Source organism: Microbacterium sp. WCS2018Hpa-9, from assembly GCF_031843745.1.
Taxonomy (GTDB): domain Bacteria; phylum Actinomycetota; class Actinomycetes; order Actinomycetales; family Microbacteriaceae; genus Microbacterium.
In genome coordinates, this window is the sequence record NZ_JAVTIY010000001.1 from 502,787 (window position 1) to 733,472 (window position 230,686).

The 230,686-nt window shown below is 67.8% G+C and carries 202 protein-coding genes and 2 tRNA genes (2 of these 204 cut by a window edge); 90 read left to right on the forward strand and 114 right to left on the reverse strand.

Features of this window, described 5'->3' with window-relative positions; translation table 11 throughout:
• Together RQG82_RS02605 and RQG82_RS02610 are read right to left on the reverse strand one after the other, a co-directional pair.
• Positions 1–1,444: the 5' portion of a PhoX family phosphatase gene (locus RQG82_RS02605; RefSeq protein ID WP_311257561.1), read on the reverse strand. It extends 602 nt beyond the left edge of the window; only the first 1,444 of its 2,046 coding nucleotides appear in the window; its start codon is at positions 1,442–1,444; its stop codon lies off the left edge, out of view.
• A gap of 78 nt (positions 1,445–1,522) precedes the next feature.
• On the reverse strand, positions 1,523–2,563 hold the full coding sequence (locus tag RQG82_RS02610; RefSeq protein WP_311257562.1) for a TIGR00730 family Rossman fold protein: 1,041 nt from the start codon (positions 2,561–2,563) through the stop codon (positions 1,523–1,525).
• A gap of 124 nt (positions 2,564–2,687) precedes the next feature.
• Here RQG82_RS02610 and RQG82_RS02615 point away from each other — a divergent pair, with 124 nt between their 5' ends.
• The gene (locus RQG82_RS02615; RefSeq protein ID WP_311257563.1) at positions 2,688–3,191 is read left to right on the forward strand and encodes a pyridoxamine 5'-phosphate oxidase family protein; all 504 of its coding nucleotides are present in this window, start codon (positions 2,688–2,690) and stop codon (positions 3,189–3,191) included.
• Between the two features lie 101 nt (positions 3,192–3,292).
• Here the strand turns inward: RQG82_RS02615 and RQG82_RS02620 are convergent, their stop codons facing one another.
• Positions 3,293–5,050, reverse strand: a complete 1,758-nt coding sequence (locus RQG82_RS02620; RefSeq protein WP_311257564.1) for a proline--tRNA ligase — start codon at positions 5,048–5,050, stop codon at positions 3,293–3,295.
• A 42-nt stretch (positions 5,051–5,092) separates the two neighbouring features.
• Positions 5,093–5,863, reverse strand: a complete 771-nt coding sequence (locus tag RQG82_RS02625) for an isocitrate lyase/phosphoenolpyruvate mutase family protein (protein WP_311257565.1) — start codon at positions 5,861–5,863, stop codon at positions 5,093–5,095.
• A gap of 263 nt (positions 5,864–6,126) precedes the next feature.
• On the opposite strand from RQG82_RS02625, the gene RQG82_RS02630 reads away from it, so the two are divergent.
• From RQG82_RS02630 to RQG82_RS02640, 3 genes are all read left to right on the forward strand, one after another.
• Complete coding sequence (locus tag RQG82_RS02630; RefSeq protein ID WP_311257566.1) at positions 6,127–7,404, forward strand: DUF222 domain-containing protein; 1,278 nt, start codon at positions 6,127–6,129, stop codon at positions 7,402–7,404.
• A 98-nt stretch (positions 7,405–7,502) separates the two neighbouring features.
• Positions 7,503–8,918, forward strand: coding sequence for an RNB domain-containing ribonuclease (locus RQG82_RS02635; RefSeq protein ID WP_311257567.1), 1,416 nt, complete (start codon positions 7,503–7,505; stop codon positions 8,916–8,918).
• 17 nt (positions 8,919–8,935) lie between these two features.
• Positions 8,936–10,141 (forward strand): NUDIX domain-containing protein, encoded by a 1,206-nt coding sequence (locus RQG82_RS02640; RefSeq protein ID WP_311257568.1) that lies wholly within the window; start codon positions 8,936–8,938, stop codon positions 10,139–10,141.
• Positions 10,142–10,147: 6 nt separating this feature from the next.
• Here RQG82_RS02640 and RQG82_RS02645 read toward each other — a convergent pair whose 3' ends face one another.
• The 3 genes from RQG82_RS02645 to ispG form a co-directional block, all read right to left on the reverse strand.
• Positions 10,148–11,023, reverse strand: coding sequence for a hypothetical protein (locus RQG82_RS02645; RefSeq protein ID WP_311257569.1), 876 nt, complete (start codon positions 11,021–11,023; stop codon positions 10,148–10,150).
• A gap of 30 nt (positions 11,024–11,053) precedes the next feature.
• Complete coding sequence (locus RQG82_RS02650; protein WP_311257570.1) at positions 11,054–12,055, reverse strand: hypothetical protein; 1,002 nt, start codon at positions 12,053–12,055, stop codon at positions 11,054–11,056.
• Between the two features lie 104 nt (positions 12,056–12,159).
• Positions 12,160–13,311, reverse strand: a complete 1,152-nt coding sequence (ispG, locus tag RQG82_RS02655) for a flavodoxin-dependent (E)-4-hydroxy-3-methylbut-2-enyl-diphosphate synthase (protein WP_311257571.1) — start codon at positions 13,309–13,311, stop codon at positions 12,160–12,162.
• Between the two features lie 229 nt (positions 13,312–13,540).
• Between ispG and RQG82_RS02660 the strand changes: the two genes are divergently transcribed.
• Positions 13,541–15,424 (forward strand): chorismate-binding protein, encoded by a 1,884-nt coding sequence (locus tag RQG82_RS02660; RefSeq protein WP_311257572.1) that lies wholly within the window; start codon positions 13,541–13,543, stop codon positions 15,422–15,424.
• A gap of 59 nt (positions 15,425–15,483) precedes the next feature.
• Here RQG82_RS02660 and RQG82_RS02665 read toward each other — a convergent pair whose 3' ends face one another.
• Positions 15,484–16,800 (reverse strand): site-2 protease family protein, encoded by a 1,317-nt coding sequence (locus tag RQG82_RS02665; RefSeq protein WP_311257573.1) that lies wholly within the window; start codon positions 16,798–16,800, stop codon positions 15,484–15,486.
• 82 nt (positions 16,801–16,882) lie between these two features.
• Here RQG82_RS02665 and RQG82_RS02670 point away from each other — a divergent pair, with 82 nt between their 5' ends.
• From RQG82_RS02670 to RQG82_RS02680, 3 genes are all read left to right on the forward strand, one after another.
• Complete coding sequence (locus tag RQG82_RS02670; RefSeq protein ID WP_311257574.1) at positions 16,883–17,455, forward strand: hypothetical protein; 573 nt, start codon at positions 16,883–16,885, stop codon at positions 17,453–17,455.
• 87 nt (positions 17,456–17,542) lie between these two features.
• Entirely contained in the window at positions 17,543–18,262 is a 720-nt protein-coding gene (locus RQG82_RS02675; protein WP_311257575.1) for a YcnI family protein, read from the forward strand.
• A gap of 89 nt (positions 18,263–18,351) precedes the next feature.
• Positions 18,352–19,974 (forward strand): UDP-N-acetylmuramoyl-L-alanyl-D-glutamate--2,6-diaminopimelate ligase, encoded by a 1,623-nt coding sequence (locus RQG82_RS02680; protein ID WP_311257576.1) that lies wholly within the window; start codon positions 18,352–18,354, stop codon positions 19,972–19,974.
• Between the two features lie 43 nt (positions 19,975–20,017).
• Here the strand turns inward: RQG82_RS02680 and dxr are convergent, their stop codons facing one another.
• Positions 20,018–21,100, reverse strand: a complete 1,083-nt coding sequence (gene dxr / locus RQG82_RS02685; protein ID WP_311257577.1) for a 1-deoxy-D-xylulose-5-phosphate reductoisomerase — start codon at positions 21,098–21,100, stop codon at positions 20,018–20,020.
• Between the two features lie 36 nt (positions 21,101–21,136).
• A complete protein-coding gene (locus tag RQG82_RS02690; protein ID WP_311257578.1) occupies positions 21,137–22,126 on the reverse strand; it encodes an FKBP-type peptidyl-prolyl cis-trans isomerase in 990 nt (329 codons plus the stop codon).
• 123 nt (positions 22,127–22,249) lie between these two features.
• Here RQG82_RS02690 and RQG82_RS02695 point away from each other — a divergent pair, with 123 nt between their 5' ends.
• Complete coding sequence (locus RQG82_RS02695; RefSeq protein ID WP_311257579.1) at positions 22,250–23,029, forward strand: lysophospholipid acyltransferase family protein; 780 nt, start codon at positions 22,250–22,252, stop codon at positions 23,027–23,029.
• A gap of 14 nt (positions 23,030–23,043) precedes the next feature.
• Here RQG82_RS02695 and RQG82_RS02700 read toward each other — a convergent pair whose 3' ends face one another.
• Positions 23,044–23,538, reverse strand: coding sequence for an OsmC family protein (locus RQG82_RS02700; RefSeq protein ID WP_311257580.1), 495 nt, complete (start codon positions 23,536–23,538; stop codon positions 23,044–23,046).
• An 81-nt stretch (positions 23,539–23,619) separates the two neighbouring features.
• Between RQG82_RS02700 and RQG82_RS02705 the strand changes: the two genes are divergently transcribed.
• A complete protein-coding gene (locus RQG82_RS02705; protein WP_311257581.1) occupies positions 23,620–24,615 on the forward strand; it encodes an asparaginase in 996 nt (331 codons plus the stop codon).
• Positions 24,616–24,641: 26 nt separating this feature from the next.
• Here the strand turns inward: RQG82_RS02705 and RQG82_RS02710 are convergent, their stop codons facing one another.
• The 16 genes from RQG82_RS02710 to prmC all read right to left on the reverse strand — a co-directional run bounded on the left by RQG82_RS02710 (position 24,642) and on the right by prmC (position 40,539).
• Entirely contained in the window at positions 24,642–27,404 is a 2,763-nt protein-coding gene (locus RQG82_RS02710) for an FtsK/SpoIIIE domain-containing protein (protein WP_311257582.1), read from the reverse strand.
• 57 nt (positions 27,405–27,461) lie between these two features.
• The gene (locus tag RQG82_RS02715) at positions 27,462–28,295 is read right to left on the reverse strand and encodes a protein phosphatase 2C domain-containing protein (RefSeq protein ID WP_311257583.1); all 834 of its coding nucleotides are present in this window, start codon (positions 28,293–28,295) and stop codon (positions 27,462–27,464) included.
• Between the two features lie 242 nt (positions 28,296–28,537).
• Positions 28,538–29,314, reverse strand: a complete 777-nt coding sequence (locus RQG82_RS02720) for a DUF5684 domain-containing protein (RefSeq protein ID WP_311257584.1) — start codon at positions 29,312–29,314, stop codon at positions 28,538–28,540.
• Positions 29,315–29,432: 118 nt separating this feature from the next.
• On the reverse strand, positions 29,433–30,179 hold the full coding sequence (locus tag RQG82_RS02725; protein WP_311257585.1) for a peroxide stress protein YaaA: 747 nt from the start codon (positions 30,177–30,179) through the stop codon (positions 29,433–29,435).
• Positions 30,180–30,252: 73 nt separating this feature from the next.
• Positions 30,253–30,513 carry a F0F1 ATP synthase subunit epsilon gene (locus RQG82_RS02730; RefSeq protein ID WP_053095764.1) on the reverse strand — a complete coding sequence of 87 codons (261 nt, stop codon included), beginning with the start codon at positions 30,511–30,513 and terminating at the stop codon, positions 30,253–30,255.
• A gap of 2 nt (positions 30,514–30,515) precedes the next feature.
• Positions 30,516–31,970 carry a F0F1 ATP synthase subunit beta gene (gene atpD, locus RQG82_RS02735; protein ID WP_042541846.1) on the reverse strand — a complete coding sequence of 485 codons (1,455 nt, stop codon included), beginning with the start codon at positions 31,968–31,970 and terminating at the stop codon, positions 30,516–30,518.
• A 21-nt stretch (positions 31,971–31,991) separates the two neighbouring features.
• The gene (locus RQG82_RS02740; protein WP_311257586.1) at positions 31,992–32,891 is read right to left on the reverse strand and encodes a F0F1 ATP synthase subunit gamma; all 900 of its coding nucleotides are present in this window, start codon (positions 32,889–32,891) and stop codon (positions 31,992–31,994) included.
• A 20-nt stretch (positions 32,892–32,911) separates the two neighbouring features.
• Positions 32,912–34,552, reverse strand: coding sequence for a F0F1 ATP synthase subunit alpha (gene atpA / locus RQG82_RS02745; RefSeq protein WP_311257587.1), 1,641 nt, complete (start codon positions 34,550–34,552; stop codon positions 32,912–32,914).
• A gap of 47 nt (positions 34,553–34,599) precedes the next feature.
• Positions 34,600–35,388 (reverse strand): F0F1 ATP synthase subunit delta, encoded by a 789-nt coding sequence (locus RQG82_RS02750; RefSeq protein ID WP_311257588.1) that lies wholly within the window; start codon positions 35,386–35,388, stop codon positions 34,600–34,602.
• Entirely contained in the window at positions 35,388–35,942 is a 555-nt protein-coding gene (locus RQG82_RS02755; protein ID WP_311257589.1) for a F0F1 ATP synthase subunit B, read from the reverse strand. Before RQG82_RS02755 ends, RQG82_RS02750 begins: the two co-directional genes overlap by 1 nt.
• Before the next feature lie 27 nt (positions 35,943–35,969).
• Entirely contained in the window at positions 35,970–36,206 is a 237-nt protein-coding gene (gene atpE / locus RQG82_RS02760; protein ID WP_042541851.1) for an ATP synthase F0 subunit C, read from the reverse strand.
• Between the two features lie 43 nt (positions 36,207–36,249).
• The gene (gene atpB, locus RQG82_RS02765) at positions 36,250–37,035 is read right to left on the reverse strand and encodes a F0F1 ATP synthase subunit A (RefSeq protein WP_311257590.1); all 786 of its coding nucleotides are present in this window, start codon (positions 37,033–37,035) and stop codon (positions 36,250–36,252) included.
• Positions 37,036–37,181: 146 nt separating this feature from the next.
• Positions 37,182–37,757, reverse strand: a complete 576-nt coding sequence (locus tag RQG82_RS02770) for a hypothetical protein (protein WP_311257591.1) — start codon at positions 37,755–37,757, stop codon at positions 37,182–37,184.
• Positions 37,754–38,926 (reverse strand): MraY family glycosyltransferase, encoded by a 1,173-nt coding sequence (locus RQG82_RS02775; RefSeq protein WP_311257592.1) that lies wholly within the window; start codon positions 38,924–38,926, stop codon positions 37,754–37,756. The genes RQG82_RS02770 and RQG82_RS02775 overlap by 4 nt, the downstream gene beginning before the upstream one ends.
• Before the next feature lie 2 nt (positions 38,927–38,928).
• Entirely contained in the window at positions 38,929–39,630 is a 702-nt protein-coding gene (locus tag RQG82_RS02780; RefSeq protein WP_311257593.1) for an L-threonylcarbamoyladenylate synthase, read from the reverse strand.
• 48 nt (positions 39,631–39,678) lie between these two features.
• Positions 39,679–40,539 (reverse strand): peptide chain release factor N(5)-glutamine methyltransferase, encoded by an 861-nt coding sequence (gene prmC / locus RQG82_RS02785; protein WP_311257594.1) that lies wholly within the window; start codon positions 40,537–40,539, stop codon positions 39,679–39,681.
• A 100-nt stretch (positions 40,540–40,639) separates the two neighbouring features.
• On the opposite strand from prmC, the gene cysK reads away from it, so the two are divergent.
• Positions 40,640–41,578, forward strand: coding sequence for a cysteine synthase A (gene cysK / locus RQG82_RS02790; protein WP_311257595.1), 939 nt, complete (start codon positions 40,640–40,642; stop codon positions 41,576–41,578).
• 8 nt (positions 41,579–41,586) lie between these two features.
• Positions 41,587–42,156 carry a serine O-acetyltransferase EpsC gene (gene epsC / locus RQG82_RS02795; RefSeq protein WP_311257596.1) on the forward strand — a complete coding sequence of 190 codons (570 nt, stop codon included), beginning with the start codon at positions 41,587–41,589 and terminating at the stop codon, positions 42,154–42,156.
• Positions 42,157–42,172: 16 nt separating this feature from the next.
• Here epsC and RQG82_RS02800 read toward each other — a convergent pair whose 3' ends face one another.
• Both RQG82_RS02800 and RQG82_RS02805 read right to left on the reverse strand, forming a co-directional pair.
• Positions 42,173–42,583 carry a phage holin family protein gene (locus tag RQG82_RS02800; RefSeq protein ID WP_311257597.1) on the reverse strand — a complete coding sequence of 137 codons (411 nt, stop codon included), beginning with the start codon at positions 42,581–42,583 and terminating at the stop codon, positions 42,173–42,175.
• Positions 42,584–42,599: 16 nt separating this feature from the next.
• The gene (locus tag RQG82_RS02805) at positions 42,600–44,144 is read right to left on the reverse strand and encodes a CitMHS family transporter (protein WP_311257598.1); all 1,545 of its coding nucleotides are present in this window, start codon (positions 44,142–44,144) and stop codon (positions 42,600–42,602) included.
• 134 nt (positions 44,145–44,278) lie between these two features.
• On the opposite strand from RQG82_RS02805, the gene RQG82_RS02810 reads away from it, so the two are divergent.
• Together RQG82_RS02810 and RQG82_RS02815 are read left to right on the forward strand one after the other, a co-directional pair.
• Positions 44,279–45,967 (forward strand): ATP-binding protein, encoded by a 1,689-nt coding sequence (locus RQG82_RS02810; protein WP_396653541.1) that lies wholly within the window; start codon positions 44,279–44,281, stop codon positions 45,965–45,967.
• Complete coding sequence (locus RQG82_RS02815; protein WP_311257601.1) at positions 45,964–46,617, forward strand: response regulator; 654 nt, start codon at positions 45,964–45,966, stop codon at positions 46,615–46,617. Before RQG82_RS02810 ends, RQG82_RS02815 begins: the two co-directional genes overlap by 4 nt.
• A 74-nt stretch (positions 46,618–46,691) precedes the next feature.
• Here the strand turns inward: RQG82_RS02815 and prfA are convergent, their stop codons facing one another.
• From prfA to lysA, 5 genes are all read right to left on the reverse strand, one after another.
• A complete protein-coding gene (gene prfA, locus RQG82_RS02820) occupies positions 46,692–47,771 on the reverse strand; it encodes a peptide chain release factor 1 (RefSeq protein WP_311257602.1) in 1,080 nt (359 codons plus the stop codon).
• An 11-nt stretch (positions 47,772–47,782) separates the two neighbouring features.
• Entirely contained in the window at positions 47,783–49,759 is a 1,977-nt protein-coding gene (gene rho, locus RQG82_RS02825) for a transcription termination factor Rho (protein ID WP_311257603.1), read from the reverse strand.
• Between the two features lie 197 nt (positions 49,760–49,956).
• Positions 49,957–50,886 (reverse strand): homoserine kinase, encoded by a 930-nt coding sequence (gene thrB, locus RQG82_RS02830; protein WP_311257604.1) that lies wholly within the window; start codon positions 50,884–50,886, stop codon positions 49,957–49,959.
• Positions 50,887–50,888: 2 nt separating this feature from the next.
• A complete protein-coding gene (locus RQG82_RS02835) occupies positions 50,889–52,196 on the reverse strand; it encodes a homoserine dehydrogenase (protein ID WP_311257605.1) in 1,308 nt (435 codons plus the stop codon).
• Positions 52,197–52,262: 66 nt separating this feature from the next.
• Positions 52,263–53,672, reverse strand: a complete 1,410-nt coding sequence (gene lysA, locus RQG82_RS02840) for a diaminopimelate decarboxylase (protein ID WP_311257606.1) — start codon at positions 53,670–53,672, stop codon at positions 52,263–52,265.
• Between the two features lie 150 nt (positions 53,673–53,822).
• Here lysA and RQG82_RS02845 point away from each other — a divergent pair, with 150 nt between their 5' ends.
• Complete coding sequence (locus tag RQG82_RS02845) at positions 53,823–54,878, forward strand: YihY/virulence factor BrkB family protein (protein ID WP_311257607.1); 1,056 nt, start codon at positions 53,823–53,825, stop codon at positions 54,876–54,878.
• Between the two features lie 3 nt (positions 54,879–54,881).
• Here RQG82_RS02845 and RQG82_RS02850 read toward each other — a convergent pair whose 3' ends face one another.
• Both RQG82_RS02850 and argS read right to left on the reverse strand, forming a co-directional pair.
• Positions 54,882–55,742, reverse strand: a complete 861-nt coding sequence (locus tag RQG82_RS02850) for an LmeA family phospholipid-binding protein (RefSeq protein ID WP_311257608.1) — start codon at positions 55,740–55,742, stop codon at positions 54,882–54,884.
• A gap of 39 nt (positions 55,743–55,781) precedes the next feature.
• Positions 55,782–57,446 carry an arginine--tRNA ligase gene (argS, locus tag RQG82_RS02855; protein ID WP_311257609.1) on the reverse strand — a complete coding sequence of 555 codons (1,665 nt, stop codon included), beginning with the start codon at positions 57,444–57,446 and terminating at the stop codon, positions 55,782–55,784.
• A 70-nt stretch (positions 57,447–57,516) separates the two neighbouring features.
• Here argS and RQG82_RS02860 point away from each other — a divergent pair, with 70 nt between their 5' ends.
• Positions 57,517–58,326 (forward strand): SGNH/GDSL hydrolase family protein, encoded by an 810-nt coding sequence (locus RQG82_RS02860; RefSeq protein WP_311257610.1) that lies wholly within the window; start codon positions 57,517–57,519, stop codon positions 58,324–58,326.
• A 16-nt stretch (positions 58,327–58,342) separates the two neighbouring features.
• Positions 58,343–58,415: transfer RNA gene (locus tag RQG82_RS02865), tRNA-Arg, on the forward strand.
• Between the two features lie 153 nt (positions 58,416–58,568).
• Here the strand turns inward: RQG82_RS02865 and RQG82_RS02870 are convergent.
• Positions 58,569–59,897, reverse strand: a complete 1,329-nt coding sequence (locus RQG82_RS02870) for an ion channel protein (protein WP_311257611.1) — start codon at positions 59,895–59,897, stop codon at positions 58,569–58,571.
• A 273-nt stretch (positions 59,898–60,170) separates the two neighbouring features.
• Here RQG82_RS02870 and RQG82_RS02875 point away from each other — a divergent pair, with 273 nt between their 5' ends.
• Positions 60,171–60,611 (forward strand): hypothetical protein, encoded by a 441-nt coding sequence (locus tag RQG82_RS02875; RefSeq protein WP_311257612.1) that lies wholly within the window; start codon positions 60,171–60,173, stop codon positions 60,609–60,611.
• Between the two features lie 51 nt (positions 60,612–60,662).
• A complete protein-coding gene (locus RQG82_RS02880; protein WP_311257613.1) occupies positions 60,663–61,880 on the forward strand; it encodes an AI-2E family transporter in 1,218 nt (405 codons plus the stop codon).
• A gap of 14 nt (positions 61,881–61,894) precedes the next feature.
• On the opposite strand, the gene RQG82_RS02885 is transcribed toward RQG82_RS02880, so the two are convergent.
• Positions 61,895–63,529 (reverse strand): MFS transporter, encoded by a 1,635-nt coding sequence (locus RQG82_RS02885; RefSeq protein WP_311257614.1) that lies wholly within the window; start codon positions 63,527–63,529, stop codon positions 61,895–61,897.
• 46 nt (positions 63,530–63,575) lie between these two features.
• Positions 63,576–64,367, reverse strand: a complete 792-nt coding sequence (locus tag RQG82_RS02890) for an SDR family oxidoreductase (RefSeq protein WP_311257615.1) — start codon at positions 64,365–64,367, stop codon at positions 63,576–63,578.
• Between the two features lie 128 nt (positions 64,368–64,495).
• Between RQG82_RS02890 and RQG82_RS02895 the strand changes: the two genes are divergently transcribed.
• On the forward strand, positions 64,496–64,984 hold the full coding sequence (locus RQG82_RS02895) for a MarR family winged helix-turn-helix transcriptional regulator (protein WP_311257616.1): 489 nt from the start codon (positions 64,496–64,498) through the stop codon (positions 64,982–64,984).
• Positions 64,985–65,002: 18 nt separating this feature from the next.
• Here the strand turns inward: RQG82_RS02895 and RQG82_RS02900 are convergent, their stop codons facing one another.
• Complete coding sequence (locus RQG82_RS02900) at positions 65,003–65,458, reverse strand: hypothetical protein (protein ID WP_311257617.1); 456 nt, start codon at positions 65,456–65,458, stop codon at positions 65,003–65,005.
• A gap of 34 nt (positions 65,459–65,492) precedes the next feature.
• Here RQG82_RS02900 and RQG82_RS02905 point away from each other — a divergent pair, with 34 nt between their 5' ends.
• The 6 genes from RQG82_RS02905 to RQG82_RS02930 all read left to right on the forward strand — a co-directional run bounded on the left by RQG82_RS02905 (position 65,493) and on the right by RQG82_RS02930 (position 72,114).
• Positions 65,493–65,957 (forward strand): MarR family transcriptional regulator, encoded by a 465-nt coding sequence (locus tag RQG82_RS02905; protein WP_311257618.1) that lies wholly within the window; start codon positions 65,493–65,495, stop codon positions 65,955–65,957.
• A 26-nt stretch (positions 65,958–65,983) separates the two neighbouring features.
• Entirely contained in the window at positions 65,984–66,406 is a 423-nt protein-coding gene (locus RQG82_RS02910; RefSeq protein WP_311257619.1) for an organic hydroperoxide resistance protein, read from the forward strand.
• A 44-nt stretch (positions 66,407–66,450) separates the two neighbouring features.
• A complete protein-coding gene (locus RQG82_RS02915) occupies positions 66,451–67,428 on the forward strand; it encodes a zinc-binding dehydrogenase (RefSeq protein WP_311257620.1) in 978 nt (325 codons plus the stop codon).
• A gap of 100 nt (positions 67,429–67,528) precedes the next feature.
• Positions 67,529–69,958, forward strand: a complete 2,430-nt coding sequence (locus RQG82_RS02920; RefSeq protein ID WP_311257621.1) for a glycosyl hydrolase family 95 catalytic domain-containing protein — start codon at positions 67,529–67,531, stop codon at positions 69,956–69,958.
• Positions 69,948–70,925 (forward strand): acetylxylan esterase, encoded by a 978-nt coding sequence (locus tag RQG82_RS02925; protein ID WP_311257622.1) that lies wholly within the window; start codon positions 69,948–69,950, stop codon positions 70,923–70,925. Before RQG82_RS02920 ends, RQG82_RS02925 begins: the two co-directional genes overlap by 11 nt.
• A gap of 22 nt (positions 70,926–70,947) precedes the next feature.
• The gene (locus tag RQG82_RS02930; protein WP_311257623.1) at positions 70,948–72,114 is read left to right on the forward strand and encodes an ROK family transcriptional regulator; all 1,167 of its coding nucleotides are present in this window, start codon (positions 70,948–70,950) and stop codon (positions 72,112–72,114) included.
• Positions 72,115–72,239: 125 nt separating this feature from the next.
• Here the strand turns inward: RQG82_RS02930 and RQG82_RS02935 are convergent, their stop codons facing one another.
• The 3 genes from RQG82_RS02935 to RQG82_RS02945 form a co-directional block, all read right to left on the reverse strand.
• Positions 72,240–73,868: an extracellular solute-binding protein gene (locus tag RQG82_RS02935; protein ID WP_311257624.1), complete on the reverse strand. Its 1,629-nt coding sequence runs from the start codon at positions 73,866–73,868 to the stop codon at positions 72,240–72,242.
• A 65-nt stretch (positions 73,869–73,933) separates the two neighbouring features.
• Positions 73,934–74,917 carry a carbohydrate ABC transporter permease gene (locus RQG82_RS02940; RefSeq protein ID WP_311257625.1) on the reverse strand — a complete coding sequence of 328 codons (984 nt, stop codon included), beginning with the start codon at positions 74,915–74,917 and terminating at the stop codon, positions 73,934–73,936.
• The gene (locus tag RQG82_RS02945) at positions 74,914–75,888 is read right to left on the reverse strand and encodes an ABC transporter permease subunit (protein ID WP_311257626.1); all 975 of its coding nucleotides are present in this window, start codon (positions 75,886–75,888) and stop codon (positions 74,914–74,916) included. The genes RQG82_RS02940 and RQG82_RS02945 overlap by 4 nt, the downstream gene beginning before the upstream one ends.
• 164 nt (positions 75,889–76,052) lie before the next feature.
• Between RQG82_RS02945 and RQG82_RS02950 the strand changes: the two genes are divergently transcribed.
• From RQG82_RS02950 to RQG82_RS02960, 3 genes are all read left to right on the forward strand, one after another.
• Positions 76,053–78,257 (forward strand): alpha-galactosidase, encoded by a 2,205-nt coding sequence (locus RQG82_RS02950; protein WP_311257627.1) that lies wholly within the window; start codon positions 76,053–76,055, stop codon positions 78,255–78,257.
• Positions 78,258–78,315: 58 nt separating this feature from the next.
• On the forward strand, positions 78,316–80,958 hold the full coding sequence (locus tag RQG82_RS02955; RefSeq protein WP_311257628.1) for a X2-like carbohydrate binding domain-containing protein: 2,643 nt from the start codon (positions 78,316–78,318) through the stop codon (positions 80,956–80,958).
• Between the two features lie 83 nt (positions 80,959–81,041).
• Positions 81,042–81,443 (forward strand): RidA family protein, encoded by a 402-nt coding sequence (locus RQG82_RS02960; RefSeq protein ID WP_311257629.1) that lies wholly within the window; start codon positions 81,042–81,044, stop codon positions 81,441–81,443.
• An 18-nt stretch (positions 81,444–81,461) separates the two neighbouring features.
• Here RQG82_RS02960 and RQG82_RS02965 read toward each other — a convergent pair whose 3' ends face one another.
• The 5 genes from RQG82_RS02965 to RQG82_RS02985 form a co-directional block, all read right to left on the reverse strand.
• Positions 81,462–82,538 (reverse strand): DNA polymerase IV, encoded by a 1,077-nt coding sequence (locus RQG82_RS02965; protein ID WP_311257630.1) that lies wholly within the window; start codon positions 82,536–82,538, stop codon positions 81,462–81,464.
• A 62-nt stretch (positions 82,539–82,600) separates the two neighbouring features.
• Positions 82,601–82,993 (reverse strand): DUF1304 domain-containing protein, encoded by a 393-nt coding sequence (locus RQG82_RS02970; RefSeq protein ID WP_311257631.1) that lies wholly within the window; start codon positions 82,991–82,993, stop codon positions 82,601–82,603.
• A 29-nt stretch (positions 82,994–83,022) separates the two neighbouring features.
• Positions 83,023–83,916: a CPBP family intramembrane glutamic endopeptidase gene (locus RQG82_RS02975; RefSeq protein WP_311257632.1), complete on the reverse strand. Its 894-nt coding sequence runs from the start codon at positions 83,914–83,916 to the stop codon at positions 83,023–83,025.
• A complete protein-coding gene (gene trmB / locus RQG82_RS02980; RefSeq protein ID WP_311257633.1) occupies positions 83,913–84,638 on the reverse strand; it encodes a tRNA (guanosine(46)-N7)-methyltransferase TrmB in 726 nt (241 codons plus the stop codon). The genes RQG82_RS02975 and trmB overlap by 4 nt, the downstream gene beginning before the upstream one ends.
• 43 nt (positions 84,639–84,681) lie before the next feature.
• Positions 84,682–85,521: a DUF3097 domain-containing protein gene (locus tag RQG82_RS02985; protein ID WP_311257634.1), complete on the reverse strand. Its 840-nt coding sequence runs from the start codon at positions 85,519–85,521 to the stop codon at positions 84,682–84,684.
• Positions 85,522–85,643: 122 nt separating this feature from the next.
• Here RQG82_RS02985 and RQG82_RS02990 point away from each other — a divergent pair, with 122 nt between their 5' ends.
• From RQG82_RS02990 to RQG82_RS03005, 4 genes are all read left to right on the forward strand, one after another.
• Positions 85,644–87,695 carry a TPM domain-containing protein gene (locus RQG82_RS02990; protein ID WP_311257635.1) on the forward strand — a complete coding sequence of 684 codons (2,052 nt, stop codon included), beginning with the start codon at positions 85,644–85,646 and terminating at the stop codon, positions 87,693–87,695.
• 55 nt (positions 87,696–87,750) lie between these two features.
• Positions 87,751–88,494 carry a PspA/IM30 family protein gene (locus tag RQG82_RS02995; RefSeq protein ID WP_311257636.1) on the forward strand — a complete coding sequence of 248 codons (744 nt, stop codon included), beginning with the start codon at positions 87,751–87,753 and terminating at the stop codon, positions 88,492–88,494.
• A gap of 68 nt (positions 88,495–88,562) precedes the next feature.
• Positions 88,563–89,366 (forward strand): arginase family protein, encoded by an 804-nt coding sequence (locus tag RQG82_RS03000; RefSeq protein WP_311257637.1) that lies wholly within the window; start codon positions 88,563–88,565, stop codon positions 89,364–89,366.
• Positions 89,363–89,809 carry a Fe-S oxidoreductase gene (locus tag RQG82_RS03005; protein ID WP_311257638.1) on the forward strand — a complete coding sequence of 149 codons (447 nt, stop codon included), beginning with the start codon at positions 89,363–89,365 and terminating at the stop codon, positions 89,807–89,809. Before RQG82_RS03000 ends, RQG82_RS03005 begins: the two co-directional genes overlap by 4 nt.
• A gap of 158 nt (positions 89,810–89,967) precedes the next feature.
• On the opposite strand, the gene RQG82_RS03010 is transcribed toward RQG82_RS03005, so the two are convergent.
• The 3 genes from RQG82_RS03010 to RQG82_RS03020 are packed head-to-tail and all read right to left on the reverse strand — an operon-like array spanning position 89,968 to position 91,667.
• Positions 89,968–90,438, reverse strand: a complete 471-nt coding sequence (locus RQG82_RS03010; protein WP_311257639.1) for an SIP domain-containing protein — start codon at positions 90,436–90,438, stop codon at positions 89,968–89,970.
• Positions 90,439–90,471: 33 nt separating this feature from the next.
• Positions 90,472–91,194: a tyrosine-protein phosphatase gene (locus RQG82_RS03015; protein WP_311257640.1), complete on the reverse strand. Its 723-nt coding sequence runs from the start codon at positions 91,192–91,194 to the stop codon at positions 90,472–90,474.
• The gene (locus RQG82_RS03020; protein ID WP_311257641.1) at positions 91,191–91,667 is read right to left on the reverse strand and encodes a carboxymuconolactone decarboxylase family protein; all 477 of its coding nucleotides are present in this window, start codon (positions 91,665–91,667) and stop codon (positions 91,191–91,193) included. The genes RQG82_RS03015 and RQG82_RS03020 overlap by 4 nt, the downstream gene beginning before the upstream one ends.
• A gap of 171 nt (positions 91,668–91,838) precedes the next feature.
• Between RQG82_RS03020 and RQG82_RS03025 the strand changes: the two genes are divergently transcribed.
• The 6 genes from RQG82_RS03025 (at position 91,839) to RQG82_RS03050 (ending at position 97,785) form a co-directional block, all read left to right on the forward strand.
• Complete coding sequence (locus RQG82_RS03025; RefSeq protein ID WP_311257642.1) at positions 91,839–92,765, forward strand: alpha/beta hydrolase; 927 nt, start codon at positions 91,839–91,841, stop codon at positions 92,763–92,765.
• 93 nt (positions 92,766–92,858) lie between these two features.
• Positions 92,859–94,379 carry an ABC transporter substrate-binding protein gene (locus RQG82_RS03030; protein WP_311257643.1) on the forward strand — a complete coding sequence of 507 codons (1,521 nt, stop codon included), beginning with the start codon at positions 92,859–92,861 and terminating at the stop codon, positions 94,377–94,379.
• Positions 94,380–94,392: 13 nt separating this feature from the next.
• Positions 94,393–95,340, forward strand: a complete 948-nt coding sequence (locus tag RQG82_RS03035; RefSeq protein ID WP_311257644.1) for an ABC transporter permease — start codon at positions 94,393–94,395, stop codon at positions 95,338–95,340.
• Positions 95,340–96,206, forward strand: a complete 867-nt coding sequence (locus RQG82_RS03040; protein WP_311257645.1) for an ABC transporter permease — start codon at positions 95,340–95,342, stop codon at positions 96,204–96,206. Before RQG82_RS03035 ends, RQG82_RS03040 begins: the two co-directional genes overlap by 1 nt.
• Positions 96,203–96,994, forward strand: a complete 792-nt coding sequence (locus RQG82_RS03045; protein ID WP_311257646.1) for an ABC transporter ATP-binding protein — start codon at positions 96,203–96,205, stop codon at positions 96,992–96,994. Before RQG82_RS03040 ends, RQG82_RS03045 begins: the two co-directional genes overlap by 4 nt.
• Complete coding sequence (locus RQG82_RS03050; protein WP_311257647.1) at positions 96,991–97,785, forward strand: ABC transporter ATP-binding protein; 795 nt, start codon at positions 96,991–96,993, stop codon at positions 97,783–97,785. Before RQG82_RS03045 ends, RQG82_RS03050 begins: the two co-directional genes overlap by 4 nt.
• 9 nt (positions 97,786–97,794) lie before the next feature.
• Here the strand turns inward: RQG82_RS03050 and RQG82_RS03055 are convergent, their stop codons facing one another.
• Genes RQG82_RS03055 through RQG82_RS03070 form a run of 4 tightly spaced genes read right to left on the reverse strand, consistent with a single transcriptional unit; the run spans position 97,795 to position 100,893 of the window.
• Positions 97,795–98,412: an N-acetyltransferase family protein gene (locus RQG82_RS03055; protein ID WP_311257648.1), complete on the reverse strand. Its 618-nt coding sequence runs from the start codon at positions 98,410–98,412 to the stop codon at positions 97,795–97,797.
• A 4-nt stretch (positions 98,413–98,416) separates the two neighbouring features.
• Positions 98,417–99,127, reverse strand: a complete 711-nt coding sequence (locus RQG82_RS03060) for a uracil-DNA glycosylase (RefSeq protein WP_311257649.1) — start codon at positions 99,125–99,127, stop codon at positions 98,417–98,419.
• 3 nt (positions 99,128–99,130) lie between these two features.
• Complete coding sequence (locus tag RQG82_RS03065) at positions 99,131–99,913, reverse strand: SDR family oxidoreductase (protein ID WP_311257650.1); 783 nt, start codon at positions 99,911–99,913, stop codon at positions 99,131–99,133.
• Positions 99,914–99,939: 26 nt separating this feature from the next.
• Positions 99,940–100,893, reverse strand: coding sequence for a DMT family transporter (locus tag RQG82_RS03070; protein ID WP_311257651.1), 954 nt, complete (start codon positions 100,891–100,893; stop codon positions 99,940–99,942).
• A 33-nt stretch (positions 100,894–100,926) separates the two neighbouring features.
• On the opposite strand from RQG82_RS03070, the gene RQG82_RS03075 reads away from it, so the two are divergent.
• From RQG82_RS03075 to RQG82_RS03090, 4 genes are all read left to right on the forward strand, one after another.
• Positions 100,927–101,517 (forward strand): helix-turn-helix domain-containing protein, encoded by a 591-nt coding sequence (locus RQG82_RS03075; protein WP_311257652.1) that lies wholly within the window; start codon positions 100,927–100,929, stop codon positions 101,515–101,517.
• Between the two features lie 142 nt (positions 101,518–101,659).
• Positions 101,660–102,982: a bifunctional o-acetylhomoserine/o-acetylserine sulfhydrylase gene (locus tag RQG82_RS03080; protein WP_311257653.1), complete on the forward strand. Its 1,323-nt coding sequence runs from the start codon at positions 101,660–101,662 to the stop codon at positions 102,980–102,982.
• 97 nt (positions 102,983–103,079) lie between these two features.
• Entirely contained in the window at positions 103,080–104,042 is a 963-nt protein-coding gene (locus tag RQG82_RS03085; protein ID WP_311257654.1) for an endonuclease/exonuclease/phosphatase family protein, read from the forward strand.
• Positions 104,043–104,127: 85 nt separating this feature from the next.
• A complete protein-coding gene (locus RQG82_RS03090; RefSeq protein WP_311257655.1) occupies positions 104,128–105,336 on the forward strand; it encodes a homoserine O-acetyltransferase in 1,209 nt (402 codons plus the stop codon).
• On the opposite strand, the gene RQG82_RS03095 is transcribed toward RQG82_RS03090, so the two are convergent.
• Genes RQG82_RS03095 through RQG82_RS03115 form a run of 5 tightly spaced genes read right to left on the reverse strand, consistent with a single transcriptional unit; the run spans position 105,333 to position 109,608 of the window.
• Positions 105,333–105,941, reverse strand: a complete 609-nt coding sequence (locus RQG82_RS03095; RefSeq protein WP_311257656.1) for an NUDIX domain-containing protein — start codon at positions 105,939–105,941, stop codon at positions 105,333–105,335. The two genes, RQG82_RS03090 and RQG82_RS03095, sit on opposite strands and share 4 nt — an antisense overlap.
• 28 nt (positions 105,942–105,969) lie before the next feature.
• Positions 105,970–107,190, reverse strand: a complete 1,221-nt coding sequence (locus tag RQG82_RS03100; RefSeq protein WP_311257657.1) for an MFS transporter — start codon at positions 107,188–107,190, stop codon at positions 105,970–105,972.
• A 9-nt stretch (positions 107,191–107,199) separates the two neighbouring features.
• Positions 107,200–107,532, reverse strand: coding sequence for a thiamine-binding protein (locus tag RQG82_RS03105; RefSeq protein ID WP_311257658.1), 333 nt, complete (start codon positions 107,530–107,532; stop codon positions 107,200–107,202).
• A 4-nt stretch (positions 107,533–107,536) separates the two neighbouring features.
• The gene (locus RQG82_RS03110) at positions 107,537–108,775 is read right to left on the reverse strand and encodes a hypothetical protein (RefSeq protein ID WP_311257659.1); all 1,239 of its coding nucleotides are present in this window, start codon (positions 108,773–108,775) and stop codon (positions 107,537–107,539) included.
• Entirely contained in the window at positions 108,772–109,608 is an 837-nt protein-coding gene (locus tag RQG82_RS03115; RefSeq protein WP_311257660.1) for an NAD(P)H-hydrate dehydratase, read from the reverse strand. The genes RQG82_RS03110 and RQG82_RS03115 overlap by 4 nt, the downstream gene beginning before the upstream one ends.
• A 56-nt stretch (positions 109,609–109,664) precedes the next feature.
• Here RQG82_RS03115 and RQG82_RS03120 point away from each other — a divergent pair, with 56 nt between their 5' ends.
• Positions 109,665–110,732 (forward strand): NADH:flavin oxidoreductase/NADH oxidase, encoded by a 1,068-nt coding sequence (locus RQG82_RS03120; RefSeq protein WP_311257661.1) that lies wholly within the window; start codon positions 109,665–109,667, stop codon positions 110,730–110,732.
• A gap of 62 nt (positions 110,733–110,794) precedes the next feature.
• Here RQG82_RS03120 and RQG82_RS03125 read toward each other — a convergent pair whose 3' ends face one another.
• The 3 genes from RQG82_RS03125 to RQG82_RS03135 all read right to left on the reverse strand — a co-directional run bounded on the left by RQG82_RS03125 (position 110,795) and on the right by RQG82_RS03135 (position 114,738).
• Entirely contained in the window at positions 110,795–111,856 is a 1,062-nt protein-coding gene (locus RQG82_RS03125) for a hemolysin family protein (protein ID WP_311257662.1), read from the reverse strand.
• Positions 111,853–113,169, reverse strand: coding sequence for a hemolysin family protein (locus tag RQG82_RS03130; RefSeq protein WP_311257663.1), 1,317 nt, complete (start codon positions 113,167–113,169; stop codon positions 111,853–111,855). Before RQG82_RS03130 ends, RQG82_RS03125 begins: the two co-directional genes overlap by 4 nt.
• 114 nt (positions 113,170–113,283) lie before the next feature.
• On the reverse strand, positions 113,284–114,738 hold the full coding sequence (locus RQG82_RS03135; RefSeq protein WP_311257664.1) for a GuaB1 family IMP dehydrogenase-related protein: 1,455 nt from the start codon (positions 114,736–114,738) through the stop codon (positions 113,284–113,286).
• A gap of 159 nt (positions 114,739–114,897) precedes the next feature.
• Here RQG82_RS03135 and RQG82_RS03140 point away from each other — a divergent pair, with 159 nt between their 5' ends.
• A complete protein-coding gene (locus RQG82_RS03140; RefSeq protein WP_311257665.1) occupies positions 114,898–118,581 on the forward strand; it encodes a multifunctional oxoglutarate decarboxylase/oxoglutarate dehydrogenase thiamine pyrophosphate-binding subunit/dihydrolipoyllysine-residue succinyltransferase subunit in 3,684 nt (1,227 codons plus the stop codon).
• An 85-nt stretch (positions 118,582–118,666) separates the two neighbouring features.
• On the opposite strand, the gene RQG82_RS03145 is transcribed toward RQG82_RS03140, so the two are convergent.
• The 3 genes from RQG82_RS03145 to RQG82_RS03155 are packed head-to-tail and all read right to left on the reverse strand — an operon-like array spanning position 118,667 to position 120,911.
• A complete protein-coding gene (locus tag RQG82_RS03145) occupies positions 118,667–119,965 on the reverse strand; it encodes a GNAT family N-acetyltransferase (RefSeq protein WP_311257666.1) in 1,299 nt (432 codons plus the stop codon).
• A 41-nt stretch (positions 119,966–120,006) separates the two neighbouring features.
• Positions 120,007–120,252 carry a zf-HC2 domain-containing protein gene (locus RQG82_RS03150; RefSeq protein ID WP_311257667.1) on the reverse strand — a complete coding sequence of 82 codons (246 nt, stop codon included), beginning with the start codon at positions 120,250–120,252 and terminating at the stop codon, positions 120,007–120,009.
• Positions 120,249–120,911: a sigma-70 family RNA polymerase sigma factor gene (locus RQG82_RS03155; RefSeq protein WP_311257668.1), complete on the reverse strand. Its 663-nt coding sequence runs from the start codon at positions 120,909–120,911 to the stop codon at positions 120,249–120,251. The genes RQG82_RS03150 and RQG82_RS03155 overlap by 4 nt, the downstream gene beginning before the upstream one ends.
• Before the next feature lie 69 nt (positions 120,912–120,980).
• On the opposite strand from RQG82_RS03155, the gene aroA reads away from it, so the two are divergent.
• Genes aroA through bcp form a run of 3 tightly spaced genes read left to right on the forward strand, consistent with a single transcriptional unit; the run spans position 120,981 to position 123,859 of the window.
• Positions 120,981–122,306, forward strand: coding sequence for a 3-phosphoshikimate 1-carboxyvinyltransferase (gene aroA, locus RQG82_RS03160; RefSeq protein ID WP_311257669.1), 1,326 nt, complete (start codon positions 120,981–120,983; stop codon positions 122,304–122,306).
• Positions 122,303–123,376 (forward strand): ribosome small subunit-dependent GTPase A, encoded by a 1,074-nt coding sequence (rsgA, locus tag RQG82_RS03165; RefSeq protein WP_311257670.1) that lies wholly within the window; start codon positions 122,303–122,305, stop codon positions 123,374–123,376. Before aroA ends, rsgA begins: the two co-directional genes overlap by 4 nt.
• A gap of 9 nt (positions 123,377–123,385) precedes the next feature.
• A complete protein-coding gene (bcp, locus tag RQG82_RS03170) occupies positions 123,386–123,859 on the forward strand; it encodes a thioredoxin-dependent thiol peroxidase (RefSeq protein WP_311257671.1) in 474 nt (157 codons plus the stop codon).
• A 3-nt stretch (positions 123,860–123,862) separates the two neighbouring features.
• Here bcp and RQG82_RS03175 read toward each other — a convergent pair whose 3' ends face one another.
• On the reverse strand, positions 123,863–124,246 hold the full coding sequence (locus tag RQG82_RS03175) for a hypothetical protein (RefSeq protein WP_311257672.1): 384 nt from the start codon (positions 124,244–124,246) through the stop codon (positions 123,863–123,865).
• Between the two features lie 235 nt (positions 124,247–124,481).
• Here RQG82_RS03175 and RQG82_RS03180 point away from each other — a divergent pair, with 235 nt between their 5' ends.
• Entirely contained in the window at positions 124,482–124,730 is a 249-nt protein-coding gene (locus tag RQG82_RS03180; RefSeq protein WP_028503730.1) for a WhiB family transcriptional regulator, read from the forward strand.
• 75 nt (positions 124,731–124,805) lie between these two features.
• Here RQG82_RS03180 and RQG82_RS03185 read toward each other — a convergent pair whose 3' ends face one another.
• The gene (locus RQG82_RS03185) at positions 124,806–126,290 is read right to left on the reverse strand and encodes a histidine kinase N-terminal domain-containing protein (RefSeq protein ID WP_311257673.1); all 1,485 of its coding nucleotides are present in this window, start codon (positions 126,288–126,290) and stop codon (positions 124,806–124,808) included.
• Between the two features lie 24 nt (positions 126,291–126,314).
• The gene (locus RQG82_RS03190) at positions 126,315–126,701 is read right to left on the reverse strand and encodes an Rv3235 family protein (RefSeq protein WP_311257674.1); all 387 of its coding nucleotides are present in this window, start codon (positions 126,699–126,701) and stop codon (positions 126,315–126,317) included.
• 127 nt (positions 126,702–126,828) lie between these two features.
• Here RQG82_RS03190 and RQG82_RS03195 point away from each other — a divergent pair, with 127 nt between their 5' ends.
• Positions 126,829–127,440 carry a hypothetical protein gene (locus RQG82_RS03195; protein WP_311257675.1) on the forward strand — a complete coding sequence of 204 codons (612 nt, stop codon included), beginning with the start codon at positions 126,829–126,831 and terminating at the stop codon, positions 127,438–127,440.
• Here RQG82_RS03195 and RQG82_RS03200 read toward each other — a convergent pair.
• Positions 127,428–127,706 (reverse strand): helix-turn-helix domain-containing protein, encoded by a 279-nt coding sequence (locus RQG82_RS03200; protein WP_311257676.1) that lies wholly within the window; start codon positions 127,704–127,706, stop codon positions 127,428–127,430. The genes RQG82_RS03195 and RQG82_RS03200 overlap by 13 nt on opposite strands.
• A 97-nt stretch (positions 127,707–127,803) precedes the next feature.
• On the opposite strand from RQG82_RS03200, the gene RQG82_RS03205 reads away from it, so the two are divergent.
• Entirely contained in the window at positions 127,804–128,424 is a 621-nt protein-coding gene (locus RQG82_RS03205) for an SAF domain-containing protein (protein WP_311257677.1), read from the forward strand.
• A complete protein-coding gene (locus RQG82_RS03210) occupies positions 128,421–129,662 on the forward strand; it encodes a P-loop NTPase (RefSeq protein ID WP_311257678.1) in 1,242 nt (413 codons plus the stop codon). The genes RQG82_RS03205 and RQG82_RS03210 overlap by 4 nt, the downstream gene beginning before the upstream one ends.
• Here the strand turns inward: RQG82_RS03210 and RQG82_RS03215 are convergent.
• Together RQG82_RS03215 and secA are read right to left on the reverse strand one after the other, a co-directional pair.
• The gene (locus RQG82_RS03215) at positions 129,586–130,812 is read right to left on the reverse strand and encodes a pyridoxal phosphate-dependent aminotransferase (protein ID WP_311257679.1); all 1,227 of its coding nucleotides are present in this window, start codon (positions 130,810–130,812) and stop codon (positions 129,586–129,588) included. The two genes, RQG82_RS03210 and RQG82_RS03215, sit on opposite strands and share 77 nt — an antisense overlap.
• A gap of 67 nt (positions 130,813–130,879) precedes the next feature.
• Positions 130,880–133,687, reverse strand: coding sequence for a preprotein translocase subunit SecA (gene secA / locus RQG82_RS03220; protein ID WP_311257680.1), 2,808 nt, complete (start codon positions 133,685–133,687; stop codon positions 130,880–130,882).
• Between the two features lie 164 nt (positions 133,688–133,851).
• On the opposite strand from secA, the gene RQG82_RS03225 reads away from it, so the two are divergent.
• Together RQG82_RS03225 and RQG82_RS03230 are read left to right on the forward strand one after the other, a co-directional pair.
• A complete protein-coding gene (locus tag RQG82_RS03225; protein WP_311257681.1) occupies positions 133,852–134,454 on the forward strand; it encodes a PadR family transcriptional regulator in 603 nt (200 codons plus the stop codon).
• A gap of 63 nt (positions 134,455–134,517) precedes the next feature.
• Entirely contained in the window at positions 134,518–135,855 is a 1,338-nt protein-coding gene (locus RQG82_RS03230; RefSeq protein ID WP_311257682.1) for a hypothetical protein, read from the forward strand.
• Positions 135,856–135,919: 64 nt separating this feature from the next.
• Here RQG82_RS03230 and hpf read toward each other — a convergent pair whose 3' ends face one another.
• The 5 genes from hpf to mtrA form a co-directional block, all read right to left on the reverse strand.
• Positions 135,920–136,576, reverse strand: coding sequence for a ribosome hibernation-promoting factor, HPF/YfiA family (hpf, locus tag RQG82_RS03235; RefSeq protein ID WP_311257683.1), 657 nt, complete (start codon positions 136,574–136,576; stop codon positions 135,920–135,922).
• Between the two features lie 94 nt (positions 136,577–136,670).
• Positions 136,671–137,363: a phosphoribosyltransferase family protein gene (locus tag RQG82_RS03240; protein WP_311257684.1), complete on the reverse strand. Its 693-nt coding sequence runs from the start codon at positions 137,361–137,363 to the stop codon at positions 136,671–136,673.
• Positions 137,364–137,471: 108 nt separating this feature from the next.
• A complete protein-coding gene (locus RQG82_RS03245; protein WP_311257685.1) occupies positions 137,472–139,190 on the reverse strand; it encodes a GerMN domain-containing protein in 1,719 nt (572 codons plus the stop codon).
• Positions 139,187–140,863, reverse strand: a complete 1,677-nt coding sequence (gene mtrB / locus RQG82_RS03250; protein WP_311257686.1) for an MtrAB system histidine kinase MtrB — start codon at positions 140,861–140,863, stop codon at positions 139,187–139,189. The genes RQG82_RS03245 and mtrB overlap by 4 nt, the downstream gene beginning before the upstream one ends.
• Before the next feature lie 7 nt (positions 140,864–140,870).
• Entirely contained in the window at positions 140,871–141,551 is a 681-nt protein-coding gene (gene mtrA / locus RQG82_RS03255) for an MtrAB system response regulator MtrA (protein ID WP_056376242.1), read from the reverse strand.
• 95 nt (positions 141,552–141,646) lie between these two features.
• Here mtrA and RQG82_RS03260 point away from each other — a divergent pair, with 95 nt between their 5' ends.
• The 5 genes from RQG82_RS03260 (at position 141,647) to RQG82_RS03280 (ending at position 147,251) form a co-directional block, all read left to right on the forward strand.
• A complete protein-coding gene (locus RQG82_RS03260) occupies positions 141,647–143,101 on the forward strand; it encodes a hypothetical protein (protein ID WP_311257687.1) in 1,455 nt (484 codons plus the stop codon).
• A complete protein-coding gene (locus RQG82_RS03265) occupies positions 143,098–143,739 on the forward strand; it encodes a DUF4129 domain-containing protein (protein WP_311257688.1) in 642 nt (213 codons plus the stop codon). Before RQG82_RS03260 ends, RQG82_RS03265 begins: the two co-directional genes overlap by 4 nt.
• Positions 143,736–144,920, forward strand: a complete 1,185-nt coding sequence (locus RQG82_RS03270; protein ID WP_311257689.1) for a DUF4350 domain-containing protein — start codon at positions 143,736–143,738, stop codon at positions 144,918–144,920. The genes RQG82_RS03265 and RQG82_RS03270 overlap by 4 nt, the downstream gene beginning before the upstream one ends.
• 99 nt (positions 144,921–145,019) lie before the next feature.
• Complete coding sequence (locus RQG82_RS03275) at positions 145,020–145,943, forward strand: MoxR family ATPase (RefSeq protein ID WP_311257798.1); 924 nt, start codon at positions 145,020–145,022, stop codon at positions 145,941–145,943.
• A complete protein-coding gene (locus RQG82_RS03280) occupies positions 145,944–147,251 on the forward strand; it encodes a DUF58 domain-containing protein (protein ID WP_311257690.1) in 1,308 nt (435 codons plus the stop codon).
• A 12-nt stretch (positions 147,252–147,263) separates the two neighbouring features.
• Here RQG82_RS03280 and RQG82_RS03285 read toward each other — a convergent pair whose 3' ends face one another.
• Positions 147,264–148,256 carry a stage II sporulation protein M gene (locus RQG82_RS03285; protein WP_311257800.1) on the reverse strand — a complete coding sequence of 331 codons (993 nt, stop codon included), beginning with the start codon at positions 148,254–148,256 and terminating at the stop codon, positions 147,264–147,266.
• A gap of 16 nt (positions 148,257–148,272) precedes the next feature.
• Here RQG82_RS03285 and RQG82_RS03290 point away from each other — a divergent pair, with 16 nt between their 5' ends.
• A complete protein-coding gene (locus RQG82_RS03290) occupies positions 148,273–149,082 on the forward strand; it encodes an RDD family protein (RefSeq protein ID WP_311257691.1) in 810 nt (269 codons plus the stop codon).
• Positions 149,083–149,116: 34 nt separating this feature from the next.
• Here RQG82_RS03290 and RQG82_RS03295 read toward each other — a convergent pair whose 3' ends face one another.
• From RQG82_RS03295 to RQG82_RS03310, 4 genes are all read right to left on the reverse strand, one after another.
• Positions 149,117–150,331 carry an ABC transporter permease gene (locus RQG82_RS03295; protein WP_311257692.1) on the reverse strand — a complete coding sequence of 405 codons (1,215 nt, stop codon included), beginning with the start codon at positions 150,329–150,331 and terminating at the stop codon, positions 149,117–149,119.
• Positions 150,328–151,137: an ABC transporter ATP-binding protein gene (locus RQG82_RS03300; protein WP_311257693.1), complete on the reverse strand. Its 810-nt coding sequence runs from the start codon at positions 151,135–151,137 to the stop codon at positions 150,328–150,330. The genes RQG82_RS03295 and RQG82_RS03300 overlap by 4 nt, the downstream gene beginning before the upstream one ends.
• Positions 151,134–152,093, reverse strand: coding sequence for a biotin/lipoyl-containing protein (locus RQG82_RS03305; protein ID WP_311257694.1), 960 nt, complete (start codon positions 152,091–152,093; stop codon positions 151,134–151,136). Before RQG82_RS03305 ends, RQG82_RS03300 begins: the two co-directional genes overlap by 4 nt.
• A gap of 76 nt (positions 152,094–152,169) precedes the next feature.
• Complete coding sequence (locus tag RQG82_RS03310; protein ID WP_311257695.1) at positions 152,170–152,376, reverse strand: DUF3499 family protein; 207 nt, start codon at positions 152,374–152,376, stop codon at positions 152,170–152,172.
• Between the two features lie 165 nt (positions 152,377–152,541).
• On the opposite strand from RQG82_RS03310, the gene RQG82_RS03315 reads away from it, so the two are divergent.
• Complete coding sequence (locus RQG82_RS03315) at positions 152,542–152,883, forward strand: metallopeptidase family protein (RefSeq protein ID WP_311257801.1); 342 nt, start codon at positions 152,542–152,544, stop codon at positions 152,881–152,883.
• Between the two features lie 21 nt (positions 152,884–152,904).
• On the opposite strand, the gene RQG82_RS03320 is transcribed toward RQG82_RS03315, so the two are convergent.
• The 4 genes from RQG82_RS03320 to manA form a co-directional block, all read right to left on the reverse strand.
• On the reverse strand, positions 152,905–154,287 hold the full coding sequence (locus RQG82_RS03320) for a DUF5719 family protein (protein WP_311257696.1): 1,383 nt from the start codon (positions 154,285–154,287) through the stop codon (positions 152,905–152,907).
• Positions 154,284–157,376: a glycosyltransferase gene (locus tag RQG82_RS03325; RefSeq protein WP_311257697.1), complete on the reverse strand. Its 3,093-nt coding sequence runs from the start codon at positions 157,374–157,376 to the stop codon at positions 154,284–154,286. Before RQG82_RS03325 ends, RQG82_RS03320 begins: the two co-directional genes overlap by 4 nt.
• A gap of 151 nt (positions 157,377–157,527) precedes the next feature.
• On the reverse strand, positions 157,528–157,845 hold the full coding sequence (locus tag RQG82_RS03330) for a WhiB family transcriptional regulator (protein WP_311257698.1): 318 nt from the start codon (positions 157,843–157,845) through the stop codon (positions 157,528–157,530).
• Positions 157,846–158,003: 158 nt separating this feature from the next.
• Positions 158,004–159,146, reverse strand: coding sequence for a mannose-6-phosphate isomerase, class I (manA, locus tag RQG82_RS03335; RefSeq protein ID WP_311257699.1), 1,143 nt, complete (start codon positions 159,144–159,146; stop codon positions 158,004–158,006).
• An 86-nt stretch (positions 159,147–159,232) separates the two neighbouring features.
• Between manA and RQG82_RS03340 the strand changes: the two genes are divergently transcribed.
• The 4 genes from RQG82_RS03340 to RQG82_RS03355 all read left to right on the forward strand — a co-directional run bounded on the left by RQG82_RS03340 (position 159,233) and on the right by RQG82_RS03355 (position 163,629).
• Positions 159,233–160,648 (forward strand): O-antigen ligase family protein, encoded by a 1,416-nt coding sequence (locus tag RQG82_RS03340; protein WP_311257700.1) that lies wholly within the window; start codon positions 159,233–159,235, stop codon positions 160,646–160,648.
• Positions 160,645–161,943, forward strand: coding sequence for an O-antigen ligase family protein (locus RQG82_RS03345; RefSeq protein ID WP_311257701.1), 1,299 nt, complete (start codon positions 160,645–160,647; stop codon positions 161,941–161,943). The genes RQG82_RS03340 and RQG82_RS03345 overlap by 4 nt, the downstream gene beginning before the upstream one ends.
• Positions 161,944–162,041: 98 nt before the next feature.
• Positions 162,042–162,998: a glycosyltransferase family 2 protein gene (locus RQG82_RS03350; protein WP_311257702.1), complete on the forward strand. Its 957-nt coding sequence runs from the start codon at positions 162,042–162,044 to the stop codon at positions 162,996–162,998.
• A gap of 4 nt (positions 162,999–163,002) precedes the next feature.
• Positions 163,003–163,629, forward strand: a complete 627-nt coding sequence (locus RQG82_RS03355) for a hypothetical protein (RefSeq protein ID WP_311257703.1) — start codon at positions 163,003–163,005, stop codon at positions 163,627–163,629.
• A gap of 25 nt (positions 163,630–163,654) precedes the next feature.
• Here RQG82_RS03355 and RQG82_RS03360 read toward each other — a convergent pair whose 3' ends face one another.
• Both RQG82_RS03360 and RQG82_RS03365 read right to left on the reverse strand, forming a co-directional pair.
• Positions 163,655–164,020 carry a hypothetical protein gene (locus RQG82_RS03360; RefSeq protein ID WP_311257704.1) on the reverse strand — a complete coding sequence of 122 codons (366 nt, stop codon included), beginning with the start codon at positions 164,018–164,020 and terminating at the stop codon, positions 163,655–163,657.
• Between the two features lie 44 nt (positions 164,021–164,064).
• On the reverse strand, positions 164,065–164,763 hold the full coding sequence (locus RQG82_RS03365) for a hypothetical protein (protein WP_311257705.1): 699 nt from the start codon (positions 164,761–164,763) through the stop codon (positions 164,065–164,067).
• Positions 164,764–164,855: 92 nt separating this feature from the next.
• Here RQG82_RS03365 and pseI point away from each other — a divergent pair, with 92 nt between their 5' ends.
• A complete protein-coding gene (gene pseI, locus RQG82_RS03370; RefSeq protein WP_311257706.1) occupies positions 164,856–165,917 on the forward strand; it encodes a pseudaminic acid synthase in 1,062 nt (353 codons plus the stop codon).
• Positions 165,918–165,926: 9 nt separating this feature from the next.
• Here pseI and RQG82_RS03375 read toward each other — a convergent pair whose 3' ends face one another.
• A complete protein-coding gene (locus RQG82_RS03375; RefSeq protein WP_311257707.1) occupies positions 165,927–167,411 on the reverse strand; it encodes a bifunctional UDP-2,4-diacetamido-2,4,6-trideoxy-beta-L-altropyranose hydrolase/GNAT family N-acetyltransferase in 1,485 nt (494 codons plus the stop codon).
• Between the two features lie 106 nt (positions 167,412–167,517).
• On the opposite strand from RQG82_RS03375, the gene pseB reads away from it, so the two are divergent.
• Genes pseB through RQG82_RS03390 form a run of 3 tightly spaced genes read left to right on the forward strand, consistent with a single transcriptional unit; the run spans position 167,518 to position 170,362 of the window.
• A complete protein-coding gene (gene pseB, locus RQG82_RS03380; RefSeq protein WP_311257708.1) occupies positions 167,518–168,507 on the forward strand; it encodes a UDP-N-acetylglucosamine 4,6-dehydratase (inverting) in 990 nt (329 codons plus the stop codon).
• A gap of 2 nt (positions 168,508–168,509) precedes the next feature.
• Positions 168,510–169,634, forward strand: coding sequence for a DegT/DnrJ/EryC1/StrS family aminotransferase (locus RQG82_RS03385; RefSeq protein WP_311257709.1), 1,125 nt, complete (start codon positions 168,510–168,512; stop codon positions 169,632–169,634).
• Positions 169,631–170,362, forward strand: coding sequence for a glycosyltransferase family protein (locus RQG82_RS03390; RefSeq protein ID WP_311257710.1), 732 nt, complete (start codon positions 169,631–169,633; stop codon positions 170,360–170,362). Before RQG82_RS03385 ends, RQG82_RS03390 begins: the two co-directional genes overlap by 4 nt.
• Before the next feature lie 25 nt (positions 170,363–170,387).
• On the opposite strand, the gene RQG82_RS03395 is transcribed toward RQG82_RS03390, so the two are convergent.
• The 3 genes from RQG82_RS03395 to glf are packed head-to-tail and all read right to left on the reverse strand — an operon-like array spanning position 170,388 to position 173,090.
• Entirely contained in the window at positions 170,388–171,125 is a 738-nt protein-coding gene (locus RQG82_RS03395) for an ABC transporter ATP-binding protein (RefSeq protein WP_311257711.1), read from the reverse strand.
• Positions 171,122–171,943: an ABC transporter permease gene (locus tag RQG82_RS03400; RefSeq protein WP_311257712.1), complete on the reverse strand. Its 822-nt coding sequence runs from the start codon at positions 171,941–171,943 to the stop codon at positions 171,122–171,124. Before RQG82_RS03400 ends, RQG82_RS03395 begins: the two co-directional genes overlap by 4 nt.
• Positions 171,944–171,953: 10 nt before the next feature.
• Positions 171,954–173,090: a UDP-galactopyranose mutase gene (gene glf / locus RQG82_RS03405; RefSeq protein WP_311257713.1), complete on the reverse strand. Its 1,137-nt coding sequence runs from the start codon at positions 173,088–173,090 to the stop codon at positions 171,954–171,956.
• A 214-nt stretch (positions 173,091–173,304) separates the two neighbouring features.
• Here glf and RQG82_RS03410 point away from each other — a divergent pair, with 214 nt between their 5' ends.
• The 5 genes from RQG82_RS03410 to RQG82_RS03430 all read left to right on the forward strand — a co-directional run bounded on the left by RQG82_RS03410 (position 173,305) and on the right by RQG82_RS03430 (position 178,751).
• Positions 173,305–175,419, forward strand: a complete 2,115-nt coding sequence (locus RQG82_RS03410; RefSeq protein ID WP_311257714.1) for an acyltransferase family protein — start codon at positions 173,305–173,307, stop codon at positions 175,417–175,419.
• 132 nt (positions 175,420–175,551) lie between these two features.
• Positions 175,552–176,004: a GtrA family protein gene (locus RQG82_RS03415; protein ID WP_311257715.1), complete on the forward strand. Its 453-nt coding sequence runs from the start codon at positions 175,552–175,554 to the stop codon at positions 176,002–176,004.
• Complete coding sequence (locus RQG82_RS03420; protein ID WP_311257716.1) at positions 176,001–176,831, forward strand: glycosyltransferase family 2 protein; 831 nt, start codon at positions 176,001–176,003, stop codon at positions 176,829–176,831. Before RQG82_RS03415 ends, RQG82_RS03420 begins: the two co-directional genes overlap by 4 nt.
• Positions 176,828–177,841 carry a glycosyltransferase gene (locus RQG82_RS03425; protein ID WP_311257717.1) on the forward strand — a complete coding sequence of 338 codons (1,014 nt, stop codon included), beginning with the start codon at positions 176,828–176,830 and terminating at the stop codon, positions 177,839–177,841. Before RQG82_RS03420 ends, RQG82_RS03425 begins: the two co-directional genes overlap by 4 nt.
• A complete protein-coding gene (locus tag RQG82_RS03430; protein WP_311257718.1) occupies positions 177,828–178,751 on the forward strand; it encodes an NAD-dependent epimerase/dehydratase family protein in 924 nt (307 codons plus the stop codon). The genes RQG82_RS03425 and RQG82_RS03430 overlap by 14 nt, the downstream gene beginning before the upstream one ends.
• A 100-nt stretch (positions 178,752–178,851) precedes the next feature.
• Here RQG82_RS03430 and RQG82_RS03435 read toward each other — a convergent pair whose 3' ends face one another.
• Positions 178,852–181,044, reverse strand: a complete 2,193-nt coding sequence (locus tag RQG82_RS03435; RefSeq protein ID WP_311257719.1) for a hypothetical protein — start codon at positions 181,042–181,044, stop codon at positions 178,852–178,854.
• Between the two features lie 140 nt (positions 181,045–181,184).
• On the opposite strand from RQG82_RS03435, the gene RQG82_RS03440 reads away from it, so the two are divergent.
• Positions 181,185–183,350: a hypothetical protein gene (locus RQG82_RS03440; RefSeq protein ID WP_311257720.1), complete on the forward strand. Its 2,166-nt coding sequence runs from the start codon at positions 181,185–181,187 to the stop codon at positions 183,348–183,350.
• 113 nt (positions 183,351–183,463) lie between these two features.
• Here the strand turns inward: RQG82_RS03440 and RQG82_RS03445 are convergent, their stop codons facing one another.
• Positions 183,464–185,872, reverse strand: a complete 2,409-nt coding sequence (locus RQG82_RS03445; protein ID WP_311257721.1) for a hypothetical protein — start codon at positions 185,870–185,872, stop codon at positions 183,464–183,466.
• A gap of 173 nt (positions 185,873–186,045) precedes the next feature.
• On the opposite strand from RQG82_RS03445, the gene rfbA reads away from it, so the two are divergent.
• The 3 genes from rfbA to rfbD are packed head-to-tail and all read left to right on the forward strand — an operon-like array spanning position 186,046 to position 189,364.
• Positions 186,046–186,918, forward strand: coding sequence for a glucose-1-phosphate thymidylyltransferase RfbA (rfbA, locus tag RQG82_RS03450; protein ID WP_311257722.1), 873 nt, complete (start codon positions 186,046–186,048; stop codon positions 186,916–186,918).
• Entirely contained in the window at positions 186,915–187,913 is a 999-nt protein-coding gene (rfbB, locus tag RQG82_RS03455) for a dTDP-glucose 4,6-dehydratase (RefSeq protein WP_311257723.1), read from the forward strand. Before rfbA ends, rfbB begins: the two co-directional genes overlap by 4 nt.
• A gap of 29 nt (positions 187,914–187,942) precedes the next feature.
• Positions 187,943–189,364: a dTDP-4-dehydrorhamnose reductase gene (rfbD, locus tag RQG82_RS03460; protein ID WP_396653550.1), complete on the forward strand. Its 1,422-nt coding sequence runs from the start codon at positions 187,943–187,945 to the stop codon at positions 189,362–189,364.
• Positions 189,365–189,424: 60 nt separating this feature from the next.
• Here rfbD and RQG82_RS03465 read toward each other — a convergent pair whose 3' ends face one another.
• Complete coding sequence (locus tag RQG82_RS03465; protein ID WP_311257725.1) at positions 189,425–190,324, reverse strand: glycosyltransferase family 2 protein; 900 nt, start codon at positions 190,322–190,324, stop codon at positions 189,425–189,427.
• Positions 190,321–192,006 (reverse strand): glycosyltransferase, encoded by a 1,686-nt coding sequence (locus RQG82_RS03470; protein ID WP_311257726.1) that lies wholly within the window; start codon positions 192,004–192,006, stop codon positions 190,321–190,323. Before RQG82_RS03470 ends, RQG82_RS03465 begins: the two co-directional genes overlap by 4 nt.
• Positions 192,007–192,234: 228 nt before the next feature.
• Between RQG82_RS03470 and RQG82_RS03475 the strand changes: the two genes are divergently transcribed.
• Together RQG82_RS03475 and RQG82_RS03480 are read left to right on the forward strand one after the other, a co-directional pair.
• Entirely contained in the window at positions 192,235–193,068 is an 834-nt protein-coding gene (locus tag RQG82_RS03475) for an ABC transporter permease (protein ID WP_311257727.1), read from the forward strand.
• Positions 193,052–193,795, forward strand: coding sequence for an ABC transporter ATP-binding protein (locus RQG82_RS03480; protein ID WP_311257728.1), 744 nt, complete (start codon positions 193,052–193,054; stop codon positions 193,793–193,795). The genes RQG82_RS03475 and RQG82_RS03480 overlap by 17 nt, the downstream gene beginning before the upstream one ends.
• 36 nt (positions 193,796–193,831) lie before the next feature.
• Here the strand turns inward: RQG82_RS03480 and RQG82_RS03485 are convergent, their stop codons facing one another.
• The gene (locus tag RQG82_RS03485) at positions 193,832–194,905 is read right to left on the reverse strand and encodes a glycosyltransferase (RefSeq protein ID WP_311257729.1); all 1,074 of its coding nucleotides are present in this window, start codon (positions 194,903–194,905) and stop codon (positions 193,832–193,834) included.
• Between the two features lie 110 nt (positions 194,906–195,015).
• On the opposite strand from RQG82_RS03485, the gene RQG82_RS03490 reads away from it, so the two are divergent.
• Both RQG82_RS03490 and RQG82_RS03495 read left to right on the forward strand, forming a co-directional pair.
• Entirely contained in the window at positions 195,016–196,776 is a 1,761-nt protein-coding gene (locus RQG82_RS03490) for a DUF4012 domain-containing protein (protein WP_311257730.1), read from the forward strand.
• A 194-nt stretch (positions 196,777–196,970) separates the two neighbouring features.
• Complete coding sequence (locus RQG82_RS03495) at positions 196,971–197,501, forward strand: hypothetical protein (RefSeq protein ID WP_311257802.1); 531 nt, start codon at positions 196,971–196,973, stop codon at positions 197,499–197,501.
• Between the two features lie 226 nt (positions 197,502–197,727).
• On the opposite strand, the gene RQG82_RS03500 is transcribed toward RQG82_RS03495, so the two are convergent.
• The 6 genes from RQG82_RS03500 to RQG82_RS03525 all read right to left on the reverse strand — a co-directional run bounded on the left by RQG82_RS03500 (position 197,728) and on the right by RQG82_RS03525 (position 203,629).
• Positions 197,728–199,182: an LCP family protein gene (locus RQG82_RS03500; RefSeq protein WP_311257731.1), complete on the reverse strand. Its 1,455-nt coding sequence runs from the start codon at positions 199,180–199,182 to the stop codon at positions 197,728–197,730.
• A complete protein-coding gene (gene purE, locus RQG82_RS03505) occupies positions 199,179–199,646 on the reverse strand; it encodes a 5-(carboxyamino)imidazole ribonucleotide mutase (RefSeq protein WP_311257803.1) in 468 nt (155 codons plus the stop codon). The genes RQG82_RS03500 and purE overlap by 4 nt, the downstream gene beginning before the upstream one ends.
• Before the next feature lie 109 nt (positions 199,647–199,755).
• Entirely contained in the window at positions 199,756–200,880 is a 1,125-nt protein-coding gene (locus RQG82_RS03510) for a 5-(carboxyamino)imidazole ribonucleotide synthase (RefSeq protein ID WP_311257732.1), read from the reverse strand.
• Positions 200,881–200,969: 89 nt separating this feature from the next.
• Positions 200,970–201,524 carry a PH domain-containing protein gene (locus RQG82_RS03515; protein WP_311257733.1) on the reverse strand — a complete coding sequence of 185 codons (555 nt, stop codon included), beginning with the start codon at positions 201,522–201,524 and terminating at the stop codon, positions 200,970–200,972.
• A gap of 57 nt (positions 201,525–201,581) precedes the next feature.
• Entirely contained in the window at positions 201,582–202,343 is a 762-nt protein-coding gene (locus RQG82_RS03520; RefSeq protein ID WP_311257734.1) for a biotin--[acetyl-CoA-carboxylase] ligase, read from the reverse strand.
• Between the two features lie 2 nt (positions 202,344–202,345).
• Positions 202,346–203,629 carry a CDP-glycerol glycerophosphotransferase family protein gene (locus tag RQG82_RS03525; RefSeq protein WP_311257735.1) on the reverse strand — a complete coding sequence of 428 codons (1,284 nt, stop codon included), beginning with the start codon at positions 203,627–203,629 and terminating at the stop codon, positions 202,346–202,348.
• A 153-nt stretch (positions 203,630–203,782) separates the two neighbouring features.
• Here RQG82_RS03525 and RQG82_RS03530 point away from each other — a divergent pair, with 153 nt between their 5' ends.
• On the forward strand, positions 203,783–204,808 hold the full coding sequence (locus RQG82_RS03530) for a glycosyltransferase (RefSeq protein WP_311257804.1): 1,026 nt from the start codon (positions 203,783–203,785) through the stop codon (positions 204,806–204,808).
• A 23-nt stretch (positions 204,809–204,831) separates the two neighbouring features.
• On the opposite strand, the gene RQG82_RS03535 is transcribed toward RQG82_RS03530, so the two are convergent.
• Genes RQG82_RS03535 through RQG82_RS03545 form a run of 3 tightly spaced genes read right to left on the reverse strand, consistent with a single transcriptional unit; the run spans position 204,832 to position 209,167 of the window.
• Positions 204,832–206,268, reverse strand: coding sequence for a CDP-glycerol glycerophosphotransferase family protein (locus tag RQG82_RS03535; RefSeq protein WP_311257736.1), 1,437 nt, complete (start codon positions 206,266–206,268; stop codon positions 204,832–204,834).
• Positions 206,265–207,518: a CDP-glycerol glycerophosphotransferase family protein gene (locus RQG82_RS03540; protein WP_311257737.1), complete on the reverse strand. Its 1,254-nt coding sequence runs from the start codon at positions 207,516–207,518 to the stop codon at positions 206,265–206,267. The genes RQG82_RS03535 and RQG82_RS03540 overlap by 4 nt, the downstream gene beginning before the upstream one ends.
• A gap of 53 nt (positions 207,519–207,571) precedes the next feature.
• Entirely contained in the window at positions 207,572–209,167 is a 1,596-nt protein-coding gene (locus RQG82_RS03545) for a trypsin-like peptidase domain-containing protein (RefSeq protein WP_311257738.1), read from the reverse strand.
• A gap of 100 nt (positions 209,168–209,267) precedes the next feature.
• On the opposite strand from RQG82_RS03545, the gene RQG82_RS03550 reads away from it, so the two are divergent.
• Positions 209,268–210,467 (forward strand): aminotransferase class I/II-fold pyridoxal phosphate-dependent enzyme, encoded by a 1,200-nt coding sequence (locus RQG82_RS03550; RefSeq protein ID WP_311257739.1) that lies wholly within the window; start codon positions 209,268–209,270, stop codon positions 210,465–210,467.
• Positions 210,468–210,480: 13 nt separating this feature from the next.
• On the opposite strand, the gene RQG82_RS03555 is transcribed toward RQG82_RS03550, so the two are convergent.
• Positions 210,481–211,293, reverse strand: coding sequence for a carbon-nitrogen hydrolase family protein (locus RQG82_RS03555; protein WP_311257740.1), 813 nt, complete (start codon positions 211,291–211,293; stop codon positions 210,481–210,483).
• A 78-nt stretch (positions 211,294–211,371) separates the two neighbouring features.
• On the opposite strand from RQG82_RS03555, the gene RQG82_RS03560 reads away from it, so the two are divergent.
• Positions 211,372–211,445: transfer RNA gene (locus RQG82_RS03560), tRNA-Met, on the forward strand.
• Between the two features lie 377 nt (positions 211,446–211,822).
• On the opposite strand, the gene RQG82_RS03565 is transcribed toward RQG82_RS03560, so the two are convergent.
• Both RQG82_RS03565 and RQG82_RS03570 read right to left on the reverse strand, forming a co-directional pair.
• On the reverse strand, positions 211,823–214,720 hold the full coding sequence (locus tag RQG82_RS03565; protein ID WP_311257741.1) for a UPF0182 family protein: 2,898 nt from the start codon (positions 214,718–214,720) through the stop codon (positions 211,823–211,825).
• Between the two features lie 46 nt (positions 214,721–214,766).
• Positions 214,767–215,861, reverse strand: coding sequence for a PDZ domain-containing protein (locus RQG82_RS03570; protein WP_311257742.1), 1,095 nt, complete (start codon positions 215,859–215,861; stop codon positions 214,767–214,769).
• Positions 215,862–215,978: 117 nt separating this feature from the next.
• On the opposite strand from RQG82_RS03570, the gene RQG82_RS03575 reads away from it, so the two are divergent.
• A complete protein-coding gene (locus RQG82_RS03575; protein WP_311257743.1) occupies positions 215,979–217,403 on the forward strand; it encodes a zinc-dependent metalloprotease in 1,425 nt (474 codons plus the stop codon).
• 788 nt (positions 217,404–218,191) lie between these two features.
• Here RQG82_RS03575 and RQG82_RS03580 read toward each other — a convergent pair.
• Together RQG82_RS03580 and nudC are read right to left on the reverse strand one after the other, a co-directional pair.
• Positions 218,192–219,913 (reverse strand): ATP-dependent helicase, encoded by a 1,722-nt coding sequence (locus RQG82_RS03580; protein ID WP_311257744.1) that lies wholly within the window; start codon positions 219,911–219,913, stop codon positions 218,192–218,194.
• The gene (gene nudC / locus RQG82_RS03585) at positions 219,910–220,809 is read right to left on the reverse strand and encodes an NAD(+) diphosphatase (RefSeq protein ID WP_311257745.1); all 900 of its coding nucleotides are present in this window, start codon (positions 220,807–220,809) and stop codon (positions 219,910–219,912) included. The genes RQG82_RS03580 and nudC overlap by 4 nt, the downstream gene beginning before the upstream one ends.
• A gap of 64 nt (positions 220,810–220,873) precedes the next feature.
• Between nudC and RQG82_RS03590 the strand changes: the two genes are divergently transcribed.
• Positions 220,874–222,202, forward strand: a complete 1,329-nt coding sequence (locus tag RQG82_RS03590) for a phosphotransferase (RefSeq protein WP_311257746.1) — start codon at positions 220,874–220,876, stop codon at positions 222,200–222,202.
• Here RQG82_RS03590 and RQG82_RS03595 read toward each other — a convergent pair.
• Positions 222,148–225,597 carry a UvrD-helicase domain-containing protein gene (locus tag RQG82_RS03595; RefSeq protein WP_311257805.1) on the reverse strand — a complete coding sequence of 1,150 codons (3,450 nt, stop codon included), beginning with the start codon at positions 225,595–225,597 and terminating at the stop codon, positions 222,148–222,150. The two genes, RQG82_RS03590 and RQG82_RS03595, sit on opposite strands and share 55 nt — an antisense overlap.
• On the reverse strand, positions 225,594–228,827 hold the full coding sequence (locus RQG82_RS03600; RefSeq protein ID WP_311257747.1) for an ATP-dependent DNA helicase: 3,234 nt from the start codon (positions 228,825–228,827) through the stop codon (positions 225,594–225,596). The genes RQG82_RS03595 and RQG82_RS03600 overlap by 4 nt, the downstream gene beginning before the upstream one ends.
• Before the next feature lie 199 nt (positions 228,828–229,026).
• Between RQG82_RS03600 and RQG82_RS03605 the strand changes: the two genes are divergently transcribed.
• Entirely contained in the window at positions 229,027–229,251 is a 225-nt protein-coding gene (locus RQG82_RS03605) for a DUF3107 domain-containing protein (RefSeq protein WP_053095596.1), read from the forward strand.
• A 7-nt stretch (positions 229,252–229,258) separates the two neighbouring features.
• Positions 229,259–229,546 (forward strand): hypothetical protein, encoded by a 288-nt coding sequence (locus RQG82_RS03610; protein WP_311257748.1) that lies wholly within the window; start codon positions 229,259–229,261, stop codon positions 229,544–229,546.
• A gap of 10 nt (positions 229,547–229,556) precedes the next feature.
• Here the strand turns inward: RQG82_RS03610 and RQG82_RS03615 are convergent, their stop codons facing one another.
• Entirely contained in the window at positions 229,557–230,270 is a 714-nt protein-coding gene (locus RQG82_RS03615) for a ferritin-like fold-containing protein (protein WP_311257749.1), read from the reverse strand.
• A gap of 167 nt (positions 230,271–230,437) precedes the next feature.
• Between RQG82_RS03615 and RQG82_RS03620 the strand changes: the two genes are divergently transcribed.
• Positions 230,438–230,686, forward strand: partial view of a DEAD/DEAH box helicase gene (locus RQG82_RS03620; protein ID WP_311257750.1) — the start only. The gene runs 1,275 nt beyond the window's last position; 249 of the gene's 1,524 nt are visible here — the first part of the coding sequence; its start codon is at positions 230,438–230,440; the stop codon falls past the right edge of the window.

A 230,686-nucleotide genomic window follows, 5' to 3' on the forward strand; every position in this document is an offset into this window, starting at 1 on the left:
TCTTCGTCGCGCCGACAGCATCCGCGGCAAGTCGCGTGTAGACGAGCACCTGCTCCGTCGTGAAGCCGGGGACCGCGCTTCGGCCGTTCCGCGTGAGAGCAATCCAAGTCCCTGTGCCGTCGAACGCGCCGTCCGCAGGCAGTGCACCTGATCCGGTGATCTCCGTCGCCGGAGAGTTGCCTGCGAACTTCGCCACGTAGATGTCGCCCTCGCTCAAAAGGGAGAGGTTCTTCTTGCGGGAACCCGAGATGCGGTTCTTCGAGACGAACTTGTACAGGTAGTCGTTGCGCTCGTCATCACCCATGTATGCGACGACGCGACCGTCGGAGGCGACGTGCACATTCGCGCCCTCGTGCTTGAAGCGCCCCATCGCCGTATGCTTGCGCGGGGTGGAGGTCGGGTCCTGCGGGTCGATCTCGACGATGTACCCGAAGCGGTTCGGCTCGTTCACGAAAGCGGGGTCATGGGCGTTGAAGCGCGGGTCATACGACTCCCAGCCCGTGGAGGTCGTCGTGGTGCTCGAAGCGCTGTACCGTCTCTGCTCGGTCGTGTCGGCAGCCCAGGCGAAGTATCCGTTGAAGTTCTCCTCGCCCGAGAGGATCGTTCCCCACGGAGTGGTCCCGCCGGCGCAGTTCCCGAGAGTTCCGTGGACCCACCGGCCTTCCGGGTCTGCCGCCGTCTTGACGAGATCCGAACCCGCGGCAGGACCCGTCAGCTCGAACACCGTCTCGACGGTGATGCGTCGGTTACGGCGCCCGTCGACGACGTAGGTCCACGGGTCGCCGACGCGTCGGCGACGGATGTCGACCACCGACATCCCCTGGGCCGCCTTGTAGACGTCGCCTCGCCGACGGAGCTCGGCCCGGTCGGTCGTCGGCGGGAACATGATGCCGGGGTTCACGTATTCATGATTGTTGACCAGGACCCCGGTCTTGCCACTCGGATCCGGGACGATGTCGAGATAGTCGCTGTTGTAGCCGAACTGACCGGCCTGCGCCTGCGGCGACTGGGCCGCGAGGTCGAAGGTCGGAGTCGTGGAGAAGAGCGGGTCTCCCCAGCGGATCAGGGGCGCCCAGGTGAATCCCTCAGGAACCGTGAGCGCGTCGATGTCTGCGGAGACCGGGGCGATGGCGGTGAAGGAGAGCCCGGCAGTCCCCGGCTTTCCGAGTCCGACCGACCCGGCTCCGGCCGCCGCCGGTGCCGACACGGGCGCTGAGCGGTCCGCTCCGACCGCGATCGCCACGGCTGCGGCCGCCCCCAGACCGAACAGCGCGCGCCGCGAGAAGACCGCGGATGCGATCGAACGGAAGTCGTCGTTCGACGACGTGTTGCATTCCGGCCCCAGACACGCGTTCGCGCACTTGAGTTCGCAGGTGACCGACGAGCGCTTGCCACGCGCATGCCCGATCAACGGGAGCCGGTTCCGAGTGTCGTCCACAGCCATCTGATCCTCCTCGACAGGGTGCAGTCAGGATCGTCGGCACAGATGACGGCAGGGTTAATGCCGAGTGAACCCCCGGCATCACATCTCGGGAGCGGAATCCAGCGAGTTGATCGCACCGATCAGGCGGAAGAGACCGCCGACCTGACGCTGATTGAGGTGCAGGGCGAGACGAGGAAGATGCAGCAGATCATCGTCGGCGACTTCCGGTGACCGCGCAGCAGTCCGCTCGATTCGCCCGCTCGCCAGCATCCCGGCGAACCGGTCGTTCAGTTCCTCGAGCTCTGCATCTGTCGGGGCGGCCCGCAGTCTGAGCACGAGCGAATCCCCCACCCAGCGCAGCGAGTCGTAGTTGCGCCAGAACCCTGCGATCACCGCCGCAGCCGACTCGACGGAGTCGGTGATGACGACGCGGTCGAAGTCGCCCTCGGAGATCACACCCGTGGGCGCCAGATCCTCGTCGATGAACCGCTTGAGCCCGTTCCAGAAGGTGCCGCCCGGCTCGTCGAGCAAGACGATCGGCGTCGGCTCGGCCTTGCCGGTCTGCTGCAACGTGAGCAGCTCGAACATCTCGTCGAGCGTGCCGAACCCGCCGGGCAGGCAGATGAAGCCGCTGGATTCCTTGATGAGCATCAGCTTGCGGGTGAAGAAGTACTTCATCGCCACGACGTGCTCGCTCGCCGCGATCAGGCTGTTGGCCTTCTCCTCGAACGGCAGCCGGATCGACACCCCGAGTGAGAGCGCGGGCCCCGCACCCTCCGCCGCAGCCTGCATGATTCCCGGCCCCGCACCGGTGACGACCATCCACCCATCCGCTGCGAGAGCGGCGGCGACGTCACGGGCCTGGACGTAGAGCGGGTCATCGTGGCGGGTCCGCGCCGAACCGAAGACCGTGACCTTGGGCACGCCCTCGAACGGAGCGAACAGCCGGAAGGCGTCTCGCATCTCAGCGAGGGCAGCGGAGGCGATCTTGAGGTCGAGACGGTTCGTGCCGTCCTCACCCAGCAGTACCGCCGTGCGCATCATGCGCATGACCAGCCTGCGGTCGGTCTTCACCCCGGCCTCGTCGAGGACGTTGTTGATCTCGGCACTCAGCGATTCCGGCAGTGGTTCGTCGGTCATACCCTCAGCCTGTCACGAGGGCGTCTCGAGCGGGTCTACGCAACGCCGCCCGATGCGCCGACCACGCGTATGGGCCGGTGTCAACGCCCGTGCAAAGTCGGGGCCGCTGCGCCACAGTGGCCGCATGACAGAGATCACTGGACCGGAAGCACTCGCGCGCGTGACCGAGCTCGTCGAGGACATCGACTTCACGATGCTGACAACGATCGACGACGACGGCAACCTGGTGAGCAGGCCGATGTCGACCCGGCAGATGGACGATGCCGGAGACATCTGGTTCTTCACCGCGGAAGACACCGAGAAGGTCGAAGAGGCCCGCAAGCATCACGATGTCGGCCTCGCGTACTGCGACGCAAAGGGCATGAGATATGTCTCGGTCGCGGGCAAGGCGACGCTCGTGCACGACCGGACGAAGATGGAGGAGCTCTACTCCCCCTCGCTCGAGATCTGGTTCGCCGACGGACTCGACACACCGGGAATCGCACTGCTCAAGGTGACCCCCACCGTGGTGGAGTTCTGGGAGCCGGCGAAGGGCAAGATCGCGATGGCGGCGGGTGCCCTGAAGTCCCTCGTGACCCGGGACACCCCCGACGACGACATCATGAACCACGGCTACATCGTCTGCTGACGACAGCCGCCCGGGCGCTCGCCTGCGCAGGCGGATCCGCACCACGCACGAACGCCGCGCACCGTGTCAGTCACACGGGCGCGGCGTTCTGTGAGCGTGGCTCAGCGGCGGGTCAGGCGTTCGATGACCTCGGCGACCGACACCGTCTCGCGAGCACCTGTGCTGCGGTCCCACAGCTCGACCTGGCCCTCTGCGGCGCCACGGCCGACGATGACGATCTTCGGTACGCCGACGAGCTCCGCGTCACCGAACTTCACTCCGGGCGAGACCTTCGGACGGTCGTCGTAGAGCACATCGAGTCCTGCGGATTCGAGCTGCGCTGACAGATCGGCCGCGACATCGAAGGCGACCTGGTCGCGGCCGGCTGCGACGACCTGCACATCGAAGGGCGCGACGGATGCGGGCCAGATGAGACCCTTCTCGTCGTTGTGCAGCTCGGCGATGATCGCGAGGATGCGCGTGATGCCGATGCCGTACGAGCCCATCGTGACCGTGACGAGCTTGCCGTTCTCGTTGAGGACCTTGAGCCCGAGGGCTTCGGCATACTTGCGACCGAGCTGGAAGACGTGGCCGATCTCCATGCCGCGAGCGAGCTCGACCGGGCCGGACCCGTCGGGTGCGGGATCTCCCGCCCGGACGTTCGCGATCTCGACGATGCCGTCCGCGAAGAAGTCCCGACCTGCCACGACCGAGTGCGCATGCTTCTGATCGACGTTCGCGCCCGTGATCCAGCTGGTGCCCTCGCTCACGCGGGGGTCGACCAGATAGCGGATGCCGGTCGCGGACTCTTCGCCCAGCACGGCTCCCGTGGGCGACCACGGTCCGATGTAGCCCTTCACGAGCAGCGGGTTGTTCTCGAAGTCGTCGGCGGTGGCGGTCTCGACCTCGGCCGGTGCGAAGGCGACCTCTGCGCGCTTCTCGTCGACCTCGCGGTCGCCCGGGATGCCCACGACGACCAGCTCGCGCGTTCCGTCGAGGTGGGTCAGGGCGAGCACGACGTTCTTGAGTGTGTCGGCAGCCGAGTACTCGCCGTCCAGGTGCGCGTTCGTGTGTGCGACGAGCGTCTCGATCGTGGGCGTGTTCGGTGAGTCGAAGATGACCGGGGATGCGTCGGCATCGAAGGCGACGGCGTCGGGAACCGCGGTCGTGAACGCCTCGACGTTGGCGGCGTAGCCGCCGGCGCTGCGCACGAACGTGTCCTCACCGACGGGGGTCGGGTGGAGGAACTCCTCGCTGCGCGAACCGCCCATCGCCCCGGCATCCGCCTGGACGATCACGTACTCGAGACCGAGGCGCTGGAAGATGCGCTCGTAGGCATCACGCTGCGCCTGGTAGCTGACCTCGAGTCCGGCGTCCGAGGAGTCGAAGGAGTAGGCGTCCTTCATCGTGAACTCGCGGCCGCGGAGCAGGCCCGCCCGGGGGCGAGCCTCGTCACGGTACTTGTCCTGGATCTGATAGATCGTCAGGGGCAGATCCTTGTACGACGAGTAGAGGTCCTTCACGAGCAGCGTGAACGCCTCCTCGTGCGTCGGCGCGAGCAGGTAGTCGCCGCCCTTGCGATCCTGGAGACGGAAGAGAAGATCGCCGTACTCGTCCCAGCGCCCGGTCGCCTCATACGACTCGCGCGGCATCAGGGCCGGGAAATGCACTTCCTGCGCACCGGCGGCACCCATCTCCTCCCGCACGACGGCCTCGATCTTGGCCTTCACGCGCAGCCCGAGAGGGAGCCACGCGAAGATGCCGGCCGCCTGCGGTCGGATGTACCCGGCGCGGATCAGCAGCCGGTGGCTGGCGACCTCTGCGCCTGCAGGGTCTTCGCGGAGTGTGCGGAGGAAGAAATTCGAGAGACGAGTGACCACGGGCCAAGTCTACTGACCGGTGGTCACTCGTTTCGCGGTGGGTCAGTTGAGCGCGGGGAGGCCGTTCGGGATCACGCCGCCTGCATACAGGCTGGCGGCGAGCTCCTGGACCGCGGTGAGCGCCACGCGCTGCGGAAGCGGGCCGTACGAGATGCGGGCGACTCCGAGCTTCTCGTACTCCGAGGCCGCGAGGGTTCCGGGAAGCCCGATCACGCTGAGCTTGCCTTCACCGAGGCCCTCGACGAGCTGTCGGGTGATGTTGGCGTCGAGCATGCCGGGCACGAACACCGCGGTGGCTCCGGCGTCGAGGAATGCTCGGCCTCGCTGAATAGCGTCCGCGACGCTTTCGGCGACGGGGCGGTGACCGGCGCGGACGAACGCGTCGGTGCGCGCGTTGAGCGCGAACGGAACGCCCTCGGCCTCCGCGGCCTTGACGATGGCCTCGACCGCCGCGACGGACTCATCGAACGGCTTGAGGCGATCTTCGATGTTGGCTCCCACCACGCCAGCGCCGATCGCGAGGCGCGTGGTCTCCCCCGCGTCGCCGTACCCGTCGTCGAGGTCGGCGGTCACCGGGACCGCGACGGAAACCGCGATGCGACCGACCATGTCGATCATGATGTCCCTGGGGATCGTGCCGTCCTCGAATCCGAACGAGGCGGCGATGCCGTGACCGGCAGTCGCGATCGCCTTCGTCTCGGGGAGCTTCGCGACAGCGCGGGCTGACACGACGTCCCACACATTCACGACGCGGAGGATCTCCGGGGCTTCATAGAGTCCGATCAGGGTCTTGGCCTTCGCAGCAGTGGTCATGCCCCCACGCTAACGCCCAGTATTCCGGTCTGGGTCGGACGGACACGCGAATCACAGGTTCTCGAGAGGAGCCGCAGTGCACCGATGGCCGTCAGGAGCGTTGCCTCCGGGTGCGCCGAGAGGTCTTGGCTGGCGGCCTTCATGGGGCAGCGCCCTCGTTCATTCCGGGATGCCGTTGTTCTGCGTCGAGGGCAGGGTTTTGGTCTCTGATCTGGGGTGGGAATGTCGGTGGTGGGTGGTGTGATGTGGGTATGACGGCATTGATGGACGCGACGGTTGAGCAGGTGGGTGCGCTGGGCGCGGTCGCTGAGATGCTCGTCGAGGTCGATCGGACGATCGGGTCGTTGCTGGCCGCGCGTGATGGTCTTCTCGCGCTCGGGTCGCGGATCGCGGTCGAGGCGGCCGGTCAGGCCGACGAACCGAGTGCTGATGGTGTCGATCTGGCGGTGCGGGCGGTGGCGGCGGAGTTCGGGGCGGCGCTGCGCGTGAGCGACCGGACGGTGCAGCGGCGGATGCTCGACGCGGAACTGGTGGTGTCGCGGTTCCCCCGGGTGTGGCAGGCGCAGGGTGCTGGTCTGATCAGCGCCGCGCATGCGCGGGTCATCGTCGATGCCGGGATGCACCTCGATGATGCGGCCGACCGTGACGCGTACGCGGGGCAGATGGTCGAGTTCGCGCAGACGGAGTCCCCGAACCGGGTGGGGCGGATGGCGCGGCGAGTCGCCGACCGGTTCCAGCGGCGCAGCCTCGACGATCGTCACAAGGACGCCCGCCGGGAGCGCGGGGTGTGGGTGAAAGACCGGGCAGACGGCATGGCCGAGCTGAGCGTCTTCGGCCCGGCCGCTCTCGTGCACGGTGCGTTCGACCGGGTCACCGCGATGGCGAAAGGCTCCTTTGCGGATTCGTCGAGCGACTCCCGCGCGGCGGCGGCCCAGGACCCGCGGACACTCGGGCAGGCCCGCTGCGATGTCGCCCTCGACCTGCTCCTCACCGGCGCACCGGCCGGCCACGGCACCGCCGACGCCCTGCTCGCCTCGATCACTGCGACCGTGACTGTCACCGTCCCCATGCTGTCGCTGATCGGCGTGAGCGCCGTCCCTGCCGAGCTGAACGGCCGCATCCCGATCGATATCCGCACCGCGCGTCTGCTCGCCGGCATGGCGTCCGGGTGGGATCGGATCCTCACCCATCCGATCACCGGCGCGCTGCTCGCCGTCGACCGTTACCGGCCCTCCGCCGCCCTGACACGGCACGTGAGAGCCCGCGATCAACGATGCCGATTCTCGACCTGCGGGCACGCCGCCCGAGACAGCGACCTCGACCACACCCGCGACCACGCCCTCGGCGGCACGACCACGGCCGACAACCTCGGCGTCCTGTGCCGCCGACACCACACCCTCAAACACCACACCCCCTGGCACGTCCAACACCACGACGACGACACCTTCGCCTGGACCAGTCCCACCGGCCAGGTCTACATCGACAAACCACCCGCACAGAACACCACCACCGTCACCGACGACGCCCTGCCGCCGTTCTGACCATCGGGCGACGGCGACGGCGACGGCGACGGCGACGGCGACGGCGAGCATGCCCGGCATCGGGCCGTCCTCTGCCCGCGGCGTCATAGTGTGGGGGCATGCCTCAGCGCCGATCGCACGTTGCCCCTTCAGCCGCGCAGACCGAACTCGCCGCGGCGCTCGCGGCGCTGAGAGAGTCCCTCGATGCACCCTCGGACTTCCCCGCCGCGGTCGTCGCCGAAGCAGAGGCCACGAAAATCGCGACTCCCGAGCTCGATCTGCGCGACATCCCCTTCGCCACGCTCGATCCGCTCGGGTCACGCGACCTCGACCAGGCGTTCCATCTCGAGCGTGAGGGCTCCGGCTACACGGTGCGCTACGCGATCGCCGATGTCCCCGGCTTCGTCGCGCCCGGCGGAGAGGTCGACGCAGAGACTCGGCGCCGTGGCCAGACGCTTTACGCCGCGGACGGCACGATCCCCCTGCATCCGAAGATTCTCAGCGAGGACCGCGCGTCGCTCCTGGCCGATGTGGATCGCCCTGCCCTCGTCTGGACGTTCGCGCTCGACTCGTCGGGCACCGTCACGGGCTTCCGGCTGGAGCGGGCTCTGATCCGGTCCCGCGCCCAGCTGGACTACGCCAGCGCCCAGGCCGCACTCGACCGCGGCGAAGGTGGTCCGGCGGCGCTGTTGCCCGAGATCGGCGCACTGCGGATCGAACAGGAGAAGATCCGCGGCGGCGCGAGCCTGAACCTCCCGGACGAGGAGGTGACGAGAGCGGCCGATGGCAGCTATGCGATCGAGCGCCGGCATCCTCTTCCCGTCGAGGAGTGGAACGCCCAGCTGTCCCTGATGACCGGTATGGCGGCGGCGTCGCTGATGCTGGACGCCGGCATCGGCATCCTTCGAACCATGCCGCAGCCCGACGAGAAGGCCTTCGACGCATTCCGCCATCAGACCGAGGCTCTCGGACGCCCGTGGACGACGGGACGATATGGCGACTATCTGCGCGACCTGGATCGCGCCGACCCGATGACGCTGCCCGTTCTCGAGGCAGCCGCGTCTCTGTTTCGTGGCGCCGGCTACGTGACGTTCGACGGCTCTGCCCCGAGCGACGCAGATCAGGCCGCGATTGCGGCGCCCTACGCCCACGCGACCGCTCCCCTGCGCCGTCTCGTCGATCGCTGGTCTCTCGAGATCTGCCTCGCGGTGTCCGAAGGTCGAGACGTGCCGGACTGGGTTCGAGAGTCGCTGCCCGATCTCCCTGCGCTGATGCAGAGTTCCGGGCAACGCGCGTCGAGACTCGATTCGGCGACGATCAACTGCGTCGAAGCCGCACTGCTCACCCCGTTCGTGGGCGGGACGGTCGAGGCGACGGTGATCGAGATACGCGGCGAGCGCGCGACGGTGCAGCTCGCGAACCCCGCCGTGACCGCGTCCGCACCTGTGCCCGCCGGAACAGAGCCAGGCGGACGCGTCTCCCTGCGTGTCGTCAGCACCGACATCGCCCGGGGCGAGATCGAGTTCGCCCTCTGACCCCTAGGCTCTGCTCCATGCCCACATCGCCCTACGTCAGCGGGATCCGCGAACGCATCGGTCACGACCTCCTGCTGCTCCCTGCGGTCACGGCGGTCATCCGGCGAGATGACCGCTTTCTGCTGTGTCGGCGGGTGGACTCATCGGAATGGGGCCTGGTCGGCGGCGGGGTCGAACCCGGTGAGGATCCGAAGGACGCCGTGCTGCGCGAGGTGCGGGAAGAGCTCGGGGTCCGCGTCGACATCGATGGTCTCGTCGGCGCCTACGGCGGGGAGGAACTCCTCGTCCGGTATGCCAACGACGACGTCGTCAGCTACGTCACGACCGCGTTCCTCTGCTCGATCCCGGACGGCTCGTCCCTGGTCTTCACCGACGGCGAACTGGCCGAGACAGGATGGTTCGCGATCGACGAGATCGCAGCGATGCGTCGTGCTCGAAGCGTCGACCGAATCCTCGCAGACGCGATCGACCCCAGCCACACTCCCGCCGCAACCTCCATCGTCGACAAGACTGAGGATCCCGCTGTCGGGGTGAATCCCCTCGCCGTCGCAGCACGATTCGTCACCGCCCACTACCCCGGAGCCGACGTGGCCATCGTCGCGGGGAGCGCGGCACGGGGCGATCGCACCGCGACGAGTGACATAGACCTGCTGCTGCTCGGAGACTGGCTCTTCGATCTCCCAGGGCAGACCAGCGAAGCCTCGACGCACGACTTCGAGGGCGAGATCCTCGAGGTCTTCGCCTACACACCGACAGGGTTCGACGAGTGGGCGGCACGAGGCATCGCGCAGCATCGGCCGGTGACCGTGCACATGCTCGTCGACGGCACCGCGATCCGAGACGATGGCCGACTGGCACCGCTACGGCAGCAGTGGCAGAACGTGCTCGACGCAGGGCCGTCGCTCAGCGCGAAGGAGTCCGCGTTCCGCCGCTACGTCATCACGGATGTGCTCGACGATCTGGAGGACGCGACCGACCCCCTCGAGCAGCGTGTGGAGGCATCCATCCTGTTCGAGCGGATCGCAGAGCTCATTCTGCTCGCCGACGGGCGGTGGATAGGGGCGGGCAAATGGTTGCCGCGGCGCCTCCGCGAGCTGAGCGTCGAGCGAGCCGACCGCTTGACCATCCCTCTGCTCGAGAGCGACTACCCGACCTTCGCAGCGCGCGTCTCCGACGAGCTCGAGCGGGCCGGCGGCCGAGTGCAGGCCGGATTCGTTCGCTGAGCGGACTCAGACCGCGGGAACGGCCTTCGTGGTCATCACCAGCAGCTGCGGATCAGTCAGATCGAGCGAGACCGAGATCGACACGAACTCGGAGAGGGACTCGACGTGCGTTCCGCCGCAGAGGATCTCCGCGTCACCATCCGGGAGTTCGCAATGCCAGCTGCGACGGTCCACGATCGTCGGGCCTTCGGGCACCACCCGGCTCGCAGCGCCGGAGGCGACCCACGTGGCCAGCTGCGCATTGATCGCCGCCTCACGATCCGCGAGCATCGCCGTGAATGTCTCGGTGTCGAATCCGGCTCTGCGCAGGCTCTTGCCCAGGCGGTATTCGTCGACTGCGCCGTCTTCGTGGATGCGGCTGGACTGATTCGCTCTGGCCTCGAAGTTCGGGTTGCCGAGAGCATCCGCACCGGGATCCTTGCGCCACAGGTCGGCGAGAGCGATGTCCAACGCCAAGGACGCCAGGTGGCACGCGGTGTGGCCACGGCTGAGCCCCGCCCGTCGCGGGGCATCGACCGACAACTCGACGCGTGCGCCCTCGGCGAGCCAGGTGGGAGCGTCGCCGTCGATCGGGTGGCCGACGAGCCAGGTCCATCCGTCCACGCCTCGCTTGACCGGGATGTCGGCTCCGACCGCGAACTCGCCCTCATCCGATACGGCAGCCATCACGGCCTCGGTGACGCGGACCACATTCCCCTCGGCAGACAGCTCGCCTGTGTCGCCCGGCTGATCGGGCCAGGTGTGGTCGACCGGATGGAACGGGGTCAAGTCGACCACGACGAGAGTGCCGTTGGGCGACCTCTCGAGCCGGGTGATCGCTCCCGAGGACACCAGCCCCCCGTCGGCGAACGTCACGTGCGTAGAGGATTGGGATTCAGCCATTGCTCCAGCCTCGCACAGCGATCGCTCGTTTCAGTTCTCGAGGGCGGTCAGGATCGTATCGAGGAGAGCCGCATCTCGCGCGGTGGCATCGGCTTCACCGTTGCGGAGCAGCTGGACGAGATTGACGCCATCCGTACCGAGAAGAAGCCCCGGGTTGCCGTCGATCGGATACTGCTCAGACGCGGTGGCGAACGTTCTGGCCTCGTAGTCCACTCGCGCAGACGGATCGAGGGTCAGCACAGAATCGAGGCCTGCCCCCGCGCCCGCGGTCAGATAGACGGTGGCCACATGGGCCTCGCCGTCTTTCTCGATCTCGATCGAGCATCCACGACTGACGGGCCCACCGACGAACTGCGGCAGCTCGGTCGGACGATCGTCCGTCGCCATGGACGGCGTGCCGCCGGCACTCAGCGAAGCCGCAATGTCTTCGCATGACGGGACGGGCGTCCACCACCCGGCTCTGGAACCTGCGAGCGGTTGCGGTGCAAAGGCCGCTGCCCGCTCGCCGATCTCCGCAAGAAGCGGTCGCATCATCTCGATCTGCTCGCTGGAACGGTCAGAATAGGCGCTCACGCCGATCCATGTCTCGCCGAAGACACCGGAGATGACGCAACGGGGTTCGTCCACCGCGCAGGAGTTGGCGGCGTCGTTCGAGATGAAGGCCGGGTCGAGAGCATCGACTGGGTAGGCCCATACCGTCGCGAACGCGGCGGCGTACTCGGTCGACACCCACCCGCAGGTCACCCCGCCGAGTTCGGCGTCTGCGCCGGTCACCCACTGCGGTTCCCAGAAGCTCATCTCCTGGTCCATGGCCGCGCTGAGCGCCGTCGTGTCGAGGACCGCCGAGCAGTCACCGTCGAAGGCGACGACAGGGTCCACCGGACCAGGGGTCGCGGTCTCGGTCGCGGTCGGCTCCTCGGACTGATCCGGGGTCGAGGGGAGTACCGGTTCCGGCGCGCACGCCGTGACAAGCACAGCTGCGGCGAGGAGAGTCGTGACCACGAAGACGGACGAGGGACGAGTTGCACGCATGACCCGACCGTATCGCCCCGCGATTCTTCACCGTCTGCACGACCCGCCACGGACCTGTGACGGGTGCGGCGGAGGCATCGCCCCCTCGCAAAGCCGTCGAAGGCTCAGGCCGTGACGACCTGCGCGGTGCCGAGCGGCGCCTCAGGCCCCATCTCGGCCGCGATGCGGTTGGCCTCTTCGATCAGGGTCGCGACGATGTCTGCTTCGGGCACGGTCTTGACGACCTCGCCCTTGACGAAGATCTGCCCCTTGCCATTGCCCGAGGCGACCCCGAGGTCGGCCTCACGTGCCTCACCCGGACCGTTCACGACGCATCCCATGACAGCCACGCGCAGCGGCACGGTCATGTCCTTGAGCCCCTCGGTGACGTTCTCGGCGAGCGAGTAGACGTCGACCTGCGCACGCCCACATGACGGGCAGGACACGATCTCGAGCTTGCGCTCGCGGAGGTTCAGCGACTGCAGGATCTGGTGCCCGACCTTGACCTCTTCGGCCGGCGGCGCTGACAGCGACACGCGGATGGTGTCTCCGATGCCCTCACCGAGCAGGATGCCGAAAGCCGTGGCGCTCTTGATCGTGCCCTGGAACGCGGGACCGGCCTCGGTCACACCGAGGTGCAGCGGCCAGTCGCCCCGTTCGGCGAGCAGACGGTAGGCCTTGACCATCACGATCGGGTCGTTGTGCTTGACCGAGATCTTGAAGTCGTGGAAGTCATGCTCCTCGAACAGCGAAGCCTCCCAGACGGCACTCTCGACGAGCGCCTCAGCGGTCGCCTTGCCGTACTTGGTCAGGATTCGGCGGTCGAGCGAGCCGGCGTTGACGCCGATGCGCAGCGAGACGCCCGCGGCCTTCGCGGCCTCGGCGATCTTGCCGACGTTGCCGTCGAACTCGCGGATATTGCCCGGGTTCACCCGAACAGCGCCGCATCCCGCATCGATGGCGGTGTAGATGTAGCGCGGCTGGAAGTGGATGTCGGCGATGACGGGGATCTGGCTCTTCATCGCGATGATCTTCAGCGCGTCGGCGTCGTCCTGATGCGGGACGGCCACGCGGACGATCTCGCATCCGGATGCGGTCAGCTCCGCGATCTGCTGGAGCGTCGCGTTGATGTCCGTGGTCTTCGTCGTCGTCATGGACTGGACGGTGACGGGTGCGTCACCGCCGACGAGCACCTTGCCCACCTTGATCTGGCGAGACTTACGGCGCGGGGCGAGGACTTCGGGGATCTTCGGCATCCCAAGATTCACTGCTGGCACACCCCCAGCCTACGCCGCCTGCATGCACGCAGGCTGGATGTCGCACGGCGCGGACGCACGTCACACGGCCTGGGCGCCGGAGCGCGGTGTGATAGTTTTCAGCCCATGCTCGCGAACTTCACCTGGTGGCCCGCCTCCTAGGCGGTGTGTTCGCGTTCCCACGAATCCAGACCGCCTCCGGGGCGGTCTTTTCGTTGAGCCGAGCCGGAGCCATGCACAGGAGACACCGATGACCCTCTCACGTCTTGCCGAGCTCACCGCAGACCCGGCCGCATCCTTCGTGCTCATCGCGCGTGACGGCGCCGACACGGTCGAACTGCTCACCGGCGAGGTCGTCGATGTCGAGCTGCTGGCCGACATCCCGCTGTCGCTCGACGGCATCCCCCGCGAGATCTTCACGATGGTGCCCTACCGTCAGGTGCGCGAGCGCGGCTTCGTCGCCCAGGACGACGGCGCACCCCTGCGCTGCATCGTGGTCGATGAGCACCTGCATGTCGCGACACCCGCGCTGCTCTCCGCGCTGCCGTCTGACCCCGTGCCGCTGAGCAACGGCGGGTTCGACATCCCCGACGAGGAGTACGCAGGGATCGTGGAGGCCGTGATCGCCGACGAGATCGGGCGCGGCGAAGGCGCGAACTTCGTGATCCGCCGCGACTTCACCGCCGAGATCGAGGTCGATGACCGGACCGCCGCGCTCACATGGTTCCGTGCTCTGCTCACACACGAACGAGGCGCGTACTGGACCTTCGCTGTGGTCACGCCAGGGCATATCGCCGTCGGCGCCAGCCCCGAGGCTCACGTCGTCGCGCGAGGCGGCGTCGTCACCATGAATCCCATCTCCGGCACGTTCCGCCACCCTGCGGGTGGCGCCACGAGAGAGACGCTGGTCGACTTCCTCTCCTCCACCAAGGAGACGGAAGAACTCTTCATGGTGGTCGATGAGGAGCTCAAGATGATGAGCGCCGTCTGCTCCGACGGCGGACGCATCACCGGCCCGCATCTGAAGGAGATGTCGCGCCTCACCCACACCGAGTACATGCTCCGTGGACGCAGCGCGCTGGACCCCCGCGACATACTGCGCGAGACGATGTTCGCGCCGACCGTGACCGGCTCGCCGATGCAGAACGCGTGCGCGGTGATCCGCCGTCACGAGAAGAAGCCGCGCGGCTACTACTCCGGTGTGGCCGCCCTGTTCACCCCGAACGACGCCGGTGGACACGACCTCGACGCTCCGATCCTGATCCGCACCGTGTATCTGCAGAACGGCTCGCTCAGCGTTCCGGTGGGCGCGACGCTCGTGCGGCACTCGGACCCGCACGGCGAGGTGTCGGAGACCCACGGCAAGGCCGCCGGCGTGCTCGGTGCCATCGGGGCGATCGATCGCGACAGCGTCGCCGAGGCGCGTGACGATGCCGACGCCCCGGGAGAACGGCAGCCCCTCGCCGACGACCCCGCGGTCGCGGAGCTTCTCTCTTCGCGCAATGCGCGCCTGGCCGACTTCTGGCTGAACCCGCAGGGCGACGATCTGACCGGTCCCTTCGCCGGCAGATCGGCGATCGTCGTCGACGCTGAAGACCGCTTCACCACGATGCTCGCCCACCAGCTGCGCCACCTCGGACTCGATGTCACGATCCGCGCCTGGAGCGACGTCGACGATGCCGAGCTCGACGCGGCCGACCTCGTGGTCGCGGGCCCTGGGCCGGGCGATCCCCGTGACATCGAGAGTCCTCGCATCACCAGATTGCGCGAGGTCGTGTCCCGACGTGTCGACGCCGGGTCGCCGCTGCTCGCGGTGTGCCTGAGTCACCAGATCCTCAGCGATCGTCTCGGCATCGTTCTGACGCCCCTCGCCGCACCGCATCAGGGGCTGCAGAAGTCGGTCCCCGTGTTCGGCGAGGACGCCTCTATCGGCTTCTACAACACCTTCACGGCCAGGGTCGCCCCCGGCACGACGTCGACGGAAGGGGCCGAGGTGTCGGCCGACCCCGAATCAGGCGACGTCTACGCGCTTCGCGGCGACCGCTTCGCATCAGTGCAGGGCCACCTCGAATCGATCCTGTCGCGCGACGGCATCCGCACTCTTGAGCGTCTGGTCTCGCACGCGCTCGCCTGATCCGAGAGCGGATGCCGGGGCGACCCGGCCCGCAAGAGCAGCCGAGCCCCGAAGGGGACTCAGCCCCCGAAGATGTTCACCGGGTTGAAGACATCGGCGAGGAGCAGCACGGCGCCCATCACGATCAGCAGTGTGGCGACGACCACGGTCAGCGGCACGAGCCTCGTCGCGTCGACGGGCGGGGGCGGCGGTCGCCGGAACAGCTTCGCCCAGGCGCGACGGATGCCGTCCCACAGCGCGACGACGACGTGACCTCCATCGAGCGGCAGCAGCGGGATCAGGTTGAACACGAACAGCGCCACATTGAGGGATCCGAGAAGTCCGAGAAGCACGGAGAAGCGGTTGAGGACCGGCGCATCGGTCGCCGCGACCTCACCCGCGATGCGTCCGACTCCCACGACGCTCAGCGGGCCGTTCGGGTCGCGCTCAGAACCGGTGACCAGGGAGACACCCGTCTCCCAGATCCGAACCGGAAGGGTGAGGATCATCGACCCCACGCGCACGACGGTGTCGGCCGCCATCTGGGGCCCTGCCGACAGCGGCTGCTGGACGAAGCCCATCTGCGCCGCCATGCCGACATAGCCGACCTCTCTGACGACGGGTTTTCCGTCTTCGCCGATGACCGGCTGCCCGCTCGCATCCGTGATGGTTCGCTCAGCCTCGATCGGCGTGATGGTCAGCGTCTCCTCGGCACCGTCGCGGAGAACCACCAGCTCGAGGGCCTCCCCCGGGGCGGCCTGCACGATGGCCGTCGCCTGCGCGAACGTCGACACGGGCTGACCGTCGACAGACACCAGCACGTCGCCCGGTCTGATCCCGGCCTCTGCAGCCGGCGTCGCCGGGTCGTCGGCCTCGCACTCGGTCGCTGTCGATCCCGCGGGCAGAACGCACTGGTTCACCGAGGCGATCGTCGTGGTCCCCTGCTGCACACCGATACCCGACACCAGAACGGTGAAGATCACGGTCGCGAGGATCAGGTTCATCAGCGGGCCGCCGAGCATCACGACGACGCGCTTCCACACGGGAAGCCGGTAGAAGACGCGGTCCTCTGCGCCCTCCGCGATCGTCTCGTCATTCGCTGATCGTGCGTCCTGCACGAGAGCGCGGAAGACGCCCTTCGCGGGTCCCGATGCGGTCGAGGCAGGGTACATCCCCGACATCGAGATGAATCCGCCGAGCGGCAGCAGCTTGAACCCGTACTCGGTCTCGCCGATGCGCTTGGACCACAGCCTCGGGCCGAAGCCGATCATGTACTGGCCGACGCGCACGCCGAACAGCTTCGCCGGCAGGAGGTGACCGACCTCGTGCAGACCGATCGACAGGCCGAGGCCGATCAGCATGAACACGATGCCACCCAGATAGAGCAGTGCTTCCACTCCCCCAAGCTAGTGCTCGCCGCCTAGGAATAAGCCCCATGAGCTGCATCGTGCGATGACACGGCACGGTTAGGCTTGTCCTGTGACCTCCCGCCAGCTGCGACTTCTGCGCGCGGCCACGGCATCCGGTGCAGCCACTCTCGTCGCTGCCGCGTCGCACACCACGGCGGGTGGAGCCGCCCCGCACCCGCTTCTTGTCGTCGCCGTCGCGACGCTCCTCGTGCCTCTGGCGGCACTCCTCATCGGCGCCCGACTGTCCCGGGCGCGCATCGCCCTGACGGTGCTGGTCAGTCAGGGTCTCTTCCACCTCGTGTTCCAGCTTCTCGGCACCCCGACCGGTGCGACGGCGCTCGCAGGGCACGAGCACCATCTCGACCTCGCTGCTCTGGGCCCCGTGGTCGCCACGGCCACTCCTGATGCCCTCATGCTCGTCGGTCACGTCATCGCCGCGATCATCACCACCGCGCTGGTCTGTCACGGCGAGTCCTCGGTGCGCGCGATCGCCGGCTGGGTGCAGGCACGCCTGCGTCACACGGTCACTGTGTTCCGCCCCTCTCACGAACGCCCCGCCTTCCCCGTTTTCGCGATCCGAGTGCCGAACGAGAACGTCTTCTCGGTGTCGGTGTCGCGCCGCGGTCCTCCTGCACACGCCTGATCACGCATCGCCTCCCCGAGGCGTTTCCACCTTCCCGCGGATGCCGCGCACACCGACGCGCCCGCAGATCAGCACAGGAGTACCACCATGCGTTTCACCACCACCCGCCCCCGCACCAGCACCCGCACCAGCACCCGCCGCAACGTCACCGCAGGACTGGTCGGGGGCGCGATCCTCGCCCTCGCCATCCCTGCGATGGCCAGCGCCCACGTCAGTGTCAGCCCGGACGAACTGGTCGCAGGAGACCACGGCGTGCTGACCTTCTCGTTCGCCCACGGCTGCGACAACTCCCCGACCACCTCCCTGAAGGTGACGATGCCCGAGGGGCTCGCGTCGGTCGCGCCCACCATGGACAGCGACTGGGCGATCGACATCGAGAAGGGCGATGACGGACTCGTCAGCGCCGTCACCTACACCGCCGTCGCACCGGTGCCCAATGAACTGCGCGGCGCAGTGAGCATGGCTGTCGGGCTCGATGAGGACACGCCCGATTCGCTCGCATTCCCGGTCGTCCAGACGTGCGTAGAGGGCAGCACCGAATGGACGCAGCTCGCAGAGGACGGCGAAGACCCGCACAGCCTCGACGCGCCCGCTCCCGTGGTCGAGGTCGTCGCCGCGTCCGCTGACGGACACGGGGACGAGCACGGCTCCACGGAGGAAGCCGGAGACGCGGACACCGCCGATTCGGATGCCGCCGGCGACGCCGACTCCTCGACCGCGCTCGGCACGGCGTTGGGCGCGGGCGGCCTGGTCGCCGGCGTCGCCGCACTCGTCGTCTCCGTACTGGCATACCGCCGCAAGGCGTGACGCCCTGGCACGTCTCCTCGGCTCGATGGGGCCGAGGAGACGTGCCGCACCCCGTGATCTCCCCAGAGCCGTGAGATCATGGATGCGACATGTCGATTGAACAACAACCGAGCCTGCCTCCCGTGCTCCGCCCCGCGAACCCGCCCCGGCGTGAGCTGTCCGAACTCGCCTCTCGATTCGCTCGAGACGTCCGCGGCGAGGTGAACGGAATCACCCTGTCCGGCATCACACTCGCCACCGCCGATCTGCGCGCCGGCGAGGCCTTCGTGGCGATCCGGGGCGTCAACCGCCACGGAGCCGAGTTCGCGGCCACCGCCGCCGAGAAGGGTGCCGTCGCGATCATCACCGACGAAGACGGCGCCGACATCGCCCGGCCGGCCGGACACCCCGTGATCATCGTGGACGACCCCCGCGCCGTGCTCGGCGCTCTGAGCGCGTGGGTCTACGGCACGGGCGCCGGCGAGCCGCTCCCCCTGCTCTTCGCCACCACGGGGACCAACGGCAAGACGAGCGTCTCGCATCTGCTCGAGGGCATCCTCGACCAGCTCGGCGTCGTCACCGGACTCTCCTCGACCGCCGAGCGTCACATCGCCGGCGAGGTCATCGTCTCGCGACTGACGACCCCTGAGGCCTCGGAGATGCACGCGCTGCTCGCGCTGATGCGCGAGCGCGACGTCGAGGCGGTCGCGGTCGAAGTCAGCGCTCAAGCGCTCTCGCGTCATCGCGTCGACGGCATCCGGTTCGACGTCGCCGGCTTCACCAACCTCAGCCACGACCACCTCGACGACTACGCCGACATGGAGGAGTACTTCGAGGCCAAGCTGCCGCTGTTCCGACCCGACCGCGCGACGCGCGGTGTGGTCTGCCTCGACTCCCCCAACGGGGCGATCGTGGTCGAGCGCTCGGAGATCCCCGTGGTCACCGTCGGCACCCCGTCGATCGCCGCAGATCCCGATGCCGCGGCCCACGCGGACTGGGTCGTGGTGATCGATGACGAGCGCGCATCCGGTACCACCTTCACGATGACCGGCCCGGCGGGGACCCTGACCACGACGGTTCCCGTGATCGGCCCGCACATGGCAGCGAACGCCGCACTCGCGATCGTGATGCTGCTCGAAGGCGGCTACGAATGGCACCGCATCGCCGCGGCGCTCGATCGTGACGGCGGCATCCTGGCGCATCTTCCCGGTCGCACCCAACTCGTCTCCGGAGACACCGGCCCTGTCGTCTTCGTCGACTTCGGGCACTCTCCCGATGCTTTCGAGAAGACCCTCGCCGCGGTCCGCCGCGTCACCCCAGGCAAGGTGCTGATGCTCTTCGGCGCCGACGGCGACCGCGACGCCAGCAAACGCTTCGACATGGCGCGCACCGCCGTCGAGGGCAGCGACATCCTCGTCGTGACCGACCACCACCCGCGCTTCGAAGACCCCGACTCGATCAGGGCCACTCTCGTCGCCGGCGCACGAGCAGTGCGGCCCGACGCCGAGATCCACGAGTACTCACCGCCCGAGGCGGCCATCGTGGCTGCGGTCGGATTGGTCGGCGAAGGCGACTCGATCCTGTGGGCAGGCCCCGGGCATCAGGACTATCGCGACATCCGAGGCGTGCGCACGCCCTATTCGGCGCGTGAGCTGGCGCGACGAGCGCTGCGCGCGGCAGGGTGGCCCGTGCCCGATTCGCACTGGCCTGTCCCTTACCCCGACGAGGACTGACTCGGGCGCGCGGCCGCAGTGATCCGCTGTGGCCGCTCTCGCGTCAGGCTCGCGCGATCAGCTGATCGGCCTTGCGGCGCGCCCATTCCTCGGCGTCGGCGAGCGATTCGACCGTGAGCACCTGCGGCGGCTCGTGGGCGTCGACGACCCGCGAGATCGTGTCGACGATGCCGAGGAACGGCAAGCGTCCCTCATGGAAGGCGTCGACCGCCTGCTCGTTGGCCGCGTTGTAGACAGCCGGGAACGTCGCGCCCGCACGGCCGACGGCCTTGGCGAGATCGACGGCAGGGAACGCGACGTCGTCGAGCGGTTCGAAGGTCCACGAGGTCGCCTGGGTCCAGTCGAGAGGGCGGCCGACCCCACCGACACGGCTCGGCCAGTCGAGCCCCAGCGAGATCGGCAGACGCATGTCTGGCGGGGATGCCTGCGCGATCGTCGATCCGTCGATGAACTCGACCATGGAGTGCACGATCGACTGCGGGTGCACGACGACCTCGATGTCGTCGTACGCGACGTCGAACAGCAGGTGCGCCTCGATCACCTCGAGCCCCTTGTTCACCAGTGTCGCGGAATTCGTCGTGACCATCCGGCCCATGTCCCATGTCGGGTGCGCGAGCGCTTCCTGCGGAGTGACATCGAGCATCTGCTCGCGCGAACGCCCACGGAACGGCCCACCAGATGCCGTCACCACAAGTCGTCGCACCTCGGCGTGGGTGCCGCTGCGCAGCGCCTGAGCGAGAGCAGAGTGCTCCGAGTCGACGGGGACGATCTGGTCGCGGGCCGCCGCTGCGAGAACCAGCTCACCGCCGACGATGAGCGATTCCTTGTTCGCGAGAGCGAGGGTTCTGCCGGCTTTCAACGCTGCGAGGGTGGAACCGAGTCCGATCGACCCGGTGATCGCGTTGAGCACCACGTCGGCCTCGACATCGCGCACCAGCTGCTCGGCCTCGGCCGCGCCCAGTGCGGTGCTGTCGACATGGAAGCTCGCAGCCTGCTCCGCGAGCATCTCGGAGTTCGTCCCGGCGGCGAGGCCGACGAGTTCGAAACGACGAGGATTGGCGCGGATGACGTCGAGCGCCTGCGTGCCGATGGAGCCGGTGGAGCCGAGGACGATGATGCGACGCATGCCGCCAGCCTATGGCAAGCCCCCGGCCCCGCCGTCTTACGGGGCCTGCTCGATCGGCGTGGTCGCGAGGATGTCGACGACGAAGACCAGGGTTTCGCCGGTCAGATCGGTGTCGTTGGGCTCGCCCTCACCGTAGCCGTCCTTCGGCGGCATGGCGACGACGACCTGCGACCCGACCTTCTGGCCTTCGAGGGCCATTTTGAACCCGGGGACCACTCCGCTGGTCTGGAACTGCGACGGCGCTGCATCCCGGCTCCAGCTGGAGTCGAACTCCGAGCCGTCCGACCACTTCACGCCGCGGTACTGCACCGTGACCAAGTCGCCCGCGCCCACGACGGCGCCGTCGCCCTGCTTGAGGACGGCCACCTCGGTCTCGGCGGGGGCATCGGAGTCGGGGATCGTGATCGTCGGCGATCCGGCGTCGTCGAGCTCGACGACGGGCATGCCGTCGGTCGCGTCGACCTCCGAACCGGAGGCCGTCGTCGGAAGCTGCTCGATCGTCTCGACGTAGAGCACGCTCGGGTTCATGCCCTCCTGCGCTGCGGGAAGGGTCAGGACCACGCTCGATCCGATCGGAAGGCACTCGGCCGCGACCGTGAAGACGGTGGACTGCGTCGGGTCGACGATCTGCTGCGGCTGCTGAACGGCGAGCAGAGCGGACAGAACGCCGTCGGGGCCGCGATCCGAGGTGCTGAGCACCTCGTTGGTCGTGGCATCGATGAGCTGGTAGCGCAGCGACACGAGGTCTCCGGGCATGACGTCATCGCCCTCGCCCTCGACCACGACCGACCGCTCGGCCTCGGCGAGATCCGTGCCCTCGGGCACGGAGACCTTGGCATCTGCACCGGATCCCTCGACGGACACGGCATCAGAGCCTGCGCCCGACGCGATGTCAGCGAGGCAGGAGCTCTCGGAGCCGGCGTCCGGGGTGGCGGTGGACTCCGGCGTCGCACCTCCGGAGCACCCGGCAAGCAGAAGGGTCGCCGCGGCGACGGTGGACAGGACGATAGGCGGACGCTTGCGCACAGTTGAACCTCAGGATCGCGGGCGGGACACCCCATCATCCCTCACACCCCTTTGCTGATGCTGGGAGGCGCGCGCTGGCGCTTCATTCCCGCCGCGGCATGATTGCCGGGGTAATCTTCTCTGATGACGTCAGAGCAGTCCGTGGAGCCCGAAGCTTCGCCCGCAGAGACTGAGAAGCCTCGTCACGCAGGCTTGGCGTATGCACTCGGCCGCAGCCTCATCACCCCGCTTGCGCGCACGATCTACCGGCCGCGCATCGAGGGCAGGGAGAACGTGCCGAAGGACGGCGCGGTCATCTTCGCGAGCAATCACCTGTCGTTCATCGACTCGATCGCGATTCCGGTGGCTGCTCCGAGACCTGTGCATTTTCTGGCGAAGTCCACCTATTTCGAGGGACCGGGATTCAAAGGCTGGCTGAGCAAGACGTTCTTCGAGTCCATCGGCGCGATCTCCGTGCGCCGTGGTGCGGGAAAGGCCGCCCTCGACGCCCTCGACGTGCAACGTCAGCTGCTCGAAGAGGGCCTCGCCGTCGCGCTCTACCCCGAGGGCACGCGTTCGACCGACGGACGCCTCTACAAGGGACGCACGGGGGTGGCCTTCCTTGCGCTGCAGACCGGAGCACCGGTCGTCCCGGTCGGATTGATCGGCACGGACAAGGTGATGCCCGTCGGTGCCAAGATGCCGACTCTGAAGGAACGCATCACGGTGCGGTTCGGTGAGCCGCTCGACCTCTCACCCCATGGCCCCGCCACGAGCGGTCGCGCCCGCAGACTCGCTACAGACGAGATCATGGCGGCGATCCACGCTCTTTCCGGTCAGGAGCTGGCCGATGCGTATAACGAGGCCCCGGCGCAGGGCACGATCGAGAAGATCAAGCAGGCGCTCCCCCACGAGCGCCGCTGACGCGGATCGGCCGCTCAGCTCGTCTCAGCGCGCACCGTTGCCTCGTGCCGCACCGGGAAGTTCATCGAGTTCGCGATAAAGCACCATTCGTTGGCCTGCGCATGAGCGAGCTCGGCGGCGTCGATCATCGACGCATCGGCGACGACGACCTCCGGACGCAGCATCACCTCGACGAATGCGCCGCCGCCTTTTCCGTCCTCGCGCATCATCCCCGAGGCCGAGTCCCGATAGGAGACGACGACGACTCCTGCCGTGACGCAGGCGTGCAGGTACGAGAGCAGATGGCACTCGGAGAGCGAGGCGAGCAGCAGATCCTCGGGATTCCACCGCGACGGATCACCGCGGAACGGCTTGTCGGCTGAGGCGAGGATGTCGGGCTTGCCTGCGACCTCGAGCGTGACGTCGCGGCGATACTCGCGATAGCCGCTGGTACCGGTGCCGGAGTTGCCTGTCCAGGTGGAGCTGAGTGAGTAGCGGTGCTCGCCGAGCGGCGCTGGTCGATCTGCCATGGCGACAGTCTGCCACCAGCAAGCCCTCGACGTTCTCCGCGCCTGGCGCTGCGTGCCGCCGAGCGACGATATCCTTGGGAGGTGCTGGAGACTCTCACCGTTCAAGATGCCGTGGAACTTGCCGTCGTCGAACGAAGCGGATTCGTCGAGTCCCGCCATGCGGGAGCGGCGGTGGTCCTCTCGCCTGATGGCGACGTCGTCGCGCGATATGGGAACACGGATGCCCTGATCCTGCCTCGTTCGAGCCTGAAGCCGCTGCAGGCCGTGGCCTGCATCACCGCCGGAGCCACTCTCGAGGGTGAGCAGCTCGCCATGTCGATCGCGAGCCACAGTGGCACCGACCGTCATGCCGCGGTGGTCCGCGACGTGCTCACCGAGGGCGGTCTCACCGAAGATCATCTGGGCTGCCCGCCGGCATGGCCCGGAGATACGTCGGCCCGCGACGAGCTCGTGCGCGAGCACGGTGCCCAGACCCGCATCCGCATGAACTGCTCAGGCAAGCATGCGGCGATGCTCCGCGCCTGCGTCGCGACCGGGTGGCCCACCGACAGCTACCTCGACCCCGCCCACCCGCTGCAGCTGCACATCCGCGATGTCATCGAGCGTCTCACCGGCGAGAAGGTCGCGCACACGGCGATCGACGGATGCGGCGCCCCGGTCTATGCGATCACACTGACGGGTCTCGCCCGTTCGATCCACCGGATCGGCACCGCCTCGGATCGCTCCCCCTTCGCCCTGCACCGGGTCGCCGGCTCCCTGGTGCGCGCGGTGCGCGAGCACCCGTGGACCATCGACGGCCCCGGTCGCCCCGACACCATCGCGATCGAGAAGCTCGGGGTGTTCGCGAAGGGCGGCGCGGAGGGAATCATGGTCATGGTCGCGCCGAACGGAACGACCGTGGCACTGAAGATGCTCGACGGCGGCGCACGCGCATCGACCATCGTGGCCGCGACTCTGCTCGCACGCGCGGGCGGGCTCACCGACTCCGAGGTCGCGACTCTCGCTGCTGCTCTGCCTCTCGAGGTTCTCGGTGGCGGCGCGCCGGTCGGAGCCGTCCGCCCCGGCAGCGGCATCTGACGACACAACGCGCCGCTCTGCTCTGCTCATCTGGGGGCCAGGGCCGGGATCACGACACGTCGAGGCCCGATGTCGCCGATCAGCGACCAGGCACGCCCGGCATGCGGTCGCGCGTAGGGCGGGAGTTCTCGCACGCCCGCGAGCTGCCGCAGCTCGGCGGCATTCTCTGCCCGGATGAGAGCCTCTCCCTCTCTGCGCACCCGCTGCCACAGCGGCCAGTTGCGTTGCCACGCGTCCGCTTCGCCGAGGACTATCGTCGGACGCGTCGATGCCTCCAGCTCGCGAGACTCAGCCGAAAGCACCACGATGTCGCATCCTGGATGGGCAGCTGACAGCGATTCGGCGATCGCCGGCACCCCCGCGGTGATGAGCCCCGTGAGCCCTGAACGCGGCGACCACCCGTGGTCCTGCCGATGCCGAGAAGCACCGCGGACAGGGCCTGATGATCGCAGTCGCTCCTCGGGAACCCAGACCAGCTGGATCTCGCGATCCCCCATCCGCATCCGCCCCGGCGGGCGGTCTCGATCGAAGCCTGCGGATTCCCCACCTGCGGCGAGATGATCGACGCGGCTCGGCATCCTCAGCAGCCCGCGGCGTGGCAGCGCATCGAGCAGCCGGCCGAGGGCGCCCGCGGCTCTCGTCGCAGTGAGCGCGAAGGTCGTTCCTGTGCCGTGCCGCAGGATCTGCTCCCAGAGCTGCGCGACGTGCTGGCCGTATTCGACAGGCAGCTCGCTGATCCTGAGGTCGATGTCATCGCAGAGGACGAGACCTGCGCCGCGAGACCCGTCTGCTGCCAGAGCGACGAGGGCGTCCCAGGCCTGCTCCGGATCGGACGGTATCCAGATCGGGTCTTCATGCTGCTTGGCCAGCCCACGCAGGGCCGAGGTACGACCCGACCCCGGCCCGCCCAGGAAAACGATCCCACGGTCGGAGCCGATCGAGAGGAACTCGAGCGGCTGTCGCTGGCGCTCCGGGTCGTCAGCTCGCCCCAGGATGACATCGCCCTTCCGCATCTCGCTCTGGAGCGCGGCCAGCGGCAGCATGCGCGGAAGCACGGGCAGCCACGGGCTGTGCGGGATGTCGGCGTCGGCCCATCTCAGCGTGATGGCTCTCAGGTCGGCGGCGCCCGTCAACGCCACCCTCATCGCCGTCGGTTCAGCATCCTGAGGACGACGGACCAGCGCCAGGCCCCTGGACTCCACGCCGCCCGGAAGCTCAGCCGCGCCGTCGGTGCCGATGACGGCGCGGCTGTCCGCGGCGTCGGCGACACGCAGGCTCACTCGGAGCGGGCAGTTGGCCGCCAGTGCATCGCGGATCACGCCGGAAGCGCGCTGGGTTCCGAGAATCAGATGCATGCCGAGCGCTCTGCCCCGGGCGGCGATATCGGTGAACACGGCCCCGAGATCGGCGTGCTCCTGAAGCAGCGCCGCGAACTCGTCGACCACGATCACCAGCCTCGCCATTCCGAGCTCCCGCACATCACGTGCGCCGACTTCTGCCAGGACGGACTCACGGCGGCGCAGCTCTGCGGTCAGGCTCGAGACTCCTCTGCGCGCACCCTCCTCATCGAGATCCGTGATGACCGCGGCCACCTGCGGGAGCATCCGAAGAGGTTCGAAGGCCGTGCCCCCTTTGAAATCCGCCAGGACGAAAATCACTCGGTCCGGTCCGTGGCTGCTCGCCATGGCCGTCACCCACGACACCAGCAGCTCGCTCTTGCCGCTGCCCGTCGTGCCGGTCACGATGGCGTGCGGCCCGTCGTCGACGATGTCGACGACGATGTCGGCATGTTCGCCTCGGCCCACCACAGCCGACAGACCGACCTGCGACTCGGGCTGTCGCAGATCGCTGAGCGCCACCCCGGCCGGGAGCGAGTCGCGCTCCCCGCCCTCGACCGAACGCTCTTCTGCGGTCGCGAGCGCCTGATCGCGGGACATGCACTCGGCGGCGACTTCGACGATGCCCTGCGGTGTGCGCAGGCTCGCTCGGTGCGGCTCGACGACGTCGATGACCGTCGTGATTCCCTCAGGGACATCCTCGTCGCGGTCGAGCAGCCAGATCACGGCGTCAGCCGCCGGCCGGGAGTCTCCGCTTCGCGCGACCGCGAGACGAAACGACCCGCGCCGCGCGAAGCGTACCTGCGGAAACCCCGCGATCCCCAACTCCTCGAGATGCGGGCCGACGATCGACATCTGCACCGCACCGAATCTCAGGCACAGCTGCACCACGAGCGCTCTCGCCACGGAGGCGACGATGGGGTGTGCACCCCGCAATCCGACGCCGCCACTGAGCGGAGCCGTGATCGGCGCGTTCTCGAGCTTGGCGCATCGCGACCGGAAGTCGCGTTCGCGCTCCCCGTCGCCTCCCGACGCGCGCACTGCGCTGGTGCCGACACCGCTGCCGACGACGATCTCTGTGTCGGCATTCGGTGGTTCGAGGCCGCGCAGCGGCGGTTGCGCCAGACCCGCCGCCGCATCGGGATGACGGTGCCATCGCATCTGACGCTCATCATCATGGAGCCGGGACAGCTGCGCTTCAGCGAGCGACCACGCCGCCGCGCTCGCGGTCTCGGCGACCCGGGATGCCTTTCGCCGGGAGCGAGACCCGTCGATCAGCGACGCGAAGATCATCAGAGGTCCGAGAGCCGCGAAGCACAGCGAGAACAGGGAACCGGTGACGAGCCAGAGCACAACCCCTGCGGCCACGGGCACGAGCGCCGCGATGAACGGCGTCGGCGGTCTGCGCGCGGGCACGGGGGCGGCGGGGATCGCTATGGGCAGAGAATCCATGCCCCCAGTGGACCGCACGGGAAGGGCTCAGAGGGCGCCCTCCACAGGGATCGGACGCTATTCGGAGGATTCGCCCTGTGTGGAGGAGGACTCGTCCGTTGCCGCGGCGGAGTCGTCCGTCGCGGACTCGTCCTCGATCTGCACGATGACGAGCGTCACGTTGTCGCGGCCACCGTTCTCCAATGCCGCCGCGAGCATCGCATCGACGGCAGCCGCAGGATCGGCGTTCTCGCGGAGGAAATGCTGGATGCCGTAGTCGGTGAGCTCTTTCGTCAACCCGTCCGAGCAGATCACGAACCGGTCGCCTGGGCGGACATCGAGCGTGACGTAGTCGGGAGCAGTGAGCTCACTCGCTCCCACCGCTCGTGTGATCACATTGCTGTAGGGGTGACCTTCGGCCTCTTCGGGGCTGATCTTGCCTGCGGCGATGAGCTCCTGGACGACCGAGTGGTCGGTGGTGATCTGCACCAGACGTTCGTCCCTGAGAAGGTAGACGCGCGAGTCACCGATGTTGAGCGAGGTCCAGTGCGGCTCGTCGTCCTCGAATTCGAGGAAGACTCCGGTGAGGGTGGTGCCGGTGCCTTCATCCGTGGTCTCGGGATGGTCGGCGATGTCGGCGACGGCCAGCTCGAGCGCTCCCTCGATGGCTCCGCGATCGACCGCGCCCGCGGCAACGACGGCATCGAGTCGTTTGACCGTGCTCCGGCTCGCGATCTCGCCACCGGCGTGACCACCCATGCCGTCGGCGACGATGAAAAGCGGGTAGTCCGCGAAGAAAGCATCCTGATTCGTCTCGCGGCGTCGTCCCACGTCGGTTACACCCGCCCAGGAAAGCAGCAGCGAACGCTGCGCAACCGTGACGCTGCGCGTCTTCGTCGTCGTCTCAGCCACTCGTCGCCTCCGGATCGCCTGCGGGTCGGGCTCCCCCAGGACACTCACACATCGTAGTGGACGCTGCCACGGTGGCATTCGCGCCCCGGACGGTCGCACGCAGCCGTGCGGCGCCGTCCCGGGGCTGCGACATGACCATGCCCCCACGTTATCGTCTTCCACCGCTGCCATCCGCCACCTTGTGACGTCCCCGTACAGCACAGAGCCCCCGACCGAAGTCGAGGGCTCTGTATCACGTCAGATCAGGCCGGGGGCTGCGTGGGTTCCGTGGGCGGAACCTGCGGAGCAGCCGGAGGTGCTGCGGGCGGAGCAGGCGGAGCCGTCGGAGGTGTGGACGGCGCAGCCGGCGGAACGCCGGGAGCGGCCGGGGATGACGGTGCCGCGGGAGGCGCGTAGCCGGGCTGTGCCGGCGGAGCGTAGCCGGGCTGCGCCGGCGGAGCGTAACCCTGAGGCGCGGGAGGCGCATAGCCCTGCTGAGGGGCGCCGTAGCCCTGAGGAGCGCCGTAGCCGGGGCCCGCGACCGGGCGCGGCTGCACGGGAACGCCGTCCCAGACGGTGGAGTCGGCGAGGAAGCCGTTCCCTGCCCACGGAGCGGGAACGATGTTCGGGTTCCAGCGGGACTTGTCGAAGGCGTTGATGCCGTACCAGACGATCGAGAGCAGAACGAATAGGACGACCCAGACAGCGTCCTTCTGCAGCTTGAGTCCGACTCGCCATGCAGCGAGAGCGAGAACGACCGCAAGGGCGATACCCGTCAGGAAGTTGAGGTACGGGATGAATGAGAGGCCGATGCCGATCAGGACGACCCACGGCGAGATGTCTCCGAGCTTCGCGAAGACCATCGTGTTGTACACGGGAACCCACGCGCGCCATTTGCCCTGGACACCCGCCTTTTCGAAGATCTTCATCAGGAAGATCGACGAGATCACATAGAACGCCAGTGCGAAGAGCAGACTGATCAAGAAGACGACGAAGAGGCCGGCGATTGCCGCCCCGTTGTCGTAATAGTCGTTGTACATGATCCCCTCCGGATCTGATGGAGCTGACGCTGTGCGCGCCGCGACACCAACCATATCGGTGTGCCGATATTTGGAGCAACGACACACTTGTGGAGAACTCGCTGCGCGACATGCGCGGTCATTCTGCGACGACGAGCTCCTCGACACCGGGTTCGTCGGCGCGGCGGAGAACGAGCCCTCTGCGATCGGCCCACGTCCGCAGCGTCCGAAGCGATCGAATCCGCGGGCGGTCCTCCGCGAGAGCCCGCACGAGCAGCCCTTTGGACTTCTTGTTGAAATGGTTCAGAGCGCGACCGTGCTCGGTGACGACCCGCACGTAGCTGGAGGCCACGGCGTGCGGCACCGGGCCGAGCGCGACATAGGCCTCGCTCCGCAGGTCGAGAACGAAGTCGGGGCCCTCCACCGCTATCGCCTCGGTAGTCGCGTCAGCCCAATGTCGGCGCAGCGCAGGCACCCCTGGCAGCGACGTGCCCGCAGCGAGTCGATACGGCGGAATGGGGTCGAGCGCGCCGATCGGGCCGAGCGGGGCGGAGTGGATCCACACGTGTGCGCCGAGCCAGCGACGGGATGCGGGAGCGAGACTGCCCGCGTCGAGCGCGTCGTACAGGACACCCGTGTAGCGATCCACCGCCGGCATGGTCGCCGCCGAGCGCAGCATCCGATTGTGAACGACATCGCCGGCCTGCTTCGGACTGAGCTTGAGCACCCGCAGCGCCTGGGCTTCGTCTCCCGCCAGATCGACGAGAGCGTCGATCATCTCGTGGCGCTTGGCGCCGAGGCCCGGAAGCGCGAGTGCGCTCACGTCGAGAGGTGCACCGTTCCCTCCCGGTCGCTTCGTCTCCGACGGGGGCAGCAGAATCTTCATGGGACCTCGGGGATACAGACACGTCCGCCCCGGCCCCACAGGGGAGCCGAGGCGGACGCGATGAACTGATTGCTCAGGCGATGAGAGCCGCGTTGCCTGCCACGATCGTCAGGACATCGCTCTCCATCGAGAGGAATCCGTCCTGTGCGTTGGCGAGCACCTTGGTGCCATCCGTCTGCGTGATCCGAACCTCGCCCTGAGCGAGGATCGCCAGGACCGGCTCGTGGCCGGCCATGAATCCGATCTCGCCCTCGACGGTCTTGGCGACCACGAGGCTCGCCTCTCCCGTCCAGACCTCCGCATCCGCGGAGACGAGGCTGACATGCAATGCCATGATCAGCCGTTCTCCTTCTGGATCTTCGCCCACTGCTCTTCGACGTCGGAGATGCCACCGACGTTGAAGAAGGCCTGCTCGGCGACGTGGTCGAAGTCACCGCGGGTGATCGCATCGAAGGACTCGATGGTCTCCTTGAGCGGGACGGTCGAACCCTCGACACCCGTGAACTTCTTGGCCATGTAGGTGTTCTGCGAGAGGAACTGCTGGATGCGACGTGCACGCGACACGACGATCTTGTCCTCTTCGGAGAGCTCGTCGACACCGAGGATGGCGATGATCTCCTGCAGTTCCTTGTTCTTCTGGAGGATCTGCTTGACCGTGGTGGCGACGCGGTAGTGGTCCTCACCCAAGTAGCGGGGGTCCATGATGCGCGACGTCGAGGTCAGCGGGTCGATGGCCGGGTACAGACCCTTCGACGCGATCTCACGCGAGAGCTCCGTGGTGGCGTCGAGGTGGGCGAACGTGGTCGCCGGAGCCGGGTCGGTGTAGTCATCGGCCGGCACGTAGATCGCCTGCAGCGAGGTGATCGAGTGGCCACGGGTCGACGTGATGCGCTCCTGGAGCACGCCCATCTCGTCGGCGAGGTTCGGCTGGTAGCCCACGGCGGAGGGCATGCGGCCCAGCAGCGTGGAGACCTCGGAACCGGCCTGCGTGAAGCGGAAGATGTTGTCGATGAAGAGCAGCACGTCCTGCTTCTGCACGTCGCGGAAGTACTCCGCCATCGTCAGAGCCGAGAGGGCGACGCGCAGACGCGTTCCCGGCGGCTCGTCCATCTGGCCGAAGACGAGGGCCGTCTTGTCGAAGACACCCGCCTCTTCCATCTCGTGGATCAGGTCGTTGCCCTCACGGGTACGCTCGCCGACACCGGCGAACACCGAAACTCCACCGTGGTCCTGCGCGACGCGCTGGATCATCTCCTGGATGAGGACGGTCTTGCCGACACCGGCTCCACCGAACAGACCGATCTTTCCACCCAGCACGTAGGGGGTCAGAAGGTCGATTGACTTGATGCCGGTCTCGAACATGGTGGTCTTCGACTCGAGCTGGTCGAAGTTCGGAGCCTTGCGGTGGATGGGCCAGCGCTCGGTGACCTCGATCGTCTCGCCGGGCTCGAGGTTCAGGACCTCGCCGATGACGTTGAAGACCTTGCCCTTGGTGACGTCGCCGACGGGGACCGAGATGGCCTCGCCGGTGTCGCGCACTTCCTGGCCGCGGACGATGCCGTCGGTCGGCTTCAGGGCGATGGCGCGAACGAGGTCGTCGCCGAGGTGCTGAGCGACCTCGAGGGTGATCTCGACCGAAGAGTCGCCGATCACGATCGTGGTCTTGAGTGCGTTGTAGATGTCGGGGATCGAGTCGTGCGGGAACTCGATGTCGACAACCGGACCGTTGACGCGTGCGACGCGCCCGACGACCGCGGTCGCCGGCTGGTCAGCCGTAGCGGTGGGGGTCATTTTCGTCTCTCTCCTGATGGTCTATTTGCTCGATGAGAGTGCGTCGGCGCCGCCGACGATCTCCGCGATCTGCTGCGTGATCTCCGCCTGGCGCGCGTTGTTGCGCAGACGGGTGTAGTCGGTGATGAGCTTGTCGGCGTTGTCGCTGGCCGACTTCATCGCCTTCTGCGTCGCGGCCTGCTTGGCAGCAGACGACTGCAGGAGAGCGTTGAAGACGCGGCTCTGGATGTACACCGGCAGGATCGCGTCGAGGACAGTCTCGGCATCCGGCTCGAACTCGTACAGCGGGTAGACGGCGTTGCCCGCCTCCGAGTCATCGGCTTCCGTGATCTCCAACGGAAGCAGACGCACGGACTCCGGCGACTGCGTCATCATGCTGACGAAACGGTTGTACACGAGGTGGATCTCGTCGACGCCACCTTCGTCTGCACCGCGCCCGAAGTCCTCGAGCAGCTTCGCCGAGATCTCCTCTGCGGTGTGGAACGACGGGGTGTCGGTGTCGCCGGTCCACTCCGCAGCAGCCGCGATGCGGCGGAACTGGAAGTAGCCGACGGCCTTGCGTCCGACGAGGTAGAACACCGGCTCCTTGCCCTGCCCGCGCAGGAGCTCCGCCACCTCGAGACCCTCACGGAGGATCTGCGAATTGAAGGCTCCGGCGAGACCGCGGTCCGAGGAGAAGATCACGACCGCAGAGCGGCGGATCGTCTCGGGCTCGCGGGTGAGCGGGTGGTCGACGTTCGAGTGCGTCGCGACGGCAGACACGGCCCTCGTCACGGCTCGCGCGAAGGGGCTGGACGCTTTGACACGTCCCATCGCCTTCTGGATGCGCGAAGCCGCGATGAGTTCCATCGCCTTCGTGATCTTCTTGGTCGTCTGAGCAGAGCTGATCTTCTGCTTGTAGACCCTGAGTTGAGCGCCCATGAATTCAGTTCCTCACGCGGTTACGCGCGACGACCCTTGACGATCTTCTCCTGGTTGACGTCCTCAGCCTCAGCTGCAGCGTGCTCCTCGTGGCCGGGAGCGCCGATGGCGTGTCCCTTGCCACCCTGGAACTCCAGGATGAAAGCGTCAGTGTGCTTCTCGAGCTCGGCGGCGGTGTCGTCATCGAGCACGTTCGTGTCGCGCAGCGTCTCGAGGACCTTCGTGTTGCGACGAAGGTAGTCGAGCAGCTCGCGCTCGAAGCGCAGGACGTCGGAGACCTCGAGGGTGTCGAGCTTGCCCTTCGTTCCGGCCCAGATCGAGACGACCTGCTCCTCGACGGGGTACGGCGAGTACTGCGGCTGCTTGAGCAGCTCGGTCAGACGTGCACCGCGGGAGAGCTGACGACGCGAAGCCGCGTCGAGGTCGGACGCGAACATCGCGAACGCCTCGAGCGAGCGGTACTGCGCGAGCTCCAGCTTCAACGTTCCGGAGACCTTCTTGATCGACTTGACCTGAGCGTCACCACCGACTCGAGAGACCGAGATACCCACGTCGACCGCCGGACGCTGGTTGGCGTTGAAGAGGTCGGACTGCAGGAAGATCTGGCCGTCGGTGATCGAGATCACGTTGGTCGGGATGTACGCCGAGACGTCGTTCGCCTTGGTCTCGATGATCGGAAGACCGGTCATCGAGCCTGCGCCGAGCTCGTCGGACAGCTTCGCGCAACGCTCGAGCAGACGCGAGTGCAGGTAGAAGACGTCACCCGGGTAGGCCTCGCGGCCCGGCGGACGGCGCAGGAGGAGCGAAACGGCACGGTAGGCCTCAGCCTGCTTAGACAGGTCATCGAAGATGATGAGGACGTGCTTGCCGCCGTACATCCAGTGCTGGCCGATGGCCGAACCGGTGTAGGGGGCGAGGTACTTGAAACCGGCGGGGTCGGATGCAGGAGCGGCCACGATCGTGGTGTACTCCAGAGCGCCGGCCTCTTCGAGCGCGCCCTTCACCGAAGCGATGGTCGAGCCCTTCTGACCGATGGCGACGTAGATGCAGCGAACCTGCTTGTTGACGTCGCCCGACTCCCAGTTGTCCTTCTGGTTGATGATCGTGTCGATCGCGATGGCCGTCTTACCGGTCTGGCGGTCACCGATGATCAGCTGACGCTGACCACGGCCGACGGGGATCATCGCGTCGATGGCCTTGATGCCGGTCTGCATCGGCTCGTGGACCGACTTGCGCTGCATGACGCCGGGAGCCTGGAGCTCGAGCTCGCGCACGCCGTCGGTGGCGATGGAGCCGAGGCCGTCGATCGGGTTGCCGAGCGGGTCGACCACGCGGCCGAGGTAGCCGTCGCCGACGGGAACGGAGAGGACCTCACCCGTGCGGGTGACTTCCTGACCGGCCTCGACGCCGGTGAACTCGCCGAGCACGACGACACCGATCTGGTGCTCGTCGAGGTTGAGCGCAAGTCCCTTGGTGCCGTCTGCGAAGGTGACGAGCTCGTTCGCCATCACGCCGGGAAGTCCCTCGACGTGCGCGATGCCGTCTGCCGCGTCGATGACGGTGCCGACCTCGGTCGCCGCGGCCCCAGTGGGCTCGTATGCTGCGGCGAAGTCCTTCAGCGCGTCACGGATGACGTCGGGGCTGATCGATAGTTCTGCCATTGTCTTCCCTTTGTATCTGGGTGCGCGGTTCCCCGCGCGAAGTCGTGTTAGCCGGCGAGCTTCTGGCGAAGATCGGCGAGACGGGCGGAGATGCTGCCGTCGATGACGTCATCGGCGATCTGCACGCGCAGGCCTCCGACGACGGCGGGGTCAGAGACCTCGTTGAGCGAGATCTTGCCGTCGTAACGACGCGAGAGTGCGTCGCTGAGACGAGTGCGCTGTGCATCGGTGAGCGGCTTGGCGCTGTGCACAGTGGCGACCACGCGGTCGCCCTGATCTGCGACGACCCGCGTTGCCCGGTTGAGCATCTGACGGACGCGACGATCACGAGGCTGGCGGACCAGCGACGAGACGATCACCGCAGTCGCGTAGCTGACGCCACCTGCGAGCAGCTTGTCGACGAGTGCACCCTTGGCGTCTTCTCCCCCGAGGCGGCTGCCGAGCGCGAGCTCGAGTTCCGCGTTCGCGGCGATCACGCGGGTGAAGCCGAACAGCTCTCCCGCGATGTCAGCCTCGGGCGCGGCGACGGCAGCAGCCCGGATGGCGAGCTCCTCGATGCCGTCGACGAGCTGCGAAGCCGATGACCAGCGCTCGGCGACGACGGTCTTCAAGACGCTCTGCGCGTCGTGAGAGAACCCGCCGAACACCGCTGCGACGACGTTCTGTCGCGCCACGGCAGGAGCCGAGGCGTCGGCGAGCGCGCCGCTCAAATGAGACGACTCCGCCACGGCACGTGCAGCTGCGAACAGCTCCCGTGCCGTGTCGAGGGTGACGTCCTTCGCTGCGGCAAGCGCCTGAGTGGATGCCGCGAGTGCCTGAGTGGTCGCGCTGCCCATTACTGAGCCGCCTTCTCGGATGCTTCGAGGTCTGCGAGGAAGCGGTCGACCACTGCGGTCGCACGTGCATCGTCGGAGAGCGTCTCGCCGACCACGCCACCGGCGAGGTCGATGGCGAGCGAGCCCACCTCGCTGCGCAGCGAGACGAGAGCGGTCTGACGCTCGGCCTCGATCTGCGTGTGCGCGGTCGCGGTGATGCGAGCAGCCTCGCTCGACGCGGCGTCCTTGGCCTCGGCGACGATCTTCTTGCCGTCCTCGCGGGCGGCCTCACGGATCTCACCGGCCTCGGTGCGTGCCTCGGCGAGCTGCCGGGTGTACTCCTCGAGCGCGGCCTCAGCCTGCTTCTGTGCTTCGTCAGCCTTGGCGATGTTGCCCTCGATGGCGGCGGACCGCTTGTCGAGCATCGCCGTGAACTTCGGAAGGGCGACCTTCCACACGACGACGAGGATGACGAGGAACCACAGACCCGACCAGATGATGTCGTACCACGCGGGGATCAGCGGGTTAGGCGTTTCTCCCTCAGCCGCGAGGTTCGTGACAAGAGCGTTCAGCATCCTGTCTCCTTCTGAAGTCGGTAGAGATTACGGGAAGGGGATGAATCCGACGGCGATGCCGACGAATGCAAGCGCCTCGGTGAAGGCGATACCGATCCACATGAGGACCTGAAGGCGGCCGGCCAGCTCGGGCTGACGAGCGACACCCTCGATGGTCTTGCCGACGACGATGCCCACGCCGATGGCCGGACCGATTGCTGCGAGGCCGTAGCCGACCGAAGCGAGGTGTCCGTTGATGTCTGCGAGAACCGTAGTAGCGTCCACGGGTTTTTCCTTTCGTTGGGTGGGACGGCAGTTGCCGACCCGCTCAGTGCTCTTCTGCGACCGCGAGCTGAATGTAGACCGCGGTGAGGACGGTGAAGACGTATGCCTGGAGGACGGCGACCAGAATCTCGAAGAGAGTGAAGGCACCGCCGAAGGCGAGGGTTCCGACACCGAGAACGGCCCAGCCGCCGCCTGCGGTGAAGAAGAAGAACTGGGTGGCCGCGAAGCACAGCACCAGGAGCATGTGGCCGACGACCATGTTCATCAGAAGTCGGAGCATCAGTGTGACGGGCCGGATGATGAAGGTCGAGAGGAACTCGATCGGCGTCACGATGACGTAGACCGGCCACGGGACTCCGGCCGGGAACAGCGCGTTCTTGAAGAAGCCGAGTGGGCTCTTCTTGATACCCGCGTAGATGAAGGTGACGTAGCTCACGAGTGCGAGCGTCAGCGGCACGGCAGCGATGCTCGTGCCGGCGATGTTCAGGAACGGGATGATTCCCGTGATGTTCATGAACAGCACCATGAAGAAGATCGTGGTGAGGATCGGCAGGAATCGATTGCCGTCCTTGCGACCGAGCAGATCGTGCGCGATGTTGGTGCGGACGAAGTCCAGACCCATCTCGACGACGCTCTGGAAGCGGCCGGGGACGATCTTCATGCGACGGGTTCCGAGAACCAGGAGCAGGACCACCACCACGACGGCGAGCAGCTGCACGAGGTGGATCCGGTGAACGGGGATGACCCCGAACGCGTTGAAGAGGATCTCCGGGAAGAACTCGTCGATCGAAGGTCCGTGGAACTCGCCGTCAGAGGCGAGTTTGGGCATCAGGGTCGCAGCAAGATTGAACAGCGCGGGCTCCAGCTTCGGGGCACCGGTCAGAACCGGGGCGACGATGGTCGGTGTGCTTCAAGCGCAAGCGCTCGCGAACGAGCGGCGGGCACGTGTCAACACTATCAGAATCTGAGGGTGTCCTAAGACCGCGGGGCCTCTTCTGTCGGCCCCTCCTGATCACGGGCCTCGGGGATCAGGTTGTGCCGCCCGGGGGCGCGATCCTCGGGCACGACGGTGGGCAGCTGCACTCCGGGCGCGTAGTCGGTCGGAGCCTCGGTGGGCAGGGATGCGTCGCTCACATTGGGCAGTCGCATGCGCGTGAGCACGATCACGTCGATCACCAGCGACACGATCACCCCGGCGACGATCGAGAGGAAGAAGACCATGGGATTCAGCCACGGCTGACCGGCCAGGAGGATCATCACGAGGAGGAAGACACCGAGCTTCAGCAGCCAGCCGCCCAGCACGATCGCGAAGAACAGCTGCACATAGAGCGGATCGCCGAACCAGCGGTTGGCGATCAGGATGCTGAGGGCCGTGATGCCCAGGAACAGCATCGCGAGCACGACGCCGAGCAGGCCGCTCACGAGGCCCTCCCCTCCGCCGACGAGAAGACCGATCACCCCGGCGACGATCGCGAGGACCACCATCGAGAAGGCGGACCAGAGCAGCGTCCTACGCAGGATCGGATTGCTGGAAACGGGGCTCGGGCTCACGGGGACTCCACGGGTGTCGGGTCGGGCTCAGCAGACTGCGCGGACTTCCGTCGGCGCAGAGGATTCAGGGTGATGACGAGGCATGCGGCGATTCCCACGAGGCCGAACAAGACTCCGGGCAGGTACTGGCCCGGCCAGTCCTCGCGGGCGCCTACGTACATCAGAAGGACGGCGAGCGAGATGACTGCCGTCCAGGCGTAGAAGATCAGCACGGCGTCACGGTCGCGATGGCCGAGGTCGAGCATGCGGTGGTGAAGATGCTTGCGGTCGGGAGAGAACGGCGACTTCCCCGCGTTCATGCGGCGCAGCACCGCGAGACCGAAATCGAGCAGCGGCAGCAGGACCACGAGCAGCGGGAGGAGGATCGGGATGAACGCTCCGAGGAGCTGCGATCGGCCGAGGCGCTCGGGGTCGAGGGCGGAGGGCTCGAGCTGACCCGTGACGGCGATCGCGGACGTCGCCATCAGCAGGCCGAGGACCAGCGCCCCCGAGTCGCCCATGAAGAGCTTCGCCGGACTCCAGTTGAAGGGCAGGAATCCGAGGCAGGCACCGATGAGCACAGCCGCCAGGAAAGAGGCGAGGTTGAAGTAGCTGGATGCGCCGGTGTCGCGCGTCAGGATGTAGGAGTACGCGAAGAAGACTCCGTTGGCGATCAGGCAGACGCCCGCGACGAGGCCGTCGAGACCGTCGATGAAGTTGACCGCGTTCATCACGATGACGATCGCGAACATCGTTATGGTGATGCTCAGCCAGCTCGAGAACACGATCAGATCACCGAACGGCAGCGAGAGGATCTGCAGCCCGCCGCCCACGGTGATGATGCCCGCGGCGAGGAACTGCGCGCCGAGCTTGATCATCCAGTCGAGATCCCACAGATCGTCGACGACGCCGATGACGGCGATCAGCAGCGACGCGGCGAGGATCGACCACATCGTCTGCGGCGGCATCCACATGGTGGCGAAGAACGGATTCGCGGCCGAGAACCCGATCGCTGCGGCGATGCCGAGGAAGATCGCGACCCCGCCGAGACGCGGGGTGGGTGTGGTGTGCACATCCCGCTCGCGGATGGTCGGGTAGAGCTTGTACCGCAGGCTCAGCTTCCAGACCGCCCAGGTCAGCGCGAACGTGATGGCGGCGGTCAGGATGATCGTGAAGAGGTACTGCTTCACGATCATCCGTCCGATTCCGGTGCCTGCGCCTCGGGCTCGAGCAGATCGCCGAGCACCTCCTCCAGTCGCTCACGGCTGACGGCGCCGACTCGGAGGATGCGCACGCCGCCCGTGGTGGGCTCGGCACCGCGGGGCACCAGGGAGGTCGCGTCGACGATCGTCGATGCGATCCCGTCGCGGCTGACGCCGTCTGCGAGGTAGACAGAGACGCTGTCTCCGAGCATCCGCTCGGCATCGAGCGCCGAGATCGCCGATTCGCGACCGGTGAGGTTGGCGCTGGACACGGCCAGCGGCCCCGTCTCGGCGAGCAGCTCGAGTGCGACGCGTCCTTCGGGCATCCTGACGGCGACCGTGCCCTCAGTGTCGCCCAGATCCCACACGAGGGACGGCTGGGCGGGAAGGACGATGGTCAGCCCGCCCGGCCAGAACGCGTCGACGAGACGCTGGACGGGCTCGGGAACCGACTCTGCGAGCGCGTGCAGGGTCTCCTTCGTGCCGATCAGGACGGGCGGGGGCTGGTTGCGCCCTCGTCCCTTGGCATCGAGGAGGCGTTGCACCGCTGCGGGAGAGAAGGCATCGGCGGCGACGCCGTAGACGGTGTCGGTGGGCATGACGATGAGTTCGCCGCGACTGATCGCCTGGCGGGCGTGGCGCATGCCGGCGAGAAGCTGGGCCTCATCGCCGCAATCGAAGATGGAGGACATGACGATCCGATTCTAGTTGGGGATGCCTGTGCGGTTCGTGTCTGCTCGTCACGGGCGCAGAGCGGTCGTCGCTCTGTCTCGCAGGGTGAGGTCGCGGTGCGTCGCAGCCGCCCGCCATCCGTCGCGGGTGAGGATGCTGCGGATCTCCTCGCCCTGGTACTCGCCGTGCTCGATGACAAGCAGCCCGCCCGGATGCAGCAGCTCGAGGGCGCGCACGCTCAGCACGCGCACGACGTCGAGACCGTCCTCTCCCCCGTAGAGCGCCATCGACGGGTCGAAGAGCCGCACCTCGGGGTCGCGGGGAACAGCGGCGTCCGGCACGTACGGCGGGTTGGAGATCACCACGGACGCTGTTCCGTCGAGCTCAGGGAACGCATGCGCCAGGTCTTCGTTCACCAGGGTGAGATTGGCCGCCCCCTGCGTGTTCCGCACCGCCCACGGGTAGGCGTCGGGCGAGAGCTCTGTCGCGAAGATGCGCGCATGGGGCACCTCGGTGGCCATGGCGAGGGCGATCGCGCCGCTGCCGGTGCCGAGGTCGATGCCGATCGGCTCGGGATGCGGGGAGCCCAGGAGCGCGTCGATCGCGTACTGCACGACGGTCTCGGTCTCCGGCCGGGGTACGAAGACGCCCGGCCCCACCGCGAGCTCGAGATGCCGGAACGGCGCGGTTCCGGTGATGTGCTGCAGCGGCTCTCTTGCGGCGCGGCGGGTGACCAGGGCTCTCAGCGACTCGGCATCCGCCTCGTCGATCGCATCGCCGCGGATGATGACGACCTGCACCTCGCCCCGTCGCAGTCCGAGCGCGTGGCCGGCGAGCAGCTCGGCATCGACGAGGGGGTCCGTGACGCCCGCATCGGCGAGACGTCTGGCCGCGGCGTGCACCGCTGAGGCGAGGGAGAGATCGGACATGGATCAAGCGTAGAGCGCAGCAGGTGTCATATTGCCCACCCCTCCAGAGCGCTCGCATAGGCTGGACCGCGCAGTCACCCCGCACAGGAAGGCTCTCCCCATGCCCGGAATCCACTCCGACATCACCAGCGCGTTCGGCAACACTCCCCTGGTTCGCCTGAACCGGGTCACCGAGGGCCTCGGCGCCACCGTGCTGGCCAAGCTCGAGTTCTACAACCCGGCCTCGAGCGTCAAGGACCGGCTCGGCATCGCGATCGTCGACGCTGCAGAGGCGTCGGGCGAGCTGAAGCCCGGGGGCACGATCGTGGAGGCGACCAGCGGCAACACCGGTATCGCGCTGGCGATGGTCGGCGCCGCGCGTGGCTACCAGGTGATTCTCACGATGCCCGCGTCGATGTCGAAGGAGCGGCGCATGCTTCTCAAGGCATTCGGCGCCGAACTCGTGCTCACCGACCCCACCAAGGGCATGACGCACGCTCTCGCTGAGGCGGAGGCCATCGCCGCCCGCACGCCTGGCGCGGTGCTGGCGAAGCAGTTCGCCAACGAGGCGAACCCCGCGATCCACCGCAAGACCACGGCCGAGGAGATCCTCCGCGACACGGAGGGCTCGGTCGACTACCTCGTGGCCGGCATCGGCACCGGCGGAACCATCACCGGGGTCGGCCAGGTGCTGAAGGAGCGCGTCCCGGGCGTGCAGATCGTCGCCGTCGAACCCAAGGATTCCCCCATCCTCACCGAGGGACACCCTGGACCGCACAAGATCCAGGGCATCGGACCGAACTTCGTGCCGCCCATCCTCGATCGCGATGTCCTCGACGAGGTGATCGACGTCACCTTCGACGACGCCATCCGTGTCGCGCGGGAGACCGCGCGCAAGGAGGGCATCCTCGTGGGCATGTCGAGCGGCGCCGCGATCTGGGCCGCGCTGCAGGTGGCCCAGCGCCCGGAGGCTGCGGGAAAGAACATCGTCGTCATCATCCCCTCGTTCGGCGAGCGCTACCTCTCGACCGCCCTGTACGAAGACCTCCGCGAAGGCTGATCCGCTCGATGGGGATGATCGGCCGAATGCGCGAGGACGTCGCGGCAGCGCGAGTTCGCGACCCCGCGGCGCGCAGTGGCGCGGAGGTGGCGCTGCTGTATCCGGGACTGCACGCGATCTGGGCGCACCGTGTCTCGCACGCGCTCTGGCGCAGACGGCTGCGGCTCGTCGCTCGGGCGACCTCGCAGATCTCGCGGTCGCTCACCGGCATCGAGATCCACCCGGGGGCGCGGATCGGCCGACGCTTCTTCATCGACCACGGCATGGGTGTGGTCATCGGCGAGACGGCTGAGATCGGCGACGACGTGATGCTCTATCACGGGGTCACGCTCGGCGGTCGCACGCGGGACGCGGGCAAGCGGCACCCCACTCTCGGCGACGGTGTCGCCGTGGGTGCCGGGGCGAAGATCCTGGGGCCGGTCACGATCGGCGAGCGATCGGTGGTCGGGGCGAACGCCGTGGTGACCCGTGACGCGCCCGCCGACAGCATCCTCGTCGGTGTGCCGGCGAAGCCGCGGGCTCGGATCATGGGTGAGGACACCAGAGCCGTGCTGACCGCACCGGACTACTCGATCTGATGCTCTCGCGAGTGCCTCACGCGCCGCGGCGCGTCCGCACCTTGTCGACCTTCTTGCGCAGGAAGATCAACGGGAGCAGAACACTGCCCAGCGCGGTGATGAGCCACACGATGACGGATCCGAGCAGCCACCCCGAGAGATCGACGATGCGCAGCCCGCCGATCGGCAGCAAGACGACGATGATGAGGGAGATGAGCGTCGAGAAGATCCCGATGCCGCCCATCAGGACCGGCGCGTAGCGATCGGCCATCCTGCTGACCCACGGAGCGAGGACGCTCTGCAGGACCGCGAAGATCACGATGCAGACCACGAATCCCCACCACTTGTCCCACTCGATCTGGAAGCCCTCGAGCACGAGATCGGCGACGATGAGGCCGAGACCTGCGGACACGAGATACATCAGCGCGCGGAACAGAAGGGTGATCACGGCCTGAGCCTATCGCTCACTGGGCCACGAAGAAGGGAATCGCTCCCGACAGGACGCCGACCGCGAGCATCACCAACGACACGATCACCGCACGCCAGAGCACCTTCTTGTGGTGATCGCCGAGGTTGACGCTCGCGAGCGAGACGAGCAGGAGGATCGCCGGCACCAGAGGGCTCTGCAGGTGCACGGGCTGACCGATGATCGACGCCCGCGCCATCTCGACGGGATCGATGCCGAACGTCGCGGCGCTCTGGGCGAGCACCGGCAGGATGCCGAAGTAGAAGGCATCGTTCGACATGAAGAACGTGAACGGGATCGACAGGACTCCGGTGATGGGTGCGAGGAAGGGCCCGAGCGCCGGCGGCAGCACATCGGTGATCCACGTCGCCATCGCGTCGACCATTCCGGTGCCGGTCAGCACACCGACCAGCACTCCGGCTGCGATGACCATCGACACCACTCCGACGATGCTCGGGGCGTGTGCGACGATCTCGGACGCCTGCTCTTTGATCCCCCGGAAGTTGACCAGCAGCGCGACCGCGGCGCCGACCATGAAGACGTACGGAAGCGGCATGATGTCGAGCACGAGCAGCACCATCACGGCGAGCGTGAGGGCGAGGTTGAACCAGATGAGCCTCGGCCGCAGCGTCGGACGCGCCGGGTCGAGCATGGTGTCCGCCATGGCGGTGTCGGCAGGGTCGACGCTCGCCGCGGCGACCGGGCCGTGCCCGCCCGCCACGACGACGATGTTGCCGGTGCGCAACGCCGCACGGGCGCCGGGCTTCGCATCCGAGCCGCGGAAGATCTTCGGCACCGTCGAGAAGGCTCCGCCGTCGGCGCCGGTGAGCAGCGCCTCGGAGTCGAGGCGGCCGAGGCGACGTCGCTCCTGCAGACCGAGCATCCAGGCGAAGCCGAGCGTCACGATGATGCCGACTCCGAGCGCGGGCAGCATGGGGACGAAGATGTCGGTCGGCTGCAGGCCCAGAGCGGTCGCCGCGCGCACGGTCGGCCCGCCCCACGGCACGATGTTCAGCGTGCCGTTCATCAACCCGGCGACGCACGTGAGGACGACCGGGCTCATGCCGAGACGGAGATAGATCGGCAGCATCGCCGACGTCGTGATGATGAACGTCGTCGATCCGTCGCCGTCGAGAGAGACTGCACCGGCGAGGATCGCCGTGCCCAGCACGACCTTCGCAGGGTCGTCGCCGAGAACACGCGTGATCACGCGGATCAGCGGATCGAACAGGCCGACGTCGATCATGATCCCGAAGAACATGATCGCGAACATCAGCAGTGCGGCGGTCGGCGCCATGGTGGCGATCGAGTCGAGGATCATGTCGCCCATGCCGAGCCCGGCGCCGGCGAACAGACCGAACACCGTCGGCACGAGGATCAACGCCACCATCGGAGTCAGTCGCTTCGTCATGATCAGGGTCATGAAGGCCAGCACCATGGTGAATCCGAGGAGGACGAGGACCCACTCCGGCGGAACGAACGCGACGTCGTAGGTCGGCGCCTCCTCTGTGGCCGCTGACAGGACGGTGAGTGCGTCGGGCATGCTGTGACTCCTTCGTCGATGCTCCGTCGACTGCGACGGATCCTGACGAGACTAGGCAATCCGTCTCTTGCGAGCGCGGTATGCCGCATTCACGGACGTTGTGCGCGTAGCGTGAGTTCTGCGCATATTGCGCGATGATCGCGCACGAAGGGATCACTGTGTCGAGGACGACGTCGAGACCTCGGTTCGCGACACGGACGCTGCTGTTGCACCTCGCGACCGTCGCGCTCGTGGTCGCGCTGTGCACCGGCGTGTACCTCGTGCTCGCCGTGCAGCAGTTGCGCGCCGAGGCCGAGTCCACCGCACTCGGCATCGCCAGGACCCTCGCCGAGGATCCGCAGGTTCGCACCGAGGTCGCACGCATCTCGTCGGCACAGGAGACCCCGGATGCCGAGGCACTCAGGAACGGGGATCTGCAGCGCATCGCGTCGGACGTCTCCGACAGCACCGGCGCGCTCTTCGTGGTGATCGCCGACGCAGACGGCATCCGCCTCGCCCACCCCACCAGCTCGCGCATCGGCCAGATGGTCAGCACACCCTTCGAAGAGGTCCTCGCCGGGAACGAGGTCGTCGACTGGCAGACCGGAACCCTCGGCGAGTCGGCGAGAGCCAAGGTGCCGGTGCGTGACGAGGCCGGCGTTCCCGTCGGCGAGGTCAGCGTGGGGTTCGAGCGCACGGGCGTCTTCGACGACCTGCCACCCCTGCTCGCGGTGATCGGCGCCACTGCTGCGGGGGCGGTGGCTCTCGCGATCATCGCGTTCCTCCTGCTGCGTCGTCGCTGGGAGCGGCTCACGCTCGGAGTGCAGCCGGAGGAGCTCGTGGCGCTCGTGCAGAACCAGACCGCAGTGCTCAACGGCGTCGACGACGGTGTGCTCGCGGTCGACGTCACCGGGGTCGTGCGGGTCAGCAACGACGCCGCCGACCGGATGCTCGGCCTCGACTCCCCCGTCGGACACCCGCTGGCGCACCTCGGGCTGCCGCCCGCCGTCGTCGAGACGGCGACCGGCAGGCGCACCACGTCGACCGCCGTCGTGGATCGACGTGTTCTGTACTTCGACTCCAGGCCGGTCATCCGCGATGGGAGACCACTCGGAGACGTGCTGATCGTCCGCGACCGCACCGACCTCATCGCGCTGACGGAGCGGCTCGAGACCGTGCGCGCTGTCACCGCTGCGCTGCGGGTGCAGCGTCATGAGTTCGCCAACCGCATGCACGTGGTCGCCGGACTCATCGATGCGGCCAGGATCGACGACGCCAGAGGCTTTCTCGATGAGCTCGTCGAGCGCGGCTCGGTCGCCTTTCCTGTCGCCGGGCTCGACCTGCTCAGCGATCCCTTTCTGCATTCGTTCCTCGGCGCCAAGGGCATCGAAGCCGGGGAGCGCGGTGTCGCGTTGCGCATCGCAGACGAGACCCAGCTGATCGGCAGCGTGGCAGAGCCGGAGGACGTCGCCGCCGTGCTGGGCAACCTCGTCGACAACGCGGTGACCGCAGCCGCCTCCGGAGAGCGGATCCCCCGGTGGGTCGAGGTCGCTGTGCTGGGAGACGGCGATGCGCTGGTCGTCACGGTCGCTGACTCCGGACCAGGGCTCGAGGGGATCGATCCGATGGCGCCGCGGCCGCCGGGTGAAGACGACCCCGATCGCGTGCACGGCCACGGTCTGGGCATTCCCCTCGCTCGAGACATCGCGCGCCGCCGCGGCGGAGACCTCTGGGTCATCGACGCGGGCGGCGAGGAGCACGGCGCTGTTCTCGCCGCGCGCATCGGCCGCGCCGTGTCCGACACCCCGCCCCAGACAACCCCGACGACCAAGGAGAAGCAATGACCGACCCCCTCCGCGTCCTGATCCTCGACGACGACTTCCGTGTCGGTCTGCTGCATCAGAGCATCGTCGACGACCAACCGGGGTTCACCGCCCTCGAGCCGGTCCGGTCGCTCGCTGAGGCGAGGGACCGCATCCGCTCGTCGCGTCCTGACCTGCTGCTGGCCGATGTCTTCCTTCCCGACGGAGACGGCATCGCCCTGGTGCGGGAGGCCGGAGTCGACGCGATCCTCATCTCTGCGGCCGACGACGCGCCCACGGTGCGCCGAGCCCTCAGATCGGGTGCCGTCGGATACCTGCTGAAGCCTTTCGACCGACGTGCGCTGGTCGGCCTGCTCGAGCGGTACGCACGGTACCGCAACCTGCTGGCAGGCGACCGCCCCCTGCGGCAGGAGGACCCGGATCGTGCTCTGGCGATCCTGCACGGCGCCGGGGAGCCGGTGTCGGTCTCGCGTTCGGCGACCGAGCAGCTCGTGCTCGCCGCACTCGGCGACGGCGAAGCCTCGGCGGCCGAGGTCGGGGAGCTCGTCGGGATCTCCCGCGCCACCGCACAGCGTCATCTCGCGGCTCTCGCCGCGCGGACCGTCGTGGAGGTGCGCCTGCGCTACGGCGCGACCGGACGACCCGAGCACCGATACGCAGCCCGCACCTGATCGGAGCGCACTCGACGAATGACCCGGGACCGGCTCAGGAATCGAGGCGCAGCGACAGCCGACGCGCGAACGGCTCAGGAGTCGGAGCCCACCGCGGCGAGTCGGGCCTCTTCGTCCGCCTGGATGGCACTGACGATGATCGGCTCGAGAGCCCCGTCCATCACCTGATCGAGGTTGTAGGACTTGAAGCCGGTGCGGTGGTCGGCGATCCGGTTCTCAGGGAAGTTGTACGTGCGGATGCGCTCCGAACGGTCCATACCGCGGATCTGCGACTTGCGCGCGTCAGATGCCGCTGCATCCAGCTCCTCCTGCTGCTTCGCCAGCAGTCGCGCGCGCAGAACGCGCATCGCCGCTTCTCGGTTCTGCAGCTGGGACTTCTCGTTCTGCATCGACACGACGATGCCGCTCGGCAGGTGCGTGATGCGCACAGCAGAGTCCGTCGTGTTCACCGACTGGCCGCCAGGGCCCGATGAGCGGAACACGTCGATCTTCAGGTCGTTCTGGTTGATGGCGATCTCGTCGGGCTCATCGACCTCGGGGAACACCAGCACTCCGGTGGTCGAGGTGTGGATGCGCCCCTGCGACTCGGTGGCCGGCACGCGCTGCACGCGGTGCACGCCACCCTCGTACTTCAGATGAGCCCAGACGCCCTGCGCGGGGTCGGTCGACGAGCCCTTGATCGCGACCTGGACGTCCTTGTAGCCACCGAGGTCTGACTCGTTGCGTTCGAGCAGCTCGGTCTTCCACCCCTTGGACGCCGCGTACTGGATGTACATGCGCAGCAGATCTGCGGCGAACAGCGCCGACTCGGCACCGCCCTCCCCCGCCTTGATCTCCATGATCACGTCACGCGCATCATCGGGATCACGAGGGATCAGCAGACGCCGGAGCTTCTCCTGAGCCGCCTGCAGCCCCTCTTCGAGTGACGGGACCTCGGCCGCGAACGCCTCGTCGTCACGAGCGAGCTCGCGCGCGGCTTCGAGATCGTCGGATGCCGCCGCCCACGCCTCGTAGGCGGCGACGATCCTCGACAGCTCGGCGTAGCGGCGGTTCACGCGCTTCGCCCGAGCAGCATCGGCGTGCACCGCCGGGTCGGAGAGTTCCTCCTGCACCCGGCGATGCTCGTCGATCAGAGTCTGGACGGACTCGAACACTCCGGCTCCGCTCAGCGGATGTTGTTGTCGTGTCCGTGCGCGCCCGAAGGCAGCGTCGGGATCGACTTCTGCATCTGCACGAGGAACTCGACGTTCGAGTGAGTCTCCTTGAGCTTGCCCAGGACCACCTCGAGCGCCTGCTGCTGGTCGAGGCCGGCGAGGGCTCGGCGCAGCTTCCACGTGATCTTGACCTCATCGGTCGAGAGCAGCATCTCTTCGCGGCGGGTGCTCGACGCGTTCACGTCGACCGCCGGGAAGATGCGCTTGTCGGCGAGCTGGCGCGACAGGCGCAGCTCGCTGTTGCCGGTGCCCTTGAACTCCTCGAAGATGACCTCATCCATCTTGGAGCCGGTCTCGACGAGAGCCGTGGCGAGGATCGTGAGGGATCCGCCGTTCTCGATGTTGCGTGCTGCTCCGAAGAAGCGCTTGGGCGGGTACAGCGCCGAGGCGTCGACACCACCCGAGAGCACCCGTCCGGAAGCCGGAGCCGCGAGGTTGTACGCACGGCCGAGGCGCGTGATCGAGTCGAGCAGCACGACGACGTCGCGGCCCAGCTCGACGAGACGCTTGGCGCGCTCGATGGCGAGCTCTGCGACCGTGGTGTGGTCTTCTGCGGGGCGGTCGAACGTCGAGGCGATGACCTCGCCCTTGACCGTGCGCTCCATGTCGGTGACCTCTTCGGGGCGCTCGTCCACGAGCACGACCATGAGGTGGACCTCGGGGTTGTTCTGCGCGATCGCGTTCGCGATCTGCTGCAGGACGATCGTCTTGCCGGCCTTGGGCGGTGCGACGATGAGGCCGCGCTGACCCTTGCCGATCGGAGCGACGAGGTCGATGATGCGCTGAGTCAGCTTCTCGGGCACCGTCTCGAGACGCAGGCGCTCCTGCGGGTAGAGCGGGGTGAGCTTGCCGAACTCCACGCGGGTCGCGGCGTCGTCGATCGACAGGCCGTTGATCGAGTCGACCTTCACGAGGGCGTTGTACTTCTGACGCCCCTGCTGCTCGCCTTCTCGCGGCTGCTTGATCGAGCCGACGATCGCGTCGCCCTTGCGCAGGTTGTACTTCTTGACCTGTCCGAGCGAGACGTAGACGTCGCTCGGGCCGGCGAGGTAACCGGTCGTGCGCACGAACGCGTAGTTGTCGAGCACGTCGAGGATTCCGGCGATCGGGACGAGGACGTCGTCCTCGCCGATCTCGGTGTCGAACTCGTCGGTCGGCACACCACCGCGGCGCTTGTTGCGCTGACGGTTGCGGCCGTTGCCACCCTCGTCTTCGGCGGGCGCGCTCTGCTGCTGAGGCTGCTGAGGCTGCTGCTGCTGCTGCGACTGCTGCTGCTCGCCGCCCTGTGCGGTGCCGTTCTGGCCGCGACCGCGGTTGCGGCTGCGGTTGCGGTTGCGGTTGCGGCCGCCCTGCTCGTCGCCGCCGTCAGCGGAGTCGGAGGAAGAGTCGGCGGCAGAGGCCGTATCGGCCGGTGCTGCGTCGGCGGCCTTCTCGGTCGCGGGTGCCTCGGTCTCGGCCGCAGGCTTCTTCGCCGTGCGGCGTCCGCGTCCGGTGGTCTTCTTCGGCTCGTCGGACGTCTCAGCAGCCTCTGCGGCAGGAGCAGCAGGCGCCTCCGACGTGGCAGCGGGGGCCTCGGTGGGCTCCGCTGCAGCGGTCGTGGCCTCGGCGTCCGCCTTCTTCGCACGGCTGCGGCGCGGGGCCTTGGCCTTCGGTGCGGCGTCGGCGACGGGCGCCTCGGCAGCGGGCGCAGATGCAGCGGGCGCAGCGGATGCGGATGCAGCGGGCGCGCCCTCAGCGGGTGCGTCGGCCGCAGCGGCCTTGTCGGCCTTGGCAGCCGCAGACGCGGTGCTCGCTCGGCGCGGTGCGCGCTTGCGGGCCGGTGCCACCTCGGTCGCGGCAGTTGTCGCGGCGTCTGAGCTCGCGGCCTTCGCCGGAGCCTCGGCGGCAGATGCCGCCTGGTCGTTCTGGGTCTCGGAGAAATTCTCCACGAGTACTCCCTCTTTGGTCTCGGGGACATGAGCGGCACGCGCACAACGGGTGCTGCGCGCGATCGCACGGACTGACGCTCGGCGTCAGCCAGCCTCTGCACTGGGTTCTCGAAAAGAACGAGGTTCTCGGTGAGAGCAGTGCCACAGGGGTTTGCGTGCGGGTCTTGCAGAGTTGCAATGGGGCCAGATTCACGCAGTTACGTGGAGCCCTCCGCTCGATTCCCCACTGTACCACCACGCACGTCGACCGCGAGCAGCAGTGCCTCCCACGGGGTGTCGGTCGTCGATGCGGCCAGTTCCACGGCGTCCTGACGGCTGCCGGGGCCGTCGGCGAGAACCAGCACACTCGGGCCCGCCCCGGACACCACCGCGGCGAAGCCCGCCGCGCGGAGCGTCTGGACAAGCCGCTGGGTCTCGGGCATCGCCTCGGCTCGGTAGTCCTGGTGCAGGCGGTCGGCCGTCGCGTCGAGCAGCAGTTCGGGGCTCTGCATGAGTGCAGCGATGAGGAGCGCCGAACGCGAGACGTTGAACACGGCATCCGCCGTCGAGACCTGAGGCGGCTGCAGCGAGCGCGCTTTCGTGGTCGACATCGTGTACGAGGGCACGAGCACGAGCGGCGACACGCCACGGTGCACGAGCAGCTTCTTGTGCTGCGCGCCGCGCTCTCCCATCCACGCGATCGTCAGTCCGCCGAACAGCGCAGGAGCCACGTTGTCGGGGTGTCCCTCGATCTCGGTGGCGAGGCGCAGCATGTCAGCGTCGCTGATCTGCACATCGCCCTCGAGCAGCCCCTTGGCCGCGAGGATTCCCGCTGCCACGGCCGCGCCGGAGGATCCGAGTCCACGACCGTGCGGCACCCCGTTCTCGGCGACGATGCGCAGTCCGGGAAAGGGCCGATCGACGTCTGCATAGACATGGGCGATCGTGCGCACGATGAGGTTCGAGTCGTCGAGAGGGATCTCGGCGGCGCCGGAACCGGAGACCTCGATCTCGAGCGCTCCCACGGGGAGCTCCGTCACCAGAAGCGTGTCGTAGACGCTGAGCGCGAGTCCGAGGGTGTCGAATCCGGGGCCGAGGTTGGCGCTGGTCGCCGGGACCGTCACCTCGACCGTGCGCCATGCTGCCATCGTCACTCGCCTTCCACGCGGAGCACCGAGACGACCCGTTCGACGACAGAGCTGCCGGCGAGCGCGTCGACCGTGGCGCTGAGCGCGGCATCCGTGGCCCGGTGCGTGCCGATGACGAGGCGAGCGGTGGGCTCGTCCTCTCCTTCGACGGTCTGCACGACGGTGGCGACCGAGACTGCTCCGTCGCTCAGGATGCCGGCGACGGTCGCGAGCACGCCCGGAGCGTCCGCGACCTCGAGGGTGATCTGGTAACGGGTCGTGACGTGACCGATCGGTACCACCGGGAGGTTGGCTCTGGTGGACTCCCCCACGCCGACGCCGCCGGCGATGTGCCGGCGAGCCGCCGACACGACATCTCCGAGCACAGCGGATGCCGTCTGCACGCCGCCCGCGCCCGCACCGTAGAACATCAGCGAGCCTGCCGCCTCCGCCTCGACGAAGACGGCGTTGTTGGCGCCGTGCACGGAGGCGAGCGGGTGCGACTTGGGAACGAGTGCCGGGTAGACGCGCACCGAGATCGACTCGGTGCCGTTGGCCTCGATGCGCTCGCACACGGCAAGCAGCTTGATCACGAAGCCGGCTGCGCGCGCCTCGTCGATCATCGACGCGGTGATCGAGGTGATGCCCTCGCGGTACACGGCGTCGAGCGGGACAGCCGTGTGGAATGCGAGGCTCGCGAGGATCGCTGCCTTCTGGGCGGCGTCGAATCCCTCGATGTCGGCGGTCGGATCGGCTTCGGCATAGCCGAGGCGCTGCGCGTCGGCGAGCACGTCGGCGAAGTCGGCGCCCTCGGTGTCCATGCGATCGAGGATGTAGTTGGTCGTGCCGTTCACGATCCCCATGATGCGCACCACGCGGTCACCGGCGAGCGAGTCACGCAGCGGGCGGATGATCGGGATCGCCCCGGCAGCGGCCGCTTCGTAGTAGACGGATGCGCCCACACGGTCGGCTGCCTCGAAGAGCTCGGGACCATGCGTCGCCAGCAGCGCCTTGTTGGCCGTCACCACATCGGCGCCGGAGCCGATCGCCTGCAGGATGCTCGTGCGAGCGGGCTCGATGCCGCCGATCAGCTCGATCACGATGTCGGAGCCGAGGATCAGCGACTCGGCATCCGTCGTGAACAGCTCCTTGGGCAGATCGGTCTCGCGCGGCGCATCGAGGTTGCGCACCGCGATGCCGGCCAGCTCGAGCGTGGCACCCGCACGGTCGGCGAGTTCGTCGCCGTGGCGCAGCAGGAGGGCGGCCACCTGGGATCCGACCGCACCGGCGCCGAGGAGCGCCACCCGAAGTCGTCGGTACTCAGTCGTCATTGCATCTCTCCTTAGGAGGGTTGTTCAGTCGTGCTCTGTCAGGGACCGCGTCGTTCGTCGCGCGGATCACCCGTGGTTCTCGGACACCTCGAAACCGACGTCGCGAGACAGGACGTCGGCGATCGTCTCACCGCGGACGATGATCGTCGACCGGCCATCGCGCACGGCGACGATCGGCGGGCGAGGGACGTGGTTGTAGTTGCTGGCGAGCGGCGCGCAGTAGGCGCCGGTGGAGGGTACGGCCAGCAGGTCACCCGGAGACACGTCGGCGGGGAGGTACTCGTGGTCGACCACGATGTCGCCGGACTCGCAGTGCTTGCCGACCACCCGGCTGAGCTGCGGCGAGCCCGTGCCGAGCCGCGAGGCGAGGCGAGCCGAGAACTGCGCTTCGTAGAGCGCTGTCCTGGCGTTGTCGCTCATGCCACCGTCGACGCTGATGTACCGCCGAGTGGCTCCTGTGCCGAGTGCGACGTCCTTGGTGGTTCCGACCTCGTAGATCGTCACCCCGGCGGTGCCCACGATCGCCCTGCCCGGCTCGAACGACAGCGCCGGCAGGGCGATACCGCGTGCGTCGCAGCCCTCGGCGACGGCGGCGACGATCTCACCTGCGAGCGTCTCGATCGGCGTGGGGTCGTCGACGCTCGTGTATGCGATGCCGAAGCCTCCGCCGAGGTTGAGCTGCGGGACCGGTCCGCCCTCGAGCAGCGCGGCATGCAGTTCGAGCACGCGCGACGCCGACTCGCGGAAGCCCGCGACGCCGAAGATCTGCGAACCGATGTGGCAGTGGAGTCCGGCGAACTCGAGGCCGGGGATCTCTCGGATGCGGGCGACGGCCTGCTCGGCTTCGGGGAGCGGGAAGCCGAACTTCTGGTCTTCGTGGGCCGTCGCGAGAAAATCGTGGGTCTCGGCGTGCACGCCGCTGATGACCCGCACCAGCACACGCTGCACAGCGCCCGTCCTGGCGGTGATCGCCGCCAGGCGCTCGATCTCGATCGCGCTGTCGACGATGATCGTGCCGATGCCCACTTCGACGGCGCGCTCGAGTTCGGCGACCGACTTGTTGTTGCCGTGGAAGCCCAGGGATGCCGGAGAGACGCCCGCGGCGAGCGCGACCTCCAGCTCACCGCCGGTGCACACGTCGATGCGGAGCCCCTCGTCGACCACCCAGCGCGCGATCGTCGTGGTCAGCAGCGCCTTGCCCGCGTAGTACACCTGCGCGGTCGTGCCGTGGTCGCCCGCAGCGGTGTCGAAAGCCGAGCGGAAAGCGCGGGCGCGGGAACGCACCTCGTCTTCGTCGATCACGAGCAGCGGCGTGCCGTACGTCTCGGCGAGTGCGGTCGCGGAGATATCGGCGATCCGCAATTCTCCGTCGGCACCGCGCACTGCGGAGGCGGGCCAGACAGCGGCGGGAAGATCATTCGCGTCGTCGGGCACGACGAGCCATTCCGGGGCGAGCGAGTCGGCAGGGGAAAGCAAGGAACACCAATCGTGGGACGAGTCTCGGGCGGATACGCGCACTGCGAGGTTGCCCCCGATTCTAGGGCACCGTGCATGCCGCATCAGTCATGGTGACGCTCGGCGTCAACCCCCTGCGGACACATCCTGCCGACTCGTAAAGTGGTCGAGATGAGCACCGAATCCGCAGCACCCGATGCCCGACGCCCAGGCCTGATCGCGCGCGTCAGCACTGCGACGATCCGCTGGGCTCTGACCCGTCGTCCGGTGCGGGCCTTCCTGCTCTACTCCGAGCGTCGGGGCCCGATGCTGGCCGACAGCGTGACGTATCGCGCACTGTTCAGCGTCTTCGCCGCGGTTCTCCTCGGCTTCTCGATCGCCGCGCTGTGGCTCGCCGGCAACCCAGACGTCTGGGACGCGATCATCTCGGCGGTTCAGGCCGTGGTGCCCGGCCTCATCGGCGAGGGCGGCGTGGTGGATCCCGACGACCTCAAAGAGCCGATCTCGCTGTCGATCGCGGGCGCCGTCTCGACGATCGCTCTCATCGGCTCGGCGCTCGGCGCCGTGGGGTCCCTGCGCACGGCGGTGCGCGTGCTCGCCGGCACCGCGCACGCGGACGTGCTGTTCATCTGGGTCATGCTCCGCAACCTGCTGCTCGCAGCCGGGGTCGCCGTGCTGTTCGTCGCCGCGGCGGCCGTCACGTTCGCCGGCCGGCTCGGAATCACCTGGATCAGCGGGTTGTTCGGCATCTCCGAGGATTCACCCGTGGCCTCGTGGAGCATCCGGATCGTCTCGCTTATCGTCGTGCTCGCGCTCGACACCGTGCTCATCGCGGGCGTGTTCCGGCTGCTCTCCGGTCTCCGACCGTCGGGACGCTCCCTGTGGATCGGAGCTCTCATCGGCGGCGTCGGGCTGCTCGTGCTGCAGGAGCTCTCCGGGCTGTTCATCGGCGGCGCGACGAGCAATCCGCTGCTTGCCTCCTTCGCCACACTGCTCGCGCTGCTGATCTGGCTCAACCTGTCGACCCAGGTCATCCTGATCTCGTGCGCCTACATCGTCACGTCGGAGGAGGAACGCAAAGACCGCGTGCATGCCCGGTTCGGCGCGACGACCTTCCCGCAGCGACGCGTGCAGCGCGCCGAGGCCGAGGTCGCGCTCGCGACGTCGGAGCTTCGCGCGGCCCAGAAGGCCGAGCGCGACGCGCGCCTCGGTTCCGACGACGACTGAGCGTCACCCCTGAGGGCAGGTGCCCTTCTCGAGCAGGCTCGCGTCGGTCGCGATGGCACCGTCGACGTCGACGTCGATCACGGCCTCCGCTCCATCGATCTCGAGGTCGGTGAGTGTGATGCCGGCGGGCAGCTGATCGGCGATGCAGATGCGCTGCGTCGCGGTGAGCCGGTTTCCCAGGTCGCCGAGGGTCGAGCCGACCTGATCCGCGTCGACCTCGAGGCCGCCGATCATCAGCCCGACCGGGGTGAGTTCGAGGTCGCCCTCTGCGACCCCAGGAGTGACCGTGAGGGAGATCGGGATCGCGATGCCCAGCACACTCACGGAGCCTGCGACCGTCGCGTTCGGCGCGTCGAGCGTGACCTTGTCGATCGGCAGGTCGGTGTTCGACAGCAGATCGGTGAACTGCGACTCGTCGACGCGGATCGTGCCGGACGCGCCGCCCAGGTCGCCGCCGCGCAGCGGGACACCCGTGGCGGTGACGTCGACGGCACCGGTGACCCCCTCCAGCGTCACGGAGTCGGTGGAGAGGTGCAGGCTGTCGAGCGTTCCGCCGATCAGCTGAGGCAGCAGGATGCCGTCGGCCTCGACCGCGAGTTGCTGGTCAACGGGAAGATCGAGCTGCTCGATCACGATCCCCCGCACGATGCCGGGCAGGATCGAACGCGCCACGAGCTCCGCCGCGACGACGAGAGCCGCCAGCACCACGATGACGATCAGCAGCACCCATGGCCACCGCTTGCGCTTGCGGGCGGGTGACGCGGCACCGTCGACAGCCGCGCCGTCCTTCCCACCGGGAATCACGAGCGTCGGGTGCTCGGAATCCGCAGCGGGGTAAGGAAGGGTGTGGTTGTCGTCGCTCATGCTGCCATCCTGCCCTACGGCGCCGGACGGCAGCACGCGTCACATGCGCTCTGGCGCGGACACACCGAGCAGGTCGAGCCCGTTGCGGAACACCTGGCCTGCGGCATCGTTGAGCCACAGACGCGTGCGGTGCACCGTCTCGATCGGGTCGTCACCCTGCGGGATGACCCGGCAGTTGTCGTACCAACGGTGGTAGAGGCCCGCGAGCTCCTCGAGGTAACGCGCGACACGGTGCGGCTCGCGCACCTCAGCGGCGAACGCCACGATGCGAGGGAACTCCTGCAGAGCGCCTAGCAATGCGCTCTCGGTCTCGTGCGTGAGCGTCTCGGGTGCGAACTCCGAACGATCCACCCCGGAGTCGGCGGCATTGCGCGCGACGTTGTGCGTGCGGGCATGCGCGTACTGGACGTAGAACACCGGGTTGTCGTTCGTGCGCTTCTGCAGCAGCTCCGGGTCGAGCGCGAGAGGCGAGTCGGCGGGCGAGCGCTCGAGCGAATAGCGGAGAGCGTCGGTGCCGAGCCACTCGCGCAGATCGTCCATCTCGATGATGTTCCCGGCGCGCTTGCTGAGCCGTGCTCCGCCCACCGACACGAGCTGCCCGATCAGCACCTCGACGTTCTTCTCGGGGTTCTCCCCCGCCGCGCCCGCGATCGCCTTGAGGCGATGCACGTACCCGTGGTGGTCTGCACCCAGCAGGTAGAGCTTGTACTCGAAGCCGCGATCACCCTTGTTCAGGTAGTAGGCGGCATCGGCGGCGAAGTATGTGTACTCGCCGTTCGAGCGACGGATCACGCGGTCCTTGTCGTCGCCGAAGTCGGTCGTGCGCACCCAGACGGCGCCCTCATCGTCGAACACGTGCCCCTGTTCGCGCAGACGGTCCACCGCCTGGTCGACGAAGCTCGTGCCGTCTTCGCCCTTGGCGTGCAGAGTGCGCTCGGAGAACCACACGTCGAACTCGACGTTGAACTTCGACAGCGACTGCTTCTGCTCTTCGAGCTGGAACCCGTAGGCGAGCTCGCGCGTGACCACCACCTGCTCGTCGTTCGGGAGATCGAGCAGGTCGGGGCGGGCGGCGAGAACACGGGCGGCGAGGTCGCCGATGTAGCTTCCGGCGTAGCCACCCTCGGGGGTCGGCTCACCCTTCACCGCGGCCAGCACGGAGTTCGCGAAGCGCTCCATCTGCACCCCGGCGTCGTTGATGTAGTACTCACGGGCGACCTTCGCGCCGGAGGCGGCGAGCACACGCGCTATCGCATCGCCGAGCGCAGCCCAGCGGGTGTGCCCGATGTGCAACGGGCCGGTCGGGTTCGCGCTCACGAACTCGATGTTGACGCTGTGCCCTGCCTGCGTGTCGTTGTGGCCGTACTGGTCACCCGCGTCGACGATGACCTTCGCCAGAGCGCCCGCGGCCGCCGCGTCGAGGCGGATGTTGATGAACCCGGGGCCGGCGACCTCCGCGCTCTGGATGCCGTCGATCTTCGCGAGTCCGTCGGCGATCTGCTGCGCGAGTTCGCGCGGGTTCGTGCCGAACGGCTTGGCCAGTCGCATGGCGATGTTCGATGCCCAGTCGCCGTGGTCGCGGTTGCGCGGACGATCGAGGACGATGTCCGATGCTGCAAGCGCGAGCGGCTCGCCAGGACGTCGTTCGTCGGCGATCGGTGCGAGGACGGCGAGGATGGCTTCGGCGAGAGTGTCAGGGTTCATAGCGGTCCCAGTTTACGGCGCGCCACCACGCCGAATTTGCGAGGGCACGAACGTGATCTACAGTCATGCCATGAAGGCCGCATCCGTCCGACACCGTCTGCCCGTCGCGGGCCTCGCTGTCGCGGTGATCCTGGCCCTCGCTGCGGTGATCCTCGGAGTGTGGCGTCCGTGGGTCCCGGTGCCGTCCTCGGCACCCGTCGTCGCCGCGGCCAGCGATGACGAGTCGGTGACCATCGCCGCCGCACCGCTGCTCCTGCCCGAGCATCCGACGGTCCTCGTGTTCGGCGACTCCTGGACGTACGGATCTGCCGCCAGCGAGCCGACTCTCGGCTACGCCTACGTGCTCGCCGATCTGCTCGACGGCGAGACGATCGTGAAGGGCGTGCGCGGCAGCGGCTACCTCAAGCCCGGGCTCGACGGACCAGCCTTCGGCGAGCGCATCGCCGCACTCGACCCGACCCTCTCACCTGACCTGATCATCCTGCAGGGCTCGATCAACGACCGTGCTCAGGGCGAGGCGGGGTATCGCGAGGCCGTGACCGCCGCCTGGGACGCGATGAGCGCCAAGTACCCGGAGGCGACGATCGTCATCCTCGGTCCGGCGCCGCACGAGCTGCCCGTGGGCGCCGAGACCGCTCGCATCGACGCCGATCTCGGCGAACTCGCCGCCGCCCGCGGCTGGTGGTACATCTCCCCCGTCGCCCAGAACTGGATCACGGACCAGAACTATCTGTCGGTCATCGATGTGGAGGTCGGGCGCAAGCATCCGTCCACCGACGGCCACCGTTACCTCGCCGAGAAGGTGGCCGCGGCACTCGCCGAGCTCGGCGACGCGCCGGTGACCGAGGCCGGCGAGTCGGAGACCACTCCCGAGCAGTGATATTGTCGACCGGTACGCCTCCGTAGCTCAGTGGATAGAGCGCCGGTTTCCGGTACCGTAGGTCGCTGGTTCGATTCCAGTCGGGGGCACACAGGTTTGTAAGCGGAACGAATCTCAATTCGTCCGCGGAAGTCCAAGATACGAAGAGGGCCGCCTGACATCAGGCGGCCTCTCTCATTCTCGGATGTCGCTCCCCGCCCGAAGCGAGGCGAGCCGCAGGAGGACGACAGCCGTGTCGGCCACTATGGGCGACGCTCGATCCCTGCGGTGTGCTCCAGGACGTCGACCTGGGATACGTGCACGATCATCTCCGGCCCTCTCGACACGAGAAGCCATGCCGGAAGGATCGCGACGCAGAGCAGCGGCAGGATGGTGACGCTTCCCGTCAGTGCTACGGCGATGAACAACGCGAGCCAGCCGTCGCGGGAGATCGCGAGGACCATCCCGAGGACGCCTCCGGCCGCCGCCACCGTCAACGGTATCGATGGGATGAGCGCGTTCGTCAGCAGCCCCAGAGCGACTCCGATGAAGACGGCGGGGAAGATCCGTCCCCCTCGGAACCCCGCAGCGGCGCTGATGAGCAACGCGAGCACCTTCACGGCCACGATCAGCACCAGAGCAGATGCCGGGTACTCCGCGCGCTGGGTGACCAGCTCCGACATCTCTCCGTTGCCTTGGAACAGGGTGAGAGGTCCGCCGATCACTCCGAGGAGTCCGAGGAGCATGCCTCCGATAGTGATGTAGAGCACCGGATTCCGGAGGGTCCTGAACACGCGGTGCACGGGAGCGAACACGGCCGAGGCCGCCAGACCGAGTCCTGCGGCGACCACGGCGACACCCGATGCGCTGAGGAGGTCGACCGGCTCGATGGCGGCGTATGCCGGAAGATCCAACGCGAACTGCGGCTTGGCGAGCAGGGACATCGTGACGGCACCTGCACTCGCGGCCAGGAGCGGGAGGAACAGCTGATCCCAGAGTGCGCCTTCGCGGAACATGCCGCCGACCAACCCGGTGAACACCAGAGCCGCCGCGACGGGGGTCCCGAAAACGGCGCCCACTGTGCCGGCAGCGGTGAGGACGACGATGAGTTCGGTGGGGATCGAGGGCACGGCCCAGCGGAACGCAGCGACGAGAAGTGCGACGTTGATGCCGATGATGACGGCTTCCGGCCCCAGGCTCACTCCCCCGCCCAGTGCGAGCACGCCCGCTATCAGGAGCGATGGGACGGCGCGAAGCGGCAGCGGAGGTGCGATGAGATGGATGGTCGCGGAATCAGGTCCGCCGTGTCCTGGCATCAGCCAGACGACGAGGCCCACCGCGAGGCCGGTGAGGCTGAGCACCCCGAAGATCCACCACCCCGAGTCCGCAGACAGTCCGAGCAGGTCCGGAAGCGCCGACCACAGGAGGTGCTCGAGGCGGTGTGCGAGTTCCTCCACGGCGAAGAGCACCAGCGCCGATGCCACTCCGATGATCACAGCCGGGGCCGAGAGCCGGATCAGCTTTTGAACGGTCGACGATGACGGGCGGTCGTTCACCGCGTCGTCGAAATTCCCTACCACCTGGACATTCATCACCCACCGCCCAACCCAGCTGCCGGACTTTCACGAGCGCCATCGCTCAGCGTCAGTGTATGCCGGTGCGTCGTTCGCATATCGAGTCCTGTGGTTGCGATCCGCACAAGTGATCGCTCGTCGCTGACGAGGCGCCACGCCCCTCACCATGTCTCAGCATCACTCTCTTCGGGTGACGCCGTCGTCCCGTGCCGGCAGGAGAATCACCTTGCGGGTGCAGGCGATCGGGCCAGAGCACCACGGCGCCGATATGTCGGCAGAGAGGCAACGATCATGTCCTCACACGCAACCTCGAAGGGGTCATCCGCCTGGACGGGCTGGGCCGCCTTCGCTGGCGTCATCATTCTCATCAGCGGCATCTTCTCCCTGCTGCAGGGCCTCGTGCTCCTCCTCGGCCCACGGGCGTCCTACGTCGTGGTCGACGGCTCCCTGTTCCTCTTCGATGTGGCGGGGTGGGCGTGGTGGCACATCATCATCGGGGCGCTGCTGACGATCACCGCGTTCGCGCTGTTCAGCGGAGCGGTGTGGGCTCGAGTCATCGCGGTGATCCTCGCGGTGCTCAGCGCGGCCGGTCAGCTGCTCGTCCTGCCGGCGCAGCCCTGGTGGTCGGTCATCGTCATCGCGATCGACGTGCTCATCATCTACGCATTGACCGCGCACGGTCACGAGCTGTCCGAGCGGCGGACGTCGAGCGAGCGCGGCGCCGTGGTGTGACCCGGTCGGGGAGACGGATCGAAGCATCGCCCACCGCCTATGATTCGTGAGATGTTGCGCAATCGCCGGCCGAAGGATGTCCACGGCCCCACACGCACCTCTCCCGTTCCCGCTTCCGCTTCCGCTTCCGCCGGAGGGCTCTCCCCCAGCCTGCGCGTGCTGCTGACACTCGCTGCCGCCACCATCGCTCTGGCCGGGGTGTACTTCGCAAGAGAGGTGTTCGGGCCTGTCGCGCTCGCCATCGTGATCGTGGTGATCTGCGACCCCCTCCGCCGACCGCTCGATCGGCGCGGCTGGCCCCGGTGGGCGAGCACGACGGCGGTCATCGCTCTCGCCTATCTGATACTCCTGGCCATGGGCGCGCTGCTGTGGCTCGCGGGGACGCAGTTCATGCGACTCATCAGTGATCTCGTCTCCGAGGGCGGTCTGACGCGGGTCGCCGATCAGCTCATCTCGTCGCTGCGATCCCTCGGGCTGGACGCGGAGTCGTCCGATGCCGCGGCGTCAGTGCTATCCCCCGAGACACTGCTCGGCGTCGTGCGCAGCGTCGGCGGCACCGTGCTCAGCGTGGCCACCGCGCTGTTCCTCGTCTGCGCGTACATCATCTTCATGGCGGTCGACGCGGCTCGCTACCGTCAGGCGCCGGTGCTCTTCGCGGCGACCAAGGGAGCGACCATCGAGCGCATCATGCGCCTCAATGGCGGCATCCGCAGGTACTACGTCGTGAACGCCGCCTTCGGCGCGATCGTCGCGGTCATCGACGGGCTCGCTCTGTGGTGGATGGGGATTCCGGTTCCCCTCGTCTGGGCGATCCTCGCGTTCGTCACGAACTTCATCCCCAATATCGGATTCATCCTCGGGCTGGTGCCACCGGCCATACTCGCGTTCGTCGTCGGCGACTGGCCTCTGCTGCTGGGCGTCGTCGCGGTCTATTGCGTGGTCAATGTCGTGCTGCAGGTGCTCGTGCAACCCAAGTTCGTCAGCGACGCCGTCGACCTCAGCCTCACGCTGAGCTTCCTCTCGGTGATCTTCTGGACGTTCATCATCGGACCGCTCGGAGCGATCCTGTCGATTCCCCTCACCCTCCTCGTGCGAACTCTGGTGCTCGAAGGCGACCCAGGCGCCACATGGCTGCGATGGCTCTCGGGCGACCGCACTGCGATTCCTCCAGAGGCGCACCCCTCAGGGGCGAGCCCCTCAACGGCGAGGCTTGAAGCACGACCCCGACGTCGACGTTCCGCACGCGACGGTGGAACGGGCGACCGCTAGGTCGCGGCGCTCCGTCAGTCGGACATACCGATCCCCGGCTCTGCATCGGCGGGTGCAGAGTCCTCGTCGCGGCGGGACTTCGCGCCCGCACCGGCTCCGAGCGAGATCGTCGAGAGCAAGCCGAGCGACAGGAAGCCCGCCGCCGTCCATGCGGCGAACCGGGTGCCGTCGGAGAATGCCGCCTTCGCATCGTCCGCGATCTCGGCGGTCTCGGGCTGCGCCTCCAGCCCGCTGATCGCCGCGCCGGCACTGTCGACGACGGACGACACGATCTGATCGCGCTGCTCGGCCGGAAGCCCCCGCGCGTCGAGTGACGACGAGAGGATCCCGGCCGTGCTCGTGAACAGCACCGTGCCCAGGACTGCGACTCCGAGTGCTGCACCGAGCTGCCGGGAGGTCGATTGGGTTCCCGACGCCGCGCCGCTGTCGTCGACCGGAACGTCGGCGAGCACGACCCCCGTCAGCTGAGCAGTGGCGAGGCCGACACCGAGTCCGTAGACGAAGAGGAACGGGATGAGGGGCACCCACGATGCGTCTGGCGCGATGACGAAGCCGACGCCGGCGACGCCGACGATCTCAGCCAGGAGCCCCGCCCGCACGACCCAGACCGGAGCGATCTTGCCGCTCGCCGCGCCTGCCGCACCGCTGGCGACGAACGACCCACCCGCGAGAGCGAGCAGCAGCAGGCCGGTCTGCAGCGCGTCGAAGCCCAAGACGAACTGCAGCCACAGGGGCAGCGCAAGGATGATGCCGAACTCGCCCAGTGAGACCACTGTCGCCGCGATGTTGCCGTTGCGGAAAGACGGGATGGAGAACAGTCGAAGGGCCAGGAGGGTCGGCCGGCCCTGGCGCTCCCGATGCACCCCCCACGCGATGAACGAGACGAGCGCCACGACGGCCAGAGCGAAGGCGAACGGGATCGGAGACACGTCCAGCGGCCAGCTCCAGTCGCCGAGCTCGGGGCGCTGGTCGACGAGCCACCACCCGTAGGTGCGTCCCTCGATCAGACCGAACACGAGACTCGCCATCGTGATGACCGAGAGGATCGCTCCGACCACGTCGATCTTCGACGCTCGATCGCTGCGCGACTCGGCCACCGTGAGCAGCACGCCGATGACGATGAGGATCCCCAACGGGATGTTTATGCCGAAAGCCCAGCGCCAGGAGAAGGCGGTCGTCAGCCATCCCCCGAGCAGCGGACCCACGGCAGCCATACCGCCGATCGTCGAGCCCCACACCGCGAAGGCGATGCCACGCTCGCGGCCTCGGAAGGTCGCATTGATGATCGACAGTGTCGTGGGCAGGATCATCGCTCCACCGACTCCCTGCGCGAGGCGGGCGAGGATCAGCGTCCCGCCGTCCGGGGCGAACGCGGCGAGCACCGAGGATGCTGCGAAGACGACGACACCGATGATCATCACGCGCCGGCGTCCGAATCGATCTGCCAGGCTGCCGAACACGAGGAGCAGCGCGGCGAACACCAGCGTGTACGCCTCCTGCACCCACTGCACCTCGGTCGAGGTGATGCCCAGATCGTCGACGATCGCCGGGATCGCCACATTCACGATCGTCGAATCGACGATGATCAGCGAGACGGCGATGCTGATGAAGACCAGGCCCACCCAGCGCAGGCGAAAGTAGCGTTCCATGACTACTAGCTTAGCTAGCAATACGGCGGACGGTCGAGACCCGCCCTCACAGCATCGCGGTGAGCACGCCCCCATCGGCCCGAAGGGCCGCACCGTTGGTCGCGGATGCGCGAGGGCTCGCGATGTAGGCGACGAGATTCGCGACCTCAGCCGGGTCGATGAACCTCTCGAGCAGAGTGGTGTGATTCTGACCGATGATCGCCTGCTTCATCGCATCACTCGAGACCGACTGCGCGCCTGCGACGGCGGCCACAGCTGCCGCGACCCCGTCGGAGAACGTCGGGCCACCGAGCACCGTGTTGACGGTGACCCCGGTTCCACGTGTGAGCTTCGCGAGCCCGTTCCCCAGAGCGACCATCGCGGCCTTGGTCACGCCGTAGTGCACCATGTCGCCAGGCACGTTCACGCCGGACTCGCTGCTGATGAAGACGATACGGCCCCAGCCGCGTTCACGCATTGCGCCCAGGAGACGCCGGGACAGGCGCACGCCGCTCATGACATTGACGTCGAAGTAGCGCGCCCACTCCGCATCGGAGACAGACTCGAACTCTGCGAGCCCGAACAGGCCGACGTTGTTGACGAGGATGTCCACGTCATCCAGCGATTCCAGAAGGCGAGTCACCTCATCAGGCATCGAGAGATCGGCGGCGAGCCCGAACACCTCGCCCCCGGGGACAGCCGATCGCAGCCGCTCGACCGCAGCCGACACGCGTGCAGCGTCGCGTCCGTTGACCGTGACGGTCGCGCCCTCGGCGAGAAGCGCCTCGGCGATGGCATATCCGATCCCCTGGGTCGAACCGCTGATGAACGCCCTCTTGCCAACCAGTTGCAGGTCCACCGACCACTCTCCTCTCGGCGCGCGGAGCGCCGTTTAACTTGCCTAGGCAAGTCAACTTATGCCATCTCGCTTGCCTGAGCAAGTGATTTGTGACGCTCCGGTCGGGTCGAATGCCCTATTCTGGGGGCATGTCCGACCAGTCGCACGCACCTCACCTGAGCCCGGAGAACCTGGAGATCTGGGCGTCTGTCGCGACCCTCCTGGAGCGGCTACCCGCTGCGCTCGACACTCAACTGCAGCGAGACAGCGGACTCACCCACTTCGAGCACGGCATCCTCTTCGCACTCGACTCCGCTCCGGAGCACACGCTGCGACTGAGCATCCTCGCCGGTTACGCGAACTGCACGCTGTCGCGGCTGTCGCGGGCCGTCACACGCCTCGAAGCCAAAGGGTGGGTGCGCCGCGAGATCGACACCACTGATGGACGATTCACCCTGGGAATCCTGACTGAGGACGGACGCGCGAAGCTGGCGGAGTCGACACCCGGACACCAGGCACTGGTCCACCGACTGATCTTCGAGACGCTCACCGCGAATCAGGCCCGCCAGCTGGGATCCCTCAGTGCGCGCGTGTCTTCTGCGATCAGCCCCGAGTCCTCCTGGAACCCCTCGCGCTGACCGCGCCCAGCGGAATGCTCAGCCCTCGGGCGCTCTCTCCTGACCGACGTGGTCTCTATCGAAGATCCTGCGCACTCCGCCCCTCGCCAGCATCAGCACGACGATCAGCGCGGTCACCTGGAAGAAGCCGCCCAGATGCACGGCATCGCCGAACACCAGGTCCACGAGTTCGAGCACGAGGAACTTGCTCCCGGGGAGGACCAGCAGGAGCACGGCCACGTTCACCACCCGGACCCACGGAGTGCGGGCCCCACGGATTCTGGTGACGATGCGCTTCTTGATGAGGAGAACGACCTCGAGCACCACCTTCAGCAGGATCGCCGTGAGCAGCGCGAGCAGGAAGGACTCGGAGATCACTTCGGGGAACAACTGCGTGAACACGCCCAGCACGACCAGGTAGACGAAGACATCGACGAGGTCGAGGGCGCGGATGATCACGACGATCAGCGTAACGCCCTGCTTCTGCAGTTTCATTGTGCACAATCTAATTGAGTGCAATACTTGTTACATGACCGTGACCGATGAGATGGTGTGCTTCTCGCTGTACTCCGCCGCCCGTGCGACGACGCAGACGTACCGCGCCCTCCTCGCGCCCTGGGGTCTGACCTACCCGCAGTACCTCGTACTCGCGATCCTCTGGATGGAGGGCGAGCAGACGGTCGGCTCGCTCGGCGAGGCGATGCAGCTCGATTCGGGCACGCTCTCCCCCCTCGTCCGTCGCCTCGAGCAGGCGGGGTACGTGTCGCGCGCTCGCAGCTCGGTCGATGAGCGGATCGTCACCGTCGGATTGACCGACGCGGGCACGGCGCTGCGCACCGAAGTCGCCCCCGTGCACGCCCGGGTCGCAGCCCTCGCCGGAATGGAGGACGACGACCAACGCCACCGTCTGATCTCCGAACTGCAGGAACTCACCGCCCGGCTGCAGGGCGTCGCCTCCACCCCCGCTTCCGTGCGCACCTCGCACGGCGAATGACCACAACCCCGGAAGGAATCCACACGATGGAAGCTCTCTACACCGCCGAAGCCCTCGCCACCGGAGCCGGCCGCAACGGCCGCGTCGCCACCGGCGAAGGCCGTCTCGACCTCGACCTCGCCATCCCCAAGGAGATGGGTGGCAGCGGCGACGGGGCGAACCCCGAGCAGCTGTTCGCAGCGGGATACGCCGCGTGCTTCCACTCCGCGCTGCAGACCGTCGCCCGCACCCAGAAGGTGAAGCTCACCGACTCGTCCGTCGGCGCACGCGTGCAGATCGGCTCCAACGGCGACGGCGGCTTCGGTCTCGCCGTGCAGCTCGAGGTCGTCATCCCCGACCTTCCCCACGACCAGGCACAGGCCCTGGCGGATGCTGCACACAAGGTGTGCCCGTACTCCAACGCGACCCGGGGCAACATCGACGTCCAGATCACCGTCACCGACGACTGATCCTCCCCCGAGCATCCCCACGACCGATCCCACAAGGAGACACAATGCGCGCACTCACCCATGACACCTTCGGCGATCCCGAACAGGTGCTGACCGTCACCGAACGCCCCACCCCCGAGCCCGGCCCGGGTCAGGTGCGGCTGCGGATCGTGCTCTCGCCGATCCACAACCACGACCTCTGGACCATCCGCGGCACCTACGGGTTCAAGCCCGAGCTGCCAGCAGCATCCGGCACCGAGGCCCTCGGGATCGTCGACGCTCTCGGCGAGGGCGTCGACAGCCTGACGGTCGGACAGCGGGTCGCCACGGGCGGCACGTTCGGCGCCTGGGCCGAGTACGTGGTCGCGAACGCCGCCGGACTCATCCCGGTTCCCGAGTCGCTCAGCGACGAGGCCGCCGCACAGCTGGTCTCGATGCCGTTCAGCACCATCAGCCTGCTGCAGTTCCTCGGCGCCGAGAAGGGCGACTGGATCGTCCAGAACGCCGCGAACGGCGCGGTCGGGCGCATGCTCGCCCAGCTCGGTGCCGCTCGTGGCGTGAACGTGATCGGCCTCGTGCGCCGCGCGGCAGGCGTCGACGAACTGCGCGAGCAGGGCATCGCGAACGTCGTCTCGACCGACCAGGACGACTGGCGCGAACAGGTCGCCCAGCTGACCGGCGGAGCGCATGTCGCCTTCGGTGTCGACTCCGTCGGCGGATCGTCGGCCGGCGACGTGCTCTCGCTCCTCGGTGAAGGCGGAACGCTCGTCGCGTTCGGCGCCATGAACTCCCCCACCATGGAGATCGCCTCGGGCGACGTCATCTTCAAGCAGGCCACAGTCAAGGGCTTCTGGGGAAGCAAGGTCATCCAGACCATGGATGCCGCCATCCGCGGCGCCCTGTTCGGCGAGCTCATCCAGCGCGTCAGCGACGGCACGCTGACGCTGCCGGTGGCGGGCGTCTTCGACGCGGCAGACGCGGCCGACGCGGTGCGCGCGAGCAACACCGCGGGACGCGTGGGCAAGGTGCTGCTGCAGTTCTGATCGCGGCGAGGCGCAGCGTGTCGGACATTACTTGACAGCGGCAATTAATGCCGCCTACGCTGACGGTGACATCGAGATCGATCGAACACACCGGAGTGCGATGACCGACACACTGCGCCTCACCTGGGACGCCCCCGCCACCCAGTGGGAGGAGGCGACTCCACTCGGCAACGGCCGCATCGGCGCCATGTCATTCGGCGGATCGGACGGCCGCTACCAGCTCAACGACGCGACCGTGTGGTCGGGCACACCGGACGGCCCAGCTCAGGCGCTCGCGAAGGTTCGCGCCGGTGGCGCGGGCCCCGAACGCCTCGCCAAGGTGCGCAAGGCGCTCGCCTCGGGCGACGTGCGCGAGGCGGAAGCCCTGCTCATGGCGTTCGAAGGCCCCTACTCGCAGGAGTTCCTGCCGCTCGCCGATCTGCACGCGCGAGTCGAAGGAGCCGAGCCCGAACAGGCGTCCGTGTCCCCTGCCAGGATTCTGGACATCGACGCCGCGACGCTCACCGAGTCCCTGCGGGTGCCCGGCGGTCGGGCCGTGCGCCGCTCCTGGGTGTCCGCTCCTGCCCAGGCCCTGATCGTCGACATCACGGCTGACGCCGACTTCGACGCGACCCTCGAACTCTCGACTCTCCTCCGCGGTCGCATCGCGGATACTCTCGGTTCGCTGATCCTCGACGTCCAGGCACCCATCGACGGCGCTCCACTGCACGAGGAATCCGGCGATCCGCTGCGCTATTCCGAGGATGCAACCGACTTCGACGCCTACGCGGCTGTCGCCATCGCACTGGACTCCGACGGCGAGGTACGACGAACCGACGATCGCCTCGTCGTCCACGGGGCCCGTCGACTGCTGGTCGCCCTGTCCACATCGTCTCGCGCCGGGCTGTGGTGGGCCGACGCCGACGGGGACTGGCGAATCGCCTCACGCGAGGCGATCCGGGATCGCGCACGACAGAGGGCGGACGCCGCGGCTCACCGCGGGGCCGCAGCCCTCCTCGCCGAGCATGTCGCCGATCGGCGACGCACCACTCGGGCGCGATTCGCGATCGGCAGTCGACGTGAAGGCGCCTGGAACATCGAGCGCGACGTGCTGCGAGGGTCGGACCCCCTGCTCAAGGCGACCATCGCCGCCGAGTACGGCATGTATCTGCTCGCATCCAGTTCACGGGCTGGCAGCCCCGCCGCCAACCTCCAGGGGATCTGGAACGACCAGCTCCAGCCCGCCTGGTCCTCGAACTACACGATCAACATCAACACCGAGATGAACTACTGGGCATCGCCGGTGCTTCTGAGTCCCGACGTGATCGAGCCGCTCATCGCGCTCGTCGAGCACATCGCCCGGAACGGCACGGACACCGCGCGCGAGCTCTACGGAGCACGGGGATGGGTCGCCCACCACAACAGCGATGTCTGGGGATGGAGCCTTCCGGTCGGCGACGGACACGGAGCCGCGAGCTGGGCCATCTGGATGATGGGTGGAGTGTGGCTCACACACAACCTCTGGGATGCGTACGAGTTCAGCGGCGACCGCGAGCTCCTGCGCGCGCGGATCTGGCCCCTGATGCGCGGCGCCGTGGAGTTCTGCCTCGACTGGCTGATCCCGGATGCCGACGGAGCGCTGCACACCGCCCCGTCCACCGCGCCGGAGAACTCCTACGTCGCAGCCGATGGGCGACCGACCCCGCTGGGCCTGACCGCGACCTCCGATCTGAGCCTCATCGGATCGCTGTTCGAACGCGCGCTGGTCGCGATCGACGAGCTCGAAATCGACGACGCCCTGGAGGCCGAGGTGCGCGACGCGCTTTCCGCGTTGACGCCACTGCGCGTGGGTTCGGACGGTCGCCTGCTCGAATGGTCCGCCGAGGTTCAGGAGCACGAGCCGCTGCACCGCCATCTCTCACCCGTGGTCGGGCTCTATCCTCTCGACACGGTGACCCCGGAACGCACCCCCGAGCTGTTCGAGGCCTCCGTGCGCATGATCGATGCTCGGGGCCCGGGCGCGATGGGCTGGTCGTGGGCGTGGAAGATCGCGCTGCGCGCCCGTGCACGGCAGGGCGACATCGCCGCATCTCTGTTGGAGGAGGCGCTGACTCCGTTCGACGGCGACGCGACGCGGCACGGGCCGGTCGACGGCTCGGAGTGGGGTGGGCTGCTCCCCAATCTGTTCAGCACTCACCCGCCCTTCCAGATCGACGGGAACCTCGGGTTCCCCGCCGCGATCGCGGAGATGCTCGTGCAGAGCCACGGAGGACGCGTGCATCTGCTCCCCGCACTCCCGACGTCCTGGTCTCACGGAGACGTGCAGGGCATCGCGGTGAGGCCGGGGCTCGTGCTCGACCTCGCCTGGCACCGCGGCATCGTGACGTCGGCCGTGCTGCACAACCCCGGGCACGAAGACCTGACCGTCGTGGTGACGGCGGGCGAGCGCGATGTCACGGTCGACGTCGCGGCCGGGGCATCGACGGACATCCCTGTCTCCCTCCGATCCGGGTCTGCGGCGTTCCCCCAGGAGGACTCGTATGCACGGTGAACCCAGCACCGTCGAGGTGCCGACGACACAGACCGAGCCCGACGACTTCGATGCGTTCTGGGCCGACACGATCGCACAGACGCGCAGCCTTCCGCTCGATCTCACGATCACACCGCTCCCGACGCGCCTGACCCAGATCGACGTGTTCGACGTGTCGTTCCGAGGCTTCGGAGGCACGCCCGTCCGCGCGTGGCTTCGCGTTCCGCACGATGCCGTCGAGCCGTTGCCGGGGTTGGTCCAGTTCTTCGGCTACGGCAACGGGCGGGGGCACGCGCTGCGCGATCTGCGCTGGGCATCGGCCGGCTACGCGCACCTCGTCGTGGATGCGCGCGGTCAGGGACACGGTGATACAGATGACGATCACGCTGATGGGGGGCCTTCGGCCGGAGGTTTCCTCACACGCGGCATCCGCTCGCCTTACGAGTACTACTACCGCCGCGTCTATGCGGATGCGGTGCGGGCCGTCGACGCTCTCCGTGCGATCGACCTCGTCGACCCCTCACGCGTGGGTACGGTCGGCGCGAGCCAGGGTGGCGGCATCGCCTTGGCGATCGCGGGGCTCGTCCCGGACATCTCGGTCGCCATCGTGCAGGCGCCGTTCCTGTGCGAGCTCGACCGGGCGGCAACGCTCAGCTCAGAGCATCCGTACGCCCTCCTCACCCAGTACTTCGCGGACCGCCGCGGTGACACGGCCGTCGCGCTCGACACCCTGCGCTACTTCGACGGGGTCAATCACGCGAAGCGCGCCACTGCCCCCGCGCTGCTGAGCACCGGGCTGCTCGACGGCGTCGCCCCTCCGCAGACGGTTCTCCCGGCCTTCACGGCCTACGGTGGCGAGAAGCACGTGGTGCTGTGGCCGTACAACGGACATGAGGCTGGCGGCGACCTCGACGAGGAGAACGCACTCGAGTTCGCAGCGACGCACCTCCTCGCGAACGCACCGGCCGCAGCGGATTCGCTACGATAGCCGACACGACCCGAAGGATCTGATGGATCACGACACCGCCGCGCGCACCACTCTCATCCGCTCGGCGTCGGATGCGGGCTCGAGGGTCTTCGAGACGATCCTGACGCGCAGTCCGATCAGTCGCATCGACATCGCCCGTCAGACCGGCCTGTCCCAGGCTGCCGTCACGAAAGCGGTCGCACCGCTCGTCGCGGCAGGCCTCGTCGACGCTCCCCCGGCATCGCAGCGCGACGGCACACCCGGTCGGCCGGTCAGCCCGGTGTCGATCGTCCTCGAGGCGATGGTGATGATCGGCGTGAAGGTCAACGTCGACGAGATCATCGCCGTGGCCACAGACCTGGCGACCGCCGTGCTCGCCAGCGAGCGACGTGCTCTCGAGTCCGACGACCCTCACACCGTGATCGAGGCGATCCTCGAGGTCGTCGCGGCACTCGAGCTCGCGCTCGGAGCCAGCGCGTCGGCCATCGCCGGCGTCGGCGTCGCGGTGTCGGGCGACGTCGACAGCTCGACCGGAATCGTGCGAGAGTCGAACATCATGGGCTGGGCCGACGTTCCACTCGGCGATCTGCTGCAGCAGCATCTTCCCTGGCCGGTGACTCTCGAGAACGATGTGCACGCCCTCACGATCGGCGAGCACTGGTTCGGCGTCGGACTCGGCACCGCCTCCTTCGCGATCGTGACGATCGGACGCGGTATCGGCAGCGGCCTGCACCTCAACGGCGAGGTCGTCACCGGAGCCTACGGGGTCGCCGGCGAGATCGGACACCTGCCGCTCGCCGACCCCGCCCTCGTCTGCCCGTGCGGCCGGCGCGGTTGCGTCGAGGCAGCGGCCTCGACCGGGGCGATCGAGGCCGCGGTCTCGGCGGCACTCGGACGAACCGTGACCATCGACGAAGCCGTCGCACTCGCTCATGCAGGAGACCCTGACGCTGATGCCGCATTCCGTGAGGCGGCCCGGCTCATCGGCACGGCGATCGCCACACTCGTGAACCTCACCGGGCCCGAGCTCGTCATCATCGGTGGCGAGGGCGTCTCGGACTTCGATCTGTTCGAGAAGACGCTGCACGACGCCTTCGAGGCTCACGCGTTCGGCGCCGCCGCGCGCTGTCGCATCCTGACCCGGCCGCACACCTTCGAGGACTGGGCTCGCGGCGCATCCGCCGCAGCCATCCAGTCGCTCGTCCGCTGAGAGCCCGACAGCGACCGCCCGCAGTGCCGCTCAGCGGCACTGCGAACAGGCGTGCGCTCTGACCGCATCGATGATCACGCAGAAGTGCGCGGGGCGGATGCTCCGCCCCGCGCACTCGCTGTCGATCAGATCGCCTCGTACATCTCCTGCAGCAGCTCCAGGTATCGTGCGAGCCCGAGACCCTCGATATCGGCGATGTAGGCGTCCCACGCCGCATCATCCGCGATGTCGCGCTGGCCGGTCACGAACTCCGCCTGTGCCTGCGTGATGTAGGTCGCGATGTTCGTCTGCAGCTCTGCGAGCTCCCCTGACGTCTCGAGGTTCGGCCAGAGCTTCTCCACGGGGAAGAGCACGCTCTCGTCTGGCTTGTACGGGTCGTACTCCTGGGTCGCGTACAGCAGCCGGCGCTCGTAGCCGTCCGGAGTGTAGATGTCCTCGGGAACGACCTGGGAGTTGCGGAACTCCAGCGAGTCCCAGTACTGCGACATCGACCGCCACGCGGCGTTGGACGTCTCGTCGTAGGTGAGCGGACGGAAGGTCGGCTCGAGCTCTGGGTCGAGCGCGACATCGCCCTCGACCGCGGGCACCCACGCCTCATCCTCCGGCCCCATCGACGCGCGGATCTGCCCCTCGTCGGTGGCGAGGTAGTCGAGCAGCTTTATCGCCTGGATGCGCTCCTCCTCGGTCGACTTGTTCGTCAGCGCGAACATGCCGGCCGGGTTCACCGGAGAGCGCCAGGATGCCAGCTGCGTCCCGTCGGGGCCGGCCACCGGCGCGACCGCGTCGTAGTTCTTGTCGCGTCCGTCCGGCGAGTCCGCCGAGACGAAGACGTACGGGTGCAGCGTGACGGCGGATCCGAGGACCTGCGCGTCCGCGCTGTCGCCCAGCGCTTTGAGAGCATCACCGTTCTGGGTGAAGGCCGCGGTGTCGAGCAGACCCTCCTGAGCGAGAGAGGTCACGAACTCGAGACCCTCGCGCCACCCGTCAGAGGTCGCGCCGAGCGCGACCTTGTCACCGTCGAGAACGAGCGGCGGCGGGCTTGCCGGACCGCCCACCGGTGCATACGTGAACGCGTTCATGAAGTAGTTGATGATCGGCTCGGACGCCGATCCGCTCAACGGCACCTCGTCAGCGACGCCGTTGCCGTTCGGGTCGTCGTTCTTGAACGCGCGGAGTACCGTGCGCAGCTCCTCGGTCGTGGTGGGCTGCTCGAGCCCCAGAGCGTCGAGCCAGGTGGTGTTCATCCACAGCTTGGAGGGGTAGCTGCAGTGGAAGCACTCGCTCCACTGCGTCACCGCGTAGATGTGACCGTCGGGAGCCGTCATCGACTCCTCCCAGTCCGGCTTCTCCTCGAAGCGCTCCTTCAGATTCGGCGCGTACTCGTCGATGAGGTCCTCCAGGGGAAGCAGCACGCCCTGCTGGCCGTACTTGAGGATCTCGTTGCGCGAGAAGGCATCCACCCATGGAACGAGGAAATAGGCGTCCGGATAGTCACCGCTGGCGAGCGAGATCTGGCGCTTCTCTCCCGCGACGCTGCCGTCGTAGGTGGTGGTCTGCCAGTCGAAGTCGATGTCGAACTTCTTCTCGACCTCCTGGGTGAAGAGGTTGTCCTTGAGCGAGCCGTTCTCGCCCTGCGGGCCGAATGCGACGAGCTGGCCGTTGTCGTCGCTCGACGGGGTGCAGGCGGCGAGCGCCAGTCCCGTCGCGACGACGGTGACCGCTGCGATCGCCCCTCGTGTGATGCGGTGTGTCATTGCCGGAATCTCCTTTGACCGGTTCAGGTGTGCGGGTGTGTGTGGTGGGTCTGAGTGGGGTCTGATCAGCCTTTGACGGCGCCGACCATGATCCCCTTGCTGAAGTGCTTCGCGACGAACGGGTAGACGATGAGCATCGGGACCGTCGCGATGATCACGGTCGAGTACTTCAGCAGGTCTGCGAGCTCCCGGCGCTCGAGCTGTGCGGCGAGATCGCCACCGCCTCCGCCGTCGTTGAGGATGAGGATGCCTCGAAGCACCAGCTGCAGCGGCTGCAGATCGGCGTCGCGCAGGTAGAGGAGGGCGTCGAAGTACGAGTTCCACTGCATGATGGCGTACATCAGCGCGATGACCGCGAGGAGAGGCTTCGCGAGCGGCAGCACGATGGTCCAGAGGATCCGCAGCTCGCTCGCGCCGTCGAGCTGCGCGGCCTCGTACACCTCGTCGGGGATCGATGTGCGGAAGTAGACCATCGCAATGATCACCTGCCAGACGCCGATCGCGTTGGGGAGGAGCATCGACCACCGCGTGTCCAGGAGGCCGAGCGACTGCACGACGATGTACATCGGGATGACGCCGCCCGAGAAGAGCATCGTGAACACGACGCCTCCGGTGAGGGTCTTGCGTCCGAAGAGGTTGGCCCGCGACAACGGGTATGCGATGGCGACGGTGCCGGCGACGCTGATGATCGTGCCGACCACGGTGTAGAACACCGAGTTGCCGAATCCTCGCAGAATCGCCGGGTTGTTGAGCGCCTCCGTGTAGCCGCGGAGCGTGAACTCGACGGGCCAGAAGAGCACTCGCCCGGATGAGACCGCCTGGGGACTCGAGAACGAGCTGGCGACGATGTTCAGCAAGGGCAGGAGCACGACGAGAAGGAAGACCGTGAGCAGCAGGTAGGCGGCGATCACGAAGACGCGATCCGCCCGGGTCTCTTTGACCTTCACGCCGGAGGTCAGGGGGTCGCGCCGGCGGCGACCCCGCCCCTTGCCCGACGAGACGACGATCTCCTCGGTGAGGAGAGGTTGTTCTCTGATCACGGTGCTCACCACAACCCGCTTCCGGTCACTCGCTTGGATATGCCGTTGACGACGAGCAGCAGCAGCAGGCTGATGACGGCGTTGAAGAGCCCGATGGTGGCTCCGAGACTGAAGTTCGCATTGAGGATGCCCGTCTTGTAGACGTACGTGGGGATGATCTCCGACGTCGAGAGGTTGAGCGCGTTCTGCAACAGGAACGCCTTCTCGAAGCCGATCGCCATGATGTTGCCGACACCGAGGATCAGGATGATCGTGGCCGTGGGGAGGAGCGAAGGGAGGTCGACGTACCAGATCTTCTGCAGCCGCGAGGCGCCGTCGATCTTCGCTGCCTCATAGAGCGAGGTGTCCACCGAGGCCAGAGCCGCGAGGTAGATGACGGCCGAGTAGCCGGTCGTCGTCCAGATGTCGGTCGCCACGTAGATGTGGCGGAAGAAGTCGGCACTCGCCAACAGATCGACCTGTCCCGCACCGAAGAAGCTGAGAGTGCGCCCGAGGATCCCCACTCTCGGTGACAACAGCAGGATCGTCATCGACACGATCACGACCGTCGAGATGAAGTACGGGGCGTAGGTCACCAGCTGCACGGTGCGCGTGAAGAACCGCAGCCTGACCTCGTTCAGCATGATCGCGAGGATGATCGGAAGAGGGAAGCTCGCGATGAGCGTGTACACCGCGAGGATGAAGGTGTTGCCGATCAGCTTGGGGAACACGGGGTTGCGGAACAGGGCCGTGAAGTTGTCGAACCCGACCCACGGGCTCCCCCACACCCCGTCGATGGGGTTGTAGTTCTTGAACGCGATCACGGCGTTGGCCATGGGCACGTATCGGAACACGATGAACCAGATCACGGGCAGTAACAGCAGCAGGTACAGCTGCCAGTATCGGCGCAGGCTGCGGGCTAACCGGGAACGTGCGTCGGTACGTCGAGGGGCCGGTGGCGAGACCTCGACCGGTGGTGCGTGCTCAGCACTGAGCTTCATGATCGCCCTCCCAGGGCAGGGTTACTTTACGTCGTAATAAAATCACGTGGAGCCGAAAAAGTAAACGTCGACTTTCGTGGCGACGATTTCTGCGGATCGCTTGCACGTCCTTCTCAAACGTGATTTATTGACGTTGTCAAGTAACTACCGGAGGGTCTTATCCCATGACTTCCCGTGCCGACACCGTCGTCGCACTCCGCGCCTCAGGCGTCGCATTCGTTCTCCAGATCTCCACCCCCATCCCCCGTGTGCTGCACTGGGGCGCGGACCTCGGCGAGGCCACAGCGGCGACCGCATCCGCGCTCGCGCTCACCGCCGGCCCCGCGCAGCTCAACAACTCCCCCGACATCCCCCGCACGTTCTCCGCTCTGCCCACGGAATACGAGGGCTGGTCAGGAACACCCGCACTCTCCGGACACGCGCAGGGCCGTGCGACGACCCCGCGACCACGACTCGTTCGGCACGACGTGGTCATCCCGTCAGACGGAGTCGGCGGCCGCATCACGCTCGAGTTCGAGGACGAAGTCTGCGGCATCCGCACCGAGCTGCGGTATCACCTCGACGCACACGGCGTGCTCGCCGCCGACGCGTCGCTGTCCAGGGCCGCAGAACTCAGCCCGCGGCTCGGAGCCACCGCCTACACCGTCGGCACCTTCCTCGCCCTGCTCCCCCTTCCCGAGCGCGCGACGGAGATCCTGGACTTCACGGGCAAGTGGTGTCGTGAACGGTCTCCGCAGAGGTCGCCATTCGGGTTCGGAACACACCTGCGGTCCGCACACCGCGGCAAGCCCGGCCATGATTCTCCGTTCCTCTTCGCCGCCGGCACCGAGGGCTTCGGATTCGGTCACGGCGAGATCTGGGCCGTCCATCTCGCATGGAGCGGTGAGCAGCAGTACCTCGCCGAGCGCCTCCCAGAGGGCGCCGGCGTATTCAGCTCGGTCCTCGGCGCCGGCGAGGACCTGCACCCCGGCGAGATCATCCTCGAGGACGGCGAGCGCTACGACGCGCCGACCGCCCTGTTCATCTGGTCAGACAAGGGGCTCGACGCGATCAGCGATCGACTGCACCGACGGCTTCGCGCTCGGGACTCGCATCCGCGCGGCCCGCGGCCGCTGGTCCTCAACACCTGGGAGGCCGTTTACTTCGATCACGACCTCGCCCGCCTGACTGCCCTGATCGAGAGGGCCGCAGAGGTGGGTGTCGAGCGGATCGTCCTCGACGACGGGTGGTTCCGCGGTCGTCGGGAGGCGGATGCCGGCCTCGGCGACTGGTTCGTGGATGAGGACGTCTGGCCGCAGGGACTCAGCCCGCTCGTCGATGTCGTCCGCGCACACGGCATGCAGTTCGGCCTGTGGTTCGAACCCGAGATGATCAACCTCGACTCCGACCTCGCCCGGTCGCATCCGGACTGGGTCCTCGGGCCTGCCGAAGGGTTCGGGCCCGAATCCCGATCACAGCACGTGCTGGACATCGCTCGACCCGAGACGTACGAGTACCTTCTCGAACGCATCGACGCACTCGTCCGCGCGCACTCGATCGACTACCTCAAGTGGGACCACAACCGCGATCTCCTTGAGGCGGTGAGTCGGGGCACCGATGGCGATCGTCCGAGTGTGCATCGGCAGACCGAAGCGCTCTACCGGCTGCTCGACGAACTCCGCCTGCGCCACCCGGAGCTCGAGATCGAGACATGCTCGGGCGGCGGCGGTCGGGTCGATCTCGGAATCCTCGACCGCACCGATCGCGTGTGGGCATCCGACTGCAACGATCCGGTCGAGCGGATCCAGATCGAACGGTGGACGCGCACGATCGTGCCGCCCGAACTGATCGGATCTCACCTCGGGGCCGCGCGCTCGCACACCACAGCGCGGACCACCGATCTGTCGTTCCGTCTCGCCACCTCGCTCACGGCTCACGCCGGCATCGAACAGGACCTCACGTCCGTGGACGACGACGAGCTGGCTGTGATCTCCCGCTGGGCCGTCATGTACCGGGAGTTCCGCGACCTGCTGCACAGCGGTCGCGTGGTGAACGCAGACCTCGCCGATCAGACGACCTCTCTCTCGGGAATAGTCGCCCAGGATGGTTCCGCGGCGCTGTTCACGTGGAGCAGGTTCGCGACCTCGGCGGCGGGTCAGTCGGGTCGAGTGCGCTTCCCCGGGCTCGATGCGCAGGCGGTGTACAGCGTTCGGATCCGCGAGGACCTCGGCTCCGCGAGCCGGCATGGGGGCGACCCCGTATGGGTGACGACCGCTCTCGCGGGCGCGATCGAAGTGCCCGGAGTGGTCCTGAGCACTGTCGGGGTTCCCCTCCCCACCCTCAACGCGCAGCAGGCGATGCTCATCGAGATCCGGCGCACCGACAGCTGACACCCCCCGATTCTTCCTTCCCATCCACACGACAGAGCAGTCGAACGAGAGGAAAGCAATGAAGACCCACCGACAGAGAAGGCGAGCCGCCTCGATCACCGGGGTGCTCGCCGCAACCGCGCTCGTCCTGAGTCTCGCCCCCGGCGCGACCTGGGCGACTGCGGCGACGCCCACCCCGACACCTGCGCCGGAAGTGACCCCGGTCTCCACACCGTCACCACACGCGGAGGAGTCCCCCGAAACGCCACCCCCGGCCGAGGAATCCCCCGAGACTACGCCCCCGGCGGCGGATCCGACGCCGACCGAATCCTCCGAACCCACCCCCTCGGCCTCGCCCGATGCCACCCAGGCGCCGCCGGCAAAGGAGGCGGAGCGAGCCACGTCGGACTCCGACGAGGGGATCTCCGAGCTGTCAGCGAAGCCCTACATGGGCTGGAGCAGCTACAGCATGCAGGTCTACGAGGGCGGCCAGTGGATCACCGCCGATCAGATCATGGCGCAGTCCGATGCCATGCACGACAAGCTGCAGGACTTCGGCTACGAGTACATCAACATCGACGCCGGGTGGAACGGCGGCCAGGACGAGTACGGACGCCCTATACCCAGCACGACGCTGTTCCCCGACGGGCTCGATGCCGTGGTCGACCATGTGCACGGTAACGGCCAGAAGGTGGGCCTGTACCTCATCCCCGGCATGAGCCTGGAGACGGCTCAGAAGGCGCTTCCGATCCACAACGCGCCGGGCTGCACCACCGAGAATCTGCTCAAGCAGCCCCTGCAGCAGGGCGACTACTGGGGCTTCGGCTACCGCCTGGATTTCGACAACCCCTGCACGCAGAAGTACATCGACTCGATCGCTGATCTTCTCGGCGAGTGGGGTGTGGACTTCATCAAGTTCGACAGCGTGACCCCCGGTTCCGGCATCGGCGACCTGTCGATGGATGCTCGGGAAGAGGTCGCGGCCTGGTCTGAAGCGCTCGAACGAAACGACATCTGGTTCGAGCTGTCGTGGGCGGTCGACATCAACTACGCCGACTACTGGAAGCAGTACGCCGACGGCTGGCGCATCGACTGGGACGTCGAGTGCTACTGCGGCGATGAGGCGCTGACGACCTGGGAGAACGTCGCGCGTCTGTTCCCGCGGCTCTCCGACTGGTGGCGCCACGCCGGCCCCGCCGGATGGAACGACCTCGACTCCCTCAACGTCGGAAACGGCAAGATGGACGGCCTCACCCGCGACGAACGGCGCACGGCGACGACGCTGTGGGCGACATCTGCGGCCCCGATGTACCTCGGCAACGACCTCACGAACCTCGACGAGTTCGGCCTCGACCTGATCACCAACCGCGAGGTCATAGCCGTGAACCAGGCGGGCGTCCCCGCGCGACCGGTCTCGACCAGCACGAAGCAGCAGGTCTGGTACGCGCTGAACCCCGATGGCACGTACACCGTCGCGCTGTACAACCTCGGTCGCGCAGACGCCGACATCACCGTCGACTGGTCCGACATCGGGCTCGACGGATCCGCGAAGGTCCGCGATCTCTGGGCCGGCAAGAACCTGGGCACGGAGGCTGACGGCTTCACAGCCGAGAGCGTGCCGATCCACGGTGTGCGCCTGCTGAAGGTGACGCCCGCGAAGCAGGACGTGCTCACGGTCAACGATGACTCGCTGCGCGTCGGCTACGACGGAGACTGGGTCCGCAACAACGGCAACGAAGTCCCGGCGACATCGCAGCCGTTCACTGTCGCTGTGTCCGACACCCCAGGTGGCGGCACGCCCACCCCGCCCGCCACGGGTCTCACGGTGACGCTGAACGACGACGACGCACGCATCGGCTACAGCGGATCGTGGGGGTACAGCAACAATCGAGGACTCGGCGATCACGGCGACGACGTGCACTACGTGGAGACCAACGGAGCCGCGTTCGAGTACACGTTCCAGGGCACCGGGATCCAGTACGTCACCGAGAAGCACGAGTCGCAGGGAGAGGTCGAGGTCTACCTCGACGGACAGCTCGTGGAGACCGTGGACACGTCGCTGCCTGCTGCGGACGGCCGACTCTCGCAGCAGGTCGTCTACGGCGTCGCCGACCTCGCGAGCGGGAGCCACACCCTGCGTGTGGTGAAGAAGTCCGGCTCCTTCATGCTGCTCGACAAGCTGGTCGTCACGCTCGACAGCCAGCTGAGCACCACCTCGGGCGCCTTCAACAAGGCCGCGCCCGCCGATGTCACCGTCGACGTGCTGCGGGATCCCGGCGAGCTCGCGTCGATCAGCGTCGCAGGCGATGCGCTCGAGCGCGATGTCGACTACACGCTGACAGGCAGCACGGTCACGATCAGCTCGTCGTACCTCGCGACGCTTCCCGTCGGCGATACGACACTGGACTTCGACTTCACCGGAGACCACCTCGACGACGTGCACGCCACAGTGACTGACGGAGCTTCCGTGGCATTCACCTTCCGGGGAACCGGCGTCTCGTGGACCGGTCCCAAGGGCCCTGACCAGGGCACGGTCGACGTCTACATCGACGGCAAGAAGGTCGAGAGCATCGACACCCACAACGAGTCGCGCGTCTCGAACCAGGAGCTGTTCTCGGTCTCGGGTCTGAAAGACAAGGAGCACACGATCAAGATCGTGAAGACATCGGGAGACGTGCTGCGCACGGACGTGTTCCGGTACACGGTCAAGAAGGTCGGCTGAGCACTGCCGGGGCGGGTCTCGTGCCCGCCCCGGCAGCACCGTGACGCTCGCGAATGTCGGCGCCCGGGCGCATACTCTGCGGCATGGAGATCACACTCGCACAACCGGCGGGACTCGTCGTGAGCCCCGCATTCAGTCACGTCGCCGTCATCCCTCCGGGGGCCACGACGATCCACGTCGGCGGTCAGAACGGCGTCGACGAAACCGGTGCACTCGTCTCGGCGGATGCCGCCGAGCAGTCGCTCCGCGCTGTCCAGAACGCGCGCATCGCTCTCGAGTCAGCGGGCGCGAGCCTCGACGACGTCATCAGCTGGACCATCTACATCCACCAGGATGCCGATCTCCGTGCTGCGTACGGCGCCGTCGCATCGACGCTCGCACGCGACAGCGCCCCTCCCCTGGTCACCGCAGCCCTCGTGGCCGGCCTCGGCGTCCCCGGAGCAGTGATCGAGGTGAGCGCGATCGCCGCAGTCATCCGCGAATGACATCCCCCGGTCGGCGGCTCAGATCCTGCCCCGCACCGGCGTCCGCTCGGTCGGGTCACCGCCGTCCGGCATCGGCATCTCGGCGCGAACGCCGAGCAGTCGCACTTCACGGTCGCGATCGAGCGTGGCACCGAGCGCCAGAGCCGCATCGATGACCGCAGCACGCTCGGTCGTCGGCTCTGACAGCTTGCGGCCGAACGTCTTGGTCTCGAACGGCGCGTAACGCACCTTGAGGTGCACACGGACGACCGGGCGACGCTCGGCGGCGCAGTCGTCGAAGGCCTGCCCGGCCAGATCGATCAGCGCCGACTGCACCTCAGAGGGCGTAGTCAGGTTCTGCTGAAAGGTCGTCTCCCGACTGTGGCTGCGCGCCACCCAAGGGGTGTCGTCGACCGCAGCAGGTCCGAAGCCCGACCCCAGGCCGTGATACCAGACGCCCATTCGTGGCCCGAACTCCGCGACGAGCTGATCCTGGTCCGAGTCGGCGAGCTCGCGCACCGTCGTGATCCCGTGCCCGGCGAGCCGCTTCTGCACCTTCGGACCGATTCCCCACAGATCCCGCGTGGGCTTGTCTCCCATCACCTCGAACCAGTTCTCGGCGGTGAGCCGGAACATACCGCGCGGCTTGCCGAACTCGGTCGCGATCTTCGCGCGCACCTTGTTGTCTCCGATGCCGACCGAGCAGTGCAGCCCGGTCGACTCGAGCACCGCGGTCTGAGCGATGCGTGCGACCCCCTCGGGGTCGTCCGTCGTGACGCCGAGGAAGCACTCGTCCCAGCCGATGACCTCGAGCATCACTCCTGGCAGCGCACGCAGCGTCGACATCACCTCGGTCGACGCCGATTCGTAGGCTTCATGGTCGACCGGCAGGAAGACCGCGTTCTCGGGCGCCTTGCGCGCGGCGATCTTCAACGGCATCCCGGATCCGATCCCGAACTCGCGCGCCTCGTACGACGCCGTCGACACGACAGCGCGCTCGGTGGGGTCCCCCCTGCCGCCGACGATCACGGGAAGCCCCGCGAGCTCCGGTCTGCGCAGCACTTCGACCGCAGCGATGAACTGGTCCATGTCCACGTGCAGAACCCAGTCGCTCATGCATCGAGTGTGGCCGGTGCCTGCCCGGTTGTCACCCCTCGTCAGCGATCAGCGCGCGCAGGTCAGCCGATCGCGACGCCGATCGCCGTAGCGATCACGGCGAGCAGCGGCAGGGTGCCCTGCATCGCGGCCGCGCGCAGCTTGGTGGGATCCGAGAGCACGAGCACCAGCGCTGCGGCGAGCATCATCCCTGTGCCGGCGAACACGAGGGTCAGGCCGACCGTCGTGAGGCCGATGATCACGAAGCCGACCCCGAGCAGCGCGGTCAGCGCCAGGAACAGGTTGTAGAACCCCTGGTTGAAGGCGAGGGCCTTCATGGTGATGGCGTCGGCCTCGCTGGCGACCCCGAAGATCTTCCTCGTCTCGGGTTCGGTCCACTTGAGCGATTCGAGCGCGAAGATGAAGACGTGGAAGGCGGCAGCGGCCGCGGCGAGGACGAGTCCGACGATGAGCATGACTCGATCGTATCGACCCTCGCGTGCCGTCAGATCAGGAAGATCGGCAGCAGCCCCGGGTTGTGGGCGTGCACGAGCACGGCGAACACGACAGCGTCGAACAGCAGGTGCACGGTCACGACGTAGGCGAGCGAGTGAGTCCGCATGAAGATGAACCCCTGCAGGAGCGCGAACGGGATGGTGAGCAGCGGGCCCCACTCGCGGTAGCCGAGCTCCCACAGAAAGGAGACGAACACGATCATCTGCAGCACGTTGGCGAGCGCATCGGGAAAGTGCCTGCGCAGCAGGGCGAAGACGGTGCAGATGAAGAACAGCTCGTCCCAGATGCCGACTGCTCCGACGCCGACGAACAGCCGCGCGATGAGCTCGGGCGAGTCGACGACCGGCCAGTTCATGTAGACGCCGCTCGTGATGAAGTAGAAGGGCAGGATCAGCCAGCCGAGCACCAGGACCGCCACCAGCCAGCCCCATTGCAGGCGTCCCCACCGCCGGTGCGCACGCCAGGGAAAGGCGATCGCCCGGTCTCGGAAGACGAAGCGCGAGACGACGTACGGCACGGCGACCGCGCCGCCGAGTGCCAGTGTGAACCGCAGCATCGCGAGGTTGTCGAGCTCCGCCGCGAGCGGGATGACGCTCACGATGAGCATGCCGAGGGCGATCAGCGAGAGATCACGGGTGAGCGAAGGCTGACGACTCACTCCGATCGCGCGAGCGCTCTCACGCCGCGTGCCGACGCTCACAGTCTGATCCGGCGACGAGGGCAGGCGCCGTTCGACGAGCCAGGCTGCACCGACGCCGAGCGCGAGCAGCGCCCAGCCGAGCCAGGCGATCTGCGCCACGAAGAACGCCGGTGCCGCGAGACACACGAGCAGCGCAGGCACGACAGCGGGCCACGCAGCCGACGTGCGCACGGCGGCGGTCACGCGTGCGACTTCCGCCGATACACGAGATCGCGGATATCGCGGCCCTTGGCGATCCCCTTGCGCTCGAAGGCAGTCATGACCCGTCCGTCGAACCGCTCCGCCCAGTCGCCGTCGAAGGCACGCTCGAACAGAGGCTCGGCGTCGAGCACGTCGCGCATCTGCAGGGCGTAGTCCTCCCAGTCGGTCGCGAGTCGGAGAAGACCTCCGTCGCGAAGCGCGCGGGCGGCGGTGTCACCGAATCCCTGGCGCACGAGCCGGCGTTTGGTGTGCTTCTTCTTGTGCCACGGGTCGGGGAAGAAGATCCAGACCTCCGCGGCGGCCCCCTCGGGCAGGTACGACGAGAGCACCTCCGGCGCGTTCGCCTCGACCACACGCACGTTGCGAGCGCCCTCGCGGTCGGCATCGAGCATCGTCCTGGCAAGCCCTGCGCGGAAGACCTCGACGGCGAGGAAGTCGTCATCGGGGCGCGACGATGCGGCGGCGACGATCGCGTGCCCCTGGCCCGAGCCGATCTCGACGTACAGATCGGCCTCACGCCCGTACTCGGCGGTCGGGTCGAGCCGCGCTTCAGGGTGCACCGAGGTCCAGGCGACGTCGCGAGGGACATCCAGGAGGTAGTGCGGTCCGAGCTCTTCGAACGCGCGCTCCTGGGCGTCGGACATCCGGCCGCTGCGGCGCACGAAGGAGACCGGTTCGTCGCGGAAGGTGCGGGGTTCGGGCATGCTTCCAGGGTAGTCGGCGGCGATCAGCGCCACAGACCGCAGATCAGGGCGCGGGCGCGGTCACGAAGTCGATGAGCTCTTCGACGCGGCCGAGGAGCGCGGGCTCAAGGTCGCGATACGTGTGCACCTTCGACAGGATGTGCTGCCAGGCACGTCCCGTGTCGCCCTGCGTCTCGTACGGCCAGCCGAACGCGCGGCAGATCCCGGTCTTCCAGTCCGTCCCCCGCGGGATCTCCGGCCACTTCGCGATTCCGAGAGCTCGCGGGGTGACGCACTGCCAGACGTCGACGAAGGGATGTCCGACGATCCGCACGTGCTTCCCGTGCGGACCTCTGGCGACCGCATCCGCGACGCGTGACTCCTTCGACCCTGGCACGAGATGGTCGACGAGCACCCCGTAGCGACGCGAGGCGGTCGGCGGCTCTGCAGCGAGCAGCTCGTCCAGCAGATCGACACCCTGCAGGAACTCGACGACCACGCCCTCAGCCCGCAGGTCTGCTCCCCACACCTTCTCGACGAGCTCGGCGTCGTGCTTGCCCTCGACCAGGATGCGGCTGGGCAGCGCGACCCTGGCTCGCTGGTCGGCCGCCACGAAGGATCCGGATGCCGTGCGTCGGAGCCCCTGCTCCTTCGCCGCGGGAACCGTGAGGCGCACCGGCGATCCGTCGATCAGGAACCCGCCGCCGAGGGGGAAGAGGCGCTTGCGCCCCACCCGGTCCTCGAGCTCGACGTTGCCGCCCTGCACCCGCGTGACCGCACCGCAGAATCCGTCCTGCGCGACCTCGACCACGAGATCGAGCTCGGCGGCGACCTGCGGCACCGGCTTCGCCGCGCGCTCCCGCCAACCCGCCGCGAGCACATCCGATCCGTACCTGTCGTCCATGCCATCCAGCGTATGTGTCTCCGCTGAGGGCGAACGGCTATCCCCGCTCGGAAGCTGTCGCGTGTCGGCCTCAATGCATAGACTCGTGCCATGGGGCTCGGCTGCCGGTCGGAGGGAACACGATGAAGACACGGTGGCTGGCGCTGGCCGCACTGACCGCGGCAGCAGCCGCCGGGGCGTTCTCCGCTTCGGCCGCGTCTGCGACCGATCCGGTCGCGCTCGACTCTGGGTACGTGACCGACGACGCCGACGTCCTCAGCACGAGCGAAGAGGATGCCGTCGAGGCTCGACTCCAGACTCTCAGCGACAACTCCTCGTCCGATCTCTTCGTCGTCCTCGTCGACGAGTTCACCTCGCCGTCCGACAACGTCGCCTGGGCCGACACCGTAGCGGAGAGCAACAACCTCGGCTCAGAGCAGTACCTCCTCGCCATCGCGGTGGACGGCCGCAGCTATTACATCTCGGCCGCGCCCGACGGCCCGCTCAGCGACAGCAAGCTCGACGAGGTGGAAGACAAGATCCAGGACCTGGCCGCAGAGGAGGACTGGGAGGGCATGATCGTCCTCGCAGCCGACGAGATCGAAGGCGACGGCGGGGCGGGCGCTCTGCGAGCCACGCTGATCGTGGTCGCGATCATCGCGCTGGGACTCATCGTGTGGCTCGTCATCGCGCTCATCCGTCGTTCTCGCCGCAACGCCGAGATCCGCAGGCGCGGGGCCATGCCCGAGAAGCCCGATCCGAACGATCCGTTCTCGACCCTCACCGACGAACAGGTGCAGACGCAAGCGGGTGCTGCCCTTGTGCAGGCCGATGATGCGATCACCTCGAGTCGGGAGGAGCTCGGCTTCGCCGTCGCGCAGTTCGGCGAAGCGGCCACCTCGGCGTTCACCGGCGCCGTCGAGACCGCCAAGGCCAAGATGTCTGAGGCCTTCGACCTCAAGCAGAAGCTCGACGACGAGGTCGAGGACACGGTCCACGATCGCCGGGCCTGGCACATCCGCATCATCCAGATCTGCGCAGAGATCGACGACGTCCTCGACGAGAACACCGAGGCGTTCGATGCGCTGCGCAAGCTCGAGCAGAACGCTCCGCAGGAACTCGAGCGGGTCAAGGGTGAGCGGGCGGCGCTCGCACCTCTTCTCGCCGGCGCTGCTCCCGCTCTCGCGACTCTCACAGACACCTACGACGCCGCGGCTCTGTCGACCGTCGCCGACAATCCGGCACAGGCCCAGGAGCGAGCACTGCTCGCCGACCGTTCGATCGAGGCCGCGGCTCAGGCGATCGCCGCCGGCAGATCCGGCGAGGCGGCCTTCGCGATCCGCACGGCCGAGCAGTCGGTCGCCCAGGCCGCCCAGCTGGTTCAGGCGATCTCGGCGCTCGGCGCTGAACTGACGAACATCGAAGCGCAGGCGCATGCCCTGGTGACCGAGCTGCAGGCAGACATCGCCGCGGCGCAGCAGCTGCCCGACTCGGGTGGAGCGATCGCCTCGGCCGCGGCGGCGACCGTCCAGCAGCTGCAGCAGGCCCAGACCGGCCTCGCCGGAGCCTCACGGAGCCCCCAGCGGGTGCTCGACGCCCTCACCGCGGCGAACGCGCAGATCGACGCTGCGATCGCCCAGGGCACGCAGGCGGTGGAGCGCGCCCGCCGAGCGCAGCAGATGCTCGAGCAGACACTGACCCAGGCCGGCTCCGAGATCCGCGCGACCCGCGAGTACATCGAGACCCGCCGTGGCACGGTCGGGTCGACCGCACGCACTCGGCTCTCGCAGGCCGAAGCCTCCCTCACCCAGGCGCTGAACCTGCGCGCTTCCGACCCCGAAGCGGCGCTCACCGAAGCCGGCCGCTCACTCGATCTCGTCCGTCAGGCCACGTCGTCTGCTCAGGCCGACGTCGAGGCGATGAACCCGAACCGGTATCAGAACGACAGCTGGGGCGGTGGAGGCGGCAGCATCTTCGGCGGCTCCGGCTCCGGTAGCTCCGGCCTCGGCGGCGACATCCTCGGCGGCATCATCGGCGGTCTGCTCTCCGGCGGCGGAGGCGGCGGCGGTGGCTCCTCCCGCAGCAGCAGCTGGCGATCCAGCGGAGGCGGCGGATTCCGCAGCTCCGGTTTCGGCGGAGGCGGCGGCAGCCGATCCAGCGGCCGCAGCGGCCGCTCAGGAGGACGACGCTTCTGAACCGCACACACACCGACCCCAGACCTCGATTCCGCACCTCTGAAAGGAACCACGCATGACCAAGCAGTCCATCTTCGGACGTATCTCGACCCTCGTCCGCGCGAACATCAACTCCCTCCTGGACTCTGCGGAAGACCCGCAGAAGATGATCGACCAGCTCGTCCGCGACTACACGAACAGCATCGCCGACGCCGAGTCGGCGATCGCCGAGACCATCGGCAACCTGCGCCTGCTGGAGCGCGACCACGAAGAGGATGTCCAGGCGGCCACCGAGTGGGGCAACAAGGCCCTAGCGGCCAGCCGCAAGGCCGACGAGATGCGCACCAAGGGCGACGCCTCGGACGCAGACAAGTTCGACAACCTCGCGAAGATCGCTCTCCAGCGCCAGATCAGCGCCGAGCGCGAGGCGACCGGCGCCGAGCCCCAGATCGCCGCGCAGACCGAGATCGTCGACAAGCTCAAGTCCGGCCTCAACGGCATGAAGGACAAGCTCGGCGAGCTGAAGAACAAGCGCAGCGAGCTGCTCGCCCGCGCGAAGGTCGCCGAGGCACAGACGAAGGTGCAGGACGCGGTCTCCTCGATCAACGTCCTCGACCCCACCAGCGAGCTGGGCCGTTTCGAAGACAAGGTCCGCCGCCAGGAGGCCCTTGCTCAGGGCAAGATCGAACTCGCGGCGTCCAGCCTCGACGCGCAGTTCGAGAGCCTCGAAGACCTCGGTGAGCTCACCGAGGTCGAGGCTCGTCTCGCCGAGCTGAAGGCGGGCGGCTCCGCCCCTCGCCAGGCCATCGAAGGCTCCTGATACACCTGCGGGTGCCTCGGATCCTCGTGTCCGAGGCACCCGCTCCTCTTTCTCAGCTGGAGGCACCCATGGTGCGTTTCCTCGTCGTCCCGCAGTGGCAGGGCTCCCCCGCCGCCCGAGCGATGCTCCTCGTCGACGGCGCCTCGGCGATCGCCGGCGACCTTCCGCGTGCGGCGACCACCGTGCTCGACGTGCCGGTCGAGGCAGGTGAGTCTCTGGGCACTGGCGTTCGCCGCCTCAGCGCGCTTCTGCGCACCAGAGAGCTCGTCGATGCGAGCATGACGGCCGACACGGTAGTCATCGGCGGCGATTGCAGTGTGACCGTCGCCGCGCTGGCAGCTCTCCCCGGCGGAACCGACGACCTCGCCGTCGTGTGGTGCGACGCCCACGCCGATATGCACACGCCGGACACCTCGCCCTCTGGCGCCTTCTCGGGCATGGCGCTCCGCGCGGTGCTGGGCGAGGGCGAACCTCAGCTCACGGTCACGCCCGGAATCGCACGCGATCGAGTGGTCACGGTGGGCATGCGCAACCTCGACGACGCCGAGGTCGCCGCTCTCGACGGCCTCACGCAGCTCTCCGTCGAAGATCTCGAGTCGCCTGACGCTCTGGCCGACGCGGTCGAGGCGACCGGGGCACGCCGTGTCTGGGTGCACATCGACGTCGACGTGCTCGACCCGGCCGAGATCGCCGGTGTCTCCTCCCCTGCCCCGTTCGGGCTCGCACCCGCGGCTCTGAGTGCGGCGATCCGCGCACTGCGGTCACGCGTGCCGCTGGCCGGCGCGACCATCGCCGGGTTCGCCCCGCGTTCGCCCGCCGATGCTGTCGACGACCTCGGCGCGCTGCTCCGCCTGGTCGGTGCAGTCGCATGACGGCTGACTGGCGGCCCGCTGCCGAGCTCGCCCTGGCGCGAGGTCGACGACTCGACCGAAGGATCCCCGCGTTCCTCCTCCGCTCGCCCATCAGCCGGATCGGCTACTGGTGGGGCACGGCCGTCGGCTGGATCTGGGGCTCGCTGTGGAGCACCGGCCCCATCGAACGACGAGCAGGCCTCTGGGTGTTCCGGGGGATGCCGAACTGGACGTTCAACCGAGGTGGGGTCTGCGTCGGCGGCTGCTTCCTCACCGGCGACGCGCGACCGAGCGACGCGATGCTGCGACACGAAGCGGTGCACAAGGCCCAGTGGCTGCGCTACGGAATCCTGCTTCCGGTGCTCTATCTCTTCGCGGGCCGGGACCCCCTGCGCAACCGCTTCGAGATCGAAGCAGGGCTCGAAGACGGCAACTACGTCCGCCGCAGCAGACCTCAGCGCTAGAAGGGCAGGGCCGCGCAGCTTCAGACGGGCAGAGCCCTGCTACTTCCGGGCGGGCAGAGCCCTGCTACTTCCGGGCGGGCAGAGCCCTGTGCTCCCCAACGGGCAGAGCCCTGTACTCACCGACGGACAGAGCCCTCAGCGCTCAACGGGCAGAGCCCTCAGCGCTCGACGGGCAGAAGTCCGAAGCGCTCGGGTGCGTGGATCTGAGCGGGCTGGATGTCGAGGGTGCCGGTCAGGTGCTCGACGATGTCGGCAGTGCCGAGATAGCCGCCGAGAAGGGTGATGTGGGTCTCGAGCTCGTCGTCGCAGAGCATCTCGTCAGCCCAAGCGCAGGTCGCTCGCGCGAGCGCCTGTCCGGGAGCGCAGGCGCGACCGGTGCCGGGTGCTCCAGATCGCTGGGCCCGAGCGAGCCAGGTGACGGTCATGCGGCCGGGTGCTTCGATCACGCCGATGTCCGACGCGTCGGCAACCTCGATGAAGATCCGGCCCGATGCGCACAGCGGCAGGGTCGTGAGGAAGACCTCGAGTTCGGCGAGCGAGTGCTCGTCGGCAGTCACCAGGTGGTGAGCACGACGACGTGCGGCGCGGCGCTCGGCACGTGTGCTGCGAGTCTCGAGGAAGGTCTCCATGATGCATCCATCATACAGCACGTGAAGGGTTGCCTAACCTTGCTCGGGGACTTCTTCCACGAGTGCCGACCGCAGAGCATCGAGCTCCCGATCCGTCATGCCGTTCGCGCGGAGATAGCCGGCAGCCGACCCCCACCGCTCGTCCACCTGTTCGAGCAGCGCCCTCATCACGGGCGCAGGTGACTCGGTGGCCAACGCGACCGCGTGCACCGCCTGCGGATGCTGCGACCTCAGATATGCGGCGATGCGGTGCGACCGCTCGGCCGGCAGCAGCGACTCCGTGAGTGCGTAGTCCTCGACGATCGCCTCGCGGTCGGCGCCCACCGCGGCGAGCGCGAGGGCCACCGTCACCCCGGTGCGGTCCTTGCCCACGGTGCAGTGAACCAGGGTCGGCTCTCCCGCGGCGATGATGCGGATGGCGGCGACGAGCCGCTCCCCGCTCTCTTCGAGAAGATGCAGATAGAGGTCTTCCAGGCTCGTGTCGGTCTCGAAGAACGAACGCACGGATCCGAGGAAGAGCGGGAGGTGGGTGGTGTCGGGCCCTTCGATCTCGGTCGGCTCCGCAGCGACCTCTTCGCCGTCGCGGAGGTCGACGATGTGCGCGACGCGACGACGAACCTCGTTCACACCCGCTGTGGTGGCGGCGGAGAGCTGGCCCGACCGCAACAGCATCCCCGAGCGGATCCGTCCGCCGTCTGCGGGGAGCCCGCCGACGTCGCGGAAGTTGTTGACGCCGTCGATGTCGAGGACGCTCATGCCTGCGCCTGCGGGGCGCGCGGCGGAACGGGGTATCGTCCGGCGATGACGACCCTGTTGAAGGCGTTGATCGAGATGCACGCCCAGCTCAGTGCCGCGTACTCCTTCTCCGTGAAGACTCCGCCGACGCGGTCGTAGACCTCGTCGGAGATGCCCTCCTCGGAGATGAACGTGAAGGCCTCGGCGAGCTCGAGCGCGGCCTCCTCGCGGTCGCTGAAGACATCGCTCTCGCGCCACGTGGCGATCTGCATGAGCGTGTCGGTGTCTATGCCGGCCTTGAGCGCCCTGTCGACGTGCAGGCGCGTGCAGTAGCTGCATCCGTTCAGCTGCGAGGAGTGGATCATCACGATCTCTTTGAGCCGGTCGTCGATGCCGTTCGCGGCGCAGATGTCGCCGACCGTGCGGGCGAAGGCATCGAGCGCCTGATAGGCCGCTGGCTCGGTCTTGGAGAGGTGCACTCGCGTCTCGCTCATGCCTCAATGATATTCCGTTATGCACTCATCCCGGCGAGCGCCTCTCAGCGGGAGAGAATGCAGAATGGCAACTCATTTCGATATTTAGATCACTAAATGACATGCATCGAGGGGACATGATTCGACAACTTGCTCCCGCATTTCCGCACCGCCCCGAATACAGAGCAGAATATGCAGGTGGCGATCGACACTAGTGAGTTCAGCTATCTTCCCGCACAGGCGCAGGCGATGGGGGTCCCCGTGCCGTCCGTTCGACGCGTGACGCTGCCCCTCCCCGACGGCCGTCAGGTGAGTGCTCTCCGCTTCGGCGACGAGGCGCCCCGCGTCACGCTGCTGCACGGCGCCGGCCTCAACGCCCACACCTGGGACACCACGGTGCTCGCACTCCAGCATCCGGTGCTCGCGATCGACCTCGCCGGGCACGGCGACTCGTCCTGGCGCGGCGACGTCGACTACACCCCTCGCACTCTCGCGATCGATGTCGCGGCAGCACTCGACGCCTGGACCGATGGTGCACAGCTGGTCGTCGGCCAGTCGCTCGGCGGCCTCACCGGCGCCGCCCTCGCCGCGGCACGCCCCGACCTCGTCTCGGAGCTGATCGTCGTCGACATCACCCCCGGCATCGACACCTCTGCCGGGCCGGCCGCCCTGCGCGAGTTCTACGCAGGGCCCACCGATTTCGCGACGCGCGACGAGCTCGTCGACCGCGCGATCTCGTTCGGGTTCGGGGGCGCCCGATCCGACACCGAGCGGGGCGTGTTCCTCAACACCCGCGTGCGCGACGACGGCCGTGTCGAGTGGAAGCATCATTTCGCGCACCTCGCTGCACAGACCCTGGCCGCCCACGATCGTGGAGACGTCTCAGCTCCGTCACTGCTCCACACCACCGGATGGCAGGATCTGTCGGAGACGATGGCCCCGGTGACGCTCGTCCGCGCGATCGACGGCTTCGTGAGCGAGGCGGATGCGCAGGAGTTCGGCGAGCGACTGCCCCACGCTCGCGTCACCGCCGTCGCGGCCACCCACAACGTTCAAGAGACTGCGCCCGCCGAGCTGGCGGCGCTGATCTCGACGTCCCTCGCCTCTCGCGGAATGTGACGTTCCGTTCCACATTCCGCCCTCACCGCCCCGACACATCCCTAGGCTCGATCCATCGGCACACAGCAACTGCCGCACCGAGAGGAAACACCCATGTTCCGACGTACGCGACGAATCGCGCTGATCTCCGCGATCGCGGCGAGCGCCATCGTCCTCACCGCCTGCGCAGGTGCCGCAGAGCCCGAGACCACCGAACCGGCTGGAGAGCCTGATCCGGACGCGACGCTCCAGGTGGGCCTCGTCCTCGAGCCCACCAACCTCGACATCCGTCACACCAGCGGCGCAGCGCTGGAGCAGATCCTGATCGACAACATCTATGAGGGTCTGATCAGCCGCACGCAGGAGAACGAGATCGTGCCGCGGCTCGCCTCCGACTACGAGGTCTCCGAAGACGGGCTCACGTACACGTTCACGCTGAACGAGGGCATCACCTTCCACAGCGGAACCGCACTCACCTCTGCCGATGTGGTGGCGTCGTACGAGGCCGTGCGCACGGACGCGACGCTGCAGGGCAACGCAGAGTTCGCCTCGGTGGCCTCGATCACCGCACCAGACCCGGCCACCGTGCAGATCGTGCTGACAGCGCCGAACCAGAACTTCCTGTTCTCGCTCACCGGCCCTGCCGGCCTCGTGTTCCAGACTGGCGACACGACCGACCTCAAGACCGCCGCGAACGGCACGGGCCCGTTCACGCTGGAGCGATGGAACAAGGGCAGCGCCATCACGTTCGCCCGCAACGAGGCCTATTGGGGCGAGCCTGCGGGCGTCGCCGAGGTCGAGTTCCAGTACATCCCCGACTTCACGGCCGGCGTGAACACTGCTCTCGACGGCGGCGTCCAGGTGCTCACAGCGGTGGATCCGAATCTCGCCCCGCAGCTCGAGGAGTCCGGCGACTTCTCGCTCACGACCGGCCGGACCACCGACAAGGCGACGCTCGCGTTCAACAACGCCAAGGCTCCTCTCGATGACGTCCGGGTGCGCGAAGCACTGCGTCTCGCGATCGACCACGAGGCTCTCGTCGAGGCCGTCGGCGCAGGCACGCCCCTCTACGGGCCGATCCCCGAACTGGACCCCGGTTACGAAGACCTCTCCGACGTCATCACCTACGACCCGGAGAAGGCAAAGGAGCTGCTCGCCGAGGCCGGACAGGAAGACCTCGAGCTCACCCTGACGATCCCGAGCTTCTACGGCACGACGGTTCCGAAGGTCCTCATCTCCGACTTCCAGAAGGTCGGAGTCACCCTCGACGTCGACTCCGTCGAGTTCCCGGCCTGGTTGGAGGACGTCTACACCAACCACGACTACGACCTGAGCTTCGTGCTGCACGTCGAGCCGCGCGACTTCGGCAACTTCGCGAACCCCGAGTACTACTTCGGCTACGACAACGCCGAGGTGCAGAGCCTCTACACCGAAGCGCTGGCCGAGGTCGACCCCGACAAGTCCGCGGACCTGCTCGCCGAGGCCGCGCGGATCGTCTCCGAGGACCACGCGGCGGACTGGCTGTACAACGGCGCGACGATCACGGCCGTGAGCCCGCTCGTCACGGGATTCCCCGAGGACTCGATCAACTCGCGCATCGACCTGGCCGGCGTCACCGTGGCCACCGAGAAGTGATGACGCCCACTTCGTGATCCGCTACGCGCTCGTCCGAGGAGTCCTGCTCATCGCAGGGCTCCTCGTGTCGAGTGCGGTGATCTTCCTCACACTGCGGGTCTTTCCCGGCGACGTCGCGCAGCTGATCGCGGGAACCCAGGCCTCTCCCACCGAGGTCGAGGCGCTCCGCGAATCGCTGGGTCTCAACCGCCCCCTCCCCGCGCAGTACGCCGAGTGGATCGGGGGCATCTTCCGCGGTGATCTCGGCACGTCCCTGCTCTCGGGAGCCTCGGTCGGCGAAGAGCTTCTCGAGAAGGCGCAGGTGACGGTTCCCCTCGGGATCCTCGCCCTCCTGATCGCCGTGCTCATCGCGGTGCCGTTCGGCATCCTGGCCGCGCTGCGCCGCGGCGGCCGAGGCGGCACCATCCTCAGCGTCGGCGCACAGGCCCTCGCGGCCGTGCCGGTCGTCTGGGCGGGGATGATGCTCATCGTCGTCTTCTCGGTCTGGCTCGGCTGGCTTCCGCCGCAGGGCTTCCCGCGCACCGGGTGGAGCACTCCCTGGAAGGCGATCGAGTCGCTCCTGCTGCCCGCTCTCACGATCGGGATCGTCGAGGGGGCCATGCTCATGCGGTTCGTCCGCAGCGCCACCCTGCAGGCGGCCGGCCAGGACTTCGTCCGCACGGCGGCGGCCAAGGGGCTCACGCGCACCCGCGCACTCATCTCGCACGGCATCCCCGCCGTCGGTCTGTCGATCATCACCGTGCTGGGACTTCAGATCGCCGGGATCATCGTCGGGTCGGTCGTCATCGAACAGCTCTTCACGCTTCCCGGGATCGGACGGATGCTGGTGGCCGACGTCGGCACCCGCGACCTCATCAAGGTGCAGAGCGAACTCCTCGTGCTCACCGGATTCGTGCTCGTGGTGGGATTCCTCGTCGACCTGATCCATCGCGCGATCGACCCTCGACAGAGGGAGGCGTGATGCCCGGCTGGCTTGCGAGACTGTGGCGCACGGCCACCGGGCGATTCGGCCTGATCGTCGTCGCCGTCATCGCGCTCACCGCACTCGTCTCGCTGTTCTGGACCCCGTTCGATCCCCAGGAGTCCGACGTGCGCAACCGCTGGGCGATCCCCAGCTGGCCGCACCTGCTGGGCACAGACGACACGGGCCGCGACATCCTCAGCCTCCTCATGGCTGGCGCTCGCACGACGGTTTTCGTCAGCATCGGCGCCGGCGTCATCGCGACCCTCGTCGGCATCGCCCTCGCCGCACTCGGAGCGCTCACCGCCCGCTGGCTGCGAGAGACGGTGGCCGTACTGGTCGACATCCTGATCGCCTTCCCCGTGCTGCTGATCGCCATGATGATCTCGTCGGTCTGGGGCGGTTCGCTGTGGGTGGTGATCTGGTCGGTCGGGATCGGCTTCGGCGTCAACATCGCCCGCGTCACGAGGCCCGAGCTGCGCCGCGTGCAGCAGAGCGACTTCGTCCTCGCCGCGCGGGCGTCCGGTCTCACTGCCGGACAGAGCCTCGCTCGTCACCTTCTTCCGAACGTCGCCCCCGTGTTCATCGTGCAGCTCTCGTGGTCGATGGCGGTCGCGGTGCTCGCCGAGGCCGGTCTGTCGTACCTCGGTTTCGGCGCCTCGGTGACGGAGCCGAGCTGGGGACTGCTGCTCGCCGACCTGCAGCGCTACATCGGAGTGCACCCGCTCTCGGTCATCTGGCCGGGCCTCGCGATCACGATCACCGTGCTGGCGCTCAACCTCCTCGGTGACGGGTTGCGCGAGGCCACCGACCCCACGCTGCGCCACCGCGCGGCCGAGATCCACACACCGGCGGTGATCGCATGAGCCTCGAGGTGACAGACCTCGTCGTCCGCATCGACGGACGCCCCGTGGTCGACGGCATCTCGTTCGAGGTGCCGGACGGATCCCGTCTCGGCCTGATCGGCGAATCCGGCTCCGGCAAGTCGCTGACCGCCCTCGCGGTTCTCGGCCTGCTTCCCGAAGGGGCGGTCGCGAGCGGCAGCATCCGCTGGAACGGCGCCGAGCTGATCGGCCTGCCGGATCGCGAACTCGCGAGACTGCGCGGCGACGAGATCGGGATCGTGTTCCAGGAGCCCCGCACCGCACTGAACCCGATCCGCACGATCGGCAGGCAGATCGCCGAGTCGATCCGCATCCACGAGGGCATCGGTCGGCGACAAGCCCGCGAGCGTGCGATCCAGGAGGCGGCACGCGTGCGGCTGCCAGACCCCTCATCGATCGTCGATCGCTATCCGCATCAGCTGTCGGGCGGTCAGCGGCAGCGGGTGGCGATCGCGATAGCACTCGCGTGCCGACCACGCCTGCTCATCGCCGATGAGCCGACGACCGCTCTCGACGTGACGATCCAGGCCGAGATCCTCTCGCTGCTGTTGAGCCTCGTCGAGGAACAGGGCATGTCCCTGATGTTCATCACCCACGATCTGGCGGTGCTCGCACAGGTCGCGACCCAGGGCGTCGTCCTCGAGGACGGTCGGGTCGTCGAGGCTGCGCCTGTGAGCACGCTCCTCACCGCCCCGGCGTCCCCGATCACGCAAGGGCTCCTCCGTGACGCCGCCGCGACACTCTGGCGTCCTGAGGGAGGCACGCGATGAGCCTGATCGAGGCGCGGTCGCTGCGGCGCGACTTCGTGATCCCGAAGCGGTCGACGTTCGAGCGCACCCGGCGGCAGACCGCGCTGGCTCCGACCGATCTCGACATCGTCGAGAGATCGTCCGTCGGCATCATCGGCGAGTCCGGCTCGGGCAAGTCCACCCTCGTCAGGCTGCTTCTCGGCCTCGACCGCCCGACGTCCGGCACCGTCACGGTCGACGGGAAAGCGGTGGATGCCTCGGCATCCGCGCGGTCGCTGCACTGGCTGCGCCGTCAGACGGGACTCGTGTTCCAGGACCCCTACGCATCGCTCGACCCGAGGATGACCGCTGCGCAGATCGTCCGCGAGCCACTCTGGGCGCTCGGCATCGACGGAGATCACCGAGCCCGGGTGCGCGAAGTACTCGAACAGGTGGGCCTGGAGCCCGAGATGGGCGATCGGTACCCGCACGAGTTCTCGGGCGGGCAGCGGCAGCGCATCGCTCTGGCGAGGGCCATCGTGCACCGCCCTCGCATCCTCGTCGGCGACGAGCCGCTGTCGGCGCTCGATGTGACCGTCCGCGCTCAGATCCTCGAGCTCCTGATCGAGCTGCGACGCACCGCCGACCTCACACTCGTCCTGGTGTCGCACGACATCGGCGTGGTGCAGAACCTCTGCGACACCGTGGTCGTGATGAAGGACGGGAGCATCGTCGAGCGAGGCGCCACCGCAGACGTGCTGCTTCGTCCGACGCAGGACTACACGAAGACGCTTCTGGCGGCGATCCCGGTGATCCCCGCTCCCCCGGCGTGAGCGCGGCTCTCAGCGCCCGGAGCTCGTGCTGAAGAACTTGCGCCGACGGCTCGGGCGCAGTGCGCGACGCATGTAGACGGTGCCGAGGTCGCGGCCGAACTTGTGCCCGACGCGGCCCATGCGCCCGGCCTCGACGAATCCGAGCTTGGCGTGCAGGCGAATCGACGCATCGGCTTTCGTGTCGCTGATCACCGCCACCATCTCGCGGATGCCGAGCTGCTCGCATGCGTCGATGAGCGCCTGCAGCAGCGCGGCTCCGAGGCCTTTGCCGCCGGCCCCCGGCCCGAGGTAGATCGAGTCCTCGACGGTGTACCGATAGGCGTTCTTGCCCGCCCAGGGCTGCGCGAGCGCATACCCGATCACGACTCCTGCCGGCGAGACCGCCACCAGGAAGGGCAGGCCGAGCTTGGACAGCAGCGCGAACTTCTCGCGCCAGTAGGGGATGCTGCTGCGCCGCTCATCGAGAGTGACGACCGAGTTGCTGACGAAGTGGTTGTAGATCTCGCGCACGTAGGGCAGATCGCCTGAGCGTGCAGGACGGATCGAGTACGAGAACACCTCGGGTTCCGGCTGCGGGCGCAGATGGCGCGGCAGCACACGGCGGCGATCACCGGGCTCGAACTGCATGCGATCAGCTTAGAGGGGGCTCGCCGCCGATGCGCCAGTCGACCGGGCTCGCACCGAGTCCTTCGAGCAGCTCGTTCGCGCGCGAGAACGGCCGCGAGCCGAAGAATCCCCGGCGGGCGGACAGGGGCGACGGATGCGCAGACACGATCACAGGGGTGGTGCCGAGCAGCGGCTGGAGGTTCGCGGCGTCTTTTCCCCAGAGGATCGCGACGAGCGGCTGGTCACGGGCGACGAGGGCGCGGATCGCGAGCTCGGTCACCTGCTCCCATCCCCACCGGCGATGGGATCCCGCCTCGCCGGGGCGCACCGTCAGCACGCGGTTCAGCAGCAGCACACCCTGGTCGCTCCACGCGGTCAGGTCTCCGTGCGACGCGGGAGGGATGCCCAAGTCGCTCTCGAGCTCGGCGTAGATGTTGCCGAGACTGCGCGGCAGCGGGCGCACGTGTCGGTCGACCGCGAACGAGAGACCGATCGGATGCCCGGGAGTCGGATACGGGTCCTGACCGGTGATGAGCACCTTGACGTCGGACATCGGGCGTTCGAACGCGCGGAGCACGTGATCTCCCGCAGGAAGGTAGCCCCGACCTGCCGCATGCTCGTCGCGCAGTCGCTCGCCGAGGGCGGTGATCGTCTGCTGAGCCGGAGCCAGTGCGTCGGCCCATCCCGGGTCTATGAGACCGTCGTCGGCGAGCTCGGCGAGAGTTCTCGCAGTCATCGATCAGTCGATCGGTCGCACGCGCAGCGGCCCGCGGGCGAGCAGATGATTCGCCGACTGCGCCACGGGGCGCATCGTGATGAGGTCGAGGTTCACGTGTCCGGGGGCGTCCAGCGCGTAGGCGATCACGTCGGCGACATCCTCGGCCTGCAGCGGCGCCTCGACGCCCGAGTACACGGCCTCGGCGGCGACCGAGTCGCCTCCCAGCCTGTTGAGGGTGAACTCCTCGGTATGCACCATGCCCGGAGCGATCTCGGCGACACGGATCGGCTCGCCGTTCAGCTCGAGGCGGAGAGCATGGACGAGCATCGCCTGCGCGGCCTTGGCGGCGTTGTAGCCGCCTCCGCCCGCGTAGGCCACCTGTGCGGCCGTCGACGTCACGAACACCGTGTCGGCGTGCCCGTCTGCCGCGGCCGCCCGTCTCAGCAGGGGCAGGAGACCTGCGACCAGACGCTGACTCGAGAGCACGTTCGCGTCATACATCCACTGCCAGTCGTCGATCGACGCGTTCTCGACGCGGTCCGTCCCCCGTGCTCCGCCGGCGACCTGCACGAGAGCATGCACAGGCCCCGAGGCCTCGAGCTCCGTGACAAGCGCTGCCACGGCATCCGGGTCGGTCAGATCGCACGCGATCGTCGAGGCGCCCGTCTCCGCCGAGAGCGCTGCCAGGCGGGACGCACGTCGTGCGACTCCGACGACTCCCCAGCCCCGCGCGCGCAGCGCACGCACCGTGGCCTCTCCGATACCCGAACTCGCACCCGTCACGACTGCACGCCTGTTGACCATTCCTCCACCGTACGATGTTCCGCCGACTATCTCGCCTCGTGCACCGCCACGTCGCGCTTTCGGGCCGTCGATGCGGTCGTCGCCTGCGACCTCGCCTCGCTGGTGAGCACCACCGCGACGCCGATTCCGCACAGGATGAACCCCGCGACGGTGACGACGGTCATCGGCTCTCCCAGCAGGATGCTGCCGGCGAGCGACGTCGCCGGCGCGATCAGGAACAGCAGAGCCTGCAATGCCGTGATTCCCACTCGCTGCAGCAGCCACCAGTACAGTCCGTAGGCGGCGAGGGTCGGGAACACCGCGGTGAGCACGACGGCGAGCCAGAACGAGGCCGACGCCGGTGGCATCAGGGTTGCGGTCGCCACCGAGATCACGAGCAGCAGCACCGCGGTCACCGTCACATGAATGGTCAGGGTGAGGAGCACGCCGCTCTTCACCGCCGACCTCCGCTGCAGCAGGGTGCCGATGATGAGGCAGACCATCGCGACGGCCGGCAGCAGATACGCCACCACAGGTGCCTCTGAGGACCCGAACTGAGAACGCACCACGAGGAGCACACCGACCGCTCCGATCACGAGCCCGGCCCATTGCGCACCTCGCACTCGCAGACCGAGCACCGGACCGACGAGGACGGCGACGACGAGTGGCTGCACCGCGTCGATGAGCGCGACCGTCCCTGTGGCGATGCCCGCGGCGACGGCGCCATAGACCGCGAAGCAGTATCCGAACTGCGCGAAGAGTCCGATCGTGCCCTGCGCGCGCAGATCACGAGCGCTCAGGCCCCTCGCCCCACCAGAGAGACGGAGGACGGTCAGGAGTACGACGGCCAGAGGCACGAACCGCCACACGAGGAGCGTCAGCGGCGGCACGTCCACCGCGGCGTACGCAGGGATGATGAATCCCGAACTCCAGGTCACGATGAAGGCGACGGCGGCGGCCACCGTCACCACTGCGCGAAGTACACCGATCTGTTTACTCATTCTTCGACTATACAGACTGGTATAGTCGATCGCATGACGCAGCCCGTTCCCGAGCTCGCCCCGCTCACCCCCGGAGGTCAGCGCGTTCTCGACGCCGCATCGCGGCTCTTCTACGAACGCGGCATCCACGCAGTCGGCGTCGACACGATCGCCGAGGCGGCCGGCGTCACGAAGAAGACGCTCTACGACCGCTTCGGATCGAAGGAGGCGCTCGTCGTCTCCTACCTGCAGCACCGCGACGCTCGGTGGCGGGAGCATGTGGCCGCCCATCTCTCGCGCGTGCCCGAGCCCGGCCCCGATCGCGTGCTCGCGATCTTCGACGCCGCCATCGCCTGGTCAGACGAGAACAGCCCGAAGGGATGCAGCGCGATCAATGCGCGCGCAGAGATCGGAGACGGCAACGACGACCACCCCGTGTTCCCCGAGGTGTCTCGTCAGAAGGTCTGGCTGCTCGACGTGTTCGAAGAGCTCTGCGCCGAGGCGGGAATCCCCGACCCCCGCGCGATGGCACAGGCGATGATGCTGCTGTACGAGGGGGCGATCGTGACGGTCGGGATGACGACTTTCGCCGAGCCGTTCGCGACCGCACGCACGTGGGCCGCAAGACTGCTCAGCCACGCCTGATCGCCCGGCTCATCAGCCCGCGGATTCGGTCCGAGTTCATTACGTCACATTTCCCGGTCACTGTTGACAGCCGCCGATGTTCCGTACTGTCGCATCAACGACATCAGTCGAACCGACCTTCCAACAGTTCCAGGGGGAACACATGTCCGCACCCGAGACCTGGCGTTTCGAGACGAAGCAGATCCACTCCGGAGCTGCTCCCGACCCGGTGACCAAGGCCCGCGCAACGCCCATCTACCAGACCACGTCCTACGTGTTCGACAGCGCAGACCACGCAGCGAACCTGTTCGCCCTGGCCGAGTTCGGCAACATCTACACCCGCATCCAGAACCCGACCCAGGACGTCCTGGAGCAGCGCCTCGCGGCACTCGAGGGGGGCACCGGCGCCCTCGTCCTCGCCAGCGGTCAGGCTGCGTCGACGTTCGCGGTGCTCAACATCGCCGAAGCCGGCGACCACATCGTGTCGTCGAGCTCGATCTACGGCGGCACCTACAACCTGTTCAAGTACACGCTCGCGAAGCTCGGCATCGAGGTCACCTTCGTCGAGAACCAGGACGACCCCGAGGAGTGGCGCCGCGCAATCCGCCCGAACACCAAGCTGTTCTTCGCGGAGACCATCGGCAACCCGCAGATCAACATCCTCGACATCCGCACCGTCGCAGACGTGGCGCACGAGGGCGGCGTGCCGCTGATCGTGGACAACACGATCGCCACCCCGTATCTGATCCGCCCGTTCGAGCACGGCGCCGACATCGTCGTGCACTCGGTGACCAAGTTCCTCGGCGGCCACGGCACCACCATCGGCGGCGCGATCATCGACGGCGGCACCTTCGAATGGTCGAAGAACGTCGAGAAGTTCCCCGGACTCACCGAGCCCGACCCCTCGTACCACGGCGCCAGCTACACCGCAGCCGTCGGCGACCCGCTCGCCTACATCATCAAGGCCCGCGTGCAGCTGCTCCGCGATCTCGGCTCGGCCATCGCACCGCAGAGCGCCTGGAACCTCATCCAGGGCATCGAGACCCTCTCGCTGCGCATCGAGCGTCACGTGCAGAACGCGCAGGAGATCGCCGAGTGGCTCGACAGCCGCGACGACGTCGCCTCGGTCAACTACTCGGGCCTGCCCTCCTCCCCCTGGTACGCCAAGGCGAACGAGTACGCCCCCAAGGGCGTCGGCGCGGTGCTGTCGTTCGAGCTCAAGGGCGGCGTCGAGGCGGGTCGGGAGTTCGTGAACAGCCTGTCGCTGTTCAGCCACCTCGCGAACATCGGCGACGTGCGCTCGCTCGTGATCCACCCGGCGTCGACCACGCACGCACAGCTCACGCCCGAGCAGCAGCTCACGGCCGGCGTCACCCCTGGACTCGTGCGCCTGTCGGTCGGCATCGAGAACATCGACGACCTCAAGGCCGACCTCGACGAGGCGCTCGGCGCGGCTCGCCGCGTGTCGGAGGCCGCTCGCGCCTGACCCATCCGTCGCACACGGCAGGTGCCCCGGGCTTCGGCTCGGGGCACCTGTTCATTTCGGGGCGCGTACGGCCGGTGCACAGACAGCGAGGTCGACAATGGGATGCCTGCCCGAGGAGCTCACGATCACCGCCACGACGAATTCGCCGACACGCCGACGCTCGAACGCGCGCTCGGGGCGCATCATCGCCGTCGCAGGACTGGTGGTGCTGATCACGGTCGTGGGCGTCTGGGTCCCCGGAGTCGTGGGCACCGCGTCGGCCGCGCTCCTCCCCTGGTGGGGCCTCGCGCTCGGCATCCTGTCGGTGATCGCACTGATCCGCGCCCGCCGTGTCTTCCTTGTTCTGCTCGTGCCGATCCTCGTCTGGGTGCTGGCGATCGCGCCCTCCGCTCCCGGTTTCGCATCGGGTGCCGCTGACCAGACGTCCACCGTCGCGATCGTCAGCCAGAACGTGCGTGCGCACTCCGGCGGCGCAGCGGAATCCGCAGCCGACCTCGCCGCATCCGGTGCCGACGTCATCGCACTGACGGAGCTCGACGCCGACAGCCTCGCCGCCGCCCGCGATACTCTCGCCGCCGATTACCCGCACTCCTACGCGATCGGCACGGTCGCCGTGTGGAGCCGCCTCCCGATCGCCGATGCTCAGGCGCTGTCACTCGGTCTCGATTGGAAGCGCGCGCTGCGCGTGGTGGTGAACGCGCCGGATGCCGATGTCGCCGTGTACGTCATGCACGCGGCCTCCGTGCGGCCGGGAGTGCAGGACGACCGAGACGCGATGCTGTCCGGTATCGCCGATGCCGTCGCTGCCGACACCGCCGAGTCCGTCGTCGTCGTCGGCGACTTCAACGCCGCCTCTGCCGACCCGGCGCTGGGTGCTGTGCGGTCGCAGCTCGACTGGGTCAGACCCACCGACGGCACCCTCGGCTTCACCTGGCCGGCCGCCCTGCCGCTCGCCAGGATCGACCACGTCTTCGTGCGCGGCCTGGCCGTGCTCGGCTCGACGACCATGCGAGCCGGCAGCAGCGACCACCTCGCGACCATGACGACTCTCGCTTTCTGAGTCCACAGGACGGCGGATCCGCCTCCGGCGCACCCGGGTGCGTAACGTGCGTCCGACGGGCCGCGTGCCAGGCGAGAATGGGAGCATGGACTGGCAGACGACCTCTGAAGACACGGTGCCCTCGGCACCCGTGACGGAGGCCGACGTGCGTCTGCTTCGCGCACGACCACCCGCGACCGGCGCCTGGCGCGACGGAGACCCGGCGGGTGGACGCAGCTTCGCCTCGTTCGGCGCCTTCCCGACCGAGAGCGGTGCGGAGCTCCCCGGCATCCGTCTCGCGTTCGAGACGTGGGGCGAGCTGAACGACGCCCGCGACAACGCGATCCTGGTGCTGCACGCGCTCACCGGCGACAGCCACGTGCGCGGCGGCGCCGGAGCGGGGCACCCCACCGCAGGCTGGTGGGAGGACGTCACCGGGCCCGGAGCGCCGCTGGACACCGACCGCTGGTTCGTCATCGCTCCGAACATGCTCGGCGGATGCCAGGGCTCCACCGGCCCTGCCAGCATCGCGCCCTCCGGATACGAGTGGGCATCCCGCTTCCCCTATCTGACCATCCGCGACCAGGTCGCAGCACAGGTGCGCCTCGCCGATTCCCTCGGGATCGACACCTGGGCCGCCGTGATCGGCGGATCCATGGGCGGGATGCACGCCCTCGAATGGGCCGTCACGCACCCTGAGCGCGTCGCCCGCCTCGCGGTGCTCTCCTCCCCGCCCGTCACGACAGCCGATCAGATCGCTCTGAACACGGTGCAGCTCGAGACCATCCGCATGGACCCGCGCTTCCAGGGTGGCGAGTATTACGACCTGGCCGACGGCGACGGCCCGCATCGCGGCCTGGCGCTCGCCCGGCGCATGGCGCTGCTGAACTACCGCAGCCCGATCGAGCTCAACCAGCGATTCCAGCGTTCGTGGCAGTCCGGAGTGTCGCCTCTCGGTCATGGCGGTCGCTTCGCCGTCGAGTCGTACCTCGACTTCCACGGCAACAAGTTCACCCGCCGTTTCGACGCGAACAGCTACATCACCCTCGTCGAGGCCATGAACTCGCATGATGTCGGCCGTGACCGCGGGGGCGTCGAAGAGGCGCTGCGCGCCGTGACAGCCACGACGCTCGTGCTGGGGATCGACAGCGACCGGCTCTTCCCCGTCGACGGCCAGCACCGCATCGCCCGCAGCATCCCGAACACCCTCGACGGCACCGAGGCGGTGGTGGTGACCAGCGACTTCGGGCACGACGGCTTCCTCATCGAGACAGAGGCGGTCGGCCGCAATCTGCGGCGCCTGCTCGAGAGCTAGCTCTCGTCGATCGTCCAGGGCAGCGAACCGGTGCGCAGCCGCACGCCGTCCCACTCGAAATCCCTGCCCTGCGGCGAATCGACCACTCGGGTCGAGAAGCGCTGCGCCACCCCGCCGGAGGCGAGCGCGTCATCCACCGAGGAGAAACGGCCCAGCTGGTGCAGGGTGACCCAGGTGGGAGGGAAGAGCGTCCACTCCCCCGTCGCGTGCCTCGAGAGGGCTTCTGCCGGGCTCAGCCACGCCACGTCGACGACCTCGTCGACCGAGAACCGCGGTTCATCATCGGGAGCCGAGGCGAGGAAGAACCAGGTCCGGATGCGGATGGGCGCCTCGAGCGGCGGTTGCCAGCGCGACAGCAGCACCGGATCGCTGATGACCAGGCCGACCTCCTCGGCCGTCTCGCGAACAGCCGCCCTGCGCGCATCGTCGCTCTCGTCCGCCCCCTCGCGGCGGTCGGACGGCTCCACCTTGCCGCCGGGGAACACCCAGGCCCCCGCGAACGAGCCCCTGTCGGGCCGGCGCATCAGCAGCACGGCGAAGCCGTCGGGCGTCGGACGCAGCAGCACGGCTGTTCCGGCGACGGGCAGATCGTCGAGGTCGGTCACAGCCTCACTCTATGAGGCGGCGCACCGCTCACGCCGCAACGAGCACCGGCCTGCGCGCCTCTGAGCGATACGACAGCAGGGCGATCAAGAGGCCGGCGACCGCGAGCGCCGCGCCGGTCCATGACGGCGCGACGAAGCCCCAACCGGCGGCGATCACCATGCCGCCGAGGAATGCGCCGAGGCTGTTGCCGATGTTGAGTGCAGAGTGGTTCATCGCTGCGGCGATCGACTGGTTGTCTCCGGCGACATCCATCAGCCGCGTCTGGATCGTCGGGCTGAGCACCGACGACACGAAGCCGACCACGAACACGAGCAGCGCGAGTGTGACGATCCAGAATGCGAGCACGGCGAGGAGCGCGAACACCACGGCCATCGCCGCGAGTCCGAAGAGCAGGGTGCGTCGCAGGTCGATGTCGGCGAGATGTCCGCCGACGAGGTTGCCCGCCGTCATTCCGAGCCCCATCAGGACCAGCACGATCGGCACCGCCCACTCGGGAGAGCCGGCCACCTCGGTCACCAGCGGCGCGATGTAGCTGTAGACCGCGAAGAAGCCGCCGAAGCCGATCGCGCCGACGCCGAGGGTGAACCACACCTGGGGAATGCGGAAGACACCGAGCTCCTCGCGCATGGTCCGCCCGGGCGAGCCGGGGTGCTTCGGCACGAAGAATGCGATGCACACCGTCGCCAGCGCGAAGACGAGAGTCACGACCGCGAAGGCTGCGCGCCATCCCCAGACCTGACCGAGGAAGGTACCCAGTGGCACTCCGACCACGTTCGCCACGGTGAGTCCGGTGAGGATGAAGGCGACGCCCTTGGCGCGGTTGCCTGGCCCCATGACCTCTGCCGCGACGAGCGCGCCGATGCCGAAGTAGGCTCCGTGCGGCAGACCGGCGAGCAACCGCGAGGCGCCCACGAGCTCGAAGGTCGGCAGGAACACCGTGAGCGCGTTGAACACGGTCAGCGCCAGCGCCAGGCCGATCATGACCCGGTGCCGAGGGTAGCGGGCGACGAAGCCGGCGATCGTCGGAGCACCGACGACCACGCCGAGCGCATAGAGCGAGATCAGCCATCCTGCCTGACTCAGCGCGTCTTCAGGGCTGCTCGCCCACAGCGTGGGCAGCAGCTCGTCAGCGATGTTGGGCAGCAGGCCCATGACGACGAACTCGGTCATGCCGATGCCGAAACTGCCGATGGCGAGGGAGAGGAGCGCCCACTTCGCCGCACCCCTCGATTCAGTCGAGGGATTCACCCGTCGATTCTACGGGGTGTCCGCGTCGTCGATCGCCGCTTCGAGCCGCTCGATCTTCGCATCGAGCTCACCCGTGTAGCCGGGGCGGATGTCGGCCTTGAGCACGAGCGACACCCGCGAGCCGAAGGGCATCACTGCTTCGGTGGCGCGCTTGACGACATCCATCACCGAGTCCCAGTCCGGGCCCTCGATCTCCGTGAACATGCTGGTCGTCCGGTGCGGCAGACCCGACTCCCGCACGACGCGGACTGCGGCGGCGACCGCATCGTGGACCGACGCGTCGGAGCGCTCGGTGCCGTCGGAGGGGACGCCGCTCGGTGCGACGGAGAAGGCGATCAGCATGGTTTCACTCCCGGGTGGTGGACGGATGGTGGGCAGGAACGCGCACGAGGGCAAGGATGCCGACGGCGACGAGCACGACGAGCACGACGTTCCGCAGAGTCAGGATGGCGACGGGCAGCGTCTCTGCACGCAGCAGCGCATCGTAACTCAGCGGATAGATCAGGCAAGTGAGGGCGCACAGCGCGAGCACGAGCACCGCAGGGCCGGCGGCTCGCGTGCGGTCGAGGACCAGCCAGAGGACGACCGGAGCGATCAGCCACGTCTGGAACTGCGGAGAACCCACCTTGTTCACGACGATCAGGGTCGTCACGAGACTCAGCGCGAGCGGAGGGAACAGCCGGGCGAAGGACGCGCCGCGCGACGCCTTGAGCCCGCCGATCACGGTGATCACGACGACGAAGACCGCCATCAGCGGCGTGAGCACAGCGCTGACGGCACCCGCACCCTGAGCACTGATCTGGAAGGTCAGGATGTCGAAGCTGTACTCGATGCGGGCGGCCCCGGCGATCGCGAGCCACAGGAAAGGGGTCGCGGCGACGGCCTCGATCTGCAGACCGCGTCCGGTCTGCTCCGTCAGGAATCCGAAGACCTCGGTATCGGCCCCGAAGGCGACCAGCACCACGACGACGGCCGCCGATACCGCCGCGGCGGTGAGCAGCACACGCATCCGACTCCTGGATGCCACCACAGCTGCGAGCAGCAGCGCGCCCGGCCAGATCTTGATCCAGGCGCCGATCGCCAGCAGCGCTGCCGCGGCAGCGGGGCGGCGAACCAGCCAAAGTCCGCCGATCACCGCGAGCGGCACGGTGATCGCGTCGATGCGGTACATCGCGATCGGTCCCAGCAGAAGCAGGGCGGTGACCCAGAACCATGCGGCAACCCGTCGAGGCTGCGACGACGAACGCCCGACCAGGGCTGCGAAAGCGATCGCATCGAGCACCGTGACGAGCACCGCCCATGCGATCAGATAGGCCCCGGAGGCCCCCATCACCGCGATGAGCGGTGTCGACAGGATCTTCGCGAGGAGCATGGGCACGAGCGCGAGCTGCGGATAGACCCACGTCTCGGTGACTCCGACGATCGCCCCGCCCGACAGCGCCGCCGACGACCACGGCTCGTACACCAGCACCACGTCCCCCATCGGCTGGCTCGGATACAGCCAGCCGGTGACCGCCGTGAAGAGGTGCACGAGTCCGAACGCGATCCACAGCGTCACCAGACGCATCGAGAAGGCGCGACTCACGCGACGACGTCCGAGAATGCGCGAGGCAGAGCCTCTGCGACATCGAGCGCGACGATCGGATGCCCGGTCGCGCCGCCGTCCGCGCCCGAACCCGAGGCGAGGAGCCCCGCCCGGCCGTGCAACCACGCGGCTGCCGCTGCGACCTCGGCCAGCGGTGCGTCGGCGTTCGCGGCGAGCAGCGCGCCGAGCACACCGCCGAGCACATCCCCAGTGCCCGCCGTCGCGAGCCAGCCGGTGCCCGCCTCGACCCGGATGACGAGTCCGTCCGGATCCGCGATCAGCGTCTGCGCGCCCTTGAGCAGCACGACGGCGCCGACCGCGTGCGCGACCCGGGCAACGGCGCTGATGCGGTCATCGCGGGCATCGTGTCCGAGCTGATCCAGCAGCCGTTCGAACTCACGGCCGTGCGGCGTCAGCACCCGCGGGGCACGGCTCCCCCGCGCCAGGTCGAGTGCCCCCGCGTCGACGACCACCGGCACCTGCCCGTCGAGCAGGTCGAGCAGCTCGCGCTCCGCCTCGGGGCTCCTTCTCGCGGCATCCGTCCCTGATCCGACCACCCAGGCGCCGACGCGTGCGCCGGCGGCCTCCGGACTGACCACAGTCTCCGGGCGTCGCGCGATCACGGCATCCGCGGCTCGGCCATCCCCGATGTAGTGCACGAACCCCGCACCGGCGCGCCACGCCGCTTCGACACCGAGCACCGCGGCACCCGGATACGCGGATGATCCGGTGCGCAGGCCGACGACGCCCCGAGAGTACTTGTCGTCGTCGGCACCGGGCACGCGCAGGAAGCGTGCGGTGTCGTCGCGGGACCAGTCGCGTGCGTCGGGCATGACTCCACGTTAGTGCGGCGGCCCGCACCGCCCCACCCGACCAGTAGCGTCGAGGGGTGAGCATTCTCTTCTCCCCGCTGAGCATCCGTTCCGTCACCTTCCGCAACAGGCTCTGGGTGTCTCCCATGTGCATGTACAGCGCGATCGACGGCGTCGTCCAGGAATGGCACCACACCCACCTCGCCCAGTTCGCCTCCGGCGGCGCCGGTCTGATCGTGGCCGAGGCGACAGCTGTCGTACCAGAGGGCCGCATCTCGCCGCGGGATGCCGGGCTCTGGAACGACGAGCAGCGCGACGCGTGGGTGCAGGTCGTCGAGGCGATCCACGCGCGGGGCGCGGTTGCGGGCATCCAGCTCGCGCACGCCGGCCGCAAGGCGTCGACCTGGTGGCCCTGGGCGGACGAGCGCGGATCGGTGCCGGAGGCGGATGGCGGTTGGACGACAACTGCGCCCTCCGACGTCGCGTTCGAGGGCTTCGCCGAGCCTGCGGCGCTCGATCACGACGGCATCGACGCCGTCGTCGAGGGGTTCGCGACGGCGACCCGCCGAGCCCTCGACGCCGGCTTCGACGTGCTCGAGGTCCACGGTGCGCACGGATACCTGCTGCACCAGTTCCTCTCCCCACTCTCGAATCTGCGAGACGACGAGTACGGCGGGTCGCTCGAGAACCGCGCTCGGCTGCTCCTCCGGGTGGTCGATATGATCCGTGAGGTCGCCGGAGACGGAGTACCCGTGTTCGTGCGCATCTCGGCCACCGATCACGCCGAGGGCGGTTTCACCCCCGACGAAGCGGCGACGGTGAGTGCCTGGGCGACCGAGCACGGAGCCGACCTCATCGATGTCTCCAGTGGCGGGCTCGTGGCCCACCAGCAGATCAGCGTGTTCCCCGGCTACCAGGTGCAGCTCGCCGAGACTGTGCGCCAGGGCGGACGCATCCCGGTTTCGGCGGTCGGGCTGATCACCGCCGCCGAGCAGGCGGAGCAGGTGCTCGCCGACGGTGCGGCTGACGCGATCTTCGCCGGCCGGGAGTGGTTGCGCGATCCGCACTTCGCGCTCCGGGCGGCCCACGAGCTCGGCACAGAGATCACCTGGCCCCCGCAGTACGAGCGGGCGCGCTGGCGCTGATCACCGCCACGCAGAGAAGCCCCCGGTCCGCACGGACTCGGGGGCTTCTTCGCGGTCGCAGATCAGTGGCCGCGGATGCGACGGGTCGCGTCCTGCACCTCGCCGACGAGCTCCTCGAGGATGTCCTCGAGGAAGAGCACGGCGGTCGTGCGGCCCTGCGAGTCCCGCACCTTCGCCAGGTGACGTCCCGCTCGGCGCATCAGGGCGAGAGCGTCCTCCAGATCAGTGTCCTCCTGCACCGGAACCATGTGGTTGATGCGCTTCGAGGGCAACGGCTCGACCAGCTTCTCGGCAGCACCAGGTCCGTCCGACGCCCGGAGGATGTCCTTGAGGTGGACGTATCCGACCGGCGCCCCCTCGTCGTCGACGATCACGTAACGCGAGAACCCGTAGCGGGCGACGGCCTTCTCGACGTCATCCGGAGTCGTCGACTGCGGAAGCGTCACGAGATCGCTGAGCGGCACAGCCACATCGCGAGCCTTCTTGTCGGTGAACTCCACCGCTGCCGCCACAGTGCCCGCCGTGTCGGTGAGCACGCCCTCTCGCCGGGACTGATCGACGATCGTCGCGACCTCGTCGAGCGTGAACGTCGACGCGGCCTCGTTCTTCGGCTCGACCCGGAACAGTCGCAGCACGCCGTTGGCGGCCGCGTTCAGCAGCCAGATCACCGGCATGAAGATCTTCGACACGAGCACGAGAGGCGGCGCGAGGATGAGCACCGCACGCTCAGGCACCGAGAACGCGAGGTTCTTCGGCACCATCTCACCGAAGACCACGTGCAGGAACGACACGATCAGCAGAGCGATCGCGAACGACACAGCGTCGACGACGCCGTCCGACCAGCCGAACGCGTGCAGCGGCACGGCGAGCAGGTGATGGATCGCGGGTTCGGAGACGTTCAGGATCAGCAGCGAGCAGATGGTGATGCCCAGTTGCGAGGTCGCGAGCATCAGAGTCGCATGCTCCATCGCGAAGAGCGCGGTCTTGGCGGCGCGCGAACCGCGATCGGCCTTCGGCTCGATCTGCGACCGGCGCGCGGAGATCACCGCGAACTCGGCGCCCACGAAGAACGCGTTCGCCACGAGCAGCACGACCAGCCAGGCCAGTCCTCCCCAGTCGTTCATCGTCCGACCACCTCTGCGGGAAGATCCTGACTCGGGACGTAGCGGATGCGGTCGACGCGGCGACCGTCCATGCGGACGACCTGGAGCTTGCCGGTCTCGAGGTCGACCTCGTCGCCCACCGACGGGACGCGCTCGAGGATGCTCATGACGTAGCCGGCCACGGTGTCGTACACGTCACCCTCCGGAACCTCCACCCCCGCTCTGCGTCGCAGCTCATCCGGCCGCAGCTCTCCGGGGAAGGTGATGCCGTCACGGCCGCGGACGACTCCGGCGCGCGTACGGTCATGCTCGTCGGAGACCTCGCCCACGAGCTCCTCCACAAGGTCTTCCAGTGTGACGAGACCGGCGGTGCCGCCGTACTCGTCGACCACGACGGCCAGCTGGTATCCGCGGGCTCTGAGCTCGGAGATGAGCGCATCGACGTGCACGGTCTCCGGAACGCGCAGCGGATCGGTAGAGAGCGCGCCCACCGGCACCTCGCCGCGTCGATCACGCGGAACGGAGATCGCGGCCTTCAAGTGCACGACACCCGTGATGTCGTCGAGATCGTCGTCGTACACGGGAAAGCGGCTGTGTCCGGTCCGGCGGGCGAGCTGGATGACGTCGTCGGCCGAGTCACCGATCGCGAGGGCGTGCATGCTCGGACGAGCCGTCATCACGTCGGCGGCCGTCAGCCGTGAGAACGTCAGCGTGCGGTCGAGCAGGCTCGCGGTGTCGGCTTCGAGCAGCCCCGCACTCGCCGAGCGACGCACGAGGGACGAGAGCTCCTCGGCGCTGCGCGCACCCGACAGCTCCTCCTTCGGCTCGATCCCCATGCTCCGCAGCACGCCGTTGGCGCTGCCGTTGAGCACCACGACTGCAGGTTTGAAGACGGTCGTGAAGGCGACCTGGAACGGCATGACGAGCTTCGCGGTCGCGAGCGGCAGCGCCAGGGCGAAGTTCTTGGGCACCAGCTCGCCGAGGATCATCGACAGCACCGTGGCGACCAGCATCGCGACGATCGTCGCGATCGGACCGACGGCGGCCTCGGGGATACTCCATGCCACGAGAGTCGGGCCGAGGAGGTTGGAGAGCGCCGGCTCCATCGTGTACCCGGTCAGCAGCGTCGTCAGGGTGATGCCCAGCTGAGCGGACGACAGATGGGTCGAGGTGTGCTTGAGAGCGCTGATGGTCAGCGACAGGCGGGATTCGCCGCGGGCCTGACGGGCCTCGAGATCGGCGCGGTCGAGGTTGACCAGGGCGAACTCGCTCGCGACGAACAGCCCGGTGCCCACGGTGAGCAGAAGCCCCACGCCCAAGAGGATGTAGTCCATCAGTCGTTCCTCCCGAGACGGGGAGGCAGGCAATGGGGCGATGTACTACAACTGGGAGGGTCGTCCATGGTGTCCACGATTCTACGGGATCGCGGTGAGTCCGAGCACGGATCGCTACCAGCTGACCGGCAGCGCCTTGCCCTCTTCGTATCCCGCGGCGGACTGCAGCCCGACGAGCGCCCGTTCGTGGAACTCGGGCACCGACGCTGCACCGGCATAGGTGAACGACGAGCGTACGCCCGAGGTGATCATGTCGAGCAGATCCTCGAGTCCCGGGCGCAGCGGGTCGAGGTAGATCTTCGACGACGAGATCCCCTCCGCGAACAGCTCCTTGCGGGCGCGCTCATACGCCTCGAGACGCCCGAATCGGGCCTGCACGGCCTTCGTCGAGGCCATGCCCCAGGATTCCTTGTAGATGCGCCCCTCGGCATCGCTCTGCAGCTCGCCCGGCGCCTCGATCGTTCCCGCGAACCAGGAGCCGACCATGACGGATGCAGCGCCGGCGGCGAGCGCGAGCGCGACATCCCGCGGGTATCGCACTCCCCCGTCGGCCCAGACGTGCGCGCCGAGCTCCTTGGCGGCCTGAGCCGTCTCGAGCACCGCGGAGAACTGCGGGCGGCCGACGGCGGTCATCATGCGCGTCGTGCACATCGCGCCGGGCCCCACACCGACCTTGAGGATGGAGGCACCGGCCTCGACGAGGTCCTTGACGCCGTCGGCGGTGACGATGTTGCCCGCCACGATCGGGATGCCGAGGTTCAGGGCGGCGACGGCGCTCAGCGCGCGCAGCATCCCCTCCTGATGTCCGTGCGCCGTGTCGACCACCAGCACGTCGACGCCGGCGTCCGCGAGGGCCTTCGCCTTGGCTGCGACGTCTCCGTTGATGCCCACCGCCGCCGCGACGGCGAGGCGGCCGTCGCCGTCCAGCGCCGGCCGATACAACGTCGAACGCAGGGCGCTGCGGGCGCTGAGCGTTCCTACGAGGTGCCCGTGGTGCGTGATCGTCACCATGTCGACGCCCGCATCGGTGATCACGTCGAACGCATGACGCTCCGATCCGATGTCATCCGCATCCAAAGACGGCGTGCCGGCGTGCACGAGGTCGCCCAGTTGCGCATCCGGCAGCGCCGTGGCCAGCCGCGTCGCCGCCAGGACGCCGAGAATCCGCTCCGCATCGTACGGGGCATCGCCCGTGGCCACGACGATGCCGTGGCCTGCGGTCGCAGGCATCAGCCGGAGTGCGTCCGACACCGAAGCCTCGGGAGGCAGCACGATCGGCGTGTCCCACAGCACGGGCTGCGCCTTGACATCGCGGATCGCGGCATCGAGACCCTGCAGCGGCATGTCCTGAGGGAGCACGCCGAGTCCGCCACGCCGCGCGAGCACGGCTGCGAGCCGGGGGCCGGTGACGGAGTTCATATTCGAGGCCACGATCGGCAGAGTCGCCGGAGTGCCGTCCTGCGGGGCCAGATCGACCTGCAGGCGGCTGGTGACGGCGGATCGTCGCGGCACGAGGAACACGTCGGAATAGGTCAGATCGACTGTAGGTGACTCGCCGGAGAACTCCATACCCCCACGGTACTCAGATAGCGGCGTCGAGGGCGCATGCCTTCGACGAATGCGCGAGGAAACACGTTAGGCTTGGAAGTCGAGAGTGTGCGGGCCCGGACGCATCACGCGTCCTGCTGTGCATACGTGGACTTCAGCGATGAAAGAGGGCGATCGAGCGTGTCGAACCAGGTGACCGGCGTCGGGGGCGACGGGGGGTTCGGAGCCAATTCCTGGCTCGTGGAAGAGCTCTACGAGCAGTACAAGGTGAACCGCGACTCCGTCGACAAGGAGTGGTGGCCCATCCTCGAGAAGTACCAGTCGGATGCCGCGACCGGCGCCGCAGCTCCCGCAGCCGCTGCCGAGCAGCCCGCGCATCCGGTGACCGCCCCCATCCCCGTCATCGGCACACAGCCCGTGGCGCGGACCACCACCAAGCCCGCCGCGGCTGCCCCGATTCCGGCGCAGGCCCCGAAGCCCGCGGCGAAGGCCGAGGCACCGGAGTCTGCTGAGCCCGTCGAAGAAGACAAGGTCACGCCGCTTCGCGGTCTGCCCAAGACCCTCGCCGCGAACATGGACGAGTCCCTGACCGTCCCCACCGCGACCAGCGTCCGCACGATCCCCGCGAAGCTGATGATCGACAACCGCATCGTCATCAACAACCACATGGCGCGCACCCGCGGCGGCAAGATCAGCTTCACCCACCTCATCGGATGGGCGTTGATCCGCACACTCGACGAGTTCCGCAGTCAGAACGTGTTCTACGCCGAGATCGACGGCAAGCCGTCGGTCGTGGCGCCGGCGCACGTGAACCTCGGCATCGCCATCGACCTGCCGAAGCCCGACGGCACACGCGCGCTGATGGTCCCCAGCATCAAGCGCGCCGACACGCTGACGTTCAGCGAGTACCTCGTCGCCTACGAGGACCTCGTCACGCGTGCCCGCAACAACAAGCTCACGGCCGCCGACTTCCAGGGCACCACGGTCTCGCTGACCAACCCCGGCGGCATCGGCACGGTGCACTCCGTCCCCCGCCTCATGAAGGGGCAGGGCTGCATCATCGGCGCCGGTGCGCTCGAGTACCCGGCGGAGTTCCAGGGGGCGAGCGAGAAGACGCTCAACGAGCTGGCGATCGGCAAGACCATCACCCTGACGAGCACCTATGACCACCGGGTCATCCAGGGCGCCGGTTCCGGAGAGTTCCTCAAGAAGGTGCACGAGCTGCTGATCGGGCAGCGCGGCTTCTACGACGACATCTTCGCCGCGCTGCGCATCCCGTACTCGCCGATCCGCTGGAACCCCGACATCGCGGTCGACCTCGCCGAGCGCGTCGACAAGCAGTCCCGCGTGCAGGAGCTCATCAACTCGTTCCGCGTGCGCGGACACCTGATGGCCGACATCGACCCGCTCGAGTACGTCCAGCGCTCGCACCCCGACCTCGAGATCGAGAGCCACGGCCTCACCTTCTGGGACCTCGACCGCGAGTTCGTCACCGGCGGATTCGGCGGACGTCGTGTCGCGAAGCTCCGCGACATCCTCGGAGTCCTGCGCGACTCGTACTGCCGCACGCTCGGCATCGAGTACATGCACATCCAGGACCCGGAGCAGCGTCGCTGGTTCCAGGAGAAGGTCGAGGTCAAGTACCAGAAGCCCGGCCACGACGAGCAGCTCCGCGTCCTCCGCAAGCTCAACGAGGCCGAGGCGTTCGAGACCTTCCTGCAGACGAAGTTCGTCGGTCAGAAGCGATTCTCGCTCGAGGGTGGCGAGTCGCTCGTCCCGCTGCTCGACGAGATCCTCCAGGGTGCGGCCACCGCGGGCCTCGAGGGCGCCGCGATCGGCATGGCGCACCGCGGTCGTCTGAACGTCCTGACGAACATCGCCGGCAAGACCTACGGCCACGTGTTCCAGGAGTTCGAGGGCACGCAGACCCCCGGCAACCAGCGCGGCTCCGGCGATGTGAAGTACCACCTCGGCACCGAGGGCACCTTCGTCGCCGACGACGGATCCGAGCTCCCGGTCTACCTCGCAGCGAACCCGTCTCACCTCGAGACCGTCGACGGCGTCCTAGAGGGCATCGTCCGCGCCAAGCAGGACCGCAAGCCGATCGGCACGTTCGCCTGGCTGCCGATCCTGGTGCACGGTGACGCGGCCTTCGCCGGTCAGGGCGTGGTCGTCGAGACCCTCCAGATGTCTCAGCTGCGCGGATACCGCACCGGTGGCACGATCCACGTCGTCGTCAACAACCAGGTCGGCTTCACGACCCTCCCCAACGACTCGCGCACCTCGGTGTACTCGACGGACGTCGCGAAGACGATCCAGGCGCCGGTGTTCCACGTGAACGGCGACGACCCCGAAGCCGTCATCCACGTCGCGCAGCTCGCGTTCGAGTATCGCGAGCGGTTCCACCGCGACGTCGTCATCGACCTCGTGTGCTACCGCCGCCGCGGGCACAACGAGGGAGACGACCCCTCGATGACGCAGCCGCTGATGACCGATCTGATCCAGGCGAAGCGATCGGTGCGCAAGCTCTACACCGAGTCGCTCGTCGGCCGCGGCGACATCACCGAAGAGGAGTACGACGAGGCCAAGGCCGACTTCCAGAACCGCCTGGAGATCGCCTTCGCCGAGACCCACGCCGCAGAGACCGGTGCCAACCAGGTCGCTCAGGACCTGCCTCCCGCTGACGAGCAGGTCGGCGCCCCGGAGATCACCGGAGTCTCGAACGAGGTCATCCAGCTCATCGGCGACGCGTTCGTCAACAAGCCCGAGGGCTTCACCGTTCACCCGAAGCTCCAGCAGCAGCTCGAGAAGCGTCTCGACATGAGCCGCAACGGCAACATCGACTGGGGCTTCGGCGAGCTTCTCGCCTTCGGTTCGCTCCTCGTCGAGGGCACGCCCGTGCGGCTCGCAGGGCAGGACTCGCGCCGCGGCACGTTCGTGCAGCGTCACGCGACTCTGCACGACCGCGCGAACGGCCAGGAGTGGCTGCCGCTGTCGAACCTGTCGGAGTCGCAGGGGCGCTTCTTCATCTACGACTCGCTCCTGAGCGAGTACGCGGCGCTCGGCTTCGAGTACGGCTACTCGGTCGAGGCGCCTGAGGCCCTCGTGCTGTGGGAAGCCCAGTTCGGCGACTTCGTGAACGGCGCCCAGACGGTCATCGACGAGTACATCTCGGCGGCCGAGCAGAAGTGGGGACAGCAGTCCAGCGTCACCCTGCTCCTCCCCCACGGCTACGAGGGTCAGGGACCGGACCACTCCTCCTCTCGCATCGAGCGCTTCCTGCAGATGTGCGCGCAGGAGAACATGATCGTCGCGCGCCCCTCGTCGCCTGCGTCGTACTTCCACCTGCTGCGCCGTCAGGCGTACGCGCGTCCGCGCAAGCCGCTCATCGTCTTCACGCCGAAGGCCATGCTGCGTCTGCGCGGTGCGACGAGCCCTGTCGAAGCCTTCACTCAGGGCCGCTTCGAGCCCGTGCTCGACGACAACCGCGGTCTCGACCGCAACGCCGTGAAGCGCGTGCTCGTGCACTCTGGCAAGGTCCACTGGGATCTCAAGGCCGAGCTCGACAAGAACCCGAACCCCGAGATCGCACTGGTCAGGCTCGAGCAGCTGTACCCGACGCCGATCGACGGGCTGAAGGCCATCACCGACTCGTACCCGAACGCCGAGCTGGTGTGGGTGCAGGAAGAGCCGGAGAACCAGGGAGCATGGCCGTTCCTTGCTCTCGCCTTCGCCGATGTGCCCGGTGACCGCAGCTTCCGTCCAGTGTCGCGTCCCGCGTCGGCATCGCCGGCGACCGGCTCGTCGAAGGTGCACGCGGCCGAACAGGCGAAGCTCCTGCGAGACGCCCTCACCATCAGCTGACGGCTATACGAGAACCAGCGAGAGGCTCACGGTGATCCCGTGAGCCTCTCGCTGTTCAATCTGTCGTCGTCGCGGTGGGTGTCTCTCAATACCAGATGCCGAGAAGCGGGGCATCTGCCGTGCGGAACGCATCGTCCAGCGATGCCGCCGTCTCAGCCGATGCACGCAGACGGCCGGCCGCGCGCAGCCGAACGGCACTGACCCCGCCGGCGTAGATCGACGAGAGAGCCCCGACGCCGAGAACGACGTCGGCCTCTACGTCGTCATCGGCGCGCGTGACATCAGCCTTTCCATCGGCATCCGAGGTCAGTCGCCACGAGCCTTCGCTGAAGCCGAGAGCGTCTTCGACGCTGAACACCACATCGAGGGGTGCCCGGTACGTGCGCGCGCTGAGCGCAGCCGACACGTCGAGGATGCGCAGCCACCCGTGATCGTGCGGAGTGAACTCCACGCCTCGCTGGTCGTTGACGAGCCAGGTGATCGGATCGTCGACCGGACGCAGGTCGACGATCACCTTCGACACCAGATCGTGCTGCAGAGCGAATCTCCAGAGCGCGGACAGGGCGTCCGTCGTGGTCGAGGTCAGGTGGTGGATCGTCATGTCGGCGCGGAAGCTCCCCGCGACCTCCTTGAGCGTGTAGGCCATCGCACCCCGCACTGCTCCGTCGGCATCGATGTAGCGCACGCCTCGAACGGCCCGCGGCTCTGTCTGACCCACGGACAGTCCGGCGATCCGCTCCCAGCGCGCGTCCCACCCTGCGATCTGACCGGAGCGCTGTGTGCGCGCCTCCTCATGCAGAGCGGACAGGTCCTTCTGAAGCGTCTCGCGGTCTATGTACTCGATGCGGCCATCCGTCGTCGGGCCGTTCCAGCCCGCTCTCGGCGCATCGATCGACACCTTGGCGGCAGGGATCGCCGAGGCGAACCCGTATCGCTCGTAGATCGTCGCCTCCGAGACGGTGAGGCCGGCGAGTGCCAGACCCGCTCCTGCGGCGGCACGCAACTCGCCTTCGAGCAGGTTGCGTGCGATGCCGCGGCGACGATGAGTGCCCGAGACCGTCACAGCGCTGATCGCCCACATGCCGAGCTCGCCGCCGGGCACCGTCAGCGGTGTGACCCACGAGTTGACCGTGGCGACCGGGAAGGCGCCGTCGGGGGCGTTCTCCTCGAACACACCGACGTTGCGTCGGGTCGAGAGCAGTGCTCGGTCTGCGACGATCTGCTCGGGCGTGGGATCGGCATCGAGGAAGCCCCGGGCTTCTGCCCGCAGGAAGGCCTCGGTATCAGCATCCGACCCATTGTCGACGAGTCGGTAGACGAGGTTCTTCGCAGCCAGGCGCCCAGCGGACACAGGATCAACGGGGACGGTTAGCGCGTCGGTCATTCCTCCACCCTATGGGCAGGCGCAACCCACGGCGTCCCGGGTCAGTGCTGTGAAGCCTGCACCTCGCGCAGTCGAGCGAACACCTGGTCACGCAGCTCTTCGGGTGCCGTCTCCTTGCACGCGCGAGCTACGACCTCGGTGAGAGTCGTCGCCACGAGAGCCTCGTCCCGGCAGGACGGGCACTTCTCGAGATGCTCGCGGATCTCGGTGTGCTCGGTGTTGCACACCTCGTTGCGGAGGTACTCCTCGAGATCCTTGCGGGCCTTGTCGCAGCCGCAGTCGGTCATTTCTTGCTCCTCGGTTCGGCCGCGGAGATTCCCCGCTCCACGGCGTAATCAGCCAGCAGCTCGCGCAGCATCCGCCTGCCTCGATGCAGGCGGCTCATCACGGTGCCGATGGGTGTCTTCATGATGTCCGCGATCTCCTGATAGGCGAAGCCCTCGACATCAGCGAGGTACACCGCCAACCTGAAGTCCTCGGGAACGGCCTGCAACGCGTCCTTGACGACCGATGCGGGCATGTGGTCGATGGCTTCCGCCTCGGCCGAACGACTGTGCGACGCGGTGGTCGACTCCGCACCGCCCATCTGCCAGTCCTCGAGCTCGTCGATCGTGCCCTGGAACGGCTCGCGCTGCTTCTTGCGGTAGATGTTGATGTACGTGTTGGTGAGGATGCGATACAGCCATGCCTTCAGGTTCGTGCCCTGCGAGAACGTCGCCCAAGACCCGTATGCCTTGACGAAGGTCTCCTGCACGAGGTCAGCAGCGTCTGCCGGGTTGCGCGTCATGCGCATCGCCGCGGCATAGAGCTGATCCATGAACGGGATCGCCTGTTCCTCGAATTCGCGCCGAGGGTCGCTGACCGTCTCTGCGGTTGCCGTGTCATCCATCACCGGCCAGTCTAGGCGGGTGAGGTCGACCGACTCGCGTTCCAGCGTTGCGAGCATGCTCTCTCCTTGTCGGCGTGCGCCCATATTCGATCATCCGGACACTCGCGTTTACTAAGGTGGGAACCGATGAGCGCCAACAGGTATTCCCCCTCCCCTGTCCAGGGCGTCTATGTCGCGCCCACCAGCACCGCGGCCGTTCATGCGACCGTGACGATCCCCGGATCGAAATCGCTCACGAATCGCGAACTCATCATCGCCGCGATCGCGGACGGTCCGGGCAGACTCATCGCTCCTCTGCACTCCGACGACTCCCGCCGCATGATCGACGCCCTCCGCGCCCTGGGCGTCGGTATAGAAGAGATCGACGGCAATGGAGAGTTCGGGCCCGACCTCGCGATCACTCCGGCCAAACTCGTGGGCGGCACGACGATCGACTGCGGCCAGGCCGGCACGGTGATGCGCTTCATCGCGCCGCTGGCCGGGCTCGCCCAGCGCGACGTGCACCTCACCGCTCATGAGACCGCCCTGCACCGTCCGATGGGTGGCCTCATCAGCGCCCTGCGCGACCTCGGAGTCGACATCGACGATGAGGGCACGTGGGCCCTGCCGTTCACCGTCCGCGGCCACGGCCGCATCCGCGGCGGGCGCGTCGAGATCGACGCCTCGGCATCCAGCCAGTTCGTCTCGGGACTCCTGCTCGCTGCCCCGCGCTTCGACGTGGGCCTGCACCTCGTGCACACCGGCGACCATCTTCCGAGCCTGCCGCACATCGACATGACCATCGAGGCGCTGAGTCGGCGCGGCATCCGGATCGAGCGACCTGCGGCGGGCGAGTGGCTCGTCGAGGCGGGCGTACCACGCGCGAAGGAGATCGCCATCGAGCCCGATCTCTCGAACGCCGCGCCGTTCCTCGCCGCTGCGCTGGTCACGGGCGGCGCGGTGTCGGTGCCCGGCTGGCCCGTGCACTCGACCCAGCCAGGTGCGCTGCTCCCCGAGATCCTGCAGGCCATGGGCGCGCATGTCGGCCGTCACAGCGGAACCCTGACGGTCAGGGCAGGGTCCGAGATCCGCGGGCTCGACATGGATCTGTCGGCGGCGAGCGAGCTGACCCCGACGCTCGTCGGGCTGGCGGCGTTCGCCTCCGGCCCCACCACGATCCGCGGCATCGGTCACATCCGACTCCACGAGACCGATCGCATCGCGGCTCTCGTCGGCGACATCCGCGCCCTCGGGGGCGAGGCGGAAGAGCTCTCCGACGGCCTGCGCATCATTCCGCGACCGCTGCACGGTGGCCGCTGGGCTGCACACCACGACCATCGGATGGCGACGACGGGTGCCCTCATCGGCCTGCGCGTTCCCGGCGTCGAGATCGACGACATCGGCACCACGTCCAAGACCCTTCCGGAGTTCACCCTCCTGTGGGAGCGAATGCTGCGAGGCGCATCCACGTGAGCTGGCTCGACGACTCCGACGACCTCGACGACGACTTCGAGGACTATGACGAGAGCAGCATCCGCACGCGCCCGAACCCGAAGGCCAACCGCCCTCGCACCAAGCGACGCCCGGCTCATGACGACGCGCAGATCGGCCGCGTCCTCGGGGTGGACCGAGGTCGGTACTCCGTTCTGATCGACGAGGACACGCCTGACGAGCGCATGATCACCGCCGCACGCGCGCGAGAGCTTCGCCGGAACCCGATCGTCACCGGTGATCACGCCAAGGTCGTCGGCGACATCTCAGGTGAAGACGGCACTCTGGGGCGGATCATCGGCATCGCCGACCGCACGTCCCTGCTTCGACGCAGCGCCGACGACACCGACCAGGTCGAGCGGGTCATCGTCGCGAACGCCGATCAGATGCTCGTCGTCGTCGCCGCCGCCGACCCCGAGCCCCGTGCCCGCCTGGTCGACCGCTACCTCGTGGCCGCGTTGGATGCGGGCGTACGTCCGCTCCTCGTGGTCACCAAGACCGACCTGGCCGACCCCAGTGCGTTCCTGTCGCACTTCGACGGACTCGACGATCTGCGCGTCTTCACCAGTGCGCAGGATGAGATGCCGGTCGACGAGATCGGCGCTGCCCTCGTCGGGCACTCCACGGTCTTCGTCGGGCACTCCGGCGTGGGAAAGTCGACGCTCGTGAACGCTCTGGTGCCCAGCGCTCTGCGCGCGACGGGGCACGTCAACCAGGTCACCGGCCGTGGCCGGCACACCTCCTCATCGACCGTGTCGCTGCGATACGTCAGCGCGGAGGGCAACGGTTGGGTGATCGACACCCCCGGCGTCCGCTCCTTCGGTCTCGGGCATGTGAACCCCGCGAACATCCTCGCCGCCTTCACCGAGCTGGCGGAGATCGCCGAGAAGTGCCCCCGCGGATGCACGCACCTCGCGGATGCTCCGGATTGCGCGCTCATCGAAGCGGCCGAGAGCGGCGAGCTGAGCGAGACGGGTCGAGCGCGGCTGGACTCGCTGCAGAGGCTTCTCCAGACCTTCGCCGACAAGGCGGAGCAGACGCCCGGCCGGTAGGCTTGACGCGTGACTGTGCGCCTCGAACCCGGATCCGCTGCCCCCGACTTCGCTCTTCTCGACCAGGACGGCACGACCGTCCGACTCGACGATCTGCGCGGCCAGAAGACCGTGCTGTACTTCTATCCTGCCGCGATGACGCCCGGCTGCACGACGCAGGCATGCGACTTCCGTGACAGCATCTCGTCTCTCGAGGGCCCCGGATACCGCGTGATCGGGGTCTCGCGCGACGAGCCTGCGAAGCTCGCCGAGTTCCGCGAGCGCGACGGCCTGACCTTCACCCTTCTCAGCGACCCGGACAAAGCCGTGCACACCGCATACGGCGTCTGGGGCGAGAAGATGAACTACGGCAAGGTCGTCGAAGGTGTCATCCGCTCGACATTCGTGCTCGACGAGCAGGGCACGATCACCCTTGCTCAGTACAACGTCAAGGCCACCGGTCACGTCGCGCGTCTGCGCAAGCTGCTCGGCATCGACGCCTGAGAGTCACTCGGCAGGACGCTCGTTCTCGGCGCGTGTGCTCGCGATCAGCAGTGAGAAGCACAGCAGCGCCGGCAGCCCGACTCCCACGGTGAACGCCCAGGCGACCGGCTGCAGCGTCAGCGAGGCCAGCGCGAGCGCGATGGCGAGCACCTGGAAGACGACGCCCCCCGAGCGCGCCCACGAATGGCCCGTTCTGGTGCCGACCGCGAAGGCGATGAGGGCGACAGCCCCGATGACCGTGAGCACGATGAGGGCGAGCGCCGTCGGCAGCGATGCGGCATCACCTGCGCCGAAACCGACCAGTTCGATGAGGGCGAAGACGATCAGAGCGGCGCCCTCTGCCGCGAGGACCGCGGAAGCTGCCAGAGCGAGGCCGGGTGAGCGCACTGTTGTCTCCTGAGAATCGAATGAGAACGGCAGAAACCCTTGATTTCGCCGGTTTCATGTAACAGAATAGACAGCGTCATGTGCTCCCACAGCGGCGTGGGGCGGGCTTCGCGCTCGCATCACAGAAAGCGGGCATCCGTCCGTATCTCATACAGGGTAGCTGAACCCGATCTGCACCCGAAATCCGAGTCGTCGCAATGCGATGATTTCTGAAAAACCACACCGAGGAGCCCCCATGGACTGGCGCGATAAGGCCGCCTGCCTGACTGTCGACCCCGAGCTGTTCTTCCCTGTCGGGAACACGGGTCCGGCCGTCGACCAGATCGAGAAGGCCAAGACCGTCTGCGCCACCTGCACGGTGACCGAGATCTGCCTGCAGTACGCCCTCGAGTCCAGCCAGGACTCGGGCGTGTGGGGCGGCCTCTCCGAAGACGAGCGCCGTGCTCTCAAGCGCCGCGCCGCTCGCGCCCGCCGCGCCTCCTGAACGTCGAGAAGCGGCCCGAGACGATGTCTCGGGCCGCTTCTCTGTCTCCGCTCGACGCTGCGGCCGATTCTTCGCCTATTTCGTCAGCCAGCGAAGCGGGATGTCGATGACGACCTCGGTGCCCTCGCCTTCGCTCCCCCGCCATTCGATCGATCCGCTGAGCTCGCCCTGGATGAGCGTGCGGATGATCTGCGTTCCCAGCCCCTGACCGATCCGCCCTTCCGGCAGGCCCTTGCCGGTATCGTGCACCGTGACCCGCAGATTCTCCTCGGTGCGCGCCGCATCGATCGTGACCATGCCCTCCTGCCCTGCGAGGCCGTGCTCCACGGCATTCGTGACGACCTCGGTGAGAGCGAGCGCCAGCGGTGTCGCGTACTCGCTCGGCAGGACGCCGAAGCGGCCGGTCGACCGCGTGCGCGCACGGGTGTTCGGCGCGGACGCGACCTCGGCCACGAGCTTGAGGACGCGGTGGAACACCTCGTCGAAGTCGACCTTCTGCGTCAGGCCCTGGGCCAGCGTGTCATGCACCACGGCGATCGCGTCGACGCGCCTCATCGCCTGGGTCAGCGCATCGCGTGCCTCATCGGAGTGCGTGCGTCGCGCCTGAATGCGAAGCAGCGACGCGACAGTCTGCAGATTGTTCTTGACCCGGTGGTGGATCTCGCGAATCGTCGCATCCTTGGTGATGAGCTCCTGCTCCTGATGGCGCAGCTCCGACACATCGCGGCACAGGAGGATCGCACCGATACGGGTTCCGTGATCCTTCAGCGGAATCGCCCGCAGCGACACCGTGACCCCACGCGCTTCGATGTCGGTCCGCCACGGTGCGCGCCCGGTGACGACGACGGGCAGAGACTCGTCGACCTGTCGAGACGGCGGCACGAGCCTCGTGGTGACCTCCGCGAGGGATTCACCCTCGAGCTCGTCATCGAAACCCATGCGGTTGAACGCCGAGAGCGCGTTCGGGCTGGCGAACGTCGTGATTCCGTCGACATCGATGCGGATCAGGCCGTCTGACGCGCGCGGGGCGCCGCGGCGAGGGGACGTCGGAGCGGCCGGATCAGGGAAGCTGCCGTCGGCGATCATGCGGAAGATGTCGTTGGCGCACTCGTCGAACGTGATCTGCTGCCGAGACGGAGTCCGAGCTTCGCCGAGGTTCGTGTGCCGGGTGACGACTCCGATGACCATCGTCCGGTGCTCACCGCCGCGACGTTCGTTGACGATCGGCACAGCTCTGACACGCGTCGGGGTCTCTTCGAACCAGTCCGGTGAAGACGAGTCCACGATCTTCGCGGAATCGAATGCGCCCTGCACCTGCGTGCGCCACTGAGGGCGCACCCGCTCTCCGACGATGTCCCGATAGAAGAGGGTGGCCGCTCCACTCGGACGGGCGTGCGCGACAGCGACGAACGAGCCGTCGTCGGTCTCGATCCACACCACGATGTCCGCGGAAGCGAGGTCCGCGAGAAGCTGACCGTCACCGGCGAGCCGGTGCAGCCACTCGACATCGTTGTCGGCAAGACGGCCCTGGGCATTGGCGAGGTCGCTGAGCGTTGACACCTCACCAGCCTAGAGCGCGCGAGCTCAGAGAACAGCCAGCGACGTCGCCCGCCAGCGACGGTCGAGTCCTTCGAGACGGATCGCCACCGCCCGGGTGCGACCAGGCCCCGCGACGACGACGACAGCTTCGACCTTGCCGTCGACGGGTTCTGTCACGCGGATCGACAGGATCTCGAAAGTCGGGCGCGCAGGCGAGACCCCCCTCGCGCTGCGCGCCCTTGCCGAGAGATTCGCCCGCGTCACCAGGCTCCGGTACGCGTCTTCGTTGAACCAGCGGGCGAGCTGATCGACTTCCCTGACTCCCGCGAGCACCTCGAGCACGCCCTGCGTCAAACTCCGCAACAGCGGCTGGGGATCCGGCAGCTCGGCGCGAGGCGTCGGCTGTGGTGCGAAGTACTCGTGAAGCATCATCTGAGGCACTCTCCATCGGGAAGACTGGGCCAAGTAGAGCATGCGTCCCGTCGCCGTTCGGGTCGCTTCCGCGATGTATGTGGATAACTCGTACATGCCCCCGCGGACATCATTTACGGTGGGGCGCGTGCACTGGGATCGACTGTTCGAAGACCTCGAAGGCCAGCTGGCGTCGGAGTGGGAAAGCGAGCGCGCTGCGCTGGATGCCGAATCCGAGCGCTTGCGCATCTCGAGGCTCGAGCTTCGCAGCCGCCTCAGGGTGCTCTGCGCCGCGGCCGCTCCCACCACCATCGACCTGCCGGGCGGAAAGCGTGTGCGGGCCCGCCTCAACGCGCTCGGCTCGGATTGGATCGCCGCGACGATCGCGCAGGCCGAGGAATCGACGACGAAGCGATCGACTCTGATCGTTCCGTTGCACGCGGTACGCGGGCTGACCCTCGATCACGGCCTGCTGCTGTCCAGCCTGGACGAGGACGACGACTCCGTGCCCGTGCTCCGCGAGCGCATGTCGCTCGGGTTCGTTCTGCGTGATCTCGCCCGGCGACGCGTTCCGGTGAGAATCGCCAGCGTCGACGGCTCAGACATGCACGGAACGATAGACAGGGCGGGAGCAGATCATCTGGACCTCGCTCTGCACGATCCGGGCGAGGCGCGGACTGCCTCGGCGGTGCGCAGCTTTCAGATCATCCCGTTCGCCGCTGTCACCTCGGTGCAGACCGTCGGAGATCAGATGCCGTGACGGCGGGAAGTACCCCAGACCTCCGGAAAGCTCGCCTCGTTCGCCTGACGCCAGAGCGCCATGCGTCTGGCCTCTTCCGACTGCTCGGCGAGATACTCAGAGAGGCTCGACTCCTCGATGCGCCATCTGGCCGGTGCGCCGAGCTTGGACCCGCGCAGGCGCCCCTCGTAGACGAGCTCGATGACCTCGTCTACCCCGATACTCAGCAGCTCCGCCACCTGCGCCGGCGCGAGGAAGCTCTGCGCGGGTTGGGAGGAATGAGGCATGCTCCCATTGTCCTCCTGCCGTGGCGGACCGCCAGCGCCGATCCGATGCTGTGGATAAGTCTCGAGCAGGCGCCTCGATTTCTGTGACCATGTCGACATGAGCAAGTTCGTCCGTTCCCGTCGCGCCGTCTGGGGTGACGCGCGCTTCCTCATCGGCATCGCCGTCGTCGCATTGTCGATCGGCGGCGTCTGGGCCGTCGTCTCCTCGTCCGGCACCACGACCCCGGTGCTTCAGGCGACACGCACGATCACTCTCGGCGAAGCGCTCGTCTCTGATGACTTCCAGGTCGTCGAAGTCGGACTCGGCACGGTCAGGGACCGCTACCTCGCGCCGCAGGAGCTTCACGCCGGCCAGGTCGCGTCGCGCACGGTCGTCGCAGGAGAGCTCATGGCGACCTCTGCGGCTGAGGACGCCGATGCGAACAGGACGACCACGATCGTCGTCGAGAGCAGCACGGGTATCCCGGCCGATGTCACCGCCGGGAGCATCATCGAGCTCTGGCACTCACCACCGATCGACGATGGCGGCAGTCAGGGGCCGCCTCGTATCCTCGTGGCCGACGCGATCGTCGCATCGGTCACAAAGACGGAGGGGATGCTCGCCGCCGAGGGCACGACCGCGGAGGTCGTGATCGACCGAGCGGATGTCGCCGAGGTACTGGCCGCGATCACCGGCGGCTCTGTTCTCTCGGTCGTACCGATCGGTTCGACCCGATGACCTCGGTCATCATCGCTGTTCCGGAGTCCCGCGCGCGCGGCTTGGCCGATGAGCTCGAGATGGAAGGCATCAGTGTGGTCTCCATCGTGCCGCCGAGCAGAATCCTCCCTCTGCCCGAAGGCGTCGATGTCGCCATCGTCGCCGCCACCCGTGCGGTTCTGACATCCGAGCTCATCGCCGAGTGCGACAGGGCGGGCGTGCGGATCATGCCGCTCGGCGACAGCGACAGCAGACTGCTCGGACGCTACGGACTCGCCGCCGCGCTCCCGGCGGATGCGAGCGGATGGGAGGTTGCGGCAGCGTTGACCGCTGACATCCCCGATGCCGTCGAGCGTGCCTCATCAGCTCCGCATCGCGTCACGGCCGTGTGGGGCCCGTCCGGTGCCCCCGGAAGGTCGACCATCGCGATCCAGCTCGCCGTCGAACTCTGCCGGACGGGGCGACGCACCGCTCTGGTCGATGCAGACACCGTCGCACCATCACTCGCGCTGCTTCTGGGCCTCAGCGACGATGCGCCGGGCATCGCGGCCGCGTGCCGGCGCGCAGAACTCGGCGCGCTCGACTCAGCCGAGCTCACGAGGCTTGCTACGGTCCTCGAGACGAGCGCGGGAGAGATCGACGTCCTCGGCGGCATCAATCGTCCGGGGCGCTGGCCGGAACTCGGAGCACGTCGCCTGCAGACGACTCTGCGCGCCTGCCGCAGCTGGGCGGAGGAGACCGTCGTCGACGTGGCGAGCGCCTTCGATGCAGACGACGAAGCGACGTACGACCTCACCGGACCGCGCCGCCACGCGGCCACGGTCGCGGCCCTGCAGGAGGCGGACGCGATCATCGCGGTCGCGTCGGCCGACCCCCTCGGCATCAGTCGCTTCGTCCGGGAGCATGCCGAGCTCAGAAGACTCACGACCCCGACACCCATCAGGGTCGTCGTGAATCGCGTCCGACCCGGCCCCTTAGGGATCGACGCGCGCGGTCAGATCCGGCGCACACTCGAGAGATTCGCGGGCATCACAGACATCGCGTTCCTGCCGTTCGACCAGCGCGCCGCCGACTCCGCTCTGCTGCACGCACGGCCGATGGCAGACCTCACCCCGCGTTCCACCCTGGTCGCCGGCGTGCGCCGCATCGCAGAGACATACGCTTCTGCGATGCCGCAGCCGTCTACTGGCGGTAGCTCGAGAGGAAGTTCCCGAGGCGCTCGACGGCTTCTGCGAGCACGCGAGGCTCGGGGAGCGTGACCAGCCTGAGGTGATCGGGCGTCGGCCAGTTGAAGCCGGTTCCCTGCACGAGAAGGATGTGCTCGGAGACCAACAGGTCGTAGACGAGCTTCGCATCGTCCCTGATCTCGTGGACATTCGGGTCGAGGCGGGGAAAGGCGTACAGCGCGCCGACAGGCTTGACGCAGGAGACGCCGGGGATCGACTCGAGCCCCTCCCAGGCGATGTCGCGCTGCTCGTGCAGGCGCCCGGTGGGAGCGATCAGGGAATCGATCGACTGCACTCCCCCGAGAGCCGCCTGCACCGCGTACTGCGCAGGCACGTTCGGGCAGAGGCGCGTGGACGCCAGGAGGTTGATCCCCTCGAGGAACCCCTTCGCGTGGTCCTGCGGCCCCGTGATCACGAGCCATCCGGACCGGAATCCGGCGACTCGATACGTCTTCGAGAGTCCGTTGAACGTGAGGCACAGAAGATCGGGCGCCAGCGTGGCCGTCGGGATGTGCACCGCACCGTCGAACAGGATGCGGTCGTAGATCTCGTCGGACAGCAGCAGCAGCTGGTTCTCCCTCGCGATCTGCACCATCCCCTCGAGGATCTCGCGAGAGTAGACGACGCCCGTCGGGTTGTTGGGGTTGATGATCACGAGCGCTTTGGTGCGAGGAGTGATCTTCGATCGGATGTCCTCGAGGTCGGGCTGCCAGCCGTTGTCCTCATCGCAGAGGTAGTGCACGGGAGTGCCGTCAGCCAGACTCGTCATCGCAGTCCACAGCGGATAGTCGGGTGCCGGGATGAGAACCTCGTCGCCCTCGTCGAGGAGCGCCTGCATGGTCATCGTGATGAGCTCGGACACGCCGTTGCCGAGGAAGACGTCCTCGGGATCGAACCGGGGGAACCCGGGGATCTCCTCATACCGGCTGACCACGGCACGACGCGCCGAGATGATCCCCTTGCTGTCGCTGTACCCGTGGGCGGTCGGAAGCGCCGCGAGCATGTCGTGCACGATCTGGTGGGGTGCCTCGAAGCCGAAGATGGCGGGGTTGCCCGTGTTGAGCTTGAGGATCCGGTGTCCCTCGGCCTCGAGCCGCGCCGCCTCGACGAGCGTGTTTCCACGGATCTCGTACAGGACGTTCTTGAGCTTCGACGACTGGTCGAAGTGGCGCGTTGGTGTCATTGCGCAAGCCTACAATGACGCGAAGAAGGGCCGATCCATCCGGACCGGCCCCTCGTCGTTCGTCCTGCTACTTCTTCTTCTTGCCCTGTGCCCGGCGCTGCTCACGGTTGCCGGCAGGTGCTGCCGGGGCCTCCGTGCGCTGCCCGAAGGCTCCGCGCGGAGCCTCCTCTGGCTCGGCCTGCTCGGCCGGCGCCTGTCGCGCGGCAGCCGCCTGACGGAGCTTCTCGGTCGCAGCCTGCTGAACCTGACCTCGGTCGTCGCGCACCTCGACCTCGCCGGCATCGTTCGCCGCCGAGTATTCGAGGCGCTGTTCGCCGGCGCCTTCGGCGAGACCCTTGGCCTCGACCTCGGCGGTCTGCGAGTCGCCTGCCCGGCGCACCTCGACCTCGAGGTTGTAGAGGTAGCCGACGGACTCCTCCTTGATCTGCCCCATCATCGACTGGAACATCGCGTAACCCTCGCGCTGGTACTCGATGAGCGGGTCGCGCTGAGCCATGGCACGGAGGCCGATGCCGTCCTTGAGGTAGTCCATCTCGTAGAGGTGATCGCGCCAGCGACGATCGAGCACCTGGAGCACGACACGACGCTCGAGCTCTCGGGTGGCCGCTTCTCCGAGCGACTCCTCGCGGGTCTCGTAGGCGATCTTCGCGTCGGACAGCAGTTCGCGGGTCAGACCGTCCGCAGTGATCCCGCCCTTGCGGCCCGCGGCCTCGGACACGACCTCGTCGATCGTCACGCTGACCGGATAGAGCGTCTTGAGCTCCGTCCAGAGTGCGTCGAAGTCCCAGCTCTCGTTGTGACCCTCGCCGGTGTGATCCCGCACTACGCCGCTGATCGCATCCTCGATGAAGTGCTGCACCCGGTCGGCGATGTCGTCGCCCTGCAGGATGTGGCGACGGTCGGCGTAGATCGCCTCACGCTGGCGGTTCAGGACATCGTCGTACTTGAGGACGTTCTTGCGCATCTCGGCGTTGCGGGACTCGACCTGCGACTGAGCGCTGCGGATGGCCCGCGACACGAGACCCGACTCGATCGGGACGTCGTCGGGGAAGTTGGTGCGAGCCAGGATCGCCTCGGCGGCCCCCGACTGGAACAGACGCATCAGGTCGTCGGTGAGGCTCAGGTAGAAGCGGCTCTCGCCCGGGTCGCCCTGACGACCGGAACGGCCTCGCAGCTGGTTGTCGATGCGACGAGACTCGTGGCGCTCGGTGCCCAGGACGTAGAGGCCGCCGGCCTCGATGACCTTCTCGGCCTCCTCGGCAACGATCGCCTTCATCGCCTCGTAGGTCTCGTCCCACGCGACCTCGTACTCCTCGGGCGTCTCGACCGGGTCGAGACCCTTGCCCTTGATCTCCTGCACGGCGAGGAACTCGGCGTTGCCGCCGAGCATGATGTCGGTTCCACGACCGGCCATGTTGGTGGCGACGGTGACTGCGCCGAGACGCCCTGCTCGTGCCACGATCTCGGCCTCACGCGCGTGGTTCTTCGCGTTCAGGACCTCGTGCTTGACACCCTTCTTGGCGAGGAGTCGCGAGAGGTACTCGCTCTTCTCGACGCTGACCGTGCCGACGAGCACAGGCTGGCCGTTCGCGTGGCGCTCGGCGATGTCCTCGACGACCTGGGCGAACTTGGCGGTCTCGTTCTTGTAGACGAGATCCGACTGATCCTTGCGGACCATCGGCCGGTTCGTGGGGATCGGGATGACGCCGAGCTTGTAGGTCGACATGAACTCGGCCGCCTCGGTCTCGGCGGTACCGGTCATGCCTGCGAGCTTGTCGTAGAGACGGAAGTAGTTCTGCAGTGTGACCGTGGCGAGCGTCTGGTTCTCGGCCTTGACCGGCACAGCCTCTTTCGCCTCGATCGCCTGGTGGATGCCCTCGTTGTAGCGGCGCCCGACCAGGATGCGGCCGGTGTGCTCGTCGACGATCATGACCTCGTCGTTCATGACGACGTAGTCGGTGTCCTTCTTGAACAGCGCGAGAGCCTTGATCGAGTTGTTGAGGAACGAGATCAGCGGGGTGTTCGCAGACTCGTAGAGATTGTCGATGCCGAGGTAGTCCTCGACCTTTTCGATGCCGGGTTCGAGCACGCCGACCGTGCGCTTCTTCTCGTCGACCTCGTAGTCGACGCCCGCTTCGAGAGTGCGGGCGATCTTCGCGAACTCGGCGAACCAGCGGTTGGCCTCACCCGACGAGGGGCCGGAGATGATCAGCGGCGTCCGGGCCTCGTCGATGAGGATCGAGTCGACCTCGTCGACGATCGCGAAATAGTGGTCGCGCTGGACGAGGTCTTCCTTGCGCCACGCCATGTTGTCGCGGAGATAGTCGAAGCCGAACTCGTTGTTCGTGCCGTAGGTGATGTCGGAGGCGTACTGCTCACGGCGCACAGCCGGAGTCTGACCGGAGACGATGATTCCCGTCGACATGCCGAGTGCCCGGTACACGCGGCCCATGAGCTCGGCCTGGTAGCTCGCGAGGAAGTCGTTGACCGTGATCACGTGGACGCCCTCGCCCGCGATCGCATTCAGATAGGCCGGGAAGGTGGCGACCAGGGTCTTTCCCTCACCGGTCTTCATCTCGGCGATGTTGCCGAGGTGGAGTGCGGCACCACCCATGATCTGCACGTCGTACGCGCGCATCCCGAGCGTGCGCTTCGCCGCCTCGCGCACCGCGGCGAACGCCTCGGGCATGAGCTGGTCGAGCGACTCGCCCTTCGCGAAACGCTCGCGAAGCTCGACGGTCTCGTTGCGCAGTTCGTCGTCCGTGAGCTTGGAGATGTCCTCTTCCAGCGCGTTCACGGCCTTCACCACCTGGTTCAGACGACGGATGACCCGCCCTTCTCCAGCGCGCAGCAGCTTCTCAAGAGGATTCGCCACAGATGTCATCTCCCTGTCGATGGTTCCAGCGGCGCCGCTTGTCGGGCGCGTGCCAGGCATACCTTGTCATGTTACCCGTCCGTGACCTGCACGTAGTCTGCATGGCGCGCCGCCAAGATGTTTCCGAGTATGTATATATTGATCCACGACACCGGGAGGTCCATATGTCGGTCCGACAGAGTCTGCTCGCGATCCTCGCGCAGGGCCCCTGCTACGGCTACCAGCTGCGCCACGAGTTCGACCGACGCACCGGTTCGGTCTGGCCGCTCAATGTCGGTCAGATCTACAACACGCTCGAGCGCCTCGAGCGCGACGGACTCGTCGAGCGTGGAGCGGTGGATCTGCAGGGTCATGTGTACTGGGAGATCACCGACGCCGGGGCGTTCGAGGTCGACCGATGGCTGGAATCCCCCGTCGCACGGAGCCAGGCCACGCGCGACGAGCTCGCGATCAAGCTCGCTGTCGCGGCGACCCTCCCGGGCGCGGATGCGACCCGCGTGATCGCGACTCAGCGCGCGGCGTCGGAGGAGCATCTGCGAGAGCTCACCACGGCGAGGGAGTCACGAGCGGACGACAGCCCTCAGGGGCTCGCGTGGTCGCTCGTCGTCGACTCGATGATCTTCACCGCGGACGCCGAGCTCCGCTGGCTCGATCATGTGCAGACGCGGCTCGCACAGCATCCCCAGCACGCGCTCGCCCTGGAGCTGACGACCGAGCGACCGAAGCGCGGCCGGCCGGCGAGGGCAGAGGTCGCGGCACTCGTCTGAACGGAGTTCGCCTGAAGCGTATGCACAGCCAGCGATGTCGCCCGGGAAACTAGGATCAGTCCTATGGCTGGAATATGGGGCAGACGCAAGCGCGAGCAGGAACAGCTCGCCGCACAGGACGCCGACCTGGCTCGCCGCGCAGAGCAGGCACTCGTCTCTGCTGACGAGCGCATCAGGAGCACCTCCGACGAATTGGCATTCGCGGAGGCCGAGCTCGGCGAACAGCTGACTCGGGATCTGAAGAAGGCACTGAGCGCGGTGCGCACTCACCTGCGCGAGGCATTTCAGCTCCACCAGCTCAACCACGACGAGATCCCCGATACTCCCGAAGAACTCCGCACCCGCAACGCGCGGATCATGCAGCTGTGCGACTGGGCGCAGGATCTGCTCGACGAGAAGACATCGGACCTCGCGACATCGATCTCGAAGGTGCGCCGAGCACCAGAGGTCATCGCCCAGGTGCGAGCGGATGCCGAGACGCTGAGCGCGCGTATCCCGCACACCAACGAGACCGTCGCCCGTCTCTCCTCGCGATACGCCGATTCGGCGATGCACCAGATCACGGCCAGCGCTGCCGAAGCCGAGCAGCTGATCGCCTTCGCCACCCATGGCGCCGCCGTATCCGAGCGGCGTCGCGCCGCGAAGCAGAACGAGGAGGCGAACCTCGCCCTCGAGACCGCCACCGAGGCGACTCGCCGCGCATCCGCTCTGCTCGATGCCGTGGAGGATTTCGAGATCGAGGCGCTGCGCGCGGAGTCGACCCTCGCCGAAGTCGTCGCGGACTCCCGCAACGACCTCATCGCAGCTCGGACCGCTCCGCAGGTGCCGGCCGTGGCTGCCGCGGTCTCCGCCCTGCAGGACGCGCTCAGCGCCCTGTCACCCGCAGGATCACCCGGAGACCCCTTCGCGGAGCTGTCGCAGCTGCGCGAGGCGAACACCGCCCTCGACGACGCGATCGCCACCGCTCGCCACCGCGAAGCGCATCCGCTGCCCAGCATCCAACAGGTGCAGCACGCGATCGACGACGCGGATCGTCAGCTGGGTGTCGCCCGCGGACTCATCGCAGGGCACCGGGGCTGGATCGGTGCGGATGCCCGCACGCGCCTCGCGGAGGCCGAGAGGCTGCGCGTCGACCTCTCGGATCTGCTTCCGGCGGAGGAGACCCGCGACGAGGCGCTCGCCAGCGCCCGGCGCGTGGCGCACCTCGCCTCGGAAGCGCTGCAGTTGGCTCAGCGTGACATCGATTCATCCCGCCCGCAGGACCAGGGCTGGGGCGGCGGCGACGGCTGGGGCGGCGGCGGCTGGAGCGGTGGCGGCCGACGCGGCGGTGGCAGCGACGTCGCCTCCGGGATTCTCGGCGGCCTCGTGATCGGAAGCATCCTCGACGGGATCTTCGACTGATCTCACGATCAGAACACGACGACGGCCCGGCTCCTTCTGGAACCGGGCCGTCGTCGTATCAGCCTCAGGAAGCGAGTGCCTCAGAGGGCGGAGCCTGGGTCTCGAGCGCGATCACACCGTAGTCCCAGCCCTTGCGTCGGTAGACGACGCTCGGGTGATCGGTGCGTACGTCGACGAACAGGAAGAAGTCGTGCCCGACCAGCTCCATCCGGTCGACGGCCTCTTCGACCGTCATCCATTCCGCTCCGAAGTTCTTGGTGCGGATGACCACCGGCGAGTAGGCCTCCTCGTCGTCGTTCTGGATCGGCACAGCGCCCGTCGCGACCGCGCGAAGGACCTCCACGGATGCCGGCTGGACATCGATGCCCTCGAGCGCACCGGTCTCCTTCTCGAAGTGCGCCCCACGCGGATGCTGGCGTCCGTCGACTCGCTTCTCCTTGGCTCGGCGAAGCTGTTCGGCCATCTTGTCGACGGCCATGTCGAGTGCGACGAACTTGTCTCCGTCCGTGGCCTCGGCGCGCACGACAGGACCTTTGCTGACGAGCGTCAGCTCGACGGTCTCATCCGGCACATGACCGTTGCGGTACACCCGGTGGGTGACCTTGACATCCAGCCGTTGCGCACGGGACGCGAACGTCTCGATCTTGGCGATCTTCTCTTCGACAACGGTTCGGAATCGATCGGTGATACCCACCCCGACGCCAACGATGCTCGTTTCCATTGCTGCCTCCTTGTCCCGGTCCTCCCGGCCAAGGGCGGACCGTGGTCGCCTTGTGACCCCCAACGGTAGTCCGCCTGACCTCGGATGTCACGGGTCATTTGCTGCGTGTCTCCGATGCGTTCACATTCCGTTCGCCGAGACGGGGCGTCGCGGCGAGCGCGACCGCCGACACGACCCGGACGCCAGCCTCTCTCAGCGTGCGAGCCGCTTCGTCGAAAGTCGCTCCCGTGGTCACGACGTCGTCCACCAGAACGACGGCTCCGCCCTCGATCATCGGTCGCGAGCGCATGGCCCCCCGCACGTTCTCCGCTCTGCTCGCCGAGTCGAGTCCGCGCTGATCCGTGCGGCGACCCTGCAGTACGAGCAGGCGATCGGGCACCGAACCCGCCCGTCGGATCAGCAGCTCGGGCACACGGTAGCCCCGCCGTCGGAACGCACCCCGTGACGTCGGGATCGGCACGAGTCGCACCGGCTCATCGAACTCCGCCTGGGACTCGACGACGTCGGCGAGGACCGCACCCAACGCGGCTCCGAGTGGGCGCGCGAGCATCGTCTCGCCGTCGTCCTTGAGCCTGCGGATGCACCGGGCCGCGATCGACTCGAACGGCATGGCGGCGCGGACGAGCAGGCCGGCCGGTGTGCGGCGCGTGAGCGGCGCAGGTCGGATGCCCTGCCGACACGCGTCGCACAGCAGGGTCTCGGGTCGGTCGCAACCTGCGCAGGTCGCTGCGAGCAGAAGAGCGAGCACCTCGACGCCGATGGCGTGGGCAAGCGGAGGCGACGGCATCCGTCGATCCTGCCGCACCGGCCAGGCGCCTCGATCGCAGACCGATGCGGAGACCGTCGGCGGTGAGCACTCAGCCCGTGAAGGCCTGCCGTGCAGAGTCAGTCGTGCTCAGTGGCCTGCTCTGGTGGCGAGAAGCGAGACTCCGGTGATCGACTCGCTCCACGCCGACCCGGTTCGCGCGAACACGGCGCCGTCCGCGCCGAGAACCCGCAGCCCGGTCGCGACTCGCGAGCCCGCTATCGACACCGCATCCGTCGGAGCGACTTCGGCCGTTCCCGGCCCTCCGACGACCTGCGTGACGACCATCCGGTCGGCCGAGTCGGTCAGAAGACCCAGACGGTCGGCTCCCAGCCAAACGAGACCCGCAGCGCTGCCGTCGAGCTGCGCCACCGGCTCGGTCGGTCCGAGTTCGGTGGGCAGTCCGGTCTCGTCGCGGATCACCGAGGAGACGACGATCCAGCGCTCGCCCCCGATCACGACGGCGGCGGCGACTCGCGCGCCATCGGCCGACACTCGGACGGCGGAGACCGCCGAGGCTTCGGGCCACGCGCCCGCGATGGGCTGCGGGGCGACATCGCTGCCGATCGCCTGCAGAGCGGCCGGAGCATTCGACGGCACCGACCAGGTGTAGTCGTAGGGGTCCAGCGACGGCCGAACCAGCGACGGCCGCGCATCCAGCTCGTCCCAGCCGCCTTCTCCGGCGAGCCACACATGCCCGTCGATCAGCTGCACGGCCGCGTGCGAGCTGTCGACCGACACGTCGATCGCCGTGACGGGCTGACCCGCGTTGAGAATCTGATCCGTGACACCGGGGATCGGGGTGATCTCGCCGCCCACCAGCATGCCGAACGTCCCATCTTTTATGACGAGGCTGCCCGCATCCGCTGTGTCGGTCACGACCTCGACGACGCCGGATTCCAACGCCCGGCCGTCGACCGTGAAGCGCACCTGGTCGATCTGCACCCCCGCAGCGACGAAGGTGGCCTGAAGCTGCGTGCGCATGCGTGCCAGGGTCGTCGGGTCGAGGCTCAGCGCCGCGCGGTTCAACGCGACATCGGCGATCTGATCCGTATCGATCGGCACGGCGTCGCGGGCGAGCTGCACCTCCTGCGGGAACGCGCTCTGCACCGCCGGGTCGAGCCACGGGCTCGGTGCGCCGCCGATCAGCGACTGCGCGATGGTCGTGGCCACCGTGGCGCGTCTGGGGAACCAGCGCACGTCGGGCACGAGACGCTCCCAGGTCTGGTTGAAGTACTGCAGGGCGTAGTCGTCATAGACCCGCGCGAACCTCGACTCGTCGATCACCACACCGTCGGGGGCCTCAGCGATCCGCCATTGGCCTTTCGTACGCTCGACCACGAAGGCGGAGTTGGAAGCGCCGAAGGCCTCGGAGTACGCCCCGGTCGCGTCGACGCTGGCGACCTGGTCGAAGGCGACTCGCACGTCGGCGGTGTCTCCGTCCTCGGCCTCGCTGTCGTCTTCGATGTTCGAGCTGAACGAACGCGTCGCGGCGCTCACGTCGATCGACACCCCGGTGTTCGGACGCCAGGTCGACGCGAGTTCGGGCGTGAGGAACCTTCGGGCGGTGTCCCAGTTGTCGGCAGGAGTGATCGCCGCCTCCATGAAGCCCTCGACGATCTCCTCCGGGCCCGCACCGTCTACAGGGTCGGAGGCCAGCGGAAGGAAGTCCTGACCCTCCGGAGATGCACCGAGGGGATTGCCCCGCTGCACGTCTCCGGTCGTCGGAAGCCCTGTGCACGCAGACAGGAGGAGCGCTGCGGTCGCGATCGCGAGCCCCCGCATCGCACGTCGGGTCCTGGCCGTCATTCGATGCTCCCTCGATCGAACAGCTCGGCCGGCACGTCGGCGAGCTGGATCGGCTGCGTGGCGTCATCGATATCGCCGGGACGCTCCTGCGGCTCGATGGGGATGGGTGAAGGGCCGTCCGTCGCGTCCCCCCTGCGAGGCAGCGTCAGCACGAAGTTCGTGCCGACCCCGAGTTCGGACCAGACGTCGAGCGATCCGCCGTGCAGAGTCGCGTCGCCCAGCGCGATAGACAGCCCGAGCCCCGTGCCCCCGAGAGTGCGCTGGCGAGAGGGGTCCGCCCGCCAGAATCTGTCGAACACCCGCTCGGCATCGGCCGGATCCATGCCGAGACCGAAGTCGCGGACGCCGGCGGCCACGGCGTGCTGGTTGCTGTCGACGGTGATCACGATCGGCCTGCCCTCGCCATGCTCGATCGCATTGCCGATCAGGTTGCGCAGCACTCGGCGCACTCGCCGCGGATCCATGTCGACGGGCGAGTACCCGCCCGGTGCCACGAGCCTCAGCTCGCTGCCCCGGTCGTCGGCGAGAGGCTGCATCTGCTCGATGATGTCCTCAGCGAGGTGTGCGAGGCTCGTCGCCTCGAGTTCGAGCTGCACGGAGCCTGCGTCGTAGCGGCTGATCTCGAGCAGATCCGACAGCAGCGTCTCGAACCGCTGCACCTGGGTGTGCAGGAGCTCGGTGGTGCGCGCGGTGGTCGGGTCGAAGGCGCCGCGTTGATCGTTCAGCATGTCGGCCGCGAGACGGATCGTGGTGAGCGGAGTCCGCAGCTCGTGCGACACGTCGGACACGAAACGCTGCTGCACGAGCGACAACTCGCCGAGCTCCTTGATCTGGGACTCGATGCTGTCGGCCATGGCGTTGAAGGAGCGCCCGAGCGTCGCTATCTCGTCTTCGCCGTGCACGTCGATGCGCACCCCGAGGTCGCCCGATGCCAGACGCGCGCTGGTCTCCGCGGCCTCCACGATAGGGGTCGACACCGTGCGGAGAACGATGAACGAGATCGCGGCGACGATCGCGACGAGACCGATCCCGGCGACCCAGAGAGTCCGCTGCACGAACAGCAGGGTGTTGTCGGCATCAGCCAGGTCGTAGGCGAAGTAGATCTCGAACGGACCGGCCTCGGGCACTCGCAGCTGCTGTCCGACGATGATGCCCGGCACCTCCCGACCGCCGACCTCGAGCGGTACCGACTGCCAGGACTGCCAGTCGTCGAACTCGACCACCCTGTTCCTGAGGCCGGAGCTGATCAGATTGTCGCTGAGCCCGGCGGTGAAGCCGTTGAGCGGGACGTCCGGGTCGACCTCCATGCGGAATCCGGCGAGGCCCTCGGCCGTCGAGTTGCGGCCCAGGTCCTCCTGCACGCCGTCCCACAGCTCGGGCAGCGCGGCCGGATCGTCGCCGAGCGCAGTGGCATCGAGAGTCGCCTGAGCCTGATTCACCGAGCGCGCTGCATCTTCGAGCGCCTCAGCCTTGCGCGACTCGAACAGATCGTTCTGGATCACGAGCGCCATGGTCACGCAGGTGATCAGGATCGCCGTAGAGGTCAGCAGAAGCGTGATCGTCAGCGTTCGGAACCGCAGGGAACTGCGCCACAGCCCTCGAAGGACGGTCGGCCAACCACGCCAGTCGCGGATGACAGCGACCGCCGTGGTGGTCGCTGTGGTCGCGGCCATCGTGGGCCTAGCCCGCGCCCCCGGCACGGTAGCCGACGCCCCGCACCGTCATGACGATCTTGGGGTTGTCGGGGTCGAGCTCGACCTTCGCCCGCAGACGCTGCACGTGCACGTTCACCAGCCGCGTGTCTGCCTTGTAGTGGTAGCCCCACACCTGCTCGAGCAGCATCTCTCGCGAGAACACCTGCTGCGGCTTCGAGGCGAGAGCGACGAGCAGCTGGAACTCGAGCGGCGTGAGGGCGATGGGAGCCGTGCCTCGTCGCACCTCATGGGCGTCGACGTCGACGGTGAGGTCTCCCACTCGCAGCTGCTCCCCCACATTCTGCGACGTGGGCCGCAGCCGGGTCCGGATGCGCGCGACGAGCTCCTTCGGGTTGAAGGGCTTGACGATGTAGTCGTCGGCTCCGACCTCGAGCCCCCGCACCACATCGGCCGTGTCGCTGCGAGCAGTGAGCATGATGACGGGGACTCCGGATTCGGCGCGGATCCGCGAGCAGATCTCGATGCCGTCCATGCCCGGAAGCATCAGGTCGAGCAGCACGAGGTCCGGGCGCTGTGTGCGCCACTCATCGACCGCCCGCGCACCGTCGGCGCAGAACACCGGCTCGAAGCCCTCGGTGCGCAGCACGATGCCGATCATCTCGGCGAGCGCGGTGTCGTCGTCGACCACAAGAATGCGTGAGGTCATAACTGTTACCTTATGGCACTCAGTACCACGGCCCCCATGTCTACGCGCCGACGGGTCTTGTGACACGATGGGAGCGCACGACGGAGGGAGTGCCGGTGAGCGGCCAGACGTGGACCCCTGCCCCGAAGAAGGGCATCATCCCCCTGCATCCGCTGACGTTCGGGATGCTGCTGAGCAAGTCGTTCGTCGCGCTGCGACACAACCCTAAAGTCCTCTTCGGCTTCGGCGTCGTGATCCAGCTGGCGGTCGTCGTGCTGAGTGCCACGGTGATGGGCTTCGTGTTCGTCACCACGTTCACGCGACTCGAGTCGCTGTCGCCCTCCTCTCCGGACTTCGAGGCCGTGTTCGCAGGCACCATCGCGATGAACATCGTCGCCGGCATCGCCGTGGGTCTCGCATCCGTCGCCTTCACCGCCCTGATGCAGGGCGTCGTCGCCGCCGAGATCGGCTTCGCCGCGATCGGGGTGAAGGCGAACCTCAAGACCCTCTGGCGCAAGATGATCCCGTCGTTCTGGCGGCTCGCCGCATTCGCCTCCCTCTCGGTCATCTTCATCTTCGGCGTGATCGTGATGCTCTTCGTCATCATCGCCGGCTTCGTCGCGAGCGGCCTCGGCGGTTCCGTCGAAGCCATCGGCGGCATCGTGATCCTCATACTGGTCCTGCTGCTGGCCATCGTCCCCCTCACTGTCTGGCTCACGACCAAGCTGCTCCTGGTGCCGTCGATCCTCGTCCTCGAGCGCGCGAAGTTCCGCGATGCGCTCGTGCGCTCGTGGCGCCTCACCCGCGGTCGCTTCTGGATCGCCTGGGGAGTCACCTTCCTGATCGGCGCCATCATGGGCGTGGCGATGCAGCTCGTGAACCTGCCCGTCTCACTGGCGAGCTCGATGCTCGGCTCGATCATCGCCCCGACCGGTTCTGCCGACACCGCCACGATCATGGGCTTCGTCTTCGCGCTCCTCGCCCCGCAGATCCTGCTGCTCGTGCTGCAGGCCATCACCCTGGTGGTGCAGAGCACCGCCGGCACCCTGGTGTATCTCGACAGCCGGATGCGGTACGAGGGTCTCGACCAGGCGCTGATCAGTCACGTCGAGAGACGCGACCTCGGCTGGACGGAAGAGCAGCTCGGCGATCCGTTCATCGTTGATCCGGAACGCGCGGTCTCGAGCGATCCGCCGCCTAAGCAGATCCCGGAATGGGCCACGATGACACCCGCCGGTTATGAGATGCAGCAGCCGTACCCGGGACAGCCGTACCTTGCACAGCAGTACCCGGCCCAGGCGCCCTACGCACAGCAGTACCCCGGCCAGCCGCCCTATGCACAGCAGTACCCGGCGCAGCCGCCGGCTCAGCAGTACCCGGCGCAGCAGTACCCGGCCCAGCCGCCGTATCCGGGAGCGGTTGCACCTGCCCCGCCTCAGTCGCCGGCGGGCGCCTCGGCGCCGCCCGCGTACGCGCCCCCTCCTGCTCCCGCCGCTCCCCCGGCTTCGTCGGCGTCGCCCGATGATTCCACCTGGGCCGCGCCGGGAACCGGCAGCGAAGGATCTGCATGATCCGCTCGCTCGACGACGTGCGGATCCCCGACGGAGACGATGCGCGGCAGTGGGCCGAGCAGGAGCTCTCCGATCCGCGCTACGCCGATGCGAAACCCACCTGGTTCGACCTCGTCGCGCGTGATATCGGGCGGTTCCTCGCCGATCTGTTCAGCTCCGAGAACGGTGCCAGCGTCGGGCCCTCCGCGTTGATCATCGTGAGCATCATCGTCTTCGGCGCTCTCGTCGCGGCGCTCATCATCTGGGGCCGCCCCCGCCGCGCCATGGCGATCCGTCGGCCAGGGGCCGGCCTCCTCGGCGCGGACGACGACCGCTCAGCCGCGCAGCTGCGAGCCGATGCCGAGCGCTGCGCCCGTGGGGGCGACTGGGACGAGGCGACCATCCTGCGATTCCGCGCGCTCGCCAGAGGACTCCTCGAGCGCGACCTCATCGATCCCTCCCCTGGAGCGACCGCGCAGGCGATCGCACGCGAGGTCTCGGTCGTGTTCCCTGCGGAGACGACTCCGGTGCGCCAGGCCGCGGTCGCCTTCGACGACGTGCGCTACCTCCGGCATCCGGCGACCGCTGAGCGCTATGCCGAACTCGCGGCCACGGACGATCGACTCAGTGCGCTGCGCCCAGAGGCGGTGACCGCGTGAGCGTCGTCGAGCAGCGCGACGCGCCGGCATCGACGGCCGAGCGCGCACCTCGCGGCAGACGATCGCGATCGCTGCTCGGGTGGGCGGTCGTCGTGGCACTCGTTCTCGGCGGCGTCTTCGTGGCGATACAGGTCGGTGTGCGCATGCCCGATCAGCGCGGCTCGCTCGATCCTGAGAGCGTGGGCGATTCCGGCACCATGGCCATCGCTCAGATCCTGGAGGACAACGGCGTCGAGGTCTCGGTCTTCCGCTCGCGGGATGAGGCACGAGCGGCGCTCGATGACGACACCACGCTCGTGATGGCGAATCCCTACACGCTCACCGACGACGGAATCTCCGAGCTGATCGAACCGGCCGACCGAGTCGTGTTCCTCTCGAGCAGCACGCATCTTCTGAATCTTCTGCGCATCGGGGACAACGCCGCGCCGGACTCGACCCCGGTGCAGGCCGAGTGCGACGCCCCGGAGTTCGCGGATGTCGGCACCATCCGCCCTGATCGGCTGTTCAGGCCTGCTGACGGCGTGGAGGGCTGCTTCGGGGCCGACGACGCGGCGGCCGTGCTGATCGATGAGACCGACGGCACTACGCATGCCGTCGTCGAGGGGGCGCGTCTCTTCAGCAACGCCTACCTCGCTGAGGACGGGAACGCCGCCCTCGGGCTCGCTCTGCTCGGTCAGACCGACCGGGTCGTCTGGTACGTACCCAGCTTCGACGACACCGACATCGAAGGCGAGACCGATGACACGCTCGGGTCGCTCACGCCCGGGTGGGTGACGCCAGCCATCCTGCTTCTCATGATCGCCGGCGTCGCGGCGGCGCTGTGGCGCGGCCAGCGCTTCGGACCTCTCGTCGCCGAGACCCTCCCGGTGACCGTCCGCGCCTCGGAGACGATGCACGGACGGGCGCGCTTGACCGCCAAGGCAGGCGATGCCGCACACACGGCCGAGGCGATCCGCGACGGCAGCAGACGCCGGCTCGCGCGCAGACTCGGGCTCGCCGTCACGGCAGAGGTCGCGGATGCCGCGGCCGACCGGCTGCGCGTTCCCCGCGGATCTCTGCACGACCTGCTCGGGGGCGCGACTCCCGCCGACGATCCATCACTGATCGATCTCGCGCGGCGCCTGCAGGAGCTCGAGAACGCGGTCGACGCCTCCTCCTTCACGGAACGGAGATCCGAATGATCCCCCGAACCCACCGAACCGCCGTCCATCCATCCGAACGGAAGCAGAGGACACCACGTGACCGCTGAGACATTCAACGACGCCGAACTGCGTCAGGCCATGCACCGTGTGCGCACAGAGGTCGACAAGGCTGTCGTCGGCCAGGCGGGCACCGTGACCGGCCTACTGGTGTCGCTGCTGGCACGAGGACACGTGCTTCTCGAGGGCGTGCCCGGGGTGGCGAAGACACTCGTCGTGCGCTCGTTCGCGCGTGCGCTGGGCCTCGACACGAAGCGCGTGCAGTTCACGCCCGACCTCATGCCCGGAGACGTCACCGGCTCGCTCGTGTACGACGCTCGGACGGGAGAGTTCGACTTCCGCGCGGGTCCGGTGTTCACGAACATCCTGCTCGCCGACGAGATCAACCGCACGCCCCCGAAGACGCAGGCTGCCCTGCTGGAGGCGATGGAGGAGCGGCAGGTGTCGGCCGACGGCGTCAGCCGACCGCTGCCCGATCCTTTCCTCGTCGCGGCGACGCAGAACCCGATCGAGCACGAGGGCACCTACTCGCTTCCGGAGGCGCAGCTCGACCGATTCCTGATGAAGCTGGTCGTGGGGATGCCAGAGCGGGAGGCCGAGGTGTCGGTGCTCCGCAAGCACGCGTCGGGCTTCTCGCCTCGCGAGCTCACCGGCGTCGAGGCCACCGTCTCCGCCGACGAGATCCGGGCGGCGCAGGATGCAGCGGGGCGTGTCGAGGTCACCGATGACGTCCTCGGCTACGTCGTCGATCTCGCGAGAGCGACGAGACAGTCGCCCTCGGTCGAGCTCGGCGCGAGTCCTCGCGCCTCGACGGGCCTGCTGGCCGCCGCGAAGGCGTGGGCCTGGCTCAACGCTTCGACCGCCGTCACGCCTGATCACGTGCAGACCATGCTCGTCCCGGTCTGGCGGCACCGACTGCAGCTGCGCCCGGACGCGCAGATGGAGGGCGTGTCGGCGGATGCCGTGCTCACATCCGTCGTGCAGCAGACCAGGGTGCCGATCTAGGTGTTCGTCACCGGCCGTCTCGCGCTTGCCGTCGCCGTCGGCATCGTCCCGCTCGTCCTCGCCGGGCTCGCGGAGTTCCCTCCGTATGCCGCGCTGGGCATCTGGGTGCTGCTGTGCGTCCTGCTGGTGGTGCTCGACGTGCTGCTGGCACCGAATCCGCGCTCCGTCATCGTGACGAGGCGCGTGCCGACCCGCACTCGGATCGGAGAACTGGTTCCCGTGAGCGTCGCGCTGCAGAACCAGGGCACCCGCACCTTGCACGCGGTGATCCGCGATGCCTGGCAGCCGACGGCCGGAGCCGGCGAGGCGCGCCAGCGACTCAGCGTCCCACCGGGTGAACGGCGCCGCGTCTCGATCCCGCTGCTGCCTCGGCGTCGAGGGGAGCTCGCGAGCGAGTTCGTGATGATCCGGTCGCTCGGTCCGCTCGGTCTCGCAGGCCGGCAGGCCAGTCATCGGGTGCGCGGATCGATCCGCGTGCTCCCTGCCTTCTCATCGCGCAAGCACCTGCCCTCCCGGCTCGCACGGCTGCGGGAGCTGGACGGCAACACGAGCATCCAGGTGCGCGGCCAGGGAACCGAGTTCGACTCCCTCCGCGAATACGTCCGAGGCGACGACGTTCGGTCCATCGACTGGCGGGCGACGGCCCGGGCAGGAACCACGATGCTGCGGACATGGCGTCCTGAGCGCGACCGCCACGTCGTGATCATCATCGACACGGGGCGCACCGCGGCTGCGCGCGTCGGCGACGGAACGAGAGTCGACGCCGCCCTCGAGGCGTCCCTTCTGCTCGCTGCCCTCGCCGCTCGAGCGGGTGACCACGTGCATCTGCTCATGTACGACCGCGTCGTGCGGGCTCGCGTCACCGGTGTCGACGGCACCGCGCTTCTCCCCGCCCTGACGGACGCGATGGCCCCTGTGCACGCTCGCCTCGTCGACACCGACTGGCCCGGCGCTTTCGCCGCGGTGCGCACCCTCACGACCCGCCCCGCGCTGATAGTGGTGCTGACGGCGCAGGATGCTGCTGAGTCTGCCCGAGGGTTCCTCGGCGCCTTCCCCGATGCGAGCAGGGCGACGTCCGTCCTCGTCGGATCCGTCACGGACGACGGCATCGCGGATCTCGCGATGCACCGTGGTTCGCGTGAGGAGATCTACCTCGCGGCGGCCGCAGAACGCACCATGCGCGATGCGGAGAACGTCGCCGACGCGGTGCGGCGTGCCGGAGGCGAAGCCATCGCCGCCGACCCCGAGTCTCTGCCTCCGAGGATCGCCGACCGATACCTCGAGCTTAAGGCCGCCGGACGGCTGTGAACGGCTGAGGTCTCAGCCGGCCAGAAGTCGCGGGGTACCTGCCTCGTACTCGACGAGATCTCCGGTCTCACCTCGGCGATACGCGCGACCGCCGATCACGAGCATGTAGATCAGGAACGCGGCGAGCGCTGCCACGCCGATGCCGATCTTGATGGGCCACGGGAGGGCCCACCCGGTGACGAATCCTTCGATCAGACCCGAGACGAACAGCGCGAACACGAGTCCGATCGCCACCGTCGCGAGTGAGCGCCCCTCGGCGGCGAGAGACTCCCCTCTCGAACGGTGCCCCGGCGCGACCCACGACCAGAAGAGGTGGAGCCCGCCCGCCGCGGCGACGAAGATCGAGGTCATCTCGAGAAGGCCGTGCGGGAGGATGTAGAGGATCATCACATCGACCTGATCGTGCGCGGCCATGACGGCCCCGGATACCCCGAGACCCATCGCATTCTGCACGAGGACGTTGACCGGCCAGAGCCCCGTGATGCCGAACAGAACGCACTGCAGGGCGATCCAGGCGTTGTTCCACCAGACCATGCCCATGAACACCGCTGCGGGGTTCTCGGTGTAGTAGCCGGTGAAGCTCTCGTCCGCGTACTGCTCGAGCAACTCGGGCGGGCCGAGGGTGGCGAGGAGCGCCGGGTCTGCCGAGATCCAGGCGGCGGTCCCGACCACGATCGCGACGAACGACACCGCGACCACGAGCGTCGTCCAGCGCAGCCGGTAGAGGGCAGCGGGCAGCTGCAGGGAGAAGAAGCGGCCGGTCTGGGTGAGGATGTTGTCGGATGCGCCCGTGAGTCGCAGCCGCGCGCGCACGAGGATCGTCGAGAGATACGCGCCCTGGGGCGATTCGCCCACCGAGGTCTTGAGCTCTGCGAGATCGGCAGACGCCGCGCGGTATCGGACGATCAGCTCATCGACGCCCGCTCCGTCGAGCCGGGCATGACTCAACTGCTCCAACCGCTCCCACTCGGCGCGGCGTGCATCTGTCAGCGCATCGGCATCCACCTGATTTACTGTACTCATGTCTGCCCCGCTCGATGCATCCGACGAGGTGCTCTCCGGTGAAGCCGTCGCGATCGACGTCCAGCCGATCGGCTTCGTCCTGCGAGCCGCGGGGGCGATCATCGATCTCCTGGTCGGCATCGCCGTCTTCCTGCTCACGCTGTTCCTGCGGATCTGGCTGCTCGACATCGGCGTTCTCGATGAGGCGACCGACTCGATCGCCTTCATCGCGTCTATCGTGATCAGCTTCGTGGTGCTGCCGATCACCATGGAGGTCGCGCTCAAGGGCCGCAGCCTCGGCAAGCTCGCGGTGGGCGGTCGCATCGTTCGCCTCGACGGGGGCGCGACCGGATTCCGACACGCCTTCATCCGGGCTCTCCTCGGCGTTCTGGAGATCTACATGACGCTGGGCAGCGTCGCCGTGCTCGCCGGAGCATTCAGCGCCCGATCGCAGCGCCTCGGAGACATGGTCGCCGGCACCTACAGCCAGCGCGTGCGCACCCCGAAGCTGGTCCCCAGCGTGCCCGTGCTGCCACCGGTGCTCGCCGGCTGGGCCCAGATCGCCGATGTGGCCCGTCTGCCCGATCGACTTGCGCGGCGCATCTCGCAGTTCCTGCAGAGCGCTCCGCGAATGGTGCCGACCGCACGGGCGAGGGTGGCGCAGGACCTGCTCGCCGAGGCCTCGCCGTTCGTCTCGCCCCTTCCCCAGGCTGCGCCCGAGGTGGCGCTCATCGGCATCACCGTGCTCCGACGGGAGCGGGAGCGCAGGGCGCTGCAGAATGCCGATCGCCGAGCGGAGAAGCTCACCGGTCGTCGCGTCGGCGTATGAGCGCTCGTCCCAGCGGACGCCACTCCAGCACCCGTCAGAATCGGATCGCGTCGATCACCTTCACCCGCAGTGCGACCAACGCCGGGATGAAACCGGCGACGGCACCCACCAGGATCGACGCCGCGAGACCGACGAAAGCCGCTCGCATCGGGAACGGCGGGATGTCCTGGATGCCGTAGAAGAGCGAGGTCACCACCCAATCGGAGCGGAGCACCGCGACCACGATCGCGATGCCTACGAGCCCGGCCACCGTGGTCGCCACGAGACTCTCGAGGAACACGGAGAAGAAGACCCGGCCCGACGTCGCCCCGAACGCACGACGCACACCGATCTCACGCACCCGCTGCCGCATCGCGACCAGCTGGATGTTGATCAGGCTCAGCGCTCCGAGCGCGAGGATCACGGCTGCGATGCCGCCGGTGACCATCTCGAACGTCGCCTGAGCATCCAAAGCGCCGGGCTGGGCCGCCCAGTCCGAGCGGCTGACCGACACGGTCTGCCCTTCCGGAAGTCCTGCCCGCAGATCCATCGCGAGCACGGGCGCGATCTCGTCGACCTGATCCTGCCCCAGCCAGATCTCGTACTGCGGCCAAGCTCCCTCGGGCAGGGCGTCGACGCGAGCACGGTACGCGTCGTAGAGGATGTCTACGCGCAGCTCCTCGTCACCGAAACCCTGGCGAGGCACGATGCCCACGACCTGATACGTGCCTCCTGCCGGCCCCGCGAGCGTCAGAGTCGGGTGCTGCGCGACGGGCGGGCGCCCGATGCGGTCCCACAGCGCCTCGGTGATCACGACGGGCGGCGAGAGCGCGTCGGAGTCGGCATCGCTCATCCAGCGTCCCTCGAGCAGCTGCTCTCGGTGGATCTGCGAGTAGAGCGGATCGATCAGTCGCGAGTTCACGTCGACGATGCCGTCAGGGAGCTGCACGGGGACGACCATGCCCTGCGCTATACGCGCGGTGTGGCTGAACTCGAATCGCTCGGTGACCCGGGAGAACCGCTCGTCGAAAGCGTCGAAGTCGACGGGTGCGCCGTCGTCGCTGTTGATCGTGACGACCAGAGTCGCCGCCCGACCGCCCCAACGGTCTGACTGCTCGGCCTGGAACTGGCGCTGATATTCGGATATCGCGACGACCCCGGTGAGGGCCGCCACCGAGACCGCGATGCCGATCAGGCTGAGCAGCACCCGCAGCTTGTGCACACGGATCTCTGACCAGGCGTCCGAGAGGGCACCGAGGATGCCGGTCACGACGCTGCTCCACGACGCGCGTACGGCATGGCCGGCGTGGTGGCGGGCGCGGATGCCTCCGAGCCCGCAGACACGGTGGACGGGACGGAGGCCGCGAGGGTGGAGGCCTCGAAGGCGCGGCTGAGGTCTGCCGTCTCGAGGACTCCGGCGTCGAGACGGTAGTGCCGCCGGGCGCGGGCGGCCACATGGAGGTCGTGCGTGATCGTCACGAGGGCGGCGTCCGTCTCGGTCGCCACCTGGTCGAGCAACGACATGACCGACGCACCCGTGTCGATGTCGAGAGCCCCGGTCGGCTCATCCGCGAGGATCAGCACGGGTCGGCGCACGAGAGCCCTCGCTATCGCGACCCGCTGCTGCTCGCCTCCCGAGAGGCGGTCGGCGACCTGCTCGATGCGATGGCCGAGGCCGACCCGCTCGAGCATGTCGGCGGCGATCTGCCTCCGGTTCCAGAACATCCGCCCCCGAGCATGCCCGAGCGGCATCATCACGTTGTCGAGCGCCGTGCGCCCAGGCAGCAGGTTGAACTGCTGGAAGACGAAGCCGACGTTGTCGCCGCGCAGCCTGTCGAGCCGACCCGAGCGCATCCGCCGCACTTCGCGGTCTTCGAACGACACGGACCCGGTGGTCGGAGCGTCGAGCATCCCGAGGATGTTGAGCAGCGTCGACTTGCCGGAGCCCGATCTGCCGACTATCGAGACGTGGTCGCCGGCGCTCACCTCGAGCGAGATGCCCCGCAGGATCTCGAGTTCCGAGTCATCGGCCAGACGCACGCTCTTGGTCACATCGCTGAGCGCGACGAGCGTCACCAGCTGACCCCGCTGTCGCACTGCTCGACTCCGGGCTCGATCTCGTAGCAGAACTCCTCGACAGGTGCGACGAAACCGGGAACGAACTGTCTGATCGACTCGCCCTCTTCGAGACCGGAGACCACCTCGACCATGGCTCCGTCGTTCACGCCGAGCTCGACCGGCCGCTCTTCGGGTTCGGCGCCGTCGCCGGCATCGACCCACACGTTGCCGGTTCCGGCTCCGCCCTGCACGGCCGTGACCGGGATCACCAGGGCATCGTCGACCTGCCCCAGCGCGAGATCCATCGTGGCGGGCAAGCCTGCGAAGACGACCTGGTCGCCGGGCACCGCGCATCGGACGCTCGCCGTGCCCTCGGCGCTCACCTGCACTCGCACTCCCGTGCAGGCGAACGGCGCGGGGCCGCCGGTGATGGTCACCGACGCCTCGGACGGCGCGTTCACGAGGCGGTAGAGCTGCACAGGTTCCACCGTCGCGAGCAGGTGGTAGCGCGCCGGCGTGAGCGTGAAGATCGCGGTGCCCGCGGACGTCGCCTGGCCCTTCACGAGAGCGATCTCCGAGACGTCACCCGCCTCGGAGGCGACGATGTCCACATCCTTCTTCGGCTCGTCCTGCCTGATCGTGAAGAGCTTCTGGCCGGCCGCGACCGTCGCCCCCTCCGGTACGTGCACCGCGATCACCGTGCCGGTGACCTCTGTGCGCACCGGGAAGGCGTCATCGCGGGCCACGTTGCCGCTCAGGCTGAGAGCGTTCACGACGGAGCCGCGCTCGACCGGGATGATCGGGTCTCCGATCGACGCCTCAGGACTGACCATCGCCTCGCTGCTGTCGGGGAAGAACGCGATCTTCACGAGCGCTGCGGCGCACGCTCCGAAGACGAGCACGAGAAGAAGGGGGAAGATCCAGCGTCGCCAGACGATCACAGCTGCCTTTCCGGCGGCGCCGCCCTGGCGCATCCGCGGTCAGCGTAGCCGGATGCGCCGAGGACTCTCCGCCGCGGGGCGGCGTGTCTCATCCACCGAAGTGAAGAACTCAGGCGCGAAGCGCCTCGTGACGGATCACGAGCCATCCGGCGGGCACCGAGAGCCGATCCGCGTGCTGCGCGCACAGGTCGTGAGCGTTCGGATGCCGAGCCATTCCCAGCGGCCCGAGCGCCGCCATCTGGTCGCCGTAGTCGTAGGTGAGCGTCGCCACGGCTTCACGCGCGCAGCCGACCTTCGAGCAGAGTCTTCCGTCCATTCGTGCCAGGCTACGTCCACGTTCTCCGGTCGAGCGGATGCCGCGCCGCCCCGGCCGACAGACTCGGCCTAGACTTTCGCTATGCCCCGTCGTCCCCGCACCTCCGAAGCACCCCGACGCGGAGCCAGGCACGGGCGACACGGGCGCCTCGGGCGCAGTGAGGTCGTGCGTCCGCCGCTGGCCCCCCTCGACGGGCGCATCGACCGATTCGATCTGACGGTCGGCACGGCGGCGGAGTTCCTCCGCGGCACCTGGCCGGAGCTGCAGGAGGTGCGGTTCGAGATCGGCGCCATGCCGGCGTATGACGCGACGGACGAAGTGCCGCGCTGGCACCTCGATCATGACAAGGCACGGATCGTGCTCTTCCGGCTGCCGATCGAGCGCCTGCTGCCGCCAGGACACGACGATGGCGCTCACCGGAGGATGGCGATCGAGAGCGCCGTGTTCAGAGCAGCGGCGGAGTACGTCGGACGCGAACCCTGGGACCTCGGCGGTCACGAGCACTGAGGTCGCACATCTGCCCGATCCTCACGGGTAGACGGTGATGCTCTGCTGCGCCCCCATCGCCGGCCAGACCGGCCATACCGCGAGCTGACCGGCCGCGCTCATCGTGACTGACGCATGCACAGGCGCCGACGTCGACATCGAGTAGACCGTGCGCGGCTCCACATCGACCGACGCGGACGAGCCCGCGGGCACGGTGACATCGATCGGGTCTCCCCCAGCGGCCGGTGCGACCTGCACCGTCGCGTCGGCATCCTCACGGTTGACGAGCACCAGGTGGGGACTCGGCCCGGAAGGCACGGCCACGTAGACGTCGTCATCGAGCTCGGGGGCCGGTGTGACCCAGGCGAAGTCGTCCTGCGGACCGGCGACGTCCTGCTGTCGCACGCCGGCGAGCACGGGGTTGTCGGACTCGATGCTCATCGTGTACCTCCCCGGCGCGAGCGCCGACAGTGAGAGCTCCGTCGGCACATCGGCGGTGAGCGGCACCGTGAGCTCGTCGGCGATCGTCGACGATCCGACCTCGCTGACCCTCACCACGGCCTGGGAATCGACCTCGGGCGACATCAGACGCAGAACGGCCATGTCGGCGTTGTCGCCCTGGTTCTCGAAGACCTCGATGCCCGGAAGCACCGGCTGACGCTGCGCAGCGGGGACCGCATCCTGCAGATCGATTCCTGCGGGATCCAGCGTCCGGGTGAGAGAGGACTGCAGCACGGCGCGCACCGGCGCGCCTGTCGCCGTCACCTTGACGATCGGGAAGTCCGATCCGGCGGCGATCGACGTCAGCGGGAGCGCGATCTGAGATTCCGCGGGGACGATCACGGTGCTCGATGCCCGCAGCGATCCGTATACGCCCAGCGACACAGTGGAGGGCACGACGCCCGGATTCGTGAGAACGACGAGATCCTCGGTCCCGGTGGCTACCGTTCCGCCCACGAGCCACGACTCGATGCTCGGGGGGCGGCAGGGAGCCGCGGCGAGACCGAACAGATCCGCCTCTGCCAGGCTGGCGGACTCCGTCGCGCCGAGCAGGGGCGCTTGGCGTCCGTCGACGATGCCGACGAGACGCTGAGCGGATCCGCCGTCGGCGAGGTCCCTCGCGGGCAGGGGGCTCGACTCCGGCCTGCCCGAGGAGCCTTCGACCGTCAGCTGAGAGGATGCCGCCGACACCATCTCGAGAGGATTGGACGGATCGCGTCCGACGGCGCGGAGATCGCCGTTGCACACGAGCACGGTGTCACCCGGAAGAGGCGTGACCTGTGCCTGAGCAGGCTCGTGCACGACTGTCGGCCACGCCGCCGTGATGCCGAACGCGACGCCGACGACGCACGCGCCCGCCACGACGGCGCCTGTCAGGACTCGAGCGCCGGTGGCCGCCACCCGGAATGCACGGTTGCCGGTCATCGTCGCTCCCTCTCGTCCTGTTCGGAGTCCGGGTCTACATGACCCTTCGCACCCGCGTCATGGTCGGGACCGTCGACGGCGTCTCCGGGGTCGGTCTCAGAGTCCTGGGGCGGGCTGCTCGATGCATCGGCCTCCGTCGACGCATCGGGCTCTGGTGCGTCCGCGGATCCGTCGCCCGTCGTCGCGTCGACTGCAGCAGCTCCGGCATCCCCCCGCGGCGTGCGGGGATCTTCGCGGTCTTCGGGGTCTTCGCGGTCTTCGGGGTGTCGCGGCAGCACGAGCGGCTCCTCCGGCGCACGTCCCACGATGCGCGACCTGGCACGGGCCGCCCGTCGCGACGCACGCGTCGGCACCGACAGCAGTAGAGCAGCGAGAACCAGCACGAGCTGGAGTGTGATCACGAGGCGGGCGGTCGCCTGCTGAGCTGAGGAGAGCGGCTCGCGCGGCGACGCATCGGCCTCGAGTCGGTAGAGCACACCGCGGTCGGTGGAACCTGCCTGAACGAATCCCGCCCGCTGATCGAGCGATGTCACAGCCGCCGTGCGCAGGGAGCGGGCGCGATCGGACTCTTCACCGGAGACCTGAGCGACGAGGACGTAGGAGATCCCGGTCTTCCCCAGTTCATCGGCGGCGTCGAAATCCCGCGCCGAGAGCAGGTCGACCGCCAGCGTCGTGAGGTCGGCACCGCGCAGCTCCGTTGCTGTCGACAGGATCGTCGTCTGGGCGCTCAGCGTCTCGCTTCCGCCCCACGCGACCTCGGTCGCGAGCCCTCCGTCGTTCTGAGGGGTGAGCACGAGTGTGCCGATCTGGCGATCAGCGCCCGCCTGCGCGGCGACGTACGCCGGCAGCGTCGACGCCGGCCCGTCGCGGAGTTCGGAGGAATCCAAGTGGAATGCGGCGAGCGCCGGAACCGCGCACACCGCGATCGAGAGTCCGGCGACCGCCGCGCTCAGGACTCGCAGCCGTGGCATCGACAGCGCGGTGTCGAGAGTCACGAGAGCGGCTCCCGTGACGCCGGCCCAGGCGAGGCTGAGACCGGAGCCCGGCCAGATCGCGACAGGCGCTCCCTGATCGAAGGACACCGCGACGCCCACCGCGAGGAACGCGGTGGCGAGGCCCGAGAGCGCGACGACCAGAAGCGTGATGCCTGCTCGCCAGCGCGGAGCGACCGACGAAGCGAGAGCGAGAAGCGCCAGCGGGGCCAGCAGCACCCCCACCCACGGCGCGAGTTCGACGCCGAGCCAGGAGGCCCATCCAGCCATGTCTCCGGTGGGGAACCCCGTGGCCAGGGCGAGTCTGCCCGCCGCATCGGCTGTCGCCTGCGGACCGTTCCAGACCGAACCCGGATCCGCGAGAACCGCGAGGACGTCTCCACGACTGAGCTGCCAGAGCACGAGCGGGGCGAAGAGGGCGACGGCAGGAACAGGCACCCAGAGTAGCCGGACGGCCCCGCGGATCCGGGCTCCGGCGAGAGTGATGCCGAGCGCCACGACCCACAGCAGCAGGAGCGCCGGCGCCAGGGACGGCGCGCACGCCGCCACTGCGGCGAAGAGAATGGATGCAGCTCCTGCCGCACCCCACGAGCGGTGAGCTACGGCCGCAGCGTGGAAGAGCCACGGCAGGAGAAGGTGCACCAGCACGCCTGCCGGACGGCCGTCGACCAGTGCGGTCAGGAAGGTCGGCGCAAGCGCCCATACGATCCCGGCGAAGATGCGCAGGCCCGCGCGATCGGTCACACGCGTGGCGGCGAACCAGCCGCCGAGCACAGCGAGAGGCAACGCCAGCACCCAGAGCAGCACGAGGGAGAACGAGGGAGCACCCGGCCAGAGCGAGCCGAGCACGGCGAGCACGCCGGCGAATGGATCAGCCGGACCCACGACGTCGACTCCGAGACCTCGCAGCCCCCAGGCGGCGTCGCTCCAGAGCGCTCCGACCGTCTCGCGCAGCGGAAGCAGGGCCCCGCCACCGAGCACCGGCCACGCGAGGATCGTGGTGAAGGTCGCGAGGCTGACCGCGAGTGCGCCGAGCACCGCCCAGGCGCCGCCGCCGGAGAAGAATCGGAGTTCGCTCGCGGATCCGCCTTCGCTGCCGTGGCCGTCATCGAGCCGTCGGCGCAGGTCGGAGCTGCTCACCCGCAGCGGTGCGATGCTCGACCAGCTCGAGGTCCGGAACGAACGGATGCGCGCACGAGATCGAGCGATCGCGCCGAAGCGGAACATCGCAGTGACTGCCGCTGCCCACTCTGGAGCGACTGCCTCGGGCCGCTTGCCGATCAGATCGGTCATCGAGCGCCAGAGCGCGAGCGGGAGCAGGCTCAACCAGTGCAGCGGCACGGCGATCGCCGGGGCGTAGGCGAGTCGACGGTGCAGCTGCGCGAGCCTGGTCGCGAACGCGCGCCTGCCTCGTGCGGTCGGTAGCGCCCCTGGCCCGTCCGGCGAGACCGCCACTCTCGCCGACGGCGCGAGCACGACGCGTCCGCCGCCGAGTCGGGCGCGGACTCCGAGATCGAGCCCCTGATCTGCTCCCGCGAGTGCCGGATCCGGCCGAAGCGCGTCACGCACCTCGCCGCGGATGAGCATCCCGCGGATGTCTGCGCCCAGCGCGTCGTCGCTGCCGTCGTGCTGTCCCTGATCCAGCTCACCGGCGGCCAGCTCGACGGCACGCCCGAGGGTCGTCATGCTGACACCGAGGGAGACGATCTCGCGATCGTTGTCCGTGTGCACGAGCTTCGGCGCCACGATCGCCGCGGACGGCGAGCGTTCGAGGGTTCCGACCAGACGCTCGAGAGCGCGCTCGTGAGGCGCGGTGTCATGCGCGAGCAGCCAGACCGCACTCCCCTCGAGGATGCGGGGTCTCGCGAGCTCGACCGCGTCGGCGAAGGACGTGCCGCCGCGTGCCTGGATGATGCCTTCGACAGCGCTCGCGATGGCCCCGCTCTCTCGAGCCGAGGATGCGTCGCCGCACATCACCAGAGTGATCGCGGCTGGGGATGTGGTCTGGGAGCGCAACGCATCGAGTGTGCGGAGCAGCTGCGCGCGGGCGGAAGAACCGGGGCGCGCGACGATGATTGCATGAACTCGGGCTGGCATGACCTGGTCAGCCTATGCGCGCGGCAGGACTCCGAGGCATACCTGCGTCGGCGTGGCCGCGAAGCTATGAGGATCTGGAGGTGTCCCGGCGGCGTGGCCCTGGGAGCGGCTCGGAGCGCGTCCCGGCGTCCGCCGGATGCCGGTTACGGGATCAGCTTGCGCGACGCTTGAGCTTGCGGCGCTCGCGCTCGGAGAGTCCGCCCCAGATTCCGAAGCGCTCATCGTTGTTGAGCGCGTACTCTAGGCACTCGCCGCGGACATCGCACGAGGTGCAGATCCTCTTGGCGTCGCGGGTGGATCCGCCCTTCTCAGGGAAGAAGGCCTCGGGATCGGTCTGCGAGCAGAGCGCGTCGCTCTGCCATGCCAGAGCAGCCTCGTCGTCGGCCTCGATCTTCCGAACCCCGGGGACACCGAGGTTGATCGGATCGACGAACCAGTTCTCCGGTACGTCTGAACGGTAACCCGTCATCTCGCTCTCCAACCCCTAAATTCCGCCCCCTCGGCGGGCCGTGCTCAACTAATTACACCCGTGTCATTCGCTTCGGTCAAGTCGCGGATCGTAAACCCTCAATCCGGTCTTGAAGGTTCTTGACCTTCACACGGCGTGTCGCACGCCCGCTCCGAAGGTCAGCTCTCCGCGGCAGGATCGCCGGGAGAGGCGACGAATGCCTCACCTCGGCCGCTGATCGTCAGGCTCGCCTCATCGGGAGTCGCGAACGCGACAGTGCCGACCGGGACGTCGCGCACCTCGCCGCCTGCCCCGCTCACCACGACATGACCGGCCGTGGCGAGCACCATGGTGGGTCCGTCCACGTCGATCACGACGCTCGCGCCGTCGAGCTCGATCCGCCTCAGCGAGAAGTCGGCGACGGGGACCGGGTACTCGGTGACCGCATCCGTCGACACCGGACGGAGCACCGGCACCTCACCCGTGCTCGTGTCGAGGATCGAGAGCAGCTCAGGCACATCGATGCGCTTGGGAGTGAGCCCCCCGCGCAGCACGTTGTCGCTCGCCGCCATGATCTCCACCCCGAGGCCCGAGATGTAGGCGTGCAGGAGGCCGGCCCGCAGGAAGACGCCCTCTCCCCTGCGCAGCACCACGTGGTTCATCAGGAGCGCGACGACCACACCCGGGTCACCCTGGTAGGTCTCCGCGATCGCGGCCACCCCGCGAAGGGCGGTGGCCCATTCTCCCGACGCAGACCCTGCGGCTGCGCGCACCGAATCCACGATGTCATCCACCGCCGCCTGCGCCTCGCCGGACAGCAGCCAGCCGATCGTGTCGCGCAGCACGTCACCGGGGCCGCTGAGACGAGAGGCGAGCTCCTCGACCCCCGCGCTGTCCCCCAGCGAGTCGAGCAGACGAAGGGTGTCGACGACGGGGCGCAGTCCGCTCAGAGACTCGAAGCGATCGCTCAAGGCGACGATCAGCTCCGGCTTGTGATTGTCGTCGCGATAGTTGCGGTTCGGGTCTGTGGCAGCGAGCGCCGACTCACGCGTCCACCCGGCTCTCGCCTGCTCGATGGTCGGATGCACCTGGATCGACAGCGGCGATGCGGCTGCGAGCAGCTTCAGCAGGTAGGGCAGGGATCCGCCGGTGACGGCATCGAGCGTCCCGTCACCCTGGACATCCGCAGGGTCTCCCGGGTGGTCGCCGAACCACACCTCGGCCTCAGGACCGCCCGTGGGGGTGCGGCCCTCCAGGTCGGCGAGAAGCGTCGCCGACCCCCAGGCATAGTCACGGGGCACGTTCGAGAGGCTGAGCAGCATGTCACCAGGGTATTGGCATGCGAACTCGCAGTGCCACGAGACACTGCATCAGTTCGTCGCGATCTGCGCGCTGTAGCCTGAACGCGATGGCGCAATACACGAAGCACCCGGTCGCCGCCCCGCCCAGCGCTCCAGAGCGCGAGTCGACGGGGCACCTTCTGCTGCGCGGGTACATCGGCCTCGTGCTCTTCGCGACGTTCGCACACTCGGCGGTCTACAACCTCGTGGGCGAGATCGGCGCTTTCGTCACCCTCATCGCCTTCCTGATCGCAACGCTCGCCATCGGCGTTCCGATGGTCGCCCGTCGGCGTCCCGCCGCGTTCGCCTGGCGCCGCCTGCCGTGGGCCGCCATCGCCTACACCGCGCTGGCTCTGCTCTCTGTCGCGTGGTCGCAGTGGCGAGGAGCGACCGTCATCACCTGGGTCCTGCTCGCGACCGTCACGGTGAACGCCCTGTTCATCGTGCACGTGCTGTCTTGGCAGGAGATCGTGCGAGCACTCGCCTCCGCATTCAAGTGGATCCTCGGGCTGTCCCTCGCGCTCGAGCTGTGGGTCGCCCTCGTCGTGCGCGCTCCGATCCTGCCGAACTTCTTCGTCCGCCCCGACGGCGAGACGAATGCGCACTGGTACTGGGTCAGGGGCAACCTGCTCGAAGGCGGCCGGATCCAGGGGATCGTGGGCAACTCCAACGTGCTCGCCATCATCTGCCTGTTCGCGATCCTCACCTTCGGCGTGCTGTTCGCCGCCCGCGCGCGCTGGCGCACGACGCTCGCCCTCTGGATCCTGCTGGCCGGCTATTTCATGCTTCGAGCCGGATCCGCGACCGCGTACGCGTGCGCGGCGGCTGCGGCCGTGGTGCTGGTCGTCGCACTGCTGATGCGCCGCACGAAGACACCAGGGGGGCGCACGAGGCTCTACGTGGTGTCGATCGGCGGCGCCGCGATCGCCGGAGCCGCCGTCTGGCTGCTGCGCGAACCGCTCTTCGCCCTTCTCGGGCGCAGTGCAGACCTGACCGGCCGCTCAGACGTGATCTGGGAGCAGGTCCTCGCGCGCGCGGCGGAGCATCCGATCTTCGGCAACGGCTTCTCGAGCCCCTGGGTGCCTTTCGACCCCGCCTTCGCCGGGTGGATCGAGGATCACGGCATCACCGTCTTCCATGCGCACAACATGTGGCTCGACGTGCTGATGCAGCTCGGCGTCGTCGGCGTCGTCCTCGTGGCGCTCGCCTACCTCAGTCTGCTCTGGCGTTCGTGGTTCTTCGCGGTCGACAGACCTCGCTGGGATCTGAAGTCCGATCGCACCTTCTCGGCGATCACGCTGCTCCCGAGTCTCTTCACCGTCGTGCTGCTCGTGCAGGGGCTCACCGAGTCGACGCCCATCATGCTGTGGGGGTGGATGCTGCTGGTGCTGCTGACGTTCAAGATCAAGGTCGTGCCCCTGGTCGGCGTGGGCGAACATGAGCGCGTGATCGAGCGCGGCGAGCGAAGCCGGCGGGTTCCGTGACGACGCAACGCCGTCTGAACGACCTGCTCGGTTCGGCCGAGTTCGCTCGCGCTTACACGGTCGCGGTCCTCACCGCGGTCTTCTCGTCCTTCACGATCGAGGCCGCGGCCTCGCACGTCACCCTCGCCACGATCATCGCCGCGCTGTGCGTGCTCGGCGCCTGGGTCCTCTGGGTACGACGCGAAGAGCTCTCGCTGCTGCGCATCGCTCCGTCGTCGCTCCTGGCCTTCCTCGCCTGGGCGGCCGTCAGCATCGTGTGGACGACCGACAAGTCGGACACCGCCTTCGGGTGGATGCAGCTCTTCGGGTTCGCGTTCCTGGCGATCACGGTCGGCCACATCCGCGACACGCTCCAGACCGTCCGAGCACTCGGCGACTCGCTGAGGTTCCTCCTGCTCGTGTCGCTCGGCCTCGAGATCCTCTCCGGGGTTCTGCTCGACACCCCCTTCGCGTTCCTCGGAATCCAGGGAGACCTGGCTGTCGGCGGCCCTGTGCAGGGGATCTTCGGCAGCAGGAACATGCTCGGATTCGTCACGGTGATCGCGCTCATCACGTTCGTGGTCGAGTGGCGGACCCAGTCGCTGACGGCGCGCATCGCGATCCCCTCGATCGCGCTCGCGGCTCTGCTGGCGTTCTTCTCCTCCTCCCCCACCGTGCTGGTGCTCGCCGCCGCGGTCGGCGTCGTCGCCGTCGCTCTCGCGATCGTCCGTCATGCACCTGCGGAGAGGCGGACCATCGTGCAATGGGTGCTCGGCGTTCTCGTCGCCCTCGCCCTCGCCGCGGCCTTCGCCCTGCGTCACGTGATCATCGCGCTTCTCGATGCCGGGTCGGACTTCTCGATCAGGGCGACCCTGTGGAACACGATCCTCGATTTCGTGGCTCTCAAGCCGGTGGAGGGCTGGGGATGGTTCGGGGCATGGGCCCGCGGCGAGTTCCCCTTCACCTACATCAACTTCCTGCTGGACGACCACCATCAGAGCGCCCTGAACGCCTACTTCGACGTCCTGCTGCAGCTGGGCACGGCGGGGCTCGTGCTCTTCCTCCTCTTCGGAGGAATCGCCACCGTCCGGTCATGGCTCGTCGCGAGCGTGCGACGTTCGGTGGTCTACGCCTGGACGCCTCTCATGCTCGTCACTCTCGCCGTCGAGTCGATGTTCGAGAGCTTCACCCTGGTGGGGGCCGGGTGGTTCATGCTGGTCCTGTGCGCCTTGCGCGCCGGTCAGACGAGGTCGTGGCGCGAGAACATCGACGCCGCGCACACCGGCGCGATCCCCACCCTGCGCTCCGAACGCTGACCTCTCGGCCGCGTCCTCGGCGGATTCCGAACTGCGCCGGGTAGGGTGGATCTGCTCGCGGCGCCCTGCGGGCCCCCAGCCTCCGGAGATTGCACCTCGTGACTCACGCCCCCTTCGACCCGGCATCCGCGACGATCGTCATCGTCACGTACAACCGGTCCCACCTCCTGACCGGTCTCCTCGAGAGCATCACCGCGATGGACCCGAAGCCCGGCAATGTCGTGATCATCGACAACGCCTCATCCGACGACACCACCGACGTCGTGGAGTCCTTCCGCCCGAAGCTCGGCACGGAGGTCGTCTACCGCCGACTCGAGACGAACACCGGCGGATCGGGGGGTTTCAGCGAGGGTATGCGCACCGCGTACGAGCTCGGCTCCGAGTGGATCTGGATGATGGACGACGACGTCGAGGTCGTGCCGGACGGTCTCGCCAAGATGGGCAAGTGGACTCCGCGCTTCAAGAGCATTCAGGGCCGCCGCTACGACTACGACGGCAGCGAGTTCTACTGGCAGTACCGGATCGCCGAGCGCATGGGAATCCCGATCCCGTTCGCGCCGTCCGGTTTCGACGCCTCCGGCTTCAAGGAGATGAACAGCGGATGCTTCGAGGGGATGTTCATCCATCGGTCCATCGTCACGCAGATCGGCCTGCCCGATCACCGCTTCTTCATCTACTGGGATGACCAGATGTACGGGTGGCTGGCCTCGCGCAAGACCACGGCGGTGATCGTCGACGAGTTCGTCCTGCGGCGCACTCGCGAGATCAAGCAGTGGGACATGGGCATCCGTCACATGAATGCCTCGAGCAACGCCTACCGGTTCTACATCATGCGCAACCGCGCATACATCAAGCAGTACTACCGCGTGCACGACAACTACAACCCTGTGCTGTTCGGACTCGGGACGTCGATGACGTTCGCGAAGGAGCTCATCCGTCTCCTCTTCGTCGAGCGCACGGTGCGAGGAACGAGCAATCTGTTCCGGGGACTCAAGGAGGGCGGCAAGCTCGGCCGCGATCGCTCCTGGAAGCCCATGCCCGCCCTGGAGGACTGACAGCGTGACCGACGAACCGCAGCCTGACCTGCGTTGGGCCCCGCTGGAGCCCAAGCCGAGCAACCGTGGTCGCGTCTGGCTGATCGTCGGACTCGTCATCGCCGCGCTCGTCATCGTGGGCGTGCTGCTGTTCTTCTTGCTGCCGCGCGCAGAGTCGCCGGCTCCCGGTGCCAGCGGGTCACCGTCTCCTTCCGCATCGCCGTCTGTGTCGCCGTCTACGACGCAGACGCCCGCGCCGTCTCCGACGCAGACCGATGCCCCTCAGCCGACCGCGGAGCCGACGATGACTCCGATCACCACCCCGCCGCCGGTCGCCGACCCATCCCTCGATGCGTTCCGCGCGCAGGTGCAGGGATGGCTCGACGATGCGCCGACCGGACTCGAGATCGTGAGTGAGACCAGCGGCCAGGAGGCTCTCTCGGTGCTCGAGACCCTCCAGTCCGATGCCCAGCGACTGGCGGAGACCGCAGCGCCCGCATCGATCGCGTCCTCATGGAGCGCTGGTGTGAGCAGCTATTCGCAGAAGCTCACCGAGCTGCGCTCCGCGGTGAACTCCGGCGCCTCGACCGAAGGCGCCGTGGCCGCCGCCCGGGCCTCGGCGGACGAGCTTCGAGCACTCGTCGGGCTCTGACCACCGGGCGTCGGACCTCCTGGGCTCAGGACTCGCCGGCTTCAAGCCGTCTGAGACGCTCCTCGTAGTGCGCCACGAGCTCCAGTCGGAGCCTCGCGCGCTCGTGCTCGAGCTGAGCGCGGACGAGAGCGTCATCGTGGTCGAGGTCGCTCATCTCCAGCCGGACCCGCAGCGATTCGAACCGCTGCTCCAAGGCGGCCAGCTGCGGCGCGATGCGATCGAACTCGGAGCGGATGTAGGAGAAGTCCGCTTGCGTCCCCGCCAGACGGGCTTCGTACTCGCGCTGAGCGACCTCGATGCGCTCCAGAGCGGGCGTCAGGTGAGCGGCTAACCTCTCGTCGACACGGCGTTCGACGACGACATCGAGGCGGCGGCGGATTCGGTCGAGCATTCAGTCCTCAATCATTCGGGTGATCGTAGATAGACGGTGGAGCATCAGGCGAGGTAGGTGATCCGCTCGGAATCGATCCACCGACGTACGAGTTTCGATTCCCACTCGATCCGGTGCTCGGCACCGACAGCCGACGGATCTCCGAAAGCATGGTGCCAGGAGGTCTGTTCCGGCGCGTCGACGAACGAGAAGCCGGTCGCGTCTGTCTGCGCGCCGGGGAACAGCCGAGTCGCGATCCAGAGCATCACAGTCCCGGTCGTGGCCCACTGGCCGCCCTCGCGCGGATCGGCGCCCATCGCTTCTCCGAGCGGGAGGACGACCTCGCGATTCGGCATCGAGATCATTCCCAGGTCAGGCGGCCAGAACGCCGGGATCTTCGGGTTCTCCCAGAGGAGTCGCCCCGGTTCGATCATCAGGTAGGCCCGCTCGGTGTATTCCTCGAAGAACCACGGGGTCGGACGCACCCCTCGGTTGAACACCACGACGTCGACGCGGGTGCCGACGGTCGGCGGTGAATCGTCGGCATCCATCCTGAAGCCGTTCACACGGAACACGAGATCGGCCGAGTCGATCCTCGCGGCCCGCTCAGCGGACGGCTCGAGCGGCTGGTTTCCCACCACCGCGACCCGGCGGATCGCCTTCGAACGGCTGTACGAGGACACGAGCGGACGAAGCCGATCATAGAAGGCAGCCTCGTCTGACCCCATCTGCTCGCTCTCGATGAGCTCCGTCGCACGACCCATAGCTCCTCAGCTTAGGGCACGGGGTTCTTCCGCTCAGATCAGTCACCGGCCGCACGCGTTCACCGGCGCACGACGCGTCTAGAGTTGTCGGCGTGACTTCTTCGCAAACCATTCAGCTCTCGACGGCGAGCATCGGCGCCGGCTCGTCCGTGTTCACCATCGCTGAGATGTCGGGGAACCACAACGGCGACCTCGATCGCGCGCTCGCGATCGTCGACGCCGTCGCCGCCACCGGTGCCGATGCCCTCAAGATCCAGACCTACACAGCCGACACCCTCACGATCGATTCGGACAAGCCTGCCTTCCAGGTCGCGAGTGACCACGGTCTGTGGGGCGGCCGCAACCTGTATTCCCTGTATCAGGAGGCGCATACGCCGTGGGAATGGCACGCGCCGATATTCGAACGTGCACGCAGCCACGGACTCATCCCGTTCTCCACTCCGTTCGACCCGAGCTCGGTCTCGTTCCTCGAGGAGCTGGGCGTGGAGATGTACAAGACGGCATCCGCCGAGATCATCGACCTGCCGTTGCTCCGCGAGGTCGCCCGCACCGGCAAGCCGATGATCGTGTCCACCGGCATGGCGACGCTGTCTGAGATCGACGCGGCCGTCACCGCGATCCGCGGCGCCGGCGGCACCGAGCTGGTGCTTCTGGCCTGCACCGCCGCCTACCCCGCGGTTCCGGAAGAAGCACGGCTGGGCAACATCGAGGCGCTGCGCAACGCATTCGACGTTCCGGTGGGGCTCTCGGACCACACGCTCGGCATCGGAGTCGCGGTCGCGTCCGCAGCCCTCGGCGCGGTCGTGATCGAGAAGCACGTCACGCTCGACCGCACGGACGGCGGCGTCGACGCGGATTTCTCTCTGACGCCCGACGAGTTCCACGCCCTCGTCGTCGCCTCCGAACAGGCACGCGTCGCGTCGGCGAGCGGTGTGTCGTTCGGACCGACAGCCCAGGAAGAGGCGGTTCTCGCCCTTCGCCGTTCTCTGTTCGTCGTCGCCGATGTGCGAGCCGGTGACAGAGTGGGCCCCGAGAATGTGCGCTCGATCCGTCCGGCCGGAGGACTCCGCCCCGATGACTTCTCCCTCGTGAGCGGACGCACGTTCACGACGGACGTCGAACGCGGCACGCCGCTGACCTGGGACGTGCTCTAGGTCACGCTGCTACGACAGTCGCCATTTCGCCATGGCGAGGAAGCCGTCTTCATCGGCGGGCAGATGCGGGAGATAGCCGGCGCGCTCGAACAGCCGACGCGACGCGACGTTGTCTCGGTGCACGGCAGCGACCAGTCGAACCGGCGGCCCCGCAGTGAGCGTGCTCTCCGCCGCGTTGACAGCCGACGCGGCGATACCGCGACCACGACTCTCGGGCGCGACCGTGATCGAGATCTCCCACTCGTCTTCCGACCTTCTGTCCCAGCGGCAGGTGGCGACCGGCATCCCGTCGGATTCGATCATGAGAAGTCGACGATCGGGATCGTCGAGGCTTCTCGCGAGCCAGTCGCGGTGCGATTCCCAGTCGATCTCGCCGCGCGAGCGGGAGTTGAGACGGACGGTCGCGTCATTGCGCCACTCGAAGAGCATCTGCCCGTCATCGATCGTCGCAGGACGAGCGATCACGGCAGACCGAGGTGCGACGTGCGGCCGCGTGTTCAGCAGCTGCTCCCAGGAGGCCACGATCCGCCAGCTGCCGAGGCCGTCGACGATCCGCTTCAGCTCGGCAGCCGTCTCGGCGAGCGACTCCGGTGAATCGAGAAGGTCGGCGAGCAGGCCGATCCGCTCGTCGAGGCTCTCGTGGGGCGGCTCGCCCAGTCCGATGGCGAGTCCCCGTTCGATGACCTGGTGGTAGCCGGCGCGCTGATTGTCGGCCACGCATACGAGTGCCATCGGAAGGCCCATGCATGCGAAGTCCCAGACGGAGGTTCCGGCCGCGGTCACGGCCAGATCGTGGCCTCGGGCGATAGCCGGGAGGTCGTCGACGAAACCCAGGACCTCGACGGAGTGGCGTGACGACTCCGCCGCAGAGGTCACTTCCGCACGGCGGCGAGGGTCGATCACGGTGATCTCCAACCGGGAAGGCACGCGATCGAAGGCGGCGACGACGCGAGCGGTCACACCGTGGGGATCCGTGCCACCCATCACCACCAGCACCCGAGGCACCGCCGAGGGCGTCGTCCGCACGTCGCGCTGCGCACGCACCTGCGTGCGCACGACTGCGGCGTCGATGCCGGCCAGATGGTTGAGGCTGCGCTCAGGACTCGCGAAGGTGCGCTGGGAGGCCAGGTTGGCATCGATGGCGAGATCGGCGTCACGCACGCCGAACGGACCGTCCTGCATGTTGCTGATCAACGGTCCGAGGGAAGAGAGATCAGGAACCTCCTGGTAGCTGTCCAGATGGATCACGTCGACACCGCGGGCGCGATCGGCGAAGTCGCCGATGCTCGCCCCTGCCCCGTCCGTCGTGAACAGCTCCAACTCCGGATCCATCCGGCGCAGGATGTCCGCGCCGACCCCGTCGACATCGCCGAACACCGACGCCGACCATCCGCGGTCGCGCGCGGCGCGGGCGACCGTCAGTGTGCGCATGAGGTGTCCCATGCCTGATTCGACACCGGCGTTGCAGTGCAGGAGGACCCGTCGCCCGCTCATCGCACGTCCCTCTCCTCCGGGGCGCTCCTGCGCCCACCCGATAGGATAGGCCGGGCATGGAACAACCCGAGCATCCATGCGATCACGACAACGCTGAGGAGACAGAGTGTCGGTTCTCGAGGGCGCGAGCATCCTCATCACAGGCGGCACAGGGTCATTCGGCAAGGCGTTCATACGTCATGCCCTGACGCACCTCAACCCCCGCCGTCTGGTCATCTTCTCGCGTGACGAGCTCAAGCAGTACGAGGTGCGACAGCAGTTCGGCGACGACCCCCGACTGCGATGGTTCATCGGCGACATCCGCGATGAAAGGCGTCTCGCACGCGCTCTGCACGGTGTCGACTACGTGGTGCACGCCGCTGCGCTCAAGCAGGTCGACACGGCGGAGTACAACCCGTTCGAGTTCGTGAAGACGAACATCCTGGGCAGTCAGAACGTGATCGAGGCGTCGATCGACGCCGGCGTGAAGCGCGTCGTCGCGCTCTCGACCGACAAGGCCTCGAGCCCGATCAACCTGTACGGCGCGACCAAGCTCACCGCCGACAAGCTCTTCATCACGGGCAACCACTACGCCGCCGCGTACGACACGCGATTCGCCGTGGTGCGGTACGGCAACGTCATGGGATCCCGCGGCTCGGTCATCCCGTTCTTCTCTCGTCTGGGTGCCGAAGGCAAACCGCTTCCGATCACCGACCTGCGGTGCACCCGGTTCTTCATCACGCTGCCCCAGGCCGTCGAGATGGTGGTCGACACGTTCGAGCTCATGCAGGGCGGCGAGCTGCTCGTCCCGCGCATCCCCTCGATGAAGGTCACCGACCTCGCCCACGCCGTCGTGCCGGGGGCCGAGCTCGTCGACGTGGGTCTGCGCCCGGGCGAGAAGCTCCACGAAGAGATGATCAGCCCGGAGGAGGGCCGCCGCGCGGTGACGGTCAGCGACGGCAAGTACTTCATCATCCAGCCCGACCTCGCCTCGTGGGGCTATCAGATGCCCGCAGGTGCCGTGCCGGTGCCCGAGGGCTTCGCCTATCGCTCCGACAGCAACGACCGGTGGTATTCGCAGGAGGAGATCGCGGAGATCATCGAGGCGGGGATCTGACGGTGCTGCCGTACGGACGTCAGTCGATCTCGGAGGATGACATCCAGGCGGTCGTCGACGTGCTCCGCGGCGACTGGCTCACGACGGGCCCAGCGGTCGCCGCCTTCGAGGCGCGTCTCGGCGAGATCGCCGGAGGCCACCGGGCCGTCACCGCGACCTCGGGAACCGCGGCGCTCCACATGGCGTACGGTGCCGCAGGCGTCACCCGCGGTGACACCGTCATCTCGACGCCCATGACCTTCATCGCCACGACCGCGATGGCGTCGGTCCTCGGCGCGAACATCGTCTTCGCCGACGTCGAGGAGGACACGGCGTTGATCGACCCGGATGCAGTCGACGCGCTCGTCGATGAGCGCACCAAGGTGATCGCCGCCGTCGACTACGCGGGCCATCCTGCGGACTACGACAGGCTCTCCGCTGCGGCCGCACGGGTCGACGCACTCGTCCTCGATGACGCCGCGCACTCGATCGGCAGCACGTACAAGGGCCGACCGGTCGGCGATCTCGCCGATCTGACGACGTTCTCGTTCTTCCCCACCAAGAACCTCACGACCGGCGAGGGCGGGGCCCTCGTCGCCAAGGACCCGCTGATCGCGCAACGCGCCCACGAGTTCCACTTCATCGGACTCGTGCGCGACGCCGATCGATTCGCGATGACGACCGAGGGCGCCTGGCATCAGGAGGTCCATGAGTTCGGCTTCAACTACCGCCTCGACGACATCGCCTGCGCACTCGGGCTCTCCCAGCTGGCACGGCTCGACACGTTCAGGCGGCGACGCGCCGAGATCACTCGTCGTTATGACGCGGCCCTCTCGGGTGTCGACGGGGTTCGCACGCCGATCCAGCGCGACGACGTCGAACTGATCCGTCATCTCTACCCGGTGCGAATCGTCGATCAGCGCCGCCGAGAGGTCTTCGATCGGATGCGTGCAGACGGCATCGGAGTGCAGGTCAACTACATGCCCGTGTACTGGCACCCCGTCTACGCAGACGCCGGCTACCGCCGCGGCATGTGCCCCAACGCTGAAGCCTTCTACGCCGAGGAGCTCTCGCTCCCCATCCATCCGGAGCTCACCGACGACCAGGTCGACCAGGTCGTCGACTCGCTCGTCAAGGCTCTCCGTTGACACGCATCGGGATCATCACCCAGGCGCGGATGACCAGCAGCCGTCTTCCGGGAAAGGTGCTGATCTCGGCCGGCGGCCGCTCGATGCTCGATCACCATATCGACAGGCTCGTCGCCACCGATCTGCCCGTCGTCCTCGCCACGACGACGAACGCCGCTGACGACCCTCTCGCAGCCCTGGGGCACGCGCGAGGCGTCGAGGTCTTCCGCGGCAGCGAGGTCGACGTGCTGAGTCGGTTCGCAGGAGCGGCGTCTTCCGCCGGGCTCGATGTCGTCGTCAGAGTGACCTCGGACTGCCCGCTGATCGACCCCGCGCTGATCTCCGAAGGCGTTCGCCGGTTCGTCGAGCTGGATGATCCGCACGCCCACGTCTCCAATGTCCTCGAGCGCACCTACCCTCGCGGGTTCGACTTCGAGGTCTTCTCGGCGTCCGCCCTCGCCGAGGCCGACAGGAACGCCACCGAGCCGGCCGAGCGAGAACACGTCACCCCGTACCTCTACACAGGACGATCGCCACGATCGAGCGTCCACTCGATGACCCAGCAGATCGATGCCTCGCGCTATCGGGTGACCTTGGACACCCCGGAGGACCTCACCGTCATCCGGGCGCTCATCGAAGAGCACGGCGCTGCCGCGCTCGATGTCTCCGAGATCGTGGCCGTCCTCGACGCACACCCCGAGCTCGCCTCGGTCAACGCGCACGTGGAGCAGAAGAAGCTCGGCGAATGACCGAGAGGGCGACTGCCCTCCTGCGTCAGCCCCGGTTGTAGTCCGTGTTGTATCTGTCGAGAACGTCTGCGATCGGCCCGTCGAGCACGAGCGCGCCCTTGTCGAGATACAGACCGCGGGTGCAGAAGCGACGCAGGTCGCGCTCGCTGTGGCTGACGAAGAAGAGCGTGCGCCCATCGGCGAGGAGCTCGTCGATGCGCTTGTAGCACTTGTCGCGGAACGCCTTGTCTCCGACCGCGAGCACCTCGTCGACGAGCAGGATCGGCTCGTCGAGCTGCGACACGACCGAGAACGCCAGGCGCACCTTCATGCCGTTCGACAGGTGCTTGTACGGAGTGTCCTCGAAGCCGGCCAGCTCCGCGAAGGCGATCATGTCGTCGTAGCGCAGCGCTACCGCGTCACGCGGCATCCCGTGCAGACCCGCCATCAAGGCGACGTTCTCCCGCACGGTCAGGTCCCCCACGAACCCGCCCGTGATCTCGATCAGCGGAGCGACTCCGCCGTTCACCTTCACCACCCCCTCGTCGGGAAGCAGCACATTCGCGACGAGACGGAGAAGCGTGGACTTGCCCTGGCCGTTGCGCCCGACGACGCCGATCGACTCCCCCCGCTGCACGGTGAACGAGACGTCGCGCAACGCCCAGAACTCTCCGGAACGCGACCGGCGCGACGCAGGGGCGAACAGGTCTTTGAAGTTCTGGCGCCCACGGCGGTTGCGGCGGAAGCGGACCCCCAGCCCCTTGGCCTCGATCGCGACAGTCATCCCAACTCCTTCAGCACGGTGCGCTCGAGGGACCGGAAGGTCCATATGCCGAGCGCCAGAATGACGAGAGTCATGCCCACGCTGACGAGCAGCGCGAAGGGGTTCCACTGGTCGGGGAAGAACGGCATCCGATACAGCATGAAGATCCCGGCGAGCGGATTGAACGCACCAATCGTCTGGAAGATGCCGGGAAGATCTGTCACGTTGTAGATGATCGGTGTCGCATAGAACATGGCGCGCAGAATCAGCGCGGTCGTGCGCTCCAGGTCGACGAAGAGGACGCACAGCGGGGCGACCAGAAGCCCCAGGCCGACGAGCAGGACGGTCTGCAGGAAGACCGCGACCGGAACCCAGAGGATTCCCCAGCCCACCTGCACCGTGTGCGCCGGATCCTGCTCCACCACCAGGTTGATGATCACGAACGCCGCGAGCACCGGCAAAGAGAAGAGGAACTCCACTCCCTTGCTCAACACGATGCGGTTCACCCAGATCGAGCGAGGGATCGCGGTCGATCGCACCAGCCTCGCGTCCTTCTTGAAGGCGCGGGTGAAGTCCGTCACCGACGTGTTGAACCACACCCAGGGCAGCAGGGCGCTGATGAGGAACACGATGTACGGATCCTCTCCGACATCGCGGTTGAAGATCTGCGTGAAGACGAACCAGTAGATCACGCTCATCACGAGCGGATCGAGCACCGACCACAGGTACCCGAGCAGGCTCGTCGAGTACCGCACCTTGAGGTCCCTTGCCGACAGCAGCCACAGGGAATGCAGATAGCGCCGGGGCGTTCCGGGGGCCCCGGCAGCAGTGTGACTCACAGTGCCGAGTCTACGAGAGCGAGTTGTTCCACAGTGACAGCGCCGAGCCGATGGCCATGTGCATGTCGAGGTACTGGTAGGTGCCGAGGCGTCCACCGAAGTGCACGTCCTTCTCACCCTTGGCGAGCTCGCGGTACGCGAGCAGACCGTCGCGGTCCGTCGGGGTGTTCACGGGGTAGTACGGCTCGTCCTCGCGGTTCGCGAAGCGAGAGAACTCGCGCATGATGACGGTCTTGTCGGACTCGTAGATGTCCTTGCGCTCCGGGTGGAAGTGCTTGAACTCGTGGATGCGCGTGTAGGGCACGTCCATGTCCGGGTAGTTCATCACGCTGGTGCCCTGGAAGTCGCCGATGTTCAGCACTTCCTGCTCGAAGTCGAGCGTGCGCCAGCTGAGGGCGCCCTCCGTGTAGTCGAAGTAACGGTCGACCGGGCCCGTGTAGATGATGGGCAGCTGTCCGACCGTGGCCTTCTTGTTCAGCGGCTGAGTCTCGTCGAAGTAGTCGACGTTGAGCTTCACCTCGATGTTCGGGTGGTCGGCCATCCGCTCGATCCACGCGGTGTAGCCGTCTGTCGGCAGCCCCTCCCACGTGTCGTTGAAGTAGCGGTTGTCGTAGGTGTAGCGCACGGGGAGACGGCTGATGATGTCGCCGGAGAGCTTCTGCGGGTCGGTCTGCCACTGCTTGGCGGTGTAATCCCGGAAGAAGGCCTCGAAGAGAGGCCGACCGACGAGGGCGATGCCCTTCTCCTCGAAGTTGGCCGCCGTCTTGACGTCGAACTCCCCGGCCTGCTCGCGCACGAGGGCCCGCGCCTGGTCGGGCGTGTAGGCCGACTGGAAGAACTGATTGATGGTGCCGAGGTTGACCGGCATCGGGAAGACCGTTCCCTTGTGCGTCGTGTAGACCCGGTGCACGTAGTTCGTGAAGCTCGTGAACCGGTTGACGTACTCCCACACCGTGGCGTTCGACGTGTGGAACAGATGAGCGCCGTAGCGATGAACCTCGATGCCCGTCTCAGGCTCCGCCTCGCTGTAGGCGTTCCCGCCGATGTGGTGACGACGGTCGATGACCGTGACCTTGCGGCCGGCGTTGGCGGCACGTTCTGCGATGGTGAGGCCGAAGAAGCCCGAGCCTACGACGAGGAGGTCCATATTGCTGCTTTCCGATTGACTGTCCCGCCGACTCTGCCATCTGGCCAGGCGGTTTACGCGTACAGAGTCTATTCGTCTGCGCCTGACAGGCGCGTGCACGCGTGCGTGACATAGAGTCTTCTCGGCGGATCTTCCGCCGCCCGCTGATTCCGTCGTGGGAGCGCGTGTCCCACGACGACGATGCCCCGAAGCATTCTCGTCTGCGAAAGATTCCATGGCACACCACACCGCCGTCCCGTCGCGGCCGACCAGCGCCGCAAGCTCCTCCGCACCGGGGCAGCGGGAACGGACGGGCGTCCGTCCGGAGATACAGGCGCTCAGGGCTCTCGCCGTCCTGTCGGTTCTTCTCTTCCACCTCTGGCCCACTCGCCTCTCCGGCGGATTCGTGGGCGTCGACATCTTCTTCGTCGTCTCCGGCTTCCTGATCACCGCACATCTGCTTCGCGAGCAGGATCGCACGGGAACGATCGTGCTGAGCCGGTTCTGGGCACGTCGCGCACGGCGCCTCCTGCCGGCGTCGATGCTGGTGCTCCTCGTGACGGCAGTCGCGGTCTACGCCGTCGTCCCCGCCGCCAGATGGGCCCAGTTCGGCAGCGAGATCATCGCGTCGGCCCTCTATGCGGAGAACTGGGCTCTGGCGGGGCAGGCGGTCGACTACATGGCGCTGTCGAACGTCAAGTCCCCCACGCAGCACTTCTGGACCCTCGGAGTGGAGGAGCAGTTCTATGTCCTGTGGCCGATCCTCCTCGTCGGGCTGGCGGCACTCGCCGCCCGATCCGGATGGTCGCGCTCCCGCACGGTGTCGCTCGGCCTCGGCGTCATCGTCGTCGCCTCGCTCGTCCATTCCGTCGCCTTCACCGCGACCAATGAGAGCATGGCGTACTTCTTCACGACGACCAGGGTGTGGGAGTTCGGGTTCGGCGCGCTGCTCTCGATCATCCTCGCCCGCAGAAGCCATCTGTTCGGCGCCTCCCGTCTCGCATCCCTTCTCTCCTGGGTGGGAATCGGACTGATCCTGAGCGCCGTGCTCCTGTTCGGGCCAGAGACGCCTTTCCCTTCGTTCACCGCTCTGCTTCCGGTCGTCGGCACCTGCCTCGTGATCGCCGCCGGCTCGCCGCACGGCACTCTGTCGCCGACCGCGCTGATGCGGCTGCGCCCCGTGCAGTTCGTGGGCGACGTCTCGTACGGCGTCTACCTCTGGCACTGGCCACTGATCGTCCTGATCCCCTTCGCTCTCGCACGAGAACTCTCGACCGTCGAGAAGGTCGCCATTCTCGTCGCATCCATCGTGCTGGGCTGGCTGTCGAAGACGCTCGTCGAAGATCCGGTGCGCACCGGACGCATCTCCGCCGGAATGGCGTCTCGTTGGGTGTTCGCTCTCGTCGCCTTCTTCATGGCCCTCCTCGTGGCGATCGCACTGCCTCTCGCGGCCTGGCGTCCGGCCCCCGTCCCCGAGCCCGCTGCCACGCCCGCGGCCTGCGTCGGAGCCGCAGCGATGCAGGACGCCGCATGCGGGGATCCGACCGAGATCCCGCTCGTCGCCGATCTCTCCTCCTTCTCGGCCGACGCCCCACCTGCCGATGTCCTCGAGTGCGAGGTCGCCGCTCAGGCAGAGTCCACCCGCCGCTGCGACTTCGGCGAGGAGGACGCACCTCGGGTCGCGATCATCGGAGACTCGCACGCGACGCGATGGGTCGAAGCCATCCGCGACGTGGCCTCGGACGCGGGGTGGTCCACATCGACGCTCCTGATCTCCGGCTGCCCCGCGTTCGTCGACGCTCTGGTCAGTACGGCATGGGGCTACCCTGAAACCGCGGAGAACTGCCGGACGCTGTCGATGGATGCTGTCGGGCAGGTGGAATCCGACCCGTCGATCGACGTCGTCCTTCTCACGAACAGGACTCGACTGTACGTCTCCCCCGAGGGGGATCCTGCGGGGTTGGCCGCCGGAGACGTCGCCACGACGATCGAGCGCCTGGAGCGGGCGGGCAAGACGGTGGTCGTGCTCGAGGACGCGCCAGAGATGAACAGCATTCCTCCCCAGGGCGGCGGCAGCGCCGCGGACTGCCTGAGCAGGGCATCCGCCCGGGAAGACTGCACCCTGCCGCGTTCCGAGGCTGATTTCGACGACCCGCTCGCCACCGCCGCCGCTCAGACGGGCGTTCACTCCATCTCGCTCGACGACTCGTTCTGCGACGCTGAGCGCTGCTATGCGCGGATCGGCGGCCTGGTCGTGTACTCCGACGACAACCACGTCACCCGCAGCTTCGCGGCGAGCGCTCGGGCGGCGCTCCGGGCTCAGCTGGAGCCCGTTCTCGCGGCCCGCTGAGCGGCCCCGCAGTCCCCGCGCGCGCCGTGCACGATCACCGCGTATCCAGGATCCTTCGATAGGGTGAAGAGGATCCGATACACGGGTCGTCGAGCATTCATGCCCCGACCCCCGCATTCGAAGAAAGCACTCATGGCACTTCCCGAGAACGGTGATCTCGACGAGAACGCCCCTGATGGTCCGCTCCTCAGGTTGTTCCAGGACCGACGTGTCGCGTTCATCATCGTCGGCATCATCAACACCGGCGTGGGGTTCTTCTGGTTCATCCTCTTCGAGCTCACGATCGGCAAGCTGTGGGGCTACATGGCGACGCTGCTCTTCGCGCACGTCGCGAGCGTGCTGTGCGCCTTCGTCCTGCACCGTCGCTTCGTCTTCCGCGTGCGCGGCCACATGTGGCTGGATCTCGCGCGCTTCGAATCGGTCTACCTGGTGGCCCTCGGGGTGAATGCGATCCTGCTCCCGGTTCTCGTGGAGTTCGCCCACATCCCGCCGATCGCCGCCCAAGCGCTCATCGTCTTCGTGACGACGATGGTCAGCTGGTTCGGACATTCCCGCTTCTCGTTCCGCAGAAAGGCAGACACGTGACACCCGCCCGCGTCTCCGTGGTCATTCCCGCATACAACAACGCCAAGGTCATCGGCGAGACCATCGACTCGGTGCTCGCGCAGACCGGCGTGGAGCTCGAGCTGATCGTCGCAGATCACTCCTCCACCGATGGGACCAAAGCGGTGCTCGATCGATACCAGGATGATCCTCGCGTCACCATCCTCGAGACTCCTGCCGGCGGCGGAGCTCCTCGAAACTGGAACCGGGTCACGGCGGAGGCGACCGGCGACTACGTCAAGCTGGTGTGCGGCGACGACGTGCTGCGGCCGGGTGTGCTCGCACGTCAGGCCGCACTTCTCGAGCGCACCGGTGCCGTGTTCACCGCCTGCCGCCGCGACATCGTCGATGCGGACAGCAAGGTCCTCTTCCGCGGGTGGGGGCTGCGCGGGATCGGGAAGCCGATGCCCGGGAGCGAAGCCGTGAAGCGCGTGGTGCGTTCAGGCTCCAACCAGTTCGGTGAGCCGGCATCCGTGATGATGCGCACCTCTGTGCTCCGAGAGGCCGGCGACTGGTTCGACCGCTTCCCTTATCTGATCGATCAGGCCTCGTACTCGCGCGTCCTGATGCGTGGCGATTTCGTTCCGGACACGGAGGTCGGCGCCACCTTCCGCATGAGCACCACCCAGTGGAGCGTCGCCCTCGTCAAGGACCAGGCGACGCAGGCGCATCAGTACCATCAGTGGATGCACGACACATATCCCGACGCCGTCAGCAGGACCGACGTCGTTTTCGGCAACCTCCGCGCCAGTCTGATGTCCAGGGCACGAAGGCTGAGCTACAAGGTACTGGAACGGAGAATGCGATGAGCGCAGACGAGTTGGCTGCTGCACCATTCGTGCACCGGATCTCGATCGTGATCCCCGTCTATCAGGGAGAGCGCACACTCGAGGCCATCATGGACGAGATCGCCCCTCTCACCGAGTCGTTCGTCACGCCGGGAGGTCATCGCGCGATCGTGCACGAGGTCGTGCTCGCCTTCGATCACGGTCCCGACGATTCTGCGCGGGTCATCCGCACCCTCGCCGCGGAGCGGAGCTACGTCAAGGCCGTGTGGCTGAGCCGCAACTTCGGCCAGCACGCCGCAACCCTGGCGGGAATCGCCTCCTCCGGCGGCGACTGGGTCGTGACTCTGGACGAAGACGGACAGCATGATCCCGCCGCGATCGGGTCGCTGCTCGACACCGCGATGAGCCGCCGCGCTGATGTCGTCTACGCGGAACCCACGAACGCGCCGCCGCACGGCTACGTGCGCAACACGGCATCCCGCGCCTCGAAGCGCATCCTCGAGACCGTGTTCGGCGGCGGACGCGCATCGAATTTCAACAGCTTCCGGCTGATACTCGGCGAGATCGGACGATCGGTCGCAGCGTATTCGGGCACGGGCGTGTACCTCGACGTCGCGATCTCGTGGGTCGCCTCCAACATCGTCACCTCGCCGGTCGAGCTGCGCGAAGAGGGAGACCGCCGCTCCGGCTACTCGTATCGACGTCTGATGGCGCACTTCTGGCGGATGATCCTCACCTCGGGCACCCGAGGGCTGCGGCTCGTCACGGCGCTGGGCGCCCTCTTCGCCGTCGGCGGCATCATCTTCGCGCTCTGGCTCACGATCATGCGGTTCGCGGGCGGCAATGTGCCCGAGGGCTGGACATCCCAGATGGTCCTGACCGCTCTCGGCACCGGGGCCATCCTCGTCGCGCTCGGCATCATCGCCGAGTACATCGGCGTCGCGGTCAACATGGCCCTGGGCAAGCCTGCGTATCTGATCGTTCGCGATCCCAGCGCGGGACCGCTCGGGCACCAGCGTGCCGACGTCTGAGTGGATCATCGGTCGCGGCCTTCTCGGGTCGGCGATCATCTCCCAGCTCGAGGGGCCGGTCTTCACGACTCCGGTGACCTGGGGCGACACCGAGCAGTCGCGTCAGGACCTCAGCGAGGGCCTGTCCCGATTCATCGCTGACACGGAGGGCCGCTGGAGCATCTACTGGTGCGCCGGGCGCGGTGTGACATCGACTCCTCGAGAGGTGATGCTGTCAGAGGCTGAGGTGTTCCGCGGCTTCCTGGAGGACATCTCCGCGCTGCCCGGCGACGTCCTCGCACGCGGCCATATCTTCCTCGCATCGAGCGTCGGCGGCGCATACGCGGGCAGCGCCTCACCCCCGTTCACCGAAGACACGGTCCCCGTGCCGCTCTCGGCCTACGGCGAGACGAAGCTCAGCATGGAGCAGTCTCTGCGCGAGGCGGCAGAGCGCCACGGGTTCAGAGGCTTCATCGCGCGCATCACCAACCTCTACGGCCCAGGTCAGGACCTCGGCAAGGGTCAGGGGCTCATCTCGGTCATCGTCGAGAGCTACGTGACCGGTCGTCCTGTGTCGATCTATGTTCCTCTCGACACGCTCCGCGACTACATCTACGTCGACGACTGCGCGACTGTCATCGTCGCCGGCATGAGACGCCTAGCCGCCGAGCCGAGCGGTCGGGTGGTGACGAAGATCGTCGGAGCGATGGACGCACTGTCGATCGGGGCGATCATGGGCGAGATGTCGCGTCTGCGACGAAAGCCCGTGCCGCTGGTGACAGGGCAGGGCAACTCCACCGGGCAGGCGAGTGACCTGCGTGTGCGTTCGATCGTCTGGCCCGAACTCGACAGTCTCGTCTCCACGACTCTGCCTGCAGGGCTCGGCGCCATCTACCGCGCTCAGCTCGCGGCGCACATCCTTCCCACCTGAGGCGAGCGGGCCACGGGCCCACCCAGGCTTCGCACGGCCGCGGCGGACTCGGCCCGCACCGAGTCCGCCGATCCGCGCGAGGCGCGGACGCGGTGTTCCGCTACTCGACCCGAGTGCGACGGGTTCTCACGAAGTGCAGCACGGACCATGCCGCAGCCATCAGAGCGGCGAGGCCCACGGCGGCGAGTTCGATCCCCCAGCCCGGGGGCCGGAACGACACGGTGATCGTGGAGCCCGCGTCCTGTGCCGACAGGTCGACCGTCAGCAGGAAGTCCCGATCAGGATCACCGAGCTCGCCACCGTCGGTCGAATAGCCGGGCCACGCGAGTCTGCTGAAGACGACGGTGGCACCGTCGGCACCGACAGAATCGACCGAGAAGGTGACGCTGAGGTCGTCTCGAGAGACCACGGAGACATCGGCATCGCCTTCGACGCGCGCGATGCCGCCCGCCTCGCTCACCGGTTCGTCACGCGTGAGCAGATAGGTGTACTCGCGTTCCTCGATGGACCAGCCGTCCGGCGCGTCCCCGAGGTTCTGCAGCTCCGGCCCCTTGACCACCACGACGGTGTTGAGCGCGAGGTCGTCTGCCAGAACGGTGTCCTGCCCCGGCACATCGTCGAACAGCTCGTCATACGCCTCGGGGCAGGTCCATCCGCGCAGATCGACGCAGAGCTGCTCCGAGAGCGCCTTGAAGGGCAGAACCGTGTAGACACTCGCCGAGTCCTTGCCGGTGAGGTACCAGAGGTTGGCGAGAAGGGACTCCTTGTAGGACTCGGGAGCGAACTGCAGGGAGTAGACATCACCGATCGTCATGATCCCCGACTCCATGTCCTCGCCCACCTCCTGCATGGCTTCGACGGATGACGGCACGTTGAAGTTGCCGAGCGGGCTCGACGGATACTCGTAGGCCTGCACCCCCATCAGGACCACCGACGCCGCCAGCAGGTACGCCGCCGTGCGCTTCGAGGACGCCTTCAGCACCGCCATGCGGCCTCGGGCCGACAGCGTCAGGATCACGATTCCCTGCAGCACGACCGCCAGCGCGACCCATTTCCAGGACACGGGCTGAGCAGCCCACGAGATGAAGCCCGACACTCCGGTGATCGCGACGGCGAGCCATGCCCTTTTCCGTGACACGGGCACGCGCAGGCCGTTCGACATCACCACAGCGAGCAGGACGGCGACCACGAGCACCACGTACGGCATCATCCTCGCCGGATACCGCAGGGGGCCGATCACGCTGGGACCGACGACGAGGGCGACGCTGAACGCGAGCACGATCATCGGGATCAGAAGCGTGCGGAGCGAATGCCGCCACCGCCCGCACAGCACCAGGAGCGGCAGCAGCCACGACACGTACTGCAGCGGCACGGGGACGATGTCTCCCCAGTACCCGCGCACCGAACTGGTCGCCGTGACGATCGGCGACGTGGCGAGATCGCCGAGGTCCATGTTGAGGAACTGATCGTTGAGGATGTCAGCCCCCGACCGCGCCGTCACAGGCGAGGTGAGGATGCCCGGCAGATAGACGAATACGGTCAGCAGGGCAGCGTAGACACCCAGCACCAGCGTCCGCACGACCGCGTCGCGATCTCGGGCGATGGCACGTTCCACGAGGAAGACGAAGAGAAGGAAGGCCAGCTCGATCACGCCGAAGACATAACCGACGGTGACGAGGAGATAGGCGAAGACGAAGAACAGGATCGGACTCGAGCGGTTCTCCACATGCTTCTTCAGCGCCCACCAGGCGAAGGCGAAGAACGCGACGTTCTGCAGACCGGTGACCCACGAGGGTGCGTCCATGAAGATGGTCTGGCCGCCCATGGACGCAGTGAACCCGGCGATCGCCGCCCAATGCGGAGCAGCCCCGTACGAGCGAGCCAGAAGGAATGCGCCCGTTGCGAGAAGCAGAAGGAAGAGCACCTTGACTGCGGTCGCGTACACCGTCGCGTTTCCGACGAACTGCGTACCGATCCCGATCAGCCAGGTGACCGGGTTGAAGATCCCCCACTGCCCCTCGGCGAGGTAGTTGCCGCCCTGCCACGATCCCGGCGAGAGAAGTGTGACATCCCCCTCGAGAATGCGACGTCCGAGGCCGTACCACTGCCCATAGGCTCCGAGCTGCGTGTCGTCCCAGAAGAAGAAGCGCACCTGTTGGGAGACACGGAAGATCGCCACTGCGAGCACGGCGAGCATGGCGAGCAACCACCATGTGAACGGGCGATCCAGCCGGGGCCGGGGAGCACGGGCGCCTGAGACGGGGACCTCAGTGCGATGATCAGTAATCGACACCTTCCGAGGCTAGTCGAAGATCCCACAGCCCCCTGGCCGCAAGGCCGAGCATGCTAATCTCTCGGAGGTTCATCGGCACCCGCCGCAACACGCGAGCGTCCCCGCGAAGACCGGTGGCGAACCCCTCTCGGAAGGTCTATATGTCAGCGCGCCCGATCGACGCCCGAGCCGTTCGCACACACCCGCTTCCCTGGCTGCTGCTGACGGCCGCCGTGGCGATCGTGACTGCACTCGTTCCCCTCCTCTGGAACTCGAAGCACTACTTCGTGGACGACACCGTCAACGGCGCATTCGGACAGTGGTACCACCTCGGCACGTCGTTGCTGGAGGGGCACCTCCCGCTCCTCGAGCCGACGGCGTGGTCGAGCGGGAACCTCATGGCCGAGGGCCAGTGGGGCTTCTTCAACCCGCTCGTGATCCTGATCAGCCTCGCGTCGACCGCCATCGCGGATGCTGCCGTCTTCACGACGGTCGTCAAGGTCATATCGATCGCACTCGGCGCCGTCGGTGTCTTCGTCCTCGCGCGCGAGCTGGGGACGCGTCCGCAGCTCGCTTTCGTCGCCGGGGGGATCGCTCCCTTCACCGGGTTCACCACGTACTTCGATGCGCCCTCGTGGGTCACCGGGCTGTTCGCATGGAGCCTGATGCCGTTCTACTGGGCGTTCCTGCTCCGGCTCTCGCGCAACAAGTCGCCTCTGCCCGTGTTCGTCGTGGGCTATCTCGTGATCTCGATCGGCTACGTGCACGGCACGATCGCTCTGGCGATGATCACTGCGACGACGCTCGTCCTCCGCCTGGTCAGACGCGATCGAGGTGCGGCACTGCGAGTGCTCGGCGCCGGATCTCTGCTGGGACTGGTGGCCGTCGCCATCCACCTGGCGAGCGTGCTGACCGCTCCAGTCACCAACCGGGGTGGCAACGCCATCTACATGGATCAGTTCATGACGGTGGACCTGTCGGGCCTCGCGATGTCGAGCGTGTCGACGGCGCTGCCGCAGGTGGCGGCCTGGTGGTGGGTCGGCTTCACCGCTCCGATCCCGATGACCTACATCAGCTGCCTCATCCCGCTCGCCGCGTTCGTCTCGTGGCGCCGCCTGCGCAGGGTGGTGCCGCGCATGCTCGATGTCGCCGTGCTCCTCGTCGTACTGCTCGTCTTCATCATGCTGCCCACAGTGATCGGCCCCCTCAGGTACCCGACCAGGCTGCTCCCCTACCTCGGTCTCTGCGTGATCGTCCTCATCGTTCTGGGGCTCGACCGCGCGCTCAAGGTCACTCGTGTGCGCATCATCGCCGCGTCCGCGATCTTGGCGTCGGCGTCGTTCCTCGCCTGGGCCCAGACTCCGCAGTACATCAAGCGTCTGGCATTCGCCGCGGCCATCGCCGCGGTGGCGATCGCTGTCGTCGCCGTCGTGGGCCTCGTCGCCAGAGCAGACCGGCGGAGGGCGCTCGCGGCGTCGGCGCTCGTGCTGGTGAGCCTGGCCGCCTTCGCCTTCCAGCAGTGGGCCTACCCCCGATCGATCTGGGCCGAACAGGGCATCCCGACCGAGATCTCCCAGCTGCAGACGCAGCTCGCCGAGTCTGAGGGCGACACGCTTGTCATCGGGGATCCCCTGTCTGTCAGCCCGTCCCCGGAGCTCTGGGAGGAGACCCTCTTCGCGAACTCCTGGTACGTCAACCCTCATCCGGTGGTGAACCGGTACCAGCTGCTCGGATTCCGCGGTTTCAACGACCAGCTCTGCATCGGATACCTGGGAGAGACCTGCCCGGATCTCGCGTCGCGGCTGTTCGAAGAACGCGAAGCGACGGGCCTGACTCTCGCGGATGAACTCGCGGTGAGCTCGGTGCAGATCATCCGATCGGACGACACCGAGGACGCGCTGGACAACCCGCCCGAGGGTTGGCACGTGGCGGATGACGGCGAGTACACCCAGCTCTGGGTCCGCGACGAGCCGATCCCCGGCGCGGGCGGTGTCGTCACCCACTCCCCCGACCTCGAGATCTCCGACGTCTCGACCCAGCCCTCGAGCACGAGCGTGCATGTGGACAACCCCTCGGACGAGAGCGGTCAGGTCGTCTTCAGCCGCCTGCCGTGGCCCGGGTACACCTCGAGTGCGGGGACGATCGTCGATCCCACCGACGGATTCCTTCTCACTGTGGAGGTTCCCGCGGGCTTCGAAGGAGACCTCTCGGTCGACTTCCGCCCCGCGGGCCTGACGGCCACGATCGCCCTCCTGATCGGCTCGACCTCGGCGGCGCTCGCATGGGCGATCGTCCTGTTCGTGCGTCAGCGCTCGCGACGCCACTAGGGGCCCCGGATGCGAGAAGCTCCCGTTCCGCCGAGCACGTGCTCGGCGGAACGGGAGCTTTTCAGTCAGCCAGCCGACCACCAGTCAGGCTCGCGCGGCTTCTCACAGGCGCCCTACGAGATCGGCGACCCCGCCGGCATCGACGACAGCGTGGCCGGGCTCACGGTCAGGATGGTCGGGGCGACGCCGGCGTTCACTTTCAACAGTGCCGCCCACGTCGAGACGCGCCGGACCGTGCCGTTCTCGATCTTGTAGACGCTGGCCGCGTTCGAGGCCTTGATGAACACAGCGGGCAGCGGGGCCGCAGTGCTCACCTTGAGACGTGCGCACGCTGCAGCACCGAGGTCGATCGGTGTCACGCCCGCGACCGCCTGCGCGGACACCGGGTACAGCGTTCCGGACGCGGCGAAGTACGTGCGTCCCGCGCATCGCAGCCAGGGGCTCAGTGTCACGCCCCTGGTGAAGGGGGCGATCGCGGCATCGGGCAGCACCTGGTGGCCGAGACCGATCCCGACGTCCTTGGCCATGCCCTCCGACGGGATCCACAGTGCGCGCGCGCCGTCGATCCACAGAAGGTCGGGAGAAGACTGCGCTCGCGCGATCTGCCCGTCGGCGATCGCCTTGCCCACGGGCAGCGCCGCCAACGTCTGGGCCTGGACCGTGGCGATGGCGGGAGCCGCGCCGCCGTTCGCCGAGACCAGGAGGCCCCAGGAGAGCGCCTGACGCTTCTGCCCCTTCTCGACCACGAAGACAGCGGAAGAAGCGCTGGACTTCACTGCGAGAGCAGGTCCGGAGGTCGTGACCCTGGGGAGTTCCGCACACGTGGCGGCGCCTGCGTCGGTGATCTTGAGACCGGCCTTGGCGGGGTCGGTCACGGAATACAGCGTGGCACCACCGGCGAAGTACGTGGTGCCGACGCAGCGCAGCATCGGCGAGAGAGGTTGTGCGATCTCGCTGTAGCGGCTCAGATCCTTCGCGGGCACGACGGCGAGATCTGCCGGCTGGATGCCGTACTCGACCGCCTCTGACCAGGCACGAACCCAGATCAGCTTGTCGAAGTCGACGGTGACGTAGACCTTCGACGTGCTGGCGGACTTCACCGCGGTGAGCGGCGCGTAGTACGGGGCGCTCTTGGTCATCGATGCGTACCGTGCTGACGAGATGAATGGGGCGTACGGTGCCGAGCGCGGGGTCCCGTTCACCGCGGCGGCCGCCTCATCGTCGAACAGCGGGGTGGCGTGGGTCGTCGACTCGAAGCGCCCCCACCTCTCCGTCCCGCGGATACGGAAGTAGTTGCCGGCGTCAGCACCCATCGGCAGCCGCGCGAACAGCGTCGAGGTCACGTTCGTCGGATTCGCGCACGAAGACCCCCAGCGAGCGACGAGTTCGCAGCTGGGGATGCGATGCATCTGACCGCCCTGCACGATGGCGATCGTGCCCGTGGCGGGGTCACGCAATACCGAGTTCGTCGTGCCCTTGAGGGCGAAGGTGTTCATCGCGCTGTCGCCGACGACGCGCAGCGGTCCGTATGCGGCCACGAGCTCGCCGTACGACTCGACATCGTTGATCCTCCACCGGTTGCCGCCGGAGACGAGGAAGACGTCAGCGCTGGAGGCCGTCTTGAGGATCGTCATGTTCGAGGTCTGGGTGCTTCCGAACCAGTCGACGAAGTACTGATAGAAGTTGCGGTTGCCATGAGCGGAGCAGGCATCGCCCTCCCCGTAGCCGGCGTTGAGCGCCGCAGCGTTGGGCTGGTACGGCGTGTAGTAGTAGAGAGCGGCAGTCGCCGTGTTCGCGACGCGGACCGGCGACGAACCGCACGCGACGTTCGGGTTGAACCGGATGTTCCAGGTCTTCCCGGGCGCGTAGTAGGTGAAGTAGCGCCCCTCGGCGTAGATCTGGAACTGGCGCGCGGCACCGTACACCTGGTTCTGGAATCCGGCATAGCGTGGGTCGCAGGCTGCGGTGTCGGGGCAGTGGTGCCCCATGGCGATCGTGTAGCGGAAGTCGCTCGGCCAGACGTGCGTGACCAGACTCTGTTCCTTCTGGAGGATGACCAGCAGGGCCTGAGGATTGATGCCGCACGACACCGCCACCTTGTAGATGATGCGGGCAGCCGATTCGTTGCCGGCCCCGGCATACCCGTCGCAATACGCGTCGGCAGCCTTGTTCGCCGTGCTCTGGCGAAAGTCCTTGAGGCATACGTACCCCGACCGACACGAGGGCACCTTGCTGCGGAGGAAGCTGGCGATGTCCCCCTCCGTCATCGTGGCCGGGTTGAAGAACACCTCATCCGAGACGATGTTGCCGGCGTTGAACTGGCGGAGGTCCGCGGCGGGCACCACCAGCGTCTGCGCGGCCGCACGTGCCACGCCTGAGCCGGCACTGCTCGACACGCCCGAGCTCGCGGTATCTGCGGCTGCGGGTGCGACACCGAGCAGAACGACTGCGATCACGGCCACACCGGCGATCGCGGCGCGGACTCGAGGCAGGCGAGTCTGGGGGAATTCTCGGGTTCGCATGGGACCATTGTTGCGTATGTGAACGCATGTGACTACTGAGACTTTGCGTGGGCTCCGCGTGCCGCCATGCGCCGACGCGATTCCACCCCCCGATTCGGCTCCCGGACTCGCACATGCGGTCGTGCGATCGCGTGCAGCGAAGAGTGCCTGGCGCGATGTGGCACGATAGACGGGTGAAAGGCATTATTCTCGCGGGCGGCTCCGGCACCCGACTGCATCCAATCACCCTCGGCGTCTCCAAGCAGCTGATCCCGGTGTTCGACAAGCCGATGGTGTACTACCCGCTGTCGACGCTGATGCTGGCTGGCATCGACGAGATCCTGGTGATCACGACACCGCACGATGCCCCGTTCTTCGAGCGCCTCCTCGGCGACGGCTCGCGATTCGGCGTCTCGATCTCGTTCGCGGTGCAGCCCTCGCCAGACGGACTCGCCCAGGCCTTCACGATCGGCGCGGATTTCATCGGCGACGACCACGTGGCGCTGGTGCTGGGTGACAACCTGCTCTACGGCCCCGGCCTCGGAAGCCAGCTCAAGCAGTACTCGAAGGTCGACGGGGGCGCGATCTTCGCCTACTGGGTCGCCGATCCGAAGGCCTACGGCGTCGTGGAGTTCGACTCGTCAGGGACCGCGATCTCGCTGGAAGAGAAGCCCGCCGCACCCAAGAGCAACTACGCCGTGCCCGGCCTCTACTTCTATGACAACGACGTCGTCGAGATCGCACGCGAACTGAAGCCCTCGCCGCGCGGAGAGTACGAGATCACCGATGTGAACCGCGCGTACCTCGAGCGCGGCAAGCTCAAGGTCGAGGTCCTCCCCCGCGGAACCGCCTGGCTCGACACCGGCACGTTCGACCAGATGACGGATGCCGCAGAGTACGTCCGAACGATCCAGCGGCGCACCGGTCTGTCGATCGGCGTGCCTGAGGAGGTCGCGTGGAGACAGGGGTTCCTCACCGACGACGAGCTGCGTCAGCGTGCAGAACCTCTCGTGAAGTCCGGCTACGGCACCTATCTCCTCGAAACCCTCGAAAGGGGCCGTCCATGACTCGCCTTCTGGTCACCGGCGGCGCCGGATTCATCGGTTCCAACTTCGTGCACCACGTCGTCGAGAACACAGACGCACACGTCACGGTGCTCGACAAGCTGACGTATGCCGGAAACGAGGCGTCGCTCGCCGGAATCCCCGAGGACCGCCTGCGGTTCGTCGAGGGAGACATCTCCGACGCCGAACTGGTCGACAGCCTGTTCGCCGACGTCGACTCGGTTGTGCACTATGCCGCGGAGTCGCACAACGACAACTCGCTGCACGATCCGCGCCCGTTCCTCGACACCAACATCATCGGGACCTACACGCTGCTCGAGGCAGCTCGGCGTCACGAACGCCGTTTCCACCACATCTCGACGGACGAGGTGTACGGCGACCTGGAGCTCGACGATCCCGAGCGGTTCACGGAGTCCACGCCGTACAACCCCTCGTCGCCCTACTCGTCGACCAAGGCGGGCAGCGACCTCCTCGTGCGCGCCTGGGTGCGGTCGTTCGGCGTGCAGGCGACGATCTCGAACTGCTCGAACAACTACGGACCGTATCAGCACGTCGAGAAGTTCATCCCCCGTCAGATCACGAACGTGATCCGTGGCATCCGTCCCAAGCTCTACGGCGCGGGCCAGAACGTCCGCGACTGGATCCACGCCGACGATCACTCGTCCGCCGTGCTGACGATCCTCGACAAGGGCGAGATCGGTGAGACCTACCTCATCGGCGCAGATGGCGAGAAGGACAACAAGTCCGTCGTCGAGCTGATCCTCACTCAGATGGGTCAGCCCGCCGACGCCTACGACCATGTCACCGATCGCGCCGGTCACGACCTGCGCTATGCGATCGATTCGACGAAGCTCCGTACCGAGCTCGGATGGCTCCCGAAATTCAGCGACTTCGAATCAGGGCTCGCTTCCACCATCGAGTGGTACAAGGCCAACGAGAGCTGGTGGGCGCCGTCGAAGGACTCGACGGAGGCCTTCTACGCCGGCAAAGGACAGTAGCCCACATATGAGACCGAACCTGGGGACCTCTGCCCGTGACTGAATACGCCAAGCAGCTGACCGCGAAGAACACGCCGATTCCGGGGCTCCAGCTGTGGGATCTGCCTGTGCACGGTGACGCTCGTGGCTGGTTCAAAGAGAACTGGCAGCGCGAGAAGATGGTCGCCGCGGGGCTGCCGGACTTCGCTCCGGTGCAGAACAACGTCTCGTTCAACGACGCTGTCGGGACGACGCGCGGAATCCATGCTGAACCCTGGGACAAGTGGGTCTCCGTCGCCACGGGGCGCGTGTTCGGTGCGTGGGTGGATCTGCGTGAAGGCGATACCTTCGGCACCGTGTTCACAGCGGAGATCGACCCCTCCGTCGCAGTCTTCGTCCCTCGAGGCGTGGGCAACGCCTATCAGACCCTCGAAGCCGACACCGCCTACACCTACCTGGTGAACGATCACTGGTCTGCCGACGCGGAGTACAGCTTCCTCAACCTCGCCGATGAGACGGCCTCCGTCGCCTGGCCGATCCCTCTGTCAGAGGCCGAGGTCAGCGACAAGGATCGCGCGCACCCGAGACTCGCTGATGTGCGCCGGGTCGCTCCGCCCAAGACGCTCGTCCTCGGCGCGAACGGACAGCTCGGGAAGGCTCTGCGAGATCTCCTCGCCGGCCGCGACGACGTGGAGTTCGCCGGCCGAGACGACCTGGATCTCCAGAGCGCGAACGTCGCTGACGCGCGCCGGTGGAGCGACTATTCGACGATCATCAACGCCGCTGCGTACACGGCGGTCGACGACGCAGAGACGGCCGATGGCCGACGAGCGGCCTGGACGGTCAACGTGTCGGGAGTCCGTCGCCTCGCCGAGGTGGCGCGCGACCACGGCATCACTCTCGTTCACGTCTCCAGCGACTATGTGTTCGACGGGTCGAAGGACGGCGCCTACACCGAGGATGACTCCGTCGCTCCGCTCGGAGTATACGGACAGACGAAGGCTGCAGGTGAGGTGGCCGCATCGCTCGCGACCCGCCACTACATCCTGCGCACGAGTTGGGTGGTCGGCGATGGCAGCAACTTCGTCAAGACCATGGCGTCGCTCGCCGAACGCGGCGTCGACCCGTCGGTGGTCGATGACCAGCGCGGACGGCTGACCTTCACGGATGAGCTCGCGGCGGGAATCCAGCATCTGCTCACGTCGCGCCCGGCATACGGGGTGTACAACCTCACGAATGCGGGTGATTCGGCGACCTGGGCGGACATCGCGCGCGCCGTCTTCCAGATCACCGGAAACGAACCCTCTCGTGTCACCGGTGTGAGCACATCGGAGTACTTCGCGAACGCGGATCGGACGATCGCCGCTCGCCCCCGGAACAGCGTGCTCGACCTGCAGAAGCTCGAGGCCACCGGCTTCCATCCCGCACCGATGATGCAGGCGCTGACCGAGTACCTCACTCGATCCGCCTAGTGGAGTTGACTGAGGCTCCCGACGTTCGCCTGCGGCGATGTCGGGAGCCTCTGTCGTCGCTCAGTCCGCGAGTCGCTCCGGATAGCGCACCTTGGGATTGAAGGTGATGCCCTTCAGCCACTTGCCGAGCAGCTTCGCGCGCAGATCCAGCGGAACGCGGCCGCGGTGGAGGCTGACGAACAGGCGCGCGCCGAACTCCATGAAGTACAGGAATCCCCGATGGTGCAGCTGCCACGACGCCTCGTTGCGCACACCGTAGGAGAACTTCCACAGGCTCTTGCGGTCGACCATCGCGAAGTTCACACCCCGGTTGTCTCCCATGTCATGGACGACGACGCTGTCGAGCACCTGCACACCGGGGCAACGCGCGGTGAGGCGGAGTGTGTACTCGCGGTCGTCGAACCAGATGAAGTACTCGGAATAGGGAAGGCCGTACTCCGCGATGGCCCATCGCGGGATCAGCACCGAGACGAACGAGCATGCGGTCACCATGACGTTCTTCTGCCCCTTGACGAGCAGACGGCCCCAGTCCCATGTGGTCACCGGGTTGTTCATCTCGCAGATGCTGCCGTCGGTGAACTCGACGACCGAGCATGCGAAGGGAACGTCGCTGCCGAGTTCCCGAACCGCCCCGTCGAAACCGGCGATGAGCCTCTCGAGGGCTTCGGGCTTCGGATAGCAGTCGTCGTCCATGATCCACACGTGATCCGCACCGGACCCGTATCCGCGCAGCATCCCCTCGGAGAACCCACCCGCTCCCCCGGAGTTGGTGGACATGGTCACGACCTCGAGACGAACCGATGTCTCGAGCGCGGCCAGGTACTCCGCTGTGCCGTCGGTGGAGGCGTTGTCGATGACGAACAGCGTCTCGACGGGGTGCGTCTGCGCCTCGATCGATGCGATCACGGTCTTCAGCTTCTCGAGCCGATTGAACGTGACGACAACTCCAGCGACACTCACCACGAGCCCACCTCTTCCTTGAACCATGAACTCGCGGACTGCTGAGACAGCAGCTTCTTCTCGGCCTTGCGTTCCTTGCGCCAGAGCGCTTCTCTCGCCGCTTCATCATCGACGAGCGGGGCCACTGCGTCGGCCAGCCGACGCGCGGCGAGGCGCGCATAGCGAGGCACCAGTGCCGACTCCGGGATGATGTCCCCCTGAGCACCGACATCCGTCGATACGACCGGAACGCCATGCGCGATGGCCTCGAGAGTCGTCAGCGTGAGTCCCTCATTATGGGACGACACGACGAGAACGTGCGCCTCGTCGAGGGTTGCGGCAACGGGAGTGCCCGAGGTTCGCCGAACGATATCGGCGGTCAGGCCCTCGGCCTCGATGATGTCATCGACCCAGCTCGACAGCTCGCCGTCTCCGTGGAGGATGAAGCGCAGGGTGTGCCCCTGGCGCTTGAGCCGGCGGGCCATCGCGAGGAAGACCTCCGGAGCCTTCTGCCGAGCCATCCGCCCGATGAACGCGACCGTGAACGGCTCGCCCTCCGCGCGGGGCCGGAACACGGCGTCCTTCGGCTTGACCGTCAGCCCCCCGAGCGGCGCCATGACGACACGCTCGGCGGGGATGTCCTGAACGTCGATCATCCAGCGGGCGAGTCTCGGTGAGATCACATGGTGGGTGGTGATCGATCTCGATGCGATCGCGCTGCTCAGGGGGTACCCGCCGCCGGTGTACTCGACGATGTGAGTGCTGTCGATGATGGGGATTCCCGGGCGGGATGCCGCGATCCACGCAACGCGGTCGTACAGCCATTGGTTGTGATGGATGACCACTCCGCGCACGTCGAAGGTGCGCAGGAGACCCCGCAGAAGCGGCTCGACGCCGGCGGTCTGAGAGTCGACCGTCGGCTCCGAGAACGGGATCAGCAGAGCCCCGTCGAGCTCGGCCCTGGTCACCCACGGCTGATGCGAGTCGCGGTTCGTCAGCACGATCGGCAGGAAGCCCGCCTCCCGTACGAGGCGCACGGTCTCGAACGCCCAGAGCTCGGCACCTCCGAGCTCGAACCAATGGAGCCCGATGATGATCGCCTTCTGAGCGCCGTCCGGGGCGGCTGCCGCAGGAACGATGACGTCGTCCTCATGCGCCCCTCCGGGGAGGAACTCCGACGCGTAATCCCGTGGTTCGATCGCCGTGCTCAGTTTCTTGCGGAATCTCAGCAGAGCCAGGTCCCGCGCATCGTCGTAGAGCAGAGGGGCGCGAGACTTCACCTGACGCGCGAGACCTCCGACGATTCCCGGACGCGGCGGGCGGTATGGATTCGAGCGCAGCACCTCATCGGATGACACGTGGATGTGGCGCGTGTCGGATGCGACGAGGCTCTCGGATTCCGCCTCGGACTCCTGAACAGGGCGCTCCTCGGGCGCAACCGTGCTCTGCACCTCGAAGGATGCGATGCGGATGCGGATGTTCCGCGAGAGACCGTCGAACGTGCTGTCGTCGGTGAGGCGCGGGGTCGTCTCCACGGAGCCGTCGTACATGTGCACACCGAGCGTCCGCCCGGGCGCCATCAGGGAATGGAAGTTCAGCGCCCCGACCAGCAGCCGACGCTCGCGAGCCGTGAGGTCCTCGCCGGTTCGGGGGTCAGAGAAGCGGAAGAGAGCCGGCTGATCGAGAGCCTGAAGAAGTGTCACGGATACGAGTTACTTTCAGATCGTCGGAGGCAGAAGACCTCGCAGATCCTATCAGCGCAGCCCTGGCGTCCCCTGCGTGCGTCCTGAGCACAGGAAGAGATCCTTTGATCGATCTGCCAGGGATGCCGCTCGGGGGATCGTATGATTGCTCTCGGTGCGCCCGAGACCGTCGGCGCTTCGGAAGGTGGAATCGCGGTGCAACAGGCTCGCACAGCCGACGACCAGAGAATGACGACTCCTGGCGCGAATCGAGGGTTACTCGAGGTCTTCCGGCAACGGCATCTTCTCTCGCTCATCGTGCGCAAGGAAGTGCAGATCAGGTACCGGGGCTCCATCTTCGGCTGGCTCTGGTCATATGTGAAGCCGCTCGTGCAGTTCGTGGTGTTCTTCGTCGCGATCGGCGTGTTCCTCGGACTCAACGACCGCGTCGATTTCTTCCCGATCTATCTGCTCTCGGGCATCACCGTCGTGACCTTCTTCAATGAGGCGTTCTCGAACGGCACCCGATCGCTGGTCGACAATGCGGCGCTCATCAAGAAGATCTACCTGCCCCGCGAGATGTTCCCGATCGCGAGCATGATGATCGCCGCCGTGAACACGGTGCCCCAGATCATCGTCGTGATCGCGATCTCGCTGTTCTTCGGCTGGGCCCCCTCGTTCGCATCCCTGGGCGCGATCCTCCTGGCTCTGGTGATCATCGCCGTTCTGGCCAGCGGGCTCGGCCTCTTCTTCGGGTCGATCAACGTGACTTTCCGCGATGCGCAGAGCTTCGTCGAGATCATCGTGATGATCGCGATCTGGGCGTCTCCTGTGATGTACGAATGGACCCAGGTCGCCAGCGTCGTGCCCGAGTGGCTCTTCGTCCTCTATCGACTCAACCCGATCACCGCCGCCGTCGAGCTGTTCCATTACGGGGTCTGGTTCCCGCTCGGACCCGACGCATCCCCGCTCCCCGACGTGTGGATGTACGGGCTCATCGCACTCCTGACGTCACTCATCGCGCTGGTCATCGGCCAGCTCGTCTTCCGCCGACTGGAGGGCCGCTTTGCCCAAGACCTCTGATGCGCAGCCGCTGCCGCGGATCATCATCGACGACGTCCACAAGACCTTCAAGCTCCGGCACACGCATTCGATCAAGGAGACGGCTCTCGCCGCGGTCCGTCGCAAGCCGCTGACTACCGACTTCCATGCACTCGACGGCGTCTCGTTCGAGATCGAGCAGGGCGAATCCGTCGCTCTTCTCGGGTTCAACGGATCCGGCAAGTCGACGATGTTGAAGCTGATCTCCGGGGTGCTCGAACCGGATGCCGGCACCGTTCTCACTCGCGGTCGCGTCGCCGGCCTCATCGAGGTCGGCGCAGGGTTCCACCCGGATCTGTCCGGACGCGAGAACATCTTCCTCAATGCCGCGATCCTGGGCATGAGCAAGAAGGAGACCGAGGCGCGATACGACCAGATCGTCGCGTTCAGCGAGATCGAGCAGTTCATCGACACCGAGGTGAAGCACTACTCATCCGGCATGTTCCTCAGACTCGCCTTCTCCGTGGCGATCCACACCGAGATGGATGTGCTGCTGATCGACGAGATCCTCTCTGTCGGCGACGAGCCGTTCCAGAAGAAGTGCCTCGCCCGCGTCCGTGAACTGCACGCCCAGGGCAAGACGCTCGTCGTCGTCAGCCACGACCTGAACATGGTCTCGAACCTGTGCGATCGCGGCATCCTGCTTCAGAAGGGCAAGGTGCGCTTCGACGGCCCCAGCGCAGAGGCCGTCGAGGTCATGCGCTCCTGAGCAGACCCTGATGCCCGGGGGCGGAGGTCTCGGGGCTCACAGGTCGGCGTGCAGGCCCCACACGCGTTCGGCCGCTCCGAGCCACGAGAAGGATCTCGACCGGTCGGCGCCGAGCACACTCAGGCGACGCGAGCCGTCGCCGACAGCATCGGCAACGGCCTCGGGGATGTCCGTCGGCTCGGCGACCACTCCCCCGTCAGCGATCACGTCGTGGTGCACTCCGCTGTCGACGGCGACCACGGGCACTCCGAGGGTCATCGCCTCGACAGCACGCCAGGGCCATGCGGCGTGCGGGCTCGTGGCCACCAGCGCAGACGCTCCGGCGAGGACCGCTGCCCGATCTGCAACCGACAGCGACCCACGGATGTGCGCTCTCGATTCGGGCAGCCCTGCGGCCGCCGCGATCTCGGCCAGTCTCGGTTCGGAACCTTCCGGCGCGTCGAGCACGACGGCTTCTTTGCCTGCAGCGATCGCCGCCCGGAAACCGTGCTCGAGCGAATCAGCGGACCCCGTGAGCACAAGATAGCCCGCGGGCAGAGACAGCGACGCTCGTCGTGCGGACGCGTCGAACGGGACCACGAGGCCGCACGGGGCAGCTCCGGGGATGACGCGGATCCGTCCGCTCAGCTTTGCGATCTCCGCCAGTCGTGCGCCGACTGCGTGCGAGGGCACGACGACGGCGTCCGCGTGCTTGACGGCTCGTTTCAGCATGGCCCGTTGCCAGGCGACCGCAGTCTTCGAGAGCGAGTCCGGTTCTTCCCACGCCTGAAGATCCCACAGCGTGACTGTCGTCTGATCGTGGTCGTGCAGGCGATCGTGCCGCACCAACGGGGCCATAAGCGTGGGCGAGTGGATGAGACCTCCACCGACCCCCCGCACGATACCCAGCTGCCACGACGCCGCGAGCTCGCGTCGCGCGAGCGACAGTCTGCGGACATCCGAGAGACCCGGAATCGGCACCTCGACGCCGGAGGGGACGATCGCCTCGACCTCGCACCCGGCGGGGGCCGTCGAGATCAGCGCCGCGGTGAGGTCGGATGCCGCTGACGCGTGATCCGCGTGCACGACATGCGTCAGCTGATCCAGAACCACACGCAGCCGAGCACCCATGCGACAACAGTAATCGCCCGACCGCCCCGAACCTGGGAGCGTGACCGCGTGCGACGCGGATCGGGAATCTCCCGCACCCCCGATATGCCGCTTCGTGCTTGAATGCAGGGGTGAGTGACGGACGCCTGCCTGTACGTCGTCGGTGGTTGCGGTGGACCATCGGCGTGATCGTGATCTTCCTGGTGCTCGCGATCGGCTGGGTCGCCATCCGAGGCATCGGTGCGGTGAACAACCTGCAGGAGGTCGCGGCGTCGTCGTCGAAGCTCAAGCAGGCGATCGGCGAGGGCGACCTCGACAAGGCGGCGTCGCTCTCTTCCCGCATCGCCCACCACGCGGAGTCGGCCCACGACCTGACATCCGATCCGATCTGGCTCGGATTCGGCCTCCTGCCGTGGCTCGGTCCGAACTTCTCGGCGGTGAGCGAGGTCGCCGAGATCGCCGACGACGTCGCCTCGGACGCTCTCGTCCCCGTTCTGGAGGCCGCTGACGCACTCGATCTGGCGAGTCTGGGGCTCTCAGGCGGAGCAATCGATCTGACGCCTTTCGCGCAGATCGAGCCCTCGCTGGCCGAGGCGAGCGCGACGCTGACGTCTGCCGAGACGCGGGCCCTCGGCATCGACGCGGACGCGACCCTGCCGCCGCTCGCCGACGCCGTGCGGGAGATGAGATCGACCGTCACGCAGGCTGCCACAGTGGTCGGAGCGCTGCACGGTGCGTCCGCCCTGCTGCCGAGCATGCTCGGCGCGGAAGGACCCCGGAACTACGTGCTCGCGATGCAGAACAATGCCGAGCTTCGATCCTCGGGCGGCATCATCGGGGCCATCGCGCTTCTCCGCGCCGAGAACGGCAGGATCACCCTCGTGCAGCAGGCCTCCACACCGGAGTTCCCGGCCCTCGAGACGCCCATCCCGCTCAGCGAGTCGACCGTCGCCCTCTTCGAAGATCGTCCTGGCCGCTTCTTGCAGAACCTGACAAGCATCCCCGACTTCACCGAGGCGGGCCCCGCGATCGCGACACGGTGGCAGAACCGCTTCGGACAGCCTGTCGACGGTGTCATCGCGGTCGATGCCGTGATGGCCGAGCATCTCATCGCGGCCACAGGACCGCTCACGTTCGGGCCGTTCACCGCAACCGAGGAGACCGTGGTGGGGCTGCTGCTGTCCGAGATCTACGCCACCGTCCCGGATCCTCTGGCGCAGGACGAGATCTTCTCGCAGGCCGCCGGAGCTCTTCTCTCCGCCGCACTGACCGAGGCGGATCCGAAGGACCTCGTCGCCGCCCTCGCTGCGTCAGCGGAGGAACGACGCATCCGCATCTGGAGCGCTCACGAGGATGAGGAGGCGATCCTGTCGGCGTCGACTCTCGGTGGGGCGCTCCCCGAAGACGACACTCAGACTCATGTGGGCGTCCTGTTCAACGACACCACCGGCGGCAAGATGGACTTCTATGCCGATGCCGCCCTCACGACCGCGATCGGCACCTGCGATGGCAAGCCGACCACGCAGGTGACGGTGACCTGGACGAACGATGCGCCGGCCGATGCCGCGACATCCCTGCCGCTCTATGTCACCGCCGGCGGGGTCTACGGCGTGCCAGCCGGGTCGACCCGGACTCTGATCACCGTGTACGGCCCCGAAGGCGCGACTCCGTCACACATCGACCGTGACGGAGAAGAGGTGAGCGTGCAGACGGCTCTGCTCGGCTCCCGGTCGGCGGTTCAGCAAGAAGTGCTCCTGGCCCCGGGCGAATCCTCGAAGATCACCGTCGAGTTCCAGGGAACCGGGGCCGGAGAACGGCTCACGGTGGTCGACCACACGCCCATGGTGACCACGCCGGAGACATCTCGCGAGCAACTGCGCTGCGCATCGTGACTTTCCCGATTCGATGAGGTAGTGTCAATCCCACTGGGGAATATCTGAGTTCTGCAATTCTGTCGTGGGGACAGGAAGAACTCACGCAGTCGGATGCAGGGGTGTATTCGAAGGCGATTCCGCGTGTATTTCTGGGGAGAATCATGCTGAAGAAATTGGCTGCAATCAGCCTTACCGCTGGCGTACTCGTGCTCATGGTACCTGCTGTCGCCTCCGCCTCGCCGGTCGTTCCGGCCGACTCGGACTCGTACGCGGGCACACCGCGGGTGACTGTCGATGATCCGATCATCGACACCTGCGAAGTGTCCACCGTCGCTTTCGGCGCAGGCTACTTCCTGCCGTCCGAGAACGTCGGCGTGTCCGTGTCCGGCCTCAACGGCGGCGACTCGGCCATCTCGGGCAACACGGCGGCCGCCGACGGCAGCCTCGTGGTGACCTTCCGCCCGCCGTCCGACGGTGAGGGCTCCTACGCGCTCGCCTTCAGCGGTTCGCGGTCGTACACGGCGACAGTCACGGTCTCTCAGGGCCATGACTCTGCCGTGAGCTGCGACCACGACCCTGGCGTCGCGTCTGCAGGCACAGAGCTTCCGCTCACCGGCGGTGGGCTCGAGCTCGCACTCACCGGCGGCAGCGTGTCGCCGTGGGGCCTCGGAGGTGGGGCAGCCGCGCTGGTGGCTGGTGGAGCACTCGTCGCGACAGGCGTCACCCGCCGCAAGCGCGCCTAGGTCAGATTCCCGCTCTGCGGGAATCGACTGGACGACGGTGATCCCTCCCCCTCCGATCACCGTCGTCTGGTGCATCCGGTCACGCACCGGAGGCCCGCGGCCGTCACCTTTCACTCTCAGGTGGTGACCGTGGGCTCACTCATGCGCCGACGCGGGATCCGAACCGCACGGCGCATATCGCTCTCGGCACCGCCGATCACGGTGTCGGGGATCAGGGTGTCGCCGATCACGGCGTCGGGGTCGGGGACTCCGTCGGAGGATGCAGCGTCTGCCGGATCATCTCATGGATGTGCTCATAATCCGGAGCATGCTCGTCGACACCCTGATCGGGGGTGAGCTCGACCGTCGTGACCGTCTGCTCACGAGCCTTGGTCATCAGATCGAAGAACTCGGGGAGCTTGTCCTGAGGCAGATCGGTGCTGATCAGCGCTGTTCCTGCGGAAGCCACCTCGTTGAATCGCGTGAGCACGGTCTGCGGTGTGAACTGCGCGAGAATCGCCTCCTGCAGTTCGCGCTGGCGCTTCATGCGGTCCCAGTCGCTGGTCGTGTAGCGCGATCGCGCATACCACTGCGCGGTGTCGCCGTCCATGTGCTGCTGCCCGACCTCGATCCAGCCGATCGCCCACGCATCGACGTCATACGGGTCCACGCCCTCAGGCGGACCGCCCTTGGGCAGACGCTCCGTCACGTTGATGTCCACCCCGCCGAGCGCGTCGACGAGTGCTGCGAAGCCGTGCATGTCGACGAAGACGTAGTAGGGAATCTCGATCCCGAGAACGCCCTCCGCCGCATCCTTGGTGGCCTCGATCCCCGCATCGGAACCATGCGCCGCCGCATCCGGATACAGGCCGGTGCCGTTGTCGTCGCGGCAGATCTCCGCGGCGTTGCGCACGTGGTTCATCCAGCCGTTCCATCCGCACGAGCTCGAGCTGTGCCCCTCGAAGCCGTTCGGGTACAGCGCCTGCATCGGGCTTCCCTCACTGAAGGGCGCGTTGGGAAGCTCACGCGGGATGCCGGTGATCGTGACGGCGCCGGTGGTCGCGTTCACCGAGACCACGGAGATGCTGTCGAACCTCATCGAGTCGCGGCCCTCACCGCTGTCCGCTCCGAGCAGCAGGATGTTGTAGTACCCCTCGCTCGGCGGCAGACTCGGACCGCTCTGGCCGAAGATCGTGTTGATCGTGCCCCGCGCGGTGCCGACATAGGACGCGGCGTATCCGGTGCCCGTTCCGACGAGACCGAGCAGCAGAAGGGCGACGAGAGGGATGGCGAACTTCGAGGGACCCGGGATTCTGACCAGTCTGACGAGACGCAGCACGTCGAAGGTGAGCACCACCCACAGCACGAGGTAGGCGATGAGCAGCACCTGGACGAGTGTGAGGACGACCGCCGAGAACCATCCGCCGCCGACGGTGAGCCACAACAGCACCGGCCGCGCGAGCAGAGCCAGCCCCGCGCTCACGACGACGAGGAACCACGCGAGCAGTGTCGCTCCGAGACCGATCCGCCCGAGCCGGCGATTGCCGGCGAGCACCTGGGCAGACCCGGGCACGAGCAGGTTCAACAGCACCAGCCACCAGCCGCGCTTGGTCATCATCCCTGCATCCGCGGTGTTCGGATGCCGCAGGGGGCGGGTCTCGATCAGTGGTCGCGCCGTACCTCGCGGCGGCGCAAGAGTCACAGGGACCCCTTCAGCCGATCGTTCTTCTCTTCGACCTGCGCTTCGAGATCGAGCGCGTACGTCTCGATGCGATCGGCGAGGTCGTCGTCGGAGGTGCCGAGAATGCGCGCGGCGAGGATGCCCGCATTGCGCGCTCCCGCGATCGACACGGTCGCGACGGGGATGCCGGCCGGCATCTGCACGATGGACAGGAGCGAGTCCATCCCGTCGAGGTAAGCGAGCGGCACGGGAACGCCGATGACCGGCAGTGCCGTCATCGAGGCGAGCATCCCGGGAAGATGAGCTGCCCCACCGGCGCCGGCGATGATCACCCGGATGCCGCGACCGCGGGCTTCCCGCGCGTACTGCATGAGCTTGTCAGGGGTGCGGTGCGCCGAGACGACCTCCACCTCGTGCGGGATCTCGAAGTCCGTCAGGGACTGAGAGGCGTCGCTCATCACGCGCCAGTCGGAGTCGGATCCCATGACGACGCCGACGAGGGGCGCGGTGGAGGAGTGCAATGGCTCGGTCACCCACTCAGGCTACGGTCTGGGGCTGGGAGAAACCCCGAACGGCACACCCCTGGACGCACCCTCAATCGAAGTGAGCCGCTGCCGCACGGGCCACGTATACCGCGTCGTCGAGGTCGTCGCCTGTCACGTTCACGTGTCCGACCTTGCGGCCGGGACGCGGGGCCTTTCCGTAGGTGTGGATCTTGGCCGACGGATGCGCCGCCATCGCTCCTGCGAAACGGTCGCCGAGCGAGCCGCTCTTCGGCCCGCCGAGGATGTTCACCATCACGGACCAGGCGGCCTGAGGCGCGGTGTCGCCGAGGGGCAGATCGGCGACCGCACGCAGGTGCTGCTCGAACTGCCCGGTCACGGCGCCGTCCTGGCTCCAGTGACCGCTGTTGTGCGGGCGCATGGCCAGCTCGTTCACGAGGATCCGCTCGTCGTCGGTCTCGAAGAGCTCGACCGCGAGCATGCCGGTGACCGCGAGTCCTTCGGCGATCGAGCGCCCGATCTCCTCGGCGACCTGGGCGAGACGGTCGGTCGCATGCGGGGCCGGCGCGATCACCTCGGCGCACACGCCCTCTCGCTGCACGGTCTCGACGACCGGATAGGCGACGATCTGGCCGCTGGGACGGCGGGCCACCTGCTGTGCGAGCTCGCGGACGAATCCGACCAACTCCTCAACCAGCAGAGCCTCGCCGTCGGCGAGCCCGTCGAGCCAATCCTGAGCCTCGCTCGCCGCTCGGACGACGCGCACGCCCTTGCCGTCGTAGCCACCGCGCGGGGTCTTCACGACACCCTGCCCGTCGTGCTCGTCGAGGAACACCTGCAGCTCTGACGCGTCACGAACCGGCGCCCAGTCGGGCTGGGGCACACCGAGTTCTTCGAGCCGCGCCCGCATGAGGAGCTTGTCCTGGGCGAACTGCAGAGCATCGGGCCCGGGGTGCACCGATACGCCCTCGGCGACGAGAGCCCGCAGCACCTCCTGAGGGACGTGCTCGTGGTCGAAGGTGACGACGTCGACGTCTCTGACGAACGCGCGGACGACCTCGAGGTCGTGATAGTCGCCGACCGCGGTGGCAGCGAGCTGCGCCGCCATCCCCTCGTCTTCAGCGAGCACCCTCAGGTCGAGTCCGAGCTCGACCGCCGGAGCGATCATCATCCGAGCCAGCTGGCCTCCACCGATCACACCAACGCGCAGCGCCATGGGCCGCCTCCATTCGTCCTGACCATTCTCGCGCATCGGGGCGCACGCCGTTCACGCGCGACGCCGATCACGGCGAAGCGGCGTCGCTCTCAGAAGCCCGCGGTCCCGTCGTTCCCCGCCTGCGCATCACGGTGCGCGAGGATCTGACTGACCTCGATCTGATCGGCCAGCGTCTCGTGCACGAGCGTCACGTTCGGCACGTTGGCGAGGCGCAGCGGCGCGTCGACCCCATTGGAGAGGGTGATCGTGCCGACGCCCCACATCCGCTGGATCACGCCGCGGCGGACGCCGATCGTGTAGCCGCGAGCGTGCGACATCTCCTGCCTGTTGCGCGCACCGATGCCATGGTTCACGATGACCCGCCGCGTGGTGAGCGTCACCGAACGCGAGTACCAGACGCCCCAGGGCACGACCACCAGCAGGAGGACGATCGCTGCGGCTGCGCTCAGCAGCATCCAGTTCTCGAAGGGCGCCGGGAGATTGTCATAGAAGAAGGATGTGGCACCGAATACGGCGATCAGCACCAGCGCGGACCAGAACAGCCTCCTGGCGTGTGCGCGGAACCGAGCGATGAGCAGCTCTTCGGCGGGCGCACCCGGCGGTGGCATCGTCGGCCTTCCGCCGAGAGTCACGGGCTGAGTCACTCCTCCATTGTGCCCGCAACCGCCGACATCGCCGCTCGCACGCCGGGCGTGTCAGACTCATGCCGGCCGGACGTGCACCACATCGCCCGCAGAGATCGGCCTCTCGGTGCCCCCCGCCAGCACCAGCAGCCGACCGTCGGCGTCCAGCGCCGTGGCTGTTCCGACGAGCACCGAGTCGCCGGGAAGCGAGACCTTCACGTCGAGACCGATCGTCGCGCAGCGCTCGCTCACCGCGGCATGAAGGCCGCTCTTGACGGCATCGCCCGCTGCGGCGAGGTCGGCGACCAGCCGGTCGAGCGCTCGCAGGTACGTCGCGACCAGCCGGTCGGCATCGGCCTCGACGCCGAGCACGGCGAAGGACGTCGCAGTCGGCACCGGCAGCTGGGACGCCGTCATCGCCGTGTTCACGCCCGTTCCCACGACCACGGCGTCCTGCGTCGCCTGCGCCAGGATCCCGCAGATCTTGCGACCGTCGACCAGCACATCGTTCGGCCACTTGACGGCCACGTCGTGGTGCGGAAGCTGTTCGGCGATCGCATCCGCCATCGCCACCCCGGCCGCGAGCGGGATCCAGCCGCGCGCATCGGCCGACGGTAACCGCCGCAGAAGAACGGAGACGGCGAGCGACGCACCTGGCGGGGCCGTCCATTCACGACCGAGTCTTCCGCGACCCGCCGTCTGGTTGTCGGTGAGGATCACCGACAGGTGCGGAGTCGAGAGCGATTCGCGCGCTCGCTCGCTCAGGATCTCATTGGTCGATCCCGCGGCGCTCAGCACCTCGAGCTGCGAGGCGACCGCAGCAGTGAGGGGAAGATCCATCGTCAGACCTCCTCTTCGTCGGCCTCTTCATCGTCGTCGTCCTCGTCGGTGCGTACCGCACCGATCTCGTGCGCCTGCCAGTGATCCCACTCCTGCATGAGGCGCTCGATCGCGGCGTGGAACTTCGCGGTCGCCGCTCCTGGCGTCGTGTCGCCGAAGTAGTGCTGCACCCACATGCGCAGCCTGGCGATGGCCACCTCGTCGGCTCGGACACGTTCGACCTCGGCGACGATGTCGCCGGCGGCGTCCGCGCTGAGCCACTCGCAGTCCGACAGATAGCCGTTGGTGTCGATCGACGCGCGCTCGTCCGCCGGTCGCGTGATCATCAGCGACTTCCCCACGGCCAGGCGGTCGTAGACCATCGCCGAGATGTCGACGACTGCCACGTCGGCGGCAGCCAGCTGCCATCCGAGCTCCGCCCCGTTGTCGTACACATGCTGGGCAGTGGGGTCTGCGGCGTTCGCCGCAGAGATGGCCGCGATGATGCGGCGGTGCGCGGCGCCGTACTCGTCATCGATGACTCCGCTTCGAGGGTGCGGCCGGTAGATCACGCGATGACCGCGCGATGCGAGCAGCGTCTTGACCAGCGTCTCGCCGTGCGTGGCGATCGACCCGTAGTGCGCGCTCGGGCGGTCGCCTTCCCACGTCGGGGCATAGAGCACGACGGTGCGATCGTCGGGCAGGTACGGAAGCGTGCCCGAGTAGTGATCGGCCTGCGGTCGGCCGATCTCGATCGTGCGCCGATCGATGTCCCAGTCCCAGAGCGTCCGCGACAGACGGTCGCGTGCGGCTTGCCCGGCGACCAGTGCATAGTCGTAGGCCTTGTACTGATTCGTGGTCATGTACATCTTGTCGGACTCGCCGTGGTTGATGAACACGTGCCAGCGCCTGCCGTAGCGGAACATCTGGAAGTTGCGCGTGTTCTGGTTCACGTACAGGACGACACGGATGTCCTGCGACGAGATGAACCTCTCGAGGTCACGGATCGTGGGGACGAAGGCGACCGGCGGGCCGTCCTCGTCGAGCAGCTTGTCGGCACCCGTCGCAGAACGGGACAGCACGACCACCGGCCAGCGCTTCGACAGCTCGGCGAGCGGGCGGTACCACTGCCGCATCTGGTACATGTTCACGTCGCCGTCGGCGAAGTAGACCGCCACCTGGTAGTGCTCCGGCCGATGCGGTTCGCGATCGGCGAGGCGCCGTCGCACTCGCTGCACAGCCTTGCGCGAGGCGAGCGCCCGCTTCAGCAGACGGTAGGCCTTCTTCGCGTCGGACACTGCACCCATCCCTCCAGGATACCGAGTACGAGGGCTCGACCCGACTGCCGCCTCCCGAGACCCTCGCTCTCGCGAATCAGCGAACCTCCGAGCCGTGCATGCCATGATCGTCATGTGCCCGCCAACGACATCGCCGCCCCAGAGACCGGAGTGTCGTTCGTCATGCCCGTGCTCAACGAGCGCGCCTACCTGGAGCACGCGATCGCCTCCGTGCTGACGCAGGAGCTCAGTGTGCCGGCCGAGCTCGTGCTCGCCCTCGGCCCGTCCACCGATGGAACGACGGAACTCGCTCAGCGCCTCGCCGCAGAAGACGACCGGATCCGACTCGTCGAGAACCCGGCCGCTCACATCCCGGTCGGATTGAATGCGGCGATCCGGGCCAGCCGCTTCGCGACGATCGTCCGCGTCGACGCGCATTCCGAGCTCGCTCCCGGCTATGCGGCGCTCGCGCTGGAGACCCTCGAGCGCACGGGCGCCGCGAACGTCGGCGGCGTGATGCGTGCTGACGGCCGCACGCCTTTCCAGACGTCGGTGGCGCGCCTCTACAACTCGCCGGTCGGCCTCGGTGGAGGCGCGTATCACGGTGGGACCCACGAGGGCGAAGCCGAATCCGCGTACCTCGGGGTCATGCGCCGGACGGTGCTCGAAGAGGTGGGGCTCTTCGACGAGTCGATCCGCCGCGGCGAGGACTGGGAGCTCAACCTCCGGATCCGCCAGGCAGGACACCTCGTCTGGTTCGACCCGAACCTCTCGGTGACCTACTGGCCCCGCGAGAGCTGGCTGCGCCTCGCTCGTCAGTTCCGGGCGACCGGAGCCTGGCGCGGCGAGCTCGTGCGCCGGTATGGGCGCCGCAACGGCATCCGATTCTTCGCTCCCCCAGCGCTGGTCGTCCTCGTCGCCGTCGCCGTCGTCACCGGCATCCTGCAGCTCACCGGCGTCCTCACCGGAATGCTCTCGCTCATCGTCTCGGCCGTCGTCTATCTGCCGCTTGCGGCATACCTCCTGCTCGTCGTCGCCGTCGCCTGCCTACCAGGCGGGGGCGGCCCCCGTCAGAGGCTCTGGACGCTGCTGGTGCTGCCCACCATGCACCTCTCGTGGGGCCTCGGGTTCCTCGGAGGCGTGCTGCGGGGTGCGCGCGACACCGTCGACGCATCGCGCCTCGGCACCCGCAATACGCCACTCCCCTAGCGCCGCCGACAGCACGGGTCGAATCACCGGGTGACGTACCCCTGGTCGAGGATGCGTGCGACGACCCGCTCTGCCGAGTGCCCGTCGTCCCGCGGGTTGAACTGCGCCCGCCAGGCACTGTAGCGCTCGGCATAGGCGCTCTCGTGCCCGCTGTCGGCCAGCGCGGCGACCAGTTCGTCCTGCGAGTGCACGAGCGGCCCCGGCGCGCGCGTCGCGAGATCGAAGTAGAACCCTCGGAGCTCTCCTCGGTAGTGATCGAGGTCGGGCACGAGGAAGAACATCGGCTTTCCCGTGACACTGAAATCGAACATGACCGACGAGTAGTCGGTGATCAGCACGTCGGCGGCGAGCAGGAGCTTCGATGTCTCCGGATACCCGGTGACATCGATGACGCGGGCGCCGGATCGATCCCGGCCGGTGTCGATCGTGCGCGAATGACCGCGCACGAGCACGACGGAGTCCGTCTGCCTGGCGAGATCCTCCGGGTCGATGAAGTCGACCATCTCGGTACGATCATCGCGCCACGTGGGCGCGTAGAGCAGCACCCGCTCACCGTCGGCGATGCCGAGGTCGGCACGGATCGCCGCGGCGTCACCGGTGACGAGGGTGTCGTTCCTCGGATACCCCTCGACCCAGATCGGTCTCCCGAGGAACGCGTATGCCTTGCGGAGAATACGCTCGGAGTACGTGTTCTGTGCCAGGAGCACGTCCCAGCGGCGCGATTCCTTGACGACGGCCGCCATACGGCGAGGGTCGAATCCGGGCCGGTGCAGCGCGAGCCGCTTCAGCGGAGTGCCGTGCCAGGTCTGCAGCACCTTCTGGCCCGGTTTGCGGACGAACCTGCGACGCAGCCAGTCGTTGACGACCAGCAGCCGCGACGCAGCGCGGGCACGCCACCACTCCGGGCTGCCCTCGACGACAGCGATCGCCCCGTCCGGAACCGCCACGGACAGGTCGACGACGCTCCAGTAGCGCACGACATCCGGGGCCTGTGCGAAGAGGGCGCGATCGATCGCCTGCGGGTTGCAGCCGACGGTGCGACCGTAGAAGCTCTCGAAGAAGACGGCGTTCTCGGTGGCTCCGGGATGCGCGACATAGCGCCCCTCGAGAGTCGCCTGCCCCTCGCTCGTCTCATAGGCGGGGTCGATCGGCGCAGCGATGCGCACCGTCGCGCCGTCGACGGCGATCCGCACACCGGCCAGCACCTCCGGGGCGATGAGGAGATCGCTGAACTCGGCATCCGCGATGCGCAGCTCGTAGTCACCGGTGGGCAGCGGCAGCTCGGGACCGCCCCACCGCGACGCGCGCAGCGGGAACGTCGCCTTCCAGGTCTTGCCCCCGCCGCTGATGCGAGCGTCGACACGGGCGCGCGGCCCGACGAGCTCCGCCGTGGCCGGGCGCTGACCGGCGCCTGCGATGACCAGCGTCTCTGCCGCCTCATCGATCCGAGCCGTGGTCATGCTGCTCCCTTCGGCGCGGGAATCCCCCGCGCACGGATTGTCTCGTAGACGCGCCGGGTGTTGCCTCCGTCGCGGAAGGCGTGCATCTCCGCGCTGAGCGTACCCGAACGCTCGGACTGCGCGGCGAAGAGGTCGTCATCGTCCAGCAGCGCCGACAGCTGGGGCAGAAGAGAGTCCCAGCCCGTGGGCGCGTCGTCGCCCGCGACGTCTGGGAATCGGCCGTAGAAGCCTCTCGTGCGCGCATAGTCCTCGGCGTCGGGGGCGAGGAACAGCACGGGCATCCTCAGCAGCCCCACGTCGTAGGCGAGCGACGAGTAGTCGGTGACGAGGACGTCGATCGCCGGAAGCACGGGGGTGACATCGGACAGCAGACCGGATCCGAGCATCCTGACCCTTCGGCTGGGCAGCGGGGGCGCATACCCGCCCTCGCCGAGCGGGTGGGAGCGAACGAGCAGCACGGCATCACGCTCCTCGAGCACCCGGATGATCTGCACCCACTGGGCAGCCGTCGGGATCGCCGGGTCGTCTGCGCCGTCGCGCCACGTCGGCGCGTAGAGGATGGTCCGAGAACCGGTCGGCAGACCGCCGAGCACGCGGTCCAGAACATCGGATGCCATGGCTCGACGCTCGATCGGGTCGCCGGACGACAGCACGTCGACACGCGGCTCGCCCGTGACGACGACTCGGCCGTCCCCGAGCGCGAAGGCCGACTCGAGACGCCCCCTCGAACGGTGCGATGCGGCTGGAAGCACTCGGATCCGCTGAGCCGCACGCCGGTAGAGGATGCCGATGAGGCGGCGAAGCACCGCGGCGCCGGGAATGTCAGGGACCTGCGTGGTCGCGGGCGAATCCAGTCCGATGCGCTTGAGCGGGATGCCGTGCCACAGCTGCACGACGAAGGCACCGGACACCGCGTAGCGATTCACGTCACCGAGTCCGTGCGTGACCACGACGACACCGGCACGAGCTGTGGCCCACCAGCCCCGCAGGCCGCCCTTGCGCGTCGTGCGGATGCCGAGTGCCGCGGCGTCGCTGTCCTCCCGATCGGAGGACGTGAGCCATACGGTGTCGTGCCCCTCCGTCGCGACGAGGCGCTGCAGGGCGAGAGCCCCGTCTCCGACGCCGGCCCCGCACCCGAAAACCCAACGCGTGCCGCGCGGGATGACGAGTGTGCCGACTCGCCCCGCGAGGTAGAGCGGTATCCGAAGCAGCTTGGCCGCATTGCCGGAGCCGAAAGAGAAGGACGCCACCCCGCGAGCCTATCGCGGGGTGACGCCCTTCTCGGTGAGCGGGATCGTCCGAGTCAGCCGGCGAGCGCACCCAGGGTGACGTCGATCTCGTATTCCTTGCCGCCACGGATGTACGTGACCTTGGCCTCGCTGCCCGCGGCCGCTGCGCGCACCTGCGCCGTGAGGTCGCTGGCGCTCGTGATGGGCACGCCGTTGAAGGCGGTCACGACATCGTCGGCCTTCAGCCCGCCGGCGGCGGCAGCGCCACCCCCGGTGACCTCGGCGATGTACGCACCCGAGACGTCGGCGTTCTCGACGCTGGCCGCGTCTCTGACCGACGCGCCGAGCAGACCGTGGCTGGCTTCGCCGTCGGCGATGATCTCCTCCGACACGCGCTGGGCGATGTTGGCGGGGATCGCGAATCCGATTCCGATCGAGCCCGACTCCTCCGAGCTCCCGGAGCTCGCGATGGCGACGTTGATGCCGATCAGCTCGCCCTTGGCGTTCACGAGCGCACCACCGGAGTTTCCGTGGTTGATCGCGGCATCCGTCTGGATCACGGCGATCGAGATCGACTCAGACGTCTGCTGCGACGTGTTGCCCGGCAGGTCGAACTGGAAGGGTCCTTCGCCCTCTTCGGGCGTCTCCTGCTCGTTCTGCGGAGCATCCTCCGACGAGGAATCGGGAAGAGCCGACGACGCGATCTGGATGCTGCGGTTCAGCGCGCTGACGATGCCGGTCGTGACCGAGTTCGACAGACCGAGCGGCGCTCCCAGTGCCACCGCGGTGTCACCGACGTTGAGCTTCGACGAGTCGGCGAAGTCGATCGGGGTGAGATCCGTCGCATCCTCGAGCTTGATCACGGCGAGGTCGTAGATCGGGTCGGTGCCGACGACGGTCGCCGAGAAGATGCGCCCGTCCGAGGTGGTGACCCGGATCGTCGGATCAGCCACCGCACCGCCGAGGGTCACCACGTGGGTGTTCGTGAGCACGTAGCCGTCGTCGCTGATGATGACGCCCGACCCGCTGCCGCCCTGATCGGAGCCGGCGACCTCGATCGTGACGACCGACGGGAGTGCCGCGGTCGCGACAGCAGTGGTCTCGTTGACCGACCCGGGGTTGTTGACCGTGATGGTATCGGGGCCCTGGGCCACACCCGTCGACCCCTGATCCGAGATCCCGTTGAGGATCGCTCCGCCACCGAACCCCGCGACACCGCCGACGAGGGCGGCTGCGAGCACGATCGCGGCGAACTTCACTCCGGCGCGGGGCTTCGTCTCCTTGATCTTCGGGGAGCCATCGACCGGCTGCCCGGGCTCGGCTGCGGTGTGGAGACCGAACGCGGCACCGGGGGACGTCGCGGTGGGGCCGCCGACGGGCGCCTGGTGCTGCCCTGCCTGGTGCTGTCCTGGAGCCCCGAAGTAGGGCTGGGGCACGGTCTGGGCCGCGGGTGCGACCGGTGCGCTCGGAGCCTCGAAGGCCGGAGCGGGCGACGACGCGAACGTCGGGGGGACGTGGTGTCCCTGGTATGGCCCCGGAGCGGCGACGGTGCCTGGGGTCTCAGCGGCGGCATCCGTCGTCGAACGGTCGACGACCTCTGCTGCCTCGGTGGACGGCGCTGCGTCATTCGACGCAGGTGCCGAGTGGTCCTGGGTGCTGTCTTCGTTCATGGTGTGTGCTCCTTCAACAACGCCCTCTTAGAGTGACGCCTGTATCTGTGCGTTTCGTATGGCGAAGATGAGTTTCACCTATGGCCTTAGCCTGTTCTTCATGAGTGTCATCCCCGGAGCATGGCGGCGCACGGCAGCGGGAGCCGGTCTGCTCGCACCAGACGGAAGCGTCGCGCCCACCATCTTCGCAGAGATGTCCGCTGCTGCGGCCCGAACAGGCGCGATCAACCTCGGGCAGGGCTTTCCCGATGAGGACGGCCCCGCAGAGGTGCTCGAGGCCGCCAGGGAGGCGATCTCCCGCGGGATCAATCAGTACCCGCCCGGCAGAGGGAATCCCGATCTGCTCGAGGCGATCAGTGAGCACCAGCGGCGCTTCTACGCGCTGGAGGTGGACCCCTCGCGCGAGGTGATCGTGACGGCTGGCGCGACCGAGGCGCTGACCGCGACTCTGCTCGCCCTCATCGACGGCGCGGACGACGAGGTCGTCGTCTTCGAGCCGTACTACGACTCCTATGCGGCCGCGGTCGCTCTCGCCGGCGCCCGCCTGCGCACGGTGCCGCTGAGAGCACCCGACTTCCAGCCTGATCTCGAGCTGCTGGCTGCCACGGTCTCCGACCGCACACGAATCATCTTGGTCAATGATCCCCACAATCCCACCGGTGCCGTCTTCGATCGCGAGGTGCTCGCCGAGGTCGTCCGTCTCGCCGAGCTGCACGACGCGATCATCGTCACCGACGAGGTCTACGAGCATCTTGCGTTCAGAAGCCCGCACACCCCGATCGCGACGCTTCCCGGCGCTGCAGAGCGCACGCTGACGATCTCATCGGCGGGCAAGACGTTCTCGGCCACCGGCTGGAAGATCGGATGGGTGCACGGCCCCGCAGAGCTCATCACCGCCGTGCTGACCGCCAAGCAGTACCTGACGTACGTGAACGGCTCGCCGTTCCAACCGGCCATCGCCGTGGGCCTGCGACTCAGGAACGAGTTCTTCGCGAGTGCCGCGGCGACGTTGGCGCACAAGCACGAGATCCTCGGCTCGGGCCTCCGCACTGCGGGGTTCTCCGTGTTCCCGCCGCAGGGCGGCTACTTCACCGTCGCCGACGCGTCGGCGCTCGGCGGAGCGGATGCCGCCGAGTTCTGCCGCGCGCTCCCTGAGCGCGCGGGAGTGGTGGCGATCCCGCTGACCGCCTTCGTATCGGATGCGCGCCGCGACGAATACGCCGGGCTGGTGCGCTTCGCGGCGTGCAAACGTGTCGAGATCCTCGTGGAGGCGGCGAAGAGGCTCGTGTCGAGCTTCTGACCCCTCGTCCGATTCAGCGCGGTCCGACGGCGTATCGACGCACCCGCAACGACGGGTTCACAGCGCGCACGCGCTCGATGGCCGCCCGTTCGACGGCCGCGACCGCGATGCCCTCGGTCGTCCCCACCCCGGCGAGCACGACGCCCTGCGGATCGACGATCTGCGAGTGCCCGACGCCGATCGGGGTCGGATGGTCGGCGGCGACGACATACGCGGTGTTCTCGATCGCTCGCGCCGCCAGCAGCGTCGTCCAGTGATGCTCCTTGAGTGGACCGCGCACCCACTCCGCCGGGACGACGAGTGCGTCCGCACCCGCATCGACGAGGATGCGCGCCACCTCGGGGAAGCGAAGGTCGTAGCAGGTCATGAGCCCGAAGCGTATGCCGGCGACGTCGAAGGTCGCGGCCCCCAGATCCCCCGCTTCGATCCAGTCCGACTCGGTCTGGCCGAACGCGTCGTACAGGTGCTGCTTGCGGTAGGTCGCGAGGATCCCGTCGCCCCGCACGGCGACCACGGTGTTGTGGACGTGCTGGGCGTCGGACGCGCTCTCGACGAGACCCGCCACGATCACGACGCCGTGGTCCGCTGCGAGTGCCGTCAGGGTCGACACGAAGTCACCGTCGAGACTCTCCGCATTCGCCGCAAGGGACTCGTCCATCGGATCCACGAAGTAGCTCGAGTACTCGGGGAAGACGATCAGGCGCGCACCGCGCGCCGCGGCATCCGCCGTCAACTGCGCGATGCGGTCGCGGTTGTCCTCCCGTGACGACGTGGGCGCGAACTGGCAGACGGCGACGGGAACGGCGGCGGAAGCGGTCTCGGACATGCTCACATCCTCCCCCATCGTGCGTGTCGCGCCTCGATTCGCGGACTCCTGATTCCCGTGTTAGGCTATAAAACGTGCCGCGGGGTGGAGCAGTTCGGTAGCTCGCCGGGCTCATAACCCGGAGGTCGCAGGTTCAAATCCTGTCCCCGCAACGAGAATGCGACACAAGAAAGGCCCCTGATCGGGAGAAATCCTGATCAGGGGCCTTTCGCATGCATGCGTCCACCGGCTGCCCTTGCGCGCGCCACGGGCGGCCCCACTTTCACGGTCTCCTTCGCCGATGACACGCAGTCGTACACCGAGGAGTGGGCCTCCAGCGGCTGGACGCAGTAACGACCACCGGCGACTCGGCTGAGATCACCGTCACCACGCCGGACGACGACACCGACTCGGCGCTGTCGCCTGCCGCTACGACGCGAACTGACCGAGCCGCCTTCCGCCGCGGCGTCTGCCGCAGCGGGGCGTGATCGGACCGGAGACGAAGAATGCCGCCCCTCGAGGGGGGCGGCATCCGTCGTCTGGTGAGGGACTACTCCCCCGCGCCTGCTTCCAGCCCGAGCAGCGTGTTCACAGCATCCGTGAGCCGCTTGTCGGCCTCGGCGAACTTGGTCAGGTCGCCTTCCTTGAGTGCTGCCTCACGGTCGGTCAGCGCCTGCTGCGCCGCCGCGAGGGCCTCCGCCTCGACGTCGGTCGGGGTGGTCGGCTCGGTCGGGACCTCTCCGGTGTCCGGATCCGGTTCGGTCGGCTCGACCTGGTCGTCTCCACCGGCCGCACCCGCGTCACCGCCGAACAGCGTGTCGAGGGCCGCGGTCAGCGTGTCCTCGAACGCGACCTTGTCGCCGAAGGCCACGAGGACCTTCTGCAGACGAGGAAGCTTCGTGCCCTCCGAGGACTGCACATAGACCGGCTGCACATAGAGCAGGCCGCCACCCACGGGCAGCGTCAGGAGGTTTCCGTAGAGCACCTCCGACTCACCCTGCTGCAGCAGGTTGAGCTGGGGCACCACGGACGTATCCGAGTTGTACGTGTTCTGCACCTGACCGGGGCCGGGCACCGTCGTATCGGTGTCGATCTCGAGCATCCGCAACTGACCGTAGCCCTCGGCCTTCACGCCGGCCTCGGAACCTGCATCCGAGTCGACCGCGAGGTAGCCCATCAGCACGTCACGGTTGCCACCGCTCCCCGTCGCCGACGGGATGAAGGTCGAGAACATCGAGAACCGCGGGGAATCCTGCCCTGGCATCTGCATCGTCAGGTAGTACGGCGGCTGCAGGACCGCGTCACTGCGCGGGTCGTTGGGCGTCTGCCAGCGGTTGTCCTGCTGCGCGAACGAGCCCGCAGTGTCGATGTGGTAGATCCCGAGGATGTCGCGCTGAACCTTGAACAGGTCGGTCGGGTATCGCACGTGGCTCATCAGATCAGCCGACATGTCGCTCACGGGCTTGAGCGTCGACGGGTAGATGTTCTGCCACGTCTGCAGCACGGGATCCTTGTCGTCCCACGCATACAGCGTCACCGAGCCGTCGTAGGCGTCGACCGTCGCTTTGACCGAGTTGCGGATGTAGTTGATCTCGTCGATCGCGAGCGTGGGCGACGGGATGTTCGAGTCGGCAATCGCCTCCGACAGGCTCACGTTCGTCGAGTACGGGTAGGTCGAGCTCGTCGTGTAGCCGTCGACGATCCAGACGACGCGTCCGTCGACCACACTGGGGTACGGATCGCTGTCGAGCTCGAGGTACGGCGCGACCTTCTGCACACGCGTCTTGGGGTCGCGGTCGTAGAGGATCTGCGATTCCTCGTTCACCAGGTTGGAGAACAGGATCTGCTCCGACTGGAACTTCAGCGCGTAGAGCAGCTTCGTGAAGGTGCTGCCGATCTGCGGTCCGCCGTCGCCTTCGAACGTGGTCTTCGTCTCGGTCGAGCCGTCCTTGCCGCGCGGGTAGTCGATCTCGACGGGGTCGGTGCCGTCGGGCGAGCCGACGATCGAGTACTCGGGCGAGTTCTCACCGAAGTACACGCGCGGCTCGAACTTCTCCTGCTCGGTGAGGAAGCCCGCAGACGGGATGCCACGCTCGAGGAAGACCGGCTCGCCGTCGGGCGTGCGCTGGTTGCCCGCTGCGACCACGAGGCCGTAGCCGTGGGTGTAGACGGCAGCGCGGTTGTTCCAGTTGCTGACGTCGACGCCTTCCATGTCGAGGTCACGCACGGACACGACCGTGTCCTGCATCGCACCGTCGATCTCATAGCGGTCGACGTCGAGGTTCTGCTGGAACTGGTAGTACCCGCGGTACTGCTCGAGCTGGCGCACGGCCGGGCTGATCACGGCGGGGTCGACGATGCGGATGGATGCAGTGGTCTCGGCATCCTCGCGCAGCTGGCCGGCCTCGGCGTCGGTCTCGGCCTCGAACGGCGTCGTCTCGAGGTTTGCGACCCCGTACGCCTCCTTCGTGCCGTCGATGTTCCGCTGGTAGAACTCGGCCTGGTACGCGTTCTGGTTCGGGGCCACCTGGAACGTGGTCACCGCCCAGGGGAAGCCGACGCCCACGACGAGCGAAGCGACGATCAGCAGCGCGGTCGCGGCGAGCGGGAAACGCCAGCGACCGATGATCGCCGTGACGAAGAAGAGGATCGCGACGATCGCCGCGATGATCGTGAGGATCGCGAGACCGGGGATCGTCGCGTTGACGCCGGTGTACGCGGGACCGACGATGCGGTCGTCCTCGGCGACGAGGGTCTTGTAGCGGTCGAGCCAGAGGCTCGCCGCCTGCACCAGCAGGTAGAGGCCGGCGATGATCGCGAGCTGGATGCGAGCGGGCTTCGAGATGCGCAGCTCACCCTGGCCGATGCGGACGGAACCGTAGAGGTACGACACCAGCGCCGTCACGATGAGGGCGAGCAGCAGAACCGCCGACACGAAGGCCAGGAGGATCGAGTAGAAGGGCATCGCGAACATGTAGAAGCCCGTGTCGACGCCGAACTGCGGGTCGACCGTGTCGGTGGCGACGCCGTTGGCCCACAGCCACACGGTCTTCCACTGGCTGGCCGCGGAGAAGCCCGCGAACAGGCCGAAGAAGATCGGCATGCCCCACATCGCGAGACGACGGAGCGGCTCGATGACCTCCTGGTACCTGTCGAGCTGCGAGCTGAGCCGCACGTAGACGGGGCGCAGACGGTACGCGAGCTGGATGGCCACGAACAGCGGCACTGCCATCCCGAGGAATCCGACGACGAACATCACCGCCGTGGCGATCCACTGGGTGGTGAGAACTCCCTCGAAGCCCACCTGGTCGAACCAGAGGAATTCGGTGTAGAGCGACGCGAAGACGAAGAAGGCGGCGATCAGCGCGGCGATGATCGCCAACGAGATGCCGAATATTCGTCGCGAGGTTCGGGGAGTGGCCGGGTTCGGTGCAGAAGTCGAGGTCACCTTCCCATCCTAGGCACGCCTTACTGTGCTGCGGCTGTCATCCCTGTCACGGGGAGGTCACGACGTCGCACGACGGGAGCGATCCGACGTCGCCCCCCTCGGCGATCACGTCGAGCGCCGCGAGCGATTCCTCGAGCGTCGACGTGCTGATCACGGTCAGGCCGTCCGGCACATGGCCGGTGACCTCGTCGCAGTTCGTCGACGGTGCGAGGAAGTAGTCCGCCCCCGCATCGCGAGCGCCGTAGAGCTTCTGGCGGATGCCGCCGATCGGCCCGACGGTGCCGTCGGCTTCGATCGTGCCGGTGCCCGCGATGTTCTCCCCGCCGTTGAGCTCCCCCTCGGTGATGGTGTCGATGATGCCGAGTGCGAACATCATCCCGGCACTCGGGCCGCCGACGTTGTCGAGCTGGAGCGTCACGTCGATCTCGAAGTCGTAGTCGGTGCGCAGGGTCACGCCGATCAGCCAGGTCGTCACGTCGCCGTCGGTCTGCTTCTCGGGCGTCACCTCGACGACCTGCTCTTCGCCGCCGCGCTGCACGGTGAGCTCGACCGGTGCACCTGCCGCGTCCTGGATCGCCTGACGCAGCTGCTTCGCCGAAGCCACCGCGGTGCCGTCGACGGCGGTGATGACGTCCTCCGCCTCGAGGGCGCCCTCGGCCGGCGCATCCTCGACGACCTCCTGCACGACCACCTCTGCTCCGGTGTCGTAGCCGAGCTCGTTGAGCGCCGCGGCGGTCGCCTCGTGCTGCGAGTCGACCATGAGCGTCGCATTGCGCTCGTCGCGCTGCTCTGTCGTGACCCCCTCGGGGAACACCGAGTCGAGCGGCACGACCGCTCGCGAAGAATCCGTCCACGCCAGTGCGAGCTCGAACCAGCTCGGCGTGCGCTCGCGGTTGCCGACGACCTGCACCGTGGTGAGGTCGAGCGATCCGGCGGTCTCGAATGTCTCGGTGCCCTCGACCTGGATGAGGGGAACCTGCTCCCCGTCTGCACCGGCCGCCGTGCCGAGGGTGTCGTAGACGGGGCCCGGACGCTGGATGACGTACGGCGTCGGGAGGAAGGTCAGCACGACGAGCGCGATCAACGCGACGACCAGCGCCCAGACGCCAAGTCCGAGCTTCACAGGCCGGGTTCGATCCACAGGGTTCCTCCGTCGTTCGCGGGCGGCGTACAGCGATCTGCCTGCTTCGGGGTCTCGCGGCCGATCCTGTGACTAGCGTAGATGCCACGGCTTTAGGCGTGCTGAGAGGCGAGCGACATGTCAGACAACGACCCGACCCCCGAGGACTTCCAGGAGTTCCTCCGACGAATGATGTCCGGCCAGGGTGCCGGCGACATCGACCCCGAGGCGCTGCAGAACGCCTTCGCGGGCATGGATGGGATCCAGCTCGACCCGGCGATGATGCAGACGATCATGTCGCAGCTGCAGGGCGCGTTCGGCGGTGACGCCTGGGAGAACGCGCTGCGCCAGGCGCTGCATATCGCCAACCGTGACGGCCTCGGCATCACCGACGGATCGCGGAGCTCGCTCGTCGACTCGTTCGCACTCGCCGACCTGTGGCTCGGCGAGGCGACGACGATCTCCGAGCTCGGCGAGTCGCCCAAGGCGATGACGCGCGGCGAGTGGGTCGAAGCGACCCTGCCTGTGTGGAAGGAGATCGCCGGCCCGGTGTCGACGAGCATCGCCGATGCGCTCACGAGCGCCCTCGACACGCAGGTTCCCGAAGAGATGCGCGACGTCGTGCAGGGTGCCGGAAAGCTCATGCGCGGTCTCGGCGGCTCGGTGTTCGCTGCGCAGTTCGGGCAGGTGCTCGGCAACCTCGCGCTCGAGGTGGTGTCGGGCGGAGATGTCGGCATCCCCGTTCTTCCGGCAGGGACCGCGGCTGTCATCCCGCAGAACCTGACGGCGTTCGGCGACGGTCTCGAGATCCCCGAAGACCAGATCACCCTCTATGTGGCGACCCGCGAACTCGCCTACGCCCGGCTGTATCGCCATTCGAAGTGGCTGCACCTGCACGTCATGGCGCAGATCACCGACTTCGCCCGCGGAGTCACGGTCGATGTCGATGCGCTCGAAGACGTCGCGAGTCGCCTCGATCCCTCGAACCCCGAGGAGCTCCGCGCGGCGATCGAGGGTGGCGCTCTGCTGCCCACGCAGACGGAAGCGCAGCGCGAGGCGCTCGCTCGCCTCGAGAATCTCGTGGCGACGATCGACGGCTGGGTCGACGTCGTGACCGCGCAGGCCACCGCTCGCCTTCCCGACGGGGCCCGGATCGCCGAGGCGGCCCGTCGCCGCCGTGCGGTGGGCGGCCCGGCCGAAGACGCTCTCGGCGCACTCGTCGGCCTCAAGCTGCGGCCCCGTCGTCTGCGCGAAGCTTCGGCGATGTGGCAGGCGGTGACCGACGCCGTGGGCATCGCAGGGCGCGACGCGCTCTGGGACTACCCCGACCTCATGCCTACGTCGGAGGACATCGATGACCCGTCTGCGCTCGTCGCGCGGCTCCAGGCGAGCGCACGAGGAGAGCAGCCCGTCGCCGACGAGTTCGACGAGGCCCTGGCTCGCCTGCTGGACGGCGACGACTTCTCGGGAGAGCAGTCGGAGCAGCCCGAGAAGTCGGAGAACTCAGAGGATGGGCAGAACTCCGACGGCAGCGACGGCCCGGGAGGCGACCGCCCGGTGTGAGCGGCGTGTGCGCCGGGTGTGCTGACTTTTCCACGGATGCTTGAGACTCCCCCACCGGGAGCTCGACTTTCCGCAGAATCGAGGGATGTCTCCTCTGACGCCCAAGACCATCACCCGCCTGGATCCCGCCGTTCCGCTGCTCTGGCGAGACGGTGAGACCCTGCAGATCGGCATCGAGGGCACGCTGCGCATCGCGGCGTCCGAGCCGTGGGTCGAGCGTCTGATCGGTCGGATGGCCGCCGGTTTTCGGCGTACGACGTTCGATGTGGTCGCGCACGCCGCCGGTGCACCGCGCGCGGAGGCACGGATGCTCCTCTCACGACTCGAGCCGCTCCTCGTCGACGACGCCCCGGCTCCGAGGGCCGCGTGGGTGGAGAGCATCGACGTCGCCGACGCGCGCTGCGAGTACCGCATGCGCGAAGCGCTTCTCGACGAGGGCATCGCCGCCGGGGCGCGTGAGAACCCCGCCGACATCGGAATCGTGCTGGTCGAGGGTGCGGCCGCCGCCCTGCACTTCGCCCGCTACCTTCGCGATGACACCTCGCACCTTCCTGTGGCGCTCGAGCGAGGACGCACGACCGTCGGCCCCCTGGTCGTGCCAGGCGAAGCCCCCTGCCTCACCTGCCGCGACGAGAATGAACGCGAGCGCGACGACGCCTGGCCCCGTATGCACGCTCAGTTGATCGGACGAGCGTCAGGTCCGATCAGCGCCGCTCGGATCGCGGATGCGGCGACGCTCGTCGCGCGGCTCCTTGCGGAGACGTCGTCAGCCGGCTCGTTCGTCGAGGTCAGCGGCGATGGCCGGCGCGAGTGGCGCTCGGTGAGGTTTCACGAAGAATGCCGGTGCCGCGAGCAGTCGTTCCCATCTCTGCCAGGAACCGCGACGGCGCCCGCTCCCCTCGCCCCGCTGAGCGCGACCACGACAGCGAGAGAGTACGCGCGGCCCGCGTGACGCCGACGTAGGCGAGGCGGCGTTCTTCGTCGATCGCCTCGAAGCCGGTGGCGTATGAGATCGGAAGCGAGCCCTCTGCCCAGCCGGCGAGGTGGACATGCGGCCATTCGAGACCCTTGGCGGCGTGCAGGGTCGAGAGCGTGACGGTGCGCATCGTGGGCTCGTGCTGGTCCTTCGCTCGTGCCATGAGCGCGTCGCTGAAAGTGCGCAGGTTCTCGTCCGGCCCGGCATCCTCGGCGAGGCGCAGAATGGCGCGCCGAGCCTCCCATCCGTCGCGCTGCGCGCCACCGGCAGCGGGCGGTTCGTCAGAGAGCCCCAGCTCGCGGAGGACTCGCTGAACGCCCGGCAGGAAACCCTGCTCCGTAGGAGCGACGGCGGCGGCCCGCAACGCCAGGATCGCCTGACGCACCTCCGGCATCGCGAAGAACCGCGTTCCGCCCAGAACCGACGTCGGGATGCCCTCTGCGGCGAGCGCCTGCTGCAGCACCGCCGATTGCGCATGGGCGCGGTAGAGTACCGCGATCTCCGAGGGCGAGGCCCCGGATTCGATCCGCGCCGCCACGGCCGCGGCGATCCCCTCGGCCTCGTCGCGCTCGGAGTCGTAGGCCGTCACCGTCGGCGATTCGGCGTTGAACGTCTCCCTCGCGGGGATGAGCTCGAGCGCACCCGGCCGACCCTTCATGAGAGCATTGGCCGCTTCGAGGATCGGCGCCTGCGAACGGTAGTTGGTCTCGAGCCGCACGACCGTGGCATCCGGATGCCGCCGCTCGAACTCGAGAAGGAAGCGCTGTTCGGCGCCGGCGAACGAGTAGATGGTCTGGCTCGCATCGCCGACGACGCAGATGTCCTTGCGATCACCCAGCCAGAGTTCGAGCAGTCGGTTCTGGAGCGGAGAGACGTCCTGATACTCGTCGACCGTGAAGTGGCGATACTGCTCGTGCACGGAGGCGGCGACGCGCGGCTCCGCTTCGAGCATCCCGGCGCACGCCAGGAGCACGTCTTCGAAATCGAGCTGGCGTCGTTCGTCTTTCAGCGCCTCGTAGCGCTGCTGCAGCTCGACGAACTGCGCGGAGTCGATTCCGCTCATCGTGCGACCGAGCAGCGAGTGCTGTTCGACCGAGAGCATCGACACCTTGCGCCATTCGATCTCCGAGGCGATGTCGCGCAGGGTCGCGGTGCTCGGGCGCAGACGCATCGAGTCTGCAGCCTGACCGAGCAGCCTCACCTTGTTGTCGATGATCGACGGAGCCGGCGAGCCGGCCAACGTCGGCCAGAAGAAGTTGAGCTGGGCGAGCGCGGCGGCATGGAAGGTTCGCGCGGCGACGCCCTCGACGCCGAGGGCGCGCAGGCGTCCTCTGAGCTCCCCTGCCGCCTTCGCGGTGAAGGTCACGGCCATGACGCGCGACGGCGAGTACGCGCCGGTATCGACACCGTGGGCGATCCGGTGGGTGATCACACGGGTCTTGCCCGTTCCCGCGCCGGCCAGCACGGCGACGGGACCGCGCAGCACGGATGCCGCCTCCCGCTGTCGATCGTCGAGGGCCTCGAGCGCGCTCACGCGCGCTCCTCAAACCATTCGAGGATGAGCGCGCGCGCGATCGATGCGGGCCCCGGCAGACCGACCGGTCCGTCGCCGGCGAGAGCCGACCCGATCTCATCGCGGCTGAACCAGCGCACGTCGATGATCTCCTCGCCGTCCGGACGCAGCACGTGGTCGTCCAGAGCCACCGCACGGAACCCGAGCATGAGCGAGCGAGGGAACGGCCATGGCTGAGACGAGACATAGCGCAGGGAGGCCAGACGGACGCCCGACTCCTCCTCGAGCTCCCGGTGCACCGTGGACTCCAGAGACTCGCCCGCCTCGGTGAATCCGGCGAAGCAGGAGTACATCCGTCCGCCCCAGTTCGCGTTCGCGCCGAGCAGGAGGCGTTCGCCGTCTGAGCTCTCGACCGCGACGATCACCGCCGGGTCCGTGCGGGGGAAGTGCTCGCGACCGCAGACGAGGCATCGGCGTGACCATCCGGCCTGACGCACTTCAGTCTCTCCCCCGCAGCGGGGGCAGAACAGCGCGTCGCGCAACCAGCCGCCGAGTGCGAGGGCCTCGATGAGCAGCTCGGTGTCGCCGGGGCCGAGACGCGCGCCCAGGTCGCGGAGACCCAGCCAGACCTCATCGGGGGCGGTGTCGACGGTGTCGCCCTCCGGCGGCAGAACGGCGAGAAGCACAGCGGTTCCGTCGTCATCGCGGCCGAGGAGCGCCCAGGTCGCGTCGACGATCTCGGAGGCGGGCACCCGCAGCAGCGCAGCCGGATCGAGATCGGCGCCTGCGATGCGCACCCGACCGTCGCGGACGGCGATCACCCTCGTCGTCTCGTCGGCGCGCAGCCGATCGAGGATCCCGGGCTCGACGCGCAGATCCGCGGCGCGGTCGAGGGAAGTGCTGCTGTCGGCGATCATCGGCTCCCTCTCTCACGGGCGTGGCGGGAGCGGGACCGCCCCCTCGTCCACCTACCCTGGAGGCATGGGACGCTCTCCATTCACTCTAGCCGCGGCGGTGACTGCCGCACTGCCCGGCGCCGAGGTGACCGGGGCGCGCGTGCTCAGCGCCGACGGCGACGGCCGCTTCGACTCCGCCGTCGCCACCCTCGCAGACGGGCGCGAGCTCGCGATCCGCGTGGCCGACGACGACGAGACCTCACGCGAGCTCGCTGCCGAGGCCCTCGCGCTGAGGGCACTGACGGCCGGGGCACGGGCGATGCTGCCCTTCAAAGCTCCCGAGTACATCGGCGAAACCCGGCTGGCAGACGCACACGCCCTCGTGACCGAGCTGCTGCCCGGCTTCCAGATCGAAGCCGCGATGGTTCCCGCGGGCCGCGGCGCTGCCGAATCGATGGGCGCGGCGATCGCCGCTGTGCACGCGCTTCCCACGTCAGTGGTGCGAGGTGCCGGGCTGACCACGCGGTCTGCCCAGGAGAGCCGCGACGAACTCGCTCGACTGGTCGACGCCGCAGCATCGACCGGGCGCGTTCCCGCTCGACTCACCGTCAGGTGGCGCGACGCGCTCGCCGACGACGACCTCTGGCGTTTCGAATCGACGGTGGTGCTGGGCGGAGTGCAGTCCACCTCGTTCATCTTCCGCGACGACCCCGAGCTCGGCCCCGAGGTGACCGGACTCATCGGCTGGCATTCGCTGGCTGTGGGCGACCCCGCGATCGATCTGTCATGGCTGTCGACTGCCCCTGATGCGGCAGACGACGTCCACGCGTCGTACGCTCGCGCCGCCGATCGCGGCCCCGACGCGGCACTCGAGGTGCGCGCTCGACTGCTCGCCGAGCTCGAGTTCGCCCGCTGGCTGGTGCACGGGGACTCACTGCACCGACCCGACATCGTCGACGATGCCGCCGCTCTTCTCGAGTCACTCGCCGAGGGACTGCACAACGACGATCTCGGCGTGATCGCCTCGCGCAACGAGGGAGTCGAGTCTGCTCTGGATGCGCTCGACAGGGTTCCGGCGAGCGCCGCCTCGGGCGTCGACACATCGATGCAGACCGACGCGTACAACCCGAACGATCTCTGGCGCGACGACAGCGACCAGAGCACGACGGATCTCAGCGAGACTGCGGATGCCGCGCGTCGACTTCAGGTGGGTGGACTCGAGACCGAGGACCTGTCAGCGGTGCGCGACCAGGTCTCGGAAGACCTCGGCGCGCCGCGGAACACGACCGGCGACACCCATCATGCGGACGCGCCCGAGAAAGCGGACGGCTCCGACGAGGGGTCGCCGGAGGATGAAGCTCAGCGAGCCGCGCGAGCGGCGCTCCAGCGCTGGAAGAGCTCCGACTCGGAGTAGACCCGGTCACCGCGGATGACGAGGTCGTCTGCGACGTAGTAGAGCGCGACGTCGATCTCGTCGAGCGGCACCCCGAATCGACGATGGTAGGCGAGGCGATACAGCGCGAGCTGCAGCATCCGCTCTTCCCGCTCCTTGGGCGTGCGCGGCGCCTTGCCCGTCTTCCAGTCGACGATCTCGATACGCCCGCCCCGATCCTCGCGTCGGTAGACCGCATCGAGCTTGCAGATGACGATGTGACCGTCGTCACCCGGTGCTGCGCCGCCACCCAGCGCGAAGTCGATCTCGATCTCTACCGCGATGGGCTTGAGGGATCCCCACTCGCTGGCCTCGAAGATCTCCTGCAGGGCCGAGAGGTCGGCGGCGTCGGTCGACGACACCTCCGCTCCCCCGATGCTCTCGCCGAAGGAGAGGTCATCTTCGTCGACCTCCCAGAGCGCCTCGTCGACGCGCTGGCCGACGCCGACCAGTTCGCTGCGCCTCTCGACCCACGCATGGAACAGCGTGCCCAGGCGAGTCTGCCGATAGGGCCGCTCGGGCATCGGGCGGACGATGGATGCCACCGTGCCCGTGAAGTCGGTGACGTAGTCCTTGAAGCGGGAGGCGGGCACGCGGGTCGGCGGTGGCGCATCGGCGCCGCGCAGTCGGGCCGCACGCTCGGCGAGCAGACGGACCAGCTCCGGGGAGGCCACCGGGTCGCTCTCGGCCGCATCGCGCACGGCTGCGGCCGCGGACTCGACGACACCGCGCCGAGCACCGAGCGGGTCGAGCGGCCAGGTGAGAGTGGCGCCCGGTCCTTCGTAGGGGTTCTCGTCAGGATCCACGGGGTCGATCGCCCCTCGCCCGAGCACCTCCATGGCTTCGATCAGGTAGGGACTCGGCGCCTTCGGCTGCTTCTGCCCCGCCCAGTGCGCTCCGGTCAGGAGCAGGTGGCTGCGTGCCCTGGTGACGGCGACGTAGGCGAGTCGTCGCTCTTCTTCCTGCTGATACTCGCGATAGGAGTCCTTGAACACGGTGATCGCACCCGGCGCCGTCTTGCTCTTGCTCGTCAGGGACGCGATCCCGGCCTTCAGCCGCTTGGCCGGATCGAGCTCTTCCTCAGAGGGGGGAATCCAGGTGAACGTCGGCAGAGCCGCGCTGTCGCCGCGCAGAGCGAAGGGCAGAACCCCGAAGCCGAACCACCCCGAGGTGTCCGTCGGTCTCGACGGCAGTTCGCCCTCGACCATGCGCACCACGGCGACCGCATCCCACTCGAGGCCCTTGGAGCCGTGGATGGTCAGCAGCTGAACCACCCCCGGCTCCGGCGGTTCGGGTCGCGGCACCAGCTCGTCCGTGCTCTCGGCCTTCTCGAGCCAGGCGAGGAGGCTCGAGATGGTCCCTCGCTCGTCCGCGGCGAGGAACGACCGGACCTCGTCGGTGAACGCGCGCAGCTGCGTGGCGGCGATGCGGGCCGGCCCCCTCGTCTCGTTCGCAGCGAGCTCGATGTCCAGACGCAGCTCGAGCTCGATGAGCCTCAGCATGTCGGGAAGCGGCAGCGACGAGGCTCGACGGAGCCGTTCGAGCATCTCCCCCGCCGCGCGTATGCGAGAGCGGCCCTCCGGCGTGATGCGCGACAGAAGACGGTAGTCGTCACTGAGGCCGCGGAGCACGTCGACGGCGTCGATGATCGACAGCGCCTCGTCTGCTCCGCGCGACGCACGGATGCGCTTTCGGAGTTCGTCGTCGAGCGGCAGCAGCCCGCTGTCTCGCCGGGAGAGCTCCGATGCAAGGTCCTGCAGGGCGGCCATGTCGGCGACCCCGACCGAGAATCGAGGGCCGACGAGGAGTCTGATCAGTGCAGAGCCGGCGGTGGGATCGTGCAGCACACGCAGCGTCGAGACGACATCGACCACCTCGGGCGTCGCGAGGAGACCGCCGAGGCCCAGGATCCGGTGGGGAATCCCCTGCGCGGCCAGCGCTGCCGCGAAGGTCTGCATATGACGCTTCGACCGGAACAGCACCGCCCCGGTGTGCGGCTTCGCGGGATCGTCGTGTGCTGCACGACGTTCAGCGAACCACTCGGCGACCGCGCGCGCCTCCTCGTCGACCGTGAGCGGGAAGCTCACCTCGACCGACCCTGGGCCCGCACCCGGGCGAGCCTCGAGGGGCGGTACGTCCAACCCGGGTCTGCGCAGCGGGCCGAGGATGCGGTTGGCGACACCGAGGATGTTCCGGTCGTTGCGCCAGCTCGTCATCAGACTGTAGTTCCCGACTGTCTCATGCTCGGAGAAGGTCCGCGCGAAGGCATGCAGGTTGTCTGCGCTGGCGCCTCGCCATCCGTAGATCGACTGGTGGGGATCCCCTACCGCCATCACGGCGGAGTCGCGGAAGAGCCGTGCGAGGAACTGCGTCTGGATCACAGAGGTGTCTTGGTACTCGTCGAGCAGAACGACCTGATGCTGCTGTCTGAGGTCGTCGCGCACATCGGGTGACGACTCGACGATGTCGTAGGCGCCGCTGACCTGGTCGGCGAAATCCAGCACACCGCGTCGCTCCTTCTCGGCGATGTAGTCGCGGACCAGGGTCGACAGGGCGGGAAGCGCGCGCAGGTTCGCCGCCGCGGTCGCGACATCCGCATTGCTCCGGTACGGTTCGAACGCCTCGGCCTGACGCAGCGCGATCCGATCCGCGCGATCCAGGTCGACCCTGTGATCGAGAGAGTCGCCGGCCAGTCGCTGCACCGCGTCGACCACTCCCGCCACCGATCGGTCTATCTCCTCCAGGTCTGGGAGGTCGGCGCGCAGCACGACATCGCGCACCAGCATCCAGGACGCCGCCTGACTGAGCATGGCGACGTCGGACTCGCGGCCGATGCGCGCCGCGTGCTCACGCACGATGCCGTCTGCGAAGGCGTTGTACGTCGATACCTTCGGACGGATCAGCAGGTCCTCGGCCGAAAGCGGGGCCACATCGCCCGCTGTCCCGAAGCGCTCGGCGAGTTCGTCGAGCACCTGGGATCGGACGACCTCGCGCTGACGACCGTTCGCGGCTCTCGACACGCGATCGAGCGCGTGGCTCGCCACGATCTCGGGAAGGTACGGCAGCAGTCCCCGTCTTCCGTATTCGTCGACGAGCGCGAGCCTGGCCCCGATGCGCTCCGCGAGCTCACCCGCGGCCTTGCGTGTGAAGGTCAGTCCGAGAATCTGATCGCGGCGCACGTGCCCGTTCGCGACGAGCCATACGACGCGACCGGCCATCGTCTCGGTCTTGCCACTGCCCGCTCCCGCGACCACGAGAGCAGGCGCGGGCGGCGATTCGATCACCCGCTGCTGCGCCTCTGTGGGCGCCGGAAGGCCGAGCGCGGCGGCGACGTCCAGCGCGGAGATGCCGTGCCCCGCCCCCGTCCACGCCGTCACGCGCTCACCGCGGCGACCGTGTGGATGCGGCACGGCTGGACCCGCCATTGTGTGTCTGCGCAGTGCGCCTCGACGTGGGCGGTGAAGCTGGACGCCGACATGCCTCGAGCGGCCTCGGCGATGCGTCCGAGGAACTGCACCCGCTCTTCCCCGGCGAGCGTGTGCTGGTGCGCGACGCGGAAATCGCTCCCGGCCAGGGTTTTGGCGACCAGCACTAGCCGCGCTCCGGCCAGCGCCGCCGAATCCGCTCCCGCGATGAGACCCTCCTGCACAGCCACCTGGTATGCGGCGAGCTGCGCGTGGTCTGCGACCTTCTGCTCGCTTTCCGGCTCGTACTTGCCCGTCTTCAGATCGACGACCACGACGCGTTCTCCGCCCTGCGCATCGGCCATACGCGTCCATCTCTGTCCTCGGGCCTTCGCGTGCTCTCCGCCCCCGGCTGTGTACGCCTCGACCCTGTCGATGAAACCGTGAACGATCGCGTGGTGCGGGTGAGGTTCCGGTTCGGTGCTCACCGTGCGGACGGCCGGCGGTGCTCCGATCTCGCCCGGGACCTCGACCGCGAACCGGAACTCGACCTCGCCCGCGATCACGCGACCGCCTTCCTCTGCGACGTCCGAGAGATAGCTGTGCAGCCGATCGATGTACAGGTCGGCCCTACGGCGCTCTTTCCTGCCGATCCAGGCCGTCTCGAAGTCGAGCTCGGGCCAGTGCTCGGCGAGAACGTCTCGCAGGCGCTCGAGTTCTCCGTCAGGCACCTGCTCCATCGCTTCGTGGATGATCGTGCCGATCCCCGCCGACGGGGGCATCACGGTGTCGCCCCCGAGCGCGGAGACCGCCCAGTTCAGCTCGCATTCCTCGAAGGACTCCATGCGTGACGGCGACACCCGAGCGGCGTCGACCGCGAGGTCGTGCAGTGGGGCGTCGGTCGTCGGCGGAGTCACGCCGTACCACTCGGACGGGTCGGCACCTGGCACGCCCTCCCTCGCGAGCACCGCCAGCTGGGCGGACGCGTGGCCTCGCGCGGCAGGGGCGGTCGAGGTGGTCAGCACCCGGCGGTGACGAGCGACGAGCCCTCGCAGCGTGAGCGGATGCTCCGCCGAGGCATGCAGCTCGGGCGGATCGGGCGGTGGGAGGAACCCGAAGAACGGGCTGGGAGTCAGGTCGTCGTCGTCGACCGCGGTGATCAGGAGCCTGCGGCGCGAGCGAGAGATCGCGCGCACGAAGAGACGCAGCTCGTCGTGGAGGGCCGCACGGCGCCTGTCGAGGGTCTCGGGCGGGTGCTCGGCGGTTCCGGTGCGGGCGGCGAGCACCGCATCGGCGAGACGCCAGGTCTGCAGCATCCCGCCGCGCAGTCGCACGTTCGGCCAGATGCCGTCCTGCACTCCCGCCACCACGACGGCGTCGAACTCGGTGCCGAGCGCGGTCGCCGGTGTGAGCAGCGTCACCCGACCGGGTCGATCGGGACTCGACAGAGAGTCTTCGGGCACCTCGCTGTCGAGGATGTCGCGCACGAACACCTCCGGCTTCTCATTCGGGGTGCGCTCGACGAACCGCTTCGCCGCGCCGAACAACGAGACGAGGGCATCGAGGGCTCTCGCGGTCTCGGCACCGCTGGGCTGCAGCGACATCTCACGCCACGCGACCTGGAGCTTGCGCCCGTCGACCGCCCTGGCCTGATCCCAGACTCGCCACAGGAGATCGTGGATCGTCTCTCCGTCGGCTGCCGCGGTGGCCACCTCGGCGATGGTCGAGGCGAAGCGTGCGGCCAGGCGGGATTCCTGCGCATCGATGAGAGTGAAGTGGTCGGGCGATGCCAGTGCCTGACGCAGCAGCTCCCGAGCCGGAGTCGAACCGCCGAGGTCGAGCTCGATATGACGCAGACGTGCGCGAAGACGCCGGAGGCCGATCGCATCCATGCCGCCGAAGGGAGTGCGGAGCGCCTCCTCCCAGTCCTGGGAGGTCCGGTCGTCAGGTGCGGTGAGGGCCAGGCGCACGATGCCGACGATGTCGCGCACGATCGGCTCGGAGCCGAGCGGACGCTGCACACCCGCGGCCCTCGTCGGAATCTCGCGCGCCGCGAGCTCGGACTCGAGCTGCGTCACCTGGCGGGTGTCGTGTGCGATCACCGCGATGCGATCCCACGGCACATCGTCTGTGAGGTGCCACTCGCGCATGACGCCGGCGATGCGGTCGAGCTCTTCGTGCGGCGACGGCGCGACGAAGGTGCTGACGTCGGTGGGGGCGCCCGGCCGCGGCGCGTCGAGCGGTTCAGGGGCGCGTCGGTGGTCGATGCGACCTGAAGCCCCGATCGCCTGCGTGACGGTGCGGGTGAGCGCCGTGAGAGCGGGCGCCTGACGGTGGGGCCTGTCGAGGACGTGCACCTCGCCGAGCGCCGTGGCGAGCTGAGCGAACAGCTCGGGACTCGCTCCGCGGAATGCTCCGGAGGAGATGTCTGGATCGCCGAACGCGAGCACTGCGGTGCCTCGCGCCCGCAGCGCCTCGACCACCGCGATCCCGCCGCGTGTCAGCTCCTGCGCATCATCGATGAGCACCACCCTGAGATCGGCGAGGGGCCCGAGGGCGGTCGGCTCCGCCGTCTGCAGGATCGTGCACGCCTCGGCGAGCAGATCTGCGGCGTCTCGGTGCGATGCCCGAGCCAGATCGAGCACCGCACGGTACTCGACGAGGAAGTCGGCGACGGCCGACCAGGCGGCGTCATCGGCCGCGCGCAGCTCCTCGCAGAGTGCGCCGAGCTCGACGCACTCTGCGAGGAACGCACGAAGCTCGGAACGAAAGCCCTTCGATGCGCGGACTGCGGGGCTCAGCGCCTGCGGCCACACGATGCGCTCGTCTTCGGCATCGCCCGCGAGCAGCTCAGCGATCAGGCGGTCCTGGTCTGCGCCCGTCAACAGGGCCGGCGGCTCTGCTCCGGCGCGCACCATCGCTCCGCGCACGACCTGGAAGGCGAACGACCCGAGTGACCTGGCCAGCGGGCCGGGAGTGGCCTGACCGATTCTGACTCCGATGCGATCGCGCAGCGCGGTGGCCGCCTGCCTGCTCGGCGTGAGCACGAGGAGCTGCTCCGGACGCATACCCACAGTGTCGAGCAGATGCACCACCCGCTCGGTGAGGGTGTGGGTCTTGCCGGTTCCCGGCGCCCCGATGATGACGCCGGATGCCGACGCGTCTGCACCGATCACGGCGTTCTGCGCGGCGTCCTCTGTCATGTCATCCACGCTACTGCGGCGCACGGACATCGCCGCCCGCCGCGGTCTCTCGACGCTGTCGCTGGACGATGTGCGCTCAGGGCGAAACCGGCCCGATCGGCGGATCCCCTCGTCTCGCCGCCCGGTAGAGTTGGGCGCAGTCGTCGACCTCCGTGGTCGACTCGACCACAGCATCGTCGACTGGAAAACAGGAGTACGCGTGGAAATCCGCATCGGCATCATCAACACCGGCCGCGAGCTCAGCTTCGAGACCGCTTCGAGCGCGGACGAGGTCCGCACGCAGGTCTCCTCAGCTCTCGAGCAGAACACCTCTCACCTGAGCTTCGCCGATGTGAAGGGCAACTCCTACCTGGTTCCGACCGCGAACCTGGCCTACATCGAGCTCGGCACCGAGGAGTCTCGTCGCGTCGGCTTCTTCGCCTGACGCCACGATGTACATCCTCCTCGCTCTCATCGGAGCGTGCGTGCTCGGCATCGCGGCCCACTACATGATCGGTGGCCGCGAGCTGCGCGGGGTCGCCCTGACTCCCGCGATCGCCACCGCCCTCGCCGCGCTCTTCTACACGGGCCTGCAGTGGCTCGGCGTCGGAGAGGGCAGCATCTGGCTGTGGCTCGCGAGCGTCGTCGGCTCGGTCGTCATCGCGGCAGGCCTGACGGTCGCGATCGTCGCGTCGCGCCGCCGGTCCGACGCGTCGGCCAAGGCCGCACTCGGCATCTGAGCCGCTCCGTCTAAGAGGCCAGACCCATCGCATCCATGCGGCGGGCGTGAGCTCCCATGAGTTCGGTGTAGACCAGCTCGACACGGTCTTCGCTCATGGCGGCGAGCTCGGGCTGACGCAAGGCCGAACGACACACGAGGATCGTGTCGCCGACCAGGCGGCGCGCCCACATCGACAGGAGTGATCGCCACTCGCCGTCGCCGTCGATGGTCTCCTGGATGATCGCGACGATCTCATGACGGGCGTCGTCCTCACCCAGGATCGCCGCCACCCGCTCTCCGGTCTCGCCGTAGCTCGATGCGAGCGCGAAGTAGAAGTCGTCCAGCATGCCTGCGGTGATGTAGACCGCCAGCAGCGTCTCCCTCGGACGCGCCCCGATCGTCTTGCGACGGAACGCATCGAGATTCTCGCGGAACGGGAGCATGAGCTGCGTCGGGTCGTCACCGCGCTCGGCGATCAGGTCGACGATGGCCCTGTGCTTCGTGAGCGCGGCACCGGCCGCACGAGACAGGGATTCCTTCTCGGAGAGCTCAGGCGTCGCCCTGATCAGTCGAGTGAGCGTCTCGAAGTACCCCAGCTGCAGGTACGCGGCCTGGCCGAGGAATCGTGGCAGCTCCGGCGCGAGTTCGGCGAAGTCGACACGCGTCGCCGTGCCTTGATCCCCGCGACTGCGCAACGTCAGTGTGCGCCGGGGCGTCCTACGCTTCCAGAACCAGTTCACCACGGGGTTCACAATACTCGGACGAGAGGGTCCTTCCGGGCGCCGCCACCCCCTCGGGTAGGCTGTCGGTGTCCCCGCCGTCGGAGTGGGGCCCGCGCCTGTGGCACAAAGACGGCGTGGATCCGTGAACGTGGCGATCTTCGCAGGTCGCCGGACAGGCAATCTGAACATTGACAACCTTCGCTGATCTCGGAATCGATCAGGACATCATCGACGCACTCGCCTCCAAGGGCATCGTCGACGCATTCCCCATCCAGGAGCAGACCATCCCCCTCGGCCTTCCCGGCCAGGACATCATCGGCCAGGCCAAGACCGGCACCGGCAAGACGTTCGGGTTCGGCATCCCCGTCGTGCAGCGACTGGGGCTGAACCCCGAGCACGGCGTCAAGGCGCTCATCGTCGTTCCCACCCGCGAGCTC

Excerpts from the sequence above, each read along its gene's own strand:
- RQG82_RS02610 (WP_311257562.1), bottom strand. The coding sequence starts at position 2,563 with ATGACCGACGAACCACTGCCGGAATCGCTGAGTGCCGAGATCAACAAC.
- RQG82_RS02615 (WP_311257563.1), top strand. The coding sequence starts at position 2,688 with ATGACAGAGATCACTGGACCGGAAGCACTCGCGCGCGTGACCGAGCTC.
- RQG82_RS02625 (WP_311257565.1), bottom strand. The coding sequence starts at position 5,863 with ATGACCACTGCTGCGAAGGCCAAGACCCTGATCGGACTCTATGAAGCC.
- RQG82_RS02630 (WP_311257566.1), top strand. The coding sequence starts at position 6,127 with ATGGACGCGACGGTTGAGCAGGTGGGTGCGCTGGGCGCGGTCGCTGAG.
- RQG82_RS02635 (WP_311257567.1), top strand. The coding sequence starts at position 7,503 with ATGCCTCAGCGCCGATCGCACGTTGCCCCTTCAGCCGCGCAGACCGAA.
- RQG82_RS02640 (WP_311257568.1), top strand. The coding sequence starts at position 8,936 with ATGCCCACATCGCCCTACGTCAGCGGGATCCGCGAACGCATCGGTCAC.
- RQG82_RS02645 (WP_311257569.1), bottom strand. The coding sequence starts at position 11,023 with ATGGCTGAATCCCAATCCTCTACGCACGTGACGTTCGCCGACGGGGGG.
- RQG82_RS02650 (WP_311257570.1), bottom strand. The coding sequence starts at position 12,055 with ATGCGTGCAACTCGTCCCTCGTCCGTCTTCGTGGTCACGACTCTCCTC.
- RQG82_RS02660 (WP_311257572.1), top strand. The coding sequence starts at position 13,541 with ATGACCCTCTCACGTCTTGCCGAGCTCACCGCAGACCCGGCCGCATCC.
- RQG82_RS02675 (WP_311257575.1), top strand. The coding sequence starts at position 17,543 with ATGCGTTTCACCACCACCCGCCCCCGCACCAGCACCCGCACCAGCACC.
- RQG82_RS02680 (WP_311257576.1), top strand. The coding sequence starts at position 18,352 with ATGTCGATTGAACAACAACCGAGCCTGCCTCCCGTGCTCCGCCCCGCG.
- dxr (WP_311257577.1), bottom strand. The coding sequence starts at position 21,100 with ATGCGTCGCATCATCGTCCTCGGCTCCACCGGCTCCATCGGCACGCAG.
- RQG82_RS02695 (WP_311257579.1), top strand. The coding sequence starts at position 22,250 with ATGACGTCAGAGCAGTCCGTGGAGCCCGAAGCTTCGCCCGCAGAGACT.
- RQG82_RS02700 (WP_311257580.1), bottom strand. The coding sequence starts at position 23,538 with ATGGCAGATCGACCAGCGCCGCTCGGCGAGCACCGCTACTCACTCAGC.
- RQG82_RS02710 (WP_311257582.1), bottom strand. The coding sequence starts at position 27,404 with ATGGATTCTCTGCCCATAGCGATCCCCGCCGCCCCCGTGCCCGCGCGC.
- RQG82_RS02720 (WP_311257584.1), bottom strand. The coding sequence starts at position 29,314 with ATGTACAACGACTATTACGACAACGGGGCGGCAATCGCCGGCCTCTTC.
- RQG82_RS02725 (WP_311257585.1), bottom strand. The coding sequence starts at position 30,179 with ATGAAGATTCTGCTGCCCCCGTCGGAGACGAAGCGACCGGGAGGGAAC.
- RQG82_RS02730 (WP_053095764.1), bottom strand. The coding sequence starts at position 30,513 with ATGGCATTGCATGTCAGCCTCGTCTCCGCGGATGCGGAGGTCTGGACG.
- atpD (WP_042541846.1), bottom strand. The coding sequence starts at position 31,970 with ATGACCCCCACCGCTACGGCTGACCAGCCGGCGACCGCGGTCGTCGGG.
- RQG82_RS02740 (WP_311257586.1), bottom strand. The coding sequence starts at position 32,891 with ATGGGCGCTCAACTCAGGGTCTACAAGCAGAAGATCAGCTCTGCTCAG.
- atpA (WP_311257587.1), bottom strand. The coding sequence starts at position 34,552 with ATGGCAGAACTATCGATCAGCCCCGACGTCATCCGTGACGCGCTGAAG.
- RQG82_RS02750 (WP_311257588.1), bottom strand. The coding sequence starts at position 35,388 with ATGGGCAGCGCGACCACTCAGGCACTCGCGGCATCCACTCAGGCGCTT.
- RQG82_RS02755 (WP_311257589.1), bottom strand. The coding sequence starts at position 35,942 with ATGCTGAACGCTCTTGTCACGAACCTCGCGGCTGAGGGAGAAACGCCT.
- atpB (WP_311257590.1), bottom strand. The coding sequence starts at position 37,035 with ATGCCCAAACTCGCCTCTGACGGCGAGTTCCACGGACCTTCGATCGAC.
- RQG82_RS02780 (WP_311257593.1), bottom strand. The coding sequence starts at position 39,630 with ATGTCCTCCATCTTCGATTGCGGCGATGAGGCCCAGCTTCTCGCCGGC.
- prmC (WP_311257594.1), bottom strand. The coding sequence starts at position 40,539 with ATGTCCGATCTCTCCCTCGCCTCAGCGGTGCACGCCGCGGCCAGACGT.
- cysK (WP_311257595.1), top strand. The coding sequence starts at position 40,640 with ATGCCCGGAATCCACTCCGACATCACCAGCGCGTTCGGCAACACTCCC.
- epsC (WP_311257596.1), top strand. The coding sequence starts at position 41,587 with ATGGGGATGATCGGCCGAATGCGCGAGGACGTCGCGGCAGCGCGAGTT.
- RQG82_RS02805 (WP_311257598.1), bottom strand. The coding sequence starts at position 44,144 with ATGCCCGACGCACTCACCGTCCTGTCAGCGGCCACAGAGGAGGCGCCG.
- RQG82_RS02810 (WP_396653541.1), top strand. The coding sequence starts at position 44,279 with ATGATCGCGCACGAAGGGATCACTGTGTCGAGGACGACGTCGAGACCT.
- RQG82_RS02815 (WP_311257601.1), top strand. The coding sequence starts at position 45,964 with ATGACCGACCCCCTCCGCGTCCTGATCCTCGACGACGACTTCCGTGTC.
- thrB (WP_311257604.1), bottom strand. The coding sequence starts at position 50,886 with ATGGCAGCATGGCGCACGGTCGAGGTGACGGTCCCGGCGACCAGCGCC.
- RQG82_RS02835 (WP_311257605.1), bottom strand. The coding sequence starts at position 52,196 with ATGACGACTGAGTACCGACGACTTCGGGTGGCGCTCCTCGGCGCCGGT.
- RQG82_RS02845 (WP_311257607.1), top strand. The coding sequence starts at position 53,823 with ATGAGCACCGAATCCGCAGCACCCGATGCCCGACGCCCAGGCCTGATC.
- RQG82_RS02850 (WP_311257608.1), bottom strand. The coding sequence starts at position 55,742 with ATGAGCGACGACAACCACACCCTTCCTTACCCCGCTGCGGATTCCGAG.
- argS (WP_311257609.1), bottom strand. The coding sequence starts at position 57,446 with ATGAACCCTGACACTCTCGCCGAAGCCATCCTCGCCGTCCTCGCACCG.
- RQG82_RS02860 (WP_311257610.1), top strand. The coding sequence starts at position 57,517 with ATGAAGGCCGCATCCGTCCGACACCGTCTGCCCGTCGCGGGCCTCGCT.
- RQG82_RS02870 (WP_311257611.1), bottom strand. The coding sequence starts at position 59,897 with ATGAATGTCCAGGTGGTAGGGAATTTCGACGACGCGGTGAACGACCGC.
- RQG82_RS02875 (WP_311257612.1), top strand. The coding sequence starts at position 60,171 with ATGTCCTCACACGCAACCTCGAAGGGGTCATCCGCCTGGACGGGCTGG.
- RQG82_RS02880 (WP_311257613.1), top strand. The coding sequence starts at position 60,663 with ATGTTGCGCAATCGCCGGCCGAAGGATGTCCACGGCCCCACACGCACC.
- RQG82_RS02885 (WP_311257614.1), bottom strand. The coding sequence starts at position 63,529 with ATGGAACGCTACTTTCGCCTGCGCTGGGTGGGCCTGGTCTTCATCAGC.
- RQG82_RS02895 (WP_311257616.1), top strand. The coding sequence starts at position 64,496 with ATGTCCGACCAGTCGCACGCACCTCACCTGAGCCCGGAGAACCTGGAG.
- RQG82_RS02900 (WP_311257617.1), bottom strand. The coding sequence starts at position 65,458 with ATGAAACTGCAGAAGCAGGGCGTTACGCTGATCGTCGTGATCATCCGC.
- RQG82_RS02905 (WP_311257618.1), top strand. The coding sequence starts at position 65,493 with ATGACCGTGACCGATGAGATGGTGTGCTTCTCGCTGTACTCCGCCGCC.
- RQG82_RS02910 (WP_311257619.1), top strand. The coding sequence starts at position 65,984 with ATGGAAGCTCTCTACACCGCCGAAGCCCTCGCCACCGGAGCCGGCCGC.
- RQG82_RS02915 (WP_311257620.1), top strand. The coding sequence starts at position 66,451 with ATGCGCGCACTCACCCATGACACCTTCGGCGATCCCGAACAGGTGCTG.
- RQG82_RS02920 (WP_311257621.1), top strand. The coding sequence starts at position 67,529 with ATGACCGACACACTGCGCCTCACCTGGGACGCCCCCGCCACCCAGTGG.
- RQG82_RS02925 (WP_311257622.1), top strand. The coding sequence starts at position 69,948 with ATGCACGGTGAACCCAGCACCGTCGAGGTGCCGACGACACAGACCGAG.
- RQG82_RS02930 (WP_311257623.1), top strand. The coding sequence starts at position 70,948 with ATGGATCACGACACCGCCGCGCGCACCACTCTCATCCGCTCGGCGTCG.
- RQG82_RS02935 (WP_311257624.1), bottom strand. The coding sequence starts at position 73,868 with ATGACACACCGCATCACACGAGGGGCGATCGCAGCGGTCACCGTCGTC.
- RQG82_RS02945 (WP_311257626.1), bottom strand. The coding sequence starts at position 75,888 with ATGAAGCTCAGTGCTGAGCACGCACCACCGGTCGAGGTCTCGCCACCG.
- RQG82_RS02950 (WP_311257627.1), top strand. The coding sequence starts at position 76,053 with ATGACTTCCCGTGCCGACACCGTCGTCGCACTCCGCGCCTCAGGCGTC.
- RQG82_RS02955 (WP_311257628.1), top strand. The coding sequence starts at position 78,316 with ATGAAGACCCACCGACAGAGAAGGCGAGCCGCCTCGATCACCGGGGTG.
- RQG82_RS02960 (WP_311257629.1), top strand. The coding sequence starts at position 81,042 with ATGGAGATCACACTCGCACAACCGGCGGGACTCGTCGTGAGCCCCGCA.
- RQG82_RS02965 (WP_311257630.1), bottom strand. The coding sequence starts at position 82,538 with ATGAGCGACTGGGTTCTGCACGTGGACATGGACCAGTTCATCGCTGCG.
- RQG82_RS02970 (WP_311257631.1), bottom strand. The coding sequence starts at position 82,993 with ATGCTCATCGTCGGACTCGTCCTCGCCGCGGCCGCTGCCGCCTTCCAC.
- trmB (WP_311257633.1), bottom strand. The coding sequence starts at position 84,638 with ATGCCCGAACCCCGCACCTTCCGCGACGAACCGGTCTCCTTCGTGCGC.
- RQG82_RS02985 (WP_311257634.1), bottom strand. The coding sequence starts at position 85,521 with ATGGACGACAGGTACGGATCGGATGTGCTCGCGGCGGGTTGGCGGGAG.
- RQG82_RS02990 (WP_311257635.1), top strand. The coding sequence starts at position 85,644 with ATGAAGACACGGTGGCTGGCGCTGGCCGCACTGACCGCGGCAGCAGCC.
- RQG82_RS02995 (WP_311257636.1), top strand. The coding sequence starts at position 87,751 with ATGACCAAGCAGTCCATCTTCGGACGTATCTCGACCCTCGTCCGCGCG.
- RQG82_RS03000 (WP_311257637.1), top strand. The coding sequence starts at position 88,563 with ATGGTGCGTTTCCTCGTCGTCCCGCAGTGGCAGGGCTCCCCCGCCGCC.
- RQG82_RS03005 (WP_311257638.1), top strand. The coding sequence starts at position 89,363 with ATGACGGCTGACTGGCGGCCCGCTGCCGAGCTCGCCCTGGCGCGAGGT.
- RQG82_RS03010 (WP_311257639.1), bottom strand. The coding sequence starts at position 90,438 with ATGGAGACCTTCCTCGAGACTCGCAGCACACGTGCCGAGCGCCGCGCC.
- RQG82_RS03015 (WP_311257640.1), bottom strand. The coding sequence starts at position 91,194 with ATGAGCGTCCTCGACATCGACGGCGTCAACAACTTCCGCGACGTCGGC.
- RQG82_RS03020 (WP_311257641.1), bottom strand. The coding sequence starts at position 91,667 with ATGAGCGAGACGCGAGTGCACCTCTCCAAGACCGAGCCAGCGGCCTAT.
- RQG82_RS03025 (WP_311257642.1), top strand. The coding sequence starts at position 91,839 with ATGCAGGTGGCGATCGACACTAGTGAGTTCAGCTATCTTCCCGCACAG.
- RQG82_RS03030 (WP_311257643.1), top strand. The coding sequence starts at position 92,859 with ATGTTCCGACGTACGCGACGAATCGCGCTGATCTCCGCGATCGCGGCG.
- RQG82_RS03040 (WP_311257645.1), top strand. The coding sequence starts at position 95,340 with ATGCCCGGCTGGCTTGCGAGACTGTGGCGCACGGCCACCGGGCGATTC.
- RQG82_RS03045 (WP_311257646.1), top strand. The coding sequence starts at position 96,203 with ATGAGCCTCGAGGTGACAGACCTCGTCGTCCGCATCGACGGACGCCCC.
- RQG82_RS03050 (WP_311257647.1), top strand. The coding sequence starts at position 96,991 with ATGAGCCTGATCGAGGCGCGGTCGCTGCGGCGCGACTTCGTGATCCCG.
- RQG82_RS03055 (WP_311257648.1), bottom strand. The coding sequence starts at position 98,412 with ATGCAGTTCGAGCCCGGTGATCGCCGCCGTGTGCTGCCGCGCCATCTG.
- RQG82_RS03060 (WP_311257649.1), bottom strand. The coding sequence starts at position 99,127 with ATGACTGCGAGAACTCTCGCCGAGCTCGCCGACGACGGTCTCATAGAC.
- RQG82_RS03065 (WP_311257650.1), bottom strand. The coding sequence starts at position 99,913 with ATGGTCAACAGGCGTGCAGTCGTGACGGGTGCGAGTTCGGGTATCGGA.
- RQG82_RS03070 (WP_311257651.1), bottom strand. The coding sequence starts at position 100,893 with ATGAGTAAACAGATCGGTGTACTTCGCGCAGTGGTGACGGTGGCCGCC.
- RQG82_RS03075 (WP_311257652.1), top strand. The coding sequence starts at position 100,927 with ATGACGCAGCCCGTTCCCGAGCTCGCCCCGCTCACCCCCGGAGGTCAG.
- RQG82_RS03080 (WP_311257653.1), top strand. The coding sequence starts at position 101,660 with ATGTCCGCACCCGAGACCTGGCGTTTCGAGACGAAGCAGATCCACTCC.
- RQG82_RS03085 (WP_311257654.1), top strand. The coding sequence starts at position 103,080 with ATGGGATGCCTGCCCGAGGAGCTCACGATCACCGCCACGACGAATTCG.
- RQG82_RS03090 (WP_311257655.1), top strand. The coding sequence starts at position 104,128 with ATGGACTGGCAGACGACCTCTGAAGACACGGTGCCCTCGGCACCCGTG.
- RQG82_RS03105 (WP_311257658.1), bottom strand. The coding sequence starts at position 107,532 with ATGCTGATCGCCTTCTCCGTCGCACCGAGCGGCGTCCCCTCCGACGGC.
- RQG82_RS03115 (WP_311257660.1), bottom strand. The coding sequence starts at position 109,608 with ATGCCCGACGCACGCGACTGGTCCCGCGACGACACCGCACGCTTCCTG.
- RQG82_RS03125 (WP_311257662.1), bottom strand. The coding sequence starts at position 111,856 with ATGAACGACTGGGGAGGACTGGCCTGGCTGGTCGTGCTGCTCGTGGCG.
- RQG82_RS03130 (WP_311257663.1), bottom strand. The coding sequence starts at position 113,169 with ATGGACTACATCCTCTTGGGCGTGGGGCTTCTGCTCACCGTGGGCACC.
- RQG82_RS03135 (WP_311257664.1), bottom strand. The coding sequence starts at position 114,738 with ATGGAGTTCTCCGGCGAGTCACCTACAGTCGATCTGACCTATTCCGAC.
- RQG82_RS03145 (WP_311257666.1), bottom strand. The coding sequence starts at position 119,965 with ATGACCGACGCGCTAACCGTCCCCGTTGATCCTGTGTCCGCTGGGCGC.
- RQG82_RS03150 (WP_311257667.1), bottom strand. The coding sequence starts at position 120,252 with ATGACCGACTGCGGCTGCGACAAGGCCCGCAAGGATCTCGAGGAGTAC.
- RQG82_RS03155 (WP_311257668.1), bottom strand. The coding sequence starts at position 120,911 with ATGCTCGCAACGCTGGAACGCGAGTCGGTCGACCTCACCCGCCTAGAC.
- aroA (WP_311257669.1), top strand. The coding sequence starts at position 120,981 with ATGAGCGCCAACAGGTATTCCCCCTCCCCTGTCCAGGGCGTCTATGTC.
- RQG82_RS03180 (WP_028503730.1), top strand. The coding sequence starts at position 124,482 with ATGGACTGGCGCGATAAGGCCGCCTGCCTGACTGTCGACCCCGAGCTG.
- RQG82_RS03190 (WP_311257674.1), bottom strand. The coding sequence starts at position 126,701 with ATGATGCTTCACGAGTACTTCGCACCACAGCCGACGCCTCGCGCCGAG.
- RQG82_RS03200 (WP_311257676.1), bottom strand. The coding sequence starts at position 127,706 with ATGCCTCATTCCTCCCAACCCGCGCAGAGCTTCCTCGCGCCGGCGCAG.
- RQG82_RS03205 (WP_311257677.1), top strand. The coding sequence starts at position 127,804 with ATGAGCAAGTTCGTCCGTTCCCGTCGCGCCGTCTGGGGTGACGCGCGC.
- RQG82_RS03210 (WP_311257678.1), top strand. The coding sequence starts at position 128,421 with ATGACCTCGGTCATCATCGCTGTTCCGGAGTCCCGCGCGCGCGGCTTG.
- RQG82_RS03215 (WP_311257679.1), bottom strand. The coding sequence starts at position 130,812 with ATGACACCAACGCGCCACTTCGACCAGTCGTCGAAGCTCAAGAACGTC.
- RQG82_RS03225 (WP_311257681.1), top strand. The coding sequence starts at position 133,852 with ATGTCGGTCCGACAGAGTCTGCTCGCGATCCTCGCGCAGGGCCCCTGC.
- RQG82_RS03230 (WP_311257682.1), top strand. The coding sequence starts at position 134,518 with ATGGCTGGAATATGGGGCAGACGCAAGCGCGAGCAGGAACAGCTCGCC.
- hpf (WP_311257683.1), bottom strand. The coding sequence starts at position 136,576 with ATGGAAACGAGCATCGTTGGCGTCGGGGTGGGTATCACCGATCGATTC.
- RQG82_RS03240 (WP_311257684.1), bottom strand. The coding sequence starts at position 137,363 with ATGCCGTCGCCTCCGCTTGCCCACGCCATCGGCGTCGAGGTGCTCGCT.
- RQG82_RS03245 (WP_311257685.1), bottom strand. The coding sequence starts at position 139,190 with ATGACGGCCAGGACCCGACGTGCGATGCGGGGGCTCGCGATCGCGACC.
- mtrB (WP_311257686.1), bottom strand. The coding sequence starts at position 140,863 with ATGGCCGCGACCACAGCGACCACCACGGCGGTCGCTGTCATCCGCGAC.
- mtrA (WP_056376242.1), bottom strand. The coding sequence starts at position 141,551 with ATGACCTCACGCATTCTTGTGGTCGACGACGACACCGCGCTCGCCGAG.
- RQG82_RS03265 (WP_311257688.1), top strand. The coding sequence starts at position 143,098 with ATGATCCGCTCGCTCGACGACGTGCGGATCCCCGACGGAGACGATGCG.
- RQG82_RS03275 (WP_311257798.1), top strand. The coding sequence starts at position 145,020 with ATGCACCGTGTGCGCACAGAGGTCGACAAGGCTGTCGTCGGCCAGGCG.
- RQG82_RS03290 (WP_311257691.1), top strand. The coding sequence starts at position 148,273 with ATGTCTGCCCCGCTCGATGCATCCGACGAGGTGCTCTCCGGTGAAGCC.
- RQG82_RS03305 (WP_311257694.1), bottom strand. The coding sequence starts at position 152,093 with ATGCGCCAGGGCGGCGCCGCCGGAAAGGCAGCTGTGATCGTCTGGCGA.
- RQG82_RS03310 (WP_311257695.1), bottom strand. The coding sequence starts at position 152,376 with ATGGACGGAAGACTCTGCTCGAAGGTCGGCTGCGCGCGTGAAGCCGTG.
- RQG82_RS03320 (WP_311257696.1), bottom strand. The coding sequence starts at position 154,287 with ATGACCGGCAACCGTGCATTCCGGGTGGCGGCCACCGGCGCTCGAGTC.
- RQG82_RS03325 (WP_311257697.1), bottom strand. The coding sequence starts at position 157,376 with ATGCCAGCCCGAGTTCATGCAATCATCGTCGCGCGCCCCGGTTCTTCC.
- RQG82_RS03330 (WP_311257698.1), bottom strand. The coding sequence starts at position 157,845 with ATGACGGGTTACCGTTCAGACGTACCGGAGAACTGGTTCGTCGATCCG.
- manA (WP_311257699.1), bottom strand. The coding sequence starts at position 159,146 with ATGCTGCTCAGCCTCTCGAACGTGCCCCGTGACTATGCCTGGGGGTCG.
- RQG82_RS03340 (WP_311257700.1), top strand. The coding sequence starts at position 159,233 with ATGGCGCAATACACGAAGCACCCGGTCGCCGCCCCGCCCAGCGCTCCA.
- RQG82_RS03360 (WP_311257704.1), bottom strand. The coding sequence starts at position 164,020 with ATGCTCGACCGAATCCGCCGCCGCCTCGATGTCGTCGTCGAACGCCGT.
- RQG82_RS03365 (WP_311257705.1), bottom strand. The coding sequence starts at position 164,763 with ATGGGTCGTGCGACGGAGCTCATCGAGAGCGAGCAGATGGGGTCAGAC.
- RQG82_RS03375 (WP_311257707.1), bottom strand. The coding sequence starts at position 167,411 with ATGAGCGGGCGACGGGTCCTCCTGCACTGCAACGCCGGTGTCGAATCA.
- RQG82_RS03395 (WP_311257711.1), bottom strand. The coding sequence starts at position 171,125 with ATGACTGTCGCGATCGAGGCCAAGGGGCTGGGGGTCCGCTTCCGCCGC.
- glf (WP_311257713.1), bottom strand. The coding sequence starts at position 173,090 with ATGGACCTCCTCGTCGTAGGCTCGGGCTTCTTCGGCCTCACCATCGCA.
- RQG82_RS03410 (WP_311257714.1), top strand. The coding sequence starts at position 173,305 with ATGGCACACCACACCGCCGTCCCGTCGCGGCCGACCAGCGCCGCAAGC.
- RQG82_RS03415 (WP_311257715.1), top strand. The coding sequence starts at position 175,552 with ATGGCACTTCCCGAGAACGGTGATCTCGACGAGAACGCCCCTGATGGT.
- RQG82_RS03425 (WP_311257717.1), top strand. The coding sequence starts at position 176,828 with ATGAGCGCAGACGAGTTGGCTGCTGCACCATTCGTGCACCGGATCTCG.
- RQG82_RS03440 (WP_311257720.1), top strand. The coding sequence starts at position 181,185 with ATGTCAGCGCGCCCGATCGACGCCCGAGCCGTTCGCACACACCCGCTT.
- RQG82_RS03445 (WP_311257721.1), bottom strand. The coding sequence starts at position 185,872 with ATGCGAACCCGAGAATTCCCCCAGACTCGCCTGCCTCGAGTCCGCGCC.
- rfbB (WP_311257723.1), top strand. The coding sequence starts at position 186,915 with ATGACTCGCCTTCTGGTCACCGGCGGCGCCGGATTCATCGGTTCCAAC.
- RQG82_RS03475 (WP_311257727.1), top strand. The coding sequence starts at position 192,235 with ATGACGACTCCTGGCGCGAATCGAGGGTTACTCGAGGTCTTCCGGCAA.
- RQG82_RS03485 (WP_311257729.1), bottom strand. The coding sequence starts at position 194,905 with ATGGGTGCTCGGCTGCGTGTGGTTCTGGATCAGCTGACGCATGTCGTG.
- RQG82_RS03495 (WP_311257802.1), top strand. The coding sequence starts at position 196,971 with ATGGTACCTGCTGTCGCCTCCGCCTCGCCGGTCGTTCCGGCCGACTCG.
- purE (WP_311257803.1), bottom strand. The coding sequence starts at position 199,646 with ATGGGATCCGACTCCGACTGGCGCGTGATGAGCGACGCCTCTCAGTCC.
- RQG82_RS03510 (WP_311257732.1), bottom strand. The coding sequence starts at position 200,880 with ATGGCGCTGCGCGTTGGTGTGATCGGTGGAGGCCAGCTGGCTCGGATG.
- RQG82_RS03520 (WP_311257734.1), bottom strand. The coding sequence starts at position 202,343 with ATGGATCTTCCCCTCACTGCTGCGGTCGCCTCGCAGCTCGAGGTGCTG.
- RQG82_RS03525 (WP_311257735.1), bottom strand. The coding sequence starts at position 203,629 with ATGGGTGCAGTGTCCGACGCGAAGAAGGCCTACCGTCTGCTGAAGCGG.
- RQG82_RS03530 (WP_311257804.1), top strand. The coding sequence starts at position 203,783 with ATGCCCGTGCTCAACGAGCGCGCCTACCTGGAGCACGCGATCGCCTCC.
- RQG82_RS03535 (WP_311257736.1), bottom strand. The coding sequence starts at position 206,268 with ATGACCACGGCTCGGATCGATGAGGCGGCAGAGACGCTGGTCATCGCA.
- RQG82_RS03545 (WP_311257738.1), bottom strand. The coding sequence starts at position 209,167 with ATGAACGAAGACAGCACCCAGGACCACTCGGCACCTGCGTCGAATGAC.
- RQG82_RS03550 (WP_311257739.1), top strand. The coding sequence starts at position 209,268 with ATGAGTGTCATCCCCGGAGCATGGCGGCGCACGGCAGCGGGAGCCGGT.
- RQG82_RS03555 (WP_311257740.1), bottom strand. The coding sequence starts at position 211,293 with ATGTCCGAGACCGCTTCCGCCGCCGTTCCCGTCGCCGTCTGCCAGTTC.
- RQG82_RS03575 (WP_311257743.1), top strand. The coding sequence starts at position 215,979 with ATGTCAGACAACGACCCGACCCCCGAGGACTTCCAGGAGTTCCTCCGA.
- nudC (WP_311257745.1), bottom strand. The coding sequence starts at position 220,809 with ATGATCGCCGACAGCAGCACTTCCCTCGACCGCGCCGCGGATCTGCGC.
- RQG82_RS03590 (WP_311257746.1), top strand. The coding sequence starts at position 220,874 with ATGGGACGCTCTCCATTCACTCTAGCCGCGGCGGTGACTGCCGCACTG.
- RQG82_RS03600 (WP_311257747.1), bottom strand. The coding sequence starts at position 228,827 with ATGACAGAGGACGCCGCGCAGAACGCCGTGATCGGTGCAGACGCGTCG.
- RQG82_RS03610 (WP_311257748.1), top strand. The coding sequence starts at position 229,259 with ATGTACATCCTCCTCGCTCTCATCGGAGCGTGCGTGCTCGGCATCGCG.